The organism is Mesorhizobium sp. M0854 (genome assembly GCF_040319815.1).
Classification (GTDB): Bacteria; Pseudomonadota; Alphaproteobacteria; order Rhizobiales; family Rhizobiaceae; genus Mesorhizobium.
This window is the reverse complement of the sequence record NZ_JAMYOL010000007.1, coordinates 1-222,350: the sequence shown is the minus strand read 5'-3', so window position 1 is coordinate 222,350 and position 222,350 is coordinate 1. Positions and strand designations below refer to the sequence as shown.

At 63.2% G+C, this 222,350-nt stretch carries 224 protein-coding genes, 1 tRNA gene, 1 other RNA gene, 6 pseudogenes and 1 riboswitch (1 of these 233 running past the window's edge); of the genes and pseudogenes, 95 read left to right on the top strand and 137 right to left on the bottom strand.

Annotated elements, in window-relative coordinates; genetic code table 11:
* A protein-coding gene (locus NKH99_RS14615; protein ID WP_352457948.1) for a polyprenyl synthetase family protein crosses the window boundary here: on the bottom strand, positions 1-62 show its 5' end (the start). Its footprint begins 856 nt before the window's first position; 62 of the gene's 918 nt are visible here — the first part of the coding sequence; it begins with the start codon at positions 60-62; its stop codon lies beyond the left edge, outside the window.
* 79 nt (positions 63-141) lie between these two features.
* Here NKH99_RS14615 and NKH99_RS14610 point away from each other — a divergent pair, with 79 nt between their 5' ends.
* The 3 genes from NKH99_RS14610 to NKH99_RS14600 all read left to right on the top strand — a co-directional run bounded on the left by NKH99_RS14610 (position 142) and on the right by NKH99_RS14600 (position 1,824).
* Positions 142-900 carry a biosynthetic peptidoglycan transglycosylase gene (locus NKH99_RS14610; RefSeq protein WP_031212144.1) on the top strand — a complete coding sequence of 253 codons (759 nt, stop codon included), beginning with the start codon at positions 142-144 and terminating at the stop codon, positions 898-900.
* Positions 901-1,039: 139 nt separating this feature from the next.
* Complete coding sequence (gene rpmF / locus NKH99_RS14605) at positions 1,040-1,222, top strand: 50S ribosomal protein L32 (RefSeq protein WP_006203806.1); 183 nt, start codon at positions 1,040-1,042, stop codon at positions 1,220-1,222.
* A 200-nt stretch (positions 1,223-1,422) separates the two neighbouring features.
* Positions 1,423-1,824, top strand: a complete 402-nt coding sequence (locus NKH99_RS14600) for a hypothetical protein (RefSeq protein ID WP_023678503.1) — start codon at positions 1,423-1,425, stop codon at positions 1,822-1,824.
* A gap of 10 nt (positions 1,825-1,834) precedes the next feature.
* On the opposite strand, the pseudogene NKH99_RS14595 reads toward NKH99_RS14600, so the two are convergent.
* The 3 genes and pseudogenes from NKH99_RS14595 to NKH99_RS14585 form a co-directional block, all read right to left on the bottom strand.
* Positions 1,835-2,266, bottom strand: a pseudogene (locus NKH99_RS14595) (GlcG/HbpS family heme-binding protein).
* A gap of 97 nt (positions 2,267-2,363) precedes the next feature.
* Positions 2,364-2,594 carry a hypothetical protein gene (locus NKH99_RS14590; RefSeq protein WP_023678501.1) on the bottom strand — a complete coding sequence of 77 codons (231 nt, stop codon included), beginning with the start codon at positions 2,592-2,594 and terminating at the stop codon, positions 2,364-2,366.
* 75 nt (positions 2,595-2,669) lie between these two features.
* Positions 2,670-3,194 carry a winged helix-turn-helix transcriptional regulator gene (locus NKH99_RS14585; RefSeq protein WP_353014443.1) on the bottom strand — a complete coding sequence of 175 codons (525 nt, stop codon included), beginning with the start codon at positions 3,192-3,194 and terminating at the stop codon, positions 2,670-2,672.
* A 96-nt stretch (positions 3,195-3,290) separates the two neighbouring features.
* Between NKH99_RS14585 and NKH99_RS14580 the strand changes: the two genes are divergently transcribed.
* The gene (locus tag NKH99_RS14580) at positions 3,291-4,142 is read left to right on the top strand and encodes an alpha/beta fold hydrolase (RefSeq protein WP_353014442.1); all 852 of its coding nucleotides are present in this window, start codon (positions 3,291-3,293) and stop codon (positions 4,140-4,142) included.
* 59 nt (positions 4,143-4,201) lie between these two features.
* On the top strand, positions 4,202-4,858 hold the full coding sequence (locus tag NKH99_RS14575; protein ID WP_352540253.1) for a glutathione S-transferase family protein: 657 nt from the start codon (positions 4,202-4,204) through the stop codon (positions 4,856-4,858).
* A gap of 128 nt (positions 4,859-4,986) precedes the next feature.
* On the opposite strand, the gene NKH99_RS14570 is transcribed toward NKH99_RS14575, so the two are convergent.
* The 3 genes from NKH99_RS14570 to NKH99_RS14560 form a co-directional block, all read right to left on the bottom strand.
* Positions 4,987-5,274 (bottom strand): ArsR/SmtB family transcription factor, encoded by a 288-nt coding sequence (locus NKH99_RS14570; protein ID WP_023678497.1) that lies wholly within the window; start codon positions 5,272-5,274, stop codon positions 4,987-4,989.
* A 31-nt stretch (positions 5,275-5,305) separates the two neighbouring features.
* Complete coding sequence (locus NKH99_RS14565; protein ID WP_352471149.1) at positions 5,306-6,553, bottom strand: MFS transporter; 1,248 nt, start codon at positions 6,551-6,553, stop codon at positions 5,306-5,308.
* A gap of 96 nt (positions 6,554-6,649) precedes the next feature.
* Complete coding sequence (locus tag NKH99_RS14560; protein WP_023678495.1) at positions 6,650-6,844, bottom strand: DUF1192 domain-containing protein; 195 nt, start codon at positions 6,842-6,844, stop codon at positions 6,650-6,652.
* Positions 6,845-6,968: 124 nt separating this feature from the next.
* Here NKH99_RS14560 and NKH99_RS14555 point away from each other — a divergent pair, with 124 nt between their 5' ends.
* The 3 genes from NKH99_RS14555 (at position 6,969) to NKH99_RS14545 (ending at position 9,301) form a co-directional block, all read left to right on the top strand.
* A complete protein-coding gene (locus NKH99_RS14555) occupies positions 6,969-7,979 on the top strand; it encodes an NAD(P)H-quinone oxidoreductase (RefSeq protein WP_352471150.1) in 1,011 nt (336 codons plus the stop codon).
* Positions 7,980-8,111: 132 nt separating this feature from the next.
* Complete coding sequence (locus tag NKH99_RS14550; RefSeq protein WP_023678493.1) at positions 8,112-8,252, top strand: DUF1127 domain-containing protein; 141 nt, start codon at positions 8,112-8,114, stop codon at positions 8,250-8,252.
* 353 nt (positions 8,253-8,605) lie between these two features.
* Positions 8,606-9,301, top strand: coding sequence for a DUF1013 domain-containing protein (locus NKH99_RS14545; protein ID WP_023678492.1), 696 nt, complete (start codon positions 8,606-8,608; stop codon positions 9,299-9,301).
* Between the two features lie 58 nt (positions 9,302-9,359).
* Here the strand turns inward: NKH99_RS14545 and NKH99_RS14540 are convergent, their stop codons facing one another.
* The 3 genes from NKH99_RS14540 to NKH99_RS14530 form a co-directional block, all read right to left on the bottom strand.
* Entirely contained in the window at positions 9,360-10,079 is a 720-nt protein-coding gene (locus NKH99_RS14540) for a helix-turn-helix transcriptional regulator (RefSeq protein WP_352767669.1), read from the bottom strand.
* A gap of 18 nt (positions 10,080-10,097) precedes the next feature.
* A complete protein-coding gene (locus NKH99_RS14535; RefSeq protein WP_353014441.1) occupies positions 10,098-10,505 on the bottom strand; it encodes a hypothetical protein in 408 nt (135 codons plus the stop codon).
* Between the two features lie 141 nt (positions 10,506-10,646).
* Complete coding sequence (locus tag NKH99_RS14530; RefSeq protein WP_023678489.1) at positions 10,647-10,814, bottom strand: hypothetical protein; 168 nt, start codon at positions 10,812-10,814, stop codon at positions 10,647-10,649.
* Between the two features lie 202 nt (positions 10,815-11,016).
* Between NKH99_RS14530 and NKH99_RS14525 the strand changes: the two genes are divergently transcribed.
* Positions 11,017-11,178: a hypothetical protein gene (locus NKH99_RS14525; protein WP_352540257.1), complete on the top strand. Its 162-nt coding sequence runs from the start codon at positions 11,017-11,019 to the stop codon at positions 11,176-11,178.
* Positions 11,179-11,295: 117 nt separating this feature from the next.
* Here the strand turns inward: NKH99_RS14525 and NKH99_RS14520 are convergent, their stop codons facing one another.
* The 7 genes from NKH99_RS14520 to NKH99_RS14490 form a co-directional block, all read right to left on the bottom strand.
* The gene (locus NKH99_RS14520) at positions 11,296-12,027 is read right to left on the bottom strand and encodes an SGNH/GDSL hydrolase family protein (protein ID WP_352767667.1); all 732 of its coding nucleotides are present in this window, start codon (positions 12,025-12,027) and stop codon (positions 11,296-11,298) included.
* An 82-nt stretch (positions 12,028-12,109) separates the two neighbouring features.
* On the bottom strand, positions 12,110-12,850 hold the full coding sequence (locus tag NKH99_RS14515; protein WP_352574799.1) for a DUF899 domain-containing protein: 741 nt from the start codon (positions 12,848-12,850) through the stop codon (positions 12,110-12,112).
* 150 nt (positions 12,851-13,000) lie between these two features.
* Positions 13,001-14,026 carry a class I fructose-bisphosphate aldolase gene (locus NKH99_RS14510; protein WP_353014440.1) on the bottom strand — a complete coding sequence of 342 codons (1,026 nt, stop codon included), beginning with the start codon at positions 14,024-14,026 and terminating at the stop codon, positions 13,001-13,003.
* A gap of 140 nt (positions 14,027-14,166) precedes the next feature.
* Entirely contained in the window at positions 14,167-15,363 is a 1,197-nt protein-coding gene (locus tag NKH99_RS14505) for a phosphoglycerate kinase (protein WP_353014439.1), read from the bottom strand.
* 162 nt (positions 15,364-15,525) lie between these two features.
* On the bottom strand, positions 15,526-16,380 hold the full coding sequence (locus NKH99_RS14500) for a transglycosylase SLT domain-containing protein (protein WP_353014438.1): 855 nt from the start codon (positions 16,378-16,380) through the stop codon (positions 15,526-15,528).
* Positions 16,381-16,384: 4 nt separating this feature from the next.
* A complete protein-coding gene (ispG, locus tag NKH99_RS14495; RefSeq protein ID WP_352452483.1) occupies positions 16,385-17,638 on the bottom strand; it encodes a flavodoxin-dependent (E)-4-hydroxy-3-methylbut-2-enyl-diphosphate synthase in 1,254 nt (417 codons plus the stop codon).
* A gap of 202 nt (positions 17,639-17,840) precedes the next feature.
* Positions 17,841-18,020, bottom strand: a complete 180-nt coding sequence (locus tag NKH99_RS14490; protein WP_023678481.1) for a YdcH family protein — start codon at positions 18,018-18,020, stop codon at positions 17,841-17,843.
* Between the two features lie 239 nt (positions 18,021-18,259).
* Here NKH99_RS14490 and NKH99_RS14485 point away from each other — a divergent pair, with 239 nt between their 5' ends.
* Positions 18,260-18,463, top strand: coding sequence for a YdcH family protein (locus NKH99_RS14485; RefSeq protein WP_023678480.1), 204 nt, complete (start codon positions 18,260-18,262; stop codon positions 18,461-18,463).
* Between the two features lie 51 nt (positions 18,464-18,514).
* Here the strand turns inward: NKH99_RS14485 and NKH99_RS14480 are convergent, their stop codons facing one another.
* Entirely contained in the window at positions 18,515-19,300 is a 786-nt protein-coding gene (locus tag NKH99_RS14480) for an IclR family transcriptional regulator (RefSeq protein WP_352471159.1), read from the bottom strand.
* A 146-nt stretch (positions 19,301-19,446) separates the two neighbouring features.
* Here NKH99_RS14480 and NKH99_RS14475 point away from each other — a divergent pair, with 146 nt between their 5' ends.
* From NKH99_RS14475 to NKH99_RS14420, 12 genes are all read left to right on the top strand, one after another.
* Positions 19,447-20,328: a transporter substrate-binding protein gene (locus NKH99_RS14475; protein WP_031212143.1), complete on the top strand. Its 882-nt coding sequence runs from the start codon at positions 19,447-19,449 to the stop codon at positions 20,326-20,328.
* A 66-nt stretch (positions 20,329-20,394) separates the two neighbouring features.
* The gene (locus tag NKH99_RS14470) at positions 20,395-21,060 is read left to right on the top strand and encodes an amino acid ABC transporter permease (RefSeq protein ID WP_023678477.1); all 666 of its coding nucleotides are present in this window, start codon (positions 20,395-20,397) and stop codon (positions 21,058-21,060) included.
* 1 nt (position 21,061) lies between these two features.
* Positions 21,062-21,712 carry an amino acid ABC transporter permease gene (locus NKH99_RS14465; protein WP_352452485.1) on the top strand — a complete coding sequence of 217 codons (651 nt, stop codon included), beginning with the start codon at positions 21,062-21,064 and terminating at the stop codon, positions 21,710-21,712.
* Positions 21,713-21,716: 4 nt separating this feature from the next.
* Positions 21,717-22,511, top strand: a complete 795-nt coding sequence (locus NKH99_RS14460; RefSeq protein WP_353014437.1) for an amino acid ABC transporter ATP-binding protein — start codon at positions 21,717-21,719, stop codon at positions 22,509-22,511.
* Between the two features lie 34 nt (positions 22,512-22,545).
* A complete protein-coding gene (locus tag NKH99_RS14455) occupies positions 22,546-23,007 on the top strand; it encodes a RidA family protein (protein WP_023678474.1) in 462 nt (153 codons plus the stop codon).
* A 23-nt stretch (positions 23,008-23,030) separates the two neighbouring features.
* The gene (locus tag NKH99_RS14450) at positions 23,031-24,236 is read left to right on the top strand and encodes an aminotransferase class V-fold PLP-dependent enzyme (RefSeq protein WP_352767657.1); all 1,206 of its coding nucleotides are present in this window, start codon (positions 23,031-23,033) and stop codon (positions 24,234-24,236) included.
* Positions 24,237-24,404: 168 nt separating this feature from the next.
* Positions 24,405-25,349 carry a metallophosphoesterase family protein gene (locus tag NKH99_RS14445; RefSeq protein WP_352452518.1) on the top strand — a complete coding sequence of 315 codons (945 nt, stop codon included), beginning with the start codon at positions 24,405-24,407 and terminating at the stop codon, positions 25,347-25,349.
* An 89-nt stretch (positions 25,350-25,438) separates the two neighbouring features.
* Positions 25,439-25,708, top strand: coding sequence for a cupredoxin domain-containing protein (locus NKH99_RS14440; protein ID WP_502900047.1), 270 nt, complete (start codon positions 25,439-25,441; stop codon positions 25,706-25,708).
* Between the two features lie 25 nt (positions 25,709-25,733).
* Positions 25,734-26,294: a sigma-70 family RNA polymerase sigma factor gene (locus NKH99_RS14435; protein ID WP_352817726.1), complete on the top strand. Its 561-nt coding sequence runs from the start codon at positions 25,734-25,736 to the stop codon at positions 26,292-26,294.
* Positions 26,291-27,139 carry an anti-sigma factor family protein gene (locus tag NKH99_RS14430; protein ID WP_353014436.1) on the top strand — a complete coding sequence of 283 codons (849 nt, stop codon included), beginning with the start codon at positions 26,291-26,293 and terminating at the stop codon, positions 27,137-27,139. Before NKH99_RS14435 ends, NKH99_RS14430 begins: the two co-directional genes overlap by 4 nt.
* A gap of 124 nt (positions 27,140-27,263) precedes the next feature.
* Entirely contained in the window at positions 27,264-27,761 is a 498-nt protein-coding gene (gene purE / locus NKH99_RS14425) for a 5-(carboxyamino)imidazole ribonucleotide mutase (RefSeq protein ID WP_353014435.1), read from the top strand.
* On the top strand, positions 27,758-28,834 hold the full coding sequence (locus NKH99_RS14420) for a 5-(carboxyamino)imidazole ribonucleotide synthase (protein ID WP_353014434.1): 1,077 nt from the start codon (positions 27,758-27,760) through the stop codon (positions 28,832-28,834). Before purE ends, NKH99_RS14420 begins: the two co-directional genes overlap by 4 nt.
* A gap of 92 nt (positions 28,835-28,926) precedes the next feature.
* On the opposite strand, the gene NKH99_RS14415 is transcribed toward NKH99_RS14420, so the two are convergent.
* A complete protein-coding gene (locus tag NKH99_RS14415; protein ID WP_353014433.1) occupies positions 28,927-29,349 on the bottom strand; it encodes a lysozyme inhibitor LprI family protein in 423 nt (140 codons plus the stop codon).
* A gap of 225 nt (positions 29,350-29,574) precedes the next feature.
* Here NKH99_RS14415 and ykgO point away from each other — a divergent pair, with 225 nt between their 5' ends.
* Positions 29,575-29,700, top strand: coding sequence for a type B 50S ribosomal protein L36 (gene ykgO / locus NKH99_RS14410; RefSeq protein ID WP_006327841.1), 126 nt, complete (start codon positions 29,575-29,577; stop codon positions 29,698-29,700).
* 94 nt (positions 29,701-29,794) lie between these two features.
* Positions 29,795-30,394 carry a tetratricopeptide repeat protein gene (locus NKH99_RS14405; RefSeq protein ID WP_352489294.1) on the top strand — a complete coding sequence of 200 codons (600 nt, stop codon included), beginning with the start codon at positions 29,795-29,797 and terminating at the stop codon, positions 30,392-30,394.
* Between the two features lie 118 nt (positions 30,395-30,512).
* Here the strand turns inward: NKH99_RS14405 and NKH99_RS14400 are convergent, their stop codons facing one another.
* From NKH99_RS14400 to NKH99_RS14390, 3 genes are all read right to left on the bottom strand, one after another.
* Entirely contained in the window at positions 30,513-31,595 is a 1,083-nt protein-coding gene (locus tag NKH99_RS14400; RefSeq protein ID WP_353014432.1) for an NAD(P)H-dependent flavin oxidoreductase, read from the bottom strand.
* Between the two features lie 212 nt (positions 31,596-31,807).
* On the bottom strand, positions 31,808-33,238 hold the full coding sequence (gene pyk / locus NKH99_RS14395; protein ID WP_352454861.1) for a pyruvate kinase: 1,431 nt from the start codon (positions 33,236-33,238) through the stop codon (positions 31,808-31,810).
* Positions 33,235-33,681: a DUF1036 domain-containing protein gene (locus NKH99_RS14390; RefSeq protein WP_352471303.1), complete on the bottom strand. Its 447-nt coding sequence runs from the start codon at positions 33,679-33,681 to the stop codon at positions 33,235-33,237. The genes pyk and NKH99_RS14390 overlap by 4 nt, the downstream gene beginning before the upstream one ends.
* A 286-nt stretch (positions 33,682-33,967) precedes the next feature.
* Between NKH99_RS14390 and NKH99_RS14385 the strand changes: the two genes are divergently transcribed.
* The 4 genes from NKH99_RS14385 (at position 33,968) to NKH99_RS14370 (ending at position 36,900) form a co-directional block, all read left to right on the top strand.
* Complete coding sequence (locus tag NKH99_RS14385; RefSeq protein ID WP_353014431.1) at positions 33,968-34,765, top strand: N-formylglutamate amidohydrolase; 798 nt, start codon at positions 33,968-33,970, stop codon at positions 34,763-34,765.
* A 26-nt stretch (positions 34,766-34,791) separates the two neighbouring features.
* On the top strand, positions 34,792-35,100 hold the full coding sequence (locus NKH99_RS14380) for a DUF1244 domain-containing protein (RefSeq protein WP_352471171.1): 309 nt from the start codon (positions 34,792-34,794) through the stop codon (positions 35,098-35,100).
* A gap of 10 nt (positions 35,101-35,110) precedes the next feature.
* Entirely contained in the window at positions 35,111-35,572 is a 462-nt protein-coding gene (locus NKH99_RS14375) for a cupin domain-containing protein (RefSeq protein ID WP_352768285.1), read from the top strand.
* Between the two features lie 146 nt (positions 35,573-35,718).
* Positions 35,719-36,900 carry an MFS transporter gene (locus NKH99_RS14370; protein WP_352613448.1) on the top strand — a complete coding sequence of 394 codons (1,182 nt, stop codon included), beginning with the start codon at positions 35,719-35,721 and terminating at the stop codon, positions 36,898-36,900.
* Here NKH99_RS14370 and NKH99_RS14365 read toward each other — a convergent pair.
* On the bottom strand, positions 36,858-37,769 hold the full coding sequence (locus tag NKH99_RS14365; protein WP_353014430.1) for a LysR family transcriptional regulator: 912 nt from the start codon (positions 37,767-37,769) through the stop codon (positions 36,858-36,860). The genes NKH99_RS14370 and NKH99_RS14365 overlap by 43 nt on opposite strands.
* Before the next feature lie 93 nt (positions 37,770-37,862).
* Between NKH99_RS14365 and NKH99_RS14360 the strand changes: the two genes are divergently transcribed.
* Positions 37,863-38,822 (top strand): SDR family oxidoreductase, encoded by a 960-nt coding sequence (locus tag NKH99_RS14360; protein ID WP_352613444.1) that lies wholly within the window; start codon positions 37,863-37,865, stop codon positions 38,820-38,822.
* A gap of 66 nt (positions 38,823-38,888) precedes the next feature.
* On the opposite strand, the gene NKH99_RS14355 is transcribed toward NKH99_RS14360, so the two are convergent.
* The 7 genes from NKH99_RS14355 to NKH99_RS14325 form a co-directional block, all read right to left on the bottom strand.
* Positions 38,889-39,047, bottom strand: coding sequence for a DUF3309 family protein (locus NKH99_RS14355; RefSeq protein WP_023678456.1), 159 nt, complete (start codon positions 39,045-39,047; stop codon positions 38,889-38,891).
* Between the two features lie 98 nt (positions 39,048-39,145).
* Positions 39,146-42,322, bottom strand: coding sequence for an efflux RND transporter permease subunit (locus tag NKH99_RS14350; RefSeq protein ID WP_352613442.1), 3,177 nt, complete (start codon positions 42,320-42,322; stop codon positions 39,146-39,148).
* 2 nt (positions 42,323-42,324) lie between these two features.
* The gene (locus NKH99_RS14345; protein ID WP_353014429.1) at positions 42,325-43,536 is read right to left on the bottom strand and encodes an efflux RND transporter periplasmic adaptor subunit; all 1,212 of its coding nucleotides are present in this window, start codon (positions 43,534-43,536) and stop codon (positions 42,325-42,327) included.
* Positions 43,537-43,658: 122 nt separating this feature from the next.
* Entirely contained in the window at positions 43,659-43,802 is a 144-nt protein-coding gene (locus NKH99_RS14340) for a hypothetical protein (protein ID WP_352452504.1), read from the bottom strand.
* A 16-nt stretch (positions 43,803-43,818) separates the two neighbouring features.
* Positions 43,819-44,949 carry a patatin-like phospholipase family protein gene (locus tag NKH99_RS14335; protein WP_353014448.1) on the bottom strand — a complete coding sequence of 377 codons (1,131 nt, stop codon included), beginning with the start codon at positions 44,947-44,949 and terminating at the stop codon, positions 43,819-43,821.
* 26 nt (positions 44,950-44,975) lie between these two features.
* The gene (locus NKH99_RS14330) at positions 44,976-45,758 is read right to left on the bottom strand and encodes a 3-hydroxybutyrate dehydrogenase (RefSeq protein WP_352489286.1); all 783 of its coding nucleotides are present in this window, start codon (positions 45,756-45,758) and stop codon (positions 44,976-44,978) included.
* Between the two features lie 201 nt (positions 45,759-45,959).
* On the bottom strand, positions 45,960-47,048 hold the full coding sequence (locus tag NKH99_RS14325; RefSeq protein ID WP_352767643.1) for a citrate synthase/methylcitrate synthase: 1,089 nt from the start codon (positions 47,046-47,048) through the stop codon (positions 45,960-45,962).
* A 92-nt stretch (positions 47,049-47,140) separates the two neighbouring features.
* Here NKH99_RS14325 and NKH99_RS14320 point away from each other — a divergent pair, with 92 nt between their 5' ends.
* The gene (locus NKH99_RS14320) at positions 47,141-48,289 is read left to right on the top strand and encodes a citrate/2-methylcitrate synthase (protein WP_353014428.1); all 1,149 of its coding nucleotides are present in this window, start codon (positions 47,141-47,143) and stop codon (positions 48,287-48,289) included.
* Positions 48,290-48,355: 66 nt separating this feature from the next.
* Here NKH99_RS14320 and phaR read toward each other — a convergent pair whose 3' ends face one another.
* Positions 48,356-48,964: a polyhydroxyalkanoate synthesis repressor PhaR gene (gene phaR, locus NKH99_RS14315; RefSeq protein WP_023678449.1), complete on the bottom strand. Its 609-nt coding sequence runs from the start codon at positions 48,962-48,964 to the stop codon at positions 48,356-48,358.
* Between the two features lie 278 nt (positions 48,965-49,242).
* On the opposite strand from phaR, the gene NKH99_RS14310 reads away from it, so the two are divergent.
* From NKH99_RS14310 to NKH99_RS14285, 6 genes and pseudogenes are all read left to right on the top strand, one after another.
* Positions 49,243-50,427, top strand: a complete 1,185-nt coding sequence (locus NKH99_RS14310) for an acetyl-CoA C-acetyltransferase (protein WP_352540282.1) — start codon at positions 49,243-49,245, stop codon at positions 50,425-50,427.
* Between the two features lie 103 nt (positions 50,428-50,530).
* A complete protein-coding gene (gene phbB, locus NKH99_RS14305; RefSeq protein WP_352767641.1) occupies positions 50,531-51,256 on the top strand; it encodes an acetoacetyl-CoA reductase in 726 nt (241 codons plus the stop codon).
* Positions 51,257-51,987: 731 nt separating this feature from the next.
* On the top strand, positions 51,988-55,395 hold the full coding sequence (locus NKH99_RS14300) for a helicase-related protein (protein WP_353014427.1): 3,408 nt from the start codon (positions 51,988-51,990) through the stop codon (positions 55,393-55,395).
* A gap of 12 nt (positions 55,396-55,407) precedes the next feature.
* Positions 55,408-55,795, top strand: a pseudogene (locus NKH99_RS14295) (RNA-binding S4 domain-containing protein).
* A gap of 148 nt (positions 55,796-55,943) precedes the next feature.
* Complete coding sequence (fdxA, locus tag NKH99_RS14290) at positions 55,944-56,282, top strand: ferredoxin FdxA (protein WP_292664799.1); 339 nt, start codon at positions 55,944-55,946, stop codon at positions 56,280-56,282.
* 368 nt (positions 56,283-56,650) lie between these two features.
* Entirely contained in the window at positions 56,651-57,232 is a 582-nt protein-coding gene (locus tag NKH99_RS14285) for a CarD family transcriptional regulator (protein WP_006327799.1), read from the top strand.
* Between the two features lie 77 nt (positions 57,233-57,309).
* Here NKH99_RS14285 and NKH99_RS14280 read toward each other — a convergent pair whose 3' ends face one another.
* The 3 genes from NKH99_RS14280 to NKH99_RS14270 all read right to left on the bottom strand — a co-directional run bounded on the left by NKH99_RS14280 (position 57,310) and on the right by NKH99_RS14270 (position 59,656).
* Positions 57,310-58,083, bottom strand: coding sequence for an amino acid ABC transporter ATP-binding protein (locus NKH99_RS14280; RefSeq protein WP_352814922.1), 774 nt, complete (start codon positions 58,081-58,083; stop codon positions 57,310-57,312).
* Entirely contained in the window at positions 58,080-58,760 is a 681-nt protein-coding gene (locus NKH99_RS14275; RefSeq protein WP_352471183.1) for an ABC transporter permease subunit, read from the bottom strand. The genes NKH99_RS14280 and NKH99_RS14275 overlap by 4 nt, the downstream gene beginning before the upstream one ends.
* Positions 58,761-58,882: 122 nt before the next feature.
* The gene (locus NKH99_RS14270) at positions 58,883-59,656 is read right to left on the bottom strand and encodes an amino acid ABC transporter substrate-binding protein (RefSeq protein WP_352768306.1); all 774 of its coding nucleotides are present in this window, start codon (positions 59,654-59,656) and stop codon (positions 58,883-58,885) included.
* A gap of 324 nt (positions 59,657-59,980) precedes the next feature.
* On the opposite strand from NKH99_RS14270, the gene NKH99_RS14265 reads away from it, so the two are divergent.
* Positions 59,981-60,838, top strand: coding sequence for an RNA polymerase factor sigma-32 (locus tag NKH99_RS14265; RefSeq protein ID WP_353014426.1), 858 nt, complete (start codon positions 59,981-59,983; stop codon positions 60,836-60,838).
* Between the two features lie 13 nt (positions 60,839-60,851).
* On the opposite strand, the gene NKH99_RS14260 is transcribed toward NKH99_RS14265, so the two are convergent.
* The 4 genes from NKH99_RS14260 to thiB all read right to left on the bottom strand — a co-directional run bounded on the left by NKH99_RS14260 (position 60,852) and on the right by thiB (position 66,233).
* Positions 60,852-62,321 (bottom strand): M48 family metalloprotease, encoded by a 1,470-nt coding sequence (locus NKH99_RS14260; protein WP_352683380.1) that lies wholly within the window; start codon positions 62,319-62,321, stop codon positions 60,852-60,854.
* A gap of 253 nt (positions 62,322-62,574) precedes the next feature.
* Entirely contained in the window at positions 62,575-63,366 is a 792-nt protein-coding gene (gene thiQ, locus NKH99_RS14255) for a thiamine ABC transporter ATP-binding protein (RefSeq protein WP_352613421.1), read from the bottom strand.
* Positions 63,363-64,982, bottom strand: coding sequence for a thiamine/thiamine pyrophosphate ABC transporter permease (gene thiP / locus NKH99_RS14250; RefSeq protein WP_353014425.1), 1,620 nt, complete (start codon positions 64,980-64,982; stop codon positions 63,363-63,365). The genes thiQ and thiP overlap by 4 nt, the downstream gene beginning before the upstream one ends.
* Positions 64,983-65,219: 237 nt before the next feature.
* Positions 65,220-66,233, bottom strand: coding sequence for a thiamine ABC transporter substrate binding subunit (gene thiB / locus NKH99_RS14245; RefSeq protein WP_352683378.1), 1,014 nt, complete (start codon positions 66,231-66,233; stop codon positions 65,220-65,222).
* A gap of 43 nt (positions 66,234-66,276) precedes the next feature.
* A riboswitch (TPP riboswitch) is annotated at positions 66,277-66,391 on the bottom strand.
* Positions 66,392-66,518: 127 nt separating this feature from the next.
* Between thiB and NKH99_RS14240 the strand changes: the two genes are divergently transcribed.
* The 4 genes from NKH99_RS14240 to NKH99_RS14225 all read left to right on the top strand — a co-directional run bounded on the left by NKH99_RS14240 (position 66,519) and on the right by NKH99_RS14225 (position 69,617).
* Positions 66,519-67,163, top strand: coding sequence for a thiamine diphosphokinase (locus NKH99_RS14240; protein WP_352540290.1), 645 nt, complete (start codon positions 66,519-66,521; stop codon positions 67,161-67,163).
* A gap of 15 nt (positions 67,164-67,178) precedes the next feature.
* Positions 67,179-68,999, top strand: a complete 1,821-nt coding sequence (locus NKH99_RS14235) for an ABC-F family ATP-binding cassette domain-containing protein (RefSeq protein ID WP_352817675.1) — start codon at positions 67,179-67,181, stop codon at positions 68,997-68,999.
* 76 nt (positions 69,000-69,075) lie between these two features.
* Entirely contained in the window at positions 69,076-69,318 is a 243-nt protein-coding gene (locus tag NKH99_RS14230; RefSeq protein ID WP_254816484.1) for a type II toxin-antitoxin system CcdA family antitoxin, read from the top strand.
* Positions 69,318-69,617: a CcdB family protein gene (locus NKH99_RS14225; protein WP_352450813.1), complete on the top strand. Its 300-nt coding sequence runs from the start codon at positions 69,318-69,320 to the stop codon at positions 69,615-69,617. The genes NKH99_RS14230 and NKH99_RS14225 overlap by 1 nt, the downstream gene beginning before the upstream one ends.
* A gap of 33 nt (positions 69,618-69,650) precedes the next feature.
* Here NKH99_RS14225 and NKH99_RS14220 read toward each other — a convergent pair whose 3' ends face one another.
* Together NKH99_RS14220 and NKH99_RS14215 are read right to left on the bottom strand one after the other, a co-directional pair.
* Positions 69,651-71,351: a hypothetical protein gene (locus tag NKH99_RS14220; RefSeq protein WP_352979170.1), complete on the bottom strand. Its 1,701-nt coding sequence runs from the start codon at positions 71,349-71,351 to the stop codon at positions 69,651-69,653.
* A 73-nt stretch (positions 71,352-71,424) separates the two neighbouring features.
* Positions 71,425-72,723 (bottom strand): adenylosuccinate synthase, encoded by a 1,299-nt coding sequence (locus tag NKH99_RS14215; RefSeq protein ID WP_023680654.1) that lies wholly within the window; start codon positions 72,721-72,723, stop codon positions 71,425-71,427.
* 321 nt (positions 72,724-73,044) lie between these two features.
* Between NKH99_RS14215 and NKH99_RS14210 the strand changes: the two genes are divergently transcribed.
* On the top strand, positions 73,045-73,947 hold the full coding sequence (locus NKH99_RS14210) for a DMT family transporter (RefSeq protein WP_352454884.1): 903 nt from the start codon (positions 73,045-73,047) through the stop codon (positions 73,945-73,947).
* A 59-nt stretch (positions 73,948-74,006) separates the two neighbouring features.
* Here NKH99_RS14210 and serA read toward each other — a convergent pair whose 3' ends face one another.
* From serA to glmM, 5 genes are all read right to left on the bottom strand, one after another.
* On the bottom strand, positions 74,007-75,605 hold the full coding sequence (gene serA, locus NKH99_RS14205; protein ID WP_353014424.1) for a phosphoglycerate dehydrogenase: 1,599 nt from the start codon (positions 75,603-75,605) through the stop codon (positions 74,007-74,009).
* Positions 75,606-75,788: 183 nt separating this feature from the next.
* Positions 75,789-76,964 carry a phosphoserine transaminase gene (locus NKH99_RS14200; RefSeq protein ID WP_353014423.1) on the bottom strand — a complete coding sequence of 392 codons (1,176 nt, stop codon included), beginning with the start codon at positions 76,962-76,964 and terminating at the stop codon, positions 75,789-75,791.
* A gap of 182 nt (positions 76,965-77,146) precedes the next feature.
* Positions 77,147-77,896 (bottom strand): outer membrane protein, encoded by a 750-nt coding sequence (locus NKH99_RS14195; RefSeq protein ID WP_352742996.1) that lies wholly within the window; start codon positions 77,894-77,896, stop codon positions 77,147-77,149.
* A 232-nt stretch (positions 77,897-78,128) separates the two neighbouring features.
* Positions 78,129-78,968, bottom strand: a complete 840-nt coding sequence (locus NKH99_RS14190) for an outer membrane protein (RefSeq protein WP_352471192.1) — start codon at positions 78,966-78,968, stop codon at positions 78,129-78,131.
* 226 nt (positions 78,969-79,194) lie between these two features.
* Positions 79,195-80,547 (bottom strand): phosphoglucosamine mutase, encoded by a 1,353-nt coding sequence (gene glmM, locus NKH99_RS14185; RefSeq protein WP_352471193.1) that lies wholly within the window; start codon positions 80,545-80,547, stop codon positions 79,195-79,197.
* Positions 80,548-81,420: 873 nt separating this feature from the next.
* On the opposite strand from glmM, the gene NKH99_RS14180 reads away from it, so the two are divergent.
* The gene (locus NKH99_RS14180) at positions 81,421-82,083 is read left to right on the top strand and encodes a hypothetical protein (protein WP_502893708.1); all 663 of its coding nucleotides are present in this window, start codon (positions 81,421-81,423) and stop codon (positions 82,081-82,083) included.
* 588 nt (positions 82,084-82,671) lie between these two features.
* On the opposite strand, the gene ftsH is transcribed toward NKH99_RS14180, so the two are convergent.
* From ftsH to NKH99_RS14095, 17 genes are all read right to left on the bottom strand, one after another.
* Positions 82,672-84,597, bottom strand: coding sequence for an ATP-dependent zinc metalloprotease FtsH (ftsH, locus tag NKH99_RS14175; protein ID WP_023677989.1), 1,926 nt, complete (start codon positions 84,595-84,597; stop codon positions 82,672-82,674).
* 106 nt (positions 84,598-84,703) lie between these two features.
* On the bottom strand, positions 84,704-86,140 hold the full coding sequence (gene tilS, locus NKH99_RS14170) for a tRNA lysidine(34) synthetase TilS (RefSeq protein ID WP_353014422.1): 1,437 nt from the start codon (positions 86,138-86,140) through the stop codon (positions 84,704-84,706).
* A gap of 54 nt (positions 86,141-86,194) precedes the next feature.
* Positions 86,195-87,304, bottom strand: coding sequence for a tol-pal system protein YbgF (ybgF, locus tag NKH99_RS14165; RefSeq protein WP_353014421.1), 1,110 nt, complete (start codon positions 87,302-87,304; stop codon positions 86,195-86,197).
* 175 nt (positions 87,305-87,479) lie between these two features.
* The gene (gene pal, locus NKH99_RS14160) at positions 87,480-87,986 is read right to left on the bottom strand and encodes a peptidoglycan-associated lipoprotein Pal (RefSeq protein WP_023677992.1); all 507 of its coding nucleotides are present in this window, start codon (positions 87,984-87,986) and stop codon (positions 87,480-87,482) included.
* Positions 87,987-88,218: 232 nt separating this feature from the next.
* Positions 88,219-88,575 carry a four helix bundle protein gene (locus NKH99_RS14155; protein ID WP_352683435.1) on the bottom strand — a complete coding sequence of 119 codons (357 nt, stop codon included), beginning with the start codon at positions 88,573-88,575 and terminating at the stop codon, positions 88,219-88,221.
* A gap of 80 nt (positions 88,576-88,655) precedes the next feature.
* Positions 88,656-89,927, bottom strand: coding sequence for a Tol-Pal system beta propeller repeat protein TolB (gene tolB / locus NKH99_RS14150; protein WP_245274748.1), 1,272 nt, complete (start codon positions 89,925-89,927; stop codon positions 88,656-88,658).
* 78 nt (positions 89,928-90,005) lie between these two features.
* A complete protein-coding gene (tolA, locus tag NKH99_RS14145) occupies positions 90,006-91,163 on the bottom strand; it encodes a cell envelope integrity protein TolA (RefSeq protein ID WP_353014420.1) in 1,158 nt (385 codons plus the stop codon).
* A 7-nt stretch (positions 91,164-91,170) separates the two neighbouring features.
* Positions 91,171-91,629: a protein TolR gene (gene tolR, locus NKH99_RS14140; RefSeq protein WP_023677996.1), complete on the bottom strand. Its 459-nt coding sequence runs from the start codon at positions 91,627-91,629 to the stop codon at positions 91,171-91,173.
* A gap of 9 nt (positions 91,630-91,638) precedes the next feature.
* The gene (tolQ, locus tag NKH99_RS14135; protein WP_023677997.1) at positions 91,639-92,349 is read right to left on the bottom strand and encodes a protein TolQ; all 711 of its coding nucleotides are present in this window, start codon (positions 92,347-92,349) and stop codon (positions 91,639-91,641) included.
* Between the two features lie 295 nt (positions 92,350-92,644).
* The gene (gene ybgC / locus NKH99_RS14130; RefSeq protein ID WP_353014419.1) at positions 92,645-93,115 is read right to left on the bottom strand and encodes a tol-pal system-associated acyl-CoA thioesterase; all 471 of its coding nucleotides are present in this window, start codon (positions 93,113-93,115) and stop codon (positions 92,645-92,647) included.
* A gap of 127 nt (positions 93,116-93,242) precedes the next feature.
* Positions 93,243-94,283 (bottom strand): Holliday junction branch migration DNA helicase RuvB, encoded by a 1,041-nt coding sequence (gene ruvB, locus NKH99_RS14125; RefSeq protein ID WP_353014418.1) that lies wholly within the window; start codon positions 94,281-94,283, stop codon positions 93,243-93,245.
* Between the two features lie 46 nt (positions 94,284-94,329).
* Positions 94,330-94,614 (bottom strand): AbrB/MazE/SpoVT family DNA-binding domain-containing protein, encoded by a 285-nt coding sequence (locus NKH99_RS14120; RefSeq protein ID WP_353014417.1) that lies wholly within the window; start codon positions 94,612-94,614, stop codon positions 94,330-94,332.
* Positions 94,615-94,654: 40 nt separating this feature from the next.
* Positions 94,655-95,275, bottom strand: coding sequence for a Holliday junction branch migration protein RuvA (gene ruvA, locus NKH99_RS14115; RefSeq protein WP_352522865.1), 621 nt, complete (start codon positions 95,273-95,275; stop codon positions 94,655-94,657).
* A gap of 13 nt (positions 95,276-95,288) precedes the next feature.
* Entirely contained in the window at positions 95,289-95,711 is a 423-nt protein-coding gene (locus NKH99_RS14110) for a type II toxin-antitoxin system VapC family toxin (RefSeq protein WP_352767618.1), read from the bottom strand.
* A complete protein-coding gene (locus tag NKH99_RS14105) occupies positions 95,689-95,958 on the bottom strand; it encodes an AbrB/MazE/SpoVT family DNA-binding domain-containing protein (protein WP_352471202.1) in 270 nt (89 codons plus the stop codon). The genes NKH99_RS14110 and NKH99_RS14105 overlap by 23 nt, the downstream gene beginning before the upstream one ends.
* A gap of 56 nt (positions 95,959-96,014) precedes the next feature.
* Positions 96,015-96,527 carry a crossover junction endodeoxyribonuclease RuvC gene (ruvC, locus tag NKH99_RS14100; RefSeq protein WP_352737791.1) on the bottom strand — a complete coding sequence of 171 codons (513 nt, stop codon included), beginning with the start codon at positions 96,525-96,527 and terminating at the stop codon, positions 96,015-96,017.
* Between the two features lie 264 nt (positions 96,528-96,791).
* Positions 96,792-97,646, bottom strand: a complete 855-nt coding sequence (locus NKH99_RS14095; protein WP_352450831.1) for an SDR family oxidoreductase — start codon at positions 97,644-97,646, stop codon at positions 96,792-96,794.
* Between the two features lie 192 nt (positions 97,647-97,838).
* On the opposite strand from NKH99_RS14095, the gene NKH99_RS14090 reads away from it, so the two are divergent.
* Positions 97,839-98,156 (top strand): winged helix-turn-helix transcriptional regulator, encoded by a 318-nt coding sequence (locus tag NKH99_RS14090; protein ID WP_352450832.1) that lies wholly within the window; start codon positions 97,839-97,841, stop codon positions 98,154-98,156.
* A gap of 38 nt (positions 98,157-98,194) precedes the next feature.
* On the opposite strand, the gene rcdA is transcribed toward NKH99_RS14090, so the two are convergent.
* Entirely contained in the window at positions 98,195-98,722 is a 528-nt protein-coding gene (rcdA, locus tag NKH99_RS14085; protein WP_352450833.1) for a protease adaptor protein RcdA, read from the bottom strand.
* Between the two features lie 579 nt (positions 98,723-99,301).
* On the opposite strand from rcdA, the gene NKH99_RS14080 reads away from it, so the two are divergent.
* Positions 99,302-99,853 (top strand): DUF2269 family protein, encoded by a 552-nt coding sequence (locus NKH99_RS14080; RefSeq protein WP_353014416.1) that lies wholly within the window; start codon positions 99,302-99,304, stop codon positions 99,851-99,853.
* A 40-nt stretch (positions 99,854-99,893) separates the two neighbouring features.
* On the opposite strand, the gene NKH99_RS14075 is transcribed toward NKH99_RS14080, so the two are convergent.
* The gene (locus tag NKH99_RS14075; RefSeq protein ID WP_352450835.1) at positions 99,894-100,664 is read right to left on the bottom strand and encodes a sulfite exporter TauE/SafE family protein; all 771 of its coding nucleotides are present in this window, start codon (positions 100,662-100,664) and stop codon (positions 99,894-99,896) included.
* Between the two features lie 95 nt (positions 100,665-100,759).
* Positions 100,760-101,209, bottom strand: coding sequence for an Lrp/AsnC family transcriptional regulator (locus NKH99_RS14070; RefSeq protein WP_023678010.1), 450 nt, complete (start codon positions 101,207-101,209; stop codon positions 100,760-100,762).
* 132 nt (positions 101,210-101,341) lie between these two features.
* On the opposite strand from NKH99_RS14070, the gene NKH99_RS14065 reads away from it, so the two are divergent.
* From NKH99_RS14065 to NKH99_RS14055, 3 genes are all read left to right on the top strand, one after another.
* Positions 101,342-102,226 carry a DMT family transporter gene (locus tag NKH99_RS14065; RefSeq protein WP_352742977.1) on the top strand — a complete coding sequence of 295 codons (885 nt, stop codon included), beginning with the start codon at positions 101,342-101,344 and terminating at the stop codon, positions 102,224-102,226.
* 176 nt (positions 102,227-102,402) lie between these two features.
* Entirely contained in the window at positions 102,403-103,050 is a 648-nt protein-coding gene (locus NKH99_RS14060) for a thiamine phosphate synthase (RefSeq protein ID WP_352450837.1), read from the top strand.
* A gap of 1 nt (position 103,051) precedes the next feature.
* Positions 103,052-104,083 carry a tetratricopeptide repeat protein gene (locus NKH99_RS14055; RefSeq protein ID WP_352450838.1) on the top strand — a complete coding sequence of 344 codons (1,032 nt, stop codon included), beginning with the start codon at positions 103,052-103,054 and terminating at the stop codon, positions 104,081-104,083.
* Positions 104,084-104,125: 42 nt separating this feature from the next.
* On the opposite strand, the gene NKH99_RS14050 is transcribed toward NKH99_RS14055, so the two are convergent.
* On the bottom strand, positions 104,126-105,142 hold the full coding sequence (locus NKH99_RS14050; RefSeq protein WP_353014415.1) for a zinc-dependent alcohol dehydrogenase family protein: 1,017 nt from the start codon (positions 105,140-105,142) through the stop codon (positions 104,126-104,128).
* A gap of 97 nt (positions 105,143-105,239) precedes the next feature.
* Here NKH99_RS14050 and NKH99_RS14045 point away from each other — a divergent pair, with 97 nt between their 5' ends.
* The 7 genes from NKH99_RS14045 (at position 105,240) to NKH99_RS14015 (ending at position 111,353) form a co-directional block, all read left to right on the top strand.
* Entirely contained in the window at positions 105,240-106,112 is an 873-nt protein-coding gene (locus tag NKH99_RS14045) for a LysR family transcriptional regulator (RefSeq protein WP_353014414.1), read from the top strand.
* Positions 106,113-106,250: 138 nt separating this feature from the next.
* A complete protein-coding gene (efp, locus tag NKH99_RS14040) occupies positions 106,251-106,817 on the top strand; it encodes an elongation factor P (protein WP_023678016.1) in 567 nt (188 codons plus the stop codon).
* Between the two features lie 82 nt (positions 106,818-106,899).
* Entirely contained in the window at positions 106,900-107,700 is an 801-nt protein-coding gene (locus NKH99_RS14035; RefSeq protein WP_023678017.1) for an inositol monophosphatase family protein, read from the top strand.
* A gap of 99 nt (positions 107,701-107,799) precedes the next feature.
* The gene (trhA, locus tag NKH99_RS14030; protein ID WP_023678018.1) at positions 107,800-108,507 is read left to right on the top strand and encodes a PAQR family membrane homeostasis protein TrhA; all 708 of its coding nucleotides are present in this window, start codon (positions 107,800-107,802) and stop codon (positions 108,505-108,507) included.
* Positions 108,508-108,622: 115 nt separating this feature from the next.
* Positions 108,623-109,648, top strand: a complete 1,026-nt coding sequence (locus NKH99_RS14025) for a MotA/TolQ/ExbB proton channel family protein (RefSeq protein ID WP_352471212.1) — start codon at positions 108,623-108,625, stop codon at positions 109,646-109,648.
* Between the two features lies 1 nt (position 109,649).
* On the top strand, positions 109,650-110,681 hold the full coding sequence (locus NKH99_RS14020) for a peptidoglycan -binding protein (protein WP_352471213.1): 1,032 nt from the start codon (positions 109,650-109,652) through the stop codon (positions 110,679-110,681).
* Positions 110,682-110,954: 273 nt separating this feature from the next.
* Complete coding sequence (locus NKH99_RS14015) at positions 110,955-111,353, top strand: hypothetical protein (protein ID WP_352540314.1); 399 nt, start codon at positions 110,955-110,957, stop codon at positions 111,351-111,353.
* A gap of 79 nt (positions 111,354-111,432) precedes the next feature.
* Here NKH99_RS14015 and NKH99_RS14010 read toward each other — a convergent pair.
* Positions 111,433-111,775, bottom strand: a pseudogene (locus tag NKH99_RS14010) (DUF1304 domain-containing protein).
* A 185-nt stretch (positions 111,776-111,960) separates the two neighbouring features.
* Here NKH99_RS14010 and NKH99_RS14005 point away from each other — a divergent pair.
* Together NKH99_RS14005 and NKH99_RS14000 are read left to right on the top strand one after the other, a co-directional pair.
* Positions 111,961-113,445: a carboxypeptidase M32 gene (locus NKH99_RS14005; protein ID WP_352540315.1), complete on the top strand. Its 1,485-nt coding sequence runs from the start codon at positions 111,961-111,963 to the stop codon at positions 113,443-113,445.
* A gap of 206 nt (positions 113,446-113,651) precedes the next feature.
* Entirely contained in the window at positions 113,652-115,679 is a 2,028-nt protein-coding gene (locus tag NKH99_RS14000; protein ID WP_353014413.1) for a DUF3857 domain-containing protein, read from the top strand.
* A 118-nt stretch (positions 115,680-115,797) separates the two neighbouring features.
* On the opposite strand, the gene NKH99_RS13995 is transcribed toward NKH99_RS14000, so the two are convergent.
* A complete protein-coding gene (locus NKH99_RS13995) occupies positions 115,798-117,600 on the bottom strand; it encodes an ABC transporter transmembrane domain-containing protein (RefSeq protein ID WP_353014412.1) in 1,803 nt (600 codons plus the stop codon).
* A 204-nt stretch (positions 117,601-117,804) separates the two neighbouring features.
* Between NKH99_RS13995 and rpmE the strand changes: the two genes are divergently transcribed.
* Positions 117,805-118,026 carry a 50S ribosomal protein L31 gene (gene rpmE, locus NKH99_RS13990; protein ID WP_006327661.1) on the top strand — a complete coding sequence of 74 codons (222 nt, stop codon included), beginning with the start codon at positions 117,805-117,807 and terminating at the stop codon, positions 118,024-118,026.
* Between the two features lie 69 nt (positions 118,027-118,095).
* On the opposite strand, the gene NKH99_RS13985 is transcribed toward rpmE, so the two are convergent.
* Entirely contained in the window at positions 118,096-118,737 is a 642-nt protein-coding gene (locus NKH99_RS13985) for a TetR/AcrR family transcriptional regulator (RefSeq protein ID WP_352540318.1), read from the bottom strand.
* A 142-nt stretch (positions 118,738-118,879) separates the two neighbouring features.
* On the opposite strand from NKH99_RS13985, the gene NKH99_RS13980 reads away from it, so the two are divergent.
* Entirely contained in the window at positions 118,880-119,359 is a 480-nt protein-coding gene (locus tag NKH99_RS13980; protein ID WP_353014411.1) for an anthrone oxygenase family protein, read from the top strand.
* 27 nt (positions 119,360-119,386) lie between these two features.
* Here NKH99_RS13980 and NKH99_RS13975 read toward each other — a convergent pair whose 3' ends face one another.
* The 3 genes from NKH99_RS13975 to NKH99_RS13965 form a co-directional block, all read right to left on the bottom strand.
* Complete coding sequence (locus NKH99_RS13975) at positions 119,387-119,698, bottom strand: Rdx family protein (RefSeq protein ID WP_352613350.1); 312 nt, start codon at positions 119,696-119,698, stop codon at positions 119,387-119,389.
* A complete protein-coding gene (locus NKH99_RS13970) occupies positions 119,695-120,444 on the bottom strand; it encodes a YebC/PmpR family DNA-binding transcriptional regulator (RefSeq protein ID WP_023678028.1) in 750 nt (249 codons plus the stop codon). The genes NKH99_RS13975 and NKH99_RS13970 overlap by 4 nt, the downstream gene beginning before the upstream one ends.
* A gap of 238 nt (positions 120,445-120,682) precedes the next feature.
* Positions 120,683-121,006 carry an ArsR/SmtB family transcription factor gene (locus NKH99_RS13965; protein WP_352471223.1) on the bottom strand — a complete coding sequence of 108 codons (324 nt, stop codon included), beginning with the start codon at positions 121,004-121,006 and terminating at the stop codon, positions 120,683-120,685.
* A 51-nt stretch (positions 121,007-121,057) separates the two neighbouring features.
* On the opposite strand from NKH99_RS13965, the gene NKH99_RS13960 reads away from it, so the two are divergent.
* Genes NKH99_RS13960 through NKH99_RS13950 form a run of 3 tightly spaced genes read left to right on the top strand, consistent with a single transcriptional unit; the run spans position 121,058 to position 122,418 of the window.
* Positions 121,058-121,540: an SRPBCC domain-containing protein gene (locus NKH99_RS13960; RefSeq protein WP_353014410.1), complete on the top strand. Its 483-nt coding sequence runs from the start codon at positions 121,058-121,060 to the stop codon at positions 121,538-121,540.
* A 17-nt stretch (positions 121,541-121,557) separates the two neighbouring features.
* Positions 121,558-121,920 carry a VOC family protein gene (locus NKH99_RS13955; protein ID WP_352540322.1) on the top strand — a complete coding sequence of 121 codons (363 nt, stop codon included), beginning with the start codon at positions 121,558-121,560 and terminating at the stop codon, positions 121,918-121,920.
* A gap of 30 nt (positions 121,921-121,950) precedes the next feature.
* On the top strand, positions 121,951-122,418 hold the full coding sequence (locus NKH99_RS13950; protein WP_353014409.1) for an SRPBCC family protein: 468 nt from the start codon (positions 121,951-121,953) through the stop codon (positions 122,416-122,418).
* 21 nt (positions 122,419-122,439) lie between these two features.
* On the opposite strand, the gene NKH99_RS13945 is transcribed toward NKH99_RS13950, so the two are convergent.
* From NKH99_RS13945 to ssrS, 4 genes are all read right to left on the bottom strand, one after another.
* Positions 122,440-123,204, bottom strand: coding sequence for a TerC family protein (locus NKH99_RS13945; RefSeq protein ID WP_353014408.1), 765 nt, complete (start codon positions 123,202-123,204; stop codon positions 122,440-122,442).
* A gap of 70 nt (positions 123,205-123,274) precedes the next feature.
* Positions 123,275-124,099, bottom strand: a complete 825-nt coding sequence (locus NKH99_RS13940) for a TIGR00282 family metallophosphoesterase (RefSeq protein ID WP_023678036.1) — start codon at positions 124,097-124,099, stop codon at positions 123,275-123,277.
* A gap of 81 nt (positions 124,100-124,180) precedes the next feature.
* Positions 124,181-124,768: a 5-formyltetrahydrofolate cyclo-ligase gene (locus tag NKH99_RS13935; RefSeq protein ID WP_352450855.1), complete on the bottom strand. Its 588-nt coding sequence runs from the start codon at positions 124,766-124,768 to the stop codon at positions 124,181-124,183.
* Positions 124,769-124,908: 140 nt separating this feature from the next.
* Positions 124,909-125,064: non-coding RNA, 6S RNA (gene ssrS, locus NKH99_RS13930), on the bottom strand.
* Positions 125,065-125,240: 176 nt separating this feature from the next.
* On the opposite strand from ssrS, the gene NKH99_RS13925 reads away from it, so the two are divergent.
* The 7 genes from NKH99_RS13925 to msrB all read left to right on the top strand — a co-directional run bounded on the left by NKH99_RS13925 (position 125,241) and on the right by msrB (position 129,840).
* Positions 125,241-126,080 carry an AAA family ATPase gene (locus tag NKH99_RS13925; protein WP_353014407.1) on the top strand — a complete coding sequence of 280 codons (840 nt, stop codon included), beginning with the start codon at positions 125,241-125,243 and terminating at the stop codon, positions 126,078-126,080.
* 107 nt (positions 126,081-126,187) lie between these two features.
* A complete protein-coding gene (locus tag NKH99_RS13920; RefSeq protein WP_352814863.1) occupies positions 126,188-126,634 on the top strand; it encodes a GNAT family N-acetyltransferase in 447 nt (148 codons plus the stop codon).
* Between the two features lie 61 nt (positions 126,635-126,695).
* Positions 126,696-126,890 (top strand): type II toxin-antitoxin system HicA family toxin, encoded by a 195-nt coding sequence (locus NKH99_RS13915; protein ID WP_126104508.1) that lies wholly within the window; start codon positions 126,696-126,698, stop codon positions 126,888-126,890.
* Positions 126,891-126,899: 9 nt separating this feature from the next.
* Positions 126,900-127,304, top strand: a complete 405-nt coding sequence (locus NKH99_RS13910) for a type II toxin-antitoxin system HicB family antitoxin (protein ID WP_254816428.1) — start codon at positions 126,900-126,902, stop codon at positions 127,302-127,304.
* 9 nt (positions 127,305-127,313) lie between these two features.
* The gene (locus tag NKH99_RS13905) at positions 127,314-128,504 is read left to right on the top strand and encodes a vWA domain-containing protein (protein ID WP_352831303.1); all 1,191 of its coding nucleotides are present in this window, start codon (positions 127,314-127,316) and stop codon (positions 128,502-128,504) included.
* Positions 128,505-129,326 carry an MBL fold metallo-hydrolase gene (locus NKH99_RS13900; protein ID WP_352540327.1) on the top strand — a complete coding sequence of 274 codons (822 nt, stop codon included), beginning with the start codon at positions 128,505-128,507 and terminating at the stop codon, positions 129,324-129,326.
* A gap of 109 nt (positions 129,327-129,435) precedes the next feature.
* Complete coding sequence (msrB, locus tag NKH99_RS13895) at positions 129,436-129,840, top strand: peptide-methionine (R)-S-oxide reductase MsrB (protein ID WP_027152870.1); 405 nt, start codon at positions 129,436-129,438, stop codon at positions 129,838-129,840.
* A gap of 3 nt (positions 129,841-129,843) precedes the next feature.
* Here msrB and NKH99_RS13890 read toward each other — a convergent pair whose 3' ends face one another.
* The 13 genes from NKH99_RS13890 to NKH99_RS13830 all read right to left on the bottom strand — a co-directional run bounded on the left by NKH99_RS13890 (position 129,844) and on the right by NKH99_RS13830 (position 144,413).
* Positions 129,844-130,149 (bottom strand): hypothetical protein, encoded by a 306-nt coding sequence (locus NKH99_RS13890; RefSeq protein WP_352613554.1) that lies wholly within the window; start codon positions 130,147-130,149, stop codon positions 129,844-129,846.
* Positions 130,150-130,227: 78 nt separating this feature from the next.
* Positions 130,228-130,668 carry a hypothetical protein gene (locus NKH99_RS13885; RefSeq protein WP_292658543.1) on the bottom strand — a complete coding sequence of 147 codons (441 nt, stop codon included), beginning with the start codon at positions 130,666-130,668 and terminating at the stop codon, positions 130,228-130,230.
* Between the two features lie 61 nt (positions 130,669-130,729).
* Positions 130,730-130,990 (bottom strand): DUF2312 domain-containing protein, encoded by a 261-nt coding sequence (locus NKH99_RS13880; RefSeq protein WP_023719653.1) that lies wholly within the window; start codon positions 130,988-130,990, stop codon positions 130,730-130,732.
* 161 nt (positions 130,991-131,151) lie between these two features.
* Complete coding sequence (gene pyc / locus NKH99_RS13875) at positions 131,152-134,610, bottom strand: pyruvate carboxylase (protein ID WP_352471236.1); 3,459 nt, start codon at positions 134,608-134,610, stop codon at positions 131,152-131,154.
* A gap of 191 nt (positions 134,611-134,801) precedes the next feature.
* Positions 134,802-135,920, bottom strand: a complete 1,119-nt coding sequence (locus NKH99_RS13870) for a branched-chain amino acid ABC transporter substrate-binding protein (protein ID WP_352471237.1) — start codon at positions 135,918-135,920, stop codon at positions 134,802-134,804.
* A 138-nt stretch (positions 135,921-136,058) separates the two neighbouring features.
* Complete coding sequence (locus NKH99_RS13865; protein WP_352471238.1) at positions 136,059-136,406, bottom strand: DUF6867 family protein; 348 nt, start codon at positions 136,404-136,406, stop codon at positions 136,059-136,061.
* Between the two features lie 19 nt (positions 136,407-136,425).
* A complete protein-coding gene (locus NKH99_RS13860) occupies positions 136,426-137,154 on the bottom strand; it encodes an ABC transporter ATP-binding protein (RefSeq protein ID WP_352471239.1) in 729 nt (242 codons plus the stop codon).
* Positions 137,154-138,320 (bottom strand): ABC transporter ATP-binding protein, encoded by a 1,167-nt coding sequence (locus tag NKH99_RS13855; protein ID WP_353014406.1) that lies wholly within the window; start codon positions 138,318-138,320, stop codon positions 137,154-137,156. The genes NKH99_RS13860 and NKH99_RS13855 overlap by 1 nt, the downstream gene beginning before the upstream one ends.
* Positions 138,320-139,948: a high-affinity branched-chain amino acid ABC transporter permease LivM gene (gene livM / locus NKH99_RS13850; RefSeq protein WP_353014405.1), complete on the bottom strand. Its 1,629-nt coding sequence runs from the start codon at positions 139,946-139,948 to the stop codon at positions 138,320-138,322. The genes NKH99_RS13855 and livM overlap by 1 nt, the downstream gene beginning before the upstream one ends.
* A gap of 4 nt (positions 139,949-139,952) precedes the next feature.
* Positions 139,953-140,855 carry a branched-chain amino acid ABC transporter permease gene (locus NKH99_RS13845; protein WP_352454929.1) on the bottom strand — a complete coding sequence of 301 codons (903 nt, stop codon included), beginning with the start codon at positions 140,853-140,855 and terminating at the stop codon, positions 139,953-139,955.
* Between the two features lie 335 nt (positions 140,856-141,190).
* Positions 141,191-142,192: a 4-hydroxyproline epimerase gene (locus NKH99_RS13840; protein ID WP_353014404.1), complete on the bottom strand. Its 1,002-nt coding sequence runs from the start codon at positions 142,190-142,192 to the stop codon at positions 141,191-141,193.
* A gap of 28 nt (positions 142,193-142,220) precedes the next feature.
* Complete coding sequence (locus NKH99_RS13835) at positions 142,221-143,471, bottom strand: NAD(P)/FAD-dependent oxidoreductase (protein WP_352768416.1); 1,251 nt, start codon at positions 143,469-143,471, stop codon at positions 142,221-142,223.
* A gap of 48 nt (positions 143,472-143,519) precedes the next feature.
* Complete coding sequence (locus tag NKH99_RS13830) at positions 143,520-144,413, bottom strand: dihydrodipicolinate synthase family protein (RefSeq protein WP_352471244.1); 894 nt, start codon at positions 144,411-144,413, stop codon at positions 143,520-143,522.
* 166 nt (positions 144,414-144,579) lie between these two features.
* Here NKH99_RS13830 and NKH99_RS13825 point away from each other — a divergent pair, with 166 nt between their 5' ends.
* A complete protein-coding gene (locus tag NKH99_RS13825) occupies positions 144,580-145,170 on the top strand; it encodes a GntR family transcriptional regulator (protein ID WP_502893709.1) in 591 nt (196 codons plus the stop codon).
* Positions 145,171-145,183: 13 nt separating this feature from the next.
* Here the strand turns inward: NKH99_RS13825 and NKH99_RS13820 are convergent, their stop codons facing one another.
* The 3 genes from NKH99_RS13820 to NKH99_RS13810 form a co-directional block, all read right to left on the bottom strand.
* Positions 145,184-145,498, bottom strand: a complete 315-nt coding sequence (locus NKH99_RS13820; protein WP_352471246.1) for a hypothetical protein — start codon at positions 145,496-145,498, stop codon at positions 145,184-145,186.
* A gap of 303 nt (positions 145,499-145,801) precedes the next feature.
* On the bottom strand, positions 145,802-146,098 hold the full coding sequence (locus NKH99_RS13815) for a hypothetical protein (RefSeq protein ID WP_352471247.1): 297 nt from the start codon (positions 146,096-146,098) through the stop codon (positions 145,802-145,804).
* A gap of 307 nt (positions 146,099-146,405) precedes the next feature.
* Positions 146,406-147,902 (bottom strand): CoA-acylating methylmalonate-semialdehyde dehydrogenase, encoded by a 1,497-nt coding sequence (locus NKH99_RS13810; protein WP_352613323.1) that lies wholly within the window; start codon positions 147,900-147,902, stop codon positions 146,406-146,408.
* A 220-nt stretch (positions 147,903-148,122) separates the two neighbouring features.
* Here NKH99_RS13810 and NKH99_RS13805 point away from each other — a divergent pair, with 220 nt between their 5' ends.
* Positions 148,123-149,004, top strand: coding sequence for a LysR family transcriptional regulator (locus NKH99_RS13805; protein WP_352817811.1), 882 nt, complete (start codon positions 148,123-148,125; stop codon positions 149,002-149,004).
* Between the two features lie 37 nt (positions 149,005-149,041).
* On the opposite strand, the pseudogene NKH99_RS13800 reads toward NKH99_RS13805, so the two are convergent.
* The 8 genes and pseudogenes from NKH99_RS13800 to rsfS all read right to left on the bottom strand — a co-directional run.
* Positions 149,042-150,319 (bottom strand): annotated as a pseudogene (locus NKH99_RS13800) (D-amino acid dehydrogenase); the annotation flags it as partial.
* A 117-nt stretch (positions 150,320-150,436) separates the two neighbouring features.
* A complete protein-coding gene (gene alr, locus NKH99_RS13795; RefSeq protein WP_353014402.1) occupies positions 150,437-151,588 on the bottom strand; it encodes an alanine racemase in 1,152 nt (383 codons plus the stop codon).
* Positions 151,589-151,617: 29 nt separating this feature from the next.
* Positions 151,618-152,139 carry an RNA pyrophosphohydrolase gene (locus NKH99_RS13790; RefSeq protein ID WP_352979123.1) on the bottom strand — a complete coding sequence of 174 codons (522 nt, stop codon included), beginning with the start codon at positions 152,137-152,139 and terminating at the stop codon, positions 151,618-151,620.
* Position 152,140: 1 nt separating this feature from the next.
* The gene (locus NKH99_RS13785) at positions 152,141-153,337 is read right to left on the bottom strand and encodes a divergent polysaccharide deacetylase family protein (protein WP_353014401.1); all 1,197 of its coding nucleotides are present in this window, start codon (positions 153,335-153,337) and stop codon (positions 152,141-152,143) included.
* Positions 153,338-153,539: 202 nt separating this feature from the next.
* Positions 153,540-154,865: a S41 family peptidase gene (locus tag NKH99_RS13780; RefSeq protein WP_023678065.1), complete on the bottom strand. Its 1,326-nt coding sequence runs from the start codon at positions 154,863-154,865 to the stop codon at positions 153,540-153,542.
* Positions 154,866-156,209: a murein hydrolase activator EnvC family protein gene (locus NKH99_RS13775; protein WP_352767565.1), complete on the bottom strand. Its 1,344-nt coding sequence runs from the start codon at positions 156,207-156,209 to the stop codon at positions 154,866-154,868. It lies immediately after the preceding gene.
* Between the two features lie 151 nt (positions 156,210-156,360).
* The gene (gene rlmH, locus NKH99_RS13770) at positions 156,361-156,843 is read right to left on the bottom strand and encodes a 23S rRNA (pseudouridine(1915)-N(3))-methyltransferase RlmH (RefSeq protein WP_023678067.1); all 483 of its coding nucleotides are present in this window, start codon (positions 156,841-156,843) and stop codon (positions 156,361-156,363) included.
* Between the two features lie 61 nt (positions 156,844-156,904).
* The gene (gene rsfS, locus NKH99_RS13765) at positions 156,905-157,282 is read right to left on the bottom strand and encodes a ribosome silencing factor (protein ID WP_023678068.1); all 378 of its coding nucleotides are present in this window, start codon (positions 157,280-157,282) and stop codon (positions 156,905-156,907) included.
* Positions 157,283-157,521: 239 nt separating this feature from the next.
* Between rsfS and NKH99_RS13760 the strand changes: the two genes are divergently transcribed.
* Positions 157,522-158,379, top strand: coding sequence for a mechanosensitive ion channel family protein (locus NKH99_RS13760; protein ID WP_352745856.1), 858 nt, complete (start codon positions 157,522-157,524; stop codon positions 158,377-158,379).
* A gap of 26 nt (positions 158,380-158,405) precedes the next feature.
* Here the strand turns inward: NKH99_RS13760 and NKH99_RS13755 are convergent, their stop codons facing one another.
* The 5 genes from NKH99_RS13755 to obgE all read right to left on the bottom strand — a co-directional run bounded on the left by NKH99_RS13755 (position 158,406) and on the right by obgE (position 164,010).
* Complete coding sequence (locus NKH99_RS13755; protein WP_353014400.1) at positions 158,406-159,695, bottom strand: MFS transporter; 1,290 nt, start codon at positions 159,693-159,695, stop codon at positions 158,406-158,408.
* 74 nt (positions 159,696-159,769) lie between these two features.
* Positions 159,770-160,357: a nicotinate-nucleotide adenylyltransferase gene (locus NKH99_RS13750; RefSeq protein WP_031212055.1), complete on the bottom strand. Its 588-nt coding sequence runs from the start codon at positions 160,355-160,357 to the stop codon at positions 159,770-159,772.
* Positions 160,358-160,521: 164 nt separating this feature from the next.
* Entirely contained in the window at positions 160,522-161,808 is a 1,287-nt protein-coding gene (locus NKH99_RS13745; RefSeq protein ID WP_352767563.1) for a glutamate-5-semialdehyde dehydrogenase, read from the bottom strand.
* Positions 161,809-161,821: 13 nt separating this feature from the next.
* On the bottom strand, positions 161,822-162,976 hold the full coding sequence (gene proB, locus NKH99_RS13740; RefSeq protein WP_352834000.1) for a glutamate 5-kinase: 1,155 nt from the start codon (positions 162,974-162,976) through the stop codon (positions 161,822-161,824).
* 2 nt (positions 162,977-162,978) lie between these two features.
* Complete coding sequence (obgE, locus tag NKH99_RS13735) at positions 162,979-164,010, bottom strand: GTPase ObgE (protein WP_353014399.1); 1,032 nt, start codon at positions 164,008-164,010, stop codon at positions 162,979-162,981.
* Between the two features lie 172 nt (positions 164,011-164,182).
* Between obgE and NKH99_RS13730 the strand changes: the two genes are divergently transcribed.
* Positions 164,183-165,052, top strand: coding sequence for an endonuclease/exonuclease/phosphatase family protein (locus NKH99_RS13730; RefSeq protein ID WP_352918547.1), 870 nt, complete (start codon positions 164,183-164,185; stop codon positions 165,050-165,052).
* Between the two features lie 10 nt (positions 165,053-165,062).
* Here NKH99_RS13730 and NKH99_RS13725 read toward each other — a convergent pair whose 3' ends face one another.
* The 3 genes from NKH99_RS13725 to NKH99_RS13715 all read right to left on the bottom strand — a co-directional run bounded on the left by NKH99_RS13725 (position 165,063) and on the right by NKH99_RS13715 (position 166,845).
* Complete coding sequence (locus NKH99_RS13725) at positions 165,063-165,650, bottom strand: GNAT family N-acetyltransferase (RefSeq protein WP_352471260.1); 588 nt, start codon at positions 165,648-165,650, stop codon at positions 165,063-165,065.
* Between the two features lie 119 nt (positions 165,651-165,769).
* Entirely contained in the window at positions 165,770-166,039 is a 270-nt protein-coding gene (gene rpmA, locus NKH99_RS13720) for a 50S ribosomal protein L27 (protein WP_023678077.1), read from the bottom strand.
* Between the two features lie 98 nt (positions 166,040-166,137).
* Positions 166,138-166,845, bottom strand: coding sequence for a 50S ribosomal protein L21 (locus tag NKH99_RS13715; protein ID WP_352471261.1), 708 nt, complete (start codon positions 166,843-166,845; stop codon positions 166,138-166,140).
* Positions 166,846-167,182: 337 nt separating this feature from the next.
* Between NKH99_RS13715 and NKH99_RS13710 the strand changes: the two genes are divergently transcribed.
* Positions 167,183-167,272: transfer RNA gene (locus tag NKH99_RS13710), tRNA-Ser, on the top strand.
* 44 nt (positions 167,273-167,316) lie between these two features.
* On the opposite strand, the pseudogene NKH99_RS13705 reads toward NKH99_RS13710, so the two are convergent.
* Positions 167,317-168,524, bottom strand: a pseudogene (locus tag NKH99_RS13705) (helix-turn-helix domain-containing protein).
* A gap of 491 nt (positions 168,525-169,015) precedes the next feature.
* Here NKH99_RS13705 and NKH99_RS13700 point away from each other — a divergent pair.
* Positions 169,016-169,654 (top strand): DUF1326 domain-containing protein, encoded by a 639-nt coding sequence (locus NKH99_RS13700; RefSeq protein ID WP_352772084.1) that lies wholly within the window; start codon positions 169,016-169,018, stop codon positions 169,652-169,654.
* Positions 169,655-169,715: 61 nt separating this feature from the next.
* Positions 169,716-170,513 (top strand): DUF2182 domain-containing protein, encoded by a 798-nt coding sequence (locus NKH99_RS13695; protein WP_353014398.1) that lies wholly within the window; start codon positions 169,716-169,718, stop codon positions 170,511-170,513.
* Positions 170,514-170,645: 132 nt separating this feature from the next.
* On the opposite strand, the gene NKH99_RS13690 is transcribed toward NKH99_RS13695, so the two are convergent.
* Together NKH99_RS13690 and NKH99_RS13685 are read right to left on the bottom strand one after the other, a co-directional pair.
* Entirely contained in the window at positions 170,646-171,221 is a 576-nt protein-coding gene (locus NKH99_RS13690; protein WP_352772087.1) for a DUF308 domain-containing protein, read from the bottom strand.
* Between the two features lie 77 nt (positions 171,222-171,298).
* A complete protein-coding gene (locus tag NKH99_RS13685) occupies positions 171,299-171,895 on the bottom strand; it encodes a TetR/AcrR family transcriptional regulator (RefSeq protein ID WP_352772088.1) in 597 nt (198 codons plus the stop codon).
* Between the two features lie 723 nt (positions 171,896-172,618).
* Between NKH99_RS13685 and NKH99_RS13680 the strand changes: the two genes are divergently transcribed.
* Both NKH99_RS13680 and NKH99_RS13675 read left to right on the top strand, forming a co-directional pair.
* Complete coding sequence (locus NKH99_RS13680; protein ID WP_353014397.1) at positions 172,619-173,536, top strand: alpha/beta fold hydrolase; 918 nt, start codon at positions 172,619-172,621, stop codon at positions 173,534-173,536.
* Between the two features lie 210 nt (positions 173,537-173,746).
* Entirely contained in the window at positions 173,747-173,965 is a 219-nt protein-coding gene (locus tag NKH99_RS13675; protein WP_352450887.1) for a hypothetical protein, read from the top strand.
* A gap of 21 nt (positions 173,966-173,986) precedes the next feature.
* On the opposite strand, the gene recQ is transcribed toward NKH99_RS13675, so the two are convergent.
* The 9 genes from recQ to uxaC all read right to left on the bottom strand — a co-directional run bounded on the left by recQ (position 173,987) and on the right by uxaC (position 183,325).
* Positions 173,987-175,822: a DNA helicase RecQ gene (gene recQ / locus NKH99_RS13670; RefSeq protein ID WP_353014396.1), complete on the bottom strand. Its 1,836-nt coding sequence runs from the start codon at positions 175,820-175,822 to the stop codon at positions 173,987-173,989.
* 363 nt (positions 175,823-176,185) lie between these two features.
* Complete coding sequence (locus tag NKH99_RS13665; RefSeq protein ID WP_352540932.1) at positions 176,186-176,524, bottom strand: cupin domain-containing protein; 339 nt, start codon at positions 176,522-176,524, stop codon at positions 176,186-176,188.
* Positions 176,525-176,548: 24 nt separating this feature from the next.
* Positions 176,549-177,316 carry a 2-dehydro-3-deoxy-D-gluconate 5-dehydrogenase KduD gene (gene kduD, locus NKH99_RS13660; protein ID WP_353014395.1) on the bottom strand — a complete coding sequence of 256 codons (768 nt, stop codon included), beginning with the start codon at positions 177,314-177,316 and terminating at the stop codon, positions 176,549-176,551.
* The gene (gene kduI / locus NKH99_RS13655) at positions 177,313-178,170 is read right to left on the bottom strand and encodes a 5-dehydro-4-deoxy-D-glucuronate isomerase (protein WP_353014394.1); all 858 of its coding nucleotides are present in this window, start codon (positions 178,168-178,170) and stop codon (positions 177,313-177,315) included. Before kduI ends, kduD begins: the two co-directional genes overlap by 4 nt.
* A 27-nt stretch (positions 178,171-178,197) precedes the next feature.
* Positions 178,198-178,974, bottom strand: coding sequence for a FadR/GntR family transcriptional regulator (locus NKH99_RS13650; protein ID WP_352618125.1), 777 nt, complete (start codon positions 178,972-178,974; stop codon positions 178,198-178,200).
* Between the two features lie 10 nt (positions 178,975-178,984).
* Positions 178,985-180,265 carry a TRAP transporter large permease gene (locus tag NKH99_RS13645; RefSeq protein WP_023678089.1) on the bottom strand — a complete coding sequence of 427 codons (1,281 nt, stop codon included), beginning with the start codon at positions 180,263-180,265 and terminating at the stop codon, positions 178,985-178,987.
* Between the two features lie 4 nt (positions 180,266-180,269).
* The gene (locus NKH99_RS13640; protein ID WP_023719697.1) at positions 180,270-180,797 is read right to left on the bottom strand and encodes a TRAP transporter small permease; all 528 of its coding nucleotides are present in this window, start codon (positions 180,795-180,797) and stop codon (positions 180,270-180,272) included.
* Positions 180,798-180,900: 103 nt separating this feature from the next.
* Positions 180,901-181,878 carry a TRAP transporter substrate-binding protein gene (locus tag NKH99_RS13635; protein WP_352814818.1) on the bottom strand — a complete coding sequence of 326 codons (978 nt, stop codon included), beginning with the start codon at positions 181,876-181,878 and terminating at the stop codon, positions 180,901-180,903.
* A gap of 37 nt (positions 181,879-181,915) precedes the next feature.
* Positions 181,916-183,325, bottom strand: coding sequence for a glucuronate isomerase (uxaC, locus tag NKH99_RS13630; RefSeq protein WP_353014393.1), 1,410 nt, complete (start codon positions 183,323-183,325; stop codon positions 181,916-181,918).
* Positions 183,326-183,500: 175 nt separating this feature from the next.
* Between uxaC and NKH99_RS13625 the strand changes: the two genes are divergently transcribed.
* Both NKH99_RS13625 and uxuA read left to right on the top strand, forming a co-directional pair.
* Positions 183,501-185,003: a mannitol dehydrogenase family protein gene (locus NKH99_RS13625; RefSeq protein WP_353014392.1), complete on the top strand. Its 1,503-nt coding sequence runs from the start codon at positions 183,501-183,503 to the stop codon at positions 185,001-185,003.
* The gene (uxuA, locus tag NKH99_RS13620; protein WP_352814813.1) at positions 185,000-186,178 is read left to right on the top strand and encodes a mannonate dehydratase; all 1,179 of its coding nucleotides are present in this window, start codon (positions 185,000-185,002) and stop codon (positions 186,176-186,178) included. The genes NKH99_RS13625 and uxuA overlap by 4 nt, the downstream gene beginning before the upstream one ends.
* Before the next feature lie 168 nt (positions 186,179-186,346).
* Here uxuA and NKH99_RS13615 read toward each other — a convergent pair whose 3' ends face one another.
* The 6 genes from NKH99_RS13615 to NKH99_RS13590 form a co-directional block, all read right to left on the bottom strand.
* Positions 186,347-186,754 (bottom strand): F0F1 ATP synthase subunit epsilon, encoded by a 408-nt coding sequence (locus NKH99_RS13615; protein WP_023678096.1) that lies wholly within the window; start codon positions 186,752-186,754, stop codon positions 186,347-186,349.
* Between the two features lie 119 nt (positions 186,755-186,873).
* Positions 186,874-188,439, bottom strand: a complete 1,566-nt coding sequence (gene atpD, locus NKH99_RS13610) for a F0F1 ATP synthase subunit beta (protein WP_352683656.1) — start codon at positions 188,437-188,439, stop codon at positions 186,874-186,876.
* 67 nt (positions 188,440-188,506) lie between these two features.
* The gene (locus NKH99_RS13605) at positions 188,507-189,391 is read right to left on the bottom strand and encodes a F0F1 ATP synthase subunit gamma (RefSeq protein ID WP_352471280.1); all 885 of its coding nucleotides are present in this window, start codon (positions 189,389-189,391) and stop codon (positions 188,507-188,509) included.
* A 28-nt stretch (positions 189,392-189,419) separates the two neighbouring features.
* Positions 189,420-190,949 carry a F0F1 ATP synthase subunit alpha gene (atpA, locus tag NKH99_RS13600; RefSeq protein WP_352450899.1) on the bottom strand — a complete coding sequence of 510 codons (1,530 nt, stop codon included), beginning with the start codon at positions 190,947-190,949 and terminating at the stop codon, positions 189,420-189,422.
* On the bottom strand, positions 190,949-191,509 hold the full coding sequence (locus tag NKH99_RS13595; RefSeq protein WP_352540923.1) for a F0F1 ATP synthase subunit delta: 561 nt from the start codon (positions 191,507-191,509) through the stop codon (positions 190,949-190,951). The genes atpA and NKH99_RS13595 overlap by 1 nt, the downstream gene beginning before the upstream one ends.
* 246 nt (positions 191,510-191,755) lie before the next feature.
* Positions 191,756-192,151 (bottom strand): AGROH133_08824 family phage infection protein, encoded by a 396-nt coding sequence (locus NKH99_RS13590; protein ID WP_352500793.1) that lies wholly within the window; start codon positions 192,149-192,151, stop codon positions 191,756-191,758.
* A 210-nt stretch (positions 192,152-192,361) separates the two neighbouring features.
* Between NKH99_RS13590 and NKH99_RS13585 the strand changes: the two genes are divergently transcribed.
* Complete coding sequence (locus NKH99_RS13585; RefSeq protein WP_254018681.1) at positions 192,362-192,607, top strand: type II toxin-antitoxin system Phd/YefM family antitoxin; 246 nt, start codon at positions 192,362-192,364, stop codon at positions 192,605-192,607.
* The gene (locus NKH99_RS13580; RefSeq protein ID WP_352471284.1) at positions 192,604-193,059 is read left to right on the top strand and encodes a type II toxin-antitoxin system VapC family toxin; all 456 of its coding nucleotides are present in this window, start codon (positions 192,604-192,606) and stop codon (positions 193,057-193,059) included. The genes NKH99_RS13585 and NKH99_RS13580 overlap by 4 nt, the downstream gene beginning before the upstream one ends.
* Positions 193,060-193,068: 9 nt before the next feature.
* Here the strand turns inward: NKH99_RS13580 and NKH99_RS13575 are convergent, their stop codons facing one another.
* Complete coding sequence (locus tag NKH99_RS13575) at positions 193,069-195,252, bottom strand: primosomal protein N' (RefSeq protein WP_353014391.1); 2,184 nt, start codon at positions 195,250-195,252, stop codon at positions 193,069-193,071.
* 90 nt (positions 195,253-195,342) lie between these two features.
* On the opposite strand from NKH99_RS13575, the gene fsa reads away from it, so the two are divergent.
* Positions 195,343-195,996 carry a fructose-6-phosphate aldolase gene (gene fsa / locus NKH99_RS13570; protein WP_023678103.1) on the top strand — a complete coding sequence of 218 codons (654 nt, stop codon included), beginning with the start codon at positions 195,343-195,345 and terminating at the stop codon, positions 195,994-195,996.
* 72 nt (positions 195,997-196,068) lie between these two features.
* Here fsa and NKH99_RS13565 read toward each other — a convergent pair whose 3' ends face one another.
* Together NKH99_RS13565 and leuS are read right to left on the bottom strand one after the other, a co-directional pair.
* Positions 196,069-196,650, bottom strand: coding sequence for an LPS assembly lipoprotein LptE (locus tag NKH99_RS13565; RefSeq protein WP_352504883.1), 582 nt, complete (start codon positions 196,648-196,650; stop codon positions 196,069-196,071).
* On the bottom strand, positions 196,637-199,261 hold the full coding sequence (gene leuS / locus NKH99_RS13560; RefSeq protein WP_353014390.1) for a leucine--tRNA ligase: 2,625 nt from the start codon (positions 199,259-199,261) through the stop codon (positions 196,637-196,639). Before leuS ends, NKH99_RS13565 begins: the two co-directional genes overlap by 14 nt.
* Before the next feature lie 146 nt (positions 199,262-199,407).
* Here leuS and NKH99_RS13555 point away from each other — a divergent pair, with 146 nt between their 5' ends.
* Both NKH99_RS13555 and NKH99_RS13550 read left to right on the top strand, forming a co-directional pair.
* Positions 199,408-200,070 (top strand): YggS family pyridoxal phosphate-dependent enzyme, encoded by a 663-nt coding sequence (locus tag NKH99_RS13555; RefSeq protein ID WP_353014389.1) that lies wholly within the window; start codon positions 199,408-199,410, stop codon positions 200,068-200,070.
* 109 nt (positions 200,071-200,179) lie between these two features.
* Positions 200,180-201,229: an aldo/keto reductase gene (locus NKH99_RS13550; protein WP_352471289.1), complete on the top strand. Its 1,050-nt coding sequence runs from the start codon at positions 200,180-200,182 to the stop codon at positions 201,227-201,229.
* A gap of 60 nt (positions 201,230-201,289) precedes the next feature.
* Here the strand turns inward: NKH99_RS13550 and NKH99_RS13545 are convergent, their stop codons facing one another.
* Complete coding sequence (locus tag NKH99_RS13545; RefSeq protein WP_352500794.1) at positions 201,290-202,198, bottom strand: LysR family transcriptional regulator; 909 nt, start codon at positions 202,196-202,198, stop codon at positions 201,290-201,292.
* Between the two features lie 137 nt (positions 202,199-202,335).
* Between NKH99_RS13545 and NKH99_RS13540 the strand changes: the two genes are divergently transcribed.
* Positions 202,336-203,517: an MFS transporter gene (locus tag NKH99_RS13540; protein ID WP_352471291.1), complete on the top strand. Its 1,182-nt coding sequence runs from the start codon at positions 202,336-202,338 to the stop codon at positions 203,515-203,517.
* Positions 203,518-203,572: 55 nt separating this feature from the next.
* Entirely contained in the window at positions 203,573-204,607 is a 1,035-nt protein-coding gene (locus NKH99_RS13535; protein ID WP_353014388.1) for an aldo/keto reductase, read from the top strand.
* A 45-nt stretch (positions 204,608-204,652) separates the two neighbouring features.
* Here NKH99_RS13535 and NKH99_RS13530 read toward each other — a convergent pair whose 3' ends face one another.
* Positions 204,653-204,925, bottom strand: coding sequence for an usg protein (locus NKH99_RS13530; RefSeq protein WP_023678111.1), 273 nt, complete (start codon positions 204,923-204,925; stop codon positions 204,653-204,655).
* 306 nt (positions 204,926-205,231) lie between these two features.
* On the opposite strand from NKH99_RS13530, the gene acs reads away from it, so the two are divergent.
* A complete protein-coding gene (acs, locus tag NKH99_RS13525; protein WP_352471293.1) occupies positions 205,232-207,187 on the top strand; it encodes an acetate--CoA ligase in 1,956 nt (651 codons plus the stop codon).
* Entirely contained in the window at positions 207,187-207,930 is a 744-nt protein-coding gene (locus tag NKH99_RS13520) for an MOSC domain-containing protein (RefSeq protein WP_352613263.1), read from the top strand. Before acs ends, NKH99_RS13520 begins: the two co-directional genes overlap by 1 nt.
* On the opposite strand, the gene NKH99_RS13515 is transcribed toward NKH99_RS13520, so the two are convergent.
* The 3 genes from NKH99_RS13515 to NKH99_RS13505 all read right to left on the bottom strand — a co-directional run bounded on the left by NKH99_RS13515 (position 207,931) and on the right by NKH99_RS13505 (position 212,146).
* Complete coding sequence (locus NKH99_RS13515) at positions 207,931-209,199, bottom strand: class I SAM-dependent methyltransferase (RefSeq protein WP_352451225.1); 1,269 nt, start codon at positions 209,197-209,199, stop codon at positions 207,931-207,933.
* Positions 209,200-209,586: 387 nt separating this feature from the next.
* Positions 209,587-210,948, bottom strand: coding sequence for a pilus assembly protein TadG-related protein (locus NKH99_RS13510; protein ID WP_352767513.1), 1,362 nt, complete (start codon positions 210,946-210,948; stop codon positions 209,587-209,589).
* Positions 210,949-211,276: 328 nt separating this feature from the next.
* Positions 211,277-212,146, bottom strand: coding sequence for a transglutaminase-like domain-containing protein (locus tag NKH99_RS13505; RefSeq protein ID WP_352451227.1), 870 nt, complete (start codon positions 212,144-212,146; stop codon positions 211,277-211,279).
* A 178-nt stretch (positions 212,147-212,324) separates the two neighbouring features.
* Here NKH99_RS13505 and NKH99_RS13500 point away from each other — a divergent pair, with 178 nt between their 5' ends.
* Entirely contained in the window at positions 212,325-212,996 is a 672-nt protein-coding gene (locus tag NKH99_RS13500) for an HAD-IA family hydrolase (protein ID WP_352451228.1), read from the top strand.
* Between the two features lie 17 nt (positions 212,997-213,013).
* On the opposite strand, the gene NKH99_RS13495 is transcribed toward NKH99_RS13500, so the two are convergent.
* Positions 213,014-213,226 carry a DUF1674 domain-containing protein gene (locus tag NKH99_RS13495; protein ID WP_352451229.1) on the bottom strand — a complete coding sequence of 71 codons (213 nt, stop codon included), beginning with the start codon at positions 213,224-213,226 and terminating at the stop codon, positions 213,014-213,016.
* Between the two features lie 116 nt (positions 213,227-213,342).
* On the opposite strand from NKH99_RS13495, the gene htpX reads away from it, so the two are divergent.
* The 5 genes from htpX (at position 213,343) to purH (ending at position 219,621) form a co-directional block, all read left to right on the top strand.
* Complete coding sequence (gene htpX / locus NKH99_RS13490; RefSeq protein ID WP_352683668.1) at positions 213,343-214,359, top strand: zinc metalloprotease HtpX; 1,017 nt, start codon at positions 213,343-213,345, stop codon at positions 214,357-214,359.
* Positions 214,356-214,682, top strand: a complete 327-nt coding sequence (locus tag NKH99_RS13485; RefSeq protein ID WP_353014387.1) for a hypothetical protein — start codon at positions 214,356-214,358, stop codon at positions 214,680-214,682. The genes htpX and NKH99_RS13485 overlap by 4 nt, the downstream gene beginning before the upstream one ends.
* Positions 214,679-216,025: an RsmB/NOP family class I SAM-dependent RNA methyltransferase gene (locus NKH99_RS13480; protein WP_352683673.1), complete on the top strand. Its 1,347-nt coding sequence runs from the start codon at positions 214,679-214,681 to the stop codon at positions 216,023-216,025. Before NKH99_RS13485 ends, NKH99_RS13480 begins: the two co-directional genes overlap by 4 nt.
* 146 nt (positions 216,026-216,171) lie before the next feature.
* Positions 216,172-217,920, top strand: coding sequence for a heparinase II/III family protein (locus tag NKH99_RS13475; protein WP_352540908.1), 1,749 nt, complete (start codon positions 216,172-216,174; stop codon positions 217,918-217,920).
* Positions 217,921-218,004: 84 nt separating this feature from the next.
* The gene (purH, locus tag NKH99_RS13470) at positions 218,005-219,621 is read left to right on the top strand and encodes a bifunctional phosphoribosylaminoimidazolecarboxamide formyltransferase/IMP cyclohydrolase (RefSeq protein ID WP_352814783.1); all 1,617 of its coding nucleotides are present in this window, start codon (positions 218,005-218,007) and stop codon (positions 219,619-219,621) included.
* 37 nt (positions 219,622-219,658) lie between these two features.
* Here the strand turns inward: purH and NKH99_RS13465 are convergent, their stop codons facing one another.
* Positions 219,659-221,035, bottom strand: a complete 1,377-nt coding sequence (locus tag NKH99_RS13465; protein WP_353014386.1) for an MFS transporter — start codon at positions 221,033-221,035, stop codon at positions 219,659-219,661.
* Between the two features lie 189 nt (positions 221,036-221,224).
* Positions 221,225-222,259: pseudogene (locus NKH99_RS13460) on the bottom strand (NAD-glutamate dehydrogenase); the annotation flags it as partial.
* Positions 222,260-222,350: the final 91 nt, after the last annotated feature.

The window sequence follows — 222,350 nt, the reverse complement described above, 5'->3', positions numbered from 1 at the left end:
TCGAGCGGAACTGCCCGGGCAATAAGTGCAGCTTCGAACGCCATTTGGTCGTCTTTCGTCATGGTCGGGAGCGGTAGCCGACACTCAGACGTTGCGCAAGAAGCCAAGCGCCATTATGCCGGGGGCAGGGAGTAGCGCGGACTGGGTGGCTTGGCGGAACCGATCGTCGATCACGAAACCGAAGGGTTGGACATGGCGAGACCGAGACGCGGCAGCCGCATCGGTCTTCAACGCTGGGTCCGGCGCGGCATCGCCGTCGCCGTCGTGCTGGCGCTGGTGCCGGTGGTGCTGACCTTCCTGTACCTGCCGACATTCGTGCATCCGGTGTCGACATTGATGCTGAAGGACCTGGCGACGTTTTCTGGCTACGATCGGCGCTGGGTTTCCATCGACGATGTCGCGCCGGTGCTGGCATATTCGGTCATCATGTCGGAGGACGGGCAGTTCTGTTTCCATCGCGGCGTCGATCTGGGCGAGTTGCGCGGCGTCGTCGACGATGCGCTCGCCGGCGAGATGACACGTGGCGCCTCGACCATCACCATGCAGACGGTAAAGAATCTTTATCTATGGTCGCGGCCGTTGGGCTCGGTCCGTAAGGTCGTGGAACTGCCGCTGGCCGTCTATTTCGATGCGGTGCTGTCGAAACGGCGGATCATGGAGATCTACCTCAACATCGCCGAATGGGGACCGGGCATCTACGGTATCGAGGCCGCCGCCCAGCATCATTTCGGCGTCTCGGCAAAACAGCTGTCGCGCCGGCAGGCAGCGCTGCTTGCCGTCACCTTGCCGAATCCGATCGTGCGCAATCCGGCGAAGCCCGGGCCGGGACTGAGGCGGCTTGCCGCGTTGATCGAACGGCGCGCCGGCCGCGCCGGCGCCTATGTCGGTTGCCTGCGATAGTGTCAAAAAAAAACACGGCGACGCTGGCCAAAACGCCGTCGGGCGTGTATAGGCACCCGACTTTCTCAGATTCCGGCCCCTGATGTGGCCCTTTCACGAGGGCCGCCGGGGCGTTTTGACCATGTAGTGGAGCATATCCATGGCCGTTCCGAAACGAAAAACCTCTCCGTCGAAGCGCGGCATGCGCCGTTCTGCCGACGCACTGAAGGCCCCGACCTATGTCGAGGACAAGAACTCCGGCGAGATGCGCCGTCCGCACCATATCGACCTGAAGACCGGCATGTATCGCGGTCGCCAGGTTCTGGAGCCGAAGGAAAGCTGATAGAGCTTTCGACGGTTTATTGGGTTGCGAAGCGACCGGCCATTGGCCGGTCTTTTTGCGTTTGCGACAACTGATCGTATCAGCCGGGCCTGACATTGTTGTTTCACGCCGTCTTTGTCCGTGTTTATCGGCCGCACGAAAATTCTTGACGGCGAACGCCGGGCGCACTCTACAAAGATCAGTCCAACCGGAGCCGCCACATGTTCGGTGCCATCCCGCTGCTGATCGTGCCTTTCATCCTCTACAATCTCGGGCTTCTGGGAATATTCGGCAGCGGCGACGATCCGTGGGCCACCGAAATGTTTTCGGTCCGGATGATGTCGGGTGGCGTGTTCTCGATGACCCTCGGCGACCTCATCGTGCTGATCGCACTGATCTTCTTGTTCGTCGAAGTGGTGAAGTCGACGCGCACGACAAATGCCTCGATCATGGACCATCTTTTGTCGACCTTCGTCTTTGTCGCCTATCTGGTCGAGTTCCTGCTGGTGAAGGGCGCCGCCCATTCCGTTTTCTTCACACTGATGGTCATAGCGCTGATCGACGTGCTGGCCGGCTTTTCGGTGTCGATGCGGTCGGCCACCCGCGACATCAATATGAGTTAAGGATCCCGACTCAGCCCGGGTCAGCGGAGAAGCCAGCCGCCTCGACACCGGCGATGGCTGCCGTTTCATCATTGTCGGACGTGTCGCCGGAAATACCGATGGCGCCGATGATCGTGCCGGCGTTGTCACGGATCAGCACGCCGCCGACGACCGGCAGGACGCGCGCGCCCGACACGTCGGAGATGTCGGCGATCAGATGCGGGCGCTCCTTGGCGAAAGCTTCCACCCGGCGCGGGCCCATGCCGATAGCGAGCGCGCCATAGGCCTTGCCGGCCGACATTTGCGGACGCAGGAACGAGGCGCCGTCCTGACGCTGGAACGCGACCAGATGGGCGCCGGCGTCGAGCACCGAGACGCCAAGCGGCCTGAGCTTGAGCTAGGCACCCTTGGCAAAGGCGGCGGCGATGATTTCAAGGGCTTTGTCGAGCGTCAGTGCGGTCATGGCCGTCTCCTGAACGCGCCAGTTATCAGCCGTCAGAACAGACTCCGAGTGAACTGTTTCACGTGCGGAAGGAAGCATGGATTCTGGGAGCGCCGGCCTATTTCTTCTTGGCGCGAGGCTTCTTCACCGGGGCCGGAGGCGCATTGGCCAGGTCTTCCGCTTCCTTGGCGAGGCGCAGCGCCCGCAGCTTGTTGGTCTTGGCTTGGCGAGCGTCGCTCTCGGCGACATATTCCGCCATCGCCTTCTGGCGAACCGTGGCTGCCTCTTCCTGTTTCTTGAAACGCAAATCGGCCCGCGCACGGGCAGTGTCCTTAGAGTTCTCGACCAAGAGCGTTATCCAATCCGTAAATTATCTTCAGTCCCTTGATAGCAGAGCCAGCCCGCAATTGGGAAAATAAGTTGGTCATGGCGCCGGGTCGCAACCGACTCGCGCCGCCTTGCGGGCGACGACCGCATCGTACCCGGCCTGCAAAGTCTCGCGGACGGTGGGTCCAGATGGGGCGGGAGACGCACCCAGATGCTCGTGGCGCAACTCGTTCATGAACTTATCCCACATCGGCGGGCCGCCTTTTTCCAGAAGCTCGGCACGGATAGAGAGCTCTTCGCTGACCGGCAGCCAGACGCGACCCCAGGCGCCGAGATGCGCCAGGATCGGCACCAGCGTAATCGCCATTTCGGTCAGGCTGTAGATCGCTTTTTGCTTATGGGAGGGATCGTCCGCCTTGGTCAGCATGCCGAGCTCCTTCAGCCTCTTCAGCCGGTCGGCGAGGATGTTGGAGGCGATGCCCTCCACCGAGCCGTTGAGCAGTTCGCGAAAGTGGCGTCTGCCGCCGAAGATGATGTCGCGAAGGATGATCAGGCTCCACCGGTCACCGAACACTTCGAGCGACAGGTTGATGGGGCATCCGGACCGACGATCGATGTTCATGCGAATCTCCAAAACCGGTTGCATTATCGTATCGGTTTTAATATCGTGCAACTGATTGCAAAATGCAATCGGATTGGAAGCCCAGGGAGGAAAGCCATGAAAAACGCCGAACACCCCGAAATCGCATCCCAGACGTTCGGCGATCCGGCCCATCCTGCGGTGTTGTTGATCATGGGCGCGATGGCTTCCATGCTTTGGTGGCCCGAAGCGTTTTGCCGGAAGCTGGCCGGCGAGGGTCGCTTCGTGATCCGCTATGACAATCGCGATACCGGCCGTTCGACCAAATACGCGCCGGGCGAGCCGCCTTATACATTCGACGACATGGCGGACGATGCCGTCCGCGTCCTTGACGACCAGGGAATCCGAAAGGCGCACGTGGTCGGCATGTCGATGGGCGGCATGATCGCGCAGCTCGTTGCGTTGAAATACCCGTCGCGTGTCACTTCGCTGACGGTGATCAGCAGCTCGCCCTTGGGCATCGATACGTCGCATTTGCCCGGAACCACTGAGGCCTATAGGAAATATTCGGCCGAAGGCGCCAAGGTCGACTGGGCGGACCGGGGCCAAGCGGTCGATTTCATCGTCAAGGACGCGCATGCGCTCACCGGTGCGGCGCACTCTTTCGACGAGCAGCGAACACGGGCTTTCGTCGAACAGGATTATGACCGGTCCGGCGGTTTTCTAAGTGCGACCAATCATTTCATGCTCAAGAGTGGCGAAGATGGGAGCGGCGAGCACTGGACGGGTCGGCTGCCCAACATGAAAATCCCGCTCCTCGTTATCCACGGCACCGACGATCCCATCTTTCCAGTCGAGCATGGCGCCGCTCTTGCCGACGCGGTCGCCGGTGCAAGGCTGCTCCGGATCGAGGGCGGCGGCCACGAGCTGCATCCCGACGACTGGGCCGCGATCATCGATGCCATCGTCACCCACAGCCAGGCCAAATAGTACCGAGCCGACCTCGACATCGAATTTCCGCGAGACGAACCCCCTGAGGAACGACAACAATGTCCCTGATTATGCACCTTCATCCACTGGCCTCCTTCTGCTGGAAGCCGCTGATCGCGCTCTATGAGAACGGCACGCCATTCACATCGGTCGTTGTCGATCTCGGCAATGAACAATCGCGCGCGGCGTTTCTGAAATTGTGGCCGCTCGGCAAGATGCCGGTGCTGCGCGATGAAGCGCTTGACCGGACCGTGCCGGAATCGACGATCGTCATCGAATATCTCAACGCGTATTATCCTGGGCCGGTCGAACTGATCCCCGCCGATCTCGATCTCGCTCGCCAGACGCGGCTCGCCGACCGCTTCTATGACTTCTACGTCCAGGAACCGATGCAGAAGATCGTTGGCGACCGGCTGCGGCCGGAGGGCAAGACCGATCCGTTCGGCGTCGAGCAGGCCCGCGCCCAGCTGCGCAGCTCCTACGCCATCATTGAACAGGACATGCGGTCGAGGACATGGGCGGTGGGTGCGAGCTTCACCATGGCCGACTGCGCTGCCGCCCCCGCGCTGTTCTACGCCAACAAGGTCGAGCCTTTCGGAGACGAATATCCTGCGGTCAGGCGCTATCACGACCGGTTGCTGCAACGCCCCTCGGTTGCCCGTGTGATCGAGGAAGCACAGCCGTATCTCAAGCTCTTCCCCTACAACAATGGCTAGAGTGGTTCATCGTTTCACGGAAACGCCGAACCGCTCTATCTCTTCCGGACGGAAAACCGTTTCACACTTTTCCTGGAATTGCTCTAGGCCCGATGCTGCCTAGTTGCTCGACGCGCTGACGATGCCTCTCAGCTTCCGGGTGAACCGAGCTGCTCCGCATCCCAGAACTGGTCAAGCCAGATGTTGAGCTTCAGGAAGCCGGCATTGCTGACCGTATAGACGCGCCTGGTGCCTTCCGGCTTGGCGTTGACCAACCCCGCATCAAGCAGCACCTTCAGGTGCTGCGAAACGGCCGGGCGGGACACCGGCAAGCCGGATGCCAATTCGTTGACGGTCTTCGGTCCGCGCCGGAGCTCTTCCAAGAGATGGCGCCGGTTGGGATCGGCAATCGCCATGAAGGCGTCGGAAAGCATCATGCCTTATTTGTGGGGCAAAGCGCCTCGAATCTCAACTGTCGGCTTCAGCTTTTCTACGCGGGTCGAGCCGCAACGCTTCCGGCGTCACCGAGCGATCGGCGGGCTGGGTCTTGAAGGCATCGCGGCCTTCGATCGGCACCGGCGCGCGACGGCTGATGCGCAGCAGCGTATAGCCAGCCAGGCTGAGATGCGCGAGCGCAGTGGCTAGGAACAGCCCCTCAGGGCGCATCCAGCCCATCAGGCCGGCGGCCACCAGCGGACCGATCATCGTGCCGAAGCCATAAAGCAGCAGCAGGCCGCCCGACACTTTGACGAAGTCCTCCGATCGCGCATGGTCATTGGCATGCGCCACCGCGATCGAATAGAGCGTGTAGGCGAAGGCGCCGTAGGCGGCGGTGCAGACGATGACGAAGACGCCGGAGCGCGGTTCGAACAGGAAGATGGCGATGGCAAACAGCGCAGCGCCGCAGGCCGCGCCCGCCAGCACGAAACGACGGTCCGTCATGTCGGAGAGCCGCCCGGCCGGAAGCTGCATGGCGGCGCCGGCGATGACCACGAGGCTCATCATCAGCGCGATCTCGGCTGTCGAGATGCCGATGCGCGCTCCATAGACGGCACCAAGTGTACCCCAGGCGCCGTTGGCGATGCCGATCAGCACGCAAGCGATCGCCGACACCGGCGAATTGACGTAGAGCCCCTTGACGTCAAGCGACACGTCCTGCAGCGGCTTGGGGTGAGACGCCGTCGAGACCGCTGTCGGGATCAGCGACAGGCAGAACAGAATGCCGGTGATCATGAACAGCGACGCCGATCTCACATCGCCGCCGGCAACGATCATCTGACCGCCCATGATCGAGGCATAGGTGACCATCATGTAGAGGCCGAAGACGGTGCCGCGGTTTTCGTTGGTGGCCTTCTCGTTGAGCCAGCTTTCGATGACCATGAAGGCGCCGGCCATGGTGAAGCCGGTGAAGGCGCGCAGCAGGATCCAGGTATATTCGTCGATGATCAGGCCGGTGAGCAATGCGACGATCGCTCCCGATGCGGCAAAGGCGCCGAAAGCCCTGACATGACCGGCGCGGCGCACGATGCGTGGCGCAAAGAAGCAGCCGGTGACGAAGCCGCCGGCCCAAGCCGTGCCCATCAGGCCGAGCGATGCCGTCGAGAAGCCCTCCACCTGGCCGCGCAGCGGCAATAGCAGACCGTGCAGTCCAGATGCCGCCAACAGGAACGCGGTGCCGCGCAGCAGCGAGAGGATCGGTCTGTAGCTTGCGAACATTTTTCAATCCGGCTGGGGTTTAGGGCACAAGTCTGGAGACAGCGGCATTCGGGCTTTTCGGCGGCGTGCCCGAGCTTTTGGAATTGCCCGCAGTAACTACCCGCGGCGAAACAGCGCCTCTGCCGCCGACTTGGTCGAGCCCTTGGTCTTGAGCTCGGCTTCCAGCCGGGCGATCTCGTCGCGCAGGATGCCGATCCGTTCGGACAATTCATCGACGGAAAGCAGCGACAGATCCTGCCCGATCTCGTGCGGGCGCGCTTTCTTCTTGGGTTCGTCGTCGAAGATCGCCATCGTCGCTCCTCCGTGATTGCCCATTTGCCTGATTTGCCAATGAGCATACATAGGGCAAGGGTATGGATGCAAATGGCGGGCAAGAGCTGGCACGAGAAACCGGCGGAGCACGACGGGAAAATTCATGGCGAACGCACAGAAAATTCCGGCGAAGATGATGGCGATCGCCATATCGGAACCGGGCGGGCCGCGAGTGCTGAAACCGGAAACCCGCGACGTACCGGTTCCCGGTTCCGGCGAGATCCTGATCCGGGTGCGGGCCGCCGGCGTCAACCGGCCGGACGTGCAACAGCGCAAGGGCGCCTATCCGCCACCGCCGGGAGCGTCGGATCTGCCGGGGCTGGAGGCGGCAGGCGAAGTCGCTGCCCTTGGTGACGAGATATCGCGCTGGCGCGTCGGCGACCGGGTCTGTGCGCTGACGGCGGGCGGCGGCTATGCCGAATATGTCAGAGTGCACGCCGGCAGCGTGCTGCCGCTGCCCGCCGGCTTTACCTACACCGAAGCGGCGGCGCTGCCGGAAAACTACTTCACTGTTTGGCACAATGTCTTCGAGCGCGGCGGCCTGAAGAGCGGCGAGACACTGCTCGTGCATGGCGGCTCGTCGGGTATCGGCACCACGGCGATCCAGCTTGCTGCCGCTTTCGGCGCCTATGTCGTCACCACCGCCGGCAGCAAGGAGAAATGCGACGCCTGCCTCAAGCTCGGCGCCGACCGGGCGATCAACTATCGCGAGGAGGACTTCGTCGCCGCAGTCAAGGAGGCAACCGGCGGCAAGGGTGCCAATGTCATCCTCGACATGGTCGGCGGCGACTATGTGGCGCGAAACTATGAGGCTGCAGCCATGGAAGGCCGCATCGTCCAGATCGCGACGCAGGGCGGGGCAGTGGCGAGCGCCGATTTCTTCAAGATCATGGCCAAGCGGCTCGTGCACACAGGATCGCTGCTCAGGCCACGCACCGTGGAGTTCAAGGCGGCAGTTGCGGCTGCGCTCGAGGCGCAGGTTTGGCCGCTGCTCGGCACGCGCAAGGTTGCGCCGGTGATGGATACGATCTTCCCGCTCAAGGAAGCGTGGCGGGCGCATGAGCGGATGGAGGAGGGTGAGCACATCGGCAAGATTGTGCTCGATGTCGCCTGACGGCCCGCAAACAGGCTGAACGAAAGCTTAATGGTGCAATGCAACAAACGCATTGCGGCCATGCAAAAGCGTCTGTTCAATTTTTCATCGCCGATGCCTATTTACGCGGCATCAAAACGATGGAGGACTATAATGAACCCGATCCGCGCTTTCCGTAACTGGCGCATGTACAACGAAACCGTGCGCGAACTAAACCGGCTGAATGCTCGTCAGCTCAACGACCTCGGCATCAACCGCGGCGACATCGAGAGAATCGCCCGCAAAGGGCTTTGATCTCGAGCACGATCCCGCTCGAAGACCGGGCGCCGCTTTTCGGCAACGCCGAGCCGCGGTTCGGGATCAAGCTTTAGAAGCCAGAGCCGCAGCAGACGGATTCCGTCGCCGGTTCCGAGCCCGCCCGACCTTGGTCTGGCGGGCTTTGTCTTTTTGAAGGTTTCGACTGCATGGCGTCATCTGCCGACCCTTCGCGGTCTGCTGGTCGCGCTGCCGTGCCGTCCTTGACGCGCGCCTGCCAAAAACATTGCGAAACGGCGAGCGAGCGGTTATATAGACCGCGATTTTCCCATTTTGGTGGCTCTAAACCACCGCCCGCGCGGGAACGCGGGCGAACGAGAAGGATTTTTGTAATGGCCAATACGCTGCTGATGCCAAAGGCGACCGCCGTCTGGCTGGTTGACAACACAGCGCTTTCCTTCGAGCAGATTGCGCAGTTCTGCGGACTGCATCCGCTTGAGGTCAAGGCGATCGCCGACGGCGAGTCGGCGCAAGGCATCAAGGGCATGGACCCGATCATGACCGGCCAGCTCACTCGCGACGAGATCGCGCGCGCCGAGAAGGACGCCAACCACCGGCTGAAGCTCTCCGATCCCAAGGTGCGGGTGCCGGAATCCAAACGCAAGGGTCCGCGCTACACGCCGCTGTCGAAGCGCCAGGACCGGCCCAACGCCATCCTCTGGCTGGTGCGCAACCATCCCGAGCTCAAGGATGCGCAGATTGCCCGCCTTGTCGGCACAACGAAGTCGACGATCGACCAGATCCGCGACAGAAAGCACTGGAACTCCGCCAATCTCCAGCCGATGGATCCGGTGACGCTCGGCCTGACGTCGCAGATCGACCTCGATATGGAAATCAACCGCGCCTCGCGCGGCCGCGAGCAGGCGCAGCCGGTCGGCGATACGCTGCTGCCGGCCGCCTTGACCGAACGGCTGGTGCCGGCGCCCGAAAAGCCGAAGGACGAGGACCGCGAACTTGACGCCAACGCCGTCTTCGCCAAGCTTTCGGCGCTGAAGTCGAAGGACAAGGACGCCGACGAAGAGGAATAGGTCTGGCATCCAAAACTAAAAGCCCGCTTTCAAGCGGGCTTTTTTGTGATCTTCCGTGTCAGCTTCGCGCCGCCCGGTCCGGCGCCATGCCGTAATCCTCGCTGCGCTCCACCGCTCGATAGAAATCGGCGAGCTGCTTGCCGCGCTCCGGCTTGAAGGTGCGGCCGGCGATGACCACCGTGGCGATGCGGTCGATGCGGAAGGCGCGGAAATCGCCGCGCATCTCACACCAGGCGACCAAGGTCCACACCTTGCCCCAGAACCACAGGCCGAGCGGGCGGATGTCGCGCGCGGTGCTGCGGCCGGCCTCATCCGAATAGTCGATGGTCAGCACCTGACGTTTCTCGATGGACCGCTCGATCAGGTCGATGGCTTCGCGGGCGGCATCGCTTACCACCCACATCGGCGTGTGGATCTCGGTACGGGCGATGCGGTCCTTTTCGGCGTCGGGCAACACGGCGCCTATCTTGACCAGCGCCTCGTCGGCGGCTCGCGCCATGGCCGCGCCGCCAAAGGCGCGCACCATGCGGGCGCCGGCGACCAGCGCGACGATCTCGTCACGCGTGAACATCAGCGGCGGAAGGTCGAAACCCTCCCTCATCATGTAGCCGACACCGGCCTCGCCGTCGATCGGCACGCCGGTCGACTGCAGATCGGCGATGTCGCGATAGATCGTCCGCTCGGAAACCTCGAGCCACGTGCCCAGCTTCTGGGCGGTGACCAGACGACCACCACGCAGATGCTGCACGATCTGGAAGAGCCTGTCGGCGCGGCGCATCGTATGGTCCCTCGGCGTCTATCGTTCCAGCCCTTCGCGCTTGCGCTGCGCGGCGACGAAGGCCGCGCCGAAGGACAGTTTCTTCGTTGTCGGCGTGCTTGCGTCGACCACCCGCCAGAACGGCGCAACATCGCCCAGCGCCATACCACGCTCAAGATCCTCGTTGGCGGCCTCGGCGACGGTGCGCAGATGATAGCCGATGGTGACCGGACATGTCATCTCGGCACCGTGCTCGATGGCGAGAGCGATGCGCAAAGCGCGGACATTCATGTCCATGCCTTCGGGGATGGAGCGGATGAATGCATGGACCTGGCGAGCTGTAGGAACCAGCATCGGCTGGCCTTCGATGACGTCGCCGATGGTGCGTGGCGACGGTCTTATGCCGTTGATGCCAGGCGTGTTCAGCCTGTCGTTCCAGCTTTTCATCGATCGTCCTCTCGGCCATCCGGCTCCGGCGGCCATCGCACTATGGCACGAGCCTCCTGACACCATACTGTCAGGAGGCTTCAGCATGCCCATTTCAGCTCGTCGCCAGGTCGCATCCAAACGCCACGCAGAAAGCTTGCCTCAATTGCCGCCATTGCGGCGGTCGCCATACATGTCCGGCCAACCAATATCCTTGCGGATGTCCGCCGGCAGGGTGTTCATGAATCGCTGGGTGCGGATCTCATTGCGGATCGTCCGGATCTTGCCGACATAGTGCTGCACGCTACGCAGAATGGTAATACCGTTCATGGCTGGTCTCCTCTCTTTCGATGCAGGCACTATCGCACACCCCTGCTGACAGCAGTCTGTCAGGAGGGTGCGGCTCTCATGACCGGCGTTCCGATTTATCCATCGAAGTGACAAGGCAGTGCTGAAAAGAGGCTTGCCGCAGTGGAAGCCGGCGATCCCGGAGCCGCTTTGACAGCCAGCCGCGATGCTGATCAAAGGCTGCATGTCGAAACTTCTCGCGCTCGTCATCATCTTCATGATGGTCATCCAGCTCATCAAGCCGCTCGGCTGGCCCGGGCTGAAGCGGCGCAGCGATTTCTGGAAGCTGGCGCTGCTGGCGATGGCGGCGATTTCGATTACGGCGGTGCTCGGGCACTGGACGTAATGCATGTCGCGCAAAAGTGTGCAGCGGTTTTGCGACAACGACATGCATAAAAACAAGAACCTGAAGCGCGTCGGATGAGGCCAATCGAATGCGACGCGCTTTAGTGCGGGCGGCCCGCTACGCGACGCCCGGTTCGTTGGCGAGCACCAGGCTGACCAGATGTTCCGCCCAGGCTCGGTAGCCGGCTTCCGAAGCGTGAAATCCATCCGATGCGAAGCCGGCATCGGCATCCGTGATCGGCAGCCGGGGCGCCGGTATGGCGCCGCGTTCGAGGCAAAGGCGCTCGCCCATCCGGTTCACCTCGACGGCGCGGATTTCGAGGATCTTGCCGAGCAATGGCGGCATTGCCGGAGCCCGGGTGAACTCCAGCACCGGCGACCACACCACGCGCGCTTCCGGCCATTTGGCGCGCAGCGCGTAGAGCAGGCCGCCAAACTCGCGCTTGAAGCGCGGTACCGAATGAAAATTCTTGGTGTCGTTGGTACCGACGGCCAGCACGATATGCGTCCACGGATCGGCCGATAGATTGGGCAGCACATGATCGCGGATCTGGCCAGAGGTTGCCGAGTTGAAGCCGGCCGCCCGCCAGCGCACGGTGCGGCCGGTGCGTTGCGCAATCAGAACTGCCAGTTGCGCGGCCAATCCGTTTTCGGAATTGCCGATGCCGACCGAGGCGGCGGAGGAATCGCCAAGCACCAGAACCGAGATTGCTGGCGCCAGGCCAGATATCTCGTGCATGACCGGACCTTGTGCCGGCAGCATGCGGGCGGTGCGGCGACGCACGCCAAGTCCTTGCCAGACATAAACCGGAAAGGCGAGCCAGGTGAGAAGGGTCGGAAAGCGCCGCATGGCAAGTCCCTTTTAGGGCATAGCGAACAGCACTTAGCGCATGTCGGGCCGAAGGCGAAAGACCTTGGGTGACCGCCCGTCGTCAATGGCAGCAGCTGTCCTGCATCTCGGGCGTATCCGCATATTCGTCGTGCAGCCGCACCCAGTCCACCAGGCTATGGTGGGGACCGGTTTCGTTGCGACCCTTCGGCGTCAGGTCGAGATAGTGATAGGCGCCGATCAGCGGATCGCCGCCTCTGGAGCGCGAGATAAAAGTCAGGAAGATGTCGCCTTTCTCGTCGCGATAGAACACGCTGGTGCCGGGAAGATCCTTCGATTGCCGCGCGCGCCGCTCGAAATTGTAGGTCGTGTCGCCGGCCGCGATCTGCTTGTCGGTGAATGACACCTGCATGTCGAAGTTGAAGTCCGAAGCGTACGACGACACCCAGTCGAATTTCCAGCCCATGCGCTGCTTGTAGGGCAGAAGCTCGGCCAGCGGCGCCCGCGCCACCACCACGAGCGAGACGTCGTGGTGCCTGAGATGCTGGTTGGCACCGTCAATGTGGTCGGCAAGGAACGAGCAGCCCTCGCAACGATAATCGGCGCCCGGCCCGAACATGAAATGGTAGACGATCAGCTGGCTGTTGCCGCCGAACAGGTCGGGCAGTTTCTTTGGCCCTTGCTCGGTCTCGAAGACATAGTCCTTGCGGATCTTCAGCCACGGCAATTCGCGGCGTTCGGCGGCGACGCGGTCGCGAAAGCGCGTCAATTCCTTTTCGCGCGCCAGATGCGCCTTGTGCGCCTGAAACCAGTCTTCCTGCGATACGGTCTTGTTGTTTGGCATAGGTCTGCTCCTCTTTTCACGGAGGACGATCGGCAGCGAGGAATGCCGACACAGAGCTGCATTTTTAGTTGCAGGAAATTGCAGACCTTGCTGCTTTCAAACAAACCCGGGCACATGGCCCGGGTCGGGAGAAAGGCAAGATGTTTTCGGTCAGGCGGCTTGCTCAAGCGTCGGCTGCCATTGTCCAAGCGCTGCCAGATGGTTCATGTGGGCGCGATGGGCGAAGGCAGCCTGGGCGGCGGCGACATTCGCCGCCTTGCCGCTCCAGGCCTTCTGCGGAGCGGCCTGCAAGGCGCGGCCGTAGGAGAAGGTCAGCTTCCACGGATGCGGGCCAATGGCGTTGATGGCATTGAGGTTGGCGGTCGCTTGCTCGTCCGATTGTCCGCCCGACAGGAAGGCAATGCCTCCGATCGCGGCCGGTACCGTCTCGCGGAACAGTTTTATCGTCTTTTCGGCGACTTCGTCGGGGCTGCTGACCTTGCCTGATTTCTTGCCGGCCAGCACCATGTTCGGCTTCAGGATGGTGCCTTCGAGCACGACGCGGGCCGCATAGAGTTCGGTGTACAACTTTGTCAGTGTCGCCTTGCTGATCTCGTAGCAAATGTCGATGTCGTGGGCGCCGTCCATCAGCACCTCCGGCTCGACGATCGGCACGATGCCGGCCTCCTGGCAAAGCGCGGCGTAACGGGCGAGCGCATGGGCGTTCGAGCCGATCGAGGTGGCGGAAGGCACGCCCTTGGCAACATCGATGTCGATCACCGCGCGCCATTTGGCAAAGCGGGCGCCGAGCTTGTAATAGTCGGCAAGGCGTTCGCGCAGGCCGTCCAGGCCTTCGGTGATGGTGTCGCCGGGAAAGCCGGCCAGCGGCTTGGCGCCGGCATCGACCTTGATACCGGGGAGAGCGCCTGATGCCTTGATGATGTCGACCAGCGGTGTGCCGTCGGCGGCCTTCTGGTGAATGGTCTCGTCGTAGAGGATGACGCCGGAAATGTACTTGGTCATTGCATCGCTGGCGCGGAACATCATCTCGCGATAGTCGCGGCGACTGTCGGCGGTCGACTCGACACCGATGACGTCGAAGCGCTTCTTGATGGTGCCGGAGCTCTCGTCGGCAGCCAGCAGGCCTTTGCCATTGGCCACCATCGCGGCAGCAATGTCCTCGAGACGTTCGCTCATCGTGCTTCTCCTGAAAGAATTGATCCGTGCCCAGCAGACCACCAGAGCAACGCAGGTTCAAGTCGAACAATTTCGCCGGGTAGGCGCGAATCGATTGAAAGTCGCGGGCGCCCTCTTTCGCGCTGTTATTGCTGCCGCGCTCAGCGCTTCAAGATGTCGACGCCGGGCAAGGGCTTGCCTTCCATCCACTCCAGGAAAGCGCCACCAGCCGTCGAGACATAGGTGAAGTCGTCGGCTACGCCGGCATGGTTGAGCGCCGCCACCGTATCGCCGCCGCCGGCGACCGAGACCAGTCTGCCGGCCCTGGTGCGCGCTGCCGCGTGCCTGGCCGTCGCCACCGTTGCGTGGTCGAATGGCTCGATCTCGAAGGCGCCGAGCGGCCCGTTCCAGACCAGCGTCGCGGCGCGGTCGATCCATTCGGCAATGGTTTTCACGGTCTTTGCGCCGACGTCGAGGATCATGCCGTCGGCCGGCACGTCTGCGATGGCGACGGTCTCGCTGGCGGCGCCGGCCTTGAACTCCCTGGCGACAACGCCGTCGGCGGGCAGGATGATGGCGCAGCCGGCCTCGGCCGCCTCGATCATGATCTGCTTGGCGGTGGTCGCGAGATCACGCTCGCACAAGGATTTCCCGACATCGGTGCCGCGTGCCGCGAGAAACGTGTTGGCCATGCCGCCGCCGATGACCAGCGCGTCGACCTTCTTCACCAGGTTCATCAACAGGTCGATCTTGGTCGAGACCTTGGCGCCGCCGACGATGGCGACAACCGGACGGACGGGATTTCCAAGACCCTTTTCCAACGCGTCGAGCTCGGCCTGCATGGTGCGGCCGGCGAAGGAAGGCTGCACATGCGCCAACCCTTCCGTCGACGAGTGGGCGCGGTGCGCAGCAGAGAAGGCGTCGTTGACGAAAATGTCGCCGTTGGCGGCGAGCTTTTCGGTGAAGGCCGGATCGTTCTGCTCCTCGCCCTTATGGAAGCGGGTGTTCTCGAGCAGCAATACGTCGCCGTTATTCATGGCAGCAACGGCATTTGCCGCCTTGTCACCGATGCAGTCGGAGGCAAAGCCAACCGGACGGCCGAGCACGTCCGTCGTCGCCTTGGCGATCGGCTCGAGCGAGAATTCCGCCGCCGGTCCATCCTTCGGCCGGCCGAAATGGGCAAGCAGGATGACCTTGGCGCCCTTGCCGGAGAGCTCGGCAATGGTCGGCGCAATGCGCTCGATGCGGGTGGCGTCGGTGACCTTGCCCTCGGCGACGGGAACGTTGAGGTCGACACGCACCAGCACACGCTTGCCGCTGATATTGCCGATGTCGTCCAGTGTCTTGAAGCCGGCCATGCTGATCCCTTTCGCGAAAAATCGCGGGGACCTTACCCCGCATCGACGACGATGCAAGACCTGCCTAACGGTTCACCGAAAATATGATTCACGTATCGAGGACGAAGTGTCCACGGGGAGCGAGATGGGCAGCAATGGCGCAAAACGCACCGACATATGGCTTTACCGGTTGCGCACCACGATGCAGGCGCCGCCGACGCTTTGCAGCTTGTCGCAGATCGTGTCGGCCTTGGCTCTGCTATCGGCGCCGATCCGCACGGCATAGATGCCGCGCCTGCCGATCGGTGTGCGGACCCGGCTGACCACCGGATCGTGGCCGGCAAGCAGTGCCGGGAACCGGCTTTTCACTCTTAGCCACTGGTTGAGCGCCGCGGCGCGGCGGAAATTGCCGGCCACCTGCACGCCCCACGGCTTGATGTTGATCGACGACATCGGCACGGTTCTGGACATGATCACCGGCAGCTCGCGGCAAGCAGCAGCGAAACTCGCCTTCTTGTCGAGCGGCCGGATGACGCCGGCGTAGGCGGTATTGGTGAAGTTGTCGGCCGGCTCGCCCATGACGTCCAGAACGTAGCTTTCGGTCTCCATCGGCAAGAAGCCGCCGGAATTCAGCCAGCGCGTCACCCGGCTCTCGCCGGCATTGTAGGCTGCGGCGGCGAGGCCGAGATTGCCGAAACCGGATTTCATTTCGGCGAGGTATTTTGCCGAGGCCGGGATCGCCTGTTCGATGTCGAAGGAATTGGCGAGCCCGCGCATCTTGGCGGTACCCGGCATGAATTGGGCGATACCCTCAGCGCCGACGGGGCTGACCGCATTGGGATCGAAACGGCTTTCCTTCCAGATCAGCCGGGCAAAGAAATCCCGGGGCAGCCCGTTCTGGTCGGCATGCGTCTCGATCAGGTTGCAAACCTGGTCGATCAGCTTCTTTTTGGCGGGCCGTGGTGGATCGGCCTGAACGGCTGTCGCCCAGATCAGCCCGCAAATGACAACCAGCGGCGCGCCCAGCAAACGCCGCATCGAACTACTCCGCCGCGGCTTTGTCGTGCTGCCCGAACCGCCGTTCGATATAGTCGGCGACCATCTTCTCGAAATCCGCGGCAATCGATGGGCCGCGCAGGGTCGCCGCCTTCTTGCCGTCGACGAACACCGGGGCGGTCGGTGTCTCACCGGTGCCGGGCAGCGAAATGCCGATATCGGCATGTTTGGATTCGCCCGGACCGTTGACGATGCAACCCATCACCGCGACCTTGAGGTTCTCGACGCCGGGATATTGTTCGCGCCACACCGGCATGTTCTTGCGCAGGTCGGCCTGGATGTTCTGGGCAAGCTCCTGGAACACGGTCGAGGTTGTGCGGCCGCAGCCCGGGCAGGCGGCGACGATCGGCACGAACTGCCGGAAGCCCATGGTCTGCAACAGTTCCTGCGACACCTGCACCTCGCGCGTGCGGTCGCCGTTCGGCTCCGGCGTCAGCGAGATGCGGATGGTGTCGCCAATGCCTTGCTGGAGCAGGATGCCCATGGCAGCGGACGAGGCGACGATGCCTTTCGAGCCCATGCCGGCCTCTGTCAGGCCGAGGTGCAGCGCATGGTCGGATCGGGTGGCAAGCTCGGTGTAGACGGCGATCAGATCCTGCACGCCGCTGACCTTGGCCGACAGGATGATTTTCTCGCGCGCAAGGCCGATCTCTTCGGCCATTCCGGCCGACAGGATCGCCGATTGCACGATTGCCTCGCGCGTCACTTCCTGCGCCGTCAGCGGAAAGCCCTGGGCCTGGTTGTCGTCCATCAGCCGGGTCAGCAGCTCCTGGTCAAGCGAACCCCAATTGACGCCGATGCGCACCGGTTTGTCGTATTTGATCGCCATCTCGACGATCGCCGCGAACTGCCGGTCTTTCTTGTCCTTGAAGCCGACATTGCCGGGATTGATACGGTATTTGGCCAGTGCCTCGGCACAGGCCGGGTGGTCGGCCAGGAGCTTGTGGCCGATATAGTGGAAATCGCCGACCAGCGGCACGTCGATGCCGAGCCGTTCCAGCCGCTCGCGGATGGCCGGTACGGCCGCAGCGCTTTCGTCGCGATCGACGGTTATGCGCACGATCTCGGAGCCGGCACGATGCAGCGCCGCCACTTGCGCGACCGTCTGGTCGACATCGGCCGTATCGGTGTTGGTCATTGACTGGACGACGACCGGCGCGCCGCCGCCGACCATCACGCCGCCGACATCGACACCGACCGACCTGCGGCGTGGGAAGGGTGAGGAAAAATATCCGGTCATGCCGGCTGCCTTTAATCTTGAAGGTCCGGGCATGAGGTGGAGGAGCAAAGATGGCTTGTCAATGGCGACTGGCGCGCAGGCCCAGCAAATCGGAAACAACAAGATGGCAGCTTACCGCAAATCCATGGGCGTTTCCGGCAGCATAGAGACATGCCACCGGAAAGATCGCGCGCCGGGTGGCGCTTCTAGTCCTGGAAGGGTTTCAGTGGGTCGTCGGTTTCGCCTTCAGTTTTTCAATCTCGTCCTTGAGCGCCAGCTTGCGCCGCTTGAGATTCACGATTTCGAGGTCGTCTACCGATGGATGGGTCATCGCATCGTCGATTTCCCGTTCGATGTCGCCGTGTTTCCGCTGCAGCTCATCAAGATGGGATGCAAGAGACATGATTGGTTCTCCCTTTCATGGTTTCCTCGGATTGCAGCCGTCATGGCACGTCCACCGCAGGCTCGCTTCTATGACGGCATAATGACAGTGTGCCACCATCGCGCACCGATGTCGAATGCTGCGTGGTAGCATTCCACGCCAATATGAAATGTGATATGGGCTGCGCGCCGGTGCAAGAAGACCCGGTCCCGCCCAATCAGGCCCATAGTTTGGGCGCCGCAGACGTGCAGACGGTAAAAATGTCCGATCAGGAACAGGCAGATATCCGCCTCGAATATTCCCGGCTGAAGCAGGAACACGCCGATTTCGACGCGGCCATCAATGCGATGATCGCCATGAATTGCGACCCGCTGCAGATCCAGCGCATGAAGAAAAAGAAGCTTTTCCTGAAGGACAGGCTGATGGCGCTGGAAGACAAGATCATTCCAGACATTATTGCTTGAACGAACGCCATTGCTTGAACGAACGCCGGCGCCGGCTTGCTGGAAAAGCGGTTATGCCGCGATCGAAAGCCGTGCGGCGCGCTCGCGCAACAACGCTATCAGGTCGTCGGTCTTTTCGGTCGAGGTATCGATCGGAACCACCAGGCACATCGTCGCCTCGACCCTGCCCGGCGCTGAAAAGACCGGCGCGGCCAGGCATTTCGTGTAGGCATCGACAAGGCCGGAGGTGACGCAGTAGCCGGCCGACTTGGCGACGGCGATGTCGTCTATGAAATCGTCGAGTTGCAATCTGCGGCCGTCCGGCAGCACGAGATCGTCCTCGGAGACCATATCCTCGATCGCTGCCCTGTCGAAGCCGGCGAGGAGCAGTCGCCCGGAAGCTGTCCAGGGGAGCGGTATTTGCAGACCGGTCGCCGAGCTGATCCGGAATGGCCTCGTTCCCGGGCTTGAATGGACGATGGTGTAGCGGCCGCTTTGCAGCATGCACAACTCCGAGGTCTCGCCGGTCTCGCGTGACAGATGGTCGACTTCCTGGCGCCCTCGCCTGAGCAGGTCGTTGCCCCGCACATAGTCCATTCCGTAGAGATAGAGCTTCTTTCCGAAATAAACCCGATTGCCGTCTCCGGCCATTTCCAGCAGACCTGCGTCGACCAGCGAGCGCACAAGCGTATAAGTCGTCGAACGCGGCGCGTTTACCCCCTTGGCAAGATCGCCGATGCCGATCGCGCGCTGGGTCGCGTGAAGAAACTCCAAAATCTGGAGGACCCGGTTGAGGCCCTTCTCCCGAGAAGCCGAGTTCTTGTCTTCGTCCAGACCGGCGTCCGGTCGAGCGGCCAAGGCATTACCTTCTTGCATTATCGATCCCTGATGTTAATCTGTCTTGTACAGAGTACAGGCGTCTCTTGTAAGGGACAATGACGTCAGTTGCAACCGATGCCTGTACTGCTGGTCCAAAGGGGAACTCAACACGAAAGGAGGTCGCCGTGAACGACACATCCAAAAGGCGTGAATTTCTGAAACTGGGAATGGCCGGGCTTGCAACGGCCGGAGTGATGAGCGCCGCTACCGCGGTCGACGTTCAGAAAGCGGCGGCCCAGGCAGCGCCGGACAGCCTGCTGCGCACCGTCCTCGAGCGCGGCAAGGTGATCGTCGGCACCGGCAGTACCAATGCGCCCTGGCATTTCGAGAACGACGCCGGCGAACTGGTGGGCATGGACATCACCATGGGTCGCATTCTCGCCAAGGGGCTTTTCGACGATCCGACCAAAGTGGAATTCGTCATGCAGGATCCGGCTCAGCGCATTCCGAACGTGACCACCAACAAGGTCGACATCACCATCCAGTTCATGACCATGACCGCCCAGCGCTCGCAGCTGATCCACTTCTCCCGACCCTACTACGTCGAAGGCATCGCCTTGCTGACCCTTCCGAACGCCGAAAACAAGACCTTCGACAAGCTGCTTGCCGGCGGTTCGGCGACGCGGATTTCCATCCTGCAAAATGTCGATGCCGAGGCTAACGTGCATATCGTCCTGCCGGAGTCGCAGGTGATGCAGATAGACACGCAGGCCAACGTGCTGCAGGCCCTGGAATCGAAGCGCGTCGACGCCGCCGCGGTCGACCTGTCAACGGTGCGCTGGCTCGCCTCGCGCAATCCGGACAAATACTTCGATGCCGGCAAGAGCTGGTTCTCGATGCTTTATGGTGCCGCGCTGCGGCAGGGCGACCTCGACTGGCTGACCTTCGTCAACCAGACCTTCACCATCGCCATGTTCGGCCATGAAACGGCACTCTACGACGCTGCGTTCAAGGATTATTTCGGACAGGAGCCGCCGGCGCGCCATCCCGGTTTCCCGGTCATTTGATGCAAGCAGGCGGAAGGACAACGTCCTTCCGCCTTCTCTCATCACAGCCCTCCATGACGAGGACGCATGGGTTATACTCTCAACTTCAACCTTATCTGGCGGCATTTCGACAAGCTCTGGGGCGGACTGCTGTTAAGCCTCGAACTGGCCGTCATCTCGATCGCGATCGGCATCGTCATCGGGCTCGTTCTGGCGGTCTGGTACGTGTCGGCCGGACGTGCGGTGCGGACCATCATCGCGGGGTATGTCGAGTTCATCCGCAACGTGCCGCTGATCCTGCTCGTCTATCTGGTCTTCTACGGCTTGCCGACGGTGGTCGACATTGCCTACAGCGCGCAAACCTCATTCATTGCCACGCTGTCGCTCTACAGCGGCGCCTACCTGGTCGAGGTGTTTCGCTCGGGGCTCGAGGCGGTGCCGCGCGGTCAGCTCGACGCCGGCAAGGCAATCGGCCTGACACCATGGCAAAGGCTGCTCGATGTGCGCCTGCCGACGATGCTGCGCATAACCCTGCCGGCGCTTTCCAACACATTCATATCGCTCTTCAAGGATACGTCCGTGGCGTCGGTCATCTCGGTACCCGAACTCACCTATGGCGCCCAGTGGATCAACTTCAACACGTTCCGCATTGTCGAAGTCTATCTGGTGGTGACGGCAATGTACCTGTTGACCGGCTACACGCTGCTTTTCGCGCTGCGGCTCGTCGAGCGCCGGTTCAAGGCGGCGCGCTGACATGCTGAGCCAGATCATCTACGCCTTGCCGTTCCTCGCCGAAGGCTTTGCCGTAACCTTGTGGGTGTCGCTGCTGGTCGTGGTGTTATCGCTCATCGCCGGCGTGCTGATGGGTGTCGGCCTTGTCTATGGTCCTTTTCCGCTGCGCTGGGCAGTGCGCATCTTCAGCGACACCATCCGCGGCATTCCGATCCTGGTGCTGATCTTCTTCGTCTATTACGGCCTGCCCGCGGTGGGGCTGCATCTGGAATCCTTTTGGGCGGCCGTGTTCGCCCTCACCCTCTTCAAGACCGCACAGGTGGTCGAATATCTCAGGGGCGCCGTCGGCTCGATTCCCAAGGGTCAGTCCGAGGCGGCGCTGGCGATCGGACTGACCTTTCGCCAGCGGCTGGCCTACGTCATTTTTCCGCAGGCGTTCAGGCGCTTCCTGCCACCCTGGATCAATGGCGTCACCGACGCGGTGAAGGGCAGCGCGCTGGTCTCGCTGCTCGGCATCACCGACCTCATGCAGGCAATCAACCAGGTCATCGGCCGCACCTATGAGGCGATGCCGCTCTACATTCTCGGTGCGCTCGTCTACTTCGCCGTCAACTACGCCCTCTCCTTGGCCAGCCGGCGGCTGGAGCGGCGTTTCTCCTTCATCCGGGAATAGCACGATGTCCAACGCCTCGCACCAGAATCCGGCACTTCTCGATGTCATCGAGGTTTCCAAAGCCTTTGGATCCGTCGAGGTCCTGCGCTCCGTCAGCCTGCAAGTGACACGCGGCGAGGTCGTGACTGTCATCGGCCCCTCCGGCAGCGGCAAGACCACGCTGCTGCGCTGCGTCAACTTCCTGGAGAGCTACGACAGCGGCTCGATCCGTATCGACGGCAAAGAAGTCGGCTATCGCGAGACGGGAACACGCCAGCGACGCAGCGAGCGTGACCTGGCGGCGATGCGAGCCGAGACCGGAATGGTATTCCAGAGCTTCAATCTGTTTCCGCATTTGACTGCGGCCGGCAACATCATGCTTGGCCTGCGCAAGGTACGCGGCAAGAGCAATGCCGAGGCCCGCACCATTGCCGAGCACTGGCTCGGCCGCGTAGGCCTCGCCCACAAAGCCGACAGTCTGCCGGCCGAGCTTTCCGGTGGCCAGCAGCAGCGCGTCGGCATCGCCCGCGCCGTGGCGATGGAGCCGAAGATATTGCTTCTCGACGAGATAACCTCGGCGCTCGACCCCGAACTGGTTGGCGAGGTGCTCGAGGTCGTGCGCAGCCTCGCCGAAGACGGCATGACGATGCTGATGGTCACGCATGAAATGGCTTTTGCACGCGACGCATCGAGCCGCATCGTTTTCATGGCGGATGGCGGCGTCAGTGCCGTCGGACCACCCGCCGAGATTCTGGCGGCGGGGTTCGACAATGAACGCCTTCGCAGTTTCCTGGCGCGGTTTCGCGCCTCGCATTTTTGACATCGGACGGCGAAAGCCGTCGCAAGGAGCTTTTATGACGCCTTACATCCGGCTCGCGGAATTGGGCCTGACACTGCCCGAGCCGCCGAAGCCCATCGCCAACTTCGTCACCTATGCCGAGAGCGGACGGCTGATCTTCCTCTCCGGCCAGGGGCCGTTGCGCGCCGATGGCGCGCTCTGCACCGGCAAGGTCGGAGAGGATGTCAGCGTTGAAGAGGCCTACGGGCATGCGCGTCTGACCGGCCTGAACCTGCTCGCCGTCATGCATGCGGCGGCCGGCGACCTCGGCCGCATCGTGCGCGTCGTCAAGCTGCTTGGCTTTGTCAATGCGACGCCGACATTCAGCGAGCATCCCAAGGTGGTGAACGGCTGTTCCGATCTTTTCGCGGCCGTCTTTGATACGCTTGGCGGACATGCCCGTTCCGCGATCGGTGTCGGCTCGCTGCCGGGCAACATCACAGTTGAAATCGAGGCGGTCGTCGAGATCGCCGCCTGAAATCTTAAACAGGATCTACAGAGATGACGACCTATGCCGCTGACCGTTCCAACACGACAATCCGCGAACGGCTTGGCCTTCGCCCAATCATCAATGTCTCCGGCACGATGACGGCACTCGGTGCTTCGATCATCGTGCCAGAAGCGATTGCCGCAATGTCGGAAATGGCCTCGCAATGGGTCGAGATGGACGATCTGCAGCGCGCCGCAAGTAGGGTGATTGCACGCCTTACCGGCGGCGAGGCCGGCTTCATCACCGCATGCTGCGCCAGCGGCATAACAATGGCGATTGCCGGCGCGATGACCGGGACCAGCCTTCTTGCGATCGAGCGGCTGCCGCACGACACCGAGGGCCTCAAATCGGAGGTCATCGTTCAGCTTGGTCACATCGTCAATTACGGCGCGCCGATCGACCAGTCGATCCGGCTTGCCGGAGCCAAGGCAGTGCCTGCCGGCACGGTCAGCGTCACCCAGGATTATCATGTTGCCGAGGCGATCCGGGACCGGACGGCGGCAGCCCTCTACGTCGTTGCGCACCACACCGTGCAATACGGCATGCTCTCGCTTGAGGAGTTCTGCGAGATTTGCCACGCCAAGGGCGTGCCGGTGATCGTCGACGCCGCCTCGGAGTACGATTTGCGTGGCTTTCTGGCGCGCGGCGCCGACATTGTTGTCTACAGCGGGCACAAATTTCTCTCAGGGCCGACAAGCGGCATCGTTGCCGGCCGCAAGGATCTGGTACGGGCCGCCTATCTCCAGAACCGCGGCGTTGCGCGCGCCATGAAGGTCGGCAAGGAGAGCATTGCCGGCACCATGGCGGCCCTGGAAGCCTGGGAGCGGCGCGACCATGCCGGCATTCGCCAGCGGGAAGAAGCCGCACTGCATCTGTGGCAAACCGCATTGCAGGGCCTGCCTGGCATCGAGGCACGTATCATTCCAGATCCGACCGGAAATCCTCTCGACCGCCTGCAGGTGTTTGTTGCGCCGGAAAGCCGCTTCACCGCCGCCGGCCTCGCCTCGGCGCTTGCGGCGGGTTCACCGCCCGTGATCGTGCGCAACCACGAGGTCGAGCGCGGTCACTTCTTCCTTGATCCGTGCAATCTCCATCCCGGCGAGGCGGAGATCGTTGCCGAACGCCTGCGGGCGGTGTTGAGTGCTGCCGATCGGCCCGCGGATGCGATGAAACCCGCTCGCAAGCAGTCCGCCGGAGCGCTGCGCTGGCCGGACTAGACATCGCCAGAGCGTGGTCGAGCCAGTGCCTTCCAGCACCGGCTTCGCATCGGGCCAGTGCGCCATCACGGCAGTGTGAATGAACTTTTAGTCTTCGGGCGGAATAAACCACCCCGCCCATTGGTCTCCCAAACAGACGCCATTTCCGGCGTGCAGGAGACCGGTATGATCCACCACCACGACAATGAAGCTGACGGCATCAGCCGCCGTCATGCACTGGAATGCATGATCTGGGCCGGCACGGGAGTGCTGTGGACAATTTCGGCCGGCGTGCCGGTTTCGCTCAGCCTGCTCGGTGCGTCGCAAGCCGCCGAGGCCTTGGCCACCGGCTTCACTTTCCTCCAGATCTCCGACAGCCACATCGGCTTCGACAAGGCTGCCAACCCGCACGCCATCGACACGCTGAAGGAGGCCATCGGCAAGATCCAGGCGTTGCCGCAAAAGCCCGCTTTCATGATCCACACCGGCGACATCACCCATTTGTCGAAAGCCGCGCAGTTCGACAACGCTGCCCAGATCATCGGCGGCGCAGGCTTCGACGTGCATTATGTGCCCGGTGAGCACGACCTGATCGATGACGGCAATGGCCAGGCCTATCTCGACCGCTACGGCAAGGGCACCAAGGGCGCTGGCTGGTATTCGTTCGACCAGAACGGCGTCCATTTCATCGGGCTGGTCAACGTCGTCAACCTGAAGGCTGGCGGGCTGGGCAATCTCGGCGCCGACCAGTTGGCATGGTTGGCCGATGATCTGAAGGCGGTCACCGCCTCGACGCCAATCGTCGTCTTTGCCCATATCCCGCTATGGGCTGTTTATCCCGAATGGGGCTGGGGCACCGACGACGCGGCGCAGGCCTTGGCGCTGCTCAAGCGCTTCGGCTCTGTCACCGTACTCAACGGCCATATCCACCAGATCATGCAGAAGGTCGAAGGCAACGTTACCTTTCATACCGCGCGCTCGACCGCTTTCCCGCAACCGGCGCCGGGCACCGCAGCCTCACCCGGGCCGATGACGGTACCTGCCGGCCAGTTGCGCAGCCTGCTCGGCACAAGCAGCGTGACAGTCAAGCAAGGCGGGCAGGACCTCGCCATCATCGACAGCACGCTGGCCTGAGGGGAAATGCGATGATCCGCTTCCCATCCCGCGTCTTGGTCGTATCCCCTGTCACGTTCGGTTTGGCGGCGATCCTGATAATGGTTGCCATGCCACTGAACGCAGCAGGCCAGCCAATGGTCAAGATCGAGAACTTTGCCTTCACGCCGGCGGTGCTGACGGTAAAGCAGGGCACTACCGTGACCTTCGAGAATGACGACGACATCCCGCATCTGGTGGTCGCCAACGATGCCTCGTTTCGCTCCAAGGCGCTTGACACCGGTGACACATACGCCTTCACCTTCACCAAAGTGGGCGACTATGCCTATTTCTGCGGGCTTCACCCGCACATGCAGGGCAGGATCACCGTCGCTCCATGAGGATTTTCGGAAGGTTCTGCCCGGGATGCCGGGCGATGCGACGGTGTTGAACCAAGAGGCCGCGACCGAGCGCTTTCGCGAGGTGGTTCTGCCTCATCTCGCGGATGCGCTTGCGCTTGCCCGCTGGCTGACCGGCAACGCCGCCGACGCGGAGGATGTGGTGCAGGAGGCCTGTTTGAAGGCGCATGCGGGCATCGCCGGCTATGCCGGCGGCAATGCGCGCGCCTGGCTGCTGGCGATCGTGCGCAACGCCTCTTACTCCTGGCTGGCGCGCAACCGGCCGCGCAGTATCGTCGCCGTCGGCGACCTGAGCGACCTCGATGACATGACGGCTGCATATGGCGCCGGCCTGCCGGATACGGATAGTCCTGAGGCAAGCCTGATCGCCAAGGCCGACACGGCCGCACTCGAGGCGGCGATCGCCGCGCTGCCGCACCAATTTCGCGAGACTGTGGTGCTGCGCGACATCAACGGCCTCAGCTATCGCGAGATCGCGACGCTGCTTGGCGTGCCGCTAGGCACGGTGATGTCGCGGCTGGCGAGAGCGCGCGGTCTGCTGATATCCCAACTTGGGAGGGCGCCATGAGCGCGCACAACGATGGACTGCCCGATGACCCGGCAGGCGTGGAACTGATGATCCATGCCTTGGTCGATGGCGAGCTCGACGCAGCGGCAGCATTGGCGGTCGAGCGGCGCATTGCCGCCGATCCGGCGCTCGCGGCCGAGCATGCCCGCATCGTGGCGCTGCAGTCCGCTGTCGGCAGGCTGGCGCTGCCACAGGTCAGCGACGCCCTCAATGCGCGCATCGCGGCGATCGGCGCGACTGGCGAGGCACAGGCTCGGCCGGCGCCGACGCGGCCGCCGCAAACCGTGCCAACCCACATGCGGCCAACCCAAACGCGGCCGGGCCGCTTCGGCGCGTTCGACTGGCGCGCAATGGCGGCATCGATCCTCGTCACCGCCGTGCTGGCCAGCGGCGTGACGCAATGGGTGATGCTCAGCGGGGCGCCCGACAGCTTTGCCGCCGCAGTCGCCAGCGGCCATCGCCGCAGCCTGCTGGCAGCCAGCCCCGTGGACGTCGTCTCGTCGGACCGGCACACGGTCAAACCCTGGCTGGATGGCAGGGTCGGCCTGTCGCCGCCGGCACCTGACCTTGCCAGTGACGGCTTCGCGTTGCTCGGCGGCCGGGTCGAGGTGATCGCCGACCAGCCAGTGCCGGCACTGGTCTACAGGCACCGCGAGCACCTGATCACTCTCGTCGCGGCGCCCGAGGAAACCGGCTCGACAACCGCGCCGGTCGATCTTTCTGCTGGTGGCTTCTCGCTGGTGCACTGGAGCGACAGCGCTTTTTCCTACTGGGCGATTTCCGATGTCGAACGGCCTGAACTTGACGACTTCGTCAACCGCTTCCGAGCAGCGGCCACCCGATGACAGACCGCTCCTGTGCATGTGCGCAGCCACGGAGACGACACAAGCGGCTTTGCCGTTTCCGGCCATCCTTGCGGCTCCCCTCGATTTCAGCTAATGCGCGCTTTTGCCGCCGGAGAGCTGAAGCTTGGACGATCACCGCGCCGACGTCGCCATCATCATGGGCAGCCAGTCCGACTGGGCGACGATGCGCCACGCCGCCGAAACGCTTGAGGCGCTTGGAATTCCGCACAAGCGCCTGATCGTCTCGGCCCACCGCACGCCCGACCGGCTCTATGATTTCGCCAAGGGCGCCAAGGCGGCCGGCTACAAGGTGATCATCGCCGGTGCCGGCGGTGCGGCGCATCTGCCCGGCATGACGGCGGCGATGACGCCGCTGCCGGTGTTCGGCGTGCCGGTGGAATCAAAGACGCTGTTGGGCCAGGACTCGCTGCTATCAATCGTGCAGATGCCGGCCGGCATTCCGGTCGGCACTTTGGCCATCGGCAAGGCCGGCGCCGCCAACGCTGCCCTTCTGGCCGCCGCGGTGCTGGCGCTGAGCGACGAAAAGCTCGCCGCCCGGCTGGATAGCTGGCGCGCCGCGCAGACCGCCAAGGTGGCCGCCGAGCCCACGGACGCGCCGTGAGCCTGCCGGCGGGATCGAGCATCGGCATCATCGGCGGCGGCCAGCTTGGCCGCATGCTGGCGATGGCCGCGGCCCGCCTCGGCTACCGCATCGTCGTGCTGGAGCCGCAGCCGGATTGCCCGGCGGCACAGGTCGCCAACCGGCAGATCGTCGCCGCCTATGACGACGCGGCCGCGCTTAGCGAGCTGGCTGCGGCCAGTGCCGTCGTTACTTATGAATTCGAGAACGTACCGGTCGCGGCCGCCGCGGCACTTGCCTCTACGGTGCCGGTCTATCCGCCGGCACGCGCACTGGAAGTGGCGCAGGACCGGCTGGCGGAAAAGAAATTCCTCAACGGCATCGGCATACCGACCGCGGATTTCAGCCCCGTCGACAATGACGAGGAACTGACGGCTGCGCTGAAACAGTTCAACGGCAGCGGAATATTGAAGACGCGCCGCATGGGCTATGACGGCAAGGGCCAGCGTGTCTTCCGCAACATGGAAACAGGCGGCTTTGCCGGCACTTGCGAGGCGATGGGCAATGTGCCGTTGATCCTGGAATCCTTCGTCACCTTCGAGCGCGAGATTTCGGTGATCGCCGCGCGCGGCAGCGACGGCTTGCTCGCCGCCTACGATCCAGCGTGGAATGTCCATCGCAACGGTATTCTTCACAGCTCGACGCTGCCGGGCGGAGTAAAATCCGAGACGGCGGCTGCGGCTCAAACGGCGGCGGCAGAGATCCTTGCAGCGCTCGACTATGTCGGCGTCATCGGCGTCGAATTCTTTGTCCTTGCCGACGGTTCGCTGTTGGCCAACGAGATAGCGCCGCGCGTCCACAATTCCGGCCACTGGACGGAGGCCGCCTGCACCATCTCGCAATTCGAGCAGCACATCCGCGCCGTCGCCGGCCTGCCGCTGGGAAATCCCGCCCGGCAGTTCGACTGCGTCATGGAAAACCTGATCGGCGACGATGTCAGGCGCGTTCCTGAGCTGCTCGCCGAGCCCGATCTGATGCTGCACCTCTATGGCAAGGCCGAGGCGCGGCCCGGCCGCAAGATGGGCCATTTTACGCGCGTGAGCCGCCGCAGCTAGAGCATGATCCCGAACCGAAGGTCCGCGCTAGCGAAAAGTGGAATCCGGTTTTCGGAAAAGATCATGCTCAAACACAAAGTTAGAACCTACGCTTACTGGATTTCGCCGCTCTCGTCCTCGTCGGGGCTGGCGCAGCTAACATCGCCTTCCGCGCAGGTCGAATCGGCGGTGAGCTGCTTGGTGCGATCGTCGGTCAGCCGCGTCAGGCATTCCGATATCAGCATCGGATAGATAGAGCCGCCTTCGCTGTCCGCGGCCGAATAGCTGCATTCCGCGTCGCGAAAAGCGATCCAGGCGCGCTGCGCCGTCTGCAACAGCTTCCTGGCTTTTGCGTCAGTTCCGCCGATGAGATCCTGGTAGGCCTTGTTGAGCTTGGCGTCGGCGGATTTGTAGTCCGCGTCGGCGCAGATGTTCATCATCTGCTGGCTGTCGTCGTTGCGGTGGCATTCCTGCGCATAGGCAACAGAACCTGCCGCGAGGACGACAAGACAGGCGGACACAAGAATTCGGCGCATGACGATCTCCAATTCGCAACCGCATCATTCCAGCCGTCTCAAGCCTGCGCAACGCCAGTGACGGATATTTGATGATACGAAACGGTCCGTATCGTTTAGGCAACGCGCTTGCGGTTGACACGGGCAACGCTCCTCGTCTATGAGCCACGCACAGTTCAAAGGCGCGTCTGTGGGCGCGCCTTAATAATTCGGCCCGTGACCGGGCCCAGACCGACGGGCAAGACCATGAAAATCAAGAATTCGCTCAAGGCGTTGAAGGCGCGTCACCGCGACAACCAGCTGGTTCGTCGCAAGGGCCGCGTCTACATCATCAACAAGACCGCGCCGCGCTACAAGGCGCGCCAGGGTTGAGTTTTCGACGGAGGCTGCGCGCCTCCGTTCGCATGATACGACTCTCACGCTAAATTCAGTTTGACGATCCGGCGTCGGGGGCTAGATTCCCGCGATGCGGATTCTTTTTGCATTTTTCACGGCCTTCCTCGTTTCCGGCGCTGTCTCGCTGCCGGCGTGGGCTGAAGATCCGACCACAACTCCGCCGGCAGCACCTCCGGTCGTCAAGACGAAACAGGCGCGGCTCGATCAGCTGTTTGCCGATCTCAAGCGCGAACGCAATGAAAAGGCGGCCGAGCGCATCGCCGGACGGATCGGCAGCGAGTGGTCCCAGTCGGGCAGCGCCTCTATCGACCTGATGATGCAATGGTCGCAGAAGGCGATCGAAAACCAGAAATTCGATGTTGCACTCGATTTCCTCGATCAGGTTGTGACTTTGCAGCCGACCTATGCGGAAGGCTGGAACCGGCGCGCCACTGTTCATTTCATGATGAAGAACTACGGGAAGTCGATGGCGGACATCGACCGCACCCTGCAGCTCGAACCACGCCATTTCGGCGCGCTTTCGGGCCTGGCTCAGATCATGGCCGAAACCGGCCACAAGCAGTCGGCACTTGAGGCCTGGCAGCGCGTGCTCGGCATCTACCCAATGATGCGCAGCGCCCAGGACCAGGTCGCCGCACTTTCCGAGGAGCTTGCCGGCGAAGGCATTTGAGACCAGTAAGGGAGTAGGGGAGTAAGGGACTATGTGAGAGGTGCAGATTGCACTGTGGAACACATGCGCCCTACTCCCCTACTCCCCTACTCCCCTACTCCCCTACTCCCCTACTCCCCTACTCCCCTACTCCCCTATAGGCCCGATCTATGCCGTTTGCTTCTGTGACGAGTTTCTCCACAAGGGCGGCGGCCGGCATCTCCCGCAGCTTCGCAACGCCCTGCCCGGCCCAAGTGGGCAAGAAGTCAGCCCGCTTGCTTTCATCCTTTGCCATCGAAAGCGGCATGACCAGACTCGCCTGCAGCGGAAACGCCAACACTGCATCTTCCTCACCAGCCATTTCCATCACAAACCGGTTGCGCACCACGCGAGCTGGGCGGCCAGTGAAGCAGCGAGTCACCGACGTGCTCTCGTCGTTGGCCGAGCGCAATGCTGCGCGATAGACTGGCTGCACATTGGCTTCAGGACAGGCCAGGAAAGCCGTGCCGATCTGCACGCCAGATGCACCAAGTGCAAAGCTGGCAGCAATGCCGCGACCGTCGAAGATACCGCCGGCGGCAATTACAGGCACCCGCACGGCATCAACAATCTGCGGTACGAGTGCCATAGTGCCGGCTGTGCCGATAGCAGGGTCGCCAGTGAATGTGCCGCGATGCCCACCCGCCTCGTATCCCTGGGCGATAATGGCGTCCACCCCTCCTGCCTCAAGCTGGCGCGCTTCCGAGACGGTGGTGGCCGAACACAAGACAGTACAGCCGGCCGCCTTCAACTGCTGCACAATTGCGGTGTCGGGTAGACCGAAGTGGAAGCTGACCACCTTGGGGCGCAGCTCGAGCACAATTTCGAGACGCTCACGATCGAAGGTGGGGAAGGGCTCGCCCGGCTCGGGCACCGGTCCGAGGCCGACCTCCTCATAGCAGCCGCGAAGGCGGTCTCGCATACTTTGGGCTGCCGCATCATCGTGTATCGGCGCCGGGTGCGCAAAGAAGTTGACGTTGATCGGACGATTGGTGGCGTGCTGTGTCGCCGTGAGCTGCTCGCGGATAGCCGCCGCAGGCAGAATGCCGCATCCGAGCGAGCCAAGCGCCCCGGCATTGCTGACTGTCGCCGCCAGTTCCGGCGTGGTGATGCCGCTCATCGGCGCCTGGATTATCGGGTGCTCAATGCCGAGGAGTTCCAGAAGATCAGTGCGCATCCACATTGGATCACCCTCCTCTTTCTCCCAGGAGAGATTACCTTAACTGACTTCCAGCTCAAGTCGGATAGGGCCTTCGAACCGCTTCACGGCCGGTCACAGGCTGATGCAAGCTGGCGGAGTTCGGCGTTGATCGCAGCCCAACTGCCGTCAATGCACCGGGCCGCCGCGTTTACGACGCGCCATGCAGCCGGCCTATCCGGCAGCCGCGGCCGACATTAGCGGCCGACTTCCGATCCGACATAGGCGATGCGCAGCATGTTGGTCGAGCCCGGCGTCCTCAGCGGCACGCCGGCCGTGATGATGACGCGGTCGCCCGGCTTGCCGAAACCTTCATCGAACGCGATGCGGCAGGCGCGGTCGACCATGTCGTCGAGGTCGCTGGCGTCGGGGGAAACGACACAATGCGTGCCCCACAACAGCGACAGCCGCCGCGCCGTGTTGAGGATCGGCGACAGCGCCACGATCGGCACTTGCGGCCGCTCGCGCGCGGCGCGCAAGCCGGTCGTGCCGGACGCGGTATAGGTGATGATCGCCGACAGCTTCAGCGTCTCGGCTATTTCGCGGGCGGCGAGCGAGATCGCGTCGGCTCCGGTCGCTTCCGGTTCCGAGCGCTGCGCGTTGATGATGCCGGCATAGGTCGGGTCGGTTTCGACCTTGGTGGCGATCCGGTTCATCATCGCCACCGCCTCGACCGGATAGGCGCCGGCGGCGGACTCCGCCGAAAGCATGATCGCGTCGGCGCCTTCAAACACGGCGATCGACACGTCCGACACCTCGGCCCGCGTCGGCACCGGCGCGGTGATCATCGATTCCAGCATCTGCGTGGCGACCACCACCGGCTTGCCGGCACGGCGCGCGGCGCGGGTGATCTGCTTCTGAATGCCAGGCACGGCTTCGAGAGGCATCTCGACGCCGAGATCGCCGCGGGCGACCATCAGCGCATCCGAAAGCTCGATGATCTCGGCCAGCCGGGCGACGGCCTGCGGCTTTTCGATCTTGGCCATGATCAGCGCCCGGCCGCGTGCGATCTTGCGCGCTTCGGCCAGGTCCTCGGGCCGCTGCACGAAGGACAGCGCCACCCAGTCGACGCCGGTCGCCAGAACCGCGTCGAGATCCCGGCGGTCCTTTTCCGTCAGCGCGCCGACCGGCAGGTCGGTGTCGGGCAGGCTGACGCCCTTCTTGTCGGAAATGGTGGTGCCGGCGACGACGGTGCAGACGATCGCCTTGCCGTTGCTGCTGACCGCCTTGAGCTCGAGCTTGCCGTCGTCGATCAGCAGGCGATGACCAGCCTCGACCGAACGCAGGATTTCGGGATGCGGCAGGTAGACCCTCGTCGAATTGCCGGGCTCGGGATTGTCGTCGAGCGTGAAGGTCTGACCGACGGTCAGCACCTCTTTGCCGTTGGCGAACTTGCCGACGCGCAGCTTTGGCCCTTGCAGGTCGGCGAGAACGCCGATCGGCCGGCCGACCGCCTCCTCGACGGCACGAATGCGGCCGACAAGCGTCCGCATCAATTCATGGTCGGTGTGGCTCATATTAATGCGGAACACGTCGGCGCCGGCTTCGAACAGCTTCTTCAGCATCTCCTCGGACGAGGAGGCCGGACCGATGGTGGCGAGGATCTTGACCTTGCGGCTGCGTCTCATTGACTGTTTGTTCCCGGGGCGGCTGGAGCGCCATCCGTTGCGGGCTCGTCAGTCAGCTGGACCATCCAGCTTGCCTGCTCGCCCGTGTCATATTCCTGGAATCCGGCGCGCTGAAAGCCCCGGGCGACGCAATCGGTAACGCCGGCGATCTTGAACTCTTTTTCGGCCACGCACATGTTGATCGGGCCATCCCAGCGTCCGCCGCGCTCGGCGTCTTCTGCATAAAGATAGTAAAACCTTGATGACAACGGTCCCTCGATCAGCGTCTTGCAGCTCGATCCTTCGATGTGCCACCAGCCTTCGGTGATCCAGCCGGCTTTGGCGCGATAGCCGATGCCGACACCGACCAGGTTCTGCGTGGCGTTGCAGACCCGGAAATCGGCCCGTGCCGGCGAGGCCGAAATCACCGCGAAAAGAGCCATGGCCGGTATCAGGAGCGGCATGGCCAAGGCGTGGCGCACACGCAGCCTGCCGGCGAAACCCATCCTGAAACCCCTCAAGAACCACATTTGCATCTCTCAACGCCCCTTTTCGGAAAAGTCCGTACGCATGTCAACGCGCCGATCTGTCCAATTCCAATCGATTTAGAAGGCTCTGGCGCGCTTGCCGTCGCCCCTGCTCAGTTTTTTGGCAGAAACCGTGGCCAAACAACGGCATTGCGCAAGCGTTCTCTTCGTGGAATGACGATACCACCCTCCCCGAAAGCCAGCGAACAGACCTTTCCCGCCAATGACCCGATCCACAGTTTTCGCGCCTTTCGATATCGTCGAAGGCGATCGCAAGCGCGGCATGGTGCTTCTGGCCGATCACGCCCGCCGCGACCTGCCGGAGGAGTATGGCAGTCTCGGCCTGCCGGCGGCGGAGTTCGACCGCCACATCGCCTACGACATCGGCGTCGAGACTGTAACCCGCGAACTCGCAAGTCAGCTCGGCGTTCCGGCGGTGCTTGCCAATTTTTCGCGACTGCTGATCGACCCCAATCGCGGCGAAGACGATCCAACGCTGATTCGCCAGCTCTATGACGGCACCGTCATCCCGGGAAATTATCCCATGGCCCCGGAGGAGCGCGAAAGACGGCTGGATCGCTTTTACCGCCCCTATCATGATGCCGTCGGCGCCATGATCGCCTCTGTGGCGCGAGCATCCGCGCAGGCACCCTTCATCTTTTCGGTGCATTCCTTCACACCGACCATGCAGGGCTTCGTGCGGCCGTGGCACGTCGGCATATTGTGGGATCTGGACGACCGCGTTGCGCGGCCGCTGATCGACATGCTCGCCGAGGACAAGAGCCTCATCGTCGGCGACAACGAACCCTATGACGGCGCACTGCGCGGCGATACCATGTTCAGGCACGCCATCGTCAACGGCTTTGCCCATGCGTTGCTCGAGGTCCGCCAGGACCTGATCGCCGACCGCAAGGGTGCCCTCGCCTGGGCCGAACGGCTGGCGCCGATCGTTGACGCGATAGACCGACGTGCCGATATACATGCGGTGAAAATATTCGGCTCGCGCACCGGGCCGGTATGATGAGGCCCAAGGGAGGCCAACATGACATGACCGAACTCAGCGAAGAACAAAAGCGCGATTTCGAAGCCGCTGCCTTCCGCCGGCTGGTCGCGCATCTGCGCGAGCATTCCGACGTGCAGAACATCGACCTGATGAACCTCGCTGGCTTCTGCCGCAACTGCCTGTCCAACTGGTACCGCGATGCGGCGCAAGCCGAAGGTGTCGAACTCAGCAAGGAACAGTCGCGCGAGATCATCTACGGCATGCCCTATGCCGAGTGGCAGGCACTGAACCAGGTCGAAGCCTCCGACGCCAAGAAGGCCGAGTTCGAGGCAAGGCGCCCTAGGGATCACTAGGGAGGACGCCGTGCCTAAGATTGACGTTGCCGACGTGCCCGGACGCAAGGGCTCATCCTATCCACCGCCGTTCGATGCACCCTGTGCCGAACGCGTGCGCCAGCGGCTAGGCAACGCAGGCGGGCTCACCGACTTCGGCATCAATCTCATGCGCCTGCCGCCGGGCAACTGGTCGAGCCAGCGCCACTGGCATTCGCACGAAGACGAATTCGTCTACGTGCTTGAAGGCGAGCTGACGCTCGTCGAAGATGCCGGCGAGACGGTGCTGCGCGCCGGTGATTGCGCGGCCTTTCCGAAAGGATCAGGCAACGGCCATCACATGATCAATAAATCGGGCGGGATGGCGATCTATCTCGAAGTCGGTTCGCGCTGGCCCGACGACGTCGCCACCTGCTCCGACATCGACATGATGAGCACCAACGCTGACGGCCGGTTTGTGCACAAGGATGGCGCACCTTATCCCGAGCCGTAGGGATTTCGGAGTGGACCGCCGAGATGGTTGGCCGATGCGAGAGGACGTAGCGTCTGGTCCAAGCACTTTCGGCGAAGAGCGCTTGACTGTGAATTGAATCGATCTAATTTGCCGCGCAACGCCATTTCCGGACCGGATTCTACCCGATGGACGCGCAGAAAATCACGCAGATCGCGATTCGTGGACGCTGGGCAGTGGCCGGCATCTTCCTCGCCAACGGCTTCTTGACCGGCAGTTGGGCGCCGCAGATCCCGGTGTTCCTGACGCGACTCGACATTTCGAAGTTCACGCTCGGCTTGCTGATTCTGTTGTTCGGTGCCGGCGCCGTCACTGCCATGACCTGGTGCGGCCATCTGATCTCGAAGCATGGCTCGCGCACGGTGCTGCGCTGGTTCGGACTTGCCGGCAGCTTCGGCCTTTTGGTTGTGGCTCTGGCCCCCAACGTGCCCCTTGCAGCCATCGCCATGTTCATCTTCGGCGGTTCGATCGGCGGCATGGACGTCGCCATGAATGCCAATGCAGTGGCAGTCGAACGGCGGCTGTCCCGTGCCATCATGTCGTCCTCGCACGGCTTCTGGAGCCTTGGCGGTTTCGCCGGCGGCGCTTTAGGCGGTTTCGCCATCCAGAACTACGGTCACCTCGCCCATGCGACAGTGGTGACGGCCCTTGCCTTTGCCGTAATCGCCGTAGCGATCCGCTACCTGATCGCCGAGGACAAGCACCCGGTCGCCGAGCACCACAAATTCGCGTTGCCGGCAAATCCGCTGGTCTATCTGGTCGGACTTATGGCGCTGCTGACGATGATCTCCGAAGGAGCGGTACTCGACTGGGCAGCGCTGTATCTCCGGCAGGAACTCGGCGCCGATCTTGCCGTCGCAGGCCTGGCCTATGCCGCCTTTTCCGGTGTCATGGCCGTCATGCGCTTCCTCGGCGATGGCGTCCGCAACCGTTTCGGTGCCGTTACGACGTTGCGCGCCTCGGCCCTTGCCGCTGCTGCCGGCATGCTGGTGGCCGGGCTGGCTCCCTCGCCTTGGCTGGCCATTGCCGCCTTTGCCTTTTGCGGCCTCGGCATTGCCAACATGGTGCCGATCATCTTTTCGGCCGGCGGCAACCAGGAGGGCATGGCGTCCGGCACCGGCATGAGCGTCGTCACCACAATGGGTTACTCAGGCATTCTGGTGGCGCCGTCGGCGATCGGCTTCATCGCCGAGCACTCGAGCTTCGGCCCGATCTTCGTCGCTCTGTCCGGGCTGCTGGTCGTCGTGCTGGTGATGGCCGGCCTCGCTCACCGTGCCGAATTCGCTGCTGAGCCTGCACCGGCTGAATAGCGCTTGAACTCTTCGTAGAGGAAATCCGCGACGCGGCGGATGCGGACGCTGGTACGCACGTCGCGGTGCATGGCCAGCCACACCGGCAGCGTCGGCAGCGGGAGACCCGGCAGCACTGTCTCGACCAGCGGATCACGGTCGGCGAGCGGCTCCTGGCCAAAGCCGATGCCGTTTCCCGCCCGCACTGCTTCCCACAGCACGATCTGATTATCGGTCCTGAAGCGGAAGGCATTGCGGGCGAGCGGGACGCCGAACTGGGCGAAGCCGCGAATGATCTCGTCGCTGCGGTCGAAGCCGACCAGATCGTGGCCGGCCAGATCGCGGGCCTCGCGCGGACGGCCACGCCGGTCGAGGTAGGATTTTGCCGCGCAGGCGCGGAGCGGAATGTCGGTCACCTTGCGCGCGACCAATTCATTCTGCGCCGGCTTGACCATGCGGATGGCGATATCGGCGTCGCGACGCAGCAGATTCTCGACCTGGTTCGAGGCGACGATCTCGACCTCGATGCCCGGCTCCTCGGTCCCAAGCCTCGCTGTGATTTCCGGCAGCACATAGGCCGCCACCACTTCGCTGGCGGCAATGCGCACCGTACCCTCGATCGCCTCGACCGATCCCAGCGCCAGCAGCGAAAAGGCGCTCGCCTGCTCGCTCACCGCGCGACCCCGTTCAAAGAGCGTGCTGCCTGCTTCCGTGAGCGCATAGCCACGCCGCCCGCGCCGGAACAGGGTGACGCCGAGCGCCTGTTCCAGCTCGGCGATGTGGCGGCCGAGCGTCGGCTGGCTTGCGGCAAGTTTTCGTGCGGCCGCCGACAGGCTGCCGGTCTCCGCCACCGTGACGAAACTCTTGATCAGGTTCCAGTCAATATCCATTTAAAATTGAATATCACATCGCCAGTCGTAGTCAATTTCCATTCGTTTGCGGAGAGACAATATTGGGGTCGTAACGCAACACGGAGACGAACCATGACCACGATCGCAATTCTCGGCGCCAATGGCCGCCTCGGCCGCACGGTGGCCAAGGCCTTCATCGATGCCGGCTACGATGTCCGTGCCATCACCCGCAGCGGCAAGGTGCCGGCCGAGCTCAAAGGCGCCACGGCGATCGCCGGCGACGCGCTCGACCGTGCTGCGCTGATCCGCGCGACCGAAGGCGTCGATATCATTTTCAACGGTCTCAACCCGCTCTACACCGACTGGAGCAAATGCCTGCCGATGGCCGAGAATGTGATGGCTGCCTGCCGGGCGAACGGCGCGCTGCATCTCTTCCCGGGCACCGTCTACAATTACGGCTCGCAGATGCCGGCGGTGATCGCCGAAGACACGCCGTTTCGCCCGACGACGGAAAAGGGCCGTATCCGCGTCGCCATGGAAGATCTGTTTCGCCGCGAGGCCGACGCGGGTCTGGTGCGCACGATCCTGCTGCGCGCTGGTGATTTCTTCGGCGGCACCGGCAGCGGATCGTGGTTCGATCTGGTTGTTGCCGCCAAGATGACCAAGGGCGTCTATACCGCCCCAGGGCCGGTCGATCTCGTGCATGAATGGGCCTATCTGCCCGACCTGGCCAAGGCCTTCGTCGGGCTGGCTGACAATCTCGACAAGCTCGGCTTCTACGAGGCGCTGAACTTTCCCGGCCATGCGGTGACCGATCTGGACATCAAGGCGGCCGCGGAGAAGGCGCTCGGACGCACGCTGAAACTGACGTCGATGCCGTGGTGGGTGCTGCGTGCCGGCGGCCCGTTCGTGGCGATGTGGCGCGAGATCGTTTCGATGTCCTATCTCCGCTTCGAGCCGCACCGGCTGGTTTCAGGCAGGCTGGAAAGCGTCATCGGTACGATCCCGCACACGCCGCTGGAAAATGCGGTGTCGGAAGCGCTCGAGGATATCGGCATCGCCACGATCAAGACGACGCAAAAAGCTGCCTGACAACAAACCAAAAAAAGGCGGATGGCCTCACGGTCATCCGCCGCTGGTCGGGGAGGAAGGTTGCGCTCAGATCCGGCCCATCAACAGCAGCACCAGGACAACGATCAGGATGACGCCGACGATGCCGGATGGTCCGTAACCCCAGGACCGGGAATGCGGCCACGCCGGAACCGCGCCGATCAGAATAAGAATAAGGATAATGATGAGAATGGTGCTGATCGTCATCAGAAAATCCTCGCTTTGAGGTTGCAATGACGGAACAATGCAGAAGGCCGCCCATTGTTCCCGGGCGGCCTTGCTTGATCAGGACGGCGAGCCGGACTCTATTCGGCGGCCTTCGGGAAGGCGATCGCCGGTTCGGCGCCCAGATCGGCGTCCAGGCCTTTCGACGGGATTTCGGCCTTGCGACGCCCGAACAGGCGGCTGAACCAGCCCCGACGCGCACCGGGTTTGACCTTGGCGCGAGTGAACACCATCAGCATCGACGGCGTCACCACCAGCGTCAGCACGGTGGCGAAGGACAGGCCGAAGACGATCGCCGAGGACAGCGAAATCCACCATTGCGTCGACGGCGCGTTGATCGTCGTCTCGTGATGGAAGATTTCGAGGCCGAGGCCGAAAGCAATCGGCAGCACGCCGAGGATCGCCGACACCGCCGTCAGCACCACCGGACGGGCACGTTCGCGGCAGGTCTGCAGAACGGCTTCGTATTTGTCCCAGCCCTCTTCGCGCAACCGGTCATAGGTGTCGATCAGCACGATGTTGTTGTTCACCACCACTCCGGCCAGCGCGATGACACCGATGCCCGACATGACGATGCCGAATGCCTCTCCCGTCAGCAGCAGCCCGAGGAACACGCCGATCGTCGCCATGACCACGCAGGACAGCACCAGCCAGACGCTGGTGAACTTGTTGAACTGCGCCAGAAGCACGATGAAGATCAGGAAGATCGCCGCACCGAAGGCTTTGCTGAGGAAGGCACCAGCCTCTGCGCTGTCCTCATTCGAACCGGCAAGCTTCCAGCGAATGCCGCTGCTGAGGTTCATGTCGGCGACAGCTTTGGTGACCTCCTGCTGGACGGCAGCCACCTGGGCGCCGGCAGCGACGTTGGCCTGGACGACGACCGTTCGCGCACCGTCGATGCGGTTGAGGATACCGACCGTCGGCTCCGGCTTGCGCACGACGAAGTTCGAGATCGGCACCGAGCCTTGCGCGGTCTGCACCCTGAGTTCGTCGAGCGTCGACAGCGTGCGCCGATCTTCGGGCAGGCGCAGTCTGATGTCGACCGCATCGTCGGCGCCGGCGGGCCGGTACTCGCTGAGCTTCAGCCCGTTGGTCACCAATTGCACGACCGTCCCGACCGCGGTCGGGCTGATGCCGTACTGCGCCGCCTTGGCGCGATCGACCTCGAGCGCCCAGTCGACGCCGGGCGGCGCCAGACCGTCGGAAATATCGATGACGCCGGGCACCTTGGCAATGCGCGCGGCGACGGCGCGGGCCTTGTCGTCAAGGCCCTTCGGATCGACGGCCGAAAGCCTGATCTGGATCGGCTTGCCGGTAGGCGGGCCGGCTTCCGGCACGCGAACCTCGACGTCGACACCGGGAATGCCGGCCATAACGCCGCGCAGTTCGTCCAGGATTGAATTCGCCGATTTACGCTCGCGCCAGTCGACGAATTCGTACTGGATCACGCCAACCACGTCTTCCGGAACATCCTGGCCGCCGCCCTGCGTCTTGCCGACACGGGTATAGACAGACTTCACGCCCGGCCAACCGAGCAGCCGATTTTCCGCGGTCTTGGTGGCCGCGTCCATTTCTGCGAGCGAAAGATTGCCGCGGGCGTGGACATAGAGCAGGCCGTAGTCAGGCTCGACATTCGGGAAGAATTCGACGCCGGCGCCGAATTTCGAATAGGCGTAGCCGACGCCGAACAACAGCGCCACAGTGAGGACAAGCACGGTGATGGGATAATGCACCGCCTGCTTGACCACGGCCATGTACCAGCCGTCGCGATTGTCGTCGGGGTGATGAGCCGGCGCCTTGGCAAATATCGCGCCCAGCGTCGGCGCGAAGACCAGCGCATAGAGCATCGAGGCCGAGAGCGTCACGATCAGCGTGATCGGCATGTATTTCATGAAGTCGCCGATGATGCCCGGCCAGAACAACAGCGGCGAGAAGGCGGCAATGCGCGTCATCGTCGCCGCGATGACCGGGCCGGCCATGCGCTTGGCGGCAAGCGCGAACGCTTGCTCCTTCGGCATGCCCTCGCTCATGCGGCGCTCGGCGAATTCGGTGACGATGATGGCGTCGTCGACCAGCATGCCGACCGCCAGGATGAGGCTGAACAGCACGATCATGTTGATCGTGTAGCCCATCATTGCCAGCAACAGGATGCCGATCAGGAAGGACGAGGGGATGGCCAATCCGATCAGCAGCGAGGCACGGCCAGACAGCGCGTAGAGAATGACGATGAACACCAGGATCACGGCGATCATCACGTGGTTCTGCAGGTCGCCGAGCAACTGGTTCACGAAGACCGACTTGTCTTGCGTGTAGGTGACGTGCATGCCCTCCGGCATCGTCTTGATAAAGGCGTCGGACACCTCCCTGACCTTGCCAATCGTATCGATCAGGTTGGAGCCGATGCGCTTCTTCACCTCGATGGCGATCGCCGGCTTGCCGTCGAGGCGGGTGACCGTCTCGGCGTCCTTGAATGTGGAGCGGATGGTGGCAATGTCCTTGGCCTGCACCACCGCATTGGGGCCGGCGACGACCGGAAGCGCCGCCACATCCTCTGGTGTCTCGATAAGCGAGGGCACCTTGACCGCGTATTTGCCCTCGGATCCTTCGATGTTGCCGGCGGCGACAAGACTGTTGGAAGCGCCGACCGCACCGATCAACTGGTCGAGCTGCAGCCCGTAGGAAGACAGCTTCATCGGATCGATGACCACTTCGACGAGGTCGTCGCGCGCGCCCTGCAATGAGCCCTCGAGCACGCCCGGCACTTCCTCGATGCGGTCGCGCAGTTCGCGCGCCGCCGCCGTCAGCACACGCTCGGGCACCTCGCCCGACAGCGTCACGACCAGGACGGGAAACTCGGAGATGTTGACCTCGGAGACCACGGGCTCCTCAGCCGCTTGCGGCAGGTCGGCCTTGCCGTCCTGCACCTTGCTGCGCGTGTCCTGCAGCGCCGTGGCGAGATCCGTCTGTGGCTGGAATTCGACCAGCACGTAACCGCCGCCCTGGAAGGCGGCCGAGCGCATCTCCTTGAGGCCTTTCAGGCTCTTCAGCTTGGCTTCCATCGGCCGCAGCAGGAGGCGCTCGGAGTCTTCCGGCGAGATGCCCTGGTAGATCAGACTGACATACATCATCGGAATCGGAACGTCGGGTTCCGCTTCCTTCGGCGTCGACTGGTAAGCGACCGCACCGGCAAGGATGAGAAAGACCAGGACCGAAATGGTCAGCCGGGCATTGCTGATTGCAAGTTTGACGATGTCCATGATTACTGCGTCCCGGCCGTCGCTTCGCCCAACAGCTTTTGAATGGTCGCCTGGTCGGCTTCGACCGGCTTGACCACTTCGCCTTCCTTCACCAGCTCCTGGCCGGCGACGATGATGCGGGCGTCGGCCGGAATGCCGCCGAGCACCAGGCCGGTCGGCGTGTCGTCGACCAGGTCGATCGGAAAGAACACGACCTCGTCGTCCTTGTCGACGGCGCGAATGCCGAGATCGCCCTTGTCGCCGAGCGTCACCACCGAGCGCGGCAGCATGACGGCGTCGGTCGGCTGGGCGCTGAGCGCAATTTCTGCCGTCATGCCGGCCGGTACGGAACCATCGGCGTTGGGGATGGCGACTTCGACGCGGAAGGTACGGGTAGCCGAAGATGCATCGCGGCTGATGTAGCGCACCGTGCCCTCGACATTCTGGCCGCTGACCAGACGCACATCGGCCTTGTCGCCGATCTTCAGATAGCCGAGATCGCGTTCGCTGACTTCGCCGCGGGCGATCACCGGATCGAGCTTCAGAATGGTCGCCACTTCGCCGCCCTGCATGACGGAACTGCCAAGCTCCACCGGCACCCGGTCGATGACGCCGTCGAAGGGCGCCTTCACCTCGTTGCGGTCGAGCTCGGCTTGCACGGCCTCCAGTTGCGACTTGGCCAGCGTCAGGTTGGAGCGGGCCGTGTCGAGCTGCAGCTTGGGCAGGTTGCCGGTTTTCATCAGCCGCAGGGCAGCTGCCAGCTCTGCCTCACGTTGCACGACAAGCTGCTTGGCGTTGTCGACCGCCGAGATTTTTTCCTCGGCGGCAAGCATCAGGATCAGGTCGCCGGTCTTGACGTGCTGACCCTGCTTGACCGGCAGCTTGTCGATGACGCCGGCGACGCGTGTCGCCAGGACGGCGCGCTTGTCGGCTTCGGTCAGTCCGGAAATGCGGATAGCGCGTGCATAGGTGCGCCGCGGCGGGGTTATGATCGCGACCGTGCGTAACGGCGCCTTGGGCTGTTCCGCCTCGGCAGTCCCCGGCTTGGCAGCCCCCTGTTTACCAGTTTGGGGCTTGCCTGCGTCGGCTGCCTTGGGCTGCTCGACCTCTCCTGCCTTGGGCTTGTTGTCGGCGGACGCGCTGCCGACGGACGAGAACTCGCCTGTCGCCATCCAGCCAGCGAACCCGATGAGCACAACAATGGCTGCAAGCTTGTGAAACCTGAATTTCGGCATCGTCATTTTTTCCAGTGCGCGGGGTTCGGCCAGGCCGCATCTTCTACTTGGGGCGCGTCGCCGATATGGGTGCGCGCGAGGCCGTATTCAAATTGCCGTGATCGGCGAAGCGCGCTTCTACCTCAAAGTTGCATCGCAATATAGTCAGAAAAGTTGATGGATTGTTGCTTTGTCCGCAAAGATGCGGCCGCAGCATCGGCTGTTGATTGCCAAAACAGCGGCATGGCAGCAAGTGTCAGGATGATTGGACAGATTGCGAATGCCATCTGCTTTGCGAAGCAGCTAGGCCGGACGGCGGGCGGCCTCGGGCTGCTTGCGCGCCGCAAGAAATTCCTTTACCCGCCGGCCCGGCGCCGGCCCGCGCACCGGCTTCAAGCCATCGTCGAGTTCGCCGGACAGATCGATCGTCGGCCGCTTGCCGACGGCGTCATAATTTTCTTCCAGCCAATCACTGGCTGCGGTGCGGCCGAGGTCGCGCAGATAGACAAGGAACGCCCATTCGGCATTGACCTTGGACGATGCCGACAGATCCTTGAACGCTTCGTCGGCATCGATGCGGTGCATGCGGATGTCGCGATATTCGCCGTGCGGCAATCGGCCGGCGGCGATCAGTTCCTTGACGAAGGCGATCGAGCGGAATTCGCGCAACAGCCCGGCATTGAAGGTGATCTCGTCGATGCGGTTCTGGATCTCATTGGCGCTCTTCGGCGTTCCCTCGCGGACCACCGGATTGATCTGCACCAAAAGCACGTCCTCGGTGGCCGCCGTCTTGAAGAACGGGAACAATGCCGGGTTGCCGCCATAACCGCCATCCCAATAGGGCACGCCCTTGATCTCGACGGCACGGAACAATTGCGGCAAGCAGGCCGACGCCATCACCGTGTCGAGGTCGATCTCGCCGTCCGAGAAGACCCGCAACTGGCCGGTCTCGACATTGGTAGCGGAAATGAACAGTTCAATCGACTTGCAGGCGCGCACATTGTCGAAATCGATCTCACGTTCGACCACGTCGCGCAGCGGATTGATGGCGAGCGGATTGGCGACATAGGGCGAAAATACCCGAGACATCGTATCGAACAGGAAATAGCCGGGCGTGTTCTCGATCGACCAATTGCCCCAGGCGACGTCCCAAGGCATGCGCTGCACCGGGCTGAAGCGGCCCTTTGCCGCCACCGCACGCCAGAAATCGTCGAGCTTCCGCCGCGCGCCGTCGACACCGCCGCGGACAAAGCCGTCGGCCAGCGCCACGGCATTCATGGCGCCGGCGCTGGTGCCCGAAACCGCCGTTATGTCGAGGCGCCCGTCCTCGAGCAGCCGATCGAGCACGCCCCAGGAAAACGCCCCGTGCGAGCCGCCGCCTTGCAGCGCGACATTGATCTTCTTTGGCTCTTCCGCCTTGCCGTTTTTCGGCATGGCGTGGCCCTTGACCGCTGGAAGCCTCACTGAGCGGTCCAGCCGCCGTCGACAGAGATGTGCGTGCCGTTGATCTGCGCCGCCGCATCCGAGCATAGGAACACCGCGGCCGCCGCAACCTGCTCGACGGTGACGAACTCCTTGGTAGGCTGCCTGTCGAGCATGACCTCACGGACCACCGTCTCGCGGTCCATCTTGTTGGCCTTCATCTGGTCGGGGATCTGCGCCTCGACCAGCGGCGTCAGCACATAGCCCGGACAAATGGCATTACAGGTGATCTTGTCGCGCGCCAGCTCCAGGGCGACAGTCTTGGTCAAGCCCATAATGCCATGCTTGGCCGAGACATAGGCCGACTTGAACGGCGAGGCGACAAGGCCGTGGGCCGAGGCGACGTTGACGATCCGGCCGCCACCGGCCTGTTTCATCAACGGGATGGCGGCTGCGATGGTGTGGAAGGCCGATGACAGGTTGATGGCTATGATCGCATCCCATTTCTCGATCGGGAAGCTTTCGACCGGTGCGACATGCTGGATGCCGGCGTTGTTGACCAGGATGTCGACCGAGCCGAATGCCTCGGCTGCCTTCGCCACCAAAGCCCGGCACTCGGCCGGCTTCGACATGTCGGCCTTGACGTAGACGGTCTTCACCTCGTGGTGCTTCGCAATCGCGTCGGCGATGGCGTGATCGTCGGCGGTGTCGGAAAAGGAATTGACGACGACGTTGCAGCCTTCGGCCGCGAGCGCGTGGGCAATGGCCAGGCCGATGCCCGAGGTGGAACCGGTGACGATGGCGGTTTTTCTGGCGGTCAAGGCGGCTTTATTCCTTTCGAGGCGGGCTCCCGTGGAACCATGCTGCACTGCAACATATAGGCTCTCTGTCACCCAAGAACAGCGGATGTGTGGAGCAATGACATGAAATTTTTGTCATGTAGACCTCTCTCGTCCCGACGAGAGAGGTGTTCGGCACCGGCTGTTGCGACCGGTTTTCGCAAGTATGCGAGGGAAAAATCCTCAGGCGACGAGGTCCGGCACCGGCCCGATATAGCGCGACTGCGGCCGGATCAGCCGTCCGCTCGTCTGCTGCTCGCGCGCATGGGCAATCCAGCCGGCGACGCGCCCGGCAGCAAAGACGTCGGTGAACGCCTCTTTCGGAAAGCCCGCCGCTTCCAGCAGAAGTGCTGTGAAGAACTCGACATTGGTCTGGAGCGAGCGCGACGGCTTGGCGATGCGGAGCACTTCGAGCGCCGCTTGCTCCACGCTTTCGGCAAACGCCAGCCGGTGGCCGCTTTCGCCCCTGGCGCCGAGCTGGCGCACCACCGCTTTCAGCACGTCGGCACGCGGATCGCGCACGCGATAGATGCGATGGCCGAAGCCCATGATGCGGCGGCCGCGCGCGATCTCGCCACGCAGCCAGCCGGCGGCGTCGCCATGCGCCTCGATCGCATCCAGCATCTCAATCACCGGACCTGGCGCGCCGCCATGCAGCGGCCCCTTGAGCGCTCCGAGCCCGGCCAGCACCGCCGAAGTAAGCCCGGCCTGCGTCGAAGAGACCACGCGCGCGGCGAAGGTCGATGCGTTGAGGCCATGGTCGCAAACCGTCACGAGATAGGCATCGAGCGCCTTCGCCAATTTAGGCGAGGCCGCAATGCCGGTCAGCATCCGCAGCATGTCGGCGGCATGATCGGCCTTGCTATCGGGCGCAATCGGGCGTTCGCCGCGCTGCAAGCGCAGCAAGGCCGGCGTCAGCACGGCAGGTGCCGCAACCAGCCGCAGCGCGTCCGACAATTTGTCACCATCCGGCAGCAGGGCAATACCGGCGCGCATCGCGCTGTAGATATCGACGGATGTGAGAAACGGCAGCAAGGGTTTGATCTGCTCGAACACTTCGCTGCGCGCCCGACCGATCGCGTTCGCCAGCTCCCTGCCGTCGGGAAGATCGTCGAAAAAGCCGTCGAACAGCAGATGAACCACCTCGGCGTATTTCCAGCGACCTGCCAGTTCGGGCAACGAATGGCCCCGGATGGTCAGGCGGCCACCAAGACCGTCGACATCGGAGAGCACCGTTTCCGCCGCCACAACATCATCGAGCCCATTCGCCATCGGTTTTCTCCTTGACCCTTTCCGGGTGGTAAATAAGGGTTGGTGACTGGACCATCAATCTTGATCAATGGAATCAATATGACAAGGCTGACATGACGGAGTGGCTGACGCGGGACGAAGCCCTGAAGCGTCTCAAGGTGCGAGCCCAGACCCTCTATGCCTATGTCAGCCGCGGGCGCATCGGCGTGCGGCCGGACCGGGCGGATCCACGCCGCAGCCAGTATCGCGCCGACGACATCGCGGCGCTGGCGAGCCGCCGGGCTCGTGGCCGAAATCCGCAGGCAATCGCCGAAAGTGCAATTGCCTGGGGTGAGCCGGCGATCGCCACCACGATCTCGACCGTTTTGCATGGCCGCCTTGTCTATCGCGGCCAGGATGCGGTTGCTCTCTGCGAGGCTGCCACGCTGGAGCAGACGGCAAACCTGCTTTGGGCATCTGACGTACCAGTGTCGTTCGTCTCGGCGAGCCGCCATGGCAACGGCGCAACTGGCCGGCCGGCTGCCTTCGCGGAATTGGCCGCGTTGGCGGCCAACGGCCGGCCTTCGCTCGGCCGAAGATCGGCTTCGCTCAACCACGATGCGGCCGGCGCCATCGCCGCTTTGGCCCAGGCGCTCGGCGCGATTCCCGGAACTGGTGCCGTGCACGAAAGGCTGGCGCGGGGATGGTCGCTCGATGCGGCCGGTGCAGACTTGATCCGCCGCTCACTGGTGCTGTTGGCCGATCACGAATTGAACGCATCGACCTTCGCCGCACGGGTCGCCGCGTCCACCGGCGCACCTGTTTCGGCCTGCCTGCTTGCCGGCCTCGCCACGCTCTCTGGGCCGCGTCATGGCGGCGCCGCGGAGGCGGTCATGATGCTGGCGGAAGATGCGCAGAGATTGGGGCCGGATGCGGCTGTCGGACGCTGGCTCGGTCACGACAGGCCGCTGCCCGGATTTGGCCATCCGCTTTATCCCGACGGCGATCCGCGTGCGGAACCGTTGCTGGCCGCGATAGATGTCGATGATGGGCTGTTACGGCTTTGCAATGCGGCCTTTGCGGCAACGGGCATGCGCCCGAACGTCGATTTCGCTTTGGCCGCGCTGACGCGCGGTCTCCGTTTGCCGTCCGATGCGCCGTTCCGCCTGTTCGCGCTCGGCCGCAGCGTCGGCTGGGCCGCGCATGCCGTGGAGCAGGTGACAAGCAACGGCCTGATCCGGCCACGCGCCCGCTACCAGGGGCCGCTGCCGGAGCAGCTCTAGCCGCGCTGTTTGCGAAGTCTCAGCGGCACCTGAGCGAAGGTTCGACGCGGCGCCTCGCCCCGGCAATCACGACATGGTGTCGAGCTTGCGCTGCATCGCGGCGATCTGCTCCTTCAGCTCCTGGAGGTCGTCGGGTTTTTCCGGCGTTTCCTTCCTGGCCGGTTCGGCCGGCGCTGCTGCCGGCGCCGAGCCCGCGGGCGGGAACGGCGTGAACAGCCGCATGGCGTTCTGGAACATTTCCATGTTGCGCCGCGTCTGCTCCTCCAGCACCTTGATCGGCGTAGCGATCTTCATCATGTCCATCGGCGACTTGCCGAGCGCATCTTTCATCTGCTCGCGAAAGCGCTCCTGCTCCTTCGAGAAGGCCAGCATCGACTGTTCGAGAAAGCTCGGCACGATCATCTGCATCTGGTCGCCATAATAGGCGATGAGCTGACGCAGGAACGGGATCGGCAGCATGTTCTGCCCGTCCTTGTTCTCCAGCTCGAAGATGATCTGGGTCAGTACCGGATGCGTGATGTCGTCACCGGTCTTGGCGTCCTGGACAGTAAAGTCCTCGCCTCTTTTGACCATTTCAGCGAGATCCTCGAGCGTCACATAGGTGCTGGTGCCCGTATTGTAGAGACGGCGATTGGCATATTTCTTGATAACAATAGGTTCGTCTTTTGCGGCCATCTGCATCCTCCCCGGACACCGGGCAGCTTAAGTAAGCCGCCGGTAACGATTGCGCCTTTTTAAAGGATATGCGCAAAAGCGCCATGAATCCAAGCAGTTTGTGCAGTGCGGGAACATTTTATGCTGCGCAGCACGGACGGGCCGCCGTCGCAGCGACGGGCGGCATGCTTGCGGGAGTGGGACGCCATGCCCATTTCGGGTTTGACTCGGGTTGTGGAAAGGGCAAGAAAAGTCCCCGACGGCACCCGAAATCGTTCCCCGAAAGCCTGGAGAAGAACATGTCCGCTTCCAACGCCATCGTTGTCGCCAGTGCAGCGCGCACGCCCGTCGGCTCCTTCAACGGCGCCTTCGCCAACACCCCAGCCCATGAATTGGGTGCCGTCGCCGTCAGGGAAGCGCTGGTCCGTGCCGGCGTCGACGGCAAGGAGGTGGACGAGGTCATTCTCGGCCAGATTCTGACCGCGGCTCAAGGGCAGAACCCGGCGCGGCAGGCGGCAATGGCTGCCGGCGTACCGCAGGAGGCGACCTCCTGGGGCCTGAACCAGCTCTGCGGCTCGGGCTTGCGCGCCATCGCGCTCGGCATGCAGCAGATCGCCCAGGGCGACGCGAGGATCATCGTTGCCGGCGGCCAGGAATCGATGTCGATGGCTCCGCATGCACAGCATCTGCGCGGTGGCGTCAAGATGGGCGATTTCAAGCTGATCGACACCATGATCAAGGACGGCCTGACCGATGCCTTCTATGGCTATCATATGGGCAACACCGCTGAGAACGTCGCCCGCCAGTTCCAGATCACCCGCGACGACCAGGACCAGTTCGCACTGGCTTCCCAGAACAAGGCCGAGGCCGCGCAGAAAGCCGGGAAATTCAAGGACGAGATCGTTGCCTTTACAGTCAAGGGCAGGAAGGGCGACACCGTCGTCGACCAGGATGAATACATCCGCCACGGCGCGACAATCGATGCCATGACCAAGCTCAAGCCCGCCTTCGACAAGGAAGGCACGGTGACTGCTGCCAATGCTTCCGGCATCAACGACGGCGCCGCCGCCGTGGTGCTGATGACCGAAGCGGAAGCCGCAAGGCGCGGCATCACACCGCTGGTGCGCATCGTTTCCTGGGCGACCGCCGGTGTCGACCCGCAGATCATGGGGACGGGACCGATCCCCTCCTCGCGCAAGGCGCTGGCCAAGGCCGGCTGGTCGGTTGGCGACCTCGATCTGGTCGAAGCCAACGAGGCCTTTGCCGCGCAGGCCTGCGCCGTCAACAAGGACATGGGCTGGAATCCGGCCATCGTCAACGTCAATGGCGGCGCCATCGCCATCGGCCATCCGGTCGGCGCCTCGGGCGCCCGCATCTTCAACACGCTGGTCTACGAGATGCGCCGCAGAAGTGCCAAGAAAGGCCTTGCCACGCTGTGCATCGGCGGCGGCATGGGTGTTGCCATGTGCGTGGAAGCATTGTGATGAGATAAGCGATACGAATAGGATGCTGGCGCAAGGCGAGTAGGGAAAGAGGGCAAACCCCACCGCTTCAACGCTCAGTCATCTGCATTTCCCGGGAGGACATATGACAAAGGTTGCAATCGTCACAGGCGGGTCGCGCGGCATCGGCGCGGCGATATCGGTCGCCTTGAAAAGCGCCGGCTATTCGGTCGCCGCAAACTACGCCGGCAATGAAGAAGCGGCGGCAAAGTTCAAGGCCGCGACCGGCATCCCGGTCTATAAATGGTCCGTCGCCGACTACGAGGCCTGCGCCGCCGGCATCAAACAGATCGAAGCCGATCTCGGTCCCGTCTCGGTGCTGGTCAACAATGCCGGCATCACTCGCGACGCGATGTTCCACAAGATGACCCGCGAGCAATGGAAAGAGGTCCTCGACACCAACCTTTCCGGCGTCTTCAACATGACGCATCCGTTGTGGGGCGGCATGCGCGATCGTAAGTTCGGTCGCATCATCACCATCTCCTCGATCAACGGTCAGAAAGGCCAGGTCGGCCAGGTTAATTATTCGGCCTCGAAGGCCGGCGATATCGGCTTCACCAAGGCACTGGCCCAGGAAGGCGCGCGCGCCGGCATCACCGTCAACGTCATTTGCCCCGGCTACATCGCCACCGAGATGGTCAAGGCAATGGACGAGAAGGTCCTCAACGAGCGCGTCATCCCGCACATCCCGGTCGGCCGTCTCGGCGAGCCGGAGGAGATCGCGCGCTGCGTCGTCTTCCTCGCTTCCGACGATGCCGGTTTCATCACCGGCTCGACCATATCAGCCAATGGCGGCCAGTACGTCGCCTGATCGTTTGTCTTTACGTTGAGACAGATCCTCGCTTGGACGAACGGGCCTGCAAAACGGCCCGTTTCTATAGCGGTCTTCCCGTTGCAAGATCTCGATGCAGCACGCTGCCCCAATCCGGCACGCAAAGGTTAACGGCAAACTCGCAGCTTGTGCAAAAGCCGCCCGGCAGCCTGTGGATTCTCGGTGGAAAAGCTGTTCACGACACAACATGTTGCGGTGAACAAACCAAGAAACTTCAGCTATCGCTGATTCGTCGCCGATTCGTTCCGGCTTTGAGCGGAGCGTTAACGGCGAGAGCTGAAAACACCCGCGAAATGATTAAAGCGCATTAGGAAACATCAATAATTTCATAATGTTGTGCGAAGCAGGTTGGCCAGCCACGACCATTCACCGGCAAAGGTTAACCGCAGTGCTCGCTTGGATGCCGCTTGCATAAATCGGGCCAGTTTCCGTGATTCAGCATGTGGTGAGGTATGCCGACAGAAAACCCAGATGTAGCCGTGAACAAACCCTGAATCAGCGCGAGTCAGTGATTCGTCGCTGATTCGTTCCAGACTCGTTCCAACTGTTAATCGGGAACAGATTTTCTGGCTTCGAACCAACCAATCGGCCTGCCCTCGGCATATTCCGCTTTCGCTTCGCGCCCGAAATCCCTATGTGTCGCCTGTCATACGCGGCCAATATGGGCGCGCTCCCGACAATGCGAGGCAGAGAGCCTTATTTCCAGGCCGATGAACATCCATCCGAAACACACTGAACCGCTGATCCTGTCGGGTCGAGACGTGACGGCCGTGCTCGGCCCGACCAACACCGGCAAGACCCATCTCGCCATCGAACGCATGGTGGCGCACGAAAGCGGCGTCATCGGCCTGCCGCTCAGGCTGCTTGCCCGCGAGGTCTATACGCGCGTCTGCGAGAAGGTCGGCGCCCATAAGGTGGCGCTCATCACCGGCGAGGAAAAGATCCAGCCGGCGGGCGCGAAATACTCGGTCTGCACCGTGGAAGCGATGCCGCGCGAGACCGACGCCGCCTTCGTTGCCATCGACGAGGTCCAGCTCGCCGGCGATCTCGAACGCGGCCACATCTTCACCGATCGCATCCTGCATCTGCGCGGCCGCCAGGAGACGCTGCTGCTGGGCGCGGCCACCATGCACGGCATTCTGCAGCGCCTGCTGCGGGGCGTGTCGGTGGTGACGCGACCACGCCTCTCGCATCTTGCCTATGTCGGCTCGAAGAAGCTGACCCGCCTGCCGCGGCGCACGGCGATCGTCGCCTTCTCGGCCGACGAGGTCTATGCCATCGCCGAGCTGATCCGCCGCCAGCAGGGCGGTGCCGCCGTCGTGCTCGGCGCACTCAGCCCGCGCACCCGCAACGCCCAGGTGGCGCTGTTCCAGTCGGGCGACGTCGACTACCTCGTCGCCACCGACGCCATCGGCATGGGCCTCAACCTCGACCTCGACCATGTCGCCTTCGCCCAGAACCGTAAATTCGACGGCTACCAGTACCGCAACCTGACGGCGGCCGAGCTCGGCCAGATTGCCGGCCGCGCCGGCCGGCATCTGCGCGATGGCACCTTCGGCGTCACCGGCCAGGTCGATCCGCTGGATGATGAACTGGTCAACAAAATCGAGGCGCATGATTTCGACCCGGTGAAAGTACTGCAGTGGCGCACCGCGCATTTCGATTTCGCCAACCTTGATGCGCTGAAGCGCTCGATTGAGACCAACGCCCCGGTCGAAGGCCTGACGCGCGCGCTGCCGGCAGTAGACGCGCAGGCGCTCGAGCATCTGTCGCGCGACGAGGACGTCCGGGCACTCACCACCGATGCCAGGCGCGTGGCGCTGCTGTGGGAAGCCTGCGCGCTGCCCGACTACAGGAAGATCGCGCCGGCCCAGCACGCCGACTTGATCGCCTCCATCTACATGGACCTTGCCAGGCACGGCCATGTCGACGAGAACTACATGGCCGAGCAGGTGCGCCGTGCCGACACCACCGAAGGCGACATCGACACGCTGTCGCACAGGATTGCCCAGATCCGCACATGGACCTTCGTTTCCAACCGGCCCGGCTGGCTGGCCGATCGGGCACACTGGCAGGAAAAGACGCGCGAAATCGAAGACAGATTGTCGGATGCGCTGCATGAGCGGTTGACGAAACGTTTTGTAGACCGCAGGACTTCCGTCCTCATGCGGCGCCTTAGAGAAAACACGATGCCTGAAGCCGAAATCAGCCCAACCGGAACCGTCCTCGTCGAAGGCCATCACGTCGGCGAGTTGCAAGGTTTCCGCTTCACCGCCGACCAGAGCGCCGGCGGCGAAGACGCCAAGGCGGTGCGGGCGGCGGCGCAGAAGGCGCTTGCCGCCGAGTTCGAGGCGCGGGCCGAGCGCTTCGGCGCCTCGGCCAATGGCGACATCGCGCTGGGTTCGGATGGCACGCTGCGCTGGATCGGCGCGCCGATCGGCACGCTGGTCGCCGGCGAAGACGCTTTGAAGCCGCGTCTGGTTCTGCTGGCCGACGAGCAACTCACCGGCCCGGCACGCGACAAGGTTGCGGCGCGCGCCGAGCGCTTCGTAAACTTCCAGATCGAATCCCTGCTGAAGCCGCTGGTCGACCTCAAGAATGCCGAGCAGATCACCGGCATCGGCCGCGGCATTGCTTTCCAGCTCGTCGAGCATTTCGGTCTCATCAACCGTCGCGACATCGCCGACGAGATGAAATCGCTCGACCAGGAAGGCCGCGCGGCGCTTCGCCGTCTCGGCGTGCGCTTCGGCGCCTACCATGTCTTCGTGCCGGCGCTGATCAAGCCGGCGCCGGCCGGGCTGGTAACGCTGCTGTGGGCGCTGAGAAACGACGGCAAGGACAAGCCCGGTTTCGGCGATGTCGTTCACGCACTGGCCTCCGGCCGCACCTCGGTGGTCATCGATCCGACCTTCGACAAGACCTTCTACAAGCTTGCCGGCTACCGCAATCTTGGCCGGCGTGCTGTACGCGTCGATATTCTCGAACGGCTGGCCGACCTGATCCGGCCGGCGACCAACTGGAAGCCGGGCCTCGGCCCTCGCCCCGACGGCGCCTATGACGGCCAGTCCTTCATGGTGACGCCGCCGATGATGTCGATTCTCGGCGCCACCGCCGACGACATGGAAGAAATCCTGAAGGGACTCGGCTATCGCGCCGATGCCAAACCGGCGGCCGAGGTCAAGGCGCGGCTCGAAGCACAGGACAATGCCGCGCGTGAAGCTGCCGCTGCAAAGCAGGCGGCGGAAGAGACTGCGCGAGTCGAGCAGGCGAGGATGGCGGAAGCATCTGCCGCGGCAGAGCCGCCGGCGGAGGCTTCGGAACCTGTGTCGGATGCGGCTCCTGTTGCGGAGGCGGCGGCCGAAGCTGTGACCGAAGCGACGGCAGAGCCTGTCGCGGAAGCTCCAGCCCCTGAAGCTGCGGCAGAAGTCACGCAAGAGACCCGGCCCGCCGCGGAGGCAACTGCTGAAGCGCCTGCGGAACCAGCGGCCGAGCCAACGGCGGAACTTGGGGCGGAAACTGAGGCTGCGGCACCGGTAGAGCCGCCGGTTCTCGAAACTACGGAAGCATCGCCGGCCGAACCTGCAGCAACGACGGAAGCCGTCGCCGGCGAAGCTGCTCCAGAAGCCGAGGAGCCAAAACCTGTCCTGTTATGGCGGCAGGGTCGTTTCGACCAGCGCCCGCGTCATCGCCAGCATGACAACCGCCCCCGGGACAATCATCGGGACAATCGCGCGCGCAGTGGTCAAGCTGCGCCGGACAGCCGCAGCGATGCGCCGGTAGATGCCGGCGGGCAAGCGACGCCGGGCGACCGGCCCGCCCGTCAGGGGCGCCACGACCAGCGCGACGGCGCCGGCAAGCCGCGCTTCGATCGCAGCAAGTTCAAGCCCAGGCCGCAAGGCGAGGCGGTAGAGCAGCGCGCCGGCAAGCCGCAAGGTGAACGCCCGGACCGGCGCGAAAACCGGCCCGACTGGAAGGCTGGCCGGCAGGACGGCAAAGGCGGCGCCCAAGGCGCAAAACCCGCCTTCCAGCCAAAGCCGCGTGAGGAACGCCCGGTCCGCTTCGACCCGGACTCGCCCTTCGCCAAGCTCGCCGCGTTGCGCGACCAGCTGAAGAAGTAAGCTGCTCGTCCAATGGTCACTGATGCCCGCCAGCGCATCGACAAGTGGTTGTTCTTCTCGCGCGCGGTAAAATCGCGCACGCTGGCAGCCAAGCTGGTCGTCGCCGGACGCGTCCGCATCAATCGCGACAAAGCAGCGCAGGCCTCCGACACGGTCCGGCCGGGCGACGTTTTGACCATCACGCTGGAGCGGCGGATCTTCGTCTGGAAGGTCCTTGGCACCGGCGTACGGCGTGGCCCGGCCGAAGAGGCCCGCCTGCTCTACGAGGACATGTCGCCGCCCCCCGCGCCCAAGGGCGAGGCGCTTCCGGACGCGGTGCCGCCGTTGCGCGAGGCCGGCAGCGGTCGCCCGACGAAGAAGGAACGCCGCCCAGACCGACCACCTGCTCGGCGACGATTGAGCAAGGTCGAACGCCCGCTTTGCCGGCCTTCCGGAATTCCATTCCGGAAACCGCGGCACCGCTGGCAGGGGCCGCCCTTGCCACCAGCGGACAAAGGCGTTACCTCACCAAAAAAGCCCAACAAAATGGGACGTCCCGGAGCCGACCAATGACCTATGTCGTGACCGACAATTGCATAAAATGCAAATACATGGACTGCATCGAGGTCTGTCCGGTCGACTGCTTCTACGAAGGTGAGAACATGCTCGTCATCCACCCGGACGAGTGCATCGATTGCGGCGTCTGCGAACCGGAATGCCCGGCCGACGCAATCAAGCCCGACACCGAGTCGGGTCTCGACAAATGGCTGCAGATCAACACCGAATATGCCGAGAAATGGCCCAACATCACCGCCAAGAAGGAGCCGCCGGCCGACGCTAAAAATTTCGATGGCGAAACTGGCAAGTTCGAGAAATATTTCTCCCCGGAGCCCGGCGAAGGCGACTGACGAGCCTGCCGGCTGCGGTGGCCTGACGCCGCGTAACAGACGTGATACATTAACTGCCTTGACAGGCGGCGACGGCGCGCGGCCTTCGCGCGTGCAGCAAAACCTTGATTCTTCCGACTTTTTGTGTTATATCAGCCAAACATGCCGGTGACACAACGTCGATTTATGGCGCAAACGCCCCAAATCACTGAAAGGTGAATTTCTCAATCCGGACCAGAGCGATCTGGGGCAGGCGGTCGCAATGTTGCGATTTGCCGGTCCTGGCCTTTCCGGTGAGTTCATCGTTGTGTGGCTAAGGACCGGTCACCCCGGTCGCACGAGTTCGGGCCGGCACGATGCCGGTACCACAACAAGGAGTTCAGGGCGTAATGGCAACGATCACCCCGCAGAAGAAGTCCACCGCAGCGCGCCACGGTTTCAAGACCGGCGAATACATCGTTTATCCGGCGCATGGTGTCGGCCAGATCGTCTCGATTGATGAGCAGGAAGTCGCGGGCCACAAGCTGGAGCTGTTCGTCATCGACTTCCAGAAGGACAAGATGCGCCTCAAGGTGCCGGTCGCCAAGGCGACCTCGATCGGCATGCGCAAGCTGTCGGAAGAGGATTATGTCGAGCGCGCGCTGAAGGTCGTGCAGGGCCGCGCCCGCGTCAAGCGCACCATGTGGTCACGCCGTGCCCAGGAATATGACGCCAAGATCAACTCCGGCGATCTGATCTCGATCTCGGAAGTGGTGCGCGACCTTTACCGCGCCGATAACCAGCCGGAGCAGTCCTATTCCGAGCGCCAGCTCTACGAGGCGGCCCTCGACCGCATGGCCCGCGAGATCGCGGCCGTCAACCGCATGTCGGAGACCGAAGCGGTCCGCCTCATCGAGGTGAACCTCAACAAGGGCCCGAAGCGCGGCGCTAAGGCCGACAACGAGGAAGCCGAGCAGGAAGAAGCCGCCTGAGTTTTTTTGCTTTCGAATCCAGAAAAACCCGGCCTCGCGCCGGGTTTTTTGTTTTGGCTGACCGGCGACGGGCATATCTAACCTTCGCCGCCGCCTTCCCTCTCCGCCTCGTGCTTCAGCGTGGCGATGAACCGCTTGGTCCGCTGGCGCTCCGGATTGCTGAACAGCACCGCGGCCGGCCCTTGTTCGACGATGTTGCCGGCATCGAGGAACACCACTTCCCGCGCGATCTTGGAGGCGAGCCGCAGATCATGCGTCGCCATCACCATGGTCGTGCCCTCACTGGCGAGCTTGCCGAGCACATCGACCACCTCCTGCGCCAGTTCCGGATCGAGTGCCGAGGTCGGCTCGTCGCAGAGCAGGACTTTCGGCGAAGGCGCCAGAGCCCGGGCAATCGCCACGCGCTGCTGCTGGCCACCTGACAGCGTCGCCGGCCAGGCATCGGCCTTGTGCGCCATGCCGACCTTTTCGAGCAGGGCCAGCGCCCGTTCGCGCGCCCTCTCCTTGGGCCATCTCAGCACCGTCACCAGCCCCTCCATGATGTTCTCGATCGCGGTGCGATGCGGAAACAGCTGGAAATTCTGGAACACCATGCCGGTCTGCAGCCGCAGCCGCTGGATATCCCTGGTCGAGACCCTGCCGCCGGGGCGGAATTCGAGTGCATCGTCGCCGATCCGTACCGTGCCTGAAGTCGGGAGCTCGAGCAGGTTGATGCAGCGCAAAAGCGTGCTTTTCCCTCCGCCCGACGGTCCGACAAGCGCCGTAACGCTGCCTTCCTCGATGGTGACGGTCACGCCCTTCAGCACAAGATTGTCGCCGAAACGCTTTTCGATGTTGGTGAGGCCGATCATGCGCGCGCCTCCAGGAAGCCGCCATAACGGTTGAGCCGCGTTTCCAGCCGCGCCTGCAAGGCCGACAGCACGGAGCTCATGATCAGATAGAGGGCCGCTGCCTCGACATAGAGGATCAGCGGCTCATAGGTGGTGGCGACGATGCGCTGCGCTGCCTGGAACATCTCCGGCACGGTGATGGCGGCGGCGAGCGAAGTGTCCTTGACCAGCGAGATGAAGGTGTTGGACAGCGGCGGCACGGCGACGCGCCCCGCCTGTGGAAGAATGGTGCGCCGCATTGCCTGGGCCCAGGTCATGCCGATCGAATAGGCCGCTTCCCACTGGCCCTTGGGCACCGAACCGATGACGGCGCGGATGATTTCCGATGAATAAGCACCGATGTTCAAGGTGAAGCCGATCAGTGCTGCCGGAAAGGCGTCGAGCAGGATGCCGACCGATGGCAGGCCGTAGAAGATAAGGAACAGTTGCACGAGAAGCGGCGTGCCGCGGAATATCCAGACGTAGAAGCGGACCACGGCGACCAGCGGTTTGGGACCGAACAGCCGGACAAGCGCCACAACCAGGCCTAGGACAAGACCGAATGCAAACGACAGCAGCGTCAGCGGCACGGTGAAGATCAGTGCAGCCCATAGCAGCGTAGGCAGGGATTCCAGCATCAATTGCAGCCAGTGCGGCACGAAGGCTCCTCCTTGCCAGATTGCCGTCGCTCATATCACGCGAAAGCGGCGGGCCGTCAAAAGACAGCTCGCCGCGATATGAACGACGTGGGCCTGCGTTCGGCCCACACGAGAAAGCCGTTTTACTTCGAAACGTCCTGGCCGAAATAGGTGTCGGCGATTTTCTTGTAGGTGCCGTCGGCCTTGATGTCGGCCAGCGCCTTATTGATGGCGGCCACCAGTTCCGGATCGCCCTTGCGCACGATGACGCCGGAATAGTCGGCGTTTTCTTCCTGGGCGGCAATCTTCACATTGGCGTCGGGCTTGTGCTTCTTGAAGTCGAGGAAGGACAGGCTGTCATTGATGGTGGCGTCGGCGCGGCCCGTAAGAAGCAGCTGGATCGACTGGTCGAAGCCGTCGGTGCCGACGAGCTCGGCGCCATTGGTTTCAGCCAGCTTGCCGAAATTCGAGGTCAGCGATTGCGCCGCCTTCTTGCCCTTGAGATCGGCGAAACCCTTGATGTCGGTGTTGTCGCCGCGCACGATCAGCACCGCCTTGGAGGCGATGTAGGGATCGGAGAAAGCATATTTGGCCTTGCGCGCCTCGGTGATGCCGACCTCGTTGATGACGGCATCGTAGCGGTTGGCGTCGAGACCGGCGATCAGCCCGTCCCATTTGCCTTCGAGGAACTGGGCTTTGACGCCGAGGCGCTCGGCGATGGCGCGCGCGATCTCGACGTCGAAGCCGACCAGCGCGCCGGAAGCATCATGATAGGTGAAGGGCGCATAGGTTCCTTCTGTGCCGACCTTGAAGACGCCGGACTGCTTGATCTGGTCGAGATTGGCGCCGGCGTGACCGGCGGCGATGGCCAGAACCTGCAGCGTTCCGGCGATGATGAGCGATTTGAGCCATTTCATTTTTCTGTGATCCGTCCTTGGCCGGTGTCCGGCGTCATTGCGAGTGCCGGAAAATGACAGATGCGCGATGCCAGAATAAGAAACTGAATTTCAAAAATCCCGCGCCCTTGAAATCCAATTCTCAACCAGCATCTCCCGGCGCCATCCGGCTGAGTCAAGGCCGGCGGCGAATCGCCTGGAACAGCGCAATCGACATGACAGTCCGGGGGAACATTCCCCCGCATGGCACGTTCTTCGCTGTTGTAGGGCGCGGCGCCGCCATTTCAACCATCGGCGCCAACTCACGATTCGATCGCACCGCAACGCCTGAAGCAGGAGCGCGGCATGATGGAAGACAGTGCAGGACGGACCATGGTTCGCGCGGCGATGAAAGCCCCTTATCTGGAACGTGACGAAGAGCATCTCCTGGCGCTGCGCTGGAAGGAAAACAATGACCAGCACGCGCTGCACCGCATCACCGTCGCGCATATGCGGCTGGTCATTTCCATGGCGTCGCGGTTTCGCCACTACGGCCTTCCGCTGGGCGACCTGATCCAGGAAGGCCATGTCGGGCTGCTGGAGGCCGCGGCCCGTTTCGAACCCGAGCGCGAGGTGCGGTTCTCGACCTACGCGACTTGGTGGATTCGCGCCTCGATGCAGGACTATATCCTGCGCAACTGGTCGATCGTGCGCGGCGGCACCAGCTCGGCGCAAAAGGCGCTGTTCTTCAACCTGCGGCGTCTGCGCGCCCGCCTGGCAAACGGCGCCGAGCAGACGTCGAATGCCACGCTCTACCGCGAAGTGTCGGCGGCTCTCGGGGTATCGGAAGCCGATGTGGCGATGATGGATTCCCGCCTTTCGGCGCCGGACAGCTCGCTCAACACGCCGCTAGCCGACGATGCGGGCGCAACCGAGCGGATGGAGTTCCTGGTTTCGGATGACCCGCTGCCCGATGAGGTCGTCGGCGATACGATCGACGTCGAACGCCGCTCGGTGTGGCTGAAGACGGCACTCGGCGCTCTCAATGCGCGCGAGCTCAGGATTATCGAGGAACGCCGGCTGAGCGACGAGGGCGCGACGCTCGAAGCGCTCGGCGAGACGCTCGGCATCTCCAAGGAACGTGTCCGGCAGATCGAGGCGCGCGCCATGGAAAAGCTCAAGGTGGCGCTGGTAAAGCAGAATCCGGAATTTCTCGCAGCCTGAATCGCGTCGCCTGCTATTTGTCGGTGACGATCTTGACCTTGTCGCCGGCCGAAACCGCGGCACCCGGCGACAGCGCGTTGAGCACCCTGAACAAATCCAGCTTGCGGTCGACGCCGACCATCTGCGCGGCCAGGGAGCCCATTGTCTGGCCGGGCTGCACCGTGACGATGCGGATACGCAGCGGCTTCAACGCCGCCTTCTCGGCAGCACTCAGGATGCGGAACGAGCCGCTGACCGAGCGCGCCACCGTGCTCAGCGAGGTGCTGGCCGACGGTGCAGCAGTCAGCAAGCGGTAGACCTGGCCGCCGGCGCGGATCACCGCAATGTCGAATTGCCAGCCATCGGCGCCGGCATGCGCGGTTGCCGCTTCGTTGCCGTTGATCGTCTCCTGGCGCACGCTGCTGTCGTCGAGGCCGGCAACCCAGCCGCTGCGGATGTAGTCGGTCAGCGAGCGGTCCTTGTCGATCGAAACGCCGTCGAAGCGGATTGCCATGTCGCCCGGGCCTGTGGCCGTCACCGCCGCCGCCGAATTGTCGATGACGAAACCGTTGGGCACCGAGAACGACACACCGAGGCCAGGGTGCAGGAAGGTTTCGCCGCGCACGTAGCCTTCCTCCGGCGTGTCGCCGTAAAGCAGCCCGTCTACGCCGGCAAGAAATGAATCGCGGTCGCGCGACCCGACACCAGGCGCGCCGAACTGGCGGGCGTGGCGCTGCGCGAGATCGATACGCTGCGGCGTGTTGGGGTGCGTCGCCAGGAAGTCGAGGCTGGCGTCGGTGGCGCCGCTGATCGAGCGGAAATCGGTATAGGCCGACATCGACTGCAGGAAGCGGCCGGCGGCGTAGGGGTCGAAACCGGCTTCGCCGATCGACTTGATGCCGATGGCGTCCGCCTCCAGCTCCTGATTGCGCGAGAACTGGGCCAGCCTCAGCTTGCCGCGGATCAGCGCCGCCTTGGCCGTCGGGTTGTCGCCGAGCACGTCCGAAACGACCTTGGTCGCCAACCCCTCTTCGGCTTCCAGCTGCTGGCGCTGCAGGCCGTGGTTGGCTGTAACGTGGCCCATCTCATGCGCAATGACGGCGGCCAGCTCGGCGGAATCGTTGGCCAGCGCCAGCAGCCCGCGGGTGATGTAGAGATAACCGCCCGGCAGCGCGAAGGCATTGACGTTGGGCGAGTTGAGGATGGTGATGCGGTAGGTCTGGGTTGGGTTGGCCGACACCACGGTCAGTCTGCCGACGATCTTGGCCACCATGCGCTCGAGCTTGGGGTCGGAATACTCGCCGCCATAGGTGGCGAGGATGCGCGGGTGCTGCGCCTTCGCCAGTTGAGCGAGCTTGCCGTTGGCGGCGACATTGTCGACCGTGATCGGCTTGTCTGAGGGCTGAAAGCCTGATTCCTGCACGTCGGGAGGCGTGAACATCTGGCAGCTTGCCAGCGCCACGGCAAGACCGGCCAGCGCCAGAAAGCGCGCCAGCGGTTTCACCCTCCGATTGTCGATGCCGGTCGGCAGATCGGCTTCCTTTCAAGTCCTGGCACGTGACCGCGAAAATCGGGCGCGATTTCCGGAAAGCATCACGCGCAAATCAAGTGCTACGGCGTCCTTCGTGCGTCCGACAGATACGAGGCAGCAAGGGCAAATCACGGTCTAGGCCGGACCAGCTCCTGGCGGACCTAGCCACACTACCTCGACCATGGCAAGCAAGCGCCGCTTCGCCTTCCGCCGGTTTGACCATAAATTATGTCCGCTTCCGGGCAACATCTCGTGATCCAGCCGCAAACGGACCCGAGCCGATATAGCGTCGGAATGCCTCCGGTCCAGCCCCGACGAAAAAATCGGCCGCGGTGCCCGTCGCGGCAACCGTGCCACCATCCAGGAAAACCATGTTTTGGCCGATACGGCGCGCATCGTCCGGCTGGTGCGTGACGAATAACACCGTCATGCGCTGCTCCGAATGGACGTCGGCCACCAGGTCGAGCATGTCGTCGCGCAGTGCCGGTCCGAGCGAAGCGAACGGCTCGTCGAGCAACAGCACCGGCCGGTCGCGCACCAGGACCCGGGCGAGCGCGACGCGCTGCCGCTCGCCGCCGGAGAGTTCGCGCGGCAGCCGGCTTTCCTTGCCGGCAAGGCCGACGCGCTTCAGCGCTGCGGCGATTGCGGCGCGGTCAGCCTCGCTCAGCCTGAGCGAAGGCGAGCGGCCGAGCCCGACATTCTGCTCGAGGGACAGATGGGCAAACAGGTTGTTTTCCTGGAACACCATCGATACCGGCCGCGCTGATGGCGGCGCAGTGCTGACGTCGGCGCCGCCGATCAGCACGCGGCCCGACCGCGGCGTCTCGAAGCCGGCCACCAGATTGAGCAGCGTCGACTTTCCCGAACCGCTCGGCCCCATGATGGCGGTGATTTCCGACGCCGGGAAATCGACATCGAATATAAGCGGCGTTTCACCATAGCTGAACGAGACATTATCGAGCCGCACGGCCGCGCCTTTTTCCACCGAAATGGACCGTTCCGGGCTGATCGGCATCATGATTTCTCCCTCCTTCCCAGCCAGTCCGCGGCCAACACCAGCGCCAGGCAGACAAGGCCGAGCAGCAGCGCCAGGCCGGCGGCATCCTCGGTGCGGTAACTGCCCATGCGCGCCAGCAGCAGATAGGGCAAGGTCTGCACGGAATCGCTGCCGAACAGCGCAATGACGCCGAGATCGCCGAGCGACAGCGCCATGGCGAACGCGAAGCCGGTGGCGAGCGGCCGCCGCAGCGACGGCCAATCGACCAGCCGCAACCGGTTCCAGCCCGAGATGCCAAGCTGTGCGCAGAGCCGTTCGTGGCGTTCGCTCGCTGCGTCATAGGCAGGGCGGATGGCGCGGATGGCGAACGGCATCGCCATCACCGCATTGACCGCAACGACCATGACAGGGGCGATCGCAAAGACATCGCCGACGGTGCGCAGGAGCAAGAACCAGCCGGCACCGATGACGATGGGCGGCACCACCAGGACGAACCCCGCACCGGTGTCGGCCAGGTGTTCGAGCAGCGTCCTCCTGCCGCTCCGCCGGGTGAGCGCCAGCGCCCGGCGCGCCATCACCAGCGACAGCGACAACGCCACAGAGAGCAGCGCCGACAGGAGGGAGAGCACGGCACTGGTCGCCGTCGCTTGCCGCACCGCGCTCTCGCCGGCCAGGCGGCCGAGATCGGCGCCAAGCCCGGCTGCCAGCGTGGCCGCCATCGGCCCGGCGACAAACAGCAGTGCGAGCCCGATCGCCAGCGCGTTCAGCACGGTCTCGGCCGCACCGGCTGAAAAATACCGGCGCGGCGCCACCGGCAGATTGGCGTCGCCGGTCATATTGGCGCCAAGCCGCGTCAGTGCCAGCACGACGACGAAGGTCAGGGCAATCTGCAGCAGGGTCAGCGTCACCGCCCGCGCCGGGTCGAAGTCGAAACGCAGCGCCTGGTAGATGGCAACCTCGAGCGTCGTCGCGCGCGGCCCGCCACCGAGCGTAAGCACGATGGTGAAGGAGGTGATGCACAGCATGAAAACGAGCCCGGCAACGCCGGGCAAGGCCGCACGCAGCGGCGGCCATTCGATCAGCCGGAAGGCCGGCGCAGCCCCCATGCCAAGCTGGCTCGCCAGCCGCCATTGGTTAGCCGGCACGGTCTGCAACGCCTCCAGGAACAGCCGCGTCGCCAGCGGCAGGTTGAAGAAGACATGGGCGGCGAGTATGCCCGACAAGCCATAGATGCCGGGCCAGCTCTGGCCGCCTAGCGCGCCCAGCGTGCCGGCGAAATAGCCGGCGCGGCCATAGAGCGCCAAGACACCGAGGGCGGCAACAATGGCCGGCAGCGCCAGTGGCACGGCGAAAAGCTGGAGGATGAAGCCTCGCCCGAAAAAACGCGGATGCCGCGACAGGGCGCGCGCGACGAACAGCGCCGGTGCAACGGAGAGCAGGGTCGACAGCAGAGCCTGCCAGAGCGTGAAACGGACGACGCGCAAGAGATAGGAATCGAAAGCGGAGGCGGCGCCGGACAGGTCGCGTGTGGCTTCGACGACGAGCCCGGCGAATGCACCGCCGATCAGCAGCGCGATGGCGGCGAGCGCGACGATGCCGGCAGTGACGCGGGAGTCCAATGATACCGCGCGTTGCACGCTAGACCACCAGATTCGAGATTCTTAGCGAGGACAGCGTTCCTTCGCGCCCCCCTCTGTCCTGCCGGACATCTCCCCCACGAGGGGGGAGATCGGGTGTCACCCACGCGTTCGCCTCACTCCAACGTTGCCAAGGAAGAGCCAGCAATGAAGCTGCCAATCTCCCCCCTTGAGGGGGAGATGGCCGGCAGGCCGGAGGGGGGTGGCTTGGCGCAAACATCCGACGAGGCTTGAGCCCTACCTGCTCATCGCCGCAAGCCACTCATCGACCCAGGCCTTGCGGTTGGCCGCGACGTCTTCCGGGCTGAACAGCAGGGTCTTGGTCGGCTTGACCAGCTTGTCGAACGCCGGGTTGAGCGGCTTGTCGGTTTTGCCGGCCGGGAACATCCAGTTGGTTTCGGGAATGACATCCTGGAATTTCGGTCCGGTCATGAAGGCAATGAACTTTTCCGCCAGCGGGTTCTTCGCGCCCTTGGTGGTGATCCCCGCAACCTCGATCTGCAGATATTCGCCCTCCTCGAAGGACGCCGCCTGGTAGCGCTCGGTGTTTTCGGCGACCATGTGGTAGGCCGGCGAGGTGGTGTAGGACAGCACCATCGGCGCCTCGCCCTTGGTGAACAGGCCGTAGGCCTCGCTCCAGCCCGGCGTTACCGTCAGCACCTTCGCCTTGAGTTTGGCCCAGGCTTCCGGCGCCTTGTCGCCATAGACCGATTTGACCCACAGCAGCAGGCCAAGGCCCGGCGTCGAGGTGCGCGGATCCTGGATGACGATCTTCTCTCCGGCATCGCCCTCGACCAATTCCCTGAGGCTCTTCGGCGGGCTCTTCAGTTTTTCGGTATCGTAGACGACGGCGAAATAGCCATAGTCGAACGGCACGAAAATATCGTCGCTCCAGCCGCCCGGCACATTGACGCCCGAGACGGCGCCGTGCGGCGAAAACAGGCCGGTTGCCTTGGCGTCGGCGGTTAAGTTGGTATCGAGGCCAAGTACGATATCGGCCTTGGTCGCGGCGCCTTCCAGCTTCACACGGTTGAGCAGCGCCACGCCGTCGGCGACCGAGACGAATTCGACGACGCAACTGCATTCGGCCTCGAAGGCCTTCTTCACCGCCGGTCCCGGACCCCAATCGGCGGTGAAGCTTTCATAGGTATAGACCGTCAGTCTATCCTGTGCCGATGCCTGCCCTGGCAGGGCGAGCGCGGATGCCGCAAGCAGGACAATTGAGACAAGAGAATGGAAAAAACTGCGCATCGGCGCCTCCTTCGTTCGCGTTGAAAGGAATTGAGGCGTCGGGCTGTCCGAAACGTCTAATCCCTCCGCCGGTACAAACCGGATCAGGTTCAGCGGGTTGGCAGTCTTGCCTCTCAGCCGGTCCGCGAAAATCGCGTCCGGCACCCCGTTAGAGCGTTGCGACACATAGGCCCGGCCGAAGTGCTGCGCAAGCGGAAGTTTGCCGGGCATCCAAAGCCCAGCCTTCCGTTTCGTCTGCCGTTTCATCTTCCGTTTCCGGGGCAGGGCTGGTAAGGGCCACGAGATATGAGCACATTCACCATCCTGCTTGGCGGCGATCTCATCCGCACACCGCTGCTCGACCGCCAGGTCGAAGGCTCGCGCGTCATCGCCGCCGACGCCGGCATCGGCCATGCCCGTATGCTGGGCCTGAGGCCGGAACTCTGGGTCGGCGATTTCGATTCCGTGCCTGCCGAGTTGCCGGAGGATCTGGCCGCCGTGCCACGGCAGGTGTTTCCTGCCGAAAAAGACAAGACCGACGGTGAACTCGCTATCGCCGCCGCGCTCGAACGCGGTGCGACCAGCCTTGTGCTCGCAGGCGCCTTCGGCGGCAAACGTACCGACCACATCTTCCTGCATCTGGCGCTGAGCGTCCGGCTGGCGGAAGGCGGGACGAAAGTGCTTTTGACCAGTGGCGTACAGGAAGGCATTCCCTTGCTGCCGGGAAAGACTGGCTTCGACTATGCCGACGGCACGCTGTTTTCGGTGCTCGGCTTCTCCGATCTCGCCGGCCTGAGCGTCACCGGCGCCAAATGGCCGCTCGACCATGTCGAGGTTGCGTTCGGCTCGTCGCTGACCATTTCCAACGAGGTCAATGGCCGGCTCGAAATCGCGCTGGCCAGCGGCCGCGCGCTGCTGCTCGCGCATCCCTACCCTCTTCCGGAAAGCTGAGCCCAGAAAGCTGACATGGCGCCGCCGCTTCTCAATCTCGACGGGATAAAGCTGACCTTTGGCGGCACGCCGCTGCTCGACGGTGCCGCCCTGACGGCCTCTGCTGGCGACAAGATCGCCCTGGTTGGCCGCAACGGCTCTGGCAAGTCGACGCTCCTCAAGATCGCCGCCGGGCTGATTGAACCGCAGGACGGCGAAGTCTTCCGCCAGCCTTCGGCGACCGTGCGCTACTTGCCGCAAATGCCCGACATGGACGGCTTTGCGACTGTCCGCGCCTATGTCGAGGCGGGGCTCGGGCCGGCCGACGATCCCTACCGCGCCACCTATCTGATGGAGCATCTCGGCCTGACCGGCGAGGAACGGCCGAACGACCTCTCCGGCGGCGAGGCGCGGCGCGCCGCCCTCGCCCGCGTCATGGCGCCGGAGCCCGACATTCTCCTCCTCGATGAGCCGACCAATCATCTTGACCTTTCGGTCATCGAATGGCTGGAGGAGGAGCTTGCCCGCACCTCCTCGGCACTGGTCGTCATCTCGCATGACCGCCGTTTTCTCGAGCGCGTGTCACGCGCCACAATCTGGCTCGACCGCGGCCAGACCCGCCGTCTCGACAAGGGCTTTGGCTATTTCGAGGAATGGCGCGACACGGTGCTGGAGGAGGAAGAGCGCGAGCAGCACAAGCTCGGTCGCCAGATCGTGCGCGAGGAGCACTGGCTGCGCTATGGCGTGACAGCGCGGCGCAAGCGCAACATGCGCCGGCTCGGTGAGTTGCAGACCATGCGCCAGCGCTTTCGTGGTCATCGCGGCGCCGAGGGTGCGGCGACGATGACAGCCAGCGACGCCGCCGAATCCGGCAAGCTGGTGATCGAAGCCAGGAACATCGAGAAGACCTTTGGCGATCTGACCGTGGTCAAGGGATTCTCGACCCGAATCCAGCGCGGCGATCGCGTCGGTCTGGTCGGGCCGAACGGCGCCGGCAAGACGACGCTGTTGAAGATGCTGACCGGCGAATTGAAGCCGGACGCGGGCACGGTGCGGCTCGGCACAAATCTGGAGATCGCCACGCTCGACCAGAAGCGCGAAGCCGTCGACCCGCAGGAGACATTGGCGCAGTATCTCACCGACGGGCGCGGCGAGAACCTCGTCATCAATGGCGAGCAGCGCCACGTCGTCTCTTACATGAAAGACTTCCTGTTCAAGCCGGAACAGGCGCGCACGCCGGTGCGCGAGCTTTCGGGCGGCGAGCGGGCGCGGCTGATCCTCGCCCGCGTTTTGGCGCGGCCGGCAAACCTGCTTGTGCTCGACGAGCCGACCAACGACCTCGACATGGAGACGCTGGAGCTGCTGCAGGAATTGGTCGCCGGCTTTGCCGGCACGGTGATCCTGGTCAGCCACGATCGCGATTTCCTCGATCGCACCGTGACCAGCATCATCGCGCCGGATGGTGACGGCCGCTGGATCGAATTTGCCGGCGGCTATTCCGACATGCTGGCGCAGCGCGGCGGCACCAGGCTGGACGACCGCAAGGCGCGACCAAAGGCCGAGACGGGCGACGCGACGGCGGCAAGCAGGAACGAAGCGGCCGCACCGAAGGGCCCGGCCAAGAAACTGTCGTTCAAGCAGAAATTCGCGCTGGAAACCTTACCCAAGAAGATCGAGGCGGTGTCGGCCTCGATCTCGCGGCTGGAGAACAACATCGCCGATCCGGCCTATTACGAGCGCGATCCGGCCTCGTTCCAGAAGACGATTGCCGCGCTCGACAAGGAGCGCGTCACACTGGCAGCGCTCGAGGAGGAATGGCTGGAACTGGAAATGCTGCGCGAGGAGATGGAGGGGTAATTCACGAGTTCAAGCATCTTGTCATTGCGACTAGAGAGGAATGCGCATATATTATGCGCATACTGCGGAGGTGATCATGCGCAAGATAGCTGTGAATGCGGTTCGCCAGCCGGCAAATCTGTCGATCGACTCAAAGCTCATGAAGGAAGCCAAGGGGCTCGATGTGAATGTCTCGCGCGCCGCTGAAGCCGGCATCGCCGAGGCCGTGGCCGCCGAAAAGACGCGGCTGTGGAAGCTTGAGAACCGCGCGACGATAGATGCCTGGAACGAATATGTCGAAAAACACGGTATTCCGCTGGCAGAACATCGGCAATTCTGATGGCGCGCTACGACGTCTTCGCGGGTAGCATCGAAGGCGGCTATCTCCTCGACGTCCAGGCCGATCTGCTAGACCATTTCAAGACCCGGGTGGTCGTCCCGCTTCTGCCGGCTGCGATGGCGCCATCACCAATGCGAAAGCTCCATCCGATTTTCGAGATCAATGGTCGGAAATTGGTCATGGCCACCCATTTGATCGCCACGGTTGCGGCGACGGAACTGGGCGAGAGCCGACTGAATCTGACGAGGCATCACGACGAGATCGTGGCCGCGCTCGATATGCTGTTCCAGGGCTTCTGAACTGCTGGGGAGCTTCGGGGTGGCGGACCGTCTTCACCCCGCCGTCTTAGTCTGCCAGGCCTTAAGCGCCTCGTCGAACACCTTCTCGCCTGGAATGCCCTTTTCCATGGTGAGCAGCGCCCGCCGCCCGGTCTTGTAGACGACCGGCACGTCGATCCAGTCCTGACCTCTGAGTAAGGTCAGATTGGCGTCTTCATCCGCCTTGGTATCGTTGAGCGCAACCAGGAAGAAACCGTCGGCGATCTTGGCCGGGATGCCGATCAGCGGGCTTCCGGCATCCTGCTCGGAGCCCTTCATGGCGACACGCAGGATGTTGTCGACGCCGCCGCCCTCGAAGCCGTCAGGCGTCAGGAAGATCATCTCGATAATATGGCTGGCCGGCAGCGTCTGGTCGGTGTTGCGACGGATCGTCATGCGCAACTGGATATCCTTGCCTGGAATGGTCGCCTCGGCGCGGATCGCCGGCTCGGGCGGCAGGTCGCCGCCGGGCGATTCCTGCACCAGCGACCAGACGATATTGCCGGGCTCGGCCGAGCCTTGAGCGGTGCTGGTGCGCTCCTCGTAGAAGATCGCCTTCTGGCCGACGGCCAACGTGGCTTGCGGCGGAACTGCCGTTGGTGCCGCTGCCGGTGCTGGCGGCGGGGCGGCCGCTGCAGGCGCTGCTGCCCCGTTGGCGGGCGGCGTTGCGGGAGTTGGTGCAGCGGACCCATCGACTGCTGGAGCATTGGCCGTGGCTTGCGTGTCGGCGGGTGCGGCCGGAGCCGGCGCGGCCGGTGCCGGGGTGGTCGGTGCCGGGGTGGTCGGCGCTTGTGCGGCCGATGGCGGCGTGGTCAGTGCGGCGACGGATTCGCCTTCGCCGATGCCCGCCTGCCCGGCCGCGGGGCCGGGATCGACTTCGTGGCCCTCGGGCGTCAGGCGCTGCGTGAACTTCGCGCCCTCGCCGGAATCCGTCGGAGGCGCGGCGGCCGGTACGGCCGCATCGGCCACCGGCTTGGCCGGGGCTGGTTTTACCAGCGGTTCGGTGGCGACGGCTGTGGTCGAGTCGAGGCCGAGCATGCTGCCGAACGCATCCTTGTTCAGCCAGATGCCATAGCCACCACCGGCAATGACGAGCAAAGCAATGGCGGCGGCGATCACACCGCCATAGCTGCGCCTGCGCTCCGCAGGATAGAGCCGCTGGAACCTGTCCTCCGCGGGGCCGCCGTCGTTGGAAAAGTCGTCGCCCGGAAAAACGCCGTCTTGGCCGTCAGCCGTCGGAAGTTCCATATCGGACGGCGGCGGACCAGCGCGCTCCTGAGAAAGAGCGACGGGCTGCGGCTTTTGCCAGTTCGGCGCCGCCTTGGCGGGCGTGGGCTGCCAGGCCGGCCCAGTCTTTGCTGGCTCCGTCTTTGCCGGCTCGGTCTTGGCCGGCTGCCATGCCGGCTCCGTCTTTGCCGGCTGTCGGATATGGCTGGACTGGTTCTTGTTGCGGTCGATGGAGGAGAAGATGTCCTCCAGTTCCGCCAGCGGGTCGGGTGGCGGCGCAGGCTTGGCATAGTCCCGCTCGACTTTGGCGATGGCGTCTTCCAGTGCACGCATCTGCCGGTCGACATCGGAAGGCGTCATCGTGGCCTTCTCTGCGAGTTGTTTCGCGATTGACGAACGGGCCCTGTCATAGACCCTGGCGCGCACTTCCGCCGACGGCTCACCGAGTTTATCGAGCGCCTTTTTCAGAATAGGAACAAAATCTACCATACGTCAGTCGACCTGCATTTGTTTCTGGGCCGGCCCCCGCAAATCAGCCGCAATGCCCGGAAAGGCTGAGAAACTAGTCTTGAAACGGATCGGTCACAAGTATCGTGTCGTCCCGTTCAGGGCTGGTGGAAAGGAGTGCGACCGGCGCGCCGATCAGCTCCTCGATGTAGCGGACGTACTTCACCGCCTGGGCCGGCAGGTCGTTCCAGCTGCGCGCACCGGCGGTGGTGCCTTTCCACCCCTCCAGCGTCTCGTAGACCGGTTCGACGCGGGCCTGCGCACCCTGGCTGGCCGGCAGGTAATCGATCGCCTCGCCGTCGAGTCGGTAGCCGGTACAGACCTTGATCTCGTCCAGCCCATCGAGCACATCGAGCTTGGTCAGCGCAATGCCCTTGATGCCGTTGACGGCGACGGCCTGGCGGACCAGCACGGCATCGAACCAGCCGCAGCGGCGCTTGCGGCCGGTGACGACGCCGAATTCATGGCCGCGCGTGCCCAGGAACTCGCCGATCTCGTTCTTCTGTTCGGTTGGAAACGGGCCTTCGCCGACGCGCGTCGTATAGGCCTTGGTGATGCCGAGTACATAACCGATGGCGCCCGGCCCGACACCCGACCCGGCGGCGGCCTGGCCGGCAACCGTATTGGACGAGGTGACGAACGGATAGGTGCCGTGGTCGATGTCGAGCAACGTCCCTTGCGCGCCCTCGAACAGGATGCGCTCGCCGGCGCGGCGCTTGTCGTCGAGGATTTTCCAGACGCGGTCCATATAGGGCAGGATCTCGTCGGCCACCGAGATCAGCTCGCTCATGATCGCCTCGTGCGTGACCTCGGCATGGCCGAGCCCGCGCCGCAGCGCATTGTGGTGCGTCAGCAGCCTGTCGACCTTCAAGGGCAGCGTTTCCAAATCCGCCAAATCCATCACCCTGACCGCGCGCCGGCCCACCTTGTCTTCATAGGCGGGACCGATGCCGCGACGGGTCGTGCCGATCTTCGTTCCGGAATTGGAAGCGGCGTCCTCGCGAAATCCGTCCAGCTCCCGGTGCAAGGACAGGATAAGCGCGGTGTTTTCGGCTATTTTCAGGCGGTCTGGCGTCACCTCGACGCCCTGCGCCTTCAATTTCGCAACCTCCGCGACGAAAGCGTGCGGATCGAAGACGACGCCATTGCCGATGATGGACAGCTTGCCTTGCCGCACCACGCCGGACGGCAGCAGCGACAGCTTGTAGACCTTGCCGTCGACGACCAGCGTGTGGCCGGCATTGTGGCCGCCCTGGAAGCGCACGACAACATCGGCGCGCTCCGACAGCCAGTCTACGATCTTGCCTTTGCCCTCATCGCCCCATTGCGAGCCGACGACCACCACATTGGCCATATTTCTTTTCCCTTGAGACGCCGCACGAGCAGCTTGAAACAGTTCAAAACGACAGGCCTCTATCGCATCGGCCCCCAAAATCGGAATCGATTTTCGGAAAGCACGACGCGAGGATTAAAGCCTTCCGACGCGTACTTTGTAGCGTCCAATTGCACGCACGTCGTTCTATAGCGTCAAGACCCGGCGAGTGCGACCACTCTTTGCCGCCGAAAACGCTCCGAGGCACAACAATTTTCGCCTTTGACATCATTTACTTGGGCTGGCGGTCGCAATAGGCCCACACCGACCGTCAAATTCCCTCTGCCTGGCCGGGAGTTCACGATGCATCGAGCCGCCTATCTGTTCCTGCTGTTTACCACCTTGCTGTGGGGCGGCAACTCCGTGGCGGGAAAGCTGGCGGTCGGTCATATCTCGCCGATGACGCTGGTCTTCCTGCGTTGGCTGCTGGCGGTTCTGATTCTGCTGCCGATCGGCTGGGGAACGCTACGCCAAGACTGGCCGGTGGTGCGCAGGCACTGGTTGCTGCTTGGCGGGCTCGGCGCTTGCGGCTTCGCCTTTTTCAATGCGATCTTCTACACGGCGCTCAACTACACCACGGCGATCAACGTCTCGATCGAGCAGGCGGCGATACCGATCGTGATCATCATCGCCAATTTCGTGCTGTTTCGCCTGCGGGTGAACCGGGTGCAGATCGCTGGCGTCGTGCTGACCATCATTGGCGTCGCGGTGACGGCGAGCCATGGCGACCTGCGCCAGCTTCTCAAGCTGGATCTCAACTTTGGCGACGCGATCATGCTGGTCGCCGTGCTTTGCTACTCCTTCTATTCGGTGGGGTTGCGGCTGAAGCCGGTCATCCGCTGGCAGAGCCTGATGCTGGCGCTGTCGGTTGCCGCACTCGTCACATCGCTGCCTTTCTTCCTGTGGGAGATTGCCGCCGGCAAAGTCATCGTCCCCGATGCCCGCGGCTGGGCGGTCGCGTTCTATACCGCCATCGGTGCTTCGGTCATCTCGCAGATCTTCTATATCAGGGGCAATGAGCTGATCGGCGCCAACCGCGCCGGCCTGTTCATCAATCTGGTGCCGATCTTCGGCACGCTGCTATCGGTGCTGATTGTCGGCGAGACATTCCAGCTCTATCAGGCGCTGGCTCTCGCGCTGGTGCTCGGTGGCATCAGCCTCGCCGAATACAGCGGACGGAAGATGGCGGCATCCGCTGCTGAATGAAGTCGCTTGCCGCGACGTTCCACCGCCCCGCGTGCTGCTGCACACGGGGCGACCGAATTTCAGGCTATCCCAACATCGAAATGCAGCCGCTTGGCAGAGTCGATCGACTTGTGCGAGCGCACCTGCGCCAACACGTTTTCCGGGAATGGCGCATCGAGATAGAGCAATGCGATGGCATCACCGCCCGGCCGGTTGCGGCCGAGCTGGAAATTGGCGATGTTGACGCCGTTCTCGCCGCACACCGTGCCGAGCAGACCGATGATGCCGGGCGCGTCGGCATTGGTCGTGTAGAGCATGTGCTGGCCAACCTCGGCGTCGAGATTGATGCCCTTGATCTGGATGAAGCGCGGCTTGCCGTCCGAAAAACACGTGCCGGCGATCGAGCGCGTCCTGTGCTCGGTCTTGACCGTCAGCTTGATATAGCCGTCGAACACGCCCGACTTGTCGCGCTTGACCTCGGCGACGATGATGCCGCGCTCCTTCACCATGATCGGCGCCGACACCATGTTGACGTCGGCGACCTGCGGCCGGATCAGCCCGGCAAGAGTGGCGCTGATCAGCGCCCGCGTGTTCATCGTCGCGGTCGAGCCGTCGAACAGGATCTCGACCTCCTTGATCGGATCCTCGGTGACCTGGCCAACAAAGGCGCCGAGCACTTCAGCGAGCTTGACGAAAGGTTTCAGCCGCGGCGCTTCCTCGGCGGTGATCGATGGCATGTTGATGGCATTGGAAACGGCGCCCTTGATCAGATAGTCCGACATCTGCTCGGCGACCTGCAGCGCGACATTCTCCTGCGCTTCGGTGGTCGACGCGCCGAGATGCGGCGTCGCCACGACATTCTCCATGCCGAACAGTGCGTTGTTGTCCGCCGGTTCGACCTCGAACACGTCGATGCCGGCGCCGGCCACCTTGCCGCTCTTCAGCGCCGCGATCAGGTCGGCCTCGACGATCAGCCCGCCACGGGCGCAGTTGATGATACGCACGCCGGTCTTCATCTTGGCGATCGCCGCGGCGTCGATGATGTTGCGCGTCTTGTCCGTCAGCGGCGTATGCAGCGTGATGAAGTCGGCGCGGGCGAACAGCTCGTCGAGCTCGACCTTTTCGACGCCGAGCTCCTCGGCGCGGCTGTCCGACAGGAATGGATCGAAGGCGATGACATGCATCTTCAGGCCGACGCCGCGCGTAGCGACGATCGAACCGATATTGCCGCAGCCGATGATGCCCAGCGTCTTGCCGGTGATCTCGACACCCATGAAGCGGTTCTTTTCCCATTTGCCGGCGTGGGTCGAGGCGTTGGCCTCCGGTATCTGGCGGGCCAGCGCGAAGATCATGGCGACGGCATGCTCGGCGGTGGTGATCGAATTGCCGAAGGGCGTGTTCATCACGATGATGCCCTTGCGGCTCGCCGCCGGTATGTCGACATTATCGACGCCGATGCCGGCGCGGCCCACGACCTTCAGCCTGGTCGCAGCATTGATCAGCTTCTCCGTGACCTTTGTCGCCGAGCGGATGGCCAGCCCATCATACTGGCCGATCACTTCGAGCAGTTTTTCCTTGTCCTTGCCGAGATCCGGCAAATAGTCGACCTCGATGCCGCGATCCCTGAATATCTGCACGGCGGTGGTGGAAAGTTTGTCTGAGACGAGAACGCGGGGCATTGGCTTGGTCCTTTGCGATTGGCGTCCCTCCCCTTTGAGGGGAGGGTCGGCGCGAAGCGCCGGGGTGGGGTCGTTGCGGCCGGATGCGGCCAAATCTTTTTCTTTCTGGATGGCGGATCGTTGAGCGGGTGGAGGCGACCCCACCCGGCCCTTCGGGCCACCCTCCCCTCGAGGGGGAGGGAGTCAGGCCGCCGCTTTGAGCGACGCCTTTTGCGCCGCAAAGGCCCAGTCGAGCCAGGGCAGCAACGCTTCGAGATCGGAGGTCTCGACTGTCGCGCCGCACCAGATGCGCAGGCCGGGCGGTGCATCGCGGTAGGCACCAATGTCGTAGGCGACGCCTTCCTTGTCGAGCGCCGAGACAATTGCCTTGGCGAACGCAGCCTGTCCATCGGCGTCGAGTGCAGCGACTTGCCGGTCGGTGAAGGAAAGGCAGACCGACGTGTTCGAACGCGTCGCCGGGTCTACGGCAAGATGGCCGAGCCAGGAAGATTTTCTGACAAAGCGATCGAGAACAGCGGCATTGGCATCCGCTCTGGTGACCAGCGCGTCGAGGCCGCCGATCGACTTCGCCCAACGCAGCGCGTCGAGATAGTCCTCGACGCACAGCATCGACGGCGTGTTGATAGTCTCGCCCTTGAAGATGCCTTCGATCAGCCTGCCGCCCGAGGTGAGGCGGAAGATTTTCGGCAACGGCCAGGCCGGCTTGTAGCTTTCCAGGCGTTCGACGGCGCGCGGGCTGAGGATCAGCATTCCGTGCGCGCCCTCACCGCCCAGCACCTTCTGCCAGGAGAAGGTGACGACGTCGAGCTTCCTGAAATCGAGCTGTTGCGCAAAGGCCGCCGAAGTCGCGTCGCAGATGGTCAGGCCCTTGCGGGTGGCCGGGATGAAATCGCCGTTCGGCACGCGCACACCCGACGTCGTGCCGTTCCAGGTGAAGACCACGTCGCGGTCGAAGTCGATTTTGGTCAGGTCCGGCAGTGCGCCGTAGTCCGCCTCTAACCTGCGAACATCGGCGAGCCTCAGCTGCTTGACCACATCGGTGACCCAGCCGGAGCCGAAGCTCTCCCAGGCGACCATGTCGACGCCGCGTTCGCCGAGCAGCGACCACAGCGCCATTTCGACCGCGCCGGTATCCGAGGCCGGCACGATGCCGATGCGGTAATCCGCCGGAACCTGGAGGATTTCCCGGGTCAGCTCGATCGCTTGTTCGAGCTTGGTCTTGCCGATCTTGGCGCGGTGCGAGCGCCCGAGCGCGGCATTTTTGAGCGCCTCGACCGACCAGCCGGGGCGTTTTGCACAGGGACCTGAGGAAAAATTGGGATTTGCCGGACGGAATCCGGGCTTCGCATGCGTGGTCATCGTGGTCTATCCTTCCAGATAGTGGCCCCTCGTTGGGGAGGGGTGGCCCACGGATGGCGATATGCGTTCAGACTTTCGGCGTCAAGGGGAAAGTTTTTGTCGCTGTCAGGATATTGCCGGGGGCGAAACGCAAACGGCGGGCCTGCGACCCGCCATTGTCAACGCCTCGGCTTCGATCGAGCCTACCAGAGATCGTAGCGTAGTCCGACTTTGACTTGATGATTGTTGATCCCTTTGCGGATCGGAAAAGAAGTCAGACTCTCGGCAGTCACATATTCGGCGTCTGGCGCGGAAAAATACTGATAGCCCAGATCGACCGAGACGTTCTTGGACACTTGGTACGCAAGCCCGGCATTCAGCGTGTAGGCGAAGGAGTACTGGGTCTTGTTGTCACGCCGGACGAAATCGTCGGTGGGGTCGGCGTTGTCGGTGAAGTAGCTCGCCGACAGGCGACGCTTGCTCTGCACGACACCGACACCGGCGCCGAGATAAGGTGTGATTCCGACATAGGTGCCAAGGTCGACATAGCCGTTGAGTATGCCTGAGAAGGCATAGTTCTTCAGGGTCGCCGATGCCACGGTCGTTCCGTCGTTATAGCCGACGTCGATCTTGTTGCCGGGAAGATAGCCGACATTGAGATCGGCGCGCAGATAGTCGTTGAAATGGTAGCCGAAGCCGATGCTGGCGAAGATGGGATCTTCCTTTTCGTCGAAGCTCGCGGGTGTAAAGGCGAAATGCTCATCCTTGAAGCTCTTCTGCACCAGATAGGAGACATCGCCGCGCAGATACCATCCCGAGCCAACCTCGACCGGTACATAGTCGGGCGCCTGGTCGACATAGACCGGCGGTTCGTAATCGGCGCCAAGCGCCGGCGTCAGCGGCACCAGGACGACTGCTGCAAGCGCCAGTGCTACAGGCGATTTGAATGTCATGGTCCTCGGCTCCCGAACTTGGCGCATTCGCGATCGCGCGCCGTTTCAGACAGCATTGTTAACCATAGTGGTTAAGTGCGGGTTAAGGATAACAAGGCGTTAGCAATTGATTTGATCCGCCTTCGCTCCTCGAGCCGGACGGTGTTACAGAGCGCCGCAGCATGTTTAGGCAGCCAAACGAAACCGCCCGGCATCAGCCGGGCGGTCAACGAATTCCTCGATTTCGAAGCGACTACTTGGTGTAGACGGGCTCGGGTTCCGGGACGTAAGGCTCCGGCGGCGCACAGTCCGACCTGCCGAACTGGTAGCGCAGGCCGCCGCGCACTTCGTGAACGTTGATACCTTTGTCATAGCCGGGGCCGACATTGGGGAGGGAGGCATAGTCGAACATCTTACCGCCGTTGATGTGGCTGAAGCGGTAGCCGACATCTAGTTTGACGCGGTCAGTCAGGCAGTAGGATGCGCCCGCCATGGCAGCATAGGCAAACCGCCAGCCCTTGCCGCCGGCATGATCAAATGAACCGTCGCTGTCCACGTTGTGCAGTTCATCCCACTTGACCCAGGCACCGCCGATGCCGGCGCCGACGTAAGGCGTGATCCCATGCCAGGTGCCGATATCGACATAGGCGTTGGCCAAGAGCAGCAGCGCCGAATAGGACGAGGTATCGACGGACGTGCAAGGCGTTTGCTGTGGGCCGCAGAAGCCGTTGGTCGAGCCGCGGAATTTGGACTTGCTCATCCAGTCCAGGGTGAGATCGGTGCGGAAATGCTCGTCGATCTGGTAACCAACACCGCCGCCGGCCGAGAAGGCGCCATCCAGCTTGCCTGTATCGAACTTGCCGGGATTCTGGGGCGCCACACCGTAGGTGATGTAGTCGCCACCACGAAACCTCGACCAGTGATAGTCGATGTCGCCGCGGATATACCAGCCGCCGAATTCGGCCGGCTGCTCATAGGCAACCGGTGGCGGTGCCTCCTCGACGACGGGCGGCTCGACGAAATCGGCGGCGAATGCCGGTCCGACGCCGGCAAACAGCGCGGCCAGAAGAGCCATTCTAGCTGTGTTGAACATGCTTTTCACCCCTGAGAACCCTCGAACGGCGAACGCGCCCGAAATGTGATTGACCTCAGTTGTGGATAATGAATCGGAAAGGTTAAAAGGCGTTTAACCGTATTGATTAACCACGAATCTCTAAAAGTGGAGCAATCTGGCGGCCGTTGCTGCAGGCGGAGCTGGCCGCGACCCAATAAAAAAGCCCGCCGGCAAGGCGGGCTTTTGAACCGATGTTGGAGGGAGATCAGGCGGCGCTGCGCGTTTCCGAAATGACCTCGACGATGTCGTTGACCACGGACTCGACAAGCTGCGGGTCGTCGCCCTCCGCCATGACGCGGATGAGCGGCTCCGTGCCGGATGGCCGGATGACCAGGCGCCCGGCCTTGCCGAGGCGATTGCGCGCATCTTCGATCGCCGCCTTGACCGGCGCCTCCTCCAGCGGCTTGCCGCCGGAAATATGCACATTCTTCAAAAGCTGCGGCACCGGCTCGAATTTCTTCGACAGTTCGCTGACCGGTCGGTTATGCCGCTTGATGCAGGCGAGCACTTGGAGCGCCGAGACGAGGCCGTCGCCGGTGGTCGAGAAATCGGACAGCACGATGTGGCCCGACTGTTCGCCGCCGACATTGAGTCCATGGGCACGCATGTGCTCGACGACATAGCGGTCACCGACCTTGGTGCGATGCAACTGCAGGTTCATGTCGCCGAGGAAGCGTTCGAGGCCGAGATTGGACATCACTGTCGAGACGACGCCGCCGCCGGCCAGCCGTCCGCTCTGCTGCCAGGATTCGGCGATCAGCGCCATGATCTGGTCGCCATCGACGATCGCGCCGTTCTCGTCGACGATGACGACACGGTCGGCATCGCCGTCGAGCGCAATGCCGATATCGGCGCGCACCTCGTGCACCTTCTTTTGCAGACCGGCCGGATGAGTCGAGCCGCATTCCTTGTTGATGTTGAAGCCGTTGGGCTCGACATTGATGGCAACGACCTCGGCGCCGAGTTCCCACAGCGCGTCGGGCGCCACCTTGTAGGCGGCGCCATTGGCGCAATCGACGACGATGCGCAGGCCCGACAGCGACATCGAGCGCGGCAGCGTGCGCTTGGCGAATTCGATATATCGGTCATGCACGCCGTCGACGCGTTTGGCGCGGCCGAGCCCATCGGAATCGGCGAGCGCCAGTTCGATATCCTTGTCGAGCATCCCCTCGATACGCTCCTCGATCTCATCGGACAGCTTGTAGCCATCGGGGCCGAACAGCTTGATGCCGTTGTCGTAATAGGGGTTGTGCGAGGCAGAGATCATCACGCCGATATCGGCGCGCAGCGAGCGCACCAGCATGGCAACAGCCGGCGTCGGGATCGGGCCGAGCAGGAAGACATCCATGCCGGCGGCGCACAGGCCCGACACCATGGCGTTCTCGATCATGTAGCCGGAAAGCCTGGTATCCTTGCCGAGCACGACGCGGTGGCGATGGCTGCCGCGCTGGAACGAGAGGCCGGCGGCCATGCCGACCCGCATGGCGACCTCCGCCGTCATTGGAAACTTGTTGGCGCGCCCACGAATGCCGTCCGTACCGAAATAATGTCCTGCCATGTTCGCCAGCTTCCCGATGGTTCTTTCCGAGCATCTCATGCCATAAAATGGCCCAAGCCCCGTCATCACATTGTATGATTATGGACGACCAATCCTTAGAAAATTGTTGTTTTGTGTGTTTTACGTCACGCTAGTGTGTTGATTTTCAAGTTCCGAGCCCTTGTTGCGGCAGCAGCATCAGAAACGTCAACTCAAACCTCATCTGGTTCCTTTGGGCTGTGGCAGTGTGGCCTTGAACCCGAATCCGCATCGTGCTGCTCCAGACAGCGGTGGCTCAGGTCCGCCGCAGCCGCCGATTTGACTGGCTGTCATTCGACGCAGTGTCCTCGCTGGGAACCAGCCATAGGCGCGCGCTCCGTGCAATGCACCCGGACGAACTTGGCGGGGAGACGGTCCCGGCAACGAATTCATCACCTTAAAGAAAAGAATGCACTTCTAAATTTGTCTCTACGCTACTTAGCATCTGGCGCAACCAGCCGTTGAGCGCTATTGCTGCACTGGGACATATCATGAACCGCCGCAGGGAGAAAACGCATGCTCATCCACCGACTTGCCACTTTGACGGGTCTTGCCGTCGCGACCTTATTCCTGGCGGCGCCTGCCAGCGCGCTGACCATGGCCGAGTGCAGCACCAAGTATAACACGGCCAAGGACGCGGGAACGCTTGGCGGGCAGAACTGGAACCAGTTCCGCAAGGCCCAATGCGGCACCGATGCTTCCGCCGCTACAACCGAACCTGCGCCAGCCAAAGCCACGGCCAAGGCTGCCGACACGACCAAGGCAGCCGCCGCCGACGATGCGGCGCCGGGCCTGACGGCGAAGGAGTGCAGCACCAAATACCAGGCCGCCAAGGCTGCCGGCACGCTCAACGGCATGAAGTGGAACGATTTCCGCAAGACCCAGTGCGCCGCCGGCGCGACGGCAGCCGCACAACCCGCCGCCAAGACCAAAGCAGCGGCGGCCAGCAGCGATGACGCAGCGCCTGGGCTGACGGCCAAGGAATGCAGCACCAAATACCAGGCCGCCAAGGCTGCCGGCACGCTCAACGGCATGAAGTGGAACGACTTCCGCAAGAGTGAATGCGCCGCCGGCGCAAGTGCAGCCGCACAACCCGCCGCGGCACCTGCCAAGGCGACGACAGCCGCCGCGACCGATACCGGCAAAGGCGTCAGCATGGCGGATTGCAGCGCCAAATATCAGGCTGCCAAGGCCGGCAACACGCTGAACGGCATGAAGTGGAACGACTTCCGCAAGAGCCAATGCGGCGCCGGCGCAGCCGACGACGACACCCTGCCGGCTCCCGATGCCAAATACACCGGCGATCCGCAACCGCCGACCATCACCGCCCCCCAGGGCGTGAAATTCCCGACGGCGATCTCCAAGAAGTATGCAACCGAGACCCCGGCCAAGGGCCGCATGCACACCTGTCTCGACCTCTACTACGCCAACAAGGACGCCAACACGCTGGGCGGCCTCAGGTGGATCCAGAAAGGCGGCGGCTTCTACAGCCTCTGCAACGCCAAGCTGAAGAGCTGACCGGCGCCACCATCCGACGACATGAGCCCGCGAGCCGCAAGGTTCGCGGGCTTTTTTGTTGCTGCCGAACACTTGCGAGGAGCGCCATCCGCGCGCAAGCGGCGCCGCTGCCAATCTGCCCCGCGTGGGGGAGATGTCCGGCAGGACAGAGGGGCACTGTCCAGGGGACTGTCCCGCCGACATCGATGGTCGCCAGCACGCGCGACGCTCGGTCGAAAAGGAGCCTGAAATAAAAAACCCGCCTCGGCGGGCGGGTCGTCAGCGCCAATTGGCACCATAACCTAAATTAGTAGCATAGCTGCCGGCACAAAGCAAGAACAAAACGTGGCACCGCCGACAAAAAATGCGAGCTTCATTCTCCGGCGCGCTTTGTCGATCTTCCCGAAATCGTCAACGAGGATGATAGAAGGCCCCATTCCCTTCGCGCTCCTCTCTGTCCTGCCGGACATCTCCCCCACGAGGCGGGAGATTGGCCGTCATCGTCACTTTCGCCAATTTCCAGCGATGCAGGAAGGGTCGCATTCCCCAAGAGAAAACGCCGCGGTTAGAGCCGCGGCGTTTCGAAGTCGATCTGTGCCGGGCCGGAGCCTAGCTTGACGGCTGAGGTTCCATGCCGCCTTCGGGCTCGGGGCCTTTCTTGCGGCGGCCGGACTTCGGCACGGCCGAGCCGCGGCTCGGCGGCGTGTCGTCGCCAAGGTCGCGCGCGGGCTTATTGCCGGCGATCAGCTGCTTGATCTCCTCGCCGGACAGCGTCTCGTATTCGAGCAGGCCCTGCGCCAGCGCGATCCATTCCTTCTTTTTCTTGGTCAGGATGGACCTTGCCGTCGAATAGGCCTCGTCGATCAGCCGGCGCACTTCGGCGTCGATGATCTGCGCCGTCTCTTCCGAGATGTTCTGCGTGCGCGCCACCGAATGGCCGAGGAACACCTCCTCCTGGTTGTCGCCATAGGCGACATGGCCGAGCTTGTCGGAGAAGCCCCAGCGCGTCACCATGGCACGCGCCAGCTTGGTCGCCTGCTCGATATCGGAGGAGGCGCCGGAGGTGATGTTCTCCTTACCGAACTTGAACTCCTCGGCGACACGGCCGCCCATCATGATGGCGAGGCGCGAGATCATGTATTTGTAGCTCATCGAATAGCGGTCGCCTTCCGGCAGCTGCATGACCATGCCGAGTGCCCTGCCGCGCGGAATGATGGTCGCCTTGTGCAGCGGATCGGCCGACGGCACGTTGAGCGCCAGGATGGCATGACCGGCCTCGTGATAGGCGGTCAGCTCCTTCTCGGCCTGTGTCATCGCCGACGAGCGGCGCTCGGCGCCCATCATGATCTTGTCCTTGGCGTCCTCGAATTCGGCCATGGTGACGAGGCGCTTGTTGCGCCGCGCCGCCATCAGGGCGGATTCGTTGACCAGGTTCATCAGGTCGGCGCCGGAAAAGCCCGGCGTGCCGCGCGCGATCACCTTGAGGTCGACATTGGGCGCCAGCGGCACGTTGCGCACATGCACTTTCAGGATCTTCTCGCGGCCGACGATGTCGGGGTTCGGCACCACCACCTGGCGGTCGAAGCGGCCCGGCCTCAGCAGCGCCGGATCGAGCACGTCTGGCCGGTTGGTGGCGGCGATCAGGATGATGCTTTCGTTGGATTCGAAGCCATCCATCTCGACCAGCAGCTGGTTCAGCGTCTGCTCGCGTTCATCATTGCCGCCGCCGAGGCCGGCGCCGCGATGGCGGCCGACCGCGTCGATTTCGTCGATGAAGATGATGCATGGCGCGTTCTTCTTGGCCTGGTCGAACATGTCGCGGACGCGGCTTGCGCCGACGCCGACGAACATCTCGACGAAGTCCGAGCCCGAAATGGTGAAGAACGGCACGTTGGCTTCACCCGCGACCGAGCGGGCGAGCAGCGTCTTGCCGGTTCCGGGAGGACCGACGAGCAGCACGCCGCGCGGGATCTTGCCGCCGAGCCGCTGGAATTTCTGCGGGTCGCGCAGGAACTCGACGATCTCTTCCAGATCTTCCTTGGCTTCGTCGACGCCGGCGACGTCCTGGAAGGTGACGCGGCCATGTGCTTCGGTCAAAAGCTTGGCCTTCGACTTGCCGAAGCCCATGGCGCGGCCGGAACCGGACTGCATCTGGCGCATGAAGAATATCCAGACGCCGAGGATGAGGATCATCGGCAGCCAGGAGATCAGGGTGCCGAACAGCGAATTGGAGCCGTCGGATTCAGGACGCGCATTGATGGTGACGTTCTTGTCCTGCAGCCGCGAAACCAGTGACGGGTCCCCAGGCGAATAGGTCTGGAAGCCGTTGGAACTGTCCGTGTAATTGCCGGAGATACGGGCGCCGGCGATGGTCACCGACTTGATCCGTCCCGCCGCGACTTCCTGCAGGAACTGCGAATAGGGAACATCGCTCGAGGCTCCACGCGTCTGCGGCGTCTGGAAAAGATTGAAGAGAGCGATGAGCAGGACCGCTATGATCGCCCAGAGCGCGAGGTTGCGATAATTCGGATTCATCAATTGTCCCGTTGGCGCCCGCTGGGCGGACACGCGTCGTGAGAGGAAACTTGGCCCTAACATAGGGAGAGCGTCTCCCATTGCCAAGCATAACAGCAGGTCTCGGTTAAGCTTTCGCCCGTGGTAGGCCGGCATTGTGGCCGCCGAACGGCACGGCTGGAACGGGCGCCGCGCCAAGCAACGCGGCGACGGCATCGGCCGGCGCCAGATCGAAGGACGGCAGGAAACGGGCGAAGGGCGCGACTGCCGGATATGCGGCGACAGCCGCCGGCATCGGGCCTTCCCCGGGCAAACCCGGGCCTTCCCCCAGCAAACCAAGGCATTCGCCATCCCGCCAGAGCGCCGGCTCGGCGGCCAAGGCGGCACGCACAAGGCTTGCCGGCGTGCCATGCCCGGCAATTGCCCGCTTTGCGGCAAGAGCCGCCCCGAGCGGTGCTATCAACAGCGGCGCGATCATCAACAATGCACCTGGACTGTCGCCCAATGTGATCCGTCTGCGGCCGTCCCACAGGGCATTGCCGGAAACCGCAACAGCCGGCGGCAGATCGCGCAATTCGCGGTGCAGAAAGATGCCGGTACGCCGGGCATCGACCACGGTCCGCGACAATGTGGCACAAAGCGGCCCGGTGCGGAACCGGCCGAAAAGAGCTTCGCTGCGGGCCTGGTCGGGAAGAAAGGCGGTGCCGCCGGTCGCCGCCAGCAGGATGCGCAGCGCATAAATGGCCGACCGGCTGTCGGCGGCCGTCGCAAAATCCCGATCGAGCCGGACGAGGCCGGCGGCCGGCCTGGAGGCCAAGCTGCGGATCAGCATGGCCGCGCGATGTCCCAGCTGCTCACGCTCGACCGCCGCCTTGCTGGCCAGCGCTATCGCTTCAGCCACGCTAGGCGTACCATCGCCTTCGGCAAGTGCTGCGCGGACGCGCGGCCGCTCGAAAGCGGTGTCGGCATTGGTCGGATCTTCGATCCAGGCAACCTGTTCACGCCGCAGGAATTCGCGCAGCTCAGCACGCCGCACGCGGAGCAGCGGCCGCACGATCCAGTGCCGCCACTCGTAGAGGGTTGCCGGCGCCATGCCGGCAAGGCCCCGCGCTTCGTCGCGCGGCCTCTCCTCACCTGGCCCGTCGTCACGTGCTTGCCGCATCAGCACGGTCTCGGCCTGGTCGTCGGCGGTGTGGCCGGTCAGGATCAGGCCGATGCCTGCCGCTTCGGCGGCCTCGGCGAGCAGCCGGTAGCGGGCTTCGCGCGCGGCGGCGGGCAGGCCGGTCGATGGTTTGTGCCCCGACCAGGCGAGGATGCGATGGGCAATGCCGCGCGCCGCGCACAGCCTGGCCACGGCTTGCGCTTCCGCTGCCGCTTGCGGCCGCAGTTGATGATCGATCGTTACCGCCAGCAATTTCGTTGCCGGGGCGTTACGATCGAGATGGGCTTTGAGGAGGAGGAGAAGGGCGGTCGAGTCGCTGCCGCCGGACACGGCCGCAACAGCGCCGTTGGAAAAGTCGATCCGCGAAAAATCCGAAAGGTCAGGCTCGCTGTCGAGCGTCATGCATGTCGCCCAAGCGTGGGCCCGGTTTTGCGGCACCGACACGCAACGGAAAAACTAGCACGCCGCGAGTGCCCTTTCCTGCTTGACCCGCTCCTTGAGCGCGCCGGAAATATCGGGGTAGCGCTTGCCGATCTCGCTGAAAGTGGCACAGGCCACGTCGCGCTGCTTCAGCCCGACCAGTGAAACGCCGAGCTTCAGCAGCATGTCGGGCGCCTTCTTGGCCTTGGGATAGTCCTTGCTGGCAGCGAGGAAAGTCTCGGCCGCATCGCGGTATTTCTGCTGGCCGAGCAGCGATTCACCGAGCCAGTAATGCGCGTCCGCCGCCTTGGCGTCCCGGGGAAAACGGGCGATATGGTCGCGGAAGCCCTGTTCGGCGGTGCTGTAGTCGCCCGACAGGATGAACTGGTAAGAGTTGCGGTAAAGCTCCTCCGGATCGTTGGTCGACGGGAGTGCCGCGACCACCGTATCGTCGGATTTACCGGCCTTGTTGCCGGCTGCGCTGGCGCCGTTGGCTGGGGCCGTATTCTGCCGCGGCGCATTCGCTTGCGCATTGCCGTCGGCTTCGACGACATTGCCGTTTTTGTCGACGGTGATGGTGCCGAACGTCTTGGGCGGCGCGCCGGGGATCAGCTTGCCGGGATCGCCGTTGGGCGATTCGACGATGACGTCCTCGACGCTCTTGTCGCCGGCTGGCGGCGCGTCCGCATCGGCCGGAGCCGGCGTCCCCGGCGCCTCCGCCACGTTACCGTCGCCGTTGGGGCTGTCGCTGCTGGGCGCGGCCTCGGACTTCTTCTGCTCGGCCGGCTGCTGCGCGCCTTGCGGACCGCCTTCCAGCTGCTGGAAGCGGAATTCGTTGTCTTCCTGCTGCTTGCGGATCTGCTCCTGCATCTGCAGGACCTGGAAATTGAGTTCCTCGATCTTGCCATTCATCTGCCGGAGCTGTTCCTCCAGCGCCGGAGTGCCGGTACCATCCTGTTGCGCGAATTGAACCTGATCCGGCTTTTTCTTTTCGCCGAAAATGCCGGGCAGTTTGATCGTCGGCAGGTGGAAGGAAAAACCGCTTTCCGATGACTGCCCGGTGCCGTTTGCCCCGTCAGCAAGTGTCGCGATACTTGATACGAGCAGCAGCGCAAGCGTGCCGCTCAAGACCGATCTGAAATGCATGTGCCTCTCGCCGTGAAACCGTTAGCCTGTTGCGCGCCCTTGCCAACCGAAGTGGCCAGGCGCCCTCGGCTCTTAACAGGACGTGAGACTTCGGCCAAATTTTGTTTGGAGCGGGCAGATATGAAAAAGGCGGCCTTTTGGCCGCCTTTCGCACCAAGTGTTGCATTTATGCCGATCAAGAACCGGCGCCGCCCAGCGTGGTTACGGCGCGGCGGTTCTGCGACCAGCAGGAGATGTCGTCGCAAACCGCGACCGGACGCTCCTTGCCGTAGGAAATGGTCTTCAGGCGCTGCGCCGAAACACCCTTGGCGACCAGGAAGTCGCGTGTGGCGGCAGCACGGCGGGCGCCGAGCGCCAGATTGTATTCGCGCGTGCCGCGCTCGTCGGCATGGCCTTCGATGACGATGGCATACTGCTTGTACTGGTTCAGCCACTGCGCCTGGCGCGACAGCGTCGTCTGCGCATCGGCGCGGATCGAGGACGAATCGGTGTCGAAGAAGATGCGGTCGCCGATATTGACGGTAAAGTCCTGGGCCGACCCGGGCGTTGCCGCGCCAGCGCCGTTGAGGCCGAGATCGGCGGCGCTGTTCGGCGTCTTCTTCGAGGCGCAACCGGTGATCGCGAGCATAGCGACCAGAGCGATCATGACCGGGTTTGTGGTAAGTGCTGCGATACGGCCCATGCCGCCTCTCCTTCGCAATTCGAGTGATTTCATTGATCGTCCAGTAACCACGTTTGGGTTAACCGACGCTCAAGAAACACGGTTAAAATTTGGTTTCGGCTGCCGTCCGCAACCGTTCTGCCGAGGGCTACTCAAAGGCGACAATGAGCGCGGACCGTAGGCGGAAATACGGCCAAAACATGAAAAAGAGGGAATTGAGGAAACTGAAGAACTGAGGAATTGAGGAAAGAGATCACCTCAGCTTCTCTATGAGATTGACCAGCATTCCGTAGATGCGGGCATAGGATTGCAACCAATCGTCGCGTTGCGCCTGTGTGATGTACTCGAGGTCGAACGCATACGAACTCCAGGTCTCCACCTCACTGCATGATCCTATGGCCATTGAAATGAAGCGTGCGAATTCGGGCTTGGAGTGAGCCTGTTTGGCAAAGCCTTCGGCCAAAGTGGCGCAGATCGCCTTGCTGGAACGACGTAGTTGATCGGCGAGCGCGTATTGCTCCATTTTCGGAAAAGCAAGCGTGGCTCTGTGTACCCCAAGGGAAACCGCATAGGCACGCTTATAGACTTCTAAATCCCTCGCGTGCTCGATGTAGACCCCCCTGCCTTCTCCATTCTTCAGTTCTTCAACTCTTCAATTCCTCAGTTCTTCAATTCCTTCTTCTTCTTCCATCACTCCAGCAGCGGCGACCAGGCCGGATCCGAGGCGAAGTTCGCCGTCGGGATCGACTGTTCGTTGCGGCCGGTGAGATCGACCGAAACAAGTTTTGGTCCACCATTGGAATCGCGGAAGAACATCAGCACCCGGCCGTTGGGCGCCCAGGTCGGCCCCTCCTGCTGAAAGCCGGTGGACAGGATGCGCTCACCCGAACCGTCGGTGCGCATGACGCCGATCTGGAATTCGCCGCCGGTCTGCTTGGTAAAGGCGATGAGATCGCCGCGCGGCGACCACACCGGCGTCGAATAGACGCCGTCGCCGAACGAGATGCGGGTCTGGCCCGAGCCGTCGGCGCCCATCACGTAGATCTGCGCGCGGCCGCCGCGATCCGAGGTGAACACCACCTTGCTGCCGTCAGGCGAGTAGGATGGTGAGGTGTCGATGGCGGTCGAGTTGGTGAGCCTGGTTGTCGAGCGGCTTCTCAGATCCATGGCGAAGATGTTGGAATTGCCGTCATCGCGCAGCAGGCTCATGATCACCTTCTGGCCGTCCGGCGAAAAGCGCGGCGCAAACGTCATGCCGGGGAAATTGCCGACCAGCTCGCGCTGCCCCGTCTCGATCTGCAAAAGATACACCCGCGGCTGGCCGCTCTCGTAGGACATGTAGGTGATTTCCTGCCGGTTCGGCGAGAAGCGCGGCGTCAGCACGATCGATTTGCCGTTCGAGAGATAGCGGACGTTGGCGCCGTCCTGGTCCATGATGGCTAGCCGCTTCTTGCGCGCATTCTTGGCACCGGACTCGTCGATGAAGACGACGCGCGTGTCGAAATAGCCCTTCTCGCCGGTTAGCCGCTCGTAGATCGCATCGGCGATGATATGGGCGACGCGCCTGGTATTGGCGTCGTTGGCGAAGAACTGCTCGCCCGACATCTGCTGGCCGGCAAACGTGTCCCACAACCGATACTGCGCGCGAATGCGGCCGTCAGCCTCCTTGCCGACACTGCCGGTGACCAGCGCCTGCGCATTGATCACCTTCCAGTCTTCGAAGCGCGGCGTGGCATCCGGGTTCGAGATCTTTTCGATGAAAGCGCTTTTGTCGATCGGCGCGAACAGGCCGGAGCGTTTCAGGTCGGCACTGACGATGCCAGAAATCTCGGCGCCGAGCGCATCGCCGCCCTGGAAGTCCGTGATGGCGATCGGCAACGGCTCGACATTGCCCTTATTGACGTTGAGCTCAACGAGCGCCCGCGCCGGCAGGGTGACAGCAACGGTCATACCCAGCGCCATCGCTGCGATCGTCAGGAGCGGCTTGAGGATGGATTTCATGTCTTCTCGCTTCTTTCGCTGATTCTGTGAGCGCCAGGCCTAAAGACCGAGCATCTCCCTGGGGTCAAAAGTGACCCGAACGTCGGACCAGATGTCTTGCTTGCCCGCCGGAACCTGCAAGCCGGCCACATCGCATTTCTGAACCGCGCGCACTGCACTTTCGTCAAACGGGCGGTTTCCGCTCGACTTTTCAACGCTCGGCCGGCCATCCAGCTTGCCGGAGGCGTCCAGATTAAACCGGACCACGACGACGAAATTCTCCGAACCCTCGAGCCCTGCCGGAAGCGTCCAGCAACCACCAAGCTGGGCCTCCAATGCCCCCTGCTCCGATTTCGAAAGCTTCTGGCCCTGATCCTTCTCGCCGCCGAGCGATGCCTGCTGGGTCGAGCGCTTGGCGCCGCCGCCGGACGGCTTCCGCTTGTCAAGCAGAGCCGAAATCTCGTCGGCGTTGAATTGCTTGTCGTCCGATTTCGGCCTGGATGAGGCTTCCTTGACCGGCTTGTCGGCGTCCTTGCGCTCCGGTGCCTTCGCGCTCTCGGCCTGGGCCGGCTGCGGCTTTGGCCGAGCCTCGGGTGCCGGCGCCGAGTCGGGAAGCTGCGCCTCCTCGGTTGGCGGTTGCTTGGCAATCGCCTCGGCGACGGCATCCGGCTTGACCTCGGGCTGCGGATCGATCGCGGCAGTCTTGTCCTGCGGCGGCGTGGGCGTCGGCTCCTTGGCCGGCGTCGGCTTGGGCTCGGTCTGCTTGACAGGTTCGGGCTTGACCTCTTCCTTCGGCTGCGGCACCGGCGCCACCTCCGTAGCAGGAATAGGCTTCGGCTCTTCCTTCGGCTTCGGCACGTCCTCGGCCTTGGGCTTTTCGACCGGCGTCGGCGCGGGTGGCGGAGCCGCCGTCATATCGACCGGCTTGGGCTTGGCCTCAGGCGTCGGCGGCTTGTCGGTATCGATGCTGTTTTCTCCGACTTTCTGGGCATCGGGTACGATGTCGGGACGCTGTGTCGGCAGCGGCGCCGGCTTTTCGTGCATCACGGCCTTCTTGTCGCCCTGCAAAACCTGCGAGACGGCCTCCATCGGCACAATGTCGACTGCGACCGACTCGACATCGGACGACGGAAGCGCAGCCGGCGCCGACAGCGTGAACAGCCCGAAGGCGATCGCCACCGTATGCAAGATCACCGATGTGGTGAGGCCGGTCCTCATCTCGCGTTTATTGATCCTGTTTCGGCAGTGTAATCAGGCCGAGGTTCTTGTAGCCTGCGTCCTGGATGAGACCCATCACCACCATCGCGTCGCCATAATTGGTGGTCTTGTCGCCCTTGACGTAAATGCGCTCTTCGTAGCCGGTCTTAGAAATCGCCTTCAGCTTGGCGATCAGCTCCTCCTGCGGGATTTCGGTCTCCTGTACGAAGATCTTGCCTGTGCCGTCGATCGTAATCGTGATCGGCTGGGTATCGGCGTTCATCGCCTTGGCCTTCGTCTCCGGCAGGGTGACCGGCACGCCGACCGTCAACATGGGTGCGGCGACCATGAAGATGATCAGCAGCACCAGCATCACGTCGACCATCGGCGTGACATTGATTTCCGATATCATCGCGTGATGGCGGCCGCGCCGCCTGTGGCCTCGACCACCGCGTCCTCCGCCACCCGCGCCTACAGACATTCCCATGATCGTTCCTCAGGCCTTCTGCGCGACTTTTTCATCGATTTGGCGCGAGAGTATGGCGGAGAACTCATCCGCGAACCCTTCCATGCGGACGGCGATCTTGCTCGCGTCGGACGACAGCTTGTTGTAGGCGATGACGGCGGGGATGGCGGCGAGCAGGCCGATGGCCGTCGCCAGCAGCGCTTCGGCGATGCCGGGCGCGACCACCGACAGGCTGGTGTTCTTCGAAGCGGCGATCGCCTGGAACGAGGTCATGATGCCGATCACGGTGCCGAACAGGCCGATGAAGGGCGCCGCCGAGCCGGTGGTGGCGAGGAAGCCGAGCCGCCCTTCCAGCTTTTCCATCTCGCGGGTCAGCGCCAGATCCATAGCCTTGTCGATGCGGGTCTGCAGGCCGAGCGGCGATTTTGCGCCCTTCTCGAAGCTCTTCTTCCATTCGCGCATGGCGGCGACGAAGATCGCGCTCATGCCGGTCGTCTTGCGGTCGGCGAGCGTGCGGTAAAGCTCTTCCAGCGACTGCCCCGACCAGAACACCTGTTCGAAGCGGTTGAGCGCCAGCCGCATGCGGGCATAGGCGACGAGCTTGTCGACGATGATCGCCCAGGTCCAGATCGAGGCACCAAGCAGCCCGATCATGACCAGCTTGACCACCCAACCGGCCTGCATGAACAAGGCCCAAATCGATAAATGCGCGCCCGGTTCGGCGAGAGCGATGTTTTCCATGTTACGTCCTTAAAGATTTTCGGGGCGTGGCTGGCGGCTGGCCCATGGGCATCCCTTGTGGTCCGTTCGCGTTAAGCTTGCGGAATAACCCCAAATGCACCGTTGGCGGCCTTTTCGGGGCAAATATTGGTGAAAGGAAGGCGCTTGGATTCTTCCAATCTTAACCAATCCCTTCATGGACCGTTATGGTTAAGGATGGGTTAGGACGTACAGCGCGGCGCATTGCCGCGCCCCGACGACCAGCCCGGCGATCCTCGCCTCGACCGGGAGCTCCGGATCTTCCGCCTCTGAACTCTTATTTGCGCGTTCCGGGCATGAAGGCTGCCACCCAATCCTTGGGAAAGCGCCGCGGCCGGCCGTTCTCGCCGACGATCGCCGCTTCGACCCGCGCCTCGACCAGCACTTCGCTGCCGCGTTTCAACTGCTGCGCCATGACGATGCGGGCGCCGGAAATGTCTTCGGTGCGCGTATCGATGGTCAGGATGTCATCCATGCGGGCCGAACCGCGGAAATCGATCTCCATGCGCCGCACCACCCAGACTATTTTCTCGCCATGCTTGCCATCGGCAAGCTCGGTGTGGTGGACGCCCGCCAGCCGCAGATAGTCGGTACGGCCGCGCTCGAAGAATTCGAGATAGCGCGCGTGGTAGACGACGCCGGAAAAATCGGTGTCGGCATAATAGACCCGCGCCATCAATCGATGGCCGAATTCCGTCAGCGCGCCGGAAAGTCCGGCGGACAATGCCGATTCACCGTGATCGTCCATTGCGCTGTCCTTTTGGCCCGACAGGCCCTGTTTCAAGCAACACCTGTTTTGCGCATAGACCGGCGATGATCAAGACCTGGAGGGCTGGGCCGGGGACTGCCAGCACCGAAGCCATAAGCAGCGGAACTTAGGGTTCTTCCTGGAACAGGCTGATCTGCTGCTGCGCCAGGTCCTTTGGCGCGTCGAGGCCGAGATGCCGCCAGGCATTGGCCGCCAGCACGCGGCCGCGCGGGGTACGCATGATGAAGCCTTGCTGGATCAGAAAGGGTTCGATGATGTCCTCGATGGCATCGCGTGGCTCGGAAAGCCCGGCAGCGATTGTCTCGATGCCGACCGGCCCGCCGCCGAAATTCCGGGCGATCATCGACAGATAACGGCGGTCGAGCGCGTCGAGGCCGAGCCCGTCGACCTCCAGCCGCGTCAGCGCCTCGTCGGCGACCTTGCGGTCGACATGACCGTCGCCGGCAACGCTGGCGAAGTCGCGCACCCGGCGCAACAGCCGGCCGGCGATGCGCGGCGTGCCGCGCGCCCGCCGGGCGATCTCCAAGGCACCGTCGTCGCCGAGCGACATGGCAAGGATGCGGGCGCCACGCCGCACGATCTGCTCGAGTTCCTCGACCGAGTAGAAATTGAGCCGCACCGGAATGCCGAACCGGTCGCGCAGCGGGTTGGTCAACAGGCCGAGCCGGGTGGTGGCGGCGACAAGCGTAAAGCGGGCAAGGTCGATCTTGACCGAGCGCGCCGCCGGCCCCTCGCCGATGATCAGGTCGAGCTGGAAATCCTCCATCGCCGGATAGAGGATTTCCTCGACCGCCGGGTTGAGCCGGTGGATCTCGTCGATGAACAGCACGTCGCGGTCTTCGAGGTTGGTGAGCAGCGCCGCCAGATCACCGGCCTTGGCGATGACCGGACCCGAGGTCGAGCGAAAATTGACGCCGAGCTCGCGCGCCATGATCTGCGCCAGCGTCGTCTTGCCGAGGCCGGGCGGGCCGACGAACAGCACATGGTCGAGCGCTTCACTGCGGCCCTTGGCGGCCTCGATGAACACTTTGAGATTGGCTCGCACCGCCGCCTGGCCGACGAAGTCGCCGAGCGTCTGCGGCCGCAAGGTCTGCTCGGCGTCCTCGCCGCGTCTGTCGGGAGCAATGAGGCGTGGCGAAAGGCTCATGCGCATACCGCCCGAAAGAAAAAGTTTGTATCGATACCGATCAACGTCACCCGGCATCCTCTCGTTCGTCGCCGTGCTCCTTGCCAACAACATGGCGGCCCACTGCATCTCTTACCACCGCGTCGATCTGTTCCAGCGCAGCAGGCCCGTCAGGTGGATCGCCTAGAAATCCAGCGACGTCGGCAAATTCGAGATTGCGCGGCGTTCCTATCAGGAGACCATCCACGACCGTCCCCGCAACAGTATCGCCTGACTTGAGCGACAACTCGTTCCGGACTTTCTTTGGAATCGTAAGCTGCCCCCTGGAGGTCAAGCTTGCATATCCGACCATGCTCTTGTTCCTAGTCGGAATTTATTTGTCGGGCAACGTCTCAGCGTGCCAGCTCCTTCAGCCCGAAGCGGATCAGCTTCGAGGCGTCCGCCTCTTCGCCTGCCGTCTTCAGCGCCGCCGCCACCGCATTGGCGGCGGTGTCGCGCGAATAGCCGAGATTGACCAGCGCCGAGACGGCGTCGGTGATCGGCGCCGAGGCGACGCCCTCGCCGAGCTCCTGCTTCAGGCCGATGGTGCCGGAGGCAGTGCCCGCATAGGCCGGCGCCTTGTTCTTCAATTCGGTGACGATGCGCTCGGCCACCTTCTTGCCGACGCCCGGCGCACGGCTGACCATGGCGATATCGCGCAACGCAATCGCATTGGCGAGATCGGCCGGCGCCAGCGTCGATAGGATGGCCAGCGCCACCTTGGCGCCGACGCCTTGCACATTGTTCATCAACAGCCGGAACCATTCGCGCTCCAGCACCGACTGGAACCCATAGAGCCGCAGCATGTCCTCGCGCACATAGGTCTCGATGAACAGGACCACCGCCTCGCCGGGCGGCGGCAACGCCGCAAGCGTGCGCGCCGAGCAATAGGCGACGTAGCCGACGCCATGCACGTCGACGATGCAGAAATCCTCGTCGATCTCGTCCAGCGTGCCTTTTAGCTTGCCGATCATTTGAGCTTGCCGATCATGCCGGGTGGGTTTCCGGAGAGATGATATCGAGGTCCGGGAAATAGCTGCGATAGCGCGCGGCATCGCGCGTCAGCAGCCGATGCCCAGCGACAACCGCATGGGCGCCGATAAAGAAATCCGGCAGCGTTCGTTCGCCAATGCCGCCGGCGCGGCGATAGCGCGAGTGCGTGAGACCAGCGAGGAAGGCTGCTTCCCACGGCAGGAATTCGCGATCCATCTTGAGCATGTCGACTGCTTGGCGAAGGGCCTGTTCGGTCGCAATCAACGGCGCGAGCTCGGACCAGACGATTGCATTGATTACGAGTGCGCCGTCGCGCCGGCATGCGGTAATCGCGGATGCCGACCATTTCGTCTCCCGTCCGGCAGGACCCCAAACGTCGATCAGGACATTTGTGTCAATCAATGTCGAGATCTTCACGTGGGCCCCTCAGCCATTCCATATATTCGTTCGCCGTCATGCCTCCCAGATCCAGCGTACCGGCCATACGGCCGAGCATCTGGCTGAATCTGCGCGAGGCTTCCTCCTCCGACATGTTTTCGTCGACCGCAATAACACGAGCCCCGTCCTCGGTGGGGACGAACTCCACCTCCGAGCCCGGGCCGATACCCAGATGATCCCGTATTTCCTTCGGGATGGTCACTTGGCCCTTGGTGGTAACGCGCATGGTAATACCTCGTTGGTATTACTTATTGCCCACTGGAGAACAAGTCAAGAACAACCTTATCCGGCCAGCGCCACCATCCTGTAGGCGATGCTCTGCCGGTGATGCGCGTGACAGATGGCGATGGCCAGCGCGTCGGCGGCGTCATCGCTGTCGAACGTCGCCTTCGGCATCAGCACCTTGACCATCATGTGGATCTGCTTTTTGTCGCCATGGCCGACGCCGATCACCGCCTTCTTGACGGCGTTTGGCGCATATTCGGCAACGACAAGGCCGGCACGCGCCGGCACCAGCATGGCGATGCCGCGTGCCTGGCCGAGTTTCAGCGTCGCTGCGGCGTCCTTGTTGACGAAAGTTTGCTCGACCGCCGCCTCCTGCGGCATCGCGGCATGCAGGACCTCGGCGAGCCCGTCATACAACTGGCAAAGACGCACCGCCAGGGCGGCCTTGTCGTCGGACCGCACCGTGCCGGAAGCGACGAAGCGCAGCGAATTGCCGAGGCTTTCGACTATGCCCCAGCCGGTGCGCCTCAGCCCCGGATCGATGCCAATGATGCGAATCGCTTCCCCCATCCGTCAACTTTAACCCCGGCGAGCAGCGATGCCAGCGAAATGTGAACAAACCAGAAACAGCAACCGAGTCTGGTTTAGAGAATGTTTGAGAATTCGCTCTGGCGAGACAGATAGCGTGGTTTTCGAGAACCGGAGCGGAGCGTACATAAGTACGCGAGCACCGGAAGCGCAGAAAGCTGCGCTAGTCTAGTCGTTTGAATAACTGTTGGCGCGAGCGACAGACGGTCCTCTGATCCTTTGGCGGATGTGACAGCCGTCTCGGTTTCAACCGCGCAATGCTGCCGCAACGACGCTCTCCAGTGGCGTTGTCGGTCGACCGATCAGCCGGCTCATGGCGCCGCCGTCATCGAACAACGCTCCGCGTGAGGCTGCAATGTCGGCATCGGCCAGGATAGCGGCGAGATCGGCGGGCAGCCCGGCGCCTGTCAACACGCCCTCATAGGCCGCCCCGGCAAGATCGTTGTAGGCGATCGCCTTGCCCGATTGCCGCGAGACCTTCGCCGCAAGCTCGGCGAGCGTGAAGGCTTGGTCCGCGGCGAGCTCGTAAGTCCTCCCTGCTTGATCCTCGCTCGTCAGCACCACGGCCGCGGCCTCGGCATAATCCTGCCGCGCCGCGGACGAGAAGCGCCCCTCATTTGCGGCGCCGATGAAGGCGCCGTGCTCCAGAGCCGCCGGGAGCGCCATCAGATGGTTCTCGGTGTACCAGCCGTTGCGCAGGATGACGGCGGGTAGGCCGGAGGCCGCGATGACCTCCTCCGTCTGCCGATGTTCGACCGCGAGCCTCGCGGGAGACGTGTCCGCATGCAGCATGCTTGTGTAAGCGATCAGCGAAACCCCCACCCGTTGGGCGGCCTTGATCACTGACCGATGCTGCGGCAAGCGGCCGCTGACTTCGGTCGAGGAAATCAGCAGCAGTCTATCGATGCCGGCCAGCGCCATCGGGAGCGTGTCGGGACGATTATAGTCCGCCTCCCGCACGACTACGCCGCGTTGGACAAGATCGCGGGCCTTTGCCGGATCACGAACCGCCGCAACGATCCGGCTGGCCGGAACTGTCTTCAGCAGTGCGTCGATCACGAGACGGCCAAGCTGTCCTGTTGCTCCAGTTATTGCGTACATCGTTCTGTCCATTTCGTGGTTGGATGGATTGAGAGCCTCAGATAGCGGCTCTCGTTACCCTCGGAAACCACGTATCTTGTAGTTACCATCATTTTCCGGTAACCAACTGGAAACTCTCATGGAAGATGCGCGATGGTCCTCAGGATGCGAACGAAGGTGAAGGCGCTTCCCGGCTGCCCCATGTCGAGGTGCATGGCGCTGCTTGGCGGGTGCTGGACACCCGAGGTGCTCTGGTCCTTGAGCGACGGCCCGCGCCGGTTCTCCGAATTGCGCCGCGATATCCCAGCCATTTCGGCGAAGGTGCTGACCGCCAGGTTGCGCGATCTCGAGGAGCGTGGCGTCCTCGCACGCCACGTGATGCCGACATCGCCGCCGACCGTGGAGTATGAGCTGACGTCATTGGGGCAGGAGCTGCTCCCAGCGATCAGGTCTATCGTGGAGGTCGGATCGCGCCTGCTGCTGCGTGATTCTCCCCGCCTGATGATCGCGAGCCCATCCCTTCGCGGTTAGTCTAGATGGCCGCCGGAGTAGAATTATGAAACGGTCTCTCAGCCGCGGGCGAAAGCCGTGTTGAGCAGCGTGATCTGGTCGGAGACCGGATTGAGGCGACGGCTCGACGGCGGCACCTCGGCAAGGCCGCCATAGATCTCCTCGTCCATCCGGCGCACCAGCGCCTGCAGCCGCAGCGAACGGTTGACGAGGTCGATGAAATCCTTCGGCAGCTCGGCCCAGCCGGGCGCCTCGTCATGCGCCGAGGCAGTGTCGAGACGCACCTTGGATTTTTCTGAGGCCACCTGATCGCGGGTCATCTCGCCGGAATTCGCCGCCCGCTGCAAAAGCAGCCACGACGCGACCTGCATCAGCCTGGTGGTCAGCCGCATCGATTCGGCCGCATAAAGCGTCGCCGCCAGCCTCGACAGCTTCTTGGCCTCGGCGCGGCCCTTGCCGTCGAGATATTCGGCCGCCTGCTCGACCAGGCCCATGCCTTCCTGATAGAGCGGCTTGAAGGATTGGGAGAAAACCCGGCGCTCCGCCAGCTTGATGGTTTTCGCGCTCGCCTTCGAAGGCTCGTTCATCGCTACGCCCCTGCACTTGCCTGACAGCCGGCCGATTCGGCTCTTGGCCGCCATATCCGGCAGCCTAAACGACTGAAGCTTGAAAATGCGCTTCGCTGCCAGCGAAGGCAAGCACATGTTTAACAAACGGTTAACGGCCGCATTTAGCCGGAAGGACGCCCATGCCGGCGGACAAAAAAAGAGCCGCGGATAAGGCGGCTCTCAGGAGTTTAACAGGGAGGCGTCAAACAAAGTGGCTCCAACCACTCGGTAAGAATCCAGATCACTGGATGGACATAGTAAACGCCTGTAAAGCTTAACGAAGCCTTAACGCGGGGCATATTTTTCGATCAAGCGCCCAGCATCTGTGCCGTAACAACACAGCTGACTGGCCACGGCGCCGTTCACACCACCGCCTGGAAAGTCGGGCGACGCGCTTGCGCCATGTTTCCTCCAGATCGTGACCGACATACCGAAACAGATCCGCTCGCCGCGCGACATCGTTCCGAAACAGGCGCCGCGGTAAACGCCCGCTCCTCGCAACGAGGCGGAGCAAACCTTGCGCTCCGGCAAATCATCAAATCTCTCAAGGAGCGAATAATGGACTGGTACTCGGCCGTTAAATTTCTGCACATCGTCTCGGCGATCCTCTGGGTTGGCGGCGGCTTCACGCTGATGCTGCTCGCGGTACGCGCCGACCGCGCTGGAAACGTCGAAGGCATGCTGCAGGCGATGCGCGCTACCGGCGAGCTCGGCAACCGGTTCTTCGCGCCGATGTCGATGCTGACATTGCTTTTCGGCCTCATCATGTGCGGCTTCTGGGTCGGCTTTTCCGATCTGTGGGTGCTGATCGGCCTTGCCGGTTATGCGACGACCTTCTGCATCGGCATGTTCATCTTCAAGCCGACTGCCGACCGCATGGCAGGCATGATCGCCAAGGATGGCGTGACGCCGGCAGTGCTTGCCCAGGGCCAGCGCGTCCTCAGCGCCGCGCGCTTCGACTATTCGGTGATGCTGGTGATCATCGCGGACATGGTGCTGAAGCCGACGCTGCACGACATCACCATTCTGGGCTGCATGGCGTTCGTACTGGCAACCGGCGCCGCGCTCGCGCTTGGCAGGACGCAGCAGCTGCTGCCGAGTGCCGCCTGAGGTGTAAGGAATCCGGCGGCGGCCGAATGGGGCCGCCGTCTTACAGGAGGCCGGCGATGCCGTCCCACAGAAGCTTGACCGCGACGACCGCCACGGTCGCATAGGTGAAGGGATAGAACAGCTCCGGCCGCATCCGCCGCACCAGCCAGGCACCGGCGATTGTCGACAGCGGCGCCAGTGGCATCAGCACCGCCGACGCCGTCAAATTGGTGGTATCGAACTGGCCGAGCGCGAAATAAGGGATGAGCTTCAGCGCGTTGGTGACGGCGAAGAAGATCGCCGCGGTGCCCGACAGCACCTTTGGATCGAGCCTGATGGGCAGCGCATAGACCTGAAAAGGCGGGCCGCCGACATGGGCGACGAAGCTGGTGAACCCGGCAACAGTACCCCAGAAGCCGGCGGCGACGCGGTTGGGCTCCGCCGCGTGGCCGGCACCGTGGCGGAGTTGCAAATAGAGCCAGCGCAGCACGAAGATCAGGGCAACCGCGCCGACGATCAGCCGCACCATCTCTTCGGTTACAAGTGCCGCCGTCAGCCAGCCAAGGGCGATGCCGATCACGGCGCCCGGCATCATGTCGGCCAGCATCTTGCGGTCGAAGATGCCCCACCATGTCCACACCGAGACAATGTCCATCAGGCACAGAATTGGCAGAAGGATTGCGGCAGCCTGAACCGGCGGCATGGTCAGCGCCATCAACGGCACGCCGACAAAGCCGACGGCGCCGCCGAAGCCGCCTTTCGACAGGCCGACGAGGATGACGGCCGGAATAGCCGCGGCATAGAACCAGGGATCGACGAGCAGGCCTGACATGGGGAAGGGACGCTGGAGGGAAGGTTGAACTCTGAAATAGACCAGAAATGGCCAGACCGCGACCGCAAATATGTGGGCCACGCCACCGGAACCCGTCACATGTTTGGCATGTCGAGCGGCGGCGGGCGCCTCCGGATCGGCTGCGCCTTGATGATGGCGGTGCTGGTTTCGGCCTTGTCGGCGATGCGGTCGAGAATCCCGTCGAGCTCGCCGATCGAGCGGACGAACAGCCGGGCAACGAAGCAGTCATCGCCCGTCACCTTGTCGCATTCGCCGAATTCCGGGATTTCCTCGATCAGCTTCTGGACGATGTGCAGCTTGCCCGGCAATGGCCGGATGCGAACGATCGCCTGCAAGGCGTAGCCGAGCGCCTGCGGATCGATGTCGATGGTGAACGCGCGGATGACGCCGCGATCCTCAAGCCGTCGAAGCCGCTCCGAAACGCTTGGTGACGACAGCCCGACCTGCAGCGCCAGTTCCTTCAGCGAGGTCCGTGAATCCTTGACCAGGATATCGAGGAGCTTTCTGTCGAGCTCGTCCAGCATTTTACAATTCCAAGAAAAATCCGATGTTTACCTAATTTAATGAGGTTCATCATGCATATCACCGGCTAGAAGTCATGGAAAGACCCGATCCGCCGTGAGATTATAAAATCTCAACGGGTTTAAGGAGCATCCATGGACAACACGGTACGCGGCACGATCGAAATGACGGCGGCGATGGCGATCCTCGGCACGATCGGCTGGTTCGTCGTCCTTTCCGGCCAGCCCATCATGGACGTGGTGTTCTGGCGCTGTGCTTTCGGGGCGGTAACGCTGCTGATCATCTGCGCGGCGCTGGGACTGCTGCGTGGCAGGCTGTCGCTTCGCATCGTCGCGATCGCGGCTCTCGGCGGTGCTGCCATCGTTATCAACTGGCTGTTGCTGTTCAGCGCGTTTTCCCGCGCGTCGATCTCGATCGCCACGGCCGTTTACAACACGCAGCCCTTCATGCTGGTAGGTTTTGGCGCGCTCTTCTTCTCCGAACGGCTGACGGTGACCAAGCTGACCTGGCTCGGCATCGCCTTTGCCGGCATGCTGCTGATCGTGCAGGCCGCGCCCGATGCAGGCGATCATGGTACGGATTACTTTACCGGCATTGCGATGGCGCTGGCCGCGGCTTTCTTCTGGGCCGTTGCGGCTATCGTCACCAAGAAGCTCAAAGGCACGCCGCCGCACCTGATCGCCCTGATCCAGGTCTGCGTCGGCGTTCTCATGCTGGCACCCTTCGCCAATCTCACCCACCTTCCCGCCGATGCGCGGAGCTGGGTCATGCTGGCGACACTCGGCATCGTCCATACCGGCCTGATGTACATCCTCATGTACGGTGCCATCCAGAAGCTGCCGACGCATCTGCAGGGATCGCTGTCCTTCATCTATCCCGTCGTCGCCATCCTCGTCGATGTCGTCGCCTTCGGCCATCGGCTGCAGCCGGCGCAGATCGTCGGCGCCGCCGCCATCCTGGTCGCCGCCGCCGGCATGAATCTCGGCTGGTCGCTGTGGAAATCGAAGGTGCCTGCGTAGGGGCCGCAAGCGACCGGCGGGGAGAATTTCGGCCAACGGCAGCCATGCGCCGAGCCCCATAAAATCGTTGACGGCAAACGTGATCCCCCTGCCGCCTGTTCAACTCCCGCACTTTGCTCTATGCCGCAATGCAACCATCTTCGCCCGGCATAGGCGATAACCGGGACCGAACACCAATGAATGACGCAACGCCGCCCAACCGCTGCCGCATCGTGCTGATCGCGCCGCCGAACGTGCCGGCCGAGCGCATCGCCGCGGCCTTCGACGGCGGTGACGTCGCCTCGCTTATCCTGCCGGAAAACGGTATGGACGAGGCCTCTTTCCAAGCCTTTGCCGAACAGATCGTGCCGGTGGCGCAAGCGGCCGGCATTGCCGTCATCATTGCCGGCGACACCCGCATCGCCGGCCGCGTCCAGGCCGACGGCATTCATGTCGAGGTCGGCAAGGACGAGCTCGCCGAAACGATCGAACACTTCCAGGCCAGGATGATGGTCGGCACCGGCGGCGCCAAGACCCGCGACGATGCGCTGGAACTCGGCGAGGTCAGGCCTGATTACATTTTCTTCGGCCGTTTCGGTTACGACAACAAGCCTGAGCCGCACCCCCGCAACCTGTCGCTCGGGCAATGGTGGGCGGACGTCATCCAGATCCCCTGCATCGTCATGGCCGGATCGGATCTTGCCTCGGTGGAAGCGGTCGCCGCCACCGGCGCTGAATTCGTGGCACTGTCCAGCGCCGTTTTCGCCGACGGCGTCGATCCGAAGATGGCGGTCGCCGCCGCCAACGCGCTGCTCGACGAAACCGCGCCGCGCTTCGAGGACTGACGTGCTCTCGCGGAAAATCCTTTTCAGCGCCTTTCTTGCAACGGCCGTGACGCAGGCGATAGCGGCGGAACCCGTTCCGCTGCCGCAGCCCAGGCCGGATTCCAGCGAACCTGCCGACAAGCCGATCGCCGCACAATTGCCGCAGCCCGCCACCACCACGCCGTTGCCGTCGGCCGACACCATCAACCCCGACCGCTTCGGCGCAAAGCCGTCCGATGCTGCCTACGGCGCCTTTCAGCGCGGGCTCTACAAGACGGCCTACAACCTTGCGCTCTCCCGCGCTCAAAACGGCGATCCGGCAGCACAGACGCTGGTGGCCGAGATATTGTCGCGCGGCCTCGGCGTGCCGGTCGACGCGGCAGGGGCGGCGAAGTGGTATGCGCTTGCCGCCGAGCAGGGCGTCCCGGAATCGCAATTCCAGTATGCGCTGATGCTGCTCGACGGCCGCTACGTCAAAAAGGACGAGAAGGAGGCCTATGCGCTGATGCAGGCCGCCGCCGAGGCCGGCAACCGCCTGGCGCAGTTCAATTTTGCGCAGCTGATGGTCGAACAGGAGCCCGGCGATGCCGGTATTGCCAAAGCCGTATCCTATTACGAGCGCGCTGCCGCGACCGGGCTTGCCGACGCACAATATGCGATGGCACAGGTCTACGCCAATGGCGCCGGCGGCAAGCCGCGCGACGATGTCCGCGCCCGCGGCCTGCTGGCACAGGCCGCGCGGCAGAACTACGACACCGCACAGATCGATCTCGCAACCTGGATGATCGAGGGGCGCGGGGGGGCCCGCGACCTGAAATCCGGCTTCAACTGGATGAAGCAGGCCGCCGAGGGCGGCAATGTCGCCGCCCAGAACCGTCTCGCCAAGCTCTACATGAACGGCATCGGCACCGACCCGGATCTGATCCTCGCCGGTGCCTGGTATGTTGTCGCCCGCCGCGCCGGGCTGATCGACCAAGAGATGGACGATTTCCTGCAGGGCCTGACCGACGAGCAGACGCAGCAGGCGCTGCAACGGGCCAACCGCCTGCCCTGACCGCGGTCTCGCGACTCATCGCACCGGGCTCGTCAGGCGGGCTCATTGCGTATGATCGAGCACGACCTTGCCGAAGGGCGAGCCGTGTTCAAGGTACCGAAAGGCTTCGGCGGCCCGGCTCCATGGCACGACCCGGTCGATCACCGGTCTCAACCGGTTGACGACAATGGCGCGGTTCATCGCCTCGAAGGATTCGCGTGAGCCGACCGGTATGCCTCGCGCCCGGACCTGCCGGCGGAAGATGTCGAGCGGGTTGATGGCGCCGTCACTGCCGCCGAGATAGCCGATGACGTTGATCTGGGCGCTGCGCGCCGCTGCCCTCAGCGATTGTGCAAAACTCTGCGGTCCGCCAACCTCGATGATATGGTCGGCGCCGCGGCCATCCGTCAATCCCAGCACGGCCGATGCCCAGTCGGGGACGCTGCGATAGTTCACGCCGTCCTGCGCGCCAAGTTGCCTCGCCCGCGCAAGTTTCTCGTCGCTGCTCGACGTCACGATGACGCGCGCGCCGGCAGCGGCGGCGAACTGCACCGCAAACAGCGAAACGCCGCCGGTGCCGAGGCAAAGCACGGTGTCGCCGGGTTTGACGCTGCCCTCCGTAAACAGCGCGTGCCATGCCGTCACGCCGGCGCATGGCAGCGTCGCCGCTTCGGGGTCGCTCAGATTGGCCGGCGCCAGCACCGCCGCCTGTTCGTCGAGCCGGGCAAATTCGCTGAGCAGCCCGTCGATCGGGCCGCCGCGTTGATAGGAGGGCTCGGCCATCGCGAAACTGCCGCCGACCCAGCGTTGCCAGAACGTGCCGCAGACCCGGTCGCCGATCTTGAACCGGCTGACCTCGGCGCCGATGGCAACGACTTCGCCGACGCCGTCCGACAGCGGCACCAGCGGCAATGCAAACTTCGTGTGATAGCTGCCGCGGACGATCTCGGCATCGCGGTACTTCAGCGCCGTCGCCTTGACCTTCACAATCATCTCCTGGCGCCCTGGCTCAGGCATCGGCCGCTCGACCATTCTAAGGTTCTCGAGGCCGCCCGGGCTCTGCAATTCGATCGCCTTCATCGTCGTTCCTTTCCAGCTGGGTCCTGCCGGAGGAAAATCGCTTGCCATCCATCGGATTTCAAATTCATAATGTTCAGGATAATTATGCTTCTCTGACATGTTCGGGTGTGTCGTGCTTGAAGAACTGAAAACACTGGCGCTCTTTGCCGAGGAGGGTTCGATTCAGAAGGTGGCGCAACGCCTGCCATTGACGCAGCCGGCCGTCACCCGCCAGATCCAGCGGCTGGAGGAGATGCTCGGCACGGAATTGCTCGACCGCCGGCTAAAGCCGTCGCGACTGACCCCGGCCGGCGTAGAGGTGCTGGCACGCGGCAAGGACATTCTCGCCGCCGTCGACGCGCTGAGATCATTCGCCAAGGGCGACGAGCCGGGGGGCCTGCTGCGGCTCGGCCTCGCGCATGGACTTTGCGACAAAGCCGTGGCCGCCGCCATTGGTGATGCCGTGGCGCGGTTTCCGAAGGTCTCGCTGCGTCTGAAGAGCGGCTGGAGCCTTGAGCTGGCCGACCAGCACAAGCGCGGACAGCTTGACCTCGCCGTCATCCTGGACGCCAGCAATTCCAAAGCTGGCGACGGCGTTGTCGGAACCGAGGCCCTCGGCGTCATCGCTGCCGAAAGCACTGTCCGGCAAGCCGACGTCAAGACCATGCCCTGGATCCTCAGCCCTGAGCCTTGCGACGCGCGCCGGCGGCTGGCGGCTGCCCTGGCCGAGGGCGGCCACAGGTTGATGGTCGGCGCCGAGATTCAGGACAGCGCGCTGCAGATCGACTGGGTTCGTCGAGGCCAAGGCCTTGGCCTGCTGCCCAGGCGGCTGCTGCGGGAAAAGCTGCCTGAGGGCATTGCCCTGGTCGACGCTCCCGGCCTCGAGCTGTCGCTGCGAATTGTCGTCCTGCGTTCGCCGCACCTGCATCTTTTGAGAGAGGTCGCCGACGCGGTGACCGAGGCCGTCACCGCGACTGTCAGGACGGACTGAGGCCGCCACGCCGCGCTGCCGGGCCAGCTTCGTTCCCGCTTCATCGGAAGGCGCTCCTTGCCTCTGCTGGCGATTTGTGGTCTTGGAGGCGCCAAATTGCCCTTTGCGGCGATCATCTCATTTCCGGATCACCTCACCATGGCCAAGATCAATGGCAACGAAATCCGTCCCGGCAACGTCATCGAGCATGATGGCGGCCTTTGGGTGGCGGTCAGGACCAACACCGTCAAGCCCGGCAAGGGCGGCGCCTACAACCAGGTCGAACTCAAGAACCTGATCAACGGCACCAAGCTCAACGAGCGCTTCCGTTCGGCCGAGACGGTCGAGCAGATCCGGCTCGATCTGAAGGATTTTTCCTTCCTCTACGAGCAGGGCGACGCGCTGGTGTTCATGGACACCGAAAGCTACGAGCAGCTCGAATTGCAAAAGGAGTTCGTCGGCGATCGCGCCGCCTTCCTGCAGGACGGCATGATGGTGACGGTCCAGCTCTATGACGAAAGGCCGATCGGCATTTCGCTGCCCGACCAGGTGACGCTGACCATCACCGAGGCCGACCCGGTGGTTAGGGGCCAGACGGCAGCCTCGTCCTACAAGCCGGCGATACTCGAAAACGGCATCCGCGTGCTGGTGCCGCCGTTCATCGGCTCGGGCGAGCGCATCATCGTTGATACCAACGAAATCACTTACGTGCGCCGCGCCGACTAAGGCGTGATCCCAAAGAGTTGCAGACTTTTTGGATAAAGATCATGCGTCAAGGCAAATAGGCGCAGCGACAGGAAGAACAGCAATGGCGCGTTCCGCGATCCTCAATGTCATGGTCCAGGCCGCAATGAAGGCCGGCCGCTCGCTGTCGCGTGACTTCGGCGAAGTGCAGAACCTGCAGGTCTCGATGAAGGGGCCGGGCGACTATGTCAGCCAGGCCGACCGCAAGGCCGAAGACATCGTCTTTGCCGAACTCTCCAAGGCGCGGCCCGGCTACGCCTTCCTGATGGAGGAACGCGGCGTGATCGAGGGCGACGACGGCCAGCACCGCTGGATCGTCGACCCGCTCGACGGCACCACCAATTTCCTGCACGGCATTCCGCTCTTTGCCGTTTCGATCGCGCTGGAGCGCCAGGGCCAGATCGTCGCCGGCGTCGTCTACAATCCGGCGATGGATGAGCTCTATACCGCCGAGCGCGGCGGCGGCGCTTTCATGAACGACCGCCGGCTGCGCGTCGCCGGCCGCACCAAGCTGGTCGATGCGGTGATCGGCTGCGGCATGCCGCATCTCGGGCGTGGCCAGCACGGCAATTTCCTCATCGAGTTGCGCAATGTCATGGCCGAGGTCTCTGGCGTCCGCCGTCTCGGCTCCGCCTCGCTCGATCTCGCCTACGTCGCCGCCGGCCGCATGGACGGGTTCTGGGAAACCGGCCTGTCGGCCTGGGATGTCGCCGCCGGCATTTTGCTGATCCGCGAGGCGGGCGGTTTCGTCTCCGATTTCGCCGGGGGACAGGATGTGCTGAACGCCGGTTCACTCGTCGCCGGCAACGAACTCATCCAGCGCGCGCTGTTGAAGACTATCAAAAGGCCACTCTCAGCCGGCTGATAGAGGCACGCCGCGCTGAACCGCCGCAGTCGCAAAACCGCAACCAAAGCTTGAAATACTGTCCCGCGGCCGCCCAGATAAGGTGGCGCAGGATCATCGATGACGAACAGCCGGCCCCAACCCCAGAGCGAACTCTCCCAGCTCGACATTCCCTTTATGGGGCGCTGGCATTACTCGCGCGCCGAGATCATCGCCGACGGCATTGTCCACGCCGTGGGCATCGTGCTAGCGATCGCTGCCGGCTCGACGCTGCTGGCACTGGCCGCCTATCGAACCGGCCCCGGCGAATACGTCGCCGCCGCCTTCTATGTAGTCTCGCTGCTCACCGTGCTGTCGGTTTCGCTGGCCTATAATGTCTGGCCGGTCTCGTCGCCGGCGAAATGGATATTGCGGCGCTTCGATCATGCCGCGATCTATCTGCTGATCGCTGCCACCTACACGCCTTTCCTGGCCCAGCTCGGCGGCTCGCCGCTGGCCGTTTCCATGATCGTCCTGGTCTGGACCGCCGCGGCGGTCGGCATCGCCATCAAGGTCTTTCTTCCCGGCCGTTTCGACCGGCTGGCGATCGTCTTCTACCTAGCCATCGGCTGGAGCGGTATCGTTCTGGTGGAGCCGCTCGTGCGGACGCTGCCGGCGACATCGATCGCGCTCATCGTTGCCGGCGGCATCGTCTACTCCTGTGGCGTGATCTTCTTCGCCTGGAAGGGCCTGCGCTTCCACAATGCGCTGTGGCATGGCTTTGTCGTCACCGGCGCCGGCCTGCATCTGGCCGCCATGGTCGACTGCCTGGTCATCAACCGGCTTTGACCTCCGGTCGCGGACAGTGGCAATATTGCCAAGCGCCATTCAATTTCGTCACAATTCCGTTTAGAGTCGCAAACACAAATTGATCGGCGGCGACGGCATCGGAAACGGGGCACGGATGACTCTTCTCAGATCCTTCGGCATGGGCAGGCGCTCCGACGTTCTGATCTACGATCCGCACAAATTGTCGAGCCCGCAGGTGTTTCTGCTGACCATGGTGATCTTTCTGTTCATCGTGGCCTTTATCGCCGCCATCCTGACGCGCCAGATCTCGACCGCCTTCGTCACCAATCCCGGCCTCAACGGCCTGATCATCGGCGTGCTGGCGGTCGGCATCCTGCTGGCCTTCGTCCAGGTCGGCCGGCTGTTCCGCGAGGTGCGCTGGGTCAACTCGTTCCGCGCCGGCTCCGAAACCACCGAACCGGTGCTGCTGGCGCCGATGAAGGCGATGATCGGCCGCTCCTCGACGATTGCCTTCTCGACCAGTTCGATGCGCACCATGCTGGATTCGATCGCCACCCGGCTCGACGAAAGCCGCGACACGTCGCGCTATCTTGTCGGACTGCTGGTGTTCCTCGGCCTGCTCGGCACCTTCTGGGGCCTGCTCAACACGATCGGCTCGATCCGCGAAACCATCGAGTCGCTCGATCCCGGCACCGGCGATGCCGCGGCCGTGCTCGAATCCCTGAAGCAGGGGCTTTCCGCTCCGTTGGCCGGCATGGGCACCGCCTTCTCGTCCTCTCTGTTCGGCCTCTCCGGCTCGCTGGTGCTCGGCTTCCTCGACCTGCAGGCCGGCCGCGCCCAGACGCGCTTCTATACCGAACTCGAAAACTGGCTGTCCTCGGTCACCGACCTGTCCTCCGACATCGTCGTTGCCGACACGGCCAAGACCGAACCCTCCGAGGAAATCCGGCTGTTGTCGGAAAAGCTGCGCACTCTGCAGGAGAATGGCGGCGGCTCCAATCCGCGCGTCGCCACCGCCATGGCCAATCTCGCCGACGGCATTTCCGGCCTGGTCAAGAACATGCGCTCGGAACAGCAGATCATGCGCGACTGGGTCGAGGCCCAGTCGGACGAGCAGAAGGCGATGCGCAACACCCTGGAGAAGATCGCCGACGCCTTGAAGAAGCCTGGAGTGCATTGACGTGGCGTTGGCACGAGGCCGGCGCTCCGACCGCCGCATCGATTACTGGCCGGGCTTCGTCGATGCGCTGTCGACGCTGCTGTTGGCGATCATGTTCCTGCTGACGGTTTTCGTGCTGGCGCAGTTCCTGCTCGGCCGCGAGATCTCCGGCAAGGACACGGTGCTCAACCGCCTCAATTCGCAGATCAACGAGTTGACCCAGCTTCTGGCGCTGGAACGCTCGACGACGCAGGACAAGGAGGACACCCTTGCCAATTTGCAGGCATCGCTGTCCGCATCGGAGGCGGAAAAGAGCCGGCTCGAGCAATTGCTGGCGCAAGGCGCTGGTGCCGGCGATGCCGCCAACCAGCGCGCGACGGCACTTTCCGGCGAACTCGACAGCCAGCGCCAGATCAGCCAGCAGGCGCTGAGCCAGGTCGAGATCCTCAACCAGCAGATTTCGGCGCTGCGCAGGCAGATCGCAGCGCTCGAACAAGCGCTCGACGTGTCCGAAACGCGCGACCGCGAATCCAACACCAAGATCGCCGATCTCGGCCGCCGCCTCAACGTCGCACTGGCGCAACGCGTGCAGGAGCTAAACCGCTACCGCTCCGATTTCTTCGGCCGCTTGCGTGAAATTCTTGCCGACCGCGAGAACATCCGCATCGTCGGCGACCGCTTCGTCTTCCAGTCGGAAGTGCTTTTCCCGACCGGCTCCGAGGTGATCAACGATGCCGGCAAGCTCGAGATGAAGAAGCTTGCCGATGCCATCATCGAATTGCAAAAGGAAATCCCGCCGGAGATCAGCTGGGTGCTGCGCGTCGACGGCCACACCGACAACAAGCCGCTCTCCGGCACCGGCCGCTACCGCGACAATTGGGAATTGTCGACGGCGCGCTCGACATCGGTGGTCAAGTTCCTGATCGAGAACGGCGTGCCGGCCAACCGGCTGGTCGCGGCCGGCTTCGGCGAATTCCAGCCGCTCGACCCCGCCGATACCGAAGAGGCGCGCAACAAGAACCGCCGCATCGAGTTGAAGCTGACCGAGCGGTGATCTGCAAGCCTTTGGCTTGTATCATGCGCCAGGTCGGGCCGGCTCGAGCCGGCTCAAGTCGGCGGCATTTAGGGCACTGGTGCGGCAGCGGCAAGAGCTGAAAAAATTACCATTTTTTAATTACACTTTGCCGCCGTGGCCTTTAGCCTTGGTCATGGGCCGAGAACCGCCGGCGGTGGAACCGCTCATCGCGACGCGACGGAACCTGACGGCCCGCGGCCGGAAGGCAGGACCCTCCCAACCACCGCCTTCCCCAGTAAAGGAGACGCAACCATGCGCTTCTTCGCTCCCAGGAATCTCAGGACTGCTACGCTCGCCACACTTTTCCTCGCCGTTCCATTTGCTGGCGCTTACGCCGGCCCGCGTGAGACGGCCTTGATCAATCAGATCCAGAGCGTGGAGACGGGTATCCAGGGCGCCATCCGGGCGAACAAGCTCGAGCCGGGCGAGGCACGTGACTTGCGCACGCAGGTCGCTCAACTCGATCGGGCCGCCCAGAGGGCCGCTCGCCGTGGAACGATGCCGAGCACGCAATATCAGCAGTTGATGGCGCAGCTCGACGATATCAGCCAAAAGCTGCGCGCTGACACCGGCAGTGCCTTCCTCATCGGCAACGGCGCCGATGGCGGATACTATCCCAACGGCTATGGCCCAACTTATCCAGGCGGCTGAAATCGGCCGCAGTGCCGGGCGCTGTGGCAATTGATTTTGCCCATGATCCTTTTCCAGCTTTCGGTTCAGGGATCATGCGCTAGTCCAACGCCAGCGCAATCAGCGCCAGTACTGCCGGCACTGTCTCGATGAACAGGGATTTTGCGCCCGCCGTTGCCGCCGTAAAGGCCGGCGACGGCGACGCAGAGCAAGAAGAAGACTACTGAAAACCGGCTTCGCCGAGGTAAAGCCCCAGGTCAGGCCGGCTGCGAGAAAGCCGTCGTAAAGCCCTGATTGGCCGCGAGGACTTTCGAGGCACTGGCGAATTCCGGCGTCAGCCTGAATACCATATGGCCGCGCGGCGTGTCCCACAGCACCATCTCCAGATAGGCGATGCAGAGGTGGATCACGGCCACCAGCCCGACCAGCACATTGGCGATCACGTTTCGTCTCCCCCATCGCGGTCTGCCGCCGCCGGACGACATTGATCACGCACGCCACCGCTTCCGCGAGGTGCCTTTCGACCGTTGCGGCCGGCAGTCGATGCATCGGTCGCGGACGGTCTTCAGGGGTTGCCAACAGTTTTGCATTGGTATCTTTTCCCGCCGTCAAATCAGCGGAACCCACAATGTCCTTTCAAAAACTCGACGACCTCGGCCACAAGCTCGAAGCACTGGAACACGCCCTCGCCATCCTCGGCGCCGACGAGGCGACCCATATGGCGGTCGGCGGCGGCGAGAAGCGCGCAGAGGCAATGTCGGTGCTTGCCGGCATGCACCATGCCCGGGCGACTGCGCCGGAGATTGCCGACTGGATCGCGGCGGCCGAGCAGGAGGCGCTGAACGAAGAGCAGCAGGCCGCGGTCAGGGAATTCCGCCGGCAATATACCAACCTGACCTGCCTGCCGGTCGAGTTCGTCGAGCGCCAGACGACCGCGCGCATGCGCTCCGAGCAGCTGTGGCGCGACCTGCGCGCCAAGAACGACTGGGCCGGCTTCCTGCCGGCGCTGGAAGGCGTCGTGGCGCTGGTCCGCGAGGAGGCGGCCCTTCGCGCCGAGGTGCTCGGGCTCGAGCCTTACGACGCGCTGATGGAGCAATATGATCCGGGCAATCGCGCCGCCGACATCACGCCTGTGTTTGTCGAGTTGAAGACCTTCCTGAAAGGCTTCGTGCCGGAGGCACTGGCCGTGCAGGAAGAGCGGCTGGCGAAACATCCGCTGAAGCCGCTTTCCGGCAGCTACCCCTTGGACAAGCAGCGCGAGCTCGGCCTCGCCATGATGGCGGCAGTCGGCTTCGACCTCACCCACGGCTCGCTGTCGGTTTCGCACCATCCCTTCTGCGGCGGCGTGCCGAGCGACGTGCGCATCACCACCCGCTACAAGACCTCGGATTTCCTGTCGGCGCTGATGGGCGTGCTGCACGAGACCGGCCATGCGCTGTACGAGCAGAACCTGCCGAAGGCGTGGGCGCACTGGCCTCTGGGCAGAGCGCGCGGCATGGCGGTGCATGAAAGCCAGAGCCTGTTCGTCGAAAAGCAGATCGGCCGCAATCCAGAATTCTGGCGCTGGGCGCTGCCGGTGGTCGAAAGACACCTCGGCGAGCGCTGGACGATCGACGACATCCTGCCGCATGTGCACCGGGTCGAGCGCGGCCTGATCCGCGTCGATGCCGACGAGGTCACCTATCCGCTGCACGTCATCCTGCGCTACGAGCTGGAGCAGGAGCTTGTCTCGGGACGGCTGGAAGCAGCCGACCTGCCCGAAGCCTGGGATGCCAAGATGTGCGATTATCTCGGCCTGTCGACATCAGACAATCCGGCTGACGGTCCGATGCAGGACGTCCACTGGCCGGGTGCCGCCTTCGGCTATTTCCCCTCCTACACGCTGGGCGCCATGATGGCGGCGCAGCAATGGGCGGCGCTGACCAGGGATCATCCTTCAGCCGACGAAGACCTCGCCAACGGAGATTTTGCCGCGATCAACGACTGGCGCCGCAAAAGGATCTGGTCGCAAGGCTCGCGCTGGTCGACACCGGAACTGCTCGAACGCGCTACCGGCGAAAAGCTCAATGCCGTGCATTTCACCGATCACCTGAAGAAGCGGTACGGGAACTGAGCCGCTTCGTCTATTCCAGGTTCTTGCCGCGGTGACTGCAGAAATCCGCGAAACTGGCCTTTACTTTGGTGGGAAAGCCTCTGAAAAAGGAGTTCTTCCAAGTTGGGCGAGCGTAGATGTCTGTCCGTTACAGTTTTCATAGGATGAAGTCTTTCTGGCCCCGCTTGGTATTTTTCATCTTATTGATCGGCCTGAGTTCTCCGGCCATGGCCGACGACATGGTTCTCAAGGGTCCGGCAGAAAGCTGGGTAAAGCAGCTTGATATTCCGGCTGCCGATCCCACCCGATCGGATCAAATCAAGAATGGCGTTTCATGGCTGCTCTCGGACGACCAGATCAAGCATCGCGCCGGCGGCTATGTCGAGTACTCGCGCACCGTCTATAAGATCGTCGACCGTCCCGGCCTGGATCGTGGCGCGAGTATCGATCTGCAGTTCGATCCGTCCCGGCACAAGGTCACGCTCAACCATCTTCACATCATCCGCGATGGTGCCGTTCTGGACCGGCTGGAAGGCGCCGAATTCGACATCTTCCGCAGGGAAAGAGACGCCGAGAAGGGTGTCTTCGACGGCTGGCTGACAGCACATGTCAACATCGATGATGTGCGCACCGGCGACATCGTCGACTACGGGTCGACCTATGAGATAACGCCGCTGGTCGGCAAGGACCTTTTCTTCAAGAATTTCTCCACCGAATGGGAAGAGCCGGTAGCGCTTATCCGCACAAGCATCATTTGGCCTTCGGACCAGCCGCTCCAGATCAAGACAAGGGGAACCCGACTCACGCCCTCAATCTCCCCGACTGGACCGGACACCACCTATCTATGGGAGATTCCAAACCCGAAACCGGTCAATGTCGAGGACAACCTGCCCGTGACCTATCCAGGCTGGGGCTCCATCGATGTCGCGTCTACCGCGAATTGGCAAAGTGTGGTCGATGCCGTTGCGCCCTATTACAAGCCAGCGACCGTTTTTCCCCCGGCTTTTGCCGCAAAGCTCGACGACATCGCTCTGCGGCATCCGGTGCCCGAAGACCGGATGGTCGAGGCAATGCGGCTGGTGCAGGACCAGATCCGCTATGTAAGCCTGTCGATGGGTGCCGGTTCCTACGTTCCGCGTGATCCCGCGACGGTCATCCTGAGCGGGTTCGGTGACTGCAAGGACAAGGCCCTGCTGCTGGTTTCGTCGCTTGTGCGGCTTGGCATTGCTGCCGAGGTCGCCTTGGCCGATCTCGACGAGGGACGGGCCCTGGACCAGCATCTGCCGGCGCTCCGCGATTTCGACCATGCCATCGTCAAGGCAAGGATCGGAGCAAAGACATATTGGCTGGACGCCACGAACTATCTTCAGGGCGGCAGGGCGCACAATCTCGCACAGCCGGACTACGGCTTCGCTCTGCCGCTTTCCAGCAGCGGCGGGTTGGAGAAGATGCCGAGCCCTGTGCTTAGCAGCCCATCGATCCAGATCGCCGAGGAATTCGACTTTCCGCGGAAACCGGGCGATCCCCTCGTGCTGACGGTCTTCTCGACATATGAGGACGCCGATGCCGATTGGATGCGCGGCAATTTCGCCAGCAGGTCGCTGAGCGAGGTGTCGGACGCCTACCTGAAATACTACAACAAGCAATATCCGGGCATCCAAACCATCGCCAAGCCGGAAATCGTGGATCGGCGCGACGGCAACATAGTGAGCGTGAAGGAAAGTTATCGCTTGCCGGCGAAGGCGCTGGCGGCCAACGATCTGGCAAAGAATTTCCCGATCCGCGCGGCCGATCTCGGCAACAACTCTCTTCCAACCCCGACAATCGTCGACCGAACCGGGCCCGTCTCCCTCGGCCCCCAGTTCTACCGCCGCCACAAGGTGACCGTGCGCAACCTCAAGGCGAGGTTTTCCGGCGAGTCGATGAAAAACGTCGTGACGCCCTATCTGTCTCTCAAGGCATCCTGGTCCAACACGCCCACCGAATTGCAAGTTGAATGGAACTTTCAGACGCTGGCGACTGAAGTACCGGCCAAGGCGATTGCCGATTATCTGAAAACCGTCGATGACCTCGCAGACCAGGTTCGCTGGCAGTATGATTTTACCTATGAAGAGCCGCCTGCCGATGTGCAGCTCAGCGATCCGGCAAAGGAGCAGCGACAGACCGTCGCCAGCATGCTTTTGTTGTCGTTGCTTGTCGGCGTTCCCCTGTTCATCGCCTATCGACGCGGCAAACGCCGAGCTTTCGGTAGCTGAAGAATCTCGGCCGCCGCGGGGCACCATGATCCCGAAAAGTGGATGCCGGTTTTCGGAAAAGATCATGGTCAAACAAGAAGATGGAGCCTTATCCCGATTTCATCGGGATGGAGCGATGCTACTCGGCCGCGCCCCTGAAAGCACTCGCCCCGGTGTCGAACTGCAGCTTGGCCAGCCGCGCATAGATGCCGCCCTTGGCGACCAGGCTCTGATGCGTGCCTTCCTCGACGATGCGGCCGCCATCCATGACCAGGATGCGATCGGCCTTCAGCACGGTTGCCAGCCGATGGGCGATGACGATCGTGGTGCGGCCCTTCATCAGCCGGTCCAGCGCCGTCTGCACCAGCGTCTCGCTTTCGGCATCTAGCGCCGAGGTCGCCTCGTCGAGCAGCAGGATGGGCGCATCGCGCAAAATGGCGCGGGCGATCGCCACGCGCTGGCGCTGGCCGCCCGACAGCGTCACGCCGCGCTCGCCGACCTGGCTGTCATAGCCCTTTTCGAGTTTCAGGATGAACTCGTCGGCAAGCGCGTCCTTCGCCGCCGCCTCGATCTCGGCCTGGCTGGCGCCAGGCCGGCCAAAGCCGATATTGTCGCGCGCGCTTGCGGCAAAGATGGTGACGTCCTGCGGCACGATGGCGATGCGCGCGCGGATCGCCGCCGGATCGGCCTCGCGCAGATCGACCCCGTCGATGACGATCCTGCCGGCCTCCGGATCGTAGAAGCGCAGAAGCAGCGAAAACACGGTGCTCTTGCCGGCGCCCGAGGGCCCGACGATCGCCACCGTCTCGCCGGGTTTGACCTGAAAGCTCAGGCCATGGACGGCGGCGCGGTCGGGCCGGGCCGGATAGGAGAAGGAGACATCGTCGAAGCTGATCGCACCTCTCGCCTTTGCCGGCAGCGGCTTCGGATCGGCGGGCGCCTGGATCGCGGGTTTCTCGGCCAGGATCTCGGTCAGCCGTTCGGCAGCGCCCGCTGCCTGGGACAGTTCGCCCCAGACCTCCGACAGGGCGCCGAGCGCGCCGGCGGCGAACACCGAATAGAGCAGGAATTGGCCAAGCGTGCCTGGCGACAGCGTGCCGTCGAGCACGTCGCGCGAACCGAACCACAGCACCGCCACGACCGAGGAAAAGATCATGAAGATGGCAAAGAAGGTCAGAAAGGAGCGGGCAAAGATCGAGGCCCGCGCCGCTTCGAACGCTGCTTCCACGGCGGACGAAAAATATCTGGTTACAAGCTTCTCGTTGGTGAAGGCCTGCAGGGTGCGCACCGCGCCGATCTGCTCGCTGGCGTAGGCGGTGGCATTGGCCAGAGTATCCTGCGCCAGCCGTGACTTGCGCCGCACCGAGCGGCCGAAGGCGACCAGCGGCAGCACGATCAGCGGAATGGCCGCGATGACCAAGCCGGACAGTTTTGGGCTGGTGAAGACCATCATCGCCACGGCGCCAAGGCCGAGGATGACGTTGCGCAAAGCCACCGAGGCGGTGGCACCGACGGCCGATTTGACCTGTGTCGTGTCGGCGGCGAGCCGCGAGACGATCTCGCCCGACTGGGCCGTGTCGAAAAAGGATGGCGACAGTGTTGTGACGTGGGCAAAGACATCGCGGCGGATATCGGCAACGACGCGCTCGCCGAGCGTGATGACGAAATAGTAGCGGCTGGCCGACGCCGCCGCCAGAACGGCGGCCATCACCACCAGCATGGCGAAATATTCGGCAATGAAGCTGGAATCGGAAGCGGAAAAACCGTGGTCGATCATCCGCCGCACGGCCAGCGGCAGCGCCAGCGTCGTCGCCGCAGCGACGGCCAGCGAGACGATCGCGCCGATGACCATTTTGCGGTAATGCGTAATGTAGGGAAACAGGCGCTGCAGCGGCCTCAGCGAGCGCCTGCGCTCGTCTGCATCGCCGCTGATGTTCGCCATGACCGTTTCCTTTGGCCCTTTGAGGCTTGCGCCATCAATATGCGCTTGCCGCGGCCTTGTGATTCAATTCCGGCTGATGTATAGGCTCGCCGACCGTTTTAGAAGCCGTGGCTCCTCAATAGCTGCGGCTTCGAGTTTTAAAAAGGGGCGCATCGACGCAGGCTTCAGCCCGTCGGCAGCACCCGGCAAGCCAGGAACAGACCCATGAAGACCGATATCCATCCCGACTACCACACCATCAAGGTCGTCATGACCGACGGCACCGAATACATGACCCGTTCGACCTGGGGCAAGGAAGGCGATACGATGAACCTCGATATCGACCCCACCACCCATCCGGCCTGGACCGGCGGCCAGCAGACCCTGCTCGACCGCGGTGGCCGCCTGTCGAAGTTCAAGAAGCGTTTCGAAGGCTTCGGCCTCTAAGCCGCATTGGCATTTCGCAGATCGAGAAACCCGCCTTCGTGGCGGGTTTTTTGTTGGGAAAATACGGCCCTACTCGCCGAGCAACTCGCGCAGGGCCATCCGCTTGTAGGCCGCGACCAGCCTGTCGCCTTCTTGCCGCCCGACCGAGATCGCCAGCCGCATTGCGGCCTCGCCCATCTGCCAGATGAGAAACGCCGTCGTTTCGAGCGCTTCCGGATCGGCGGATGGCCGCAGCCGTTTCAGCACGGCTGTAAGGAATTCGGCGTTGGCCCGGCTGTCGGCAAGCTCGAGTTCGCGCAGCGCCTTGTCGGCCTGCGTGCCCGACCAGATGTCGCGCATCACCGGCTCCGCCAGGAACATTCCGTAGTAGATATCCACCAGTTCCGAAAATGCCCGGCGCAGGCCTTCGGCGTCATTGACCTCGGCTAGCGCTGCCGCAATGCAGGCCTGGCTTTCGGCGGTGTAGCGTTCGGCCAGCGCCCAGATGATCGCCCTCTTGTCGGGGAAGAACTGGTAGAGCGAGCCGATCGACACGCCGGCCCTCTCGGCCACCTCGCCCATGCGCATGGCGTCGCTGCCTTGCTCGGCGATCAACGCCGAGGCGGCGGCCAGCATGCGCTCGACCCGCTCGCGGCTGCGCTGCTGGCTCGGCGCCCGGCGCGGCGATGCGATCTGGCCGTTCTGTGAATCCGATACGGCAGAGCCTCCCATCACTGTCTCCAGACGAACAATCAACAAATTGCCTTGACTCGCAAAATACGAGGGTTTATCACGTTTTGCAAATATGAGGATTATTCACATTTGGTGGGCGTGCCAATCAAATTGCTCGAACCCCGAAACCGGAGGAACTGACATGATCATGAAACTGCTTCCCACCCTCACCTTCGTCGCTGCCATTGGCTCAGGCGTTGCCGGCGGCGTTTTCTTCGCCTTCTCCAACTTTATCATGCCGGCGCTCGCCCGCTTGCCTGCCGGAGGCGGCATCGCCGCCATGAATTCGATCAACATCACCGTGATTACGCCGGCATTTATGACCGCGCTTTTCGGCACCGGGCTGGTCTGTCTTGTCCTTGCCGCCGGCGCTCTTATCGGCTGGAGCCAACCGGGTTCGTTCTGGCTCCTCGCCGGCGCCCTGATCTACCTCGTCGGCAACCCGATCGTGACGATGATGTTCAACGTGCCGCTTAACAACGCCCTGGCCGCGGTCGATCCGGTAAGCGCCAACGGCGCCGCGGTATGGGCCACCTATCTCAGGGACTGGGTGATGTGGAACCATGTCCGCACCATCACCGCCATCGTGGCGCTGGGCTGCTTCATCTTCGCATGGCGGTGAATGCAGGACGGAAGTCCTAAAAGGCCGTCAGGCAGGGTCTTTTGACTTATGGCCCTTGCGGTCGGCATGGCCCAGATCGCGATCCGGATCGATGACGTCGCGAACCAGTTGCTTGAGCTTTGCGGCGTCGGGAAAACCGCCGTCACGCTGGCGGTCCCAGACCAGCGTGTCATTGCAGGAAATGGTGAAGATGCCGCCGGTACCAGGCACCAGCGTCACCTCGCCGAGATCGGTACCGAAGGTGGACAGCAGCTCCTGCGCCATCCAGCCGGCCCTGAGCAGCCACTGGCACTGGGTGCAATAGGTGATGCGGACGGTGGGCAGCGCGTGTTGGATCATGCCGCGCTGAGCTTTGCCAAGGTCTCCTCGTCGACCTCGAAATTGGCGTAGACGCTCTGCACGTCGTCGTCGTCCTCGAGCGTCGCGACCAGCTTCATCAGTGATTGTGCCCGCTCCTCGTCGACCGCGATATTGGTCTGCGGCTTCCAGATCGGCTTCACCGATTCAGCCTCGCCAAGCGCGCCTTCCAGTGCCTTCGACACTTCGCCGAGATTCTCGAAGGCGCAATAGATCGTGTGGCCTTCCTCGTCCGACTGGACATCGTCGGCGCCGGCCTCGATCGCCGCGTCCATCACCTTCTCGGCGCTGCCGGCCGATGCCGGATAGTAGATCTCGCCGACGCGGTCCCACATGAACGATACCGAGCCGGTCTCGCCCATCGCTCCGCCCGCCTTGGTGAAGGCAGCGCGCACATTCGACGCCGAGCGGTTGCGGTTGTCGGTCAGCGCCTCGACGATCAGCGCGACGCCGCCTGGCCCGTAACCCTCGTAGCGCACGGCTTCGTAGGTCTCGGCATCGCCCATCGACGCCTTGTTGATGGCGCGCTGGATATTGTCCTTCGGCATCGACACCGCCTTGGCGTTCTGCACCGCAAGGCGCAGGCGCGGGTTCATCGATGGATCGGGCGTGCCGCTCTTGGCGGCGACGGTGATTTCGCGCGCCAGCTTGGAAAACATTTTCGACCGCACCGCATCCTGGCGGCCCTTGCGGTGCATGATGTTCTTGAACTGTGAATGGCCAGCCATGGCACCCCTGTCATCTTCTCGGCTAGAGCATCTGCCGCCTGGTGAACCACCCGGCATCTTGCAAAAATGCTCGAATTCAAAATTTCAGAACGTCCTGCTGCGTCCCTGACGGACGGACGGCGCTCGCTGTCGGAATGGCCGGCTTATAGATAAATCGGCTCAATTCGTCCAGCCGCGCCATTGCTGCCGGCACGCAAGGCTTTCAAGATCCGAAAATCGGCAGGCTTCGGCAAACCTTTCATCCCTCAAGATCGGATTTCAGCCGGTCGAGGATGCCGATCGCGTGCGTGGCATATTGACTGATCCAGCGGTCGTGGATGTGCTTGATCGGCAGCGCGTTGAGATGGTTCCAGCGTTCGCGGCCCTCGCGCCGCGCCACGACCAGGTCGGCCTCCTCCAGCACCTTCAGGTGCAGCATGACCGTGCAGCGGTCCATGTCGGGGAAGGCATCGCACAACATGCCGGTGGTCTGCGGCGCATCCTTCAGCCGGTCCAGCAACGCACGCCGGCGCGGATGCGCCAGCGCCTTGAAAACATTGTCGTCTCGCGATTGGCTTGACATGTTATATTTCTATAACATATCCTTGAGCCATTCAAGGAAGGAGCTGTGGATATGTCTCTTGGATTCAGGGTTTCTGGCCGCATCGGCAAACCCGTCGCCGAAGTCTTCGATGCGGTCATCAATCCGAAGAAACTTAGCGGCTACTTCACCACGATCGGCGGCGCCAGCGCACTGCTGGTGGCGGGCGCCACCGTCATCTGGTGGGGCAAGGTTCCCGTCGAGGTCGACGAGGTGAAGAAAGACAGCCGCATCGTGCTGCGCTGGGATGCCACCGACGCCGACGGCAAGCCAGCCTACAAGACCCGCATCGAGATGAATTTCGAGCCGCTCGACGATGGCGGCACCTTCGTCACCATCGCCGAAACCGGCTGGCACGAGGACGCGGTCGGCCTGAAGAAATCCTACCTCAATTGCGAGGGCTGGTCGCAGATGCTGGCCTGCATGAAGGCCTATGTCGAATACGGCATCAATCTGCGCGACGGCTATTACCGCAGCGAGATGAAGGGCGAGCCGGCCAACGAGAACAACATCTGAGAGCAAATGGAGTAAGAATGACCGCGAAGATCACCGGCGGCATCAACATCGCGATGAAGGTCCCGCCACATCAATACCAGGCAACGATCGCCTTCTATCGCGACGTCATCGGCCTGAAGCCATTCACGGCCAAATCGCCGGCCATCGGGTTCGAACTCGGTCCCAATCGACTGTGGATCGACGAGGCGCCGATGATGAGCCAGGCCGAGATCTGGCTGGAACTGTTCACCGATGATTTTCCAGGCGCGGCGGAGCATCTCGCCGAGGCCGGCGTCGTGCGCTGCGATGCCATCGAGGCACTGGGTGAAGGCTTTCGCGGCGGCTGGATCACCAATCCGGCCAACATCATTCACCTCGTGCGCGAACCCGATGCCTGGTGAACAGGGCGGCGCCGTGGAAAGGAGGACGCTATGAAAATCCGTGAAACACCGACCGCCGAGGCCGGCATGCTGATAAGGCGGCCGGTCGCCGACGTATTCGAAGCCTTCGTCGATCCGGCGATCACGACGAAATTCTGGTTCACCTATGGCAGCGACAGGTTGGACAGCGGCAAGGAAATCAGTTGGGAATGGCGCATGTATGGCGTCTCGACGACGGTCAACGTCAGTGAGATCGTCGATAACAAGAAGATCGTCATGCAATGGAGCGATCCGCCGACCACGGTGGTGTTGACATTTACCGAGATGCCGGGCGCCACGACCTTTGTCGAGGTCCGCAATTTCGGCTTTGCCGGCAGCCCTGACGAGCAGGTCAAGCAGGCGATCGACTCGACCGATGGCTTTGCGCTGGTGCTCGCCGGCGCCAAGGCGTGGCTGGAGCAAGGCCTGACGCTTGGCCTGATCGGCGACCGCCATCCGAAGGGTGTGCCGGGGAATTAGGTCAGCCGCGGTGGGCTATCCTCAGTGCCCGCCGCCTTTTGCCTTCTTCCGCCGCCGCGCCAGCATGTTGAGCCCTTCGACCAGTGCCGAAAAACCCATGGCGGCGTAGATGTAGCCTTTCGGCACGTGGTAACCCATGCCGTCGGCGATCAGCGTCGTGCCGATCATCAGCAGGAAGCCGAGGGCCAGCATGACGATGCTGGGGTTCCTGGCGATAAAGTCGGCCAGCGGCCCGGCCGCCAGCATCATCACGCTCACCGCCACGATCACCGCGATGTACATGATCGCGATTTCGTCGGTCATGCCGACGGCGGTGATGATCGAGTCGATCGAGAAGACGAGGTCGAGCAGCAATATCTGGAAAATCGCGCCGGCCAGCGAAAGCTGCAGCGTCTCGCCCATCATGGTGTCCTGGTGATCATCGAGATCAACCGTGTGGTGGATCTCCTTGGTCGCCTTCCAGACGAGAAACAGGCCGCCGGCGATCAGGATCAGGTCGCGCCATGAAAACCCGTGGCCGAAGGCGGTGAATATCGGCGTCGTCAGTTGGACGATGATCGAGATGGTGGCCAGCAGGATCAGCCGCATCACCAGCGCGGCGGATATGCCGAGCCGCCGGGCGCGGGCCCGCTGCGCTACCGGCAATTTGTTGGTCAGGATCGAGATGAAGATCAGATTGTCGATGCCGAGCACGACCTCCAGCACGATCAGCGTCAGCAGCGCGACCCATGCCGTCGGGTCGGAGACAAAGGCGAAATGCGGCGCCAGGAATTCGACTAGCTGCATGGAGGTCGTCCCCTCTACGATCTAGAGCAGTTTCGCCGGCAATTGGGTACTGCAAGCGTCCATATCAATGTCACGACCAGAAGGATGGAGCCGTTTCCTCCAGCCGCGGGCCGCGGCGAAACGGCGCGATGCGTTCGGTCAGGCCGCTACGGTCGGAAATGTCGACGCCGACGCCGCACAATGTCGCCGGTCCGGTCGACGCCTCGAAGCGGCCTTTCGGCACCTTGGACAAGAACCGGTTGAGCGGCTCCTCCTTGTCCATGCCGAGCGAGGAATCGTAATCGCCGCACATGCCGGCATCGGAAATATAACCGGTGCCGCCATTGAGGATCTGGTGATCGCCGGTCGGCTGATGCGTGTGAGTGCCGACAACAAGGCTGGCACGGCCGTCGACGAAGTGGGCGAAACACATTTTTTCCGAGGTCGCCTCGGCATGGAAATCAATGACGATTGCATCGGCCTGCTCACCAAGTGGACAAGCGGCAAGTTCGCGCTCGCCGGCCTGGAACGGATCGTCGAGCTCGGGATGCATGAACACCCGGCCCATGATGTTGGCGACCAGCACGCGCGCGCCGTTCCTGGCGATGTAGACGCCTGAGCCGCGCCCCGGCGTACCCTTGGGGAAATTGGACGGACGCAGGAAGCGCTCTTCGCGCGGCGCGAAAATCAGCGCATCGCGCTGGTCCCAGACATGGTTGCCGGTGGTGACGACATCGGCGCCGGCCGAGATCGTCTCGCGAAAAATCTCCTCGGTGATGCCGAAGCCGCCGGCGGCGTTCTCGCCATTGACGATGACGAAGTCGAGCTTGAAATCCGAGATCAGGCCGGGCAGTTGTTCCCACACCGCCGTACGTCCTGTCTTGCCGACCATGTCGCCGAGGAAGAGAAGTCTCATATAAGCGTGATCCCGAACCGAAGGTCAGCGAAGCAAAAAGCTGCATGACTTTCGGAAAAGACCATGCGTCCAGGAACTTATCTACAATTTCGGCGCGAACCGGCGCAACCCGCTCTCGGTGAGTATTTCCGGAATGATCACGTCATGCGGCTCGTCCGGCACCAAGGCCACCTCCTGGCAGTCGAAGGCAATGCCGATCAGCCGCGGCTGCTGCCCCTTGTCGGCCAGCCGCGCGATCGCCCGGTCATAATAGCCGGCGCCGTAACCGATGCGGTGGCCGCGCGCATCGAAGGCGGCAAGCGGCACCAGCATCATTTGGGGATCGAGCACCTCGGCTTCCTCATGCGGCCCGACGGTGCCGAAGCCCATGTCGATCATCGGCGCGCCGCGCACCAGTTCGCGAAAAACGATGGTGGTCTTGTTGAGGATGGCCGGCAGGCAGAGCCTTGCCCCCTTTTCGCGCAAGGCAAACATCAGCGGCCGGACGTCGACTTCCGAGCGCATCGGCCAGAAGCCTGAGACGATCTGGGCCGGCTCGACCGTGATCCGGTCGCGCGCCGTCTCGGCCATTTCGAGTGCTGCCTCCACCCGCCAGAAAGGATCGAGCGCGTCGCGGCGCCCGAGGGCTTGGTTGCGGAGAGTTTTTTTCAGGTCTTTTGGGGATGTCATGCGCCGACGTTAGAAAAGGTCAGATTTGGATGGAGTTTTACGAGCGACGTTTTGGAGGAGCGGGGCGAGCTTTCGTTCGTGAGAGCACCGCACAAAGCGGCGCGACGACAAGATCCGCCAGACATTGCCTTTTCGACAGGTGACGATCCACACAACCGGTGGAGAGAGCGATCCCGGGAACCTACAAAGTAGGTGGGCGCCGTATGAGAAAACCCACGGGTCTTCCCAGGGACAGCTCCCTAGGGATCATTAAGGCCCCGGGGAAAATGTTCTCCTGCCGGGAAGCGCAGACCGTCTCCGCCAATATAGGCAGACGGCAGACCAAGCGCCAGAGAGACGACATGTTTCGAGTCTTAAATCGACGCAGAACCGCTCGACGAGGGTCGCGCCGGCAAGATCCCCGCTTTGCCAGCAGCGCCTTGCACAGCGAAGGCCGCCTCCTTAGGGTCGCGCGATGAACCCGGGAGCAAAAATGCGTTTTAAAGGCACGGCAGCCTATGTCGCCGACAAGGATCTGATGGTGGCGGTCAACGCGGCGATCGCGCTCGAGCGGCCGTTGCTGGTCAAGGGCGAGCCCGGTACCGGCAAGACCGAACTTGCCCGCCAGGTGGCGGCGGCGCTCGGCATCGATCTGATCGAATGGCATGTCAAATCGACCACGCGGGCGCAGCAGGGCCTCTATGAATATGATGCCGTCTCGCGGCTGCGCGACAGCCAGCTCGGCGACGAGCGCTTCAACGACATCCGCAATTACATCAAGCGCGGCAAGCTGTGGGACGCCTTTGCTGCCGGCAAGAAAGTCGTGCTTCTGATCGACGAGATCGACAAGGCCGATATCGAGTTCCCCAACGATCTGTTGCAGGAACTGGATCGGATGGAGTTCTTCGTCTACGAGACCGGCGAGACCATCCGTGCCACAGTCCGGCCGATCGTCATCATCACCTCCAACAACGAAAAAGAGCTGCCGGACGCCTTCCTGCGCCGCTGCTTCTTCCACTACATCCGCTTTCCCGACGTCGAGACGCTGCACAAAATCGTCGACGTGCACTATCCCGGCATCAAGCAGAACCTGGTGCGCGCCGCACTCACGCAATTCTATGAAATCCGTGACGTGCCGGGCCTCAAGAAGAAGCCGTCGACCTCCGAGGCACTCGACTGGATCCGCCTGCTGGTCGCCGACGAGATCGCGCCCGAGGACCTGCGCGCCGACCCGAAGAACGTGCTGCCCAAGCTGCATGGCGCGTTGCTGAAGAACGAACAGGACGTGCATCTGTTCGAGCGCCTGGCCTTTATGGCGAGACGGCAGGGGTGAGGGGCGGTCGGCCGGAAGCCGCCGGACAGCGCTTTCCCTTCGCTGGACCGTTGCAGCCAGCGAGGCGTGAAGGCAGCTTCGGGTTGCCGACTTCAGAGGGAAATGAAATGACCGAGATCACCGTCCGCCCGCTTGTGCAATCCGACCACGCCGATTGGCGGCGTCTTTGGACCGCCTATCTCACCTTCTACGAAACCAAGCTGCCGGAAGAGGTTTACGCCGTCACCTGGAAGCGGCTGTTCACGGCGGGCGAGTTCGAGCCGAAAGGCTTCATCGCCACCCTCGACGGCAAGGCCGTCGGCCTGACGCACTATCTCTACCATCGCTCCTGCTGGTCGCAGATAAACAACTGTTACCTGCAGGACCTGTTCGCCGACCCCGATGTACGCGGCAAGGGCGTCGGCGCCGCCCTGATCGAAGCGGTCAAGCAGGAAGCCGGCAAGATCGGCGTCAAGAACGTCTACTGGATGACCCACGAAACCAACACCACCGCGCGCAAGCTCTACGACCACGTGGCGCGCAGGACCGGCTTCATCGAATACGATCTGCTATGATGAGGCCAACGATTGAAATAATCACCTGTGCGCAATATATTGCACATGATCAGGGGCGACAGTGCCGCTGATCGAGACCAACACGCGCAAGATTGTCACGAGGCTTTTACGTGACGGCTGGGTGAACGTAGGCGGCGGCAAACACGAGAAGTACGAGCATCCGGAAAGGCCGGAGATCATGATTATCGTGCCGCGGCATCGCGAACAATCTCTGGGTGTTGCGCGGTCGATCGCCCGGCTTGCTGGATGGATTTAAGGACGAATCATGACGCACTATGTCGGAATTCTTGACGGCGCAGATGAAGTCTGGGGAGTGCGGGTGCCTGATCTTCCCGGATGTCACGGCGGTGGCGCAAGTCCCGAAGAGGCGATAGCCGATGCGACTTCTGCCGTTCGCGAATGGGCAGAGACACGAATGGCGAAGAACTTGCCCTTGCCCGCGGCGCGCACTGTGGCAGATCTGCTCCGACTGGGCGAAGTCGATAGCGCTGCCGGTGAATCCGCCGTGATGATCCCTGTGCTGATCGATTCCGGACGGCCTGTCCGGGCCAATCTGTCGCTCGACGCAGGTCTTTTGGCGGCAATCGACGAAGAAGCGGGTCGGCGTGGTCTGACGCGTTCCGCCTTTATCGCCAGCGCCGCACGGGAGAAGATCGAGGGACACAGATAAAGTCGGACCATGTTCATCCCCTTCTTCCTCGAACTGAAGGCAGCGCGGGTTCCGGTCTCGCTCCGCGAATATCTGTCGCTGCTGGAGGGGCTGGAGGCCGGGCTGGTCGACTATGATGTCGAGGGCTTTTACTATCTCGCCCGCGCCGCTCTGGTGAAGGACGAGCGCCACATCGACCGCTTCGACCAGGTCTTTTCGCACATCTTCAAAGGTGTCGAGGCGCAAGCTGGCGAAAACGCGGTCGATGTCGCAAACATCCCGGAGGAATGGCTGCGGAGGCTCGCCGAAAAGCACCTGACCGACGAGGAGAGAAAGCTGATCGAGGCGCTGGGCGGCTTCGGAAAGCTGATGGAGACGCTGAAGAAGCGGTTGGAGGAGCAAAACGGCCGGCATCAGGGCGGTTCGAAATGGATCGGCACCGGCGGCACCTCGCCCTTCGGCGCCTATGGCTACAATCCCGAAGGCGTGCGCATCGGCCAGCACGAAAGCCGCAACCGCCGCGCGGTAAAAGTCTGGGACAAACGCGAGTTCAGGAATTTCGATGACGCCGTCGAACTCGGCACCCGCAACATCAAGGTCGCGCTGAAGCGCTTGCGCCGCTGGGTGCGCGAAGGCGCCGAACAGGAATTCGACCTGCCCGGCACCATCCACGCCACCGCCGAGCACGGTTATCTTGACGTTAAGACACAACCCGAACGTCGCAATGCCGTGAAGCTGCTGATGTTCTTCGATGTCGGCGGCTCGATGGACGACCATGTCAGGAGTGTCGAGGAGCTGTTTTCGGCCGCCCGCGCCGAGTTCCGCCAGCTCGAATATTTCTATTTCCACAACTGCCTCTACGAGGGCGTGTGGAAGGACAATCGCCGCCGCCATGCCGAGGTGATTCCGACCTTCGATCTCCTCCATAAATATGGCCCCGACTACAAGGTGATCGTCGTCGGCGACGCCTCGATGAGCCCCTATGAGATCGCTCAACCCGGCGGCTCGGTCGAGCATTGGAACAAGGAGGCCGGCGCCGTCTGGCTCGGCAGGCTGCTGCAGCAATGGCCGAACGCCATTTGGCTCAATCCGGAAGACGCGAAGAACTGGGGTTTTACCCATTCGATTGCCATGATCCGCGATATTTTTGGCGGCCGCATGTTTCCGCTGACGCTCGCCGGCCTCGAAGCCGCGACGAAGCAACTTTCAAGGAAGCACTGAATGGATCCACGCAAAACAGGACGGTCGACCTGTTTCCTTTGCCTGCAATGCGGTGTCCAGTTCGCGGCGACAGCGACGCCGCCGCGACATTGCCCGATCTGCGAGGACGAGCGGCAATATGTGCGCTGGGAGGGTCAGGCCTGGACCACGCCGGAAGAGCTCGCCGCCGGGCATCGGGTCGTGATCAAGGATGATGCCGGCGTGCTCGCCTTCGGCATCGAGCCGCGCTTCGCTATCGGCCAGCGCGCATTGCTGGCGCAAACGCCGCACGGCAATGTGCTGTGGGACTGCATCTCGATGGTCAGCGACGTGGCGGTGGCCGAGATCAACCGCCGGGGCGGCCTGGCCGCCATCGCCATTTCGCACTGCCATTATTATTCGGCAATGGTCGAATGGAGCGCGGCGTTTGGCGGCGTGCCGATTTATCTGCACGCCGATGATCGTCATTGGATCATGCGGCCGCATCCGGCAATCATCAGTTGGGAAGGCGAGATGCGCGCCATAACCCCGTCTCTGACGCTCATCCGCTGCGGCGGCCACTTTGCCGGTGGCCAGGTGCTGCACTGGAAGCGCGACGGCGGCAATGCCATCCTGGCCGGCGACATCCTGCAGGTGACGCCGACCCGCCGTCATGTAAGCTTCATGTACAGCTATCCGAACTATATCCCGCTCAACGCGACGAAAGTGCACGGCATCAAGGCCGCGCTGGAGCCTTTCGCGTTCGACCATATCTACGGCGCATGGTGGAACCAGAACGTCATCGGAGACGCAAAGGCGGCATTTTCAGCATCGGTTGCGCGCTATCTCGCCGCCATCGCCTGAGGGATTCTTCGCGGCAGGATAGGAAATACGAGCAAACGCCGTAACAAATGCCTATTTCAGACGAAGTTGCGAAGGCAACCCAAATAGCGACATAAGCTAAGAGGAAAAAATGGACAGCCACACCTACCCCGTTACCCGCACCGATGCCGAATGGCGCGCCCGGCTGACGCCCGAGCAATATGCGGTGATGCGCAACCACGGCACCGAGCGGCCGGGAAGCTGCGCCCTGCTGCACGAGAAGCGCGCCGGCACCTTCTCCTGCGTCGGCTGCGACCAGCCCTTGTTTGAATCCAAGCTGAAATTCGAGAGCGGCACCGGCTGGCCGAGCTTCAACGACCCAGTGCCGGGTTCGGTCGAGACTACCGTCGACCGCAGCTACGGCATGGTCCGCACCGAATGCCATTGCGCCCGCTGCGGCAGCCATCTCGGCCACGTCTTCGAGGACGGCCCGCCGCCGACGGGTCTGCGCTATTGCATCAACGGCGTGGCGCTCAAATTCGAGCCGGCCGCCTGATCGTCAGGCCACAACCACCAGGATCAGCCACAACGTGGCGCCAAGCGTCATCAGCGAGGCCATGACGCCACTCGATTTTCCGGCAGTTCGCCAAACGGCAAAGGTCAGGAAGATATTGTAGGGCACCGGCGCGAAATGCACCGCCAGGACGAGCGCAAGCGGCAGCTTCAATCCTAGCAGAATGAGCGCCCCCACCGACGACGCGACGTTGATCGCTGTGCCGACAACGACCAGGTCGCGCCAGAACAGCCGATCGAGCGGCACGCCGCCGAACCAGCGTGAGCGGAAGAAGGCGGCAACGCGCGACATGATCGTCATCGATCGATCGGCTCCCTGGCTGCTCACCAGAGCAACCCTTCCACAAGGATTGCGTCTGGAAACCCTGCTTTATTCCTGACCCAGAACTTCGGCAATCGCGCGCTCGAAACGTGAGGCTTCCGTCACCAGCCAGTCGGTCATCGCCGGCCAATTGTCCTCGGCAAAACAATTCACCCGCCACATCGAATTGATGCCGAGGCCGTCGCAACTTTGTTCTGGCCTGAGCTTCAGCCTGTCTTCGATGGCCGGCTGGAACGGCTTCAACCGCGACCAGGCTTGCGTGGCACCGAACTTCTCGTTGCGGCCGAAGAAGACGCCGACATGATTGTGCGCAGGCGCGACATACATGGAAAGGACCAATGCGAAATCGGGCAGCCCACGCTGCCAGAACCACGGTCCGCGCCTCGCCAACAGAGCCCTTTCATCCGGATGCCGTTCCGCGAACAGCGTCCAGAAGCTGCGTTGGCGGAATTCAGAGGCGCGGCGGGCGCCAAAATCGAATTCGCTCATGGCTGGAATCCATGGTCAGAACCGCTTCTCCCGCGATCGTCTCCGGCGCCGAGGCCGGCCTTTACACCATGCCGAGCGCAGCCTTGTACAGATCGAGGATGGATTCCTCTTCCTGCCGCTCGGCCTGGTCCTTCTTGCGCAGCCGGATGATCGACCGCATCGCCTTGGTGTCGAAGCCAGTGCCCTTGGCCTCGGCGAACACTTCCTTGATGTCGTCGGCAATCGTCTTCTTCTCTTCCTCGAGCCGCTCGATTCGTTCGATGAAGGCGCGCAGCTGGCCGGCGGCAACAGTCTGGCTGGTCTCGGTGATGTCGTCGGCCATATTCTTCTCTCCGCGTCGTTTCTCGCCGCGACTCGGGGTGACCCGAGCGGGCGAATTGCAGCGGTTCGATGCCCGACCGGGCGCGGCGGGTCAAGGTACTATCGATGCGGCATGAAGGGCTGCTGCCAGGCGCCGACAAGTCTCTCTGATGCCGGCCTGTTTCACCCGAACGCGATCAGCAGATCCTTGGCATCGATCTGGTCGCCGGCCTTGACCAGCACCTCGGCTATGGTGCCGTCGCGTTCGGCATGCAACGCCGTTTCCATCTTCATCGCTTCGATCGACAGCAGCACGTCGCCGGCCTTCACCGCCTGGCCGGCAGCGACCGCAAGCGCCGAGACGACGCCAGGCATCGGCGCGCCGACATGCGCCTCATTGCCCGGCTCCGCCTTGCGCCGTGCCTTGGCAGCGGACGCGCCATGCGCCCGGTCCGGCACCTTCACCCGGCGCGGCTGCCCGTTGAGCTCGAAGAACACGGTGACCATGCCCTTTTCGTCGACATCGCCGATGGCAAGGCAGCGCACCACCAGCGTCTTGCCTTTTTCGATGTCGACGAAAATCTCGTCTTCCGGCTTCATGCCGTAGAAATAGGTCGGCGTCGGCAGCACGCTGACCGGCCCGTAGGTCTCCTGCGCGGCGGCAAAATCGGAAAACACCTTCGGATACATCAGCCACGACGCGAACTCGAACTCGCTGAGCTTGCGCTCGAGCTTTTCCTCGACCTCCGCGCGACTGGCCTTGAGGTCCGCCGGTTTGAGCAGCGAACCCGGCCGCACCGTGATCGGCTTTTCGCCCTTCAGCACCTTCTTCTGCAATGGCTTTGGCCAGCCGCCCGGCGACTGGCCGAGATCGCCGCGCAACATCGACACCACCGAATCCGGGAAGGCGATGTCCCTCGCCGGATTCTCGACGTCGGCGACGGTCAGGTCCTGGCTCACCATCATCAGCGCCATGTCGCCGACGACCTTGGACGACGGCGTCACCTTGACGATGTCGCCGAACATCAGATTGACGTCGTGATAGGTCTGCGCCACTTCGTGCCAGCGTGTCTCCAGCCCGAGCGAGCGCGCCTGTTCCTTGAGGTTGGTGAACTGACCGCCCGGCATTTCGTGCAGATAGACCTCCGATGCCGGCCCCTTCAGGTCGCTTTCGAAGGCTGAATACTGGTTGCGCACCGCCTCCCAGTAGAACGAGATGTTCCTGATCCACTGCGGGTCGAGGCCCGGATCGCGCTCGGTGCCCTTCAGCGCCTCCACGATCGAACCCAGGCAAGGCTGCGAGGTGTTGCCCGATAGCGAATCCATCGCCGCGTCGATGGCGTCGACGCCGCTCTCCACCGCCGCCAGCACCGTTGCCGCCGACAGGCCGGATGTGTCGTGGGTGTGGAAGTGGATCGGCAGGTCCGTCGCCTCGCGCAGTGCCTTGAACAGCGCGCGGGCAGCGCTCGGCTTTAGAAGCCCAGCCATGTCCTTGACGGCGATGATGTGGGCGCCTGCCGCCTGCAATTCCCTGGCCAGGCCGACATAGTATTTCAGATCGTATTTCGCCCGCGCCGGATCGAGTATGTCGCCGGTATAACAGATCGCCGCTTCGATCAGTCTGCCCTCGGCGCCGACCGCATCCATGGCCACGCGCATGTTCTCGACCCAGTTCAGGCAGTCGAAGACCCGGAACAGGTCGATGCCGCCGGCAGCGGCCTGGCGGACGAAATGCTGGACGACATTGTCGGGATAGTTGGTATAGCCGACGCCGTTGGCACCGCGCAGGAGCATCTGCAGCAGAAGGTTGGGTGCTGCCTCGCGCACCAGCGACAGCCGCTCCCATGGGTCTTCGGTGAGAAAGCGCATGGCGACGTCGAATGTGGCGCCGCCCCAGCATTCGAGCGACAAAAGCTGCGGCAGAGCACGCGCATAGGTGCCGGCAATTCCGGCAATGTCATAGGTGCGCACACGCGTCGCGAGCAAGGATTGATGCCCGTCGCGCATTGTCGTGTCGGTGACCAGCACCTCTTTTTGCTCGCGCATCCACGCGGCGAATTTCTCCGGCCCGAGCACGTCGAGCTTCTGCTTGCTGCCTTGAGGCACATTGCCGTTGAGATATGGCACTACCGGTGGCGCCGCATCGGCCTTTGGCTGCGGCCGGCCGCGCGTCTCGGGATGACCATTGACCGAAACGTCGGCAAGGTAGTTGAGCAGCTTGGTCGCGCGGTCCTGCCGCTTCACACTGGCGAACAGTTCCGGCGTCGTGTCGATGAACTTGGTGGTGTAGGAATTGTCGGCGAAGCTCGGGTGATTGATGATCGCCTCGAGGAACGTGAGGTTGGTCGCCACGCCGCGGATGCGGAATTCGCGCAGCGCCCGGTTCATGCGGGCGATGGTCTCGGCCGGCGTCGGCGCCCACGCCGTTACCTTTTCCAGCAGCGGATCGTAGAAGCGGGTGATGACCGCGCCCGAATAGGCGGTGCCGCCATCAAGGCGGATACCGAAGCCGGTGGCACCGCGATAGGCGGTGATGCGGCCATAGTCGGGGATGAAATTATGCTCGGGATCTTCCGTGGTGATGCGGCACTGCAGCGCGTGGCCGTTGAGCCTGATGTCCTTCTGCGCCGGAACGCCCGATTCCGCCGTGCCGATGGCAAAGCCGTCGAGGATATGGATCTGCGCCTTGACGATGTCGATGCCGGTCACCTGTTCGGTGACCGTGTGCTCGACCTGGATACGCGGATTGACCTCGATGAAGTAGAATTTTCCGGTATCGGCATCCTGCAGGAACTCGACCGTGCCGGCGCCGATATAGCTGGTTTCGCGCGCGATCCTCAGCGCGTAGCCGCAAAGCTCCTCGCGCTGTGACATTTCGAGGTAGGGCGCCGGCGCCCGCTCGACCACTTTCTGGTTGCGGCGCTGGATCGAACAATCGCGCTCGAACAGGTGCACGGCGTTGCCATGAGTGTCGCCCAGTACCTGCACCTCGACATGGCGTGCGCGCTCGATCAGCTTTTCGAGATAGACCTCGTCCTTGCCGAAAGCCGCCTTCGCCTCACGCTTGCCTTCCATGACCTCGCGCGCGAGATCGGCCTCGGAGCGGATGGCGCGCATGCCGCGGCCGCCGCCGCCCCAGGATGCCTTGAGCATCACCGGGTAGCCGATCGTCTTGGCGAGTTCCTTTACCGCCGCCATGTCGTCCGGCAAGGGATCGGTGGCGGGAATTACCGGCACGCCGACTTCGATCGCGAGGTTGCGAGCGGCGACCTTGTTGCCTAGCCTGCGCATCGTATCCGGCTTTGGCCCGATGAAGATGATGCCGGCCGTGGCGCAGGCCTCGGCGAATTCCGGGCTTTCCGACAGCAGGCCGTAGCCTGGATGGATGGCATCGGCGCCCGATAGCCTGGCGACGCGGATAACCTCCTCGATCGACAGATAGCTTTCTATCGGCCCCATGTCCCTGGCCAAATGCGGCCCGCGCCCGACCTGGTAGCTTTCGTCGGCCTTGAAGCGATGCAGGGAGTATTTGTCCTCCTCTGCCCAGATCGCCACGGTTTTGAGGCCGAGCTCATTGGCCGCGCGGAAGACGCGGATGGCTATTTCGGAGCGGTTGGCGACAAGGATCTTCGAGATTGCCAAGGACAGGGCTCCGGACGCGGGAAAGGGAACTGCTGGACATGATTAGCGCGAAAATGCTGCAGTGCAAACAAAAATGGAGACGTCGGCTAAACCGATTTAAATCCTTGCGGCTATGCGATGAAGCAAAAGACAAATGAAAAATGCCCGGCGCGAGGCGCCGGGCATTTTTTGGGCTGCAGGCGTTTGCCGGCTTATTGTTCGAAGTAGGTGTACTTGCCGTCGTCACCCTTCTTCCAAGTGTAGATGACGTAGTCGGGACGGGTGATGTCGCCCTTTGCGTCATAGCCGATGTCGCCGATGGCGGTCTTCCACGGGCCACTCTTCTTGATCTCTTCCGCAACCTTCTGCGCGTCGTCGGAAGAGCCGACCTTGTTGGCGGCGGCGGCGACGATCTGCAGCGCGGCGTAGGAGTAGAGCGTATAGGCTTCAGGCTCGAAACCGGCGGCGCGGAACTTCTCCACGAGTTCCTTGGCGTTCGGGTTCTTGCGCGGATCGGGAGCGAACGTCATCAGCGTGCCGTCGACGGCATCGCCGGCGATGGAGGCCAATTCGTTCGACACGATGCCGTCGCCGGACATGAACTGGGCCTTGAGACCCTGATCGGCGAGCTGGCGCATAATCAGGCCGGCCTCGGTGTGCAGGCCGCCATAGTAGACGACGTTGACGCCGGCATCCTTCATCTTGGCGATCAACGCCGAGAAGTCCTTGTCGCCGACATTGATGCCCTCATACATGGCTTCGGTCACGCCATCAGCATTGAGTGCCTTCTTGGTTTCGTCGGCGAGACCCTGGCCGTAAGGCGTCTTGTCGTGGACGACGGCGATCTTGCCGTCCTTAAAGTGCGCGGCGAGGTAGTCGCCGGCAACCTTGCCCTGCTGATCGTCGCGTCCGCAGGTACGAAACGTGTTCCACAGGCCCCGCTCGGTCAGCTTCGGGTTGGTCGCGGAAGGCGTGATGACGAGAATGCCGTTCTCGGCATAGACCTCTGACGCCGGAATGGTGACGCCCGAATTGAAGTGGCCGACGACATATTTGACGCCATCGGCGACAAACTTGTTGGCGACCGAGATGCCCTGCTTCGGATCCGACACGTCGTCGCCGACCTCGATCTTGATCTGCTCGCCGTTAATGCCGCCAGCCGCGTTGATATCGGCGGCAGCCTGTTCGGCGCCCTTCTGCAACTGCGCGCCGAATGCTGCGTTCGGGCCAGTGATCGGACCGGCAACGCCGATCAGGATGTCAGCCCACGCGCTGCCGCTGAACGCGACAAGCGCGGTCAGGGCGACGGCGGACAAAAGTGACTTTTTCATTGAAACGCTCCCATTTACCGAGTGGGCGTGGATGTTGCTTTCATGCGATGCCCACTCTTGCTCGCAGAAAGAGTACTTTGCCGATTTTCAGGCACTTGTCACGCCGATTCATCCCTGAAGCGCCGTTAATGATAAATGTCAACCTTTTGGTTTCCAGCTCAAAAGAGAGGCTCTTTCGTAAAGCCAATTATACTGCGTTACCATCTGGTTGGTGCGCGTGTATTGGTAGCCAATGAAGCCCAATATCATCAGCACGATGGTGTCGACCACGTAGTAATGCAGCGAAAACATCGTTCCGCCGAACAGCGCATGATGGATGAATCTTACGCCGATGCCGAGCCCCAGCATGTAGGCGAACAACTGGGCGAAGCTGCGCCACGTCTGCGCACATGCCTTGCCCGTCATCCACGCCGCCCAGCCGCCGAGCAGGCAGGTGACGAAGAAGAACTGCCAGATCGAGGGTTCCTCATAGACAATGCCCTGCATGATTGATGTCTCCTGAAACTCAGTGATGGCCGCCTTCGAGATAGGCGGCGCGCACCTCCGGATTGGCGAGCAACTCCTTGCCGGTGCCGCTCATCGTCACGTTGCCGTTGACCATGACATAGCCGCGCGTGGCGAGCTTCAGAGCGCCGAAGGCGTTTTGCTCGACCAGGAACACGGTCAGTCCCTGCGTGCGGTTCAGCTCGCGGATAGCGTCGAATATCTGCTTGACGATCAGCGGCGCCAGGCCAAGCGACGGCTCGTCGAGCAAAAGCAGCTTCGGCCGCGCCATCAGCGCGCGCCCGATCGACAGCATCTGCTGCTCGCCGCCGGACAGCGTGCCACCACGCTGGGCAATGCGTTCCTTCAGGCGTGGAAACAGCGTGAACACCTTCTCGACGTCCTCGTCATAATGCTCGAGGTTGTCGAGGCTGGCGCCCATTTGCAGGTTTTCCATCACCGTCATGCGCGGGAAAATGCGGCGCCCTTCCGGCGACTGGGCGATGCGCATGCGCGCGATCTCGTGGGTCGGCATCTGGGTGATGTCGGTACCGGCGAATGTGATGGTACCCGCGCGGGCGCGGGGAGCACCGAAGATGGTCATCATCAGCGTCGACTTGCCGGCGCCGTTGGCACCGATCAGCGCTACGATCTCACCTTGCTTGACCGTGACATCGACGCCGTTCAGCGCCCTGATGTTGCCGTAGTAGGTCTGGACGCCCTTGATATCGAGCAGCGTTGTGCCGGCCATTATTTCCGCCCTCCACGCCGATTAGAGGTGCCGGGAGTTTTTGACTTCACCGGAGCCTTGGAGGCCGGCTTTGCAGTGGAAGATTTTGCGGCAGAAGATTTCGCGGCCGATTTGGCTTTGGCCGGCGATCCGGACTTTGCCGCGGCACTCGACCTTGCATCGATCTGCCCGGCTTTCGAAGCGCCCTTTGACACGGTGACGCGTTCGCCCTCGCTGTGGCCAACCGTGTCGACAACCGGTCCGGCGAGATACGAAGACGATGTGCCTGGGCCGTGGGCCGCATCCGGACCCGTATCCAATTGCTCAATGACGTCTTCGTCGCCGACTTCCGTCAGCACCGTCTCGACGTCCTCGTCTTCGACGCCGAGGTAGGCAGCGATGACGCGCGGGTCGGTCCGCACCGATTGCGGGTTGCCGTCGGAGATCTTGCGCCCGTATTCGAGCACGACGACATGGTCTGAAATCTGCATAACCACCGCCATATCGTGTTCGATCAAAAGGATCGACGTGCCGGTGTTGTCCTTGATGTCCATCAGCAGTGCATTGAGCGCCGCCGATTCCTTCGGATTAAGGCCGGCGGCCGGCTCGTCGAGGCACAGAAGCTCAGGGCCGGTGCACATGGCGCGAGCAATTTCGAGCCGTCGCTGCGCGCCATAGGGCAGATCGCCGGCAGGATCGTCGGCGCGGTCGACGAGATCGGCCTTTTCCAGCCAGTGCTTGGCCAGTTCAACCGATTCCGCCGAAGCCTGTCTGTATCCGCTATAACCGAACAGGCCGAGAATGGTATAGCCGGACGCCTTCATCAGCTTGTTGTGCTGGGCGACCAGCAGGTTCTCCAGCAGCGTCATGCCCGAGAACAGGCGGATGTTCTGGAAGGTGCGCGCCACCTTGGCCCGCGCCGGGATTTCATGATTCGGCAAACGTTCGAGCAGGAAGGTCGAGCCGTCGCGCCGATTCAGCGTGATCATGCCTTCCGACGGTTTGTAGAAACCGGTGATGCAATTGAACACTGTGGTCTTGCCGGCGCCGTTGGGACCGATCAGCGCGGTGATCTCGCCGCGTTTGGCCTGGAACGACAGGTCGCCGATGGCGACGAGACCGCCGAACTTCATCGACAAATGATCGACCTGCAGGATGGCATCGTTCACGGAGGGGCTCGCGTTCATCAGCCGTGTCCCTCCTTGGTGAAGGACCCCGACACCGCCCTGCGCACCTTGAGGAAGGCTGTCGGCTCGCGGCTGCCGACGAAGCCGCGCGGCTTCCACAGCATGACGATGACCATGGCCATGCCGAACAACAGCATGCGATAAAGCTCCGGCGTGAAGTCGGGGCCGAACCCGGGTATAACCTTGATGTTGCCCCAACTCAGGCCGGTCTTGAGGAAATCCAGTTCGCGCAGGATTTCGGTGCCGCCGATCATCACCATCGCGGCGACGGCAATGCCGACCAGCGAGCCCATGCCGCCAAGCACGACGATGGCAAGGATGATCGCGGATTCCAGGAAGACGAAGGATTCCGGGCTGACGAAGCCTTGCCGCGCGGCAAAGAACGAGCCGGCGAAGCCGCCAAACATCGCGCCCGTGGCAAAGGCCGTGAGCTTGGTGGTGGTGGTGTTGATACCGAGCGAGCGGCAGGCGATCTCGTCCTCGCGCAGCGCTTCCCAGGCGCGTCCGACCGGCAGACGCCTGAGCCTCACGGTGACGAAGGCCGTCAGCAGGCAGAGCCCAAGGATCAAATAGTAGAGGAATATCTTGTAGTAGGCACCCGATTGGGCGATGCCGAGCACCTTCGAGATGTAGTTCGGATCGGAAACGTTGAACGACATCAGGCCGAAGAAAGACACCTTCGGGATGCCGGAAATGCCGGCCGAGCCGTTGGTCACCTCGCGCCAGTTGATGATCACCAGCCTTATGATTTCGCCGAAGGCGAGCGTCACGATCGCCAGATAGTCACCGCGCAGGCGCAGCACCGGGAAGCCGAGCATCACGCCCCAGAACGCAGCCATCAGGCCGGCGGCGGGCAGCAGGATCCAGAAGGAGAGGCCGAAATGCGTGCCGAGCAGCGCATAGGCGTAGGCACCGACGGCGTAGAAGGCGACATAGCCGAGATCGAGCAAGCCGGCCAAGCCGATAACGATATTCAGCCCCCAAGCCAGCATCACGTAGATCAGGATCTGGATGCCGTAATTGTCGACATATTTCAGCGAGCCCTGGAAACCGGCGGCCATCGACCCGGCATATAGAGCCAGCACCAACACCACGATAATCGGGTAGAGCGCCAGTGCGGTTACCCCCAATGCCGAGAAATGAGCGTGAATGAAGGCCCGGAAGCGATATATCAGCCAGGCCAGCGCATAGATGATTGCGAGCGCCCGCAGGAACCGCACAAAATCGGAAAGTTCCGGCCCTAAGGCCTCGGTCAGAAAGCTGCTGAGCGCGAGCAGAATAACGGCGACGGCGAGCGCCACGATGAACGCGGGAAGGCGGAAGAATCGCGAAGCCAGGCTGACCGGCAGCAGGCCGGTGGCGACGTCGACGATCTTCTGGTTCGCCAGGAAGGGTTGGCCATAGGCGACATAAAGGAAGCGTCCTGCCATGGTGGCGATCACGACGCCGGCGAGCAAGCCCCAGCGTTGCACCAGGATCAGTTCGTTGGAGATGTTCTGGTCGGTCTTCAGGCCGATGAACAGCACGAACAGGCCAAGCGAGATGGCGCCGGCATAGAGCGCTTCGCGAAAAGCGCGCTGGACCGGGGTGGCGACGACGGTGCTTTCCGGAGACACGGTAACCGCCATGATCTCAGACCTTTTCGACTTCTGGCCGGCCGAGAATGCCGGAAGGCAGGAAGATCAGCACGATCGCCAGGATGGAGAAGGCGGCGACGTCCTTGTAGTCGATCGAGAAATAAGCCGACCACATGCTTTCGATGAAGCCAATCATCAGCCCGCCGAGCACGGCGCCGGGCAGTGAGCCGATGCCGCCGAGCACCGCGGCAGTAAACGCCTTCACACCGGGCGTAAAGCCGTCGGAAAACACCACAACGCCGTAATACATCAGGAACAACGTGCCGGCGACGGCGGCAAGGGCGGCGCCCATGATGAAGGTGATCGAGATGGTGCGATCGACGTCGACGCCGAGCAGTGCGGCCATCTTGCGATCCTGCTCGCAGGCGCGCTGCGCCCGGCCGAGCGAGGTCTTGTTGACCAGGTACCAGAACAGCGCCAGCAGGACTATGGTGACCAGGACGATGATGATCTGCTTCAGCGAGACGCTGATGCCTTCGATGTTGTAGACCTTGGACACCATTGGCGGGACCGGCTTGTTGCGCGGCCCTTGCGTCACCTGGACGAAATTGGATAGCGCAATCGACATGCCAATCGCGGTGATCAGCGGCGCCAGCCGGAATGAACCACGCAAAGGCCGGTAGGCCACCTTCTCGATCGTCCAGTTATACAGGCTGGTCAGCAGCATCGCGACGATCATCATGATCAGCAGCGCAACGACGATCGGCAGCGAATAGAACAACGCACCAAGGATAAGGAAAACGATGAGCGCGGTGAAAGCGCCGATCATGAAAATGTCGCCATGGGCGAAATTGATCATGCCGATGATGCCGTAGACCATCGTATAGCCGATCGCTATCAGCCCATAGATCGATCCCAGCGTCAGCCCGTTGATAAGCTGCTGGACAAAATACTGCATGCTGTCGTGGCTCCCCTGGAATGTCGCCCATGCAGACGCATTCCTTTTCGTATTTTCCCTAGTCGTAAAGTTTCGAGCCCGGATTGCAACGTGATTTTTCGATCATTACGCGTGTTTTCGCCGCACGTCGTCCGATTGCCCGTTTTGTTCCCGTCCGCCCCCTGGACCATCGCGGACCCTACCATTGGCCTAACGCAATGTCTTTGACGATTCAATCGCAGCATGCGACCCATTTCGAAGAAATCGCCGTCAAAATAAGTTGATGAGCGGGATCGTTGCGCCGTCGAAGGCAATCCGTTCGCGCTCTCTTTCTTTCGCTTGCGTCAGCGTTTTCTCTATTTGACGACGAAGCCGTGCGCGAACGGGTCGCGGTCGTCGATGAAGATCGTGTTCAATCCGGTCATCCGCGCCCACCCGCCGATCGACGGAATGATTGCCGGCTTGCCGGCGACGGTGACCTCGTTCTCCACCCTGCCCTTGAACAGCGACCCGATGATCGATTCGTGGACGAAGTCGTTGCCGACCCCAAGCTTGCCCTTGGCGTGAAGCTGCGCCATCCGCGCCGAGGTGCCGGTGCCGCAGGGCGAGCGGTCGATTGCCTTGTCGCCGTAGAAGACGGCGTTGCGGGCATCGGCTTGCGGGTTGGTCGGCGCCCCGGTCCATAATATGTGCGACAGCTTGTCGATGCCGGGATTCTCCGGGTGGACGAAGGAATATTTCTCGTTGAGCCGCTGCCGCATCACCGGGCTCCAGGCGATCAGTTCGCCGGCCGAATGGTCGGCCATGTCGCGATAGGTTTTTTGCGGTTCGACGATGGCGTAGAAATTGCCGCCATAGGCGACATCGACGCTGATCTCGCCGAGCCCGGGGCATTCGACCGTCAGAGCCTCGGCATAGAGGAAGGAAGGCACATTGGTGATGCGCACCTCCTCCACATAGTCGCCGACTTGGCTGTACTCCGCTACGACCAAGCCCGCCGGCGTATCCAGCCTGAGCACGCCCGGTGTCTTCGGCTTGATCAGCCCATGCTCGACGGCAAAAGTTACCGTGCCGATGGTGCCGTGGCCGCACATCGGCAAGCAGCCCGAGGTTTCGATGAACAGGATGGCGATGTCGCAATCTTCACGCGTCGGCGGATAGAGGATCGAGCCGGACATCACGTCATGGCCGCGCGGCTCGAACATCAGCCCGGTGCGGATCCAGTCATATTCGGCCAGGAAATGCGCTCGCCGCTCCATCATCGTCGAGCCCTTGAGCAAAGGCCCGCCGCCGGCGACCAGCCGCACCGGATTGCCGCAGGTGTGGCCGTCTATGCAGAAGAAGGAATTCTTGGCCATGCCGGCTCCCAACTGACTGTCTTCGAACTCAAAACCGTTGCGGGCTGAACGGGCCGAGATCGAGCGATGGATTCTGCCCGAGAACGAGCTCGCGGATCAAGCGCCCGGTCACCGCGGCCTGGGTCAGGCCGAGGTGACCGTGGCCGAAACCATACACCACCGACGGCGTTTGTTGCGACCGCCCGATCACCGGCAGCGAATCCGGCAGCGACGGCCGGAACCCCATCCATTCGCGTCCATTGGCCGGATCCAGTCCCGGCAGGAATTTCTGCGCCTTTTCGAGCAGCGCTTTCGAGCGCGCATAATTGGGCGGCCTCTCAAGGCCGCCGAGTTCGACCGCGCCGCCGACGCGCAGGCCCGTCTCGAGCGGCGTGATGACGAAGCCATGCCCGGAGAAGATCAATTGCCGCTTTACGTCGAAGGCAGTCTTCGGCAACGTCGTGTTGTAGCCACGCTCGGTCTCCAGCGGGATTCCGTCGCCGAGATGTCTCGCCAGCAGATGCGACCAGGCCCCGGCAGCGATGACGACGTGCTTCGCCCGTCGCCGCGTGCCGTCGGCCGTGGTCAGGATCGCGCCGTCCTGTCCCGCCTCGACACGCTCGATCCGGGCCCTTTCGAACACGGCGCCCAACCTCTCGGCATAGGCCCACAAGGCCTTTCCAAGCAGCTTGGGATCGGCAACGGTTTTCCACCCCGGCACGAACGTTCCCTTGACGAAGCGCGGCGACAGACCGGGCTGCAGGGCTGTGAGAGCGCTCCCCTCGACATGGCTGAAGCCGATGCCGAAGCGCTGCCTTGCCGCCCAGCCGGGCAGTGAAGCCTTGAACTCGGCCTCGCTGTCGTAGAGTTCGAGCGAGCCGTCCTCATGCAGCATCGGCCGTGTGCCGGAACGGTCGAGCAAGCCCATCCATTCCGCCTCGGCGAGCTTCATCATCCCGGCCTGCGCGGCAAGGCCGCCTTCATAGCGGTCGCTTCGGCCGGCGCGCCAGAAGCGGACCAGCCAGGGCAGCAGCTTCGGCAGATACGCGGGTGGGATGCTGAGCGGGCCGAGCGGGTCGGCGAGCCATTTCGGCAACTGCTTGATCATGCCCTTGTGGGCGAGCGGCAGCACATCGGAGAAGGCAAAGGCAGCGGCATTGCCGGAGCTGGTTTCCTCACAGATCCCCGTCCGATCGAAGATCGTCACGTTTCGCCCCGCCTCTGCCAGAAAGGCGGCGGCGCAGATGCCGATGATGCCGCCACCAATGATGGCGACATCGAGCGTAGCATTATCATTCATTGCCGTGCGCCGCGCTGCACATCTGCAAATGCCTTCAAAGCGACTGGATCAGAATGTCGGCAGCTCTGGCCGCACCGCCAGCGCATCCCTGACGATCTTTTCGACTGCCTTGCGCCGCTCGCCCGACAATGGCTGGCGCGGCATGCGCACGCGGTCGTTGGTGTTGATCGCCAGCACTTCGGCAAGCTTGATGTTCTGCACCAGATAGGTCGAAACGTCGAGGTCGAGCAGCGGCCGGAACCAGCGGTAGATCTTCAACGCCTCCTCGCGGCGGCCCTGTCGCATCAGCTGGTAGATGGCGACGGTCTCGCGCGGGAACGCGGTGACCAGGCCCGCCACCCAGCCGATGGCGCCGACCGACAGCGCCTCGAAGGCGAGATTGTCTACGCCGGTGAACAGGTCGTAGCGGTCGCCGAGGCGGTTGATGATCTCGGTCGAGCGGCGGATGTCGTCGGAGGACTCTTTTATGGCGACGAAGCGTTGGTCCTTCGCCAACTCCTCCATCTGGTCGACGGTAACGTCGACGCGGTAGGCAAGCCGGTTGGAGTAGATCATCACCGGCAGGTCGCCGGCCGCGGCGACGGCGCTGAGTGCCGCGACCGTCTCCTCGGCATTGGTATGGTAGATCGGGCTCGGCACCACCATCAAACCGTTGGCGCCTTCCTTGGCGGCGCGGCGCGCGATCGCCGCCGCCTCGCGTGTACCGGCCTCGTTGACCGTCAACAGCACCGGTTTCTTGCCGGCGATCTTCTGCGCGGTCTTCAGCACCGCGATCTTCTCGTCGTGCGACAGCATCGGGCCTTCGCCGAGCGACCCGCAGACGATGATGCCGTCACAGCCGGCCTCCATCTGCAGCGCAAAGCAGCGCTCCATCTCGGCATGGTCGAGGCCGTCGTCCTCGGTGAATTTGGTCGTAACGGCGGGGAAGACTCCGGCCCACATGTCGATCGCTCCATCTGATATATCAGTCGTATATTTCTTAAGAAGCCGGCTGTCAACGTTGAATCTGATATGATATATCAACAATATATCAGGAGATGCCGCATTGGGATATGACAGCCCGGGCTCCGAGCCGGCAACTGCGAAGGCCTACCGCAGGCTCGAGCACATGATCGTAACTCTCGAACTGGCGCCGGCGAGCTTCATCACCGAGGGGGCGCTGATTGACAGGCTCGGCCTCGGCCGCACCCCGGTTCGCGAAGCAATCCAGCGGCTGGCCTGGGAGGGCCTGCTCGAGGTCCGGCCGCGCGCCGGCATCGCCATCGCGCCGCTTCACCCCGGCGACTGGCTGCGTGTCCTCGACGCCCGCCGTGGCGTCGAGGTGGTGCTTGCCCGCTCGGCCGCCCGCTTCGTCACCCGCGAGGCCGCCGACCTGTTCCATGACGCTGCCCTTGCCATGCAAAAGGCGGTGATTTCGGAAAATGTGTTCTACTTTATCCAGGCCGACAAGGCGCTCGACGAGGCGCTGGCGCTGGCTGCCGACAACCCGTTCGCCGCGCGCCTGGCGGCACCCTTGCAAACCCATAGCCGTCGCTTCTGGTTCCGCTACAAGGCCGATACCGGCTTGGCCGAATCCGCCGAGCATCATGTCGCACTGATCCGTTCGATCCTCGCCGGCGACGAAGATGCCGCGGCCAAGGACGCCAAGCGCCTGATGGCGCTTTTGCGCGGCCATGCCGAGGCAGCTGCCACACGCTGAGCCTGCCATTTCGTCATGCGCCCTGGCCGGGCAGGGCCATCACGTTTTCCCAATTGTCGCCGGCCGCGACGATGCAGCTTCTGCCGGCGATATCGGTGACGACGATGGTCCAGGTTCCGGTCTCGGCGACAAAGACTTCCATGACCGCCTCATGACCGATCAGCCCCAAAGCAAACTGCCTTTCCTGGAACTTCTCGCTCAAATGGGCGACGAGCTCGCCATGTTCAACGCAGTGTTGATATTGCGCGCCTGCGGTGTTCGTACCCACCGCCAATGCGCCAGCAAGAACCAGGGTTTTCACCCATCTCAACAGCGATTTGCGTGCCATAGGGCACCTCCTTTGCCATCACGTTCCGGCAAAGGAGGGGTTTGACGGCCTCATTTTGCCGGAGCGATCCAGGCCGGTTCCGACGTCATCATCATCGCGTCGTTCCTTTCTGTGTTCCGGTCTGCCATTGGTGGGAACGATTTCAGATGTTCCCATTATGTTCTCGATATATGGTATCGGCAATGGAAAAGCGCAAGCAGGCGCCCAAGCGGGCGCCTGCAGATCCGTTTTACGGCTGTCGCCGAAAGAATGAGCCACAGGCCGCGCGGCCATGCCGAGGCGCGCAGACCCGTGATAAATCGTTCAGGTGCCTGGCAGCGCCGCTTTCGTCATCGCGCTCTCCCAGCCTTCGCCGACTGAAATCACGCAGCTTTGACCTTTTGTGTCGCTGGCGAGGATGGTCCATGTGCCCTTGTCGGAAACGAAGACTTCAAGCACCACATTCGGATTGACGACGCCGACCGCGCTCGGGTTTTCATGAAACTTCTCGCCGAGCGCCTTGACCATATCGGCGCGTGCCGCACATTGCTCGGCAGCCATTGCCGGGACGGCGGAAAGGGCCATCGCAGCGCAAGCTATAGTCGCCATGAGACGTGCCATCTGACACCTCCTTTGCGCCGGACGATATCCCCCGGAGCCGTCACCAGCGCCGTTGGTTGATCTGCCAGCATCTCCTTCGCGGCAGGACTGCAACCTAAGAAGATTGCTGCCTTCTTGGTTCCATCACATTAGTGTTCATGCCGATGAAGACCGCGGCAAAAAGGCCCGAGCTTGGTGCCCGGGCCTTTTCTTGCTTTCTGCGATTTGGATCAGTTCATCGTCGGGGTGACGAATTCGGCGCCATCCTTCACGCCGGCCCGCGCGCCCCAAGCCGAAGGCGAGGACGCGCTGACAGGAAACCGTTCGGTCAGTTCATCGTCGGGATGACGAACTCGGCACCGTCCTTCACGCCGGACGGCCAGCGCGACGTTACCGTCTTGGTCTTGGTGTAGAAGCGGAACGCGTCCGGCCCGTGCTGGTTGAGGTCGCCGAAGGAGGACGCCTTCCAGCCGCCAAAGGTGTAGTAGGCGATCGGCACCGGGATCGGCACGTTGATCCCGACCATGCCGACCTGAACCCGCGAGGCGAAGTCGCGCGCCGCGTCGCCGTCGCGGGTGAAGATGGCGACGCCATTGCCCATCTCGTGCTCGTTGGCGAGCTTGATGGCGTTCTCGTAGGTCGGTGCGCGCACCACCGACAGCACCGGCCCGAAGATCTCTTCCTTGTAGATACGCATGTCGGCGGTCACGTTGTCGAACAGGCAGCCACCCATATAGTAGCCGTTCTCGTAGCCCTGCATGGAGAACCCGCGGCCGTCGACGACCAGCTTGGCGCCTTCCTTGACGCCGGTGTCGACATAGGACTTGACCCGTTCCAACGCCTGCGCCGTGACCAGCGGGCCAAAATCGGCGGAAGAATCCGTCGACGGACCGACCTTCAGGCTCTCGACGCGCGGCACCAGTCTTTCCATCAGCCGGTTGGCGGTGTCGTTGCCGACCGGGACGGCCACCGAGATCGCCATGCAGCGCTCGCCGGCCGAGCCGTAGCCGGCGCCGATCAGCGCGTCGACGGTCTGGTCCATGTCGGCATCCGGCATGATGATCATGTGATTCTTGGCACCGCCGAAGCACTGCACGCGCTTGCCGGCCGCGCAGCCGCGCGAATAGATGTACTGGGCGATCGGTGTCGAGCCGACGAAACCGATGGCCTTGATGTCAGCATCGTCGAGGATGGCGTCGACCACTTCCTTGTCGCCATTGACGACATTGAGGATGCCCGCCGGCAGACCGGCCTCGATAAACAGTTCGGCAATGCGCATCGGCACGCCCGGGTCGCGTTCGGACGGCTTGAGAATGAAGGCATTGCCGCAGGCGATGGCCGGCGCGATCTTCCACAGCGGGATCATCGCCGGAAAATTGAACGGCGTGATGCCGGCGACGACGCCGAGCGGCTGGCGCATCGAATAGACGTCGATGCCGGGGCCGGCGCCATCGGTGAACTCGCCCTTCATCATATGCGGCGCACCGATGCAGACCTCGACCACTTCGAGGCCGCGCTGGATGTCACCCTTGGCGTCGGCGATGGTCTTGCCGTGTTCGCGCGCCAATATCTCGGCCAGCGCGTCATACTCCTTGGCGACCAGCTCGAGGAACCGCATCAGGACGCGTACGCGCCGCTGCGGATTGGTCGCCGCCCAGCCGGGCTGTGCGGCCTTGGCGTTTTCGACCGCCGCACGCAATTCCGCCTGCGAAGCCAGCGCCACCGTGCCGCGCACCGTGCCGTCCATCGGCTGCATGACGTCCTGCTTGCGGCCGCTGGTTCCGGCGACGCGCTTGCCGCCGATGAAATGACCGTATTCGATCATGGTCTCTCTCCCTGGTTCGTGATGAGGCATTGTCCGCCTTTGCGGGAGCGATGGCAACGCGAGCGAAAACGCAACCGTTGTGCACAAAATAGATAGCGGTGGGTGTCTGTGCATCAAATAGCGCAAATGATAGAGATGTGCGGTGTACGCCAAGGGATTGAGAAATTGAGTTTCTTCGCCGTCGAGCGCTGCCGTAATCGTCATTATCCGGACCACCCTCATGAACTGGGATGATGCCCGTATCTTCCTTGCCGTAGCGCGGGCCGGCCAGATCCTCGGCGCCGCCAGGCGGCTGGAGCTTAATCACGCGACCGTCTCGCGCCGCATTGCCGCCCTCGAGGCAGCGCTCAGGACAAAACTGTTTCGCCGGCTTACCACCGGCAGTGAGCTGACGCCGGCGGGCGAGCGTTTCCTCGAGATTGCCGAACGCATGGAGGGCGACATGATCGCCGCGCGCTCGACCGTTTCAGGCGAAGGCGACGACATCTCGGGCACCGTGCGCATCGGCGCGCCGGACGGCTTTGGCGTCGCCTTCCTGGCCAGGCGCCTCGGCGCGCTGACCGCTCTGCACCGTGAGCTCACCATCCAGCTGGTGCCGGTGCCACGCTCCTTCTCTTTGTCCCGGCGCGAGGCCGACATTGCCATCACCGTCGAACGGCCGACGGAAGGCCGCCTAGTGGCGGGAAAGCTGGTCGACTACACGCTCGGCCTGTTCGCGTCGCGTGCCTACGCCGACACCCAAGGCCTGCCCGGAACCGCCGCCGAGCTAGGCCAGCATACGCTGATCGGCTACGTGCCGGACCTGATCGTCAGTCCCTCGCTCGACTACGCGGCCGAATTCAGCCCCGACTGGCGCACCAGCTTCGCCATTTCCTCCGCGCTCGGCCAGGCCGAAGCGGTGCGTTCCGGCGCCGGCATCGGCATCCTGCACACCTTCGTTGCCCGCTCGATGCCGGAGCTAGTGCCTCTCGATATCGTCGCACCCATCCGCCGCGCCTACTGGCTGGTCTATCATGAATCGGTCAGGCCGCTGCGCCGCGTCCAGGTCGTCGCGAGCTTCATTACCAAGGCCGTCGAACGGGACAGGGGTTTGTTCGCGTGAGCCTGCCGGCCGCTGGCTGTCTTAGCTGGTGGGCGTCTTACTTGGCGTATCGTCCGGGCCCGAGATCGCCGACGTCGATGTCGGGCACCCGGCTGGAGATGATGTCGGCCAGAACTTTGGCCGAGCCGCAGGCCATGGTCCAGCCGAGTGTGCCATGGCCGGTGTTGAGATAGAGATTGGAGAAATCGGTGCGGCCGATCAGCGGCGGCCCATCCGGTGTCATCGGCCGCAGGCCGCACCAGAAGGTCGCCGATCGCATGTCGCCGCTGCCCGGAAACAGGTCGCCGACCGAATGTTCGAGCGTGCGGCGCCGCGATTCATGCAGCCGCAGGTCGAAGCCGGAAATCTCCGCCGTGCCGCCGACCCGGATACGGTCGCCGAGCCGGGTGATCGCTACTTTGTAGCTCTCGTCCATCACGGTCGAGACCGGTGCAGCGGCGGCGTCCTTGATCGGCAGGGTGATCGAATAGCCCTTGACCGGGTAGACCGGGATGGGCCGCTTCAGCATGCGCATGAACCGTGCCGAATAGCTGCCCATCGCCATCACATAGGCATCGGCGACCATCAAGCCCTTGCTGGTGCTGATGTTGGTGATGCGATCGCGCTTCTTGACGACGCGCCGTATCTCCGTGTCGTATTCGAAGGTGACGCCGCGTGCCGCGCAAAGCTCGGCAAGCCTGTCGGTGAACATCTTGCAGTCGCCGGTTTCGTCGCCGGGCAACCGCAGGCCACCGACGAATTTTTCGCGCACGCCGGCCAGCCCAGGCTCGGCCGCAATGCAGCCGTCGGGGTCGAGGACCTCGTAGGGGACGCCATAGACCTTCAGCACCTCGACATCGCCGCCGAAGCCGTCGAGCTGCTTTTGCGTTCGGAAGAGCTGCAGCGTGCCCTTGGCGCGCTCGTCATAGGCGATGCCGGTCGCCTCGCGCAGCGCCTTCAGCGTGTCGCGGCTGTATTCGGCCAGCGGCACCATGCGCGCCTTGTTCAGCGCGTAGCGTTCAGCCGTGCAATTGCGCAGCATCTTGACCAGCCATATCCACATATGCGGATCGAGGGCCGGTCGCACCACCAGTGGACCGTGCTTCATCAAAAGCCATTTGATGGCCTTCAGCGGAACGCCGGGCCCGGCCCAGGGCGAGGCATAGCCGGGCGAGATCTCGCCGGCATTGGCAAAGCTGGTTTCCAGCGCCGGGCCTTTCTGGCGATCGATCACCGTCACCTGATGACCGGCCTCGGCAAGAAAATAGGCGGTGGTGACCCCGATCACGCCGCCGCCCAGCACGAAGATCTTCATCGTTTGGTTCTCCGCGGCGGCATCTCGTCGGGATTCGAGACCGGGATAATCGCCGCCTCATGTCTGCCGGATTCTGTGGCGTCAGCCAAGTGCCGATGCTTGGGGAAAAGACATGCGTGAGGACAACAACCTTGCGTCCTAGCCATTCACATAGCGCCGGTGGAAACGGTGGCCGAGGCTGGTCAAGACCTCATAGCCGATGGTGCCGGCCTGGCCGGCTACCTGATCCACCGTCTGCGACGACGGTCCGATCAGTTCAACGAGGTCGCCGGCCTTCAGCCTGCCGGGCGGCAGTGCGGAAATGTCGAGGATGATCGAATCCATCGAAACCCGGCCGACGAAGGGCAGCCGCACATTTTCGAGCCAGGCGGAGGAAGCGGCGCGTCGATGCCAGCCATCGCCGTAGCCGAGCGAAATCGTCGCCGCGGCAAGCGGGGCCTTGGCGTGGAAAGTGTGACCGTAGCCGACACCGGCGCCGGCCTCCAATATCCGCGTCTGGATGACCTTGGCCTGCAATCGCACCACCGGCAGCATCGGGTTTTCCTTCGCCGGCGTCGGATTGATGCCATAGAGAGCGGCACCCGGACGAACGAGGTCGTAGTGATAGCGCTGTCCGAGAAAAATGCCTGATGAGTTGGCAAACGAAGCCGGCGCTTCCGGCAGCATCCGGCGCAGCCGTTCGAATTCCAGCCGCTGCCGCTCGTTGGCCGGCTGCTCGGGTTCGTCGGCGCAGGCGAGATGGCTCATCACGAACGTCAGTTCGACACCGTCGAAAGCCTGCGGATCCTGCGCAACGGCCTTCACCTCGGACGGCGCCATGCCGAGCCGCGACATGCCGCTGTCGACCTGGAGGGCGGCCGGCAATTTGCGGCCCACCCGCCCGGCCATCTCGCGCCATGCCGCGAGTTGGCTGGCGCTGTTGAGTACTGTGCAAAGCCCTGCCGCAACCGCTTCCCTTTCCGCACCCGGCGGAATGCCGTTCAGCACATAAATGGCCGGGTCTGAGCCGAGCGCCTTGCGCAGCAAGATGCCGCCGGCCAAATGCGCAACAAAGAAAGTATTGCAGCCCTCAGCCATCAGCGCCGCCGCCACCGCCGCCGCGCCAATCCCATAGCCGTCGGCCTTGACCACTCCAGCACAGCCGACGCCGCCCAGCCGCGCCTTCAGCCGCCGGTAGTTCTCACGGACGGCGCCGAGATCGATGGTCAGGATCGCCCCTGCCGCGGCTTCGCTGATCGGTTCGCCCAGGGTGACGGTCGGCGGAAGAGATTTGCTGGAGATGTCGTTCATCGCGACCTGTTTTACCGGAAGGCCGGCGGCTACGCCACCAGGTGCCGGAACGCCGCTACCACGTCTTCGTAGACCTTGCGCTTGAACGGCACGATCAGGCCCGGCAATTCCAGCATCGGCCGCCACGCCCACCGGTCGAACTCGGCCTTGTGGCCACCCGGCGGCGGATTGATCGCGATCTCGGTTTCGTTGCCGTGGAAACGGAAGGCAAACCATTTCTGCGTCTGGCCGCGATACCGTCCCTTGAAGGCGACGCCGACCAGATGCGCCGGCAGGTCGTATTTGATCCAGTGCGGCGCCTCGGCCAGCAGCGACACCGAGCGCATGCCGGTCTCTTCGTAAAGTTCACGCGCCGCCGCGGGCAGCGGCTCCTCGCCATCATCGATGCCGCCCTGCGGCATCTGCCAGAGCTGCGTCGTTCCAGCGAATTCGCTGTCCGGCTCGGCAATGCGACGGCCGACCCAGACCAGGCCGGCTTCATTGAGGACCATCACCCCTACGCAGGGCCGGTAGGGCAGCGTCTCGGGGTCAACGAGCTTGTACTTTGCCATGTCAGCCTTTTTCCGGATCTATGGCCACCGCCGAAACCGGCACGATCTCGATGCCACGCTTCTTGGCCCCGGTCACCCAGGAAGACACGGTATCCACCGTCAGGTCGAAAGCCGAGCCGATGCCGACGGCAAACCCTTTCGCCCGTGCCGTCGCTTCCAGCCCATCCAGTTTCTTCAATATGGCGCCGCGGTCCTGCACGGCATCGATCGCCGTATCGCCGCCGACGAACGGCACGCCGTCCTTCAGCGCCAGTTCGGGTGCCAGGCTGCGCGCCGACGAACCGTCGTCGACATAGGCCAGACCACGCTTGCCAAGCTCGGCCATCAACGGCCCCATCGCCGTCGCGTCGGCCGAAAAGCGGGCGCCCATATAGTTCATGACGCCGGTGTAGTTGGTCGTTCGCGACAGCGCCCAGCGTAAATTCTTCAAATTCTCGTCCGGCGTTGCAGCCACGGTCAGCGTGTTACGGCCGGGATTGACGTTCGGATAGTCGAACGGCTCAAGCGGTACCTGCATGATGACCTCATGGCCGCTCTGCCGCGCCACCTGCATCCAGCGGCCGATGCTGTTGCCTTGCGGCGCGAAGGCCAGCGTCACTTCCGCCGGCAGCTTGGCGATGGCTGCCTGCGTGCCGGTCTGCGACACGGCAAGCCCGCCGATGACGAGCGCGACGCGTGCACCGCGAGCCCCGGACCACGGCCGCGCATAGACATCGAACGGGCGCCTGCCGTCGGCGGCGCGGATCGGCAACGGACCGGTTTCGCTGGCCTCGACCAGCGCCTTGTCGGGAATATGCGCGATCCTGAGGTTCTGGCCGATCGTCGAAGGGTCGCGAATGACTATGGCCGCCTCGGGTGGAGCGGCGCCCCCCTCGGTCTGGACATGGATGATCTGCGGACCGCCCGTCTTCGGCCCGCTTATGTTGGCCCCGCTTGCGTTGCCTGGCGCAGCCATTTCGGGCGTCGCCTTGGCGGGCGCGGCGGCGGTATCCGCCGCCGGCGTCTTCGGCGTCGAAACGGCTACTTCTTGCAGCTTCCGGAACGGCTTGTCTCGCAAGGCGATGGCGCTGGAGACGCCGACCACGGACAGCACGACAAGCGTGGCCGCGACCGCACCGGCGCTGATCCCGCTGCCTGAGCGCGGCAGCCGGATCGCCTGTCCGAGAGGTCGTTCTATGTCCTTGCCGATATCAGCCAAGCCCGCACCCCCGGCGTGCATCCCCGAAGTAAACCTTCTCCGGAGGCGCAAAATCCAAAATGTCGGCGCGTCCCCTTGCATCACTGGACGCGCGGCATGCCGGCCGCGGCCCCCGAATCAAACTGCCGGAGCCTCGCGGCCCCGGCAGCATCGCATCGCTTCGCTCAGGCAGCCAGACCTGTTTGGCCCGGCTTGCCTGCCCTTACTGGTTCAACACGGCCTTTTGCGGATTCGGCGGGAACGCCGGATCCGTCTTCTGGCCGCGCAGCAGCTGCTCGGCATAGATGAGCTGCAAATCGTCCTTCGGTTCCGGCGGCACATAGGCTGCCGAACCCGAACCGGTCGTGCTTTCGTCGGCGCCCTTGATATGGCCCTTGAGGTCAGATTCGCCGCGCGTCAGGTCCCTGCCCTGCAGTTCCGCCGGCAGCGGCTGGTCGACCTTGATGTCGGGCGTGATGCCCTTGCCCTGGATCGACTTGCCGGACGGCGTGTAATAGAGCGCCGTCGTCAGCCGCAGCGCCCCGTTCTCGCCAAGCGGGATGATGGTCTGCACCGAACCCTTGCCGAAGGATTGCGTGCCGACCACCGTGGCGCGGCGCAGATCCTGCAGCGCGCCGGCGACGATTTCCGAGGCACTGGCCGAGCCGCCATTGACGAGCACGATCAGCGGCTTGCCGCCGATGTCGTCGCCGGCCCGCGCGTCGAAGCGGGTGACGTCCTTCGGATCGCGGCCGCGCGTCGAGACGATCTCGCCACGGTCGAGGAAGGCATCCGACACGCTCACCGCCTGGTCGAGCAAACCGCCCGGATTGAGGCGCAGGTCGAGCACGTAGCCCTTGAGCTTGTCGTTCGGCACCTGCTTCTTGATGGTGTCGATGGCATTCTCGAGGTCGTCATAGGTTTTTTCGGTAAAGGAGGTGATCTTCATGTAGCCGATGTCGTTTTCGACCCGGAACTTGACCGCCTTGACCTTGATGATATCGCGCACGACGGTCAGTTCGATCGGCTTGTCGGCGCCCTGGCGCAAGATGGTGAGCTTGATCGGCGTATTGACCAGCCCGCGCATCTTCTCGACGGCGTCGTTGAGCGTCAGGCCGCGGACCTCCTCGCCGTCGATCTTGGCGATATAGTCGCCGGCGAGCACGCCTGCCTTGGCGGCCGGCGTATCGTCGATCGGCGTGATCACCTTGACCAGGTCGTTCTCCATGGTGACCTCGATGCCGAGGCCGCCGAATTCGCCCTTGGTCTGCACGCGCATGTCCTGCGCTTCTTCGGCATTCATGTAGGAGGAGTGTGGGTCGAGCGACGACAGCATGCCGTTGATGGCATTTTCAACCAGCGACTTGTCGTCGGGCGGCGTCACATAATTCGCCCGCACCCGTTCGAAGATATCGCCGAAGATCGCCAGTTGCTTATAGGTCTCGGAGCCCGCAGCTTTCGCTGTCGAGCCGGGCGCGCCATAGACCAGGCTCATCGCCGATGCACCCATCAGCGCACCGGCAAACAGAAGCGACAGTTTCCGCATCATTCACGTCCTTCCAGAAAAACGGTCCGCCCACCATGGGGCCGGATCGACGGGTTTTCCATCCTTGCGGAACTCGACATAGAGCTCCGGCGTGGCATTTCCATTCTTCGATGCCGAGGTGCTCGCCACCCGGGCCTCTCCCATCGCGCCGACCGGCTCACCTGCGAGCACCGACTGGCCAGACGCGACGCTGATTCTGCTCATCCCCGCCAGGACGACATGATAGCCGTCACCCGCATTCAGGATCAAGAGTTGACCGTAAGAGCGGAAAGGCCCCGCATAAAGCACATTTCCATCCGCCGGCGCTGTGACGATGGCTCCCGATTGTGTCGCAACCATGTCACCGAGCATCATCGCGCCGTTACCGTCGTCGGCCCCGAAGCGCCGCTTGATCCTGCCGGTGACCGGCAGCGCGATCTGCCCTTGAAGCGCGGAAAACGGCGCGGCAGCGGTGAGCCTGTTGCTCTCCGGCACCGGCAGCGAGGCCAATTCCGTCGGCGCCGCAGCCGATGCCGGGCCCTTGTCGGCGTCGGCGGTCTTTTGCTCGGCTGCCTTGGCCGCATCCGCCGCCTTGCGGGCTCTGTCGGCCTCGAGCGAGGCGATCAGTTCTTTCAGGCTGCCGGCCTTGGCCGCCAGCGTCGCGGACCGCTGCTTTTCGGCGGCCAGCGCGGTTTGCGTATCGGCGGCGAGCTTCTGCTTGGCTTCGAGCAGCATGCCGAGCCGCTTTTTTTCCGCCGCCTGCTCGCCGACAGCTGCCGTCAGCCGCGCCCGCTCGGCCTCAATCGAGGCCGTCACCCGCGATTGCTCCTTGAGGTCGGCCAGCAACATGTCGGTCTGCTGGCGCAATTCCGGCACCACGGCACCGAGCAGGATGGCGCTGCGCACCGACGACAATGCGTCCTCCGGCTTGACCAGGATCGCCGGCGGCGGATTGAGCCCCATGCGCTGCAGCGCGCCGAGCACTTCGGCCAGAACGTCGCGTCTGGCGGCCAGTGAGGCGCGGATCTTCTGCCCCTGCGCCTTCAGCCCTTCCAGCTTGCCGCCAATGTCCTCGATGTCCTGGCCGAGCTTCTGCTCGGTCATCGCCGACTGGATCAGCGCCGCGGTGATCGAGGCGTGGTCCTTCTTGACAGCCGCTATGTCGGCGGCGAGCTTGGCCAGCCGCTCGGACGACAGCGTGATCTCTTTCGATACTTTTTCGTATTCGGCGCGGCTCTGGTCCGGGTCGGGCGTCAGGTCGAGCGTGTTCTCGGCCCGCGCGACGCCGAGCGAAAGCGCGATCGTCGCCACGGCGATGCCGTAGCGCACGCGCCAGGAGCCCGTTCGTGATTTCCAGTCTTCAGACATTGAAGCCCAACTCTATGCGCGGCTTCGTTAACGAACCATCAACCATGTTCGAGCCCCGGCCGTCATCGACAAACCCCATGAGCCCAAACTGTCGATGAGCATTGGGGCAAAAATCCGGGCGGCTGGCATCAATTCGCCGACGGAGCCGAGTTCATGAACGATGGTAGGGGTGACCGGAAAGGATCGTGGCCGCCCGGTAAAGCTGCTCGCCCAGCATCACGCGGACCAGCTGATGCGGCCAGGTCAGCGCGCCGAGCGACACCGTCAGATCAGCCAGGTCGCGCAGTGACTGGTCATGGCCGTCGGCGCCGCCAATGGCGATCACCAGCGCCTTGCGCCCGCCATCGCGCAGCGAACCTATGCGGCCGGCGAAATCCTCGGAGGAAAGGTTCTTGCCGCGCTCATCGAGCAGCATCAGCGCCGTGCCCGGTTGCAAGTGCGTCTGCAGCTTCTGGCCTTCCTCGCGCCGGCGCTCATTGGCCGTCTGCGCGCGACCTTCGGCAATCTCGACGATCCCAGCGAATTCGAGGCCTACGGCAGGACCGCTCCTGGCAAAACGCTCGAAATAGCGGTCGGCCAACTGCTTCTCGGGGCCGGCTTTCATTCGGCCCACGGCATGAACCGTAATCTTCATCCCTGCCTCGAAGAGCCGCTGATGCATGTCGGACGACGACATGCATCAAGACGAGTACGGCTCAGTGGAGGGTCTCCTCCTCGAGATCAGGCGCCTGCCACATCTTTTCGAGATTGTAGAAGTCGCGGACCTCGGGACGGAAGACATGGACGATGATGTCGCCCGAATCGATCAGGACCCAGTCGGCGCCAGCCAGCCCCTCGACGCGCGCCGTGCCGAGCCCGGCATCCTTCAGCGCCTTGAGGAGATGATCGGCAACAGCCGAGACATGACGGTGCGATCGGCCCGATGCGACGACCATGTAGTCGCCGAGGCTCGATTTCCCCTGAATGTCGATTGAGACGATGTTTTCGGCCTTGGAGTCTTCCAGACTGGCAAGGACTGTCTTGATGGCGCGGGACACGGCGTCGTTTACGCTGATCCCGGCCGGCGAAGGCACGATGTCGGCCTTCTTCCGCAGTGCTGTTCTCAGTGTATTTCCTTTCGCAGCAAGAACAACCAAATCACCTCTGAAATCAGGTGACACTGCTTAGATAGGCAGAGTTAGGTTGCAGTTTCAAGACACCGCTCGCAAGCAGGCACCCGGCAGCGGCCGAATATCCGGCTTTTCGGGCCAGAAAATCGGAACCGCCTCGCCCCGCAGCGGTTATCGGCTCATCCACGAACCGGAATCCCGACATGCCGATCGATCCCCAGAACGCCCTCCTCACCGTGCAATCCGGCCTGGCGCAACTCAGCACGCTGATCGTCTCCTACTCGCTTTCGGCGGTCGGCGCCGTCATCCTGCTGGTCATCGGCTACATCGTCGCCGGCCTCGCCGAGCGTTCGATCTATGCCGGCCTCGGCCATATCAGCGGCTTCGACGAAACGCTCCGCCATTTCTTCTCGCAGGTCGTCCGCTACGCCATCCTGGGACTGGTCGTGATCATGGTTCTCGGCCAGTTCGGCGTGCAGACGGCTTCGATCATTGCCGCTATCGGTGCCGCCGGCCTGGCCATCGGCCTGGCGCTGCAAGGCACGCTGCAGAACATTGCCGCCGGCATCATGCTCCTGGCGCTGCGGCCGTTCCGCATCGGCGAATATGTCGAAGTCGGCGCGATATCCGGCACCGTCGAGGAGATCGGGCTGTTTGCCACAACGCTGAGGACGGTCGAAGGCGTCTACGTGCTTGCACCCAACTCGACCCTGTGGAACCAGCCGGTCCGCAACTTCACCCGCAACGGTGTGCGCCGCGGCGACATCACGCTCAGCATCGGCTCCTGGAACGACATCGATTTTGCGCAGAAGACCATGCTCGGTGTCGCCGCCGCCGACCGGCGCGTCAGGCGGCAGCCGGCGCCGATCGCCTTTGTCGCGACTGTCGGCGACAGCACCGTCGCCATCACCTTGCGCTACTGGACGGCGGCTGCCGATTTCTTCGCCGCCCAGATCGACCTCACCAAGAGCGTCAAGCAGGCATTCGATGCCGAAGGCCTTTCGGTCCCGGCGCCGGCACCGAAAGCGCCTCAGCCGGATGCCTCAGCCACGCGGCAATAGAGGATTTGAAACCAGCTGGAGGGTGTTCAAAGTCCTTCGCGCCGGCGCTGATCTTCAGGCGCGAAGGCGAGATCGACAGGCAACGGCGCCTGCGCCGTCATTGGCGCGAAACTGCCGGTCTCGGTGGCGGGCACCGGCCGCACCATGACGACGCGCCAGAGAACGAACAGGCAGTAGGCGGTGGCAATGACGATTGCCACATAGATGAAGGCCTGCGTGCCGTAGACGGCGGAAAGCCCGGTCACAATGCCGGGTACGACGAAGCCGGACAGCGACCAGGCAAACAAAAGCGAGCTCGACAGCGCCACCATGTCGTCCTTGCCGGCGCGGTCGCCGGCATGGGCGCTGGCCAGCGAGTAGATCGATTCCGAGGCGCCGTCCCAGACCACATAGATGACAAGCAGCGCCGCCAGCGCGCCGCCGTCGAAACCGAGGGCAAACAGGCCCGCCGCGGCGGCAAGCGCCGACGCCGCGATCAGCACAAAGCGCCGGTCGGTGCGGTCGGAAATCCAGCCGAGCGGAATCTGCAGGATCAGCGTGCCGGCCGGCATTGCCGAAAGCAGCAAGGCGACGTCGGCCTGGCTGTAGCCCTTGGTCGTGGCATGGATCGGCGCAAAACCCGAGATCGTCATCGACAGGCCGCCGACGGCAAGCATGCCGGCAACGCCGACCGGGGAGATCCGCCAGGCGCGGCCGAGCGCCACGGACGCCGCTTGCGGCGCCGGCGGCTGCGCAAGCCGCGTCAGCCCGACGGGAAGGATCGACAGCGCGGTGAAGGCGATGCCGATCAGCGGCGCGTCGGCCGTGCGGATATCGATCAACGCCAGCGTCGAATAACCGACGCCGAGCCCGGCGACATAGGCAACGTAGAAGATGGCCATGACCCGGCCGCGGATGGCGTTGGCGACGACATCGTTCAGCCAGCTCTGCGCGACGATGAACAGGCCGCATATGGCAAAGCCGTAGAGTGCCCGTGCAGCGATCCATGGCAAGGGGTGCGGCCCGGCGCCGACCGCGGCGTTGGACAGCACGATCAGTGCCGACAGCACCATGAACACGCGGGCATGGCCGACACGCCGCACCAGCGGCCCGGTCAGGATGCAGCCGGCAAGGCCGCCGGCCGAAAGGCCGGTGACGATCAGCCCCGCCCATGTCGGATCGAAGCCCTCGGCGCCGAGCCGGACTGGGATATAGGCGAACATCAGCCCATTGCCGACGGCGATCAGCGCCATCGACAAAAGGATGCTGGCAATGGCGATCGACGGCGCCGGCTGCCCTAGACCGTTCTTGTCCTGGTCGCGCTCGAGAATCGTCATGACCGAGGATCGCCCATCAAGCAGGTCAAGGCAGCGGCAAAAGCGACATCACCGGACTTGCCTTCCGCGCCGGTTCAGCCCTTTGCCACCTTGCGGATCGCGCTCGACGACAGCGACGAACGCGGGCCGTGGATGAAGGTCCAGGCCGGCGCCGTCATACGGGCGAGCCGCGGTGCGTCGCCTTCGTCGACGCGGGCATAGTCGAACGTCTTGGCGACCACTGACGACAGGAACGACAGCGTCGCGCCTGGCCGGTCGACCACCGCGATCGGGAACGTCATCACGATGCGGCGCCAGCGCTGCCAGCGGTGGAAGTCGCGAAGCGAGTCGGCGCCCATGATCCAGACAAAATCGACGCCCGGGTTACGCGCCTTGACCAGCGCCAGCGTGTCGGCGGTGAAGCGGACGCGGTGGGCCGCCTCGAATGCAGTGACCTTGATCTTCGGGTTCTTGGCGATCTTTTCGGATAGCTGCAGCCGCTCGGCCAGCGGCGCCAGGTCTCCGGCATTCTTGAGCGGATTGCCGGGCGTCACCATCCACCACAGCTGATCGAGCGCAAGGCGTCTGAGTGCGATCTCGGCGACCAGCGCATGGCCGGCATGCGGCGGGTTGAACGAACCGCCGAACAGCCCGACCGCCACGCCTTTCCCGGCATGCGGCATGTGCAGATAGTGGGAGGATACGGATTCCTTACCCTCCCCCTTGTGGGGAGGGTCGATCCGCGAAGCGGAGCGGGGTGGGGGTGTTGCAGAGTTCAGCGTCGCACCCCCACCCGGCTCGCGATGCTCGCCACCCTCCCCCACAAGGGAGAGGGTAAGACCGGCGCTCAAGGCCTCACCTGTCCCGACCCGCGTACGCGGTATTTGAACGAGGTCAGTTGCTCGACGCCGACCGGCCCGCGTGCATGCATCTTGCCGGTGGCGATGCCGATCTCGGCGCCCATGCCGAACTCGCCGCCATCGGCAAACTGGGTCGAGGCGTTGTGCAGAAGGATCGCCGAATCGATCTCGTTGAAGAACCGTTCGACGGCCTTTGCATCCTCGGCGATAATCGCCTCGGTGTGATGCGAGGAGAACGTCTCGATATGCTCGATGGCGCCGGCGACGCCCTCGACCAGTCTCACCGCAATGATCGCGTCCAGATACTCGGTCACCCAGTCGGCATCGGTCGCGGGCTGGGCATCGGCATAAAGCCTCAGCGCCTCGACATCGGCATGGATCTCGCAGCCTGCCGCCCGCAAGGCCTCGAGTATCGGCACCAGATGCGTGCCGGCGACCGCACGGTCGACCAGCAGCGTCTCGGCAGCACCGCACACCCCGGTGCGCCGCATCTTGGCATTGACCGCGATCTTGACCGCCATGTCGAGATCGGCCGATCGGTCGATATAGAGATGGCAGATGCCCTCGAGATGCGCGAAGACCGGCACCCGCGCCTCGTTCTGCACACGCTCGACCAGGCTGCGGCCGCCGCGTGGAATGATGACCTCGAGATTGCCTGAAAGCCCTTTCAGCATTTCGCCGACGGCGGCGCGATCGGTAGTCGGCACCAGCTGGATGGCATCTTCCGGCAGCCCGGCTGCCTTCAACCCCTCGACCAGGCAGGCATGGATAGCGGCGGAAGAGTTGAGCGAATCCGAGCCGCCGCGAAGGATTACTGGATTGCCCGCCTTGAGGCACAGCGCGCCGGCATCCGCGGTAACGTTCGGCCGGCTCTCGTAAATGACGCCGACGACGCCGAGCGGCGTGCGCACCCGTTCGATATGCAACCCGTTCGGCCGGTCCCATGCGGCAATGACATCGCCGACCGGATCGCGAAACCCGGCGATCTCGCTGATACCGTCTGCCATGGCGCGGATGCGCGCCGGATCGAGCTTCAGCCGATCCATCGACGCTGCCGATAGGCCAGCCTCCCTGCCATTTCTGATGTCGATGGCATTGGCGTCGAGGATGTCCTGCTCATGCCGAAGGATCGTCTGAGCCATGCCGATCAGCGCCGCGTGCTTGCGCTCGGCCGCAGCGGTGGCCAGCGGGCGGGCCGCGGCACGCGCGCGGCGGCCGATATCGGCCATCAGCGCCACGGTATCATCCCGGGATTTTTCATGCAGCGTCAGCATGGCTCATCCTCCGCTATGTAACCTGGTCACCGACTACTTGCTCGCCACCGGCATGGCTCACCACAAGGTCGTCGCGGTGGATCATCGCCGAACGCGCCTCGTAGCCGAGCACCGTTTCGATCTCGGTCGTCTTCAGGCCAGCGATCCTTACGGCATCGGCGGCATCATAGGCAACCAGCCCGCGCGCGATCTCGCGGCCCTCGGGCGACAGGATCGCCACCGTGTCGCCACGCGCAAAATTGCCGCTGACCAGTTTGACGCCGGCCGGCAGCAGCGACTTGCCCGAGAGCAGCGCGCCGATGGCGCCGGCATCGACGGTCAGCCGGCCGGCCGGTTCGAGCTGCCCGGCGATCCAGGTCTTGTAGCCCTTGACCGGATTGGCGCTCGGCCGGAAGAAGGTGGCGCGCTCGCCGCGCTCGATTGCCAGCAACGGCGACAGCCGCGTGCCTGATGTGATGATCATGGCGGTGCCGGCGGCGGTCGCGATCTTGCCGGCGTCGAGCTTGGTGCGCATGCCGCCGCGCGACAATTCCGAAGCAGCGGCACCCGCCATCGCCTCGATGTCAGGGGTGATGCGGTCGACGACCGGAATGAACCGGGCTTGCGGGTCGCGCGCCGGCGGCGCCGTGTAGAGCCCGTCAATGTCGGAAAGCAGCACCAAAAGATCGGCGCCCATCATGGTGGCGACGCGCGCCGCCAGGCGGTCGTTGTCGCCATAGCGGATTTCGGAGGTGGCCACCGTATCGTTCTCGTTGATGACCGGCACCGCCTTCATTTTGAGCAGTGTCGAGATCGTCGCCCGTGCGTTGAGATAGCGGCGACGCTCTTCGGTGTCGCCGAGCGTCAGCAGGATCTGGCCCGATTTCAAGCCATTCTTGCCGAGCGCATCCGACCAGGCGCCGGCCAATGCGATCTGCCCGACGGCGGCCGCCGCCTGGCTCTCCTCGAGCTTCAGCGCCCGCTTGCCGAGACCGAGGATGGTGCGGCCGAGTGCAATCGCACCCGAAGACACGACGAGAATTTCGGCGCCGCCACTGGCCAGCATGGCGATGTCGTCGGCAAGCGAGGCCAGCCAGTCGCGCTTCAGGCCCGTCGTGCGGTCGACAAGCAGCGCCGAGCCGATCTTGACGGCAATGCGCCGATAATTTTTCAGCGATTGCGCGGCCATGGCTATGTGTTCCAGCGCGTCTCGACCGGCGCAGCGACCGCCTCGCGTGCATCGGCCACCACAGCGATCAGCGCGCGCAACACCGCCTCGACGCCTTCGCCGGTGACCGCCGAAAGCAGCATCGGCGCGCGGCCGGCGGCACGTTTCAGCGAGGCGGTCTTTTTCTTGCGTGCGTCGGCATCGAGTATGTCGACCTGGGAAAGCGCGATGATTTCGACCTTGTCGGTCAGCCCATTGCCGTAGGCTTCGAGCTCGGCACGCACGGTCTTGTAGGCATTGGCCGGATTTTCTTCCTGCGCCGAGACAAGATGCAGAAGGACACGCGTGCGCTCGACATGGCCAAGGAAGCGGTCGCCGATGCCGACACCTTCATGCGCGCCTTCGATCAGGCCGGGGATATCGGCAATAACGAATTCGCGCCCGTCGATGCGGGCCACGCCAAGGCCCGGATGCAGCGTGGTGAAGGGATAGTCGGCGATCTTCGGCTTGGCCGCGGTGACCGCCGCCAGGAAGGTCGACTTGCCGGCGTTGGGCAGCCCGACAAGGCCGGCATCGGCGATCAGCTTCAGCCTGAGCCAGATGTTGAGCTCTTCGCCCGGCAGTCCGGGATTGGCGCGGCGCGGCGCCTGGTTGGTCGAGGTCTTGAAGTGCTGGTTGCCGAAGCCGCCATTGCCGCCCTTGGCCAAAAGAAAGCGCTGGCCGACGACCGTGAGATCGCAGATCAGCGTCTCATTGTCCTCGGCAAAGACCTGCGTTCCGGCCGGCACTTTCAGCGTCACGTCGGCACCCTTGGCGCCAGTCATGTTGCGGCCCATGCCGTGCGTGCCGGTCTTGGCCTTGAAATGCTGCTGATAGCGATAGTCGATCAGCGTATTCAGCCCATCGACCGCCTCGACCCAGACATCGCCGCCGCGGCCACCGTCGCCGCCGTCGGGGCCGCCGAACTCGATGAACTTTTCGCGCCGGAACGACACCGAACCGGCGCCGCCGTCGCCGGAGCGGATGTAGACCTTGGCTTGATCGAGAAATTTCATCGGATTGTATGGTTTCTGCTATTGGCTTTGCGGGATTGCTCTAAACCAAGGCGGGTCGAAGGGCGAGGGCCGTTTTTGCTACTGTAACGTCGCGCGTAGCTCTGGACGCGTACCATTTGGTTGACCCTTGCCGAAAAATCGATCCTCGGCTTTCCAAGCGCGAGATGTCGGAATGAAGCTGGTAACTTACAATATCCATTACGGCGTCGGCCTCGACGCCCGCTATGATATCGGCCGTATCGCCGATGCCGTGCGCGGCGCCGACGTGATCGCGCTGCAGGAGGTCACCCGCGCTAACCCGAAGAATGGCGGCCGCGACATGGTGGCCGACCTCGGCGAGGCGCTGCCCGACTATTTTGCCGTCTACGGCAGCAATTTCGAAGCCGACGCTGGCTCGCGCCTGGAGAACGGCCGCGCCATCACGACCACCTTCCAGCTCGGCAACATGGTGCTGTCGAGGACGCCGATCCATCTGTCGCGCAATCTCCTTTTGCCGCGCAGCCGCAGTGTCGAGGCGATGAACTTCCAGCGCGGCGCGCTGGAGGCGCTGGTCGAAACGCCGCTTGGTCCGATCCGCTTCTATTCCACCCATCTCGACCATCGCAGCCCGGTTGAACGCCTGAGCCAGATCCGCTTTCTGCGCCAGCGTCTGTTGAAATACCCGCTCGAGGGCGGCGGGCTCTCCGGCGTCGCCGAGATCGGCTTGCCGGAGCTGCCTTCTCCCGAAGCCTTCGTCGTCATGGGCGACTTCAACATGCTGGCCGGATCGCCGGAACATGTCGAACTCGCCGGCCAGCCTGACCACGAATTCGGCATGCCGGTGACCGCCGACCTCGCCATCGATGCCGCCGCACGCCTCGGCGCTGCCGGCGCCGATCTCGTCACCTGGGTCGACCCCAAGCAGCCGGGCGATACCAGCCGCTACAAGCGCATCGACTACATCTTCACCAGCGCCTCGCTTGCCAAATCGCTGAGGCGCCTGTGGGTCGACCGGCAAGCGGCCGGTTCGGATCACTTGCCGGTCTGGCTCGAGATGACGTGAGCCGCATCCATCAAAAATGCACCCAGTTCCGCAGGCTGGTCCAGGTCTTGCGATCGAGGCGGTAGCGTTCGACCGGCACCTGACCGGCAACGATCGAATTCAGCATGCCCTGGCCGGCATACTGGAAGCCGCATTTGTGGATGACCCGGCGCGAGGCCGGATTGATAACCCGCGTCGAGGCGTGCAGCACCTGGATCGTGGTTCTCTGGAAGGCAAGGTCGACCAGTGCGTGCGCTGCTTCCGTCGCGTAGCCGCGCTTCCAGTACGGCTCGCCGATCCAGTAGCCAAGCTCCAGCCCGCGATCCGTGGTGTTGAGCCCGGCACAGCCGACGAAGGTCTCGGTGCCGGCCAGCGTCAACGCATAGGCGATTCCGGCCCGGCGCGATGCCGTCATGGCCAGGAAAGCGCGTGCCTCCGCCTCGCCATAGGGATGCGGCATGCGAGCCAGCATTTCCGCGACATGGCGGTTGTCGGCGAGCGCCACCAATTGCTCGATGTCGCTTTCACGCGGGGCACGCATGACCAGCCGCTCGGTCGCGAGCACCGGGCAATCTATCGTGTAACTTTCGTCGTCTGTCGCTTCCGCTTCGGCAACCATATCAAAGTCCTCCAGGCACAAGAAAAAGGGGAGATGGAAACCCATCTCCCCTGATCCATTTCCTGGCTTGGCCAGACACCGGTCCCGAGATGGGTGCCGGTGTTCTCGTGCGGAACCGGCTACTCCGCTGCCTTCGTCATCGGGTTCACCGATACGTAGGTTCGGCCATTGGCTTTTTTGTTGAAGGTGACTGCGCCAGCTTCGAGCGCAAACAGCGTGTGGTCCGTGCCAATGCCGACATTGGTGCCGGGATGCCACGTCGTGCCACGCTGACGAATGATGATGTTGCCCGGAATCACGGCTTCGCCGCCGAACTTCTTCACGCCGAGCCGCTTGGAATGGGAGTCGCGACCATTGCGCGACGATCCGCCAGCTTTCTTGTGTGCCATCTAACTACTCCGATGCGCCGCGAGGCGCCTAAACGATCTTATGAACGCGTTCGCGTTCCGTTTCAAGTCCGATCCGGCGACGATTGCGTCGGTTCGTTCTACTTCTTCGCCAATTCCTTGGCCTGCTCACGCCAGTCCTTGATCTGGTCGGCGCTGAACGGCATGTGCTCGTCGATCTTGGCGACGTCCTTGTCGGACAGCTTGGCGATCTGGGCAAAGGTGGTGATGCCCTGTTCGTTGAGCTGGCCGGCGGCGACCGGGCCGATGCCCTTGATCACGGTCAGGTCGTCCGGCTCGCCCTTCGGCGCCTTGAACAACGGTGCGGCGGCTTCGGCAGCCTTGTCCTCGGTCGTCTCGGCCTTGGCTTCCTTCTTCGGCGCAGCCTCTGCCTTCGCTGCTGCCTTCGGCGCGGCTTCAGCCTTCGCCTCGGTCTTGGCTGCAACTTCAGCCTTCGCTTCGGTCTTGGCGGCGGCCTTCTTCGCCGGCTTGGCGCCACCCAGCAGGATTTCAGCAATCCTGACGGTGGTCAAAAGCTGGCGATGGCCGATCTTGCGGCGCGAATTCTGCCGGCGGCGCTTCTTGAAGGCGATGACGGTGCGGTTCTTGCCCTGCTCGACGACTTCGGCGGTGACCATCGCACCATCCACGAACGGTGCGCCGAACGTGACGTTTTCGCCCTCGCCATGCGCGAGCACACTACCGATCTCGACGATGTCGCCGACATTGGCTTCGAGTTTTTCGATCTTCAGGAGATCGTTGGCGGCAACGCGATACTGCTTGCCGCCCGTTTTGATGACTGCGAACATTTTTTGCCTTTCGCTGTTCGGTCGGCCTTGATGAACCGCCACAGGCGGTTCGGCCGTCTTTTTGTCAGTCTGCGGGTTCAAAAAACAAGCGGCGCGGAAGATCCCTCCACGCCGATTGCGCGCTGTCCCTAACCGAAGGTTCGGCTTGAGTCAAGGCAAGCGCCGCGGGCAAGCTGCGAATGGGTTGAGCCCAGACCTTGCAAATATCGAGCAGTGACCACCGGAGCCTCGAAGAAGCACGGACAGAAGCTGCGGCGCCGGGGCAGATTGGCCCTTGTAACCTGCCTGTCCAGCCGTTATCTAGTGCGCCGCGCCGGCAACGGCGGACCATGACCGCGGAGAGGTGGCAGAGTGGTCGAATGCACCGCACTCGAAATGCGGCATGGGTGCAAGCCCATCGGGGGTTCGAATCCCTCCCTCTCCGCCAGTGATCCTATTGTCCAACCCGGAGACATGGGTAACAGATTGTACTTAAGACATGGGTGACAACCTCGTGCCGAACGGGTTGTCGATGGTCTGCAAGGTCCTCTGTTCCAAGTCGATATACCCGAGATCGTAATGCATGAAGCTGACGAGCCAAATGCCGTCGTCGATCTCCTTGATTCCCAGCCTCTGACCGGCGAGCACGGTCGAGACGTTGATCTTCTTCCTGTGCATGCAGATGCGGCCGCAAGCGGTAACCAGGATGTCGCGGTCGTGGAAGGGGTATTCCAGTTCCGGCAGGCCGTATAGGCTCTTGAGGACGGCGTGTAGAGCTCGGCCGGGGTGCGCATGGCGAGCGCCTCGTGTGGCCTTTCCTCGTTGAATTCGCTGATGAAAGCGTCGAACCTCGCCTGCTGCTGGAGAATGTTCATGCCGGGCGGCCTGGTCGTCTCTTTCTTTAAGGGTCGTCTCTTTCTTTAAGGTCAGATGCATGCGCTCGTGGCGGCCGTTCTGTTGCGGGTTGCCCGGCTGGATGCGCTCGATGACGATGCCGAGCCTGAGCCAGAACACCGACAGGCGCGAGAGATTGTAGAGGCCGTTAGGCGAAGCGAAAGGGAGCCCGTTGTCGGAGCGGATGGCGGCGGGCAGGCCGCGCTCCCTGAACAGCCGCACGAAGGCCTCGATGACCGGCGTCTCCTTTGTCGATTCAAGCGCTTCGCAGGCGAGCACATAGCGCGAGATCTGGTCGGTGACCGTCAGGGGGTAACAGTAGCTACCGTTGCCGAGCCTGAACTCCCCCTTGAAGTCGGTGCACCACAGATCGTTAGGGGCGGCGGCTTGCGACAATGGCGTGCCCACGGCCTTGCTCGCCCGGTTCCTCTTGCGGGCCTGGCTCACAAGGCCGTGACGGTCGAGCACGGCATGCACGGTGCTTTTGGCCGGGATACGCACATCACCGGCGAGCTTCCTGACCAGCAACTCCCTGATCTTGCGAGCGCCCCAATGCGGCTTCTCGCGCTTGGTCTCGACGATCAGCCGCTCGATCTGCTCGGGCAACTGGTTGGCGTACCTCACCGGCCGCCGCGAGCGGTCGCAAAGCGCCTCCAGCCCTTCCTCCCTATACGGTTGAAGATCTTGTAGCCAGTCTTGCGCGAAATCCCGAAATCCCGGCACACATCGCTCATGCCTTCTCCCGCGAGAAGGCGGGCAACGAAACGTAGACGTTCCTCCATCACCGAACACTCTCTCCACGGCATCAACACCTCCGGCCAAAAGCCAAAAGTGTTACCCATGTGTCCGGTACAAAACGTCACCTATGTCTCAGGCCGCGCACTAATTTTTTGATGCTGCCTGCCGAACTCAGCCATAAATGCTTGTGAAGTCGCGGAGCTCAATTGCAGCCCGGCGTTAGCATTGGCCCGCTACGTCGTTGTGACCAGGCAACCGAGCGGTGTTGCGGAAGGTTGTCAGTTTCGCAGTGTGGGTCAAGCGTCAGTCGGATCGTAAGTGTATTTGGTGATCGACCCGTCGCGAAGCTATCCACGACCTCATCGATCACATGGAACGGAGCAAGAAACCACTTCGCACTGGATGGCGGCTGGGTTCTGTTGCGAGCAGTTGCTGATCAAGACGCGGTGACTTGTTCTGCGGCGGCAAGGGCCACCAAAATCAGCGAGCGATGCACTAACTGCTGGAGCGCGCCCCGCCTTCGAGGTGTAAATAGCGCTATATTCCGGGAGGAAGAGCCATGAATGCAGTGCCTCAATGGCGGCTCGCAGGCGACTGGTTCGACATCTGCAGCTGCGACATCCCTTGCCCTTGCGAATTCGCACAGCGGCCGACCGGCAATCACTGCCAGGGCGTGCTCGCCTGGCATGTGCGCGAGGGTCGGTATGGCGACGTGAAGCTCGACGGCCTGTCGCTGGTGGCGCTCGGCGAGTTTGAAGGCAATCTATGGGCCGGCGAGGCAAAAGCCGTGATGGGCATGTACCTCGACGAGAAGGCGAACGAGCGGCAACGTGAAGCCCTTCAGGCGATCTTCGGCGGGCAGGCTGGCGGCTGGCCGGCGGGCTTTGCCGCCAACATCGGCGAGATGCGTGGCATGGAGTTCGTGCCGATCACTTTCGAGGTGGCGGGCGACCTCGCCACCTGGCGGGTCGAGATTCCTGGCCTCGTCGTCGGGCATGCGGAAGCACTTTCAGGTCCCACAACACCACCCGGCAAGCGGGTGCAGACGATCAACCCGCCGGGCTCGGAGGTCGGCCCGGGCCAGGTTGCCACCTGGGGGCGTTCGGTCGAGGTGAGCACCAAAGGCTTCGGGCTCGACTGGACGGGCACGACCCGCTCCAGCAAACACATTCCGTTCGACTGGACCGGCCCGAACTAGGGACGTGCCGATGCCTGACGCGTCCCCCGGGAAATCGTGGCGGCTCCGGAATTTGCGTGGCATGCCGCTCGGCCTTCTCGCATCGCTCGTGGTGCTGACAGCGGCGGCATGGGCGCTGACCCTCAGCATGGATATACCAATGGGCATTGCGGTGCGCGGCGGGATGGAGGGTATGGAAGGCATGGCCGGCGTGGCGACGGCCGGAATTGCCGCCGACGGCTGGTCACTCGCCGGCGCCGCCGCCTTTCTTGCTGCATGGACGGTGATGATGGCTGCAATGATGCTGCCGGCGGCCGCGCCCATGATCTTTATGTTCGCAGCGGCGCAGGCCAGGCGCGAACAGCACGTCGCCATCCCGGCCTGGATATTCGTCGCGGGCTACATGCTCGTCTGGGCGGCGGCGGGCCTTCTTGTGTATGTCCTGGTCCAGCTCGCAAGCGAGTTTGCGACGAGCCTCGATCCGCCTCAGCGTTCGAAATGGGCGCCGCTCGCGCTCGGTACAACGCTTGGCGTCGCCGGCCTCTACCAATTCACGACCCTCAAGCACATTTGCCTCAGCCATTGCCGTTCGCCGCTCGCTTTCATTGCGCAGCATTGGCGCGACGGGCGGGTTGGCGCAGTCGAGATGGGGCTGCGGCACGGACTCTATTGCCTTGGCTGCTGCTGGGCTCTGTTTGCCGTGCTGGTCGCGGTGGGCATCATGAGCGTCGCCTGGATGCTGCTGTTGACGCTGGTCGTCTTCGTCGAGAAGCTGCTGCAGCGCGGCCGCCCCTTCGAAGTTGCTGTGGGCATTGCGCTGATGGCCCTCGGGGTCGCTGTATCGTTCGGCGCGATCGAGATGCCCTGGATGAGCGGCTAACCCTCAGCCGGGTGGTGAAATTCCAAACACGTCGGTCTCATTTTCAGTCCTTAGGGGTAAGGGTGGGTCGTTCTGTTTGACGAACGATGCCAGCAGCTGACAGTCGGAGCGGTGCTGGCTCAAGATGGCACGCTATGCAGCCTTCCGCCGCAATTGGCTCACGCTCAGCCACACCGCCGAAACCAGGAAGTAGAGGGCGCCTACTGCGGCATAGCCGGCCACGTTGGAGATCGATGGCGGCATCGGCATCCGCGCCTGCGCGATGAAAAACGTGCCTGCCAGTGCTGATTGCCCTCCGCTCAGGATCATCGCCCACTGCGCACCAGAGTTCTTCCAACGGCGGACGGCGGTGCCGAGTTGAAGCAGGCCGGACAGGATCGCCCATAGGCCGAACACGCCCAGCACCCAGTTCATGCTCATCTTCTGCGCAACAACGACCGCGAACGTTGTCGCCACACTGACCACGACGTTGATGGCCTGGGTGCGATTCTGTCCCAATCCTCCGCTGCGCGATGCGTCGACAAAATTGGCCAGGGCATCCCATGCAGGATAAGCCACGAGCAAAACCGCCGCGACCACCCCGGAATGCTGCCCCACCGTAAAGGCAGCCGCCACCCAGACAGCCGAGAACGCCGTCCGAGCGAAGTAATAGAGCTTGAGCCATTGTTCCTGGCTGGCGCGGAAAAGATTGTTACTGTAAGCCGTCATTGGATAAACCTTTCGACTAGTAGGTAGGGTCTCTCGACGGACGTCGCGGAGTGATCGCTAGTATGGTTAGTTGAGATCTAGGCTGGTATCCGGGGGGAAGCGCGGAGCCGCTCCAGGAGCGGGCCGGTCACGACGGCGAATGCCTTCGGATCGCCATAGGCCCGTGCTGAAAGCATCGCGCCATGAACGGTCGCCATGAACGCTTCAGCCTCGGCACGAGGGGTACTCATCAGTCGAAATTGGCCGTGCCGCGCACCGCGCTCCATCACGGATGTCAGCCAAGCCGACAACGAGCGGAAATGCGCCCGGACCTCAAGGCTAACTTCCTCGGGCAGCACGGGGAGCTCGCTTGCCAACAGCGCGCAGATACAAAACGGGGCGCTGGCGTTCGCGATGCAGGCTTCCCAATACCCGGCATAGGTCCGCAACTGTTCGAGCGGATCGGATTCGTGAAGTTCGACATTTGCCATCCCCGCTTCAGTTTCTTCGCGATACCGCGCAACCAGCGTCCGAACCAGATCGACCTTGCTTGGGAAATGGTGATGGATGCTCGCCTTACGGATCCCGACCACTTCAGCAATGTCGGCATAACTGAAACCGTTGTAGCCGCCAGCGACGATCAGCGAACGCGCACAAGCCAGGATGTCGTCAGAGGTGGTAGACAAGTTGCTCATGCTTTTACCTACCTTCTGGTAGGATGGCAGTCAAGCCTCCTTGCACCGCGAGTAGCGTGAATTGCGTGGCTATGGCGTAGACCTCATTCGATCTTCATTGTTTTCGGCCCGCCATCAATTCAAAAAGCTCCGGGTGTTTGTCGATCGAGGTAGCCATCCCACTTCGAGGACGAGGCAACACCCTCCGGCCGACCGGACCACCGCTAATAGCCGTGCGGCACTAGGCGTCTGCACCGACTGCGCTATCTCCCCATCGTTAGCTTGTTCTATCGCTGGTTGAAGACTGGGAGGTTTCCATGGATCGGCGACTATTTTTGACAGGAATGTTTGGCATTGCCGGGGCCGCGGCCCTTGCAAGCACGGTTCGGCCAATCAATGCGGTGGCCGGCGTTCCAACTGCCAGAAGGGGCATTCTCGATGAACTCGAGGCGCCGGATGTCGAGACCTTCGACGACGACGAAACTCAAGCAGAGTTGCAACCAGTCTATCATCGCCGGTGGCACATGCCGCGCCGGCGCCGCCGGCGCGCCTGGAGAAGGGTCTGTCGCGTTTACTGGCGAAACGGCTATCGGCGCAGGCGGTGCTTCCGCAGGCGCGTCTGGGTCTGGTTTCGATTCTAGCAACTGGCCGGCTTGAACCCTGGCCATCGCGGCCGGGGTTTTCGCCCCAGGCGGCCGTTAGCGCCCTTACGGAGCTTTCCTAAGAGCGCGGAGGAGGCTGACGGTGTTTGCAGGTTTCAGAGCCACCAGCCTACGACTGGACGATACGACGATTTTCGCAAGGGTCGGAGGCACCGGTCCGCCGCTGCTGCTTCTTCACGGTTTTCCAGAAACGCATCTGATGTGGAGGGATATCGCCGCAGCCTTGGCGCCCCGCTTCACGGTGGTCGCCGCCGACCTTCGAGGCTATGGGCAAAGCGGATGTCCGGTTTCCTCTGCCGATCATAGCCCATACGCCAAACGCGCCATGGCCGGCGACATGGTTCAGGCCATGAAGCAAATGGGGTTTGAGCGGTTCATGGTTGCCGGGCATGATCGTGGCGGGCGGGTTGCCTATCGCCTGGCGCTGGACCATCCCGACAACGTGCTCAAAATCGCCGTCCTCGACATCATCCCCACCGCCGCAACATGGGATCGGGCGGATGCCAGACTGGCGCTTGGCTTCTGGCCCTGGAGCCTTCTTGCCCAGCCGGAGCCCCTGCCGGAGCGTCTGATCGGCGCGGCTCCCGATGCTGTCGTCGACGATGCAATAACGCAGTGGGGATCGTCGGCGAAAATGGTCTCCAAAGAGGTCAGGGACGCCTATGTTGATGCGCTTCGCGATCCCGCGCATATTCATGCCATCTGCGAAGAGTATCGCGCCGCTGCGACGATCGATCGTGAACATGACGCGTTGGACCACGCAAACGGTCGTCGCATCGACTGTCCGCTACTGGCGCTATGGAGTGGCGAAGGCGCCCTGGAGAACTGGTATGCGCAAGAAGGCGGGCCGCTGGCCATCTGGAGGAAATGGGCCGACAGAGTGGCAGGACGCGCTGTCCAAGGCGGGCACTTTTTCCCGGAAGAGCACCCCGACAAGACGGCAGCGGCTCTCTCGGAATTCTTTGAAGACAAACAGGTCGGTCAGCACAGAGTATTGTAGAGGTCACATGCTTCAGTTACGCGGAACCTCGCGAGTGCTTCGCGGCCTGAGATCGAGAACCCTCCGAAAATCCGCCCGTCCGGCATCAATGTGCTTGATAAGGGAATGAAGGCGATCTCCACGGCCACGCCTCTGATATGCAGCCTCATGTTTGTCGGAAGTTGCGCATCGCCTTTGCCGGCATCCTTTGACGCTGCGAAATACGACAAGATGAGTTGCGTCGAGCTCAACGTGGCGATCGGCGCTGTCGCCGACGAAATGTCGGCGACAGCCATCGCTCGTGGCAAAGTCGTCCACACCAACATTCCGGGCTGGCTGTTGGGAGGGCAGCGTGTCGCCTCGACCGTAGCTGCCCGCCAAAGCGCGAAGATCGAGCGCTTGCGGCAGCAGGAGGCTGCGATTGCAGCGGCGAGACGAAGCCGGTGCTGATTGCGTCACTGAGGTGGGTCTTCAGCCCGCCACCCCGGGCTGATGCGCAGCGATCGCGCCGAGGAATATCTCGCCGAAATCCTTGAGCTTGGCGGCGCCGACGCCGTTGACCGCGGCGAAGGCGTCCAGATCACGCGGGCGGCGTTCGGCCATATCGATCAGCGTACGATCCGAAAAGATCACGAAGGCCGGCACCTGGCGTTCCCGGGCAAGACGCAGCCGTACAGCCTTGAGCGCAGCCAGCAGCGCCGAATCCAGACCTTCCGTGCCTGCTGCGGTATCCTCAGGACGTATCTTGCCTCGCGATGACTGGCGCGCGTCCAAGCGATACCGGAATGAAGCCTCGCCCCGAGCCAGCGCACCGCCCTTCTCGGCAATGGCGAGGCCGCCATGGCCGGCTGGGTCCACTGTCAGGAACCCTCCCGCGACGAGTTGGCGGAGCAGCGACAGCAAGAAACTCTTTTTATGCGCCACACCGGTGCCGAAGCTGGCAAGCCTGTGGTGGTTCCTGGCCAGGACCTTCTCGGTTTCATGGCCGAGCAGGACATCGACGACATGGGCGACGCCGAAGCGCTCGCCGGTCTGTGCGATCGCCGCCAGGATGATCCGCGCCTCCGCCTCGCCATCCGCATGCGGCGCCTGGTCGAGGCAGTTGTCGCAATTGCCGCAAGGCGAAGCACTTTCGCCGAAATAGCCAAGCAGGATCTGACGGCGGCACTGCGTCGTCTCGCAATAACCGATCAGCGTTTCGAGCCGGCCATGCGCGCGCCTTTTGTGCTCAGCCGGCGCATCCTCGTCTTCGATGAAAAGCCGGCGCATGCGTATATCGCCGAGACCGAAGAGCATATGTGCCTCGGCCGCTCGCCCGTCGCGGCCTGCCCGCCCGATTTCCTGATAATAGGCCTCCAAGCTGCCCGGCAGGTCGGTGTGGAAGACATAGGCGACGTCGGGCTTGTCGATCCCCATGCCGAAGGCGATGGTCGCCACCATCACCACGCCGGACAAGGTCATGAAAGCGTTTTGATTCGCTTCACGCGCGTCCTTGCTCATGCCGGCATGATAGGCGAACGCGCGTACGCCGTTCCGCTCGAGAAACGCCGCCATCTCTTCGGTCTTCTTGCGCGACAGGCAATAGACGATCCCGCTGCGGCCTGCATGGCGCTGCACGAAGTTTAGCAATTGGCGCTTGCTGTCTTGCTTGGGCTCGATGCCTAGCTTGATGTTCGGCCGGTCGAAGCCGAGCACCACGGTATCGACGCGCCCGTCGAACAGTTGCGCGGCAATGTCGGTGCGCGTCGTCTCGTCCGCCGTCGCCGTCAGCGCAATGATCGGCACTTTCGGGAAGATATCACGTAGTCTCGACAATTCTTCGTATTCGCGCCGGAACGCCGGTCCCCATTGCGAGATGCAATGTGCCTCGTCGATGGCGATCAGCCGGACATCGAGCTTGGTCAACGCCTCGAGCATTCGCACCGTCATTAGCCGCTCCGGTGCAAGATAGAGCAGGCGCGTCTGGCCTGCCGCGACACGGCGCCATGCAGCGACATTGGCATCGCGGTCGAGCGAGGAATTGATCGTATCGGCCGCCACGCCGGCAAGGCGCAATGCGGCGACCTGATCCTGCATCAGGGCCACCAGCGGCGAAACGACAATGGTGAGCCCGCCCAGCACCAGCGCCGGGACCTGGTAGCAGAGCGATTTGCCGGCGCCGGTCGGCATGACGGCCAGCACATGATGCCCGGCCAGCAGCGCCTCCATCACGGCCGCCTGGCCGAGACGAAAATCATCGAAGCCGAATACATCCCTGAGGACGCGCCGCTTGGAATCCTCTGTCGGGATGCTCGCTGCAACCTGCATTACAGAACTTTCGGGGATACGACCTGCCGAAATTCCCCGGCGAATCGCCAGGTGATTGCCTGGACAGCAGATTCGAACATTTATCGACCCCTCTGGTCCTGTCCGCGGCACCGCCTGAGGCGAACTTCTCTCTCATTGGCCGATATCAGACCGTCGTTCCAGCCCCTATTCGCTTTGGCTGTGAATATCGCAACGCCTCGGAGCGGTTAATCCTATCTTCACCATCATTCGGCAGGTTCAGGTTCTGCGGTGATGTTTTGAGTACCGCGGCGCCACAAGCGCCCAGGCAACACGCCCGCGTCTCTCCGGAGGCGCGGGTTTTTTCGTTCCGAGAGCCGGCTGCCTGAACTTCGGGCCCGCAGCTCAGTCGAGGAAATCGGCGCGGTGCGGCGTGAAGCTGTCGACCAGTCGTCCCGCCTCCAGCGCCCTGACACCATGGACCAGATTGGACGGAACGATGAAACTGCTTCCCGTCTCCAGGATTTCGGTCCTGCCGTCGATGGTGACTTCGAAGCGGCCTTCGGCGACGTAGCTTGCCTGGACATGCGGGTGCGAGTGCAGCGCGCCGACGCCGCCCTTGTCGAAACCGAACTCGACCATCATCAGTTCGTCGGTGTGCAGGAGCACGCGCCGGCGGTTGCCGTCGGGCGTCGGCGTCCACGCACCCTCGCCGGCATGCGAGAAGATTTTGGTTCCGGTCATCGTCAGACTCTCACCTTTTGTTGTTCATCGCGCCAGCCAGCCGCCGTCCACCGGCACCACCGCGCCGTGCATGTAGTTGGACGCTGGCGCCAGCAGGAAGACGGCTGCGTCGCCGATGTCTTCCGGCGCGCCCCAGCGGCCGGCCGGAATGCGCGCCAGGATCGAGGCGCTGCGGTCGGGATCGGTGCGCAGCGCCTCGGTGTTGTTGGTCTCGATATAGCCCGGCGCAATGCCGTTGACGTTGATGCCCTTTGCCGCCCATTCACATGCCAGCAGGCGGGTGATGCCGAGCACGCCATGTTTGGAGGCGGTGTAGGAGGCGACGCGAATGCCGCCCTGAAAGCTCAGCACCGAAGCGATGTTGACGATCTTGCCACGCCGCCCAGGCTCGGCAAGCACGTGCCTGGCAAAGCGCTGGCTGAGGAAGAACACCGTCTTGAGATTGACGCCAATGACGTCGTCCCAGTCGGTTTCGGTGAGGTCGACCGCATCGGCACGCCGGATGATGCCCGCATTGTTGACCAGGCCATCGAGCGGTCCGGTGCCGTCCCAGACGCGGTCAAGCATCGCCTGGGCAGTTGCATCATCACCAAGATCGCAGCGGACCGCCTCGAAGTGGCCGCCGACAGCCGCAATCTTCTCCGCCGTCTCGTCCATCGCCGACCGGCCGACGCCGACGACCGCGCCGCCGGCGCGCGCGATCGACACGGCGATGCCCTGGCCGATGCCGGTATTGGCGCCGGTGACGAGGATGCGCTTGCCGGCAAGGCTGAAGGCCGAGAGATCGCTCACTTGAGCTCCTCCATCGCCACCAGGTCGACATCGGTATAGTCGACATTATCGCCGGCCATCGCCCAGATGAAGGCGTAGTTGGAGGTGCCGGCGCCCGAATGGATCGACCATCCCGGCGACAGCACCGCCTCCTCGTTGCGCATCACGAGATGGCGCGTTTCGTCCGGCTCGCCCATGAAATGGAACACCCGCGCCGCCTCCGGCAGGTCGAAATAGAGATAGGCCTCCATGCGCCGGTCATGCACATGGCATGGCATGGTGTTCCAGACCGAACCGGGGGCAAGCTGCGTCATGCCGACGACAAGCTGACAGGTCTTTACGCCATCGGCATGGATGAACTGGAAGATCGAGCGCTCGTTGGAGGTCGCCTGGCTGCCGAGATCGAGCCGCTTGGCATCGCCGATGCGGATCAGCCGGTTGGGATGGCTCTGATGCGCCGGCGCGCTGAGCAGGTAGAACTTAGCCGGCTCAGCCGGATTGCTCGCAGCGAACGATACCTCATCCGTGCCCATGCCGAGATAGAGCATGTCGCGCGCCTGCAGCTCGTAGGATTGGCCGCCAGCTTTGACGACGCCGGCACCGGCGATGTTGACGATGATCATCTCACGGCGGTCGAGAAAATTCTTGGTCCCGGTCGGCTTGATCGCCTGCAGCGGCAGCGGTGTACCGGCGGGCACGGCGCCGCCGACGATCATGCGGTCGTAATGGGTGTAGGTCAGGCCGATGCGGCCGGGCCGGAACAGGCCTTCGATGAGAAAATTGTGACGGAGCTCGTCCGTGCCCATCGCCGCGGCAGAAACAGGGTCGATGGCGAAGCGGGAGGTGAAATCCGTGTGATTGTCAGTGTGATTCATTGCTGTCCCATGGGGCTGCCTTATTGGTCATTCGGTTGCCGCGGCCTTGACCGAGTCGGCATAAAAAATCTGGCGCGCGTGCAGGCGCTCGCGATAGCGCTGCTGGCTGGCACCGAGATGCGCGCGCATCGCCTCCCGCGCCGCTTCGGCATCGCCTGCCGAGATGGCGTTGAGAATCATCAGGTGTTCGCGCTGCAGGCCGCGCTGGTAGGCGTCGGACTGTGCGAACTCGGTCGACCAGGGCGAGGTCACATCGCAAGGAATGGCGCGCCGGCCGAGCACGTCGAGCATCTCGACATAGAACGGATTGTTGGTGGCGCTGGCGATTGCGCGGTGGAAGGCAAGGTCGGCCGGTCCAGTCGGCTCGCTGTTGAGGAGCAGCCGTTCGAACTCGAAGAAGGCTTCCTGGATTGCCGCTTCCTGCGCGGCGTTGCGCCGGATGGCGGCGAGCCCGGCGGATTCGATCTCGATCGCCAACCTGACTTCGAGCACGTTGAGGGCAATCGAATCCTTGCTGCCCATCTCCGCTGCCAGGGCACCGAACGCTGTCGAGATATGTTCGGTGACGAAAACGCCGGCGCCTTGGCGCGGCTCGACCAGGCCGTCCGCGGCAAGCTTGGCCAGCGCCTCGCGTATCACGGTGCGGCTGACCCCGAAGGTTTCCGTCAGCTGGCCCTCGGTCGGCAGCTTTTGCCCAGGCTGGATCTCGCCCGCCTGCAGCTGCTTGCGGATCGCCGCGACGACGGTTTCCGAAAGCTTCGGTCTTCGTTCGACGCGGAGCCCGACGGCAGTGTCCGATGCCATGTCGCACCCCCTATTTGAAGACGCTCGGCAGCCATAGCGAAATGGCCGGAATGTAAGTGACGAGCGCCAGCACCACGAGGCCTGCGCCATAGAACGGCCAGATCGAGCGCATCGATTCCCAGACGGATATCTTGCCCACTGCGCATGCCACGAACTGAACTGCGCCCACCGGCGGCGTGTTCAGCCCAATGCCGAAATTGAGGATCATGATGACGCCGAAATGCACCGGATCGACGCCGTAGGCCTGCGCCACGGGCAGGAAGATAGGCGTGCAAATGATGATAGTTGGCCCCATGTCCATGAACGTGCCGAGGAACAGCATCAGGAGGTTGAGCAGGAGAAGCACGACCAGCGGATCGTCCGAGATCGCGTTCATGGAGGCGATGAGCGCTGCCGGCACTTTCAGGAAGGCCATCAGCCACGAGAACGCCGCCGCCATGCCGATGATGAGCAGCACCATGGCCGTGGTGCGCACGGCGCCATGGGTGGCATGAACGAACCCTTCCCAGGTCATCTGCCGGTAAACGAAGACGGTCACGAGCAGCGCATAGATGACGGCGATACAGGAACTCTCGGTGGCGGTGAAGACGCCCGATCGCACGCCGCCGAAGATGATCGCGATCAACAGCAGGCCGGGCACGGCGACGGCGAAAAGATGCGCGACTGCGGTGAAGCCCGGAAACGCCTCGGTCGGATAGCCGCGGGAGCGCGCGACGATATAGGCGGTGACCATCAGCGACAGGGCCAGCAGCAGGCCCGGGATGATACCGGCCGTGAACAGATCGGCGATGGAGATCTTTCCGCCTGCCGAGATCGAGTAGATGATCATGTTGTGCGACGGCGGCAGCAGCAGCGCGATCAGTGCCGCCATCGACGTGACGTTGACGGCGTAGTCCGCTCCATAGCCACGCGCCTTCATTTGCGGGATCATCAGGCCGCCTACCGCCGCTGCCTCCGCCACCGCGGAGCCGGAAATGCCGCCGAACAGTGTAGCGGTTGCAATGTTGACCTGCCCGAGGCCGCCGCGCAAATGGCCGACGAGCGAGCCAGCGAAGGCAACGATCTTGCTGGCGATGCCGCCGCGCACCATCAAGTCGCCGGCGTAGATGAAAAACGGAATGGCCAGCAGCGAAAAGACGCTCATGCCGGAATTCAGGCGCTGGAACACGATCAGCGGCGGCAGGCCCATATAGAGGACGGTGGCCAGGCTTGCGACGCCCAGGCAGAAAGCGATCGGCGTGCCGATAAGCATCAGCAGGGTGAAGACGCCGAACAGAATCCACAGTTCCATGGCGTCAGACCTTCACGTTGGCGGTGTCGAGTTCGGCCGCGACTTCGGCCGGCGGCAGTTCATCGAGGGCATCGTCGATCGGCGCGCCGGAGAGGCGAAGCACGATGCGCTCCAGCGTGAAGAGCACGATGAGCGCGCCTCCCGCGACAAGCGGGACATAGTCCCAGCCCCCCGATATGCCGAGTGACGGCAAGACGGAGCCCCAGGTCAATGCGACCAGCTGGCTGCCATACCAGATCATGCCGATGCCGAAGGCGAGCGCGACAAGATCCGAAATCATCCGCAGCCAGCGCTTGCCGCCTTTCGGCAGCACGTAGAGCAGTACGTCGAAGCCAAGATGGTAGTTCTCGCGCACACCGACGGCAGCGCCGAGGAAAATGAACCAGCTCATCAGCATCACCGAGCCCGGCTCGGTCCAGCTCGGCGAGCGGTTCAGAACATAGCGGCCGAACACCTGCCAGGCGACGAAGGCGGTCATCAGCACCAGCCCGATGCCGGCGATCGACAGCGCCGCCGTGCTGACGCGCGACATCACTTGCGCGACGCCGGACAGGAGCGGTGTTGGTCTTGGGCTGGAAGTCACCGGTTTTCTCCCCAGGAGGATGGCGGCACGGAATGTCCGCGCCGCCGCTTGATCACTGCACGGCCTTGATGGCTTCGACCATGGCCTTCAGCTTGTCATCCTTGACGTGCTTCTCGTAGACCGGCCCCATCGCGTCGATGAAGGGCTGCTTGTCCGGCGTCGTGATCTGCGAACCGGCCGCCTCGACCTTGGCGCGCGATTCCTTGACCTTGGCGGTCCACAGCTCGCGCTGCTTGGCGACGCTTTCCTTGGCGGCCGCCTTGAAGATCGCCTGGTCTTCCGGCGTCAGCTTGTCCCAGCTCGACTTCGCCATGACGAAGGCTTCCGGCACCATCGTGTGCTCGTCGAGCGAATAGTACTTGGCGACTTCCGCATGCTTGGCGGTGTCGTAGCTCGGAAAATTGTTCTCCGCGCCGTCGATGACTCCGGTCTCGATCGCCGAATACACCTCGCCATACGGCATCGGCGTCGCGTTGGCGCCGAGTGCCGCCACCATGTCGACGAAGATGTCGGACTGGATGACGCGGAACTTCATGCCGGCCATATCGGCTACAGTGTTGATCGGCTTCTTCGAATTATAGAAGGAGCGCGAGCCGCCGTCGTAAAAGGCGAGCAGCACCAGCCCGACCTGGTCGAACGCCGCCGCGATCTGGTCGCCGATCACCCCGTCCATGACCTTGTGCATATGCTCTTCCGAACGGAAGATGTAGGGCAGCGAGGGCACGGTGGTCTCCGGGATGAGCCCGTTGAACGGCGCCATCGAGACGCGGTTGAGATCGATCACGCCGGTGCGCACCTGCTCGATCGTGTCCTTTTCCTCGCCAAGTTGCGCGGAAGGATAGATCTCGACCACATAGCGGCCGGCCGTGCGCTCCTTCACCAGCTCGCCGAAATATTTGACCGCCTCGACCGTCGGATAGCCGTCCGGGTGGGTGTCGGACGAGCGCAGAACCGTCTGAGCGCTTGCCGTTCCGGCCAGCAGTGCGGCGGCAACTAGCGTAGCCCCCGCCAGTCTCGAAAAATGCAGCATTGGTTTCCTCCCGTTTGAACGATGGCGGCAAGCGCCGTTAGAGCCGGTACGCCTTTTTCGCGAGCGTATAGGCAAGTTCCTGCGCCAGCTCGTGCGCCTCGTCCTCGCCGAGCCGATGCTCGGCGACGAGACGCGCCAGAAAAGCGCAATCGACCCGGCGCGCCACATCATGGCGGGCCGGTATGGATGGAAAGGCGCGGGTATCGTCGTTGAAACCGACGGTGTTGTAGAAACCGGCGGTTTCGGTGGTCATCTCACGGAACCTGCGCATGCCTTCGGGGCTGTCGTGGAACCACCAGGCCGGCCCGAGCTTCAATGCCGGGTAGACGCCGGCGAGCGGCGCCAGCTCGCGCGCATAGCTGGTCTCGTCGAGGGTGAAGAGGATGATGGTGAGGTCGCGCTCCAGCCCGACGCAGTCGAGCAGCGGCTTCAGCGCCGTCACATAGTCGGTTCGGGTCGGAATATCGAAGCCTTTGTCCCTGCCGAACTTGTGAAAGATAGAAGGCGAATGATTGCGCCAGGAGCCGGGATGGATCTGCAGGACCAGCCCGTCGTCGCGGCTCATCTTGGCCATCTCGGTCAGCATCTGGGCGCGGAACAGCTTTCGCTCGCGCTCGTCGTCCGAGCCCCGGCGGATGCGGTTGAACAGCTCCTGCGCGGCGGCATCCGAGAGATTGGCGGTTTCGGCCGTCGGATGGCCGTGATCGGAGGAAGTCGCGCCAAAGCTCTTGAAGAAGGCGCGCCGCTGGCGATGCGCATCGAGATAGCCGGCCCAATTGCCGGTGTCGCAGCCGGTGATCTCGCCAAGCCGGTCGAGATTGGCCGAAAAGCCTTCGAAGTCGGGATCGACGATCGCATCCGGCCGATAGGCGGTGACGACGCGGCCTTCCCAGCCGCTGTCGCGGATCATCTGGTGCCATCGGAGATCGTCGAGCGCGCCTTCGGTCGTCGCGATGACTTCAATATTGAAGCGCTCGAACAGCGCTCGCGGGCGAAAATTCTCCCACTGCAGCAAGGTCGAGATCATATCGTAATGGCGGTCGGCGGTTGCGGCCGTCAGCGGCTCGTCGATGCCGAACAGATGGGCAAGCACATGGTCGAACCACAGCCGGGTCGGCGTGCCGCGGAACAGGTAATAATGCTCGGCGAAGCACCGCCAGATCGTTCTGCCGTCGGTTTCAACCAGCGAGCCGTCAAGCGTCGGCACACCAAGCTCCTCAAGCCGAACGCCCTGGCTGAACAGCATGCGGAAAATGTAGTGGTCCGGCACGATCAGCAACTGCGCCGGATCGGGAAACGCCTCGTTGAGCGCATACCAGCGCGGATCGGTGTGGCCGTGCGGGCTGACGATCGGCAGGTCTTTGACCGCGGCATAGAGATCGCGGGCCAGCGAACGCGGGCGCGCCTCGGCGGCAAACAGCAAGTCCGGATCCGTCAATGCGGCCACGTGAATCCTCCCAATCCGGACATCGGTAGGGTTGGAAAGAAATAATGTCAACATACAAAAACTGGGTTGTTGTATGATGACTTTTCGTCGGCCATTGCCCATTGTGCGTGACGGTATCGGGTGTTACGCCGCCTGCCAGCAGTGACCCAACAATCTCGATCAGACACGTGGCGCAATGACCAATAGACGCCTTTCCAACAGCACGCTGAAGGCACTGCCGGCTTCGGTCGCGGTCCCGCGCTACGCCCGCGGCGCTATTGCACCGGGCATCGTCCATCTCGGCGTCGGTGCCTTCCATCGCGCCCACCAGGCGGCCTATGTCGACGACTGCCTGGCGGCGGGCGAGGCGGACTGGGGCATTGTCGGCGTGTCCTTGCGCAGTCCTGACACGCGCGACGCACTGGCGCCGCAGGATGGCCACTACACGCTGGCGATCAGGAGCAGCGTCGGCGAAGAGCTGCGCGTCGTCGGCTCGATCCTGTCGCTGCTGGTGGCGCCGGAAGATCCGGCTGCGGTGCTCGCCGCCCTGACCGATCCGCGCACCCGCATCGTCACGCTGACGATCACCGAAAAGGCCTATTTGAGGGCAGCCGGCGGCGGCCTCGACAATACCCACCCCGACATCGTCCATGATCTGGCCAACCCGCAAATGCCACGGACGGCGCATGGTTTCCTGACCGAGGCGCTGTCGCGCCGCCGTGCCGCCGGCATCCAGCCTTTCACCGTGCTCTGCTGCGACAACCTTCCGGCCAATGGTGCCACGCTGCACCGCCTGCTGGTCGAATTCGCCGCACTGCGCGATGCCAGGCTCGCCACTTCGGGCGATGCCAGGCTCGCCGCACACATCGCCGACGGCGTCGCCTTCCCGTCGAGCATGGTCGACCGCATCGTGCCGGCGACCACCGATGCCGACCGGGCGCGTATCGCCGTCGAGCTCGGCGTCGAGGATGCCTGGCCGGTGATGACCGAGCCGTTCTGCCAATGGGTGGTCGAGGATGATTTCCCGGCAGGCAGGCCGGCCTGGGAAAAGTTCGGCGTCACCATGGTCGGCGACGTCGGGCCCTTCGAGGACATGAAGCTGCGGCTGCTCAACGGTTCGCATTCGGCAATCGCCTATCTCGGCCTGCTCAGCGGCTACGACACGGTCGACCGCGCCTTTGCCGACCCGGCGATCCGGCAATTCGTCGACGGACTATGGGCCGAGGCCATCCCGACGCTGCCGCAGGACGCCGGGCTCGATACGGCCGGCTACACGGCCCAGCTCGCCGAACGCTATTCGAACACCGCGCTCGCCCATCGCACGGCGCAGATCGCCAATGACGGCAGCCAGAAGCTGCCGCAGCGCATCGTCGCCTCTGCCCTCGATCGGCTGGGTGCTGGTGACCCGCCCGCGCATCTCATGCTGGTGGTGGCGGCCTGGATCGCCGCTTGCGAGGCGCGCGGCAAAACCTTGCCGGAAGCTCATTTCACCGACCCGATCGACACTCGGCTTACGGCGCTCGGCAGCCGACCGGCTGGTGAAACGGTGACAGCGATATTCGATCTCGCCGGCTTCGCCAAGGACCATGCCCACCGCATGACACTGATCGATCTGACGGCAGCCCATCTCGAGCGCCTGCGGCGGGGCGGACCTGCCGCTGCCTTCGCAGCGCTTGGCATAGGCAGTGAGAAGCCATGAGACAAACCTGGCGCTGGTTCGGGCCGGACGATCCGGTGACGCTTGCCCATGTCCGTCAAGCCGGCGCCGTCGGCATCGTCAGCGCGCTGCATCACCTCAATGACGGCCGCGCCTGGCCGGCGGACGAGATCGCCAGGCGCAAGGCCGAGATCGAGGCAGCAGGCCTGACCTGGGATGTGGTCGAGAGCATCGTCGTGCACGAGGACATCAAGACCCGCAGCGGCAACTGGCGCACCCTGATCGACAATTACAAGGCGTCGGTCCGCTCCGTCGCCGCCGCCCGTATCAACACCGTCTGCTATAATTTCATGGCGATCACCGACTGGACGCGCACCGACCTCGATTATCCGATGCCGCATGGCGGCACGGCGCTGCGCTTCGATGTCGTCGAGCTCTGCGCCTATGACGTCTTCATCCTTGAGCGAGAAGGGGCGGAGGCCGATCACCCACCGGCCCGTATCGAGGCCGCGCGTGCGCGGCTGGAAGGGATGAGCGACAGCGACAAGGCAAGGCTGGAGCGCAACCTGATCGGCTGGGTCCCGGCGCGCGAATTCATCTTCGATCGGGCAAGCTTCCGCCGCGCTCTCGACCTCTACAAGGACGTCTCCACCGAAGGCCTGCGCGAAAACCTGTTTGCCTTCCTGCGCGAGATCGTGCCGGTGGCCGAAGAGGCCGGCGTCAGATTGGCGATCCACCCCGACGATCCGCCCTTTTCGCTGTTCGGCCTGCCGCGCATCGTTTCCAACGCCAATGATGCCCGCGCGCTGCTCGACGCGGTCGCTTCGCCGGCTAACGGGCTGACCCTGTGCACCGGCTCCTACGGCGCGGGCGCGCAGAACGATCTGCCGACGATGGCCGAGGCCTTCGCCGAAAACATCCATTTCGCCCATCTGCGCAATGTCACCAAGGAGCCAGACGGCTCCTTCCACGAAGCCGAGCACCTCGACGGCGACACCGACATGGTGGCGGTCGTGTCGGCGCTGATTGGCGAAGAGCGGCGGCGCAAGGCGGCAGGCAGGGCGGACTGGCAGGTGCCGATGCGTCCGGACCATGGCCACGCGATCGTCGACGACATCGGCAAAAAGGTGAACCCCGGCTATTCCTGCATCGGCCGCCTGAAGGGCCTCGCCGAACTGCGCGGCGTCATGCGCGCGGTGGAGACGCTGACGGTGTGACCAGCCCCCCTTCTCCCCTTGTGGGAGAAGGTGGCCGAGCGGAGCTCGGTCGGATGAGGGGTGCTCCAGGGATCGCCGCCGTCTCAGTTCTTCCAACACCCCTCAACCGTCTCGGCGCTGCGCGCCGATCCACCTTCTCCCACAAGGGGAGAAGGCAAGGGGCGCCTGTTAAGCCGGCAACAGCGCACCTTCAAGCGTCGTAAGCTGGTTGAGGAACTGCTCGGCCTTGCTGCGGGTCTGGTCGTCCTTGGCGTCGGCGGCGTCTTCCCTGGCCTCCTGGATGCGGCGGGCAAGGTCGGCGCGGTCGATGTCGCCGACGGCCACAGCCGATTCCGCCAGCAGCGTGCAGCCGGCCGGAACGATGTCGGCAAAGCCGCCGAACACCACGTAGCGCTCTTCCTTGCCTTGCGCGGTCTTTAGCGTGACGACGCCCGGCTTGATCGTCGTCATGACCGGCGCGTGATGCGCCATGACAGTCATTTCGCCCTCGGCGCCCGGAATGACGACGGATTCGACCTGCTCGGAAACCAAGAGGCGCTCCGGCGAGACCAGTTCGAATTTGAAAGCTTCAGGCATGATCAATTTAGCGACTGGTGAATGGTGAATGGTGAATGGTCAGAAAGAATGACCTTCACTCAGCCCCCGATTTCCTATCCGCTACTCCCCATTCACAATTCACTATTGACCATTCACCATCAGGCCGCTTCAGCGGCCAGGCGCTGTGCCTTCTCGACCGCTTCCTCGATGCCGCCGACCATGTAGAAGGCGGCCTCCGGCAGATGGTCGTAATCGCCGTTGCAAAGGCCCTTGAAGCCCTTGATGGTGTCGGCGAGGTCGACCAGCTTGCCCGGTGCGCCGGTGAACACTTCGGCGACGAAGAAGGGCTGCGACAGGAAGCGCTCGATCTTGCGGGCGCGGGCCACGGTCTGCTTATCCTCTTCCGACAGCTCGTCCATGCCCAGGATGGCGATGATGTCCTGCAGCGACTTGTAGCGCTGAAGGATCGACTGCACCTGGCGGGCGACCTGGTAATGCTCTTCGCCGACAACCATCGGGTCGAGCATGCGCGAGGTCGAATCGAGCGGATCGACCGCCGGATAGATGCCCTTTTCCGAAATCGCGCGGTTGAGCACGGTCGTCGCGTCGAGGTGGGCGAACGAGGTCGCCGGTGCAGGGTCGGTCAGGTCGTCGGCCGGCACATAGATCGCCTGCACCGAGGTGATCGAACCCTTGGTCGTCGTGGTGATACGCTCCTGCAGCGCACCCATGTCGGTGGCCAGCGTCGGCTGGTAGCCCACGGCCGAAGGAATGCGGCCGAGCAGCGCCGACACTTCCGAGCCCGCCTGCGTGAAACGGAAGATGTTGTCTACGAAGAACAGCACGTCCTGGCCCTGATCGCGGAAATATTCGGCAACCGTCAGCCCGGTCAGGCCGACGCGGGCGCGGGCGCCCGGCGGCTCGTTCATCTGGCCATAGACGAGCGCGGCCTTGGAGCCTTCGCCGCCGCCCTTCTTGTTGACGCCGGACTCGATGAACTCGTGATAGAGGTCGTTGCCTTCGCGGGTGCGCTCGCCGACGCCGGCGAACACCGAGAAGCCGCCATGCGCCTTGGCGACGTTGTTGATCAGTTCCTGGATCAGCACCGTCTTGCCGACGCCGGCGCCGCCGAACAGGCCGATCTTGCCGCCGCGGGCATAGGGGGCCAGCAGGTCGAGCACCTTGATGCCGGTGACCAGGATCTGCGCTTCCGTCGACTGCTCGACATAGGTCGGCGCCGGCTGGTGAATCGAGCGCATCTCGATGCCGTCGACCGGGCCTGCCTCGTCGACCGGCTCGCCGATGACGTTGATGATGCGGCCGAGCATGCCCGGGCCGACCGGCACGGTGATCGGAGCGCCGGTATCATAGACGTCCTGGCCGCGGACCAGACCTTCGGTCGAGTCCATGGCGATGCAGCGCACGGTGTTTTCGCCCAGATGCTGGGCCACCTCTAGCACCAGGCGATTGCCGACGTTGATCGTCTCAAGCGCGTTCAGGATCGCCGGCAGATGTTCGCCGAACTGGACGTCGACAACGGCGCCGATGACCTGGCGAACCTTGCCTGCCAGGCCGGTTTTCTTGATGGTGGCGGCCGGCGCATTCACAGCGGCGGCCTTGGTTGCTGCCGCCTTCTTGGCCGGAGCGGCCTTTGCTGCCGCCGGAGCCTTCGCTGGTGCCGCGGCCTTCGGGGCTACCGTCTTCGGGGTCGCTGCTTTCGCCATCGTTCTTACCCTTTTCGTCTCTTTGTTTCTCACACGCTTGAGGTCGATGACCTCCTTGTGGGCGTGCCTAGAGCGCCTCGGCGCCCGAAATGATTTCGATCAATTCCTTGGTGATCTGCGCCTGCCGCTGGCGGTTGTAGGTGATCGACAATTTGTTGATCATGTCGCCGGCGTTGCGCGTCGCATTGTCCATGGCGCTCATCTTGGCGCCCATCTCGCCGGCAGCATTCTCGAGCAGCGCGCGAAAAACCTGCACGGAAATGTTGCGCGGGATGAGATCGGAGAGGATCTCGCCCGGCTCCGGCTCGTATTCGTAGACGGCGCTGCCGCCATCCCTCACTTCCGCGCCAGCCGCAGGCGCGCCCGCCGGGATAATTTGCTGCGCCGTCGGGATCTGGCTGATCACCGACTTGAACTGCGAATAGAACAGCGTGCAGATATCGAAGCCGCCTTCGTTGAACAGGTGGATCACCTTCTTGGCGATGGCATCGGCATTGACGAAGCCCAGCGTCTTGACCTCGCGCAGGTCGACACGCTCGATGATCAGCGCCCCGTAGTCGCGGCGCAATATGTCGAACCCCTTCTTGCCGACGCAGATGATCTTGACCTGCTTGCCGTCGGCCAGAAGCTTGCGGATGTGGTCGCGGGCAAAACGGGCGATCTGCGAATTGAAGCCGCCGCACAGGCCGCGTTCGGCCGTGCAGACGACAAGCAGATGCACGTCGTCCTTGCCGGTGCCGGTCATCAGCGCCGGGGCATCGCCGCCGCCGCCGATCGCCTGGGTGATGTTGGCCAGCACCGCGCCCATGCGCTCCGAATAGGGACGCGCCGCTTCCGCCGCTTCCTGCGCGCGACGCAGCTTCGCCGCGGCGACCATCTGCATCGCCTTGGTGATCTTCTGCGTCGCCTTGACCGAGGCGATACGGTTACGAAGGTCTTTTAACGAAGGCATGCTTCAAACCTGATCCCGTCCGTCCTGCTCAAGCAAAGGTCTTGGCGAAGGCGTCGATTTCTGCCTTCAGCCTGGCGCGCAGATCGTCGGACAGCGCCTTCTCCTTGCGGATGCCGTCGAGCACGTCCTTACCGGCCGAGCGCATATGCGACAACAGACCATGCTCGAACTTGCCGACCTGGTTGACCGCCAGCTTGTCGAGATAGCCGTTGACGCCGGCGAAGATCACCGCGACCTGCTCCTCGACTTTGAGCGGCGAGAATTGCGGCTGCTTCAACAGCTCGGTCAGACGCGAGCCGCGGTTGAGCAGGCGTTGCGTGGCGGCATCGAGATCGGAGCCGAACTGCGCGAAAGCAGCCATTTCGCGGTACTGCGCGAGCTCGCCCTTGATCGACCCGGCAACCTGCTTCATCGCCTTGATCTGCGCCGAGGAGCCGACGCGCGACACCGAAAGGCCGACATTGACCGCCGGACGGACGCCCTGGAAGAACAGATTGGTTTCCAGGAAGATCTGGCCGTCGGTGATCGAGATGACGTTGGTCGGGATATAGGCCGAAACGTCGTTGGCCTGCGTTTCGATGATCGGCAGCGCCGTCAGAGACCCGCCGCCGTTTTCGTCGTTGAGCTTGGCGGCGCGCTCGAGCAGGCGCGAGTGCAGGTAGAAAACGTCGCCGGGATAGGCTTCGCGGCCCGGCGGACGGCGCAGCAGCAGCGACATCTGGCGATAGGCGACGGCCTGCTTCGACAGGTCGTCGTAGCTGATCAGCGCGTGCATGCCGTTGTCACGGAAATATTCGCCCATGGTGCAGGCGGTGAACGGCGCCAGGAACTGCATTGGCGCCGGATCGGAGGCGGTCGCGGCGATGATGATCGAATAGTCGAGCGCGCCGCGCTCTTCCAGGACCTTGACGAACTGCGCCACCGTCGAGCGCTTCTGGCCGACGGCGACATAGACGCAGTACAGCTTTTCCTTCTCAGGGCCGTTGTCGTGCACCGATTTCTGGTTGAGCATGGTGTCGAGGATGATCGCGGTCTTGCCGGTCTGGCGGTCGCCGATGACCAGCTCGCGCTGGCCGCGGCCGACCGGGATCAGCGCGTCGATGGCCTTGAGGCCGGTCGACATTGGCTCGTTCACCGATTTGCGCGGGATGATGCCGGGCGCTTTGACGTCGACGCGCTTGCGTTCGGTGGCCTGGATCGGGCCTTTGCCGTCGATCGGGTTGCCGAGCGCGTCGACGACGCGGCCGAGCAGACCCATGCCGACGGGTGCATCGACGATGGCGCCGGTGCGCTTGACGGTGTCGCCTTCCTTGATGTCGCGGTCGGCGCCGAAGATGACAACGCCGACATTGTCGGCTTCGAGGTTGAGCGCCATGCCGCGGATGCCGCCGGGGAACTCGACCATCTCGCCGGCCTGGACATTGTCGAGGCCGTAGACGCGGGCGATACCGTCACCGACGGACAGCACCTGGCCGACTTCGGAGACCTCGGCCTCCTTGCCGAAATTCTTGATCTGGTCTTTCAGAATTGCGGAAATTTCCGCGGCGCGGATGTCCATCAGCCGACCTCTTTCAGTGCAAGCTTGAGCGAATTGAGTTTGGTTTTGAGCGACGTATCGATCTGGCGCGAGCCGATCTTGACCACCAGTCCGCCGAGCAGCGACGGATCGACGGTGACCGTGATCGCCACGTCTTTGCCGGCGACGCTTTTCAGCGCTGCTTTCAGCTCGGTTTCCTGGGCAGGCGTCAGCGCATGCGCCGAGGTGACCTCGGCAGCGGTCTCGCCGCGGTGTTCGGCGGCGATCCGGCGGAACGCCTTGATCATGCCGGGCACGGCGAACAGCCGGCGATTCTGGGCAACGACGCGCAGGAAATTGCCGGTGAGGCCGGTGATCCCTGCTCTGTCGGCGATCGCGGCGATCGCCTTGGCCTGGTCCTCGCTGGAGAAGACAGGGCTCCTGATCAGCCGCGAAAGGTCAGCGCTGCCTTCGAGCATCGTTTCGAACCTGTTGAGGTCGGCCTCGACGCTGGCGACCGAATTGGCCTGCAGCGCGAGTTCGAACAGCGAACCCGCATAGCGTTCTGCGACACCTGAGATTGGCGATGACGATTGGGCCACGGACCGTCTTTTCTCTTGTCTGACAGGCCGCAGATTGTTGGCGCGAGCAAAAACTCTGGCTAAATCTTTGACCTTACTGCATTTTTCCAAGCACGGAGGCGCGGCTTCCGCTATCCCCGGTCGAAAGTCGATTGCCGTCTAGCACAGGCATTTTCAGACCGCAATGCGTCGTCCGGCATGGTTTTCAGGCACTATTGTCGCATCCGCCGGGCGAGTTCAGCAACCAACCCCGGATTGATCCCTGATTCAGGGCAAAAAGCCGAAGGCGAAGGCAAGCGGCAGCGCCGCCAGCACCAGCTCGACGACGATGGAAGCCCAGTTGAACGGCGTGTTGGCGCCGTCCGACATCATCGATAGCAGCCGGCCGAAGGCGGTGAACAGCCAGGAGAAGCCGAGCGCCATATAGAGCAGCGGCTGCGCCAAGAGGATGCAGCACAGGCTGACACCGAGATAGAAGCCCGACATCCTGCCGCGACCTTCGGCGATCGCCGCCGCCTTCTCGGGCTTGACCTGCAGCCTGAGAATCCGGAAGGCCAGCCCTGGCGCCAGGAACAGCAGCAGCCCGAAAAGCAAGGTCACGACGGCGCTTGACCATGCCAGCCACTCGCCCTGGCTCATCGGCCATGGAAACGCAAATTCCATCCTTGTCCCCTCGTAAATGGATATTCAAAATTTTCGGGCATTCTAGCGAAGCAAGAGACATGCGCCAGATGGGCCGTCGCAATTTACGGGGCGTCAGCCCAACGCGAGCGCCGTTGTATCGACCGGGCTAACAGGACGTTACACAACGGGCTGTTTTTTTCTGCACAATTCCTATATTGTGACTACATGAGACCACAAGAGGTTCCGCGCATGAAGACGATGCAACTACGAGAGGCAAAGGCCAGCCTTTCCGCGCTCGTGGAGGCTGCTGAGAACGGTGAGCCCACGGTTATCACCAAGCACGGCAAGCCCGCAGTCATGGTGGTGCCAATCGGTGAGGGACGGAAACTTTATCCGCAGAACAGCCAAAAAGACTTCGTGGATTTCCTGCTTCAGTATCCAGGCGGCATCGAGCTTGAGCGAAACGAATCGCCGTCGCGGGAAGTGGAGTTTTGACCGGCTATCTGCTTGATACGTCTTTTCTCTCGGCATTTGCACCTGGTCGGCCTCTGCTTCCGGCACACGTGCAGAACTGGGTTGCCGAACAAGGAGAACGCGGCTCTTGGCAGCTCTCGTCGATCGTCATCTTGGAGGTGGAACGAGGAATCGCGAAACTGAAGCGGGCGGGCGGGCATATGAAGGCAGAGCGCATCAATGAGTGGTTCGAAAGGTTGCTTCTAGAGTTCAACCAGCGCATCCTTCCCATCGATTTAGCAATCGCGCGAGAAGCCGGAAAACTGGAAGACGCCACTATCGCCAGAGGCGCCAATCCGGGTCTGGCGGACGTTCTGATCGCAGCTACTGCCCGTTTGCACGGCCTGTCAGTTTTGACGGCCAACACCCGGCATTTTGCGATTCTCGACGTGCCTTACCTGAACCCATTCACCGAACGCGCCTCGAAAGGGTAATTCGACAGCTTACAAAAAGCTCTGCGGGTCGATGTCGACCTGGACTCGCACCGAGCCCCTTATCTTTGGTCCCTCGGCCAGCATGGTGCGAATGAACCCTTGCATGTCGGCGCGCCGCTCGCCCTGGATCAGCAGGCGAAAGCGATGGCGGCCGCCGATCAATGACAGCGGCGCCTCGGCCGGGCCGAGCACGAACAGGTCGGTGGCTTGCGGCGCGGCGCGACGCAGGCCACGGGCGTGCCCTTCGGCTTCGGCCCGTGTCGCCGCGCTGACGATGACGCCGGCGAGCCTGCCGAAGGGCGGCAGCCCCGCCCGCTCACGCTCGGCGATCTCGCGCTCGTAGAAGGCCTCGGCATCGCCTGAGACGATCGCGCGCATCACCGGGTGGTCGGGTTGGAAGGTCTGCAGCAGGCCGAGGCTTTTCTTGCCGGTGCGACCGGCGCGGCCGGTCACCTGGCTGAGCAGTTGGAAGGTGCGCTCGGCGGCGCGCGGGTCGCCATTGGCAAGGCCGAGATCGGCATCGACCACACCGACCAGCGTCATGTTGGGGAAATTATGGCCCTTCGCGACGAGTTGCGTGCCGATGACGATGTCGGCCTCGCCATTGGCGATGGCTTCAAGCTCGAGCCGCAGCCGCCGCACGCCGCCCATCAGGTCGGACGACAAGACGATGGTGCGGGCATCGGGGAAATGCGCGACGACCTCCTCGGCGATGCGCTCGACGCCTGGCCCGCAGGCGACCAGATGATCGAGCGTGCCGCATTCCGGACAGGCTTCGGGCCGGCGTTCATTGTGCCCGCAGTGGTGGCAGACGAGCTGGCCGCGAAAGCGGTGCTCGACCAGCCAGGCCGAGCAGACCGGACAGCCGAAGCGGTGGCCGCAGACCCGGCAGAGCGTCAGCGGCGCATAACCGCGGCGGTTGAGGAACAGCAGCGACTGTTCCTGTTTTGCCAGTGTCTGCCGCATTTGTCCAAGCAACACCGGCGACAGGAAACCGCCGCGTGCCGGCGGCGCGCGGCGCATGTCGATCGTCTTGAGATCGGGAAGTGCCGCCTCGGCAAAGCGCGCCGAAAGCACCGCCCTGCTGTAGCGGCCCTGGCTGGCATTGACCCGGCTTTCGACCGACGGTGTCGCCGAAGCGAGCACGACCGGAAAGCCGCCGATATGGCCGCGCACCACGGCCATGTCGCGCGCGTTGTAAAAGACGCGATCCTCCTGCTTGTAGGCGGGATCGTGCTCTTCGTCGACGACGATCAGTCCAAGCTCCCTGAACGGCAGGAACAGCGCCGAGCGCGCGCCGGCGACGACCCGCGCGCCGCCTTCCGCTACCTGCCGCCAGACCTTTTCGCGCATCCTTGGCGGCAGGTCCGAGTGCCACTCCGCCGGCTTGGCGCCGAACCGCTCCTGGAAGCGTTCGAGGAAGGCATGGGTCAGCGCAATTTCCGGCAGCAGGATCAGCACCTGCTTGCCGCGATCGAGCGCGGCCGCGACCGCCTCGAAATAGACCTCCGTCTTGCCGGATCCGGTTACACCGTCGAGCAGGGTGACCCCGAATGTACCGGTCGCGACATTGGCGCGCAGCGTCTCGGCGGCATCGCTCTGGTCGGGCATCAGTGAAGGCACGGCGTAGCCGGGATCGGGTGCTGCGACCACCGGCCGCGGCGGGATCATCACCGTCTGGAATACGCCCTGCGCCCGCAGCCCGTCCACCACCGTCGACGACACGCCTGCCGCATGCGCCAGGCCGGATCGCGTCCAGGCAAGTCCGCCTTCGGCCGTCTCCAGCACGCGCGTCCTCGCCTCCGTCATCCGGTCGGGCTTGGCGAAGGTGCGCTGCAGCCCTTCGATCCACGGCTCCGGATCGAACGCCTCCGGCGCCCTGAGCAGCATGCGCGCCACCATGCCGGGCGGCGACAGCGTGTACTGCGCCACCCAATCGACAAAACGCCGCATCGCGCGGTCGATCGGCGGGCAGTCGAAAACCTGCTCGATCGGCCGCAATTTCTTCGCGTCGACCTTTTCGACGGCGCCGTCCCAGACGATGCCGGCGACCTGGCGGGGCCCAAGCGGAACGCGCACGATCGAGCCCGGCACCACGCGCATGCCAGCCGGCACGGCATAGGTGTAGGGGCGCTCGGCGGGCATCGGCACCAGCACCGGTGCGGCCGCGACAAAGGGCGAATCTTCGATCATGAGGCGTGACCTTGCCCCGACTTTGGTCTAGATCAAAGTCCGACCCCGAATGTGCATGACGTGCACATGAAAAATCTTCAGGAGACCGCCATGAAATTTTTTGTCGACACCGCCGATGTCAAGGAAATCCGCGAGCTGAACGATTTGGGGCTGCTCGACGGCGTAACCACCAATCCGTCGCTGATCCTGAAATCCGGCGGCAAGATCGCCGACGTCACAAGAGAGATCTGCGAGATCGTCAAGGGCCCAGTCTCGGCCGAAGTCGTCGCCACCGAATACAAGGACATGATGGCGGAGGCCAAGATCCTGGCCAGGATCGCCGACAATGTCTGCATCAAGGTGCCGCTGACGCTCGATGGCCTGAGAGCCTGCAAGGACATCCGGTCGGACGGCCGCATGGTCAACGTCACGCTGTGCTTCTCGGCCACCCAGGCGCTGCTCGCCGCCAAGGCCGGCGCCTCCTTCATCTCGCCCTTCGTCGGCCGCATCGACGACAGCGGCTGGGACGGCATGGAGCTGATTGCCGATATCCGCACCATCTACGACAATTATGACTTCCAGACCGAGATCCTGACCGCTTCTGTGCGCACCGTGAACCATGTCAAGCAGGCGGCGCTAATCGGTGCCGATGTCATCACCGCGCCGCCGGCGACGCTCAAGGCACTGGTCAAACACCCGCTGACCGACAAGGGCCTGGAACTGTTCCTCGCCGACTGGGCAAAGACCGGGCAGAAGATCGGCTGAAGCGACTATCCTACGAAAAAAAAAAGGCCGAGCAATCGGCCTTTTTTTGCAGATTGCGCACTCCGGAAAGACCTAGCTTGCCGCCGGCTTGCCGTGCTTGATCAGATCCTGAGCGATCGACAGCCGCAGCACATCTGCCAGCTCGCGCGCCGCACGGTTCTCGGCGTCGATCTGGGCTCGGTATGACGCGAATTCCTGGCGCGGCCTGTCGTATGACGACGGAATCGAGCGCTTGCCCCTCGCTATGACCGTGCCCGTCTTGGCATCGCTGAGCACATAGTTGGCGGTCAGCGTTACAGTGCCGGCGGTCGGCTCGTCCTCGTCTGTCGTGACCTGCTCGATTGCCGCCGATTCGACGAGTTCGGAGACGCCGAGATCAAGCGAATAGACCGGCGAAGCCGGCTCGCCGGCGCCCCGGCCGAGCGCGAAGATCAAATTGTTGCGGACCTGCTGGGCGTAGCGGGTCTTGACCGGCTTGACCGAGATCGATGCCAGCTCGGCAGCAGCGCCGACCTGCGAGCCGGCGATCAGCGGCGCGCTCGAATAGAGCGGCCGCACCGTACAGGCGGAAACCAGCGCCACCGAGGCGAGCAGCCCGCAAAGCACGACGCGGCGCAGCGTCAGCTCTGTCTTTCGCGGATCAGGCAACGACATTAACGATCCTCTGCGGCACGATGATCACCTTGCGCGGCGCCTTACCTTCGAGCGCTCTCTGCACGAAGTCGAGGGCCAGAACCGCTTTTTCGACCGCACCTTGGTCCGCGTCGCGGGCAATTGTCAAATCGCCGCGCTTCTTGCCGTTGACCTGCACCGGCAGCACGATCTCGGCGTCGACGACAAGCGAGGGATCGTAGACCGGCCAGGGCCGTTCGGCGACAAGGTCGGTGCCGCCGAGCGTCTGCCAGCACTCCTCGGCCAGATGCGGCATGACCGGCGCGATCAGGTGCACCAGGATCTCGACGGCCTCACGGCAGGCCGCTTGCAGCGCCGGACCGGCCTTGCCCTCTGCCGCCTCGTTGAGCGGTACAGTCAAGGCATTGGCGAGCTCATAGATGCGGGCGATGGCGCGGTTGAAGGCGAGCTTTTCGATATCCTCACCGACCGATTTCAGGATCTTGTGCGCGGCCTTGGACACTGTCCCGGCCTCGCCGTCCTTCGCCGCCTCTGGCCGGACTCCGGCGAGCGATTCGGCAGCCGTCGACACCAGGCGCCAGATGCGCTGGATGAAGCGGTGCGCGCCGGCCGCACCCTCGTCGGTCCATTCGACATCGCGCTCGGGCGGCGAGTCCGACAGCATGAACCAGCGCGCCGTATCGGCGCCGTAGCCGTCGGTGATCTCTTCCGGACTCACCGTATTCTTCTTCGACTTCGACATCTTTTCGAGCGGACCGATCACCGCCTCTTCGCCGGTGGCGATTTCGAAGGCGCGGCGCTTGCCGTCGGCGTCTTCCAGCCTGACCTCGCTTGGCGCAAGCCAGCGGCCGTTCGAGGCGCCGCCAACCCGATAGGTCTCGTGCACCACCATGCCTTGCGTGAACAGGCCCCTGAACGGCTCGGCGAGATCGACATGGCCGGTCTCGCGCATGGCGCGGGTGAAAAAGCGCGAATAGAGCAAATGCAGGATCGCATGCTCAATACCGCCAATATACTGGTCGACCGGCAGCCATTCAGTCGCGGCCTCGGGATCGGTCGGATCGTTTGCCCACGGCGCGGTGAAGCGAGCGAAATACCACGAAGAATCGACAAATGTGTCCATCGTGTCGGTTTCGCGCCGCGCATCCTTGCCGCAACGCGGGCATTTGACGTGCCGCCATGTCGGATGGCGATCGAGCGGATTGCCCGGCCGGTCGAACTCGATGTCGTCCGGCAGCTTGACCGGCAGGTCGGCTTTCGGCACCGGCACCACGCCGCAATCCTCGCAATGGATCATCGGGATCGGGCAGCCCCAATAGCGCTGGCGCGAAATGCCCCAGTCGCGCAGGCGGAAATTCACCTTGCGCTCTGCCATCGGCCGGTTGCCGATGGTCCTTTGTTCCAGCAGCTTCGCCACCTCGTCGAATGCCTGATCCGGCTTCATGCCGTCGAGGAAGCGCGAATTGATCATCGCGCCATCATCGACGTAAGCCTCGTCGATGACCTGGAAGCTTCCTTGATTCTTGCCTTCCGGCATCACCACCGGAATGACCGGAAGGCCGTATCTGTTGGCGAAGTCGAGGTCGCGCTGGTCATGTGCCGGGCAGCCGAAGATGGCGCCGGTGCCATAGTCCATCAGCACGAAATTGGCGACGTAGACGGGTAGCGTCCACCTCTCGTCGAACGGATGGACGACGCGAGTGCCGGTATCGAAACCCTTCTTCTCGGCCGTCTCCAAGGCCGCCGCCGAAGTGCCCATATGGCGGACTTCGTCGATGAACTTTGCCAGTGCCGGATTGTCTTTGGCGGCCTTTTTGGCCAGCGGATGGTCGGCCGCAATCGCCATGAAGGACGCGCCGAAGATCGTGTCGGGCCTTGTCGTATAGACTTCGAGCTCATGCTCGCCGGCGATTGGCTTGACCAGCGGCCAGCGGATCAGCAGCCCTTCTGAACGGCCGATCCAGTTCGCCTGCATCAGCTTCACTTTTTCCGGCCAGTCGTCGAGCTGATCGAGCGAATCCAGCAGATCCTGCGCATAATCGGTGATCTTGAAGAACCACTGCGTCAGCTCGCGCTGTTCCACCAGCGCGCCTGAGCGCCAGCCGCGTCCGTCGATGACCTGCTCGTTGGCAAGCACCGTCATGTCCTCCGGATCCCAGTTGACCTTGGAGGATTTGCGCGTCACCAGCCCCTTCTCGACGAAATCGAGGAACAGCATCTGCTGGCGGTGATAGTAGTCGACATCGCAGGTGGCGAACTCGCGCGCCCAATCGAGCGACAGGCCCATGACCTTGAGCTGCTCGCGCATGGCGGCGATGTTCTGATAGGTCCAGTCCTTGGGATGGACCTTGTTCTGCATCGCCGCGTTTTCGGCTGGCATGCCAAAGGCGTCCCAGCCCATCGGGTGCAGCACATTGAAACCCTTGGCCCGCTTGTAGCGCGCCACCACATCGCCCATCGTATAGTTGCGGGTATGGCCGATATGGATGCGCCCCGACGGATAGGGGAACATCTCCAGCACGTAGTATTTCGGGCGCGGGTCGTCATTGTCGGCTTCGAACAGCTTCTTGGCGTCCCAGGCCTTCTGCCATTTGGGCTCTGACGCGCGCGGATTGTATCGTTCGGTTGCCATCGGGTGTTTTTCACTTAAAAGCATGCGCGAGCCGCCGGACAATGCCCGGGCGGCTCAGGAAATGTCGTCGCGGTGTTCACCATGGATTGCCGGACCCGTCAACTGCGGCGATCCGGCGAAAAGCCAAACACAGGCAGGATATAGGCATGGCGAGCGCCGCCGAACAGCTTTTCACGGTCAAGGCAAGGATCGCTGCCGCCGAGCGCGAGGCAGGCCGTGAGGCCGGAGCGGTGACGCTGGTCGCGGTCTCGAAAACCTTCGACGCCGCCGATATCCGCCCCGTCATCGAGGCCGGCCAGCGCGTCTTCGGCGAAAACCGCGTCCAGGAAGCACAAGCCAAATGGCCGGCACTGCGGACGGCGTTTCCCGACGTCGAGCTGCATCTGATCGGTCCGCTGCAATCGAACAAGGCCAAGGAAGCGGTGGCATTGTTCGACGTCATCGAAACCATCGACCGTGAAAAGATCGCCGCAGAGCTGGCCAAGGAGATCGCCAGGCAGGGCAGGACGCCAAGGCTCTATGTCCAGGTCAACACCGGCTCCGAGCCGCAAAAGGCCGGCATCGAGCCACGCGAGGCTGTCGCCTTCGTCGCCCGCTGCCGCTCGGTTCACGCCCTCGCCATCGAAGGGCTGATGTGCATTCCGCCGGCCGACGAGAACCCCGGCCCGCATTTCGCGCTGCTGGAAAAGCTTGGGCTTGAGGCCGGCGTCGACAAGCTCTCCATGGGCATGTCCGGCGACTACGAAACCGCGATCGCCTTCGGCGCGACCAATGTCAGGGTTGGATCGGCGATTTTCGGCGCCAGATGAGGCGCAGCCGCCCTTAGGCCACAAGCTGACATTGACTAAGCCAGCGCATAGAAACGGAACGTTTCGTTCCTATATCGATCGAGTTATTCTCAACCCGTCTGGAGCCACCATGCGTTACAATCAACTTGGAAATACGGGGATGTTCGTCTCCGAACTTTGCCTCGGCACGATGACGTTCGGCGCGGCCGGCGAGAATGCCCAATGGGGCCTGATCGCCAGCCTCGACCAGAAGGGCGTCGACGAGATCGTTGCCCGCTCCCTCGCCGCCGGCGTCAATTTCTTCGACACGGCGGATGTCTATTCCTTCGGCGCCTCGGAACGGCTTCTCGGCCAGTCGCTCAGGAACCTTGGCGTCAACCGTCAGGACGTGATCATCGCCACCAAGGTTCATGGCGCCATGGGCGGCGGCCCGAACCAGCGCGGTTCCTCGCGCGGCCACATCATGGATTCGGTCGAGAGCAGCCTCGAGCGGCTACAGCTCGATCACATCGATCTCTACCAGCTGCACGGCACCGACACGGTGACGCCGATCGACGAAACGCTGCGGGCGCTCGACGACCTGGTTGCCGCCGGCAAGGTCCGCTATGTCGGCGTCTCGAACTGGCAGGCCTGGCGCATCGCCAAGGCGCTGGGTATTGCGGAGCGCAAAGGCTTTGCCCGCTTCGAGACCGTGCAGTCGTATTATTCGATCGCCGGCCGCGATCTCGAGCGCGAAATCGTGCCGCTGCTCAACGAGGAGAAACTCGGGCTGATGGTCTGGTCGCCGATGGCTGGCGGCCTGCTCTCCGGCAAATACGGACCGGGCGCCCCCGGCAATGGCGAGGGCCGCCGCGCCAGCTTCAATTTCCCGCCGGTCAATGAGGACCGTGCCTGGGCAGCGGTCGCTGTCATGCGCGAGATCGCCGTCAAGCACGGCGTCAGCGTCGCCACGGTGGCGCTCGGCTATGTCCTGGCCAAGCCATTCGTGATGAGCGTCATCATCGGCGCCAGCCGCATGGAGCAGCTGGAACAGAACCTTGCAGCCACCGAGTTGCAGCTCGATGCCGATGATCTTGTTCGCCTCGACGAAGTCAGTGCCCTGCCCGCCGAATACCCCGGCTGGATGCTGGAGCGTCAGGCGGCCGGCCGGCGGCCGGCGCCCTTTGTGCCGAAAAAGTAGTTCAATTTACCTTCGATTCGATGCTTTGGGAGCCGGCAGGCTCCCGATCTTTTTTTGGGCTCAAGTCAGCCGAACAGTCTCGACCAAAAAGTCCAAAAACGCCCGCACCCGCGCCGGCAGATACTTGCCTTGGCCGACATAGACGGCGTGGGTGAGTTCCTCGTCGCCGGGATTGAAATCTTCCAGCAGCGGCAGAAGCCGGCCGGCGGCAATGTCGGCCTCCACATGCCAGCGTGCCAGCCGGGCGATGCCCGCCCCCGAGAGCGCCATCAGCCGCATCGCCTCGCCGTCGCTGACCAGCGTATTTCCTATGATCGACAGGGTGATCGGCTTGCCGGCCGCGTCGATAAAAGGCCAGCCCTCGAGGTGACGAACGAAACGGAATCCCATCCGGTTGTGACGATCGAGGTCGGCGGGCGTCTTGGGCGTGCCACGCGCTTCGAGATACGATGGCGCCGCAACGACGACCACCCGGCTCTGCCCGAGCTTGCGCGCCACCAGCCGTGATTCGCCGAGCGGCCCGGCGCGGATGGCGACGTCAGCGCGCTCCTCCATCAGGTCGATGACATCGTCGGTCAACACCAGATCGACCGAGATTTCGGGGTAGCGCTCTAGGAAACGCGGCAAAAGCGGGATCAGCCGATGCTGCCCGAAAGGCACGTAGCTGTTGATCCGCAGCCGGCCACGCGGCGCGGCACCCGCCGCTGCCTCGCGCTCGGCCGCCGCCATGTCGGCAAGGACGCGCACGCCGCTGTCGAAGAACGCCGCCCCCTCCGGCGTCAGTTGCAGCTTGCGCGTCGAACGGCTGACCAGCCGCGCACCAAGCCGCGCCTCCAGCCGCGCGATCAGCTTGCTCACCGCCGACGGCGTCATCCGCAACGCGCGGGCAGCGGCTGAAAAGCTGCCCGCCTCGACGACGCGGACGAACACTTCGATCTCGCCGGAGCGATTGATGTCGGGCCTGGCCATTGGTGAATCTATTTCACAGACGATGTGCCCGATGCAAGGCTGGTTCACAGCACATCGCGGCACGATCTTCCGGATCGGGGCGTGGGAGGACACGGCGCCCGTCGTCAAAACTGGTCGTCATCGAAGTGGGAACCGCCATGCCCCTTGCTCTTTACGCTCTTGCCGCCGGTGCCTTTGGCATCGGCGTCACCGAATTCGTCATCATGGGCCTGCTGCTCGACGTCAGCACCGATCTCGGCGTCTCGATCTCAGCTTCCGGCCAGCTGATTTCCGGCTATGCGCTGGGCGTCGTCATCGGCGCGCCGCTGCTGACGATCGCGACCGGCCGTTGGCCGCGCAAGACCGTGCTTCTGGCGCTGATGGCGATCTTCACGCTGGGCAACCTCGCTTGTGCGCTTGCCCCAGACTACTGGACGCTGATGGGTGCGCGCGTACTGACCGCCTTCGCCCACGGTACCTTCTTCGGCGTCGGCTCGGTCGTGGCGACCGGACTGGTGGCGCCCAACAAGAAAGCCTCGGCGATCGCCCTGATGTTCACCGGCCTGACCATCGCCAACATCCTCGGCGTGCCCTTCGGCACATGGCTCGGCCAAGCCTTCGGCTGGCGCGCGACCTTCTGGGCGGTGACCCTGGTCGGCATCGCCGCCTTTACCATCATTCTGCTGCTGGTGCCGCGCAGCCGAACAGAGCCTGAGAAGAGCAATTTGCGCGCCGATCTCGCCTTGCTCGGCCGCGCGCCGGTCCTGCTTGGCTTTGCCACCACCGTGCTTGGCTATGCCGGCGTCTTCGCCGTCTTCACCTACATCGCCCCGTTGCTGACCGAGATCACCGGTTTTGACGAGACAGCGGTGTCGCCGATCCTGCTGGTCTTCGGCGGCGGCCTCATCGCCGGCAACCTCGCCGGCGGCAAGTTCGCCGATCGCTGGCTGGTACCGTCCGTTCTCGGCAGTCTCGTCGTGCTGGCGCTGGTGCTCGGCACCATGACCTTCGCCCTGCACAGCCAGGTCATGGCCGTTATCTATGTCGGCCTGCTCGGCGCCGCCGCCTTCGCCACCGTCGCGCCGCTACAGTTATGGGTGTTGCAGAAGGCGCAAGGCGCCGGCCAGAGCCTAGCTTCATCCTTCAACATCGCCGCCTTCAACCTCGGCAATGCGGCCGGCGCCTGGCTCGGCGGCGTGGTCATCGCCCATGGTCCCGGCCTCGGTGCCGTCACCTGGGTCGCGGCGCTGTTGCCACTTTCAGCGCTTGCCGTAGCGGCGTTTGCGCTGCGTCTCGACCGAGATCCTGTCCTCGCTACACCGGAAATCGCGCGGTCATAGAACGCAAACCTCAGCCAATCTTTGAAACAGCCATCCTTCCACAAGGAGCAAACCCATGGATTATCGAAATCTTGGCGCATCAGGCCTGAAGGTCCCGGTGCTCTCGTTCGGCGCTGGAACCTTCGGCGGTTCAGGCCCGCTGTTCGGTGCCTGGGGCAACAGCGATGCGGCGGAAGCACGGCGGCTGGTCGACATCTGCCTTGAGGCCGGCGTCAACCTGTTCGACACCGCCGATGTCTATTCGAATGGCGCTTCCGAACAAGTGCTCGGCGCTGCCATCAAGGGCCGCCGCGACGCCGTGCTGATCTCGACCAAGACCTCGCTGCCGATGGGCGACGGTCCCAACGATGCCGGCTCGTCACGTTCACGCCTGATCAAGGCCGTCGAAGACGCGCTGAAGCGTCTTGGCACCGATTACATCGACCTGCTGCAACTGCACGCCTTCGACGCCGCAACACCGATCGAGGAGGTGCTGTCGACGCTGGACAGTCTCGTGCGCGCCGGCAAGCTGCGTTATGTCGGCGTCTCCAATTTTTCCGGCTGGCAAGTGATGAAGTCGCTCGGCCTGGCGGATAGACATGGCTATCCCCGATACGTCGCCCATCAGGTCTATTACTCGCTGGTCGGACGCGATTATGAATGGGAGTTGATGCCGCTCGGCCTCGACCAGGGCGTCGGTGCGCTGGTGTGGAGCCCACTCGGCTGGGGCCGCCTGACCGGCAAGATCCGCCGTGGCCAGAAGCTGCCTGAGAAAAGCCGGCTGCACGACACGGCAAGCTTCGGACCGCCCGTCGAGGATGAGCATCTCTATCGGGTCGTCGACGCGCTTGATGTTGTCGCCGAGGAAACCGGCAAGACCATACCGCAGATCGCCATCAATTGGCTGCTGCAGCGGCCGACCGTCGCCTCCGTCATCATTGGCGCGCGCAACGAGGAGCAGTTGCACCAGAATCTCGGCGCCGTCGGCTGGTCCTTGACAGCCGAGCAGATGAAGAAGCTCGACACGGCAAGTGAGATCACCGCACCCTATCCGTATTTTCCCTATCGCCGGCAGGAGGGTTTTGCCCGGCTGAACCCGCCCGCAGTCTGACGCTCCAAAAGCTGGGCGGCGGCTCCCAGACTGCCGCCCGCCCGGCTAATGCAGAACGAACTCGCCGTCGACCTTGCGCCATTCGTTCGGCGCGATCAGCTTCTGGTGCGTGTAGCTGACCGAATGCAGCGGGCCTTCGAGCTTGGCCTTCCAGAACTCGATGAAGCGGATCAGCACGGGAAATTTCGGGGCGATGTCGTAATCCTGCCAGATGAAGCTCTGCAGCAGATGCGGATGATCTGGGAAGTGATAAAGAATCTTGGCCGTGGTCAAGCCATAGCCCTTGAGCATCAGGTCCATTTCTGAATGGTCGCGCATTGCCGGTCCCCTGGTTGATTCTCCTTCCTCCCAGCCTGAAATTGTGCACCCCATTTGCTTATTCGTCTATTGATATTTCTGCGATCAAACCAGATTCCTCCCGCAAAAACATGCGCTTAGCAGCCGCCTCACGAGAGTGCTGACACCGCCCGGCAAGGCACCTGCGGCATCCCGCCGCGCGAATCCAACGTCTAATGTTGCCGTCACCGCCGAACTGTTAATAATGCGCGCGAATTCGCGGCCGCATCGCCGCGATCCTGCCGGCGGTCAAGCCGGCGGTTTGGTTTTGGGGAGGAAGGCGAAGAAATGTCCGATGTTCATGTCCATCGCGTCCAGCCGGCGTGGAAGAAGAACGCGCTGATTGACAATGACACCTACCTGAAATGGTACGCCGACAGCGTCAAGAACCCGGACAAGTTCTGGGGCAAGCACGGCAAGCGCATCGACTGGTTCAAGCCCTACAGCAAGGTCAAGAACACGTCCTTCGACGGCAAGGTTTCGATCAAATGGTTCGAGGATGGCCAGACAAACGTTTCGTGGAACTGCATCGACCGGCATCTGAAGAAGCGCGGCGAACAGACCGCCATCATCTGGGAAGGCGACAATCCCTACGACGACAGGAAGATCACCTATAACGAACTTCACGCACGTGTCTGCCGCCTCGCCAATGTGATGAAGAAGCACGGCGTCAAGAAGGGCGACCGCGTCACCATCTACATGCCGATGATCCCGGAGGCCGCTTATGCGATGCTCGCCTGCACGCGCATCGGCGCCATTCATTCGGTTGTCTTCGGCGGCTTTTCGCCGGATGCGCTGGCCGGACGCATCGACGACTGCAAGTCGACCTTCGTCATCACCGCCGACGAAGGCCTGCGCGGCGGCAAGACTATCCCGCTGAAGGAGAACACCGACAAGGCGATCGAGATCGCCGCCAAGGCCGGAACGAAAGTCGAAAAGGTCTTGGTCGTGCGCCGCACCGGCGGCAAGACCGGCTGGGCCGCCGGGCGCGACGTCTGGTACCATGACGAGGTCGCCACGGTTAAGGCCGAATGCAAGCCCGAGAAGATGAACGCCGAGGACCCGCTGTTCATCCTCTACACATCCGGCTCGACCGGCAAGCCGAAGGGCGTGCTGCACACCACCGCCGGCTATCTCGTCTATGTCTCGATGACCCACCAATATGTCTTCGACTATCATGACGGCGATATCTACTGGTGCACCGCCGATGTCGGCTGGGTCACCGGCCACAGCTATATCGTCTACGGGCCGCTCGCCAACGGCGCCACCACGCTGATGTTTGAAGGCGTGCCGAACTACCCGTCGCAGTCGCGTTTCTGGGACGTGATCGACAAGCACAAGGTCAACATCTTCTACACGGCGCCGACGGCGCTGCGCGCGCTGATGGGCGCCGGCGATGCCCATGTCACCAAAACGTCGCGCAAGTCGCTGCGCGTGCTCGGCACCGTCGGCGAGCCGATCAATCCGGAAGCCTGGGAGTGGTATTTCAACGTCGTCGGCAACGGCAAGGTGCCGATCGTCGACACCTGGTGGCAGACCGAGACCGGCGGCATCATGATCACGCCGGTTCCGGGCGCCACCCACCTCAAGGCGGGTTCGGCGACGCGGCCCTTCTTTGGCGTCAAGCCGCAGCTGGTCGACGCCGACGGCAAGGTACTGGAAGGCGAAGCCAGCGGCAATCTTTGCATTGCCGACTCATGGCCGGGCCAGATGCGCACCGTCTATGGCGATCACGACCGCTTCGTGCAGACCTATTTCTCGACCTACAAGGGCAGGTACTTCACCGGCGACGGCTGCCGCCGCGATGCTGACGGCTACTACTGGATCACCGGCCGCGTCGATGACGTCATCAACGTCTCCGGCCACCGCATGGGCACCGCCGAGGTCGAATCGGCGCTGGTTTCGCATGAGAAGGTCTCGGAGGCCGCCGTCGTCGGCTACCCGCACGATATCAAGGGCCAGGGCATCTACTGCTATGTCACGCTGATGGCCGGCGAGACGCCAAGCGAGGAATTGCGCCAGGAGCTCGTCGCCCATGTCCGCAAGGAGATCGGCGCCATCGCTTCGCCCGACAAGATCCAGTTCGCGCCCGGCCTGCCGAAGACCCGTTCCGGCAAGATCATGCGGCGCATCCTGCGCAAGATCGCCGAGGATGATTTTGCCGCGCTCGGCGACACCTCGACGCTCGCCGACCCGGCAGTCGTCGACGACCTGATCGCCAACCGGCAAAACAAGAAGGGCTGATGCAACCCGCATTGGGCGCCGTCACCGAGCTTTGGCGCTATCCCGCGAGCTCGCTCGCCGGCGAGTTTCAGGAGGCGATCTCCGTCGACTGGTATACCGTCGAAGGCGACCGCCTGTTTGGTCTTGTCGATACCTCGACCGATGAAATCGCGCGGCCCGACCGCGAAGCGAAATGGCACAAGGTGCCCCGCATCCGCACCCGGCTGTCGCAGGCCGGCAGGCTGGAGGTCGCCATCCCCGACGGACGCTGGCTTTCGGCACCTGGCGCGCAAAGTGATCGCGCGGTTTCCGCGTATCTCGGCTTTGCGGCTTCCATCCGGCCGTTCCGCCGGGAAAATGCGGCTCCGGATTACCTCGGCCCCCTGCTGACGGAACGCTACGTCAAAACCCCTATTCATCTGCTGACCACCGCCTCACTGGCGCGTTTGAAAGTGCTGCATCCAGAGGGCGCCGCCGACGCGCGCCGCTTCCGCCCCAACATCGTCGTCGATATGCCAGAGGTCGAGGGGTCGTTTCCCGAGACGGAATGGATCGGGTGCAAGCTGGCAATCGGCGACCTGCTCCTGACCATCTCCGAGCCGTGCCGCCGCTGCGGCTTCACCATCATTGGCCAGAACGGGTTCGACCACAACCCGGCAATCCTGCGCAGCCTGGTCCGCCACAACGCCCATAATCTCGGCGTCTACTGCACCGTCGACCGACCGGCCCGCGTCGAGATCGGCGCCACGATGCGCCTCCTGTAGCTATCGATACAAATCCGCCCGCGTCGGCGGCAGGCCGCTCGGGCCGCGCGCGCGCCTGGTGACAACGGTCTGGAAGACCTGCGCCGAGGCGCGTTCGAAGGTGATCGAGCAACCGGTGAGATAAAGCAGCCAGAGCCGCGCCTTGGCTTCGCCGACCTCGGCGATGGCTTCGTCGAAGCGTGCGTGGAGACGCTCTGCCCATAGCCTGCAGGTGCGCGCATAGTGCTCGCGCAAGTTTTCGACGTCGTAGACGAGGAAGCCGTGCGCCTCGAGATTGCCGAGCGTCATGCCGATCGTATCGAGTTCGCCGCCCGGAAAAATGTATTTGATCAGCGCCTTGAATTCCGGCCCCTTGCGCAGCGTCTTCTTCAAGCTGCCCTTGTCGCGCCGGGTGATGGCGTGGTGCAGATAGATGCCGCCGGGCTTGAGCAGGCGATGGATCCTCGAGAAATAGGCCGCATGGTTGGCAAGCCCCAGATGCTCGAACATGCCGATCGAGGAGATCTTGTCGAAGGAGCCGGACAGCTCGGCATAGGACTTGATCTCGATGGTGATGCGGTCCTCCAGCCCGGCGGCGCGGATGCGTTCACGGGCGAGTTCGGTCTGTGCTTCCGATAGCGAAACGCCGTGGCCGACGACGCCATAATTCTTCACCGCATGGATGAGCATCGCTCCCCAGCCGCAGCCGATGTCGAGCAATCTGTCGCCGGGCTTCAGGCGAAGCTTGCGGCAGATATGGTCGAGCTTGTCTCTCTGGGCCTGATCGATATCGTTGGCGAAATCCTTGAAGTAGCCGCAGCTATAGACCATGCGCTCGTCGAGGAAGAGCCGGTAGAATGCGTTGGAAATGTCGTAATGATGCTGGATCGCCTCCTTGCTCGAACCGCTGACGAAAGGATTGCGGCCGGAAAGATCGGTTCGCGTCGTCATCTGTTTTCGCGAAAACAGCACCGCCGGCAGGTCGCGCAGGATCGCCAGCTTCGGCAATGTCTTGAGCTTCGTCCTGAGCTTGCCGTGCGTGGGCAAGGCGTAGAAATCGAACAGCGATCCGTCTTCGACGTCGACCGCCTTGGCAATCCACATCTCGATCAGCGTCGATAAAGAGGGCCGACGTACGATCTGCCAGACGATGTCCTGGTCGTTGATAGTGAGCACCGGGCCGGTAGCCGGGCCGATCCGCTCGCCTGTCCACAGCCTCACCGCGAAACCCGGCTTCAGCGTCTCGATGACCGTCCGAACAATCCGGGCCGCTCTCTCGGCTGCCTCCATCCCCGTCCTCCCTTACCCGGCAAATAACGGCCCGGAACAATCGCGGCTCGATCTTGCCTGCCCGATCGGCCGGCCGCAAGCCGCCCGAGTGCACAAGCACGCTTGTTCAGGATTTTCGAGTGCCGCGCCTTGCCATTTGCCGGATGACACCCCATCATGAGGAAGTGTTCAACAAATCGAAAGGAGGTGATCCGATGTCGAGTGATTTCGTTTTCCAGAACGTGGCCTCAGCGGATCGCACTTTCGGGAAGCAGTCTTCCCGTTAAGGCGCGAGATGCGCGGCTGGCGACCAACCGTCGCCGCCAGGAGCCGCGCCATGGACGGAAACACGGAAGGCCGCCGACTTCGCGAGAAGCGGCGGCCTTTTCCTTTTTGGGCTGTTGTCCCTTATTTGGTTACGGTCAACATCTCGACGTTGCGCGCTATGTCCTGGAAAGCCTGGTTGAGTTCGGTTCCATTGGCAGCTTGGTAGAAGTGCTTGATCTTGGCGGTGTCCGGGCTCGCGCAATCCTGGAGCGTGGCCTTGGCATTCGTTTCGTTTAGGTCAAACCCAATAGTGAAGATCTCGATGCCGTTGTCGCGCATGGCAGCGCAAAGTTTCTTGGCGGCCGTGCGGGTCGGCTCCTTGCCGGCGTCATTGTAGACGTCGCTCACCGTGCTCGCATCGAAGTAGGACAGGTTGAATTCGCCGTCGGTCATCAGGATCGCGATTTTGGCGACCTTTTTTGGATCCATCTTGGCCGGCCGCTGCGAAGTCCTCATTATGCTCCCCCAGTTCTCCGAGAGCATGTACCAGGTCCACTGTACGCCGATATGGCCGGCAGTGCCGCCGGAGGCGATGAAATTCTTGATGACCGTCTTGAGCGCCGTCGCATCCGCCGTCAGCGGCATCAGCGTGGCGGCCGGGCAGGCGGCGGTGCCGGTTTGCCAGGCGAAGGACGACAGCAGGTAGTCGCGGTTGACCATGCTGGCGTCGGGGCCCGCGTCCGAATATTGGTAGGTCCCCTTGCGTTCGGTGGCGCAATTGTCAGGACGGATGAGGCCCGAGACATACTGCACAGCGTCATTGGCCGGCGCCTGTTTGCGTTGGCTGGCGGTGGTTTCCACATAGACGCTGCTGGCGGCAAGTGTACCGGCATTCACCGAATTGGCATAAGGCACGATGGCAACCCGCACGCGCGGTTTGGAGGTGTCCTGACCGCCCAGGAAGCTGTCGACGGCATTCGCCGCAGCCGTCCGCAGATCGATGATTTTCTGGCCTGCCATCGAGCCGGTCACATCGAGCATCATCGCGACTTCGATCTGCTTGTCCGAATAGAGAGCCGTCGTCGATGCGGGAACGCGCTGCATGCTACCCGTGCTGAAAAGCGGGAAATAATAGCTGACATTGACATGAACGTCCGCCTGAACGGTCCTGGCGGTCTGGTCGACGGTCAGTTTGTCGAGAACGATCTGATTGTCCTGCAGGATACCCGCCGTGCTGTTGGCATCGAGAAAGGCCTGCACCGATTTGCTGGCTTCGGCCTCGCTGATAACGCCGGTCGTCAGGTCGCGGGCCGTCGAGGTGACCGCCGCATCGACGACGCCTTGCAGGCTCGATTTCACATTGTAGAGTTGGGATACGTTGACGGCAAAGCCGACACTCAGCGCCAGTACTGAGCCGATTATACCAAACAGGACCGCGAAATTTCCGCTGCGATCCCCGGCAAAGCCGCCGATCGCCTGAACAAGACCCCCGAAACGCCGCATTCTTTCCGCCTCCATTCGCTACAGCCTGCAGCTGTCCGAACGCGCATTGCAGGAATCCGGCCGGATCGCGCCGCCGGGCGCGGGAAAGCGAGCGGCCCCCGCTCAGGCCATTGTTTCCAAACGGTTTCGAGCGGCGACAAGGTAAACAGCGGGTAAACGAAAGCCGCGTCGGCACGGCTTTGTTCAAAAAGCGCTTACCAAGATTCGGGCTCGCAATTCGAGACGGCTGGACTGCGTCCCAATCCGGTACAGACGAGATGTATCGAACAGGATCAGTGCTGCCGCAGTGGCGGCAGGTGGAAATCCGGACTGCGAATGTGTCCGAAGATCAGGCCAGCATCCGTGCGCTGACGGTCTTGTCGACGCCGCGATAGGGCGGCTTGAACAGATTGCCTTCCTGCTCGTGGGTCCAGACCTTGAACAGGCTGAGCCGATGCGGGCCGAAACTGTGCAGCAGCGGCACGTCGGTGGCGTCGCGGCCGCGGGCTATGACGACGCGGCCGATCCTCGGCACATTGTGGCGAGGATCGAAGGTGTACCATCTGCCGTCGAGGAACACTTCCACCCAGGCCGAGAAATCCATCGGCGCCGGATCGGCGGGCACGCCGATATCGCCGAGATAGCCGTTCACGTAGCGGGCCGGGATGTTCATGCAGCGGCAGAGCGTGATCGCCAGATGGGCAAAGTCGCGGCAGACGCCGACGCGCTCCTCATGCGCCTGCGCCGCCGTGCGGGTCGAGCGCGCATAGCCGTAGCCGAAGGACAGGCGGTTGTGGACATAGTCGACGATCGCCTGCACCCGCGCCCAGCCCGGCGGAAGCTGGCCGAAAAGTTGCCAGGCCAGGTCGCCGAGATGGTCGGTCTCGCAGTAACGGCTGCCGAGCAGATAGCCGAGCACCTCGTCCGGCAATTCGGCAACCGGGACTTCCCCGGCCAGCGTGTTGACTTCGTCCATCTCGCCGCTGTCCTCGACCACCGCGTCATAAAGGATGCGAAAGCTTCCGGCCGGCGCCGTGAAGCGGCGGCAGCTATTGCCGAAAAGATCGTGGTAGACCCTGGTCGGAACCGACGGCGACGTCAGCACGCGCGTCTGCCGCTTGATGTCGGCCTGGCGATCCCGATGGATCTCGAGCAGCGAAACAATCGGCGTGGCTGCAGCGCATTCAATGGCAATTTCATAGCCGAGCCTGATCAGCATCGCCGTCCCCCTACGATCGTCATGGAAGATAGTGCTGGTCAACGCAGGAGAGTGTGCGGCGGTTCCTTGTGGTCGTCAAAAACGACGCCTCGCGACTTCCCATACGGACGCGGCAACGTTACGGTCGATCGACACGCGTCTTTCGAAATAATTCCTCCAAGATGACCCCGGGAAACCGATGTTCGCAGGCAGAAAATTCGCGGCCTTCCTGTTCGATATGGACGGCACGATTCTCAATTCGATCGCCGCGGCGGAAAGGGTCTGGGCAGCGTGGGCGCATCGGCAAGGTCTTGACGTCGCCGCATTCCTGCCGACCATCCACGGCGTGCGGGCGATCGAGACCATCGGCCGGCTGGCGCTCCCAGGCGTCGATCCTGCCCGCGAAGCCGAATCGCTTTTGCAGGCCGAGGCGGCCGATGTCGAGGGCATTCGCCCGATTGCCGGCGCCGCGGCCTTCTTGGCGTCGCTGCCGCCTGGAAGCTGGGCGATCGCCACTTCGGCACCGCGCGAACTTGCCTTGCTGCGCCTGCAGGCCGCCGGCATTCCGGCTCCCGCCGTGATCGTCGCGGCGGAGGACGTGGCTCGCGGCAAGCCGGCACCCGACTGCTTCCGGCTGGCGGCCGCACGGCTCGGCGTCGATGTGCGCGACTGCCTCGTCTTCGAGGACGCGCCGGCCGGCATAGCGGCAGCCGAAGCCGCGGGCGCTGCAATCGTGGTGATCAGCGCCACGCACCGGCATCCGTTGCAGACGCCGCATGCCGCCATCACCGGCTATGGCGCGATCGGCATCGCTGTCGATGACAACGGCTGGATTGCCATCGAAGCGGAACGGACCGCACAGCCTGCTTAACTAGCATCCTGCTTGCGCTAAAAGTCGCTGGTCAGGCCCTTGACCTCCCAGTCGCCATAGCGGCCAGGCTCCTTGCCGCCGCGCCCGCCGATCTCCCTCGGCAGCGTGGCTTCCTGCTCGCGATATTTCTCCCGCCGGGCCTCGGCCTCGACCAAGGCGCGCCTGGCTGCCGGGGTCAGCGGCTTTTGCGGCGAGCCGTTAGCATGCGTTTGGCTGGTTTTGTCGATCATGCGATCTTCCGCTAGATTGAAACAGGCCCCGATTGAAACGGGAACCGCTGTTTCCCATCATATAGCGATGGGCCCACAAGGATCGACCCCTTTGTTGGGCCCAAATGGAGCAGACGATGAACACCCTTCGCACCGCCATGCTTTTGGCCGCAATGACGGCCCTGTTCATGGGCGTCGGCTATCTGGTCGGCGGATCCGGCGGCATGATGATCGCCTTGCTGATCGCCGCCGGCACCAATTTGTTCAGCTATTGGAACGCCGACAAGATGGTGCTGTCGATGCACCGTGCGATCGAAGTCGACGAACGCAACGCGCCTGAATATTACGCCATCGTGCAGGGTCTCGCCCAACGTGCCGGCCTGCCGATGCCGAGAACCTATCTCATCGACAATCCGCAGCCCAATGCCTTCGCCACCGGCCGCAATCCGCAAAATGCCGCTGTCGCCGCCAGCACCGGCCTGCTCGAGCGGCTATCGCATGAAGAAGTCGCGGCGGTGATGGCGCACGAGCTCGCCCATGTGCAGCACCGCGATACGCTGACCATGACGATCGTCGCCACCTTTGCCGGCGCAATTTCGATGCTCGGCAATTTCGCCTTCTTTTTCGGCGGCAACCGCGACAACAACAATTCCTTCGGCATCGTCGGCGTGCTGGTGGCAATGATCGTCGCGCCTTTGGCCGCCATGATCGTGCAGATGGCGGTGAGCCGCACCCGCGAATATGAGGCCGACCGGCGCGGTGCCGAAATCTGTGGACACCCGCTGTGGCTCGCCTCGGCGCTTGACAAGATCGCGCGGGGCGCCGAACGCATCCGCAACCCGGATGCCGAGCGCAATCCGGCAACCGCCCATCTCTTCATCATCAATCCTCTTTCCGGCGAGCGTATGGACAGTTTGTTTTCCACTCACCCGAGCACAGAAAACCGCATCGCCGCGTTGCAGAGGATGGCGAGCGAAATGGCCGGCGCACCCGAAGCGGCCGCGACGCCAAGGCCGGCGCCGGAAGGGACCGGGCAGCAGCCGTCTGGTCCGTGGGACAGGGCCGCGCGGCCCGAGAGGCCGCCTGAGCCGGCCAAGCCGAGACCCAATCCCTGGGGACGCAATCCGACCGGACCCAAAGGTCCGTGGTCGTGACGAGCGCGACAGACAAAAAAGGCGGGATCTCGCTGGCGGAAATGCGCGATCTTTGTGCAAGGCACTGGAACCCTATCGGCATACCGATGGCGAGCATAGCAACATCAAGTGATCTGGGCTTTCGCCCACTTCCTGAAGATGAATATGACACCTATCTCCGCCACATCGTCCGACTTGTCGGGGATGGTGCATCTCCAAAGCAAGTCGCGGACTATGTCGGCACGGTTGAAAAAGACTACATTCAGGTGACCTCCCCCCTAGGAAGCAAAGAAGATTTTGTCAGCGCTATATTTAAACTAGTCAACCGATCGCCGACACAATGAGGCCAACTCACAGTGAGGCTTCAGAAGCTCGCGGTCTCGCCGCGCGCAAGGCAGCCGCGCGCCTGCTTGCCGCCGTCATTGACGCGAAAACGCCGCTCGACGGGCTGACCGACCATGAAAACGGCCATCCACAATACAAGGCGCTCGACCTGCGCGATCGCGCTTTGGTGCGCGCCATTCTGGTCACCGCCCTGCGCTACCGCATGACCATATCAGGCCTTTTGGCCCGTCGCCTGGAAAAGCCGCTGCCGCCCAACGCCACGGCGCTTTCGCACATTTTGCATGTGGCGGCAGCGCAGATCCTGTTCCTCGATGTTCCCGACAGCGCCGCCGTCGACCTCGCCGTGACACACGCCAAGTCCGATCCGCGCACGGCGCGCTTTTCCGGCCTCGTCAACGGCGTGCTGCGCACGCTGGCGCGGGCCAAGCAGGACGAGCTCGCCGCAGCATTTGCCGCTACCGACGAGGCGCCAAAATGGTTTTCCGACCGTTTGAAAACAGTCTACGGCCTCGACAAGGCCCGGCAGATACTGCTCGCCCATCGCCATGAGGCACCGGTCGATTTCTCGGTCAAGTCGGACCCGGCGCTGTGGGCCGAACGGCTCGGCGGCTTTGTCTTGCCGACCGGCACGGTGCGGGTGGAAAAGCTCAGCGCTTCCGTGACCGAACTGCCCGGCTTTGGGGAAGGCGCCTGGTGGGTTCAGGATGCAGCGGCCAGCCTGCCGGCCCGGCTGTTCGGCGACATCAATGGTTTGCGAATCGCCGACCTCTGCGCCGCGCCGGGCGGCAAGACCGCCCAGCTGATCCTCGCCGGCGCCCACGTCACCGCGCTAGACATGTCCAAAACGCGGCTGGCACGGCTGACGCAGAACCTCGAACGGCTCGGTCTGGCCGCCGAGATCGTCCAGGCCGATCTGCTCAAATACGAGCCGAAGGACCTCTTCGACGCCGTCCTCCTCGACGCACCTTGCTCTTCGACCGGCACGGTGCGGCGGCATCCCGACGTCCCCTGGACGAAGACGGTGGCCGACGTCGAAAAACTGGCCGACCTGCAACGCCGGCTGCTTGCCCGCGCCGTCACCCTGGTCAAGCCTGGTGGACGCATCGTCTTTTCCAACTGTTCGCTCGATCCGCTGGAAGGCGAAGAGCTCTATCGCGACTTTCTCGCCGGCAATGCGGAGATTGTCGACGACCCGCTTCGGCCGGGTGAGATCGCCGGCATCGACCCGTTTCTGACGCCGCAAGGCACGTTGCGCACCACGCCTGCCGATCTGGAGCTAGGCTCGCCGGGCCGCTCCGGGCTGGACGGCTTCTTCGCCGCCCGCATGCGCAGAGCCGGCTAAGGGCCGATCCTGAAGCGCCGTCCGGCTTCTTGGGGCGAGGAGGCATGGAAAACAGGCTGAACGGCCCCACTGCCGCGGAATTCGCCTTCGCACAAGTTCTTGAATCATATAAACTTGTGCTTGGGTGAGGACGATCAGGAGGGGTTTTGGCAATCGCTGCCGGTAACACGACGCGTCTGTGGACGCTTGTCGCGAGGGAGTTCTGGCGCAAGACGCGCCGGCGCTTGCGCGCCGGGCCACTCTATCGCTGGCGCTACTCAGGCCGCACGCCGGAGCGCGTCCTGATCGCCCCACCGGACCTGCGGCTCGCCGATCCTCAGATCGCGCTCGAGATCTATTACGGCCGCTATCCGCTTTCGGGGCATCTGGTCGAGACCGGCGGCAAATCGCCCTTCCAGATCGACGTGCCCAATCCCGGCTGGCAAAAAACGCTGCATGGCTTTCGCTGGCTGCGCCATATGCGTGCCGCCGGTACCGAGCTCGCCGCCGCCAACGCCCGGGCGTTGGTTTCCGACTGGATTGCAATCCATGGCAGCCATATTTCCGGCGTCGCGTGGGAGCCCGGCACGACGGCCAAGCGTGTCATTGCCTGGCTGCAGCATTCCTCGATCGTGTTGCAGGGCGCTGAATTTCCGTTCTACCGCGCGTTCTTGAAATCGCTCGCCGTCCAGATCCGCTATCTGCGCGCCATGGTGCGCGAGATGCCGGACGGCAAGGACCGGCTGCGCGCCCGCATTGCGCTGGCCTTTGCCGCTTTGTCGCTGCCGGCGCCGGCCTCGGCGCTACGCGGTGCTACCCGCAATCTCGCCGAGGAGCTCGACCGCCAGATCCTGCCTGACGGCGGCCATATCTCGCGCAATCCGATGGCCGTGCTTGAAATCCTCGCCGACCTTCTGCCGTTGCGCCAGACATACGCCAATCAGGCCGAGACACCGCCGGCCGCCCTGATCGGCGCCATCGACCGGATGCTGCCGGCATTGCGCTTCTTTCGCCATCAGGACGGCAGCCTTGCCCGCTTCAACGGCATGGGCGCCACCATTCACGATCGTATCGCCAGCATCCTGCATCACGACGACACCGCCGGCGCACCGTTGCTGCACGCGCCGCATTCGGGTTATGAGCGCCTGTCGATGGGCGGTGTCACTGTGATCGCCGATACCGGCCCGCCGCCCCCTGTCGACGTATCCAATGCCGCTCACGCCGGATGCCTCGCCTTCGAATTGTCGTCGGGCCGCCAGCACTATATCGTCAACGCCGGAATAGACACTTATGGCGCCGCCGAGTTCCGGCCGCTTGCCCGCGCCACCGCCGCCCACTCGACCGCCACCATCAACGACACGTCGTCGGCGCGCTTCAATCACTCCTTGCGCGTCAACGACCTGCTCGGCACGCCTTTGATCGGCGGGCCGCAGCATGTGCCTTGCAAGCGCACCGACCAGAAGGGCAGCCAGGGCTTCATCGCCCGCCATGACGGCTATGCAGCGCGCTTCGGCTTCCTGCATGAGCGCGAGCTGAAATTATCGACCGAAGGCAATGTGTTTGCCGGCAGGGACCGTTTTCTGCGCCCGGGCGGCGCTTCTATCCGCAACAATGGCCGTGACTTCGTCACGGTGCGTTTCCATGTCCATCCCGATATTAGCCTGCTCCAGGATGAGCATGACCGTCTGGTGCTGGCCGCCGACCATGCCGACACCTGGGTGTTTACCTCTACCGAAGTGGTGCCCGAGGTCGAGGAATCGATCTATTTCGCAGGGCTTGGCGGCCCGCGCCGCAGCCGCCAGATCGTGCTTGCGTTCAAGGCCTCGGAAATTTCGGAGGTCCACTGGCAATTGACGCGCACCATCATCGCCGGCCGTCCGGAAAAAGCTGAAGCCGGTGGCAACGGCAGACACTGATCAAGTCTTGCGGCTTGATTTCCGGGCCTCATATGCTACGGCCCGCGGACGCTCTCCAACCAGAACTGGAAAGGCCGCCAGCCCATGGCCGTCGCCGCCAAGAACATTCCCGCGCCCGACCTTGTACCCATCCGTCGCGCGCTCCTTTCCGTCTTTGATAAGACCGGCCTGATCGATTTCGCCAGGGCGCTGGCTTCGGCCGGCGTCGAGCTAGTCTCGACCGGCGGCACCGCAAGGGCGCTTGCCGAGGCAGGCATGGCGGTGCGCGACGTGTCCGAGCTCACCGGCTTTCCCGAGATCATGGACGGCCGCGTCAAGACGCTGCACCCGTCGGTGCATGGCGCACTGCTTGGCGTGCGCGACGATCCCGAGCACGCCGCAGCGATGCGCGACCACGGCATCGAGCCGATCGATCTCGTCGTCTCCAATCTCTATCCGTTCGAAGAGGTGCGTCGCTCCGGCGCCGACTACGCGGCGATCGTCGAGAACATCGACATCGGCGGCCCGGCGATGATCCGTGCCTCGGCCAAGAACCACGCCTATGTCGGCATCGTTACCGATCCCGATGACTATGCCTCGGTGCTCAACGCGCTGGAGATGAATTTCGGGTCGTTGTCGCTGGATTTCCGCAAAAAGCTGGCAGCCAAGGCCTTTGCCCGCACCGCCACCTACGATGCGGCGATCTCGGGATGGTTCGCCGAGGCGCTTGAGATCGAGCATCCGACATGGCGCGCCTTCGGCGGCAAGCTGCAGTCGGTGATGCGCTATGGCGAAAACCCGCATCAGGGCGCCGGCTTCTATGTCAACGGCGACAGGCGGCCGGGCGTCGCCACGGCGCGCCAGCTTCAGGGCAAGCAGCTTTCCTACAACAACATCAACGACACCGACGCTGCCTTCGAGCTGGTCGGCGAGTTCGACCCGTCGCGCTCCGCAGCAATTGCCATCATCAAGCACGCCAACCCGTGCGGCGTCGCTGAGGACGCTTCGCTGCAGGCGGCCTATGCCAAGGCGCTGGCCTGCGACCCGGTCTCGGCCTTCGGCGGCATCGTCGCCATGAACCGCATCCTCGATGCCGGAACCGCCGAAGAGATCGTCAAGACCTTTACCGAAGTGATCATCGCACCGGAGGCGTCCGAAGAAGCAGTCCGCATCATTGCCGCCAAGAAGAACCTACGCCTGCTGGTCACCGGCGGCCTGCCCGACCCGCGCGCAGCGGGCCTTGGCTTGAAATCGGTTGCTGGCGGTTTGCTGATCCAGGGCCGCGACAACGCGGTGGTGGATGACCTCGAGCTGAAAGTGGTGACCAGACGCGCTCCGACGCCGGCCGAATTGGCCGATCTGAAATTCGCTTTTCGCGTGGCAAAGCACGTCAAGTCGAACGCCATCGTCTATGCCAGGGATGGCGCTACAGTCGGCATCGGCGCCGGCCAGATGAGCCGGGTCGATTCCTCGCGCATCGCGGCGCGCAAGGCGCTCGACGCGGCCGAAGCTGCCGGCCTGACGGAGCCTTTGACCAGGGGCTCGGTCGTCGCCTCGGATGCCTTTTTCCCGTTCGCTGATGGGCTTTTGTCGGCAATCGAAGCCGGCGCCACAGCCGTCATCCAGCCCGGCGGCTCGATGCGCGACGACGATGTCATCGCCGCCGCCGACGCTCACGGCATTGCCATGGTCTTCACCGGAGTGAGGCATTTCCGGCATTGAACGCGTTACCCCCGCTGTGGGAGAAGGCAAGAGCAGCTCACTCCGCCGGCCGATCCGCCGGATAGGGCGTGCCGATCAGGATCGCCATGCCGGCGCCAAGGAACAGCACGATCGCCGCCATGCCGAGCCGCGCCGAGCCGCTGGCCAGGGTGATCGTGGCCACCATGAAGGGTGCGGCAAAACTGGTTGCCCGGCCGGCCAGCGCATAGATGCCGAAATAGCGGCCCGATTCGGCAGCGGAGACGCTGCGCGCCATGTAGGAGCGCGACGATGCCTGCACCGGCCCGAAAGCAAGCCCGATCAGCAGGCCGTAGAAAATGTAGGCTTTTTCCGCCGCCGTGCCGAACAATCCGCCGCCGTCCAGTCCGGGCATCACCCAGGCGCCGAACAGCGTATAGCCCGGGCCGGTCGAGACGATGCCGAGCGTAGCGATGCTTAGCATGATCAGCGAAATCATCACTATGGTCTTGGAACCCAGTGCTGTGTCGAGGCGTGCGGCAACCAGGCAGCCGACGATGGCAACGACGTTGAGGATGATGCCGAACAGGCCGATCTCGGTAATCGACCAATGGAACATTGCCGCCGCAAACGTTCCGCCCAGCGCCAGCAGTGCATTGACGCCGTCCTGATAGATCATGCGGGCGACGAGAAAGCGAAAAATGCCGCTGCGCTTGCGCACTTCGGCCAGCGTCGACTTCAGTTCCGACAGGCCTTCGCGCACCGCCGGCCCGATTGGAATGCCTTTGATCGCATCAGGCGTGAAGAAGAACATCGGCAGGATGAACAGGAAATACCAGGCCGCCGACAATGGTCCGGTGGCGCGCGCGTCCTCGCCGAGCCTGGGGTCGAGGCCGAAGATCGGGTCGAGCCCAACGACGGTCTTGCCGGTTTCAGGCGAGCCGGCCATGACGGTAACGACGAAGATCAGTGCGATCATGCCGCCGAGATAGCCGAGTCCCCAGGCCATGTTCGAGATCCTGCCGATGTCGCTCTTTGGCACCAGGCGGGGCATCATCGAATCGTTGAACACAGTCGAGAATTCCGCCGCGACCGACGCCAGCGAGAACAACACCACGACCAGAAAAAGATTAGAGCCGGGCGCGGCGAACCACAGCAGGGTGAGGCAGGTGATCTTGACCGCGGCGAAGAAGGCTATCCACGGTTTGCGTGGTCCGGTCTGATCGGCGATCGAGCCGAGGACCGGCGACAAAACGGCAATGACGAGGCCGGCGGCGGCAATGCCGTAGCCCCAGGCCGCTTGCCCGGTCTCTGGATTGCTGGCCATGCGCGAGACGAAATAAGGACCGAAGATGAAGGTGGTAACGACCGTGAAAAACGGCTGTGCCGCCCAATCGAACAGCATCCATCCCCAGATGCCGCGTCCCGATGCCCGCTGCACTGCCATCTCAGCCATGTCCCCTCCGCTGGAGCTTGCTCCATGCCGATCGAATCGGAATGATGCTCCGTCTTGTTGTTGAGCACGATCTTGTCCAAAAGCCGATCGTCACTTTTTGGGATCATGCTCCGGCGCCCCCCAACGCAGGGCGCCGTTCGCTCAATAGCGCAGTTCTTCCCGGCAATCCCGCGCGATGTGGAAGACGTCTCACAGCCCTGTCAGATCGCTCATCAGGCCGGACGCCACCGACAGCCGCGACACGGTGATGTCGCCGCCCTCGGTCAGAGCCTGCAACCGCTCGCGGATGCGTCCGACCCGTTCGCCGCCCGCCTCCAACCATGCTGTCACCGGATCCGCCGCCTCGGCATGACTGGTGAGTGCCGCCACCGCGATGCCGCGCCTGGCGGCGCCGATCGTGTCGGTGGCGCGCGAAAGCGCCAGTTGATCGTAATAATCCGAGGGCGTGATCGAGCGCGCCGCATCTTCGACGCGCGGTATGCGGAAGACATCGCTGACTGCAAAAAACGCCTTGGCGGCAGCGACGATGCCGGCATTTGCCGTCCGCGCCGTCAGCGCAATGTCGGGGATGAGTTCCGCCACATCGGTCAACGCCAGTTGCTCGGCCAGGCTCTCGGGCGCGCCGCCCTTCGACAGGCTGTGCCGCCGCTCCTCGATCCGCTCGCGCGAGAAGGCCGGCAACAGCGCAACGAGCTTCGGCTCCAGCGCCTTGCGCGCATCCTGCAACTCGGTGATCCGCTGCCCGAGCGGTGCGGTGCCGGCATCGTTCTTCAGGTACCAGCCGCTGGTCACATAGATCAGCCGGCTGACCGCCTGATAGAGGTCGAGCTGGATCTGTCCGTCGATCCGGTTGTCGAGCGCGTCGATCTGGCGATAGAGCGCCGGCAGCGCAAAGCCATCCCGCACCACGGCGAAGGTGCGCACGACATCGGCGGCACTGCGCCCGGTCGCTTCCTGCAGCCTGTTGACGAAGGACGGGCCGCCGCGATTGACCAGGTCATTGGCGACGGCACGGGCGATGATCTCGCGGCGCAGGCGATGGCCGTGGATTTCCGCCGCATATTTCTTTGCCATGCGGTCGGGAAAGTAACCCATCAGGTCGCGGTCGAAATGCGGATCGTCCGGCACGTCGCTGGCGACGATATCGGAAAACAGCACGATCTTGGCATAGGCAAGCAGCACGCCGAGCTCGGCCCGGGTGAGCGGCTCGCCGCGCGCGTAGCGCGGGGGCACGTCCCGCGGCGGACGCCGCCGGGACGCCGCCCCGGGGGGGCCACCCCCCGCCAAGCGCGCCGCCAATGAAACCGGGAGGTGG

What these genes read in the sequence shown, in the direction of transcription:
- rpmF (WP_006203806.1), top strand. Translation starts at nt 1,040, where the DNA reads ATGGCCGTTCCGAAACGAAAAACCTCTCCGTCGAAGCGCGGCATGCGC.
- NKH99_RS14600 (WP_023678503.1), top strand. Translation starts at nt 1,423, where the DNA reads ATGTTCGGTGCCATCCCGCTGCTGATCGTGCCTTTCATCCTCTACAAT.
- NKH99_RS14585 (WP_353014443.1), bottom strand. Translation starts at nt 3,194, where the DNA reads ATGAACATCGATCGTCGGTCCGGATGCCCCATCAACCTGTCGCTCGAA.
- NKH99_RS14580 (WP_353014442.1), top strand. Translation starts at nt 3,291, where the DNA reads ATGAAAAACGCCGAACACCCCGAAATCGCATCCCAGACGTTCGGCGAT.
- NKH99_RS14575 (WP_352540253.1), top strand. Translation starts at nt 4,202, where the DNA reads ATGTCCCTGATTATGCACCTTCATCCACTGGCCTCCTTCTGCTGGAAG.
- NKH99_RS14570 (WP_023678497.1), bottom strand. Translation starts at nt 5,274, where the DNA reads ATGATGCTTTCCGACGCCTTCATGGCGATTGCCGATCCCAACCGGCGC.
- NKH99_RS14565 (WP_352471149.1), bottom strand. Translation starts at nt 6,553, where the DNA reads ATGTTCGCAAGCTACAGACCGATCCTCTCGCTGCTGCGCGGCACCGCG.
- NKH99_RS14560 (WP_023678495.1), bottom strand. Translation starts at nt 6,844, where the DNA reads ATGGCGATCTTCGACGACGAACCCAAGAAGAAAGCGCGCCCGCACGAG.
- NKH99_RS14555 (WP_352471150.1), top strand. Translation starts at nt 6,969, where the DNA reads ATGGCGAACGCACAGAAAATTCCGGCGAAGATGATGGCGATCGCCATA.
- NKH99_RS14550 (WP_023678493.1), top strand. Translation starts at nt 8,112, where the DNA reads ATGAACCCGATCCGCGCTTTCCGTAACTGGCGCATGTACAACGAAACC.
- NKH99_RS14545 (WP_023678492.1), top strand. Translation starts at nt 8,606, where the DNA reads ATGGCCAATACGCTGCTGATGCCAAAGGCGACCGCCGTCTGGCTGGTT.
- NKH99_RS14540 (WP_352767669.1), bottom strand. Translation starts at nt 10,079, where the DNA reads ATGCGCCGCGCCGACAGGCTCTTCCAGATCGTGCAGCATCTGCGTGGT.
- NKH99_RS14535 (WP_353014441.1), bottom strand. Translation starts at nt 10,505, where the DNA reads ATGAAAAGCTGGAACGACAGGCTGAACACGCCTGGCATCAACGGCATA.
- NKH99_RS14530 (WP_023678489.1), bottom strand. Translation starts at nt 10,814, where the DNA reads ATGAACGGTATTACCATTCTGCGTAGCGTGCAGCACTATGTCGGCAAG.
- NKH99_RS14525 (WP_352540257.1), top strand. Translation starts at nt 11,017, where the DNA reads ATGTCGAAACTTCTCGCGCTCGTCATCATCTTCATGATGGTCATCCAG.
- NKH99_RS14520 (WP_352767667.1), bottom strand. Translation starts at nt 12,027, where the DNA reads ATGCGGCGCTTTCCGACCCTTCTCACCTGGCTCGCCTTTCCGGTTTAT.
- NKH99_RS14515 (WP_352574799.1), bottom strand. Translation starts at nt 12,850, where the DNA reads ATGCCAAACAACAAGACCGTATCGCAGGAAGACTGGTTTCAGGCGCAC.
- NKH99_RS14510 (WP_353014440.1), bottom strand. Translation starts at nt 14,026, where the DNA reads ATGAGCGAACGTCTCGAGGACATTGCTGCCGCGATGGTGGCCAATGGC.
- NKH99_RS14505 (WP_353014439.1), bottom strand. Translation starts at nt 15,363, where the DNA reads ATGGCCGGCTTCAAGACACTGGACGACATCGGCAATATCAGCGGCAAG.
- NKH99_RS14500 (WP_353014438.1), bottom strand. Translation starts at nt 16,380, where the DNA reads ATGCGGCGTTTGCTGGGCGCGCCGCTGGTTGTCATTTGCGGGCTGATC.
- ispG (WP_352452483.1), bottom strand. Translation starts at nt 17,638, where the DNA reads ATGACCGGATATTTTTCCTCACCCTTCCCACGCCGCAGGTCGGTCGGT.
- NKH99_RS14490 (WP_023678481.1), bottom strand. Translation starts at nt 18,020, where the DNA reads ATGTCTCTTGCATCCCATCTTGATGAGCTGCAGCGGAAACACGGCGAC.
- NKH99_RS14485 (WP_023678480.1), top strand. Translation starts at nt 18,260, where the DNA reads ATGTCCGATCAGGAACAGGCAGATATCCGCCTCGAATATTCCCGGCTG.
- NKH99_RS14470 (WP_023678477.1), top strand. Translation starts at nt 20,395, where the DNA reads ATGGGTTATACTCTCAACTTCAACCTTATCTGGCGGCATTTCGACAAG.
- NKH99_RS14465 (WP_352452485.1), top strand. Translation starts at nt 21,062, where the DNA reads ATGCTGAGCCAGATCATCTACGCCTTGCCGTTCCTCGCCGAAGGCTTT.
- NKH99_RS14460 (WP_353014437.1), top strand. Translation starts at nt 21,717, where the DNA reads ATGTCCAACGCCTCGCACCAGAATCCGGCACTTCTCGATGTCATCGAG.
- NKH99_RS14455 (WP_023678474.1), top strand. Translation starts at nt 22,546, where the DNA reads ATGACGCCTTACATCCGGCTCGCGGAATTGGGCCTGACACTGCCCGAG.
- NKH99_RS14450 (WP_352767657.1), top strand. Translation starts at nt 23,031, where the DNA reads ATGACGACCTATGCCGCTGACCGTTCCAACACGACAATCCGCGAACGG.
- NKH99_RS14440 (WP_502900047.1), top strand. Translation starts at nt 25,439, where the DNA reads ATGCCACTGAACGCAGCAGGCCAGCCAATGGTCAAGATCGAGAACTTT.
- NKH99_RS14435 (WP_352817726.1), top strand. Translation starts at nt 25,734, where the DNA reads ATGCCGGGCGATGCGACGGTGTTGAACCAAGAGGCCGCGACCGAGCGC.
- NKH99_RS14430 (WP_353014436.1), top strand. Translation starts at nt 26,291, where the DNA reads ATGAGCGCGCACAACGATGGACTGCCCGATGACCCGGCAGGCGTGGAA.
- NKH99_RS14415 (WP_353014433.1), bottom strand. Translation starts at nt 29,349, where the DNA reads ATGCGCCGAATTCTTGTGTCCGCCTGTCTTGTCGTCCTCGCGGCAGGT.
- ykgO (WP_006327841.1), top strand. Translation starts at nt 29,575, where the DNA reads ATGAAAATCAAGAATTCGCTCAAGGCGTTGAAGGCGCGTCACCGCGAC.
- NKH99_RS14405 (WP_352489294.1), top strand. Translation starts at nt 29,795, where the DNA reads ATGCGGATTCTTTTTGCATTTTTCACGGCCTTCCTCGTTTCCGGCGCT.
- NKH99_RS14400 (WP_353014432.1), bottom strand. Translation starts at nt 31,595, where the DNA reads ATGTGGATGCGCACTGATCTTCTGGAACTCCTCGGCATTGAGCACCCG.
- pyk (WP_352454861.1), bottom strand. Translation starts at nt 33,238, where the DNA reads ATGAGACGCAGCCGCAAGGTCAAGATCCTCGCCACCATCGGTCCGGCC.
- NKH99_RS14390 (WP_352471303.1), bottom strand. Translation starts at nt 33,681, where the DNA reads ATGCCGCTCCTGATACCGGCCATGGCTCTTTTCGCGGTGATTTCGGCC.
- NKH99_RS14385 (WP_353014431.1), top strand. Translation starts at nt 33,968, where the DNA reads ATGACCCGATCCACAGTTTTCGCGCCTTTCGATATCGTCGAAGGCGAT.
- NKH99_RS14380 (WP_352471171.1), top strand. Translation starts at nt 34,792, where the DNA reads ATGACCGAACTCAGCGAAGAACAAAAGCGCGATTTCGAAGCCGCTGCC.
- NKH99_RS14370 (WP_352613448.1), top strand. Translation starts at nt 35,719, where the DNA reads ATGGACGCGCAGAAAATCACGCAGATCGCGATTCGTGGACGCTGGGCA.
- NKH99_RS14365 (WP_353014430.1), bottom strand. Translation starts at nt 37,769, where the DNA reads ATGGATATTGACTGGAACCTGATCAAGAGTTTCGTCACGGTGGCGGAG.
- NKH99_RS14360 (WP_352613444.1), top strand. Translation starts at nt 37,863, where the DNA reads ATGACCACGATCGCAATTCTCGGCGCCAATGGCCGCCTCGGCCGCACG.
- NKH99_RS14355 (WP_023678456.1), bottom strand. Translation starts at nt 39,047, where the DNA reads ATGACGATCAGCACCATTCTCATCATTATCCTTATTCTTATTCTGATC.
- NKH99_RS14350 (WP_352613442.1), bottom strand. Translation starts at nt 42,322, where the DNA reads ATGGACATCGTCAAACTTGCAATCAGCAATGCCCGGCTGACCATTTCG.
- NKH99_RS14345 (WP_353014429.1), bottom strand. Translation starts at nt 43,536, where the DNA reads ATGCCGAAATTCAGGTTTCACAAGCTTGCAGCCATTGTTGTGCTCATC.
- NKH99_RS14340 (WP_352452504.1), bottom strand. Translation starts at nt 43,802, where the DNA reads ATGGCATTCGCAATCTGTCCAATCATCCTGACACTTGCTGCCATGCCG.
- NKH99_RS14335 (WP_353014448.1), bottom strand. Translation starts at nt 44,949, where the DNA reads ATGCCGAAAAACGGCAAGGCGGAAGAGCCAAAGAAGATCAATGTCGCG.
- NKH99_RS14325 (WP_352767643.1), bottom strand. Translation starts at nt 47,048, where the DNA reads ATGGCGAATGGGCTCGATGATGTTGTGGCGGCGGAAACGGTGCTCTCC.
- NKH99_RS14320 (WP_353014428.1), top strand. Translation starts at nt 47,141, where the DNA reads ATGACGGAGTGGCTGACGCGGGACGAAGCCCTGAAGCGTCTCAAGGTG.
- phaR (WP_023678449.1), bottom strand. Translation starts at nt 48,964, where the DNA reads ATGGCCGCAAAAGACGAACCTATTGTTATCAAGAAATATGCCAATCGC.
- NKH99_RS14310 (WP_352540282.1), top strand. Translation starts at nt 49,243, where the DNA reads ATGTCCGCTTCCAACGCCATCGTTGTCGCCAGTGCAGCGCGCACGCCC.
- phbB (WP_352767641.1), top strand. Translation starts at nt 50,531, where the DNA reads ATGACAAAGGTTGCAATCGTCACAGGCGGGTCGCGCGGCATCGGCGCG.
- NKH99_RS14300 (WP_353014427.1), top strand. Translation starts at nt 51,988, where the DNA reads ATGAACATCCATCCGAAACACACTGAACCGCTGATCCTGTCGGGTCGA.
- fdxA (WP_292664799.1), top strand. Translation starts at nt 55,944, where the DNA reads ATGACCTATGTCGTGACCGACAATTGCATAAAATGCAAATACATGGAC.
- NKH99_RS14285 (WP_006327799.1), top strand. Translation starts at nt 56,651, where the DNA reads ATGGCAACGATCACCCCGCAGAAGAAGTCCACCGCAGCGCGCCACGGT.
- NKH99_RS14280 (WP_352814922.1), bottom strand. Translation starts at nt 58,083, where the DNA reads ATGATCGGCCTCACCAACATCGAAAAGCGTTTCGGCGACAATCTTGTG.
- NKH99_RS14270 (WP_352768306.1), bottom strand. Translation starts at nt 59,656, where the DNA reads ATGAAATGGCTCAAATCGCTCATCATCGCCGGAACGCTGCAGGTTCTG.
- NKH99_RS14265 (WP_353014426.1), top strand. Translation starts at nt 59,981, where the DNA reads ATGATGGAAGACAGTGCAGGACGGACCATGGTTCGCGCGGCGATGAAA.
- thiQ (WP_352613421.1), bottom strand. Translation starts at nt 63,366, where the DNA reads ATGATGCCGATCAGCCCGGAACGGTCCATTTCGGTGGAAAAAGGCGCG.
- thiB (WP_352683378.1), bottom strand. Translation starts at nt 66,233, where the DNA reads ATGCGCAGTTTTTTCCATTCTCTTGTCTCAATTGTCCTGCTTGCGGCA.
- NKH99_RS14240 (WP_352540290.1), top strand. Translation starts at nt 66,519, where the DNA reads ATGAGCACATTCACCATCCTGCTTGGCGGCGATCTCATCCGCACACCG.
- NKH99_RS14235 (WP_352817675.1), top strand. Translation starts at nt 67,179, where the DNA reads ATGGCGCCGCCGCTTCTCAATCTCGACGGGATAAAGCTGACCTTTGGC.
- NKH99_RS14230 (WP_254816484.1), top strand. Translation starts at nt 69,076, where the DNA reads ATGCGCAAGATAGCTGTGAATGCGGTTCGCCAGCCGGCAAATCTGTCG.
- NKH99_RS14225 (WP_352450813.1), top strand. Translation starts at nt 69,318, where the DNA reads ATGGCGCGCTACGACGTCTTCGCGGGTAGCATCGAAGGCGGCTATCTC.
- NKH99_RS14220 (WP_352979170.1), bottom strand. Translation starts at nt 71,351, where the DNA reads ATGGTAGATTTTGTTCCTATTCTGAAAAAGGCGCTCGATAAACTCGGT.
- NKH99_RS14215 (WP_023680654.1), bottom strand. Translation starts at nt 72,723, where the DNA reads ATGGCCAATGTGGTGGTCGTCGGCTCGCAATGGGGCGATGAGGGCAAA.
- NKH99_RS14210 (WP_352454884.1), top strand. Translation starts at nt 73,045, where the DNA reads ATGCATCGAGCCGCCTATCTGTTCCTGCTGTTTACCACCTTGCTGTGG.
- serA (WP_353014424.1), bottom strand. Translation starts at nt 75,605, where the DNA reads ATGCCCCGCGTTCTCGTCTCAGACAAACTTTCCACCACCGCCGTGCAG.
- NKH99_RS14200 (WP_353014423.1), bottom strand. Translation starts at nt 76,964, where the DNA reads ATGACCACGCATGCGAAGCCCGGATTCCGTCCGGCAAATCCCAATTTT.
- NKH99_RS14195 (WP_352742996.1), bottom strand. Translation starts at nt 77,896, where the DNA reads ATGACATTCAAATCGCCTGTAGCACTGGCGCTTGCAGCAGTCGTCCTG.
- NKH99_RS14190 (WP_352471192.1), bottom strand. Translation starts at nt 78,968, where the DNA reads ATGTTCAACACAGCTAGAATGGCTCTTCTGGCCGCGCTGTTTGCCGGC.
- glmM (WP_352471193.1), bottom strand. Translation starts at nt 80,547, where the DNA reads ATGGCAGGACATTATTTCGGTACGGACGGCATTCGTGGGCGCGCCAAC.
- NKH99_RS14180 (WP_502893708.1), top strand. Translation starts at nt 81,421, where the DNA reads ATGAAGTGGAACGATTTCCGCAAGACCCAGTGCGCCGCCGGCGCGACG.
- ftsH (WP_023677989.1), bottom strand. Translation starts at nt 84,597, where the DNA reads ATGAATCCGAATTATCGCAACCTCGCGCTCTGGGCGATCATAGCGGTC.
- tilS (WP_353014422.1), bottom strand. Translation starts at nt 86,140, where the DNA reads ATGACGCTCGACAGCGAGCCTGACCTTTCGGATTTTTCGCGGATCGAC.
- ybgF (WP_353014421.1), bottom strand. Translation starts at nt 87,304, where the DNA reads ATGCATTTCAGATCGGTCTTGAGCGGCACGCTTGCGCTGCTGCTCGTA.
- pal (WP_023677992.1), bottom strand. Translation starts at nt 87,986, where the DNA reads ATGGGCCGTATCGCAGCACTTACCACAAACCCGGTCATGATCGCTCTG.
- tolB (WP_245274748.1), bottom strand. Translation starts at nt 89,927, where the DNA reads ATGGCGCTGGGTATGACCGTTGCTGTCACCCTGCCGGCGCGGGCGCTC.
- tolA (WP_353014420.1), bottom strand. Translation starts at nt 91,163, where the DNA reads ATGAGGACCGGCCTCACCACATCGGTGATCTTGCATACGGTGGCGATC.
- tolR (WP_023677996.1), bottom strand. Translation starts at nt 91,629, where the DNA reads ATGGGAATGTCTGTAGGCGCGGGTGGCGGAGGACGCGGTGGTCGAGGC.
- tolQ (WP_023677997.1), bottom strand. Translation starts at nt 92,349, where the DNA reads ATGGAAAACATCGCTCTCGCCGAACCGGGCGCGCATTTATCGATTTGG.
- ybgC (WP_353014419.1), bottom strand. Translation starts at nt 93,115, where the DNA reads ATGGACGATCACGGTGAATCGGCATTGTCCGCCGGACTTTCCGGCGCG.
- ruvB (WP_353014418.1), bottom strand. Translation starts at nt 94,283, where the DNA reads ATGAGCCTTTCGCCACGCCTCATTGCTCCCGACAGACGCGGCGAGGAC.
- NKH99_RS14120 (WP_353014417.1), bottom strand. Translation starts at nt 94,614, where the DNA reads ATGGTCGGATATGCAAGCTTGACCTCCAGGGGGCAGCTTACGATTCCA.
- ruvA (WP_352522865.1), bottom strand. Translation starts at nt 95,275, where the DNA reads ATGATCGGCAAGCTAAAAGGCACGCTGGACGAGATCGACGAGGATTTC.
- NKH99_RS14105 (WP_352471202.1), bottom strand. Translation starts at nt 95,958, where the DNA reads ATGCGCGTTACCACCAAGGGCCAAGTGACCATCCCGAAGGAAATACGG.
- ruvC (WP_352737791.1), bottom strand. Translation starts at nt 96,527, where the DNA reads ATGGGGGAAGCGATTCGCATCATTGGCATCGATCCGGGGCTGAGGCGC.
- NKH99_RS14095 (WP_352450831.1), bottom strand. Translation starts at nt 97,646, where the DNA reads ATGTACGCAATAACTGGAGCAACAGGACAGCTTGGCCGTCTCGTGATC.
- NKH99_RS14090 (WP_352450832.1), top strand. Translation starts at nt 97,839, where the DNA reads ATGGCGCTGCTTGGCGGGTGCTGGACACCCGAGGTGCTCTGGTCCTTG.
- rcdA (WP_352450833.1), bottom strand. Translation starts at nt 98,722, where the DNA reads ATGAACGAGCCTTCGAAGGCGAGCGCGAAAACCATCAAGCTGGCGGAG.
- NKH99_RS14080 (WP_353014416.1), top strand. Translation starts at nt 99,302, where the DNA reads ATGGACTGGTACTCGGCCGTTAAATTTCTGCACATCGTCTCGGCGATC.
- NKH99_RS14075 (WP_352450835.1), bottom strand. Translation starts at nt 100,664, where the DNA reads ATGTCAGGCCTGCTCGTCGATCCCTGGTTCTATGCCGCGGCTATTCCG.
- NKH99_RS14070 (WP_023678010.1), bottom strand. Translation starts at nt 101,209, where the DNA reads ATGCTGGACGAGCTCGACAGAAAGCTCCTCGATATCCTGGTCAAGGAT.
- NKH99_RS14065 (WP_352742977.1), top strand. Translation starts at nt 101,342, where the DNA reads ATGGACAACACGGTACGCGGCACGATCGAAATGACGGCGGCGATGGCG.
- NKH99_RS14060 (WP_352450837.1), top strand. Translation starts at nt 102,403, where the DNA reads ATGAATGACGCAACGCCGCCCAACCGCTGCCGCATCGTGCTGATCGCG.
- NKH99_RS14050 (WP_353014415.1), bottom strand. Translation starts at nt 105,142, where the DNA reads ATGAAGGCGATCGAATTGCAGAGCCCGGGCGGCCTCGAGAACCTTAGA.
- NKH99_RS14045 (WP_353014414.1), top strand. Translation starts at nt 105,240, where the DNA reads ATGTTCGGGTGTGTCGTGCTTGAAGAACTGAAAACACTGGCGCTCTTT.
- efp (WP_023678016.1), top strand. Translation starts at nt 106,251, where the DNA reads ATGGCCAAGATCAATGGCAACGAAATCCGTCCCGGCAACGTCATCGAG.
- NKH99_RS14035 (WP_023678017.1), top strand. Translation starts at nt 106,900, where the DNA reads ATGGCGCGTTCCGCGATCCTCAATGTCATGGTCCAGGCCGCAATGAAG.
- trhA (WP_023678018.1), top strand. Translation starts at nt 107,800, where the DNA reads ATGACGAACAGCCGGCCCCAACCCCAGAGCGAACTCTCCCAGCTCGAC.
- NKH99_RS14025 (WP_352471212.1), top strand. Translation starts at nt 108,623, where the DNA reads ATGACTCTTCTCAGATCCTTCGGCATGGGCAGGCGCTCCGACGTTCTG.
- NKH99_RS14015 (WP_352540314.1), top strand. Translation starts at nt 110,955, where the DNA reads ATGCGCTTCTTCGCTCCCAGGAATCTCAGGACTGCTACGCTCGCCACA.
- NKH99_RS14005 (WP_352540315.1), top strand. Translation starts at nt 111,961, where the DNA reads ATGTCCTTTCAAAAACTCGACGACCTCGGCCACAAGCTCGAAGCACTG.
- NKH99_RS14000 (WP_353014413.1), top strand. Translation starts at nt 113,652, where the DNA reads ATGGCCGACGACATGGTTCTCAAGGGTCCGGCAGAAAGCTGGGTAAAG.
- NKH99_RS13995 (WP_353014412.1), bottom strand. Translation starts at nt 117,600, where the DNA reads ATGGCGAACATCAGCGGCGATGCAGACGAGCGCAGGCGCTCGCTGAGG.
- rpmE (WP_006327661.1), top strand. Translation starts at nt 117,805, where the DNA reads ATGAAGACCGATATCCATCCCGACTACCACACCATCAAGGTCGTCATG.
- NKH99_RS13985 (WP_352540318.1), bottom strand. Translation starts at nt 118,737, where the DNA reads ATGGGAGGCTCTGCCGTATCGGATTCACAGAACGGCCAGATCGCATCG.
- NKH99_RS13980 (WP_353014411.1), top strand. Translation starts at nt 118,880, where the DNA reads ATGATCATGAAACTGCTTCCCACCCTCACCTTCGTCGCTGCCATTGGC.
- NKH99_RS13975 (WP_352613350.1), bottom strand. Translation starts at nt 119,698, where the DNA reads ATGATCCAACACGCGCTGCCCACCGTCCGCATCACCTATTGCACCCAG.
- NKH99_RS13970 (WP_023678028.1), bottom strand. Translation starts at nt 120,444, where the DNA reads ATGGCTGGCCATTCACAGTTCAAGAACATCATGCACCGCAAGGGCCGC.
- NKH99_RS13965 (WP_352471223.1), bottom strand. Translation starts at nt 121,006, where the DNA reads ATGTCAAGCCAATCGCGAGACGACAATGTTTTCAAGGCGCTGGCGCAT.
- NKH99_RS13960 (WP_353014410.1), top strand. Translation starts at nt 121,058, where the DNA reads ATGTCTCTTGGATTCAGGGTTTCTGGCCGCATCGGCAAACCCGTCGCC.
- NKH99_RS13955 (WP_352540322.1), top strand. Translation starts at nt 121,558, where the DNA reads ATGACCGCGAAGATCACCGGCGGCATCAACATCGCGATGAAGGTCCCG.
- NKH99_RS13950 (WP_353014409.1), top strand. Translation starts at nt 121,951, where the DNA reads ATGAAAATCCGTGAAACACCGACCGCCGAGGCCGGCATGCTGATAAGG.
- NKH99_RS13945 (WP_353014408.1), bottom strand. Translation starts at nt 123,204, where the DNA reads ATGCAGCTAGTCGAATTCCTGGCGCCGCATTTCGCCTTTGTCTCCGAC.
- NKH99_RS13940 (WP_023678036.1), bottom strand. Translation starts at nt 124,099, where the DNA reads ATGAGACTTCTCTTCCTCGGCGACATGGTCGGCAAGACAGGACGTACG.
- NKH99_RS13935 (WP_352450855.1), bottom strand. Translation starts at nt 124,768, where the DNA reads ATGACATCCCCAAAAGACCTGAAAAAAACTCTCCGCAACCAAGCCCTC.
- NKH99_RS13925 (WP_353014407.1), top strand. Translation starts at nt 125,241, where the DNA reads ATGCGTTTTAAAGGCACGGCAGCCTATGTCGCCGACAAGGATCTGATG.
- NKH99_RS13920 (WP_352814863.1), top strand. Translation starts at nt 126,188, where the DNA reads ATGACCGAGATCACCGTCCGCCCGCTTGTGCAATCCGACCACGCCGAT.
- NKH99_RS13910 (WP_254816428.1), top strand. Translation starts at nt 126,900, where the DNA reads ATGACGCACTATGTCGGAATTCTTGACGGCGCAGATGAAGTCTGGGGA.
- NKH99_RS13905 (WP_352831303.1), top strand. Translation starts at nt 127,314, where the DNA reads ATGTTCATCCCCTTCTTCCTCGAACTGAAGGCAGCGCGGGTTCCGGTC.
- NKH99_RS13900 (WP_352540327.1), top strand. Translation starts at nt 128,505, where the DNA reads ATGGATCCACGCAAAACAGGACGGTCGACCTGTTTCCTTTGCCTGCAA.
- msrB (WP_027152870.1), top strand. Translation starts at nt 129,436, where the DNA reads ATGGACAGCCACACCTACCCCGTTACCCGCACCGATGCCGAATGGCGC.
- NKH99_RS13890 (WP_352613554.1), bottom strand. Translation starts at nt 130,149, where the DNA reads ATGTCGCGCGTTGCCGCCTTCTTCCGCTCACGCTGGTTCGGCGGCGTG.
- NKH99_RS13885 (WP_292658543.1), bottom strand. Translation starts at nt 130,668, where the DNA reads ATGAGCGAATTCGATTTTGGCGCCCGCCGCGCCTCTGAATTCCGCCAA.
- NKH99_RS13880 (WP_023719653.1), bottom strand. Translation starts at nt 130,990, where the DNA reads ATGGCCGACGACATCACCGAGACCAGCCAGACTGTTGCCGCCGGCCAG.
- NKH99_RS13870 (WP_352471237.1), bottom strand. Translation starts at nt 135,920, where the DNA reads ATGAAAAAGTCACTTTTGTCCGCCGTCGCCCTGACCGCGCTTGTCGCG.
- NKH99_RS13865 (WP_352471238.1), bottom strand. Translation starts at nt 136,406, where the DNA reads ATGCAGGGCATTGTCTATGAGGAACCCTCGATCTGGCAGTTCTTCTTC.
- NKH99_RS13860 (WP_352471239.1), bottom strand. Translation starts at nt 137,154, where the DNA reads ATGGCCGGCACAACGCTGCTCGATATCAAGGGCGTCCAGACCTACTAC.
- NKH99_RS13855 (WP_353014406.1), bottom strand. Translation starts at nt 138,320, where the DNA reads ATGAACGCGAGCCCCTCCGTGAACGATGCCATCCTGCAGGTCGATCAT.
- livM (WP_353014405.1), bottom strand. Translation starts at nt 139,948, where the DNA reads ATGGCGGTTACCGTGTCTCCGGAAAGCACCGTCGTCGCCACCCCGGTC.
- NKH99_RS13845 (WP_352454929.1), bottom strand. Translation starts at nt 140,855, where the DNA reads ATGCAGTATTTTGTCCAGCAGCTTATCAACGGGCTGACGCTGGGATCG.
- NKH99_RS13840 (WP_353014404.1), bottom strand. Translation starts at nt 142,192, where the DNA reads ATGGCCAAGAATTCCTTCTTCTGCATAGACGGCCACACCTGCGGCAAT.
- NKH99_RS13835 (WP_352768416.1), bottom strand. Translation starts at nt 143,471, where the DNA reads ATGAATGATAATGCTACGCTCGATGTCGCCATCATTGGTGGCGGCATC.
- NKH99_RS13830 (WP_352471244.1), bottom strand. Translation starts at nt 144,413, where the DNA reads ATGTGGGCCGGAGTCTTCCCCGCCGTTACGACCAAATTCACCGAGGAC.
- NKH99_RS13825 (WP_502893709.1), top strand. Translation starts at nt 144,580, where the DNA reads ATGATCGTAACTCTCGAACTGGCGCCGGCGAGCTTCATCACCGAGGGG.
- NKH99_RS13820 (WP_352471246.1), bottom strand. Translation starts at nt 145,498, where the DNA reads ATGGCACGCAAATCGCTGTTGAGATGGGTGAAAACCCTGGTTCTTGCT.
- NKH99_RS13815 (WP_352471247.1), bottom strand. Translation starts at nt 146,098, where the DNA reads ATGGCACGTCTCATGGCGACTATAGCTTGCGCTGCGATGGCCCTTTCC.
- NKH99_RS13810 (WP_352613323.1), bottom strand. Translation starts at nt 147,902, where the DNA reads ATGATCGAATACGGTCATTTCATCGGCGGCAAGCGCGTCGCCGGAACC.
- NKH99_RS13805 (WP_352817811.1), top strand. Translation starts at nt 148,123, where the DNA reads ATGAACTGGGATGATGCCCGTATCTTCCTTGCCGTAGCGCGGGCCGGC.
- alr (WP_353014402.1), bottom strand. Translation starts at nt 151,588, where the DNA reads ATGAACGACATCTCCAGCAAATCTCTTCCGCCGACCGTCACCCTGGGC.
- NKH99_RS13790 (WP_352979123.1), bottom strand. Translation starts at nt 152,139, where the DNA reads ATGGCAAAGTACAAGCTCGTTGACCCCGAGACGCTGCCCTACCGGCCC.
- NKH99_RS13780 (WP_023678065.1), bottom strand. Translation starts at nt 154,865, where the DNA reads ATGATGCGGAAACTGTCGCTTCTGTTTGCCGGTGCGCTGATGGGTGCA.
- NKH99_RS13775 (WP_352767565.1), bottom strand. Translation starts at nt 156,209, where the DNA reads ATGTCTGAAGACTGGAAATCACGAACGGGCTCCTGGCGCGTGCGCTAC.
- rlmH (WP_023678067.1), bottom strand. Translation starts at nt 156,843, where the DNA reads ATGAAGATTACGGTTCATGCCGTGGGCCGAATGAAAGCCGGCCCCGAG.
- NKH99_RS13760 (WP_352745856.1), top strand. Translation starts at nt 157,522, where the DNA reads ATGCCGATCGATCCCCAGAACGCCCTCCTCACCGTGCAATCCGGCCTG.
- NKH99_RS13755 (WP_353014400.1), bottom strand. Translation starts at nt 159,695, where the DNA reads ATGACGATTCTCGAGCGCGACCAGGACAAGAACGGTCTAGGGCAGCCG.
- NKH99_RS13750 (WP_031212055.1), bottom strand. Translation starts at nt 160,357, where the DNA reads ATGCCGCATGCCGGGAAAGGCGTGGCGGTCGGGCTGTTCGGCGGTTCG.
- NKH99_RS13745 (WP_352767563.1), bottom strand. Translation starts at nt 161,808, where the DNA reads ATGCTGACGCTGCATGAAAAATCCCGGGATGATACCGTGGCGCTGATG.
- proB (WP_352834000.1), bottom strand. Translation starts at nt 162,976, where the DNA reads ATGGCCGCGCAATCGCTGAAAAATTATCGGCGCATTGCCGTCAAGATC.
- obgE (WP_353014399.1), bottom strand. Translation starts at nt 164,010, where the DNA reads ATGAAATTTCTCGATCAAGCCAAGGTCTACATCCGCTCCGGCGACGGC.
- NKH99_RS13730 (WP_352918547.1), top strand. Translation starts at nt 164,183, where the DNA reads ATGAAGCTGGTAACTTACAATATCCATTACGGCGTCGGCCTCGACGCC.
- NKH99_RS13725 (WP_352471260.1), bottom strand. Translation starts at nt 165,650, where the DNA reads ATGGTTGCCGAAGCGGAAGCGACAGACGACGAAAGTTACACGATAGAT.
- rpmA (WP_023678077.1), bottom strand. Translation starts at nt 166,039, where the DNA reads ATGGCACACAAGAAAGCTGGCGGATCGTCGCGCAATGGTCGCGACTCC.
- NKH99_RS13715 (WP_352471261.1), bottom strand. Translation starts at nt 166,845, where the DNA reads ATGTTCGCAGTCATCAAAACGGGCGGCAAGCAGTATCGCGTTGCCGCC.
- NKH99_RS13700 (WP_352772084.1), top strand. Translation starts at nt 169,016, where the DNA reads ATGAATGCAGTGCCTCAATGGCGGCTCGCAGGCGACTGGTTCGACATC.
- NKH99_RS13695 (WP_353014398.1), top strand. Translation starts at nt 169,716, where the DNA reads ATGCCGCTCGGCCTTCTCGCATCGCTCGTGGTGCTGACAGCGGCGGCA.
- NKH99_RS13690 (WP_352772087.1), bottom strand. Translation starts at nt 171,221, where the DNA reads ATGACGGCTTACAGTAACAATCTTTTCCGCGCCAGCCAGGAACAATGG.
- NKH99_RS13685 (WP_352772088.1), bottom strand. Translation starts at nt 171,895, where the DNA reads ATGAGCAACTTGTCTACCACCTCTGACGACATCCTGGCTTGTGCGCGT.
- NKH99_RS13675 (WP_352450887.1), top strand. Translation starts at nt 173,747, where the DNA reads ATGAGTTGCGTCGAGCTCAACGTGGCGATCGGCGCTGTCGCCGACGAA.
- recQ (WP_353014396.1), bottom strand. Translation starts at nt 175,822, where the DNA reads ATGCAGGTTGCAGCGAGCATCCCGACAGAGGATTCCAAGCGGCGCGTC.
- NKH99_RS13665 (WP_352540932.1), bottom strand. Translation starts at nt 176,524, where the DNA reads ATGACCGGAACCAAAATCTTCTCGCATGCCGGCGAGGGTGCGTGGACG.
- kduI (WP_353014394.1), bottom strand. Translation starts at nt 178,170, where the DNA reads ATGAATCACACTGACAATCACACGGATTTCACCTCCCGCTTCGCCATC.
- NKH99_RS13650 (WP_352618125.1), bottom strand. Translation starts at nt 178,974, where the DNA reads ATGGCATCGGACACTGCCGTCGGGCTCCGCGTCGAACGAAGACCGAAG.
- NKH99_RS13645 (WP_023678089.1), bottom strand. Translation starts at nt 180,265, where the DNA reads ATGGAACTGTGGATTCTGTTCGGCGTCTTCACCCTGCTGATGCTTATC.
- NKH99_RS13640 (WP_023719697.1), bottom strand. Translation starts at nt 180,797, where the DNA reads ATGTCGCGCGTCAGCACGGCGGCGCTGTCGATCGCCGGCATCGGGCTG.
- NKH99_RS13635 (WP_352814818.1), bottom strand. Translation starts at nt 181,878, where the DNA reads ATGCTGCATTTTTCGAGACTGGCGGGGGCTACGCTAGTTGCCGCCGCA.
- NKH99_RS13625 (WP_353014392.1), top strand. Translation starts at nt 183,501, where the DNA reads ATGACCAATAGACGCCTTTCCAACAGCACGCTGAAGGCACTGCCGGCT.
- uxuA (WP_352814813.1), top strand. Translation starts at nt 185,000, where the DNA reads ATGAGACAAACCTGGCGCTGGTTCGGGCCGGACGATCCGGTGACGCTT.
- NKH99_RS13615 (WP_023678096.1), bottom strand. Translation starts at nt 186,754, where the DNA reads ATGCCTGAAGCTTTCAAATTCGAACTGGTCTCGCCGGAGCGCCTCTTG.
- atpD (WP_352683656.1), bottom strand. Translation starts at nt 188,439, where the DNA reads ATGGCGAAAGCAGCGACCCCGAAGACGGTAGCCCCGAAGGCCGCGGCA.
- NKH99_RS13605 (WP_352471280.1), bottom strand. Translation starts at nt 189,391, where the DNA reads ATGCCTTCGTTAAAAGACCTTCGTAACCGTATCGCCTCGGTCAAGGCG.
- atpA (WP_352450899.1), bottom strand. Translation starts at nt 190,949, where the DNA reads ATGGACATCCGCGCCGCGGAAATTTCCGCAATTCTGAAAGACCAGATC.
- NKH99_RS13590 (WP_352500793.1), bottom strand. Translation starts at nt 192,151, where the DNA reads ATGGAATTTGCGTTTCCATGGCCGATGAGCCAGGGCGAGTGGCTGGCA.
- NKH99_RS13585 (WP_254018681.1), top strand. Translation starts at nt 192,362, where the DNA reads ATGAAGACGATGCAACTACGAGAGGCAAAGGCCAGCCTTTCCGCGCTC.
- NKH99_RS13575 (WP_353014391.1), bottom strand. Translation starts at nt 195,252, where the DNA reads ATGATCGAAGATTCGCCCTTTGTCGCGGCCGCACCGGTGCTGGTGCCG.
- fsa (WP_023678103.1), top strand. Translation starts at nt 195,343, where the DNA reads ATGAAATTTTTTGTCGACACCGCCGATGTCAAGGAAATCCGCGAGCTG.
- NKH99_RS13565 (WP_352504883.1), bottom strand. Translation starts at nt 196,650, where the DNA reads ATGTCGTTGCCTGATCCGCGAAAGACAGAGCTGACGCTGCGCCGCGTC.
- leuS (WP_353014390.1), bottom strand. Translation starts at nt 199,261, where the DNA reads ATGGCAACCGAACGATACAATCCGCGCGCGTCAGAGCCCAAATGGCAG.
- NKH99_RS13555 (WP_353014389.1), top strand. Translation starts at nt 199,408, where the DNA reads ATGGCGAGCGCCGCCGAACAGCTTTTCACGGTCAAGGCAAGGATCGCT.
- NKH99_RS13550 (WP_352471289.1), top strand. Translation starts at nt 200,180, where the DNA reads ATGCGTTACAATCAACTTGGAAATACGGGGATGTTCGTCTCCGAACTT.
- NKH99_RS13545 (WP_352500794.1), bottom strand. Translation starts at nt 202,198, where the DNA reads ATGGCCAGGCCCGACATCAATCGCTCCGGCGAGATCGAAGTGTTCGTC.
- NKH99_RS13540 (WP_352471291.1), top strand. Translation starts at nt 202,336, where the DNA reads ATGCCCCTTGCTCTTTACGCTCTTGCCGCCGGTGCCTTTGGCATCGGC.
- NKH99_RS13535 (WP_353014388.1), top strand. Translation starts at nt 203,573, where the DNA reads ATGGATTATCGAAATCTTGGCGCATCAGGCCTGAAGGTCCCGGTGCTC.
- NKH99_RS13530 (WP_023678111.1), bottom strand. Translation starts at nt 204,925, where the DNA reads ATGCGCGACCATTCAGAAATGGACCTGATGCTCAAGGGCTATGGCTTG.
- acs (WP_352471293.1), top strand. Translation starts at nt 205,232, where the DNA reads ATGTCCGATGTTCATGTCCATCGCGTCCAGCCGGCGTGGAAGAAGAAC.
- NKH99_RS13520 (WP_352613263.1), top strand. Translation starts at nt 207,187, where the DNA reads ATGCAACCCGCATTGGGCGCCGTCACCGAGCTTTGGCGCTATCCCGCG.
- NKH99_RS13515 (WP_352451225.1), bottom strand. Translation starts at nt 209,199, where the DNA reads ATGGAGGCAGCCGAGAGAGCGGCCCGGATTGTTCGGACGGTCATCGAG.
- NKH99_RS13510 (WP_352767513.1), bottom strand. Translation starts at nt 210,948, where the DNA reads ATGCGGCGTTTCGGGGGTCTTGTTCAGGCGATCGGCGGCTTTGCCGGG.
- NKH99_RS13505 (WP_352451227.1), bottom strand. Translation starts at nt 212,146, where the DNA reads ATGCTGATCAGGCTCGGCTATGAAATTGCCATTGAATGCGCTGCAGCC.
- NKH99_RS13500 (WP_352451228.1), top strand. Translation starts at nt 212,325, where the DNA reads ATGTTCGCAGGCAGAAAATTCGCGGCCTTCCTGTTCGATATGGACGGC.
- NKH99_RS13495 (WP_352451229.1), bottom strand. Translation starts at nt 213,226, where the DNA reads ATGATCGACAAAACCAGCCAAACGCATGCTAACGGCTCGCCGCAAAAG.
- htpX (WP_352683668.1), top strand. Translation starts at nt 213,343, where the DNA reads ATGAACACCCTTCGCACCGCCATGCTTTTGGCCGCAATGACGGCCCTG.
- NKH99_RS13480 (WP_352683673.1), top strand. Translation starts at nt 214,679, where the DNA reads ATGAGGCCAACTCACAGTGAGGCTTCAGAAGCTCGCGGTCTCGCCGCG.
- purH (WP_352814783.1), top strand. Translation starts at nt 218,005, where the DNA reads ATGGCCGTCGCCGCCAAGAACATTCCCGCGCCCGACCTTGTACCCATC.
- NKH99_RS13465 (WP_353014386.1), bottom strand. Translation starts at nt 221,035, where the DNA reads ATGGCTGAGATGGCAGTGCAGCGGGCATCGGGACGCGGCATCTGGGGA.